This window comes from Marinobacter sp. LV10R520-4, from assembly GCF_002563815.1.
In the GTDB taxonomy this organism is placed as follows: domain Bacteria; phylum Pseudomonadota; class Gammaproteobacteria; order Pseudomonadales; family Oleiphilaceae; genus Marinobacter.
Genome location: NZ_PDJM01000001.1, coordinates 1,945,930 through 2,175,392 on the forward strand (window position 1 = coordinate 1,945,930; position 229,463 = coordinate 2,175,392).

Below are 229,463 nucleotides of genomic sequence, written 5' to 3' on the forward strand. Positions count from 1 at the left end.
CAGATAGTAAATGTTGGCTCGTTTGGAATGTAAAATGGTTTTTAGATCGCTGGGCGAGAAATCATCCATGAAGACACCTTGTAAACGGACGGCTAAATTTAGCGCTCTGTCGATAATATATTCACTGTGGCTTCAGATCGTTATCAAGTCCAGTCGTTGTGCCTTAACGCGCAAGCCACACAATAAGCCCCCAGCATTCAAATCTCTTCCGGGCGGCCAAACAAGTATCCCTGAAAATTCTTGCACCCATGATTAGCCAGCCAGTTTCTCTGCTCTTCCGTTTCTACCCCTTCGGCAATGACTTCCAGATTCAGCCCCTTGGCAAGTCCGATTATAGATTCCACAATGGTGGAGCTTGCCAGGTTGGTTGTTAACTCATTGATAAATGACTGATCTATTTTGATTTGATCCAGCGGCAACTGGTTGAGATAGCTCATCGAAGAATAACCTGTGCCGAAGTCATCCAATGAAAAACGAACGCCCATGGAACGAAGGCGCTTCATCATTCCGGTGATTCGCTCGGGGTCATCCATTAGCAGGCTTTCGGTTACTTCAAGTTTGAGCAGGTGCGGTGGTGCACCTGTTTTCTCAAGAATCCGGCCTACATGGTCTACGAAGTTATCACTCTGAAACTGAACGACGCTGACGTTAACCGCAAGACTGAGCTCAGAGCGGGCGGGCTCTGACTGCCAGGCCGCCAGCTTTTCACACGCTTGTTCGATAATCCATCGGCCGATAGGCAGAATAAGCCGGCTCTGTTCGGCGATCGGGATGAAAACGCCCGGGGATACTATGCCCCGTTTCGGGTGACGCCAGCGCAAGAGCACTTCGTAACCGACCAGCTGATCCGGGTTGCGGATCTGGGGCTGGTAATAGAGCACCAGTTGCTCCTCTGCCAGGGCGTTCCGCAATTCCTCTTCCATAAGAACGTGCTGAACAACCTTGGCCTGTATTTCAGAATCGAAGAATGAGATGCGCTTTTCACCCCGAAGCTTCGCCCGTTCTTTTGCCTGCTGGGTTGCCTGCTCGGCTTTCTGAAGTTGTTCGTCAGGAGCTGCGGTGTGCCCGTCAATCAGGATAATGCCGATACTGACACTGACCTGGATTGTCTGCTCCAGAACCTTAATCGGGAAGGTAAAGGCGCTAAGGATTTTTTCCGCAACACTCTCTGCAGAACGCGCTGCCACTTCCTGAGAGGCGTGCCGGCTGGACAACAGGATGGCAAATTCGTCCCCCCCGATGCGCGCAAGGGTATCACTTTCACGAACCACGCCAGCCAGCTGCCCGGCCAGGGCTTTCAGGACCAGGTCGCCAAACCCGTATCCCCTGGAATCATTAACCGCGCGTAGCTGTTCGACATCAACATACAAAAGGGCAGCGTGGGCATTCTGCCGGATAGGGTTTTTGCGGACCCCGGAGATCCTTTCATCGAGCAGCGCCTTATTTGCGAGCCCTGTCAGTGGGTCGTAGAAGGCCAGCTGATGCGCTTTCTGTTCGGCTTCTTTGCGCTGGGTAATGTCGTGAAACGTTCCTACGTAGTTCTGAACGATGCCTGACTGTCCGTAAACGGCGGTGATGGTCAGCCATTCCGCGAACTCCTCTCCATTTTTCCGAAGGTTCCATATTTCACCCTCCCAAGAGCCTTCTTTCCGCACCCGGCCCCAGAGATGCTGGTAAAACTCAAGGTCTTGCAACCCGGATTGAAGCATGCGCGGGTTCTGTCCCACCACGTCATGTTCGGTGTAACCGGTTATGCGTGAAAACGCTTTGTTGGTTCTTAGTATCACTCCACGTTCATCGGTTATCATAATGCCCAAATGGGTCTCGAACGCAGTAGAAGCAATACGCAGTTCAGCCTGTTGAAACTTGCTCTCAGTTACATCACGCACCACAGCCATGTAACCGCCGGACTCGCCCGTTATGTCTCGCAGCGCACTCACCCGAGCTGCGAAATCGCGCGCTCCGCCTTCAAAAAACAACTGGTATTCAAAGTCGAGGGTCTTCTCGGTTTTTCCAACGTCTACCTTTAACTGGTCAAGCTGGGCAGCAAGCTCGGGCGGTAGCACCTTGCTGTAATGCAGGCCCGGCAGTTTTTCCGCAGGCATCAGTAGCTGGCTTTTGTCCTGCGCATGCACAAAGGTGAACCTTCCCTGTTCATCGAACACGAAGATCAGATCTGGAATAGAGCTCACAAGGGCCTGCAATCGGCTTTCATTGGTTTGTGCGCTTTGCTGTAAAAGCCTTCGTTCCCGGTTTTCGTGCAATAGCGCATTCTCAACGGACAGTCTTCGGAAGAACTGCCTCAGAAAGAACAGGCCAATGATCGCAACCAGTAAAATGCCGGTGGCCCCAACCCAAAGACTCTGGTACCAATCTTGTAACGCCACTGACGCTTTCTCGCCAACGACAACAATGTAGGGCGCACCCGGCACACGCTTGAAAGCGTAAAACCTTTTCTCACCGTCAATGTATGACTCGAAAACCGCCTGATAGCTGCTGGAATCACTGTCAATAAAACGACGAATTTCCAGACGGTTGACGACCTTTCCCAGACTAGACGTATCTTTGAGAGCAGTTGGAATACGGGCGACCAGTTTCATCGATTCGTCAATAATGGCGATGCTTTGGCCATCGGACAAGGATAATCTGGCAAAAGATTCGGAGAGCATTTCAGGCGATTGACGCGCCACAATCACAGCGCTGATATTGCCGGTGTCGGAATGCAACTGGCTCAACATCCAAATCCAAATCCACAGATCACCGGTTTCTGGGTCTGTATACAGCGGTGTTACGACTTCACGGCTAGGGTTGCCAGACAGGTAGCTTGCAATAAAGGGCCAGTCAGGAGTTTTGGTGACGCTCTTGCCTATTGAAGGGTAGAAAAAATTGCTAGCCGGATCTGCGACGAACAGTTTGTCTATGAATCCCAGGCTGGAAACCTTCTGATCCAGATACGATTCTATGTTCTCAAGGCGGGTTTCGGCTGAGGTGTTTGGCTGGTGAACAAGGAGCTGAACAAATCCGGCGAGAGCCCGCAGGCCGTACCCGGTAGAAAACAGCCTGTTTGCAACCAGTTCAGCCGCCAGATCAGCGCGAGCGACAGAGCGACCTATTGCAGTCTCTTTAGCCTGCTTGTAGGTGTTTTGAGCGACGTAACCAGCGGAAACCACGAGGCCGAGCAACGCAAAAATATACAACGCAATGGGAAGACGATAAGGCGCGGCAGAGCTCGATCTCGTCCTGTTTTCTTGCTTTTTCATTCAAACTGCTCATTAGTCGTTATTTTTGGCGTTTGGCGACAAATCCAAGCACCCAGAAAAGTAAACGCTGAGCGAGTTATAGCAACTCAAAATCAAAAGATGTGAGTAAACAGTAGTAAGCAGTGGTTTTGCTTTCTGCCAACTATCCAGAGAACCCCAGCATGAAAAACCCTTTCGCATCTCTGTTCAAAAAAACTCCGTAAATGAACGTTGAACAACTGCAAAAAGCGGCGCCCGTTGCAGGCGCCGCTTTTGATTTGCTCAAACAGTGCTTGCTCTACCCCTGCTTCATTTTGTCAGAGTAAGGCGGCCATCCCATAGGTTTACCAGCCAGCAGATGCAGGTGAATGTGGAATACGGTTTGGCCGGCGCTTTCGCCACAGTTCATGACTGTGCGGTAGCCGTCTTCGGCGAAGCCCATTTCTTTGGCCAGTTTGGCGGCCACGTAATACAGATTGCCCACCAGTTCCCGATCGTCTTCGGTGATGTCGTTAATCGTCGCAATGTGCCTTTTCGGAATAATCAGCAGGTGCACGGGCGCTTGCGGGTTAATGTCGCGAAACGCTAGGGTAGTATCGTCTTCGTAAACGATGTCAGCGGGAATTTCCCGGTTGATGATTTTGGTAAAAATAGTTTCTGACATAACAGGCTCCTTGTTAAAAATGAGGTAGAAAGTGAGTTAAAAAGTAAGGTTCAGTCCAGTCCCATGGCGTAACGGGCGACGCGGTTGCGGGCGAAAGGCAGTGCCTGCGCGGCGCCCAGGCCCAGATTGCGCAGCAGGTGCAGGGGCGGAACGCGGTTGCTGAACAGGTGATAAAAGGCATCCATAGCCAGCATCATGCGGCGGTTAGCCGGTCGGCGCTGGTGTTCATATTGGCCCAGTAAGGCGGGGTCGGCCAGGTCGGTGCCGTTGTTACGGGCAACAATCAATAGTTGTTGCAGGCATTGAGCGTCTTGAAAACCCAGGTTCACGCCTTGGCCGGCCAAGGGGTTGATGGTGTGGGCCGCATCGCCGGCCAATACCACGCGGCCCTGGTAATAGTGTTTGGCGTGCTGGCGGGCAATGGGGAAACTGGCGCGGGTGTCTATATGCATCAGCTCTGGCAGCGGTTCGGGAAATTCCCGTTGAATTTCGGCCATCAGTTGCTCGGTGGACATAGCTTTGAGTTGTGCCAGCCGGGCGGGGGCGTCGTACCACACCAGCGAGCCCCAGCTTTCACCGGGAAATTCTTCGCCGGCTGTGTGCAACGGCAAAAAGGCCCGCGGGCCAGAGGGTAAAAAGCCCTGCCAGGTGATGTCTTCCACCGCGCCGCGGTAACGAACAGACATCACCATGGCTTGTTGGTCGTATTGGCTGCGGGTGACCCCAATGCCGGCCAGATCGCGCACCCGGGATTGGGCACCGTCGGCACCTACCACCAGGGTTGCGGTAATGGCGGTGTCGTTATCCAGATCCAGCTGCGCGTGATCAGGGTTCTGGGTGAGGTTTGTAACTGCAACGCCCGGCATTAACGTGATGTTTTTCTGAGTACTTGCGGCCTGCCAAAGAGCCGCCTGAGTAACGCTGTTTTCCACAATGTGGCCAAGGTGGCTGGCGCCCAGTTTATCGGCGTTGAATTCCACTCGTGCCAAGGGCTTTGGCAGCAGGCGGGTAAGCGGGTGTGAAGACTGGTCCCATACCGCCAGGCGGCGATAGGGCGTGGCGCGCATGGCCAGAATATTGTCCCATGCCTGAAGGCTCTGCAAGTAGCGTTCACTGCCGGCGCTGAGCGCTGACACGCGAATATCGGGCGTGCTGGCTGGCACAAATTCGGGGGCGTCAGCAAAGTCAATCAGCGCCACGCGAAAACCGTTGCGGCCCAGGCCTGTCGCAAGGGCTGCACCCACCATGCCGGCGCCGACAACCGCAATATCAAATGCTTGAGTCATATCGGATTCCTGTTTGTTGTTATCAGTTTACGCGATGGCAACAAACAGGCAAGCCGTGGAGTGGATGTTGTTTTTTTGTACGCAGCCTCAATCGGCTTTATACATGTGCATATCACGCTGGGGGAAGGGAATACTGATGCCTTCGGCGTCGAACGCCTTCTTGACGCGTTCCTGCATGTCCCAGTAAAACGGCCACAGGTCTGCGGATTTGGTCCAGACGCGCACGGTCAGGTCAACAGAGCTGTCGCCCAGGCCGCCTACCACAATCATCGGTTCCGGGTCTTTCAGAGAGCGTTCGTCTTCTTCAATCAGGCGCTTGATGGTGGCTTTGGCCTTATCAATGTCGTCACCGTAGCCAATGCCAAAGCTCATGTCGCAGCGGCGGGTAGGGTAGGCGCTGAGGTTGGTCAGGCTGGAGTTGGACAGGTCGCCGTTGGGAATAATAATGCGGCGGTTATCAAAGGTATTAACGATGGTGTACAGAATAGAGATTTCCACCACCGAACCCAGGTAGCCCTGGGCTTCGATGACATCGCCCACTTTGAATGGCTTGAAGATCAGAATCAGCACGCCGCCGGCGAAATTGCCCAGGCTGCCTTGCAGTGCCAGGCCAATGGCCAAGCCGGCCGCACCAATAATGGCAATAAAGGACGTGGTGGCAATGCCCACCATGGATGCCACGGAAATCAGCAGCAGAATTTTCAGAATGGCGGATAACAGGCCGCACAGAAAGGTATTCAGCGTAGGGTCTTTTTTGCCAAGTTTGCTATCCAGTAAGCGAACAAACCGGTTAATCAGCCACATACCCACAATCAGGGTGATAATGGCCAGTACCACTTTGGGTGCGTAGGCCATGACCAGTGTGATGGCCTGGTCTACCAGTTCTGTGGCGCGGCCGTTGGCGCCGAACAAATCTTCCATAGCTAACTCCTTGTGAACATTTTTGTTTTATGAAATACGCGGGTGGGCGTGCTTGGCCCACTGTGCGATGGCGTCCGGACCGCCATGCATAATCACTGTGCCGGGTTTGCGGCCTAGCTGGTAATCGTACATTGGGTCGTAGTAATGCTCTAGCAGGCTTTGTATCCAGGCGTTATGGCCGTCGCTGGCGCCGTTCTCTGCCTGTTGGGCCAGCGCGGACTCCATCATGCTGCGCAGTTGCTGATGGCGTTCGCCGCCAAGGCGCTTACGAATGCGATCGAGCGCGCTTAAAAGGTAGTCGCAGAAATTTAGCCAGCCGGCATTTTCGCCATTCAGGTTCGTGTAGTCGGCCAGCATATTTTCGACATAGTCTTGGCGAATAATATCAATGCGCTCGGCCATTGGTCGGTCCAGTACGGCCAACGGTGCCGCAGCCATGCGCTCCCGCAGGCTGACGGGCAGCGCGCAATGCCCCACAAGACGGCTTTCGTCTTCCAGATAAATGGGGCCGCCGTGATGATGCCTGGCGTGCAGCATGGCGACTGCAAGCTGGTTTTCGAAGTTGATTTGCGTGGGCTGTGGCGTTACCTGTCGGCCAAAGCTGGAGCCGCGGTGGTTGGCCAGGCCTTCGAGATCCACCGGGTTGGGCAGGGTGTGCAATACGCGGGTTTTGCCAGTGCCGGTGCGGCCGCTGAGGATGTAAAACGTCTCGCTGGCAATCTGCTGTTCCAGCTGATCGATCAGGAACCGGCGCATGGCTTTATAGCCGCCTTCCACCAGCGGATAATCAATGCCCGCTTGGGCAATCCACTGGCGTGAAAGATGTGAGCGCAGGCCGCCGCGGAAACAATACAGGTAGCCGTCTGGATGCTGGGTGCAAAAGTGTTTCCAGGCCTCAAGGCGCTGAGCCTTGATGTCGCCCTGCACCAACTGGTGGCCCAGCTCGATGGCTTTGCTTTGGCCCTGCTCTTTGTAACAAATTCCGACAAGGTGGCGCTCGTCGTCGTTCATCAGCGGTGCGTTAATAGCACCGGGAAGATGGCCTTTGTCGAATTCAACAGGCGCGCGCACGTCTAGCAGCGGTGTGTTGTTCAGAAATAGAGAAAGGTAGTCGTTGGTATCTTGTTTGCGGGTCATAAAGGAAGAACAAACTGGCCAGATTGGTCGCTGAGTATAGAGCAGTTAACGCGGTTGTGTTGGGGCGGGCACAAAAAAGAGCCGTCCTTATTAAAAAGTCGGCTCGTAAAGGTCAGTGCTTCGCGCTGAATTTTTGCAGCCAAGGCCAAATCAGCATCCCGGCAGCGATGCCGGCGGCGTCAGCGGCCACGTCAGCCATTGAAAAGTCGCGGTAGGGCAAGGTGGCTTGCACAATTTCTATCAGCATGCCGAAGCCCAGCAACAGCGGGACGAAGTAGAGCGGTTTCAGCTGCGGCCAGCCCAAACGCATCAACAACGTAAGCTCCAGAAAGGCAATCAGGTGATTGACCTTGTCGCTGGGCGCAGAGGGCACTGGTAGCGGGCCTGCGGTCGTGGCCAGAAACAGAATAGCGGCAATAGACGCCAGTAGCGCAAATCGCCACAGGGCGCGTAAACGGAGTAATTGTGCAAGCCGTTGTTTCGTGGTTGCTAAAAGCATATCGATTGTTTGTTCCGGCTGTGGCAAAGAGCGCATCATGATATGCTTTGCAGCCCGTCAATGTCACTGTAACCAAGGTTTTTGCGCCATGCTCAATGGTAACTTTTTTCGCGGATTGGGATATCTGGGCGAGGGTTTTGGCCTTATTTGGCAACCCGGTCTTCGCCTTTTTGTGATTATCCCCCTGCTGATTAACATTCTGCTGTTCAGCCTGCTGTTTTTTTATCTGGGTGAATTATTTTCCGGTCTGATTGCGACTGCTATGGGCTGGTTGCCAGACTGGGCTTGGCTGCAAGCGCTGGACTGGCTGTTCTGGTTGCTTTACGGCGCTGTTATTGTGTTGGTGCTGGCTTACGGTTTTGTGATTGTGGCCAACCTGATTGGGGCCCCGTTTTACGGTTACCTGGCGGAGCGCTGTGAGCAGCACCTGACCGGTCAGCCAATAGGCGAAGATGAAGGCTGGGCGGGTATTGTTAAAGACATTCCGCGCTCACTGTGGCGCGAGTTGCAGAAAATCGGCTATTACCTGCCCCGTGCCTTGGGCCTGCTCATTCTGGGGCTGATTCCGGTGGTGAATCTGGTGGCGGTGGTGCTCTGGTTTGTGTTCAATAGCTGGATGATGGCGCTGCAGTATGTGGACTACCCGGCAGATAATCACAAGACCAGCTTTCCGGTGCTAAAACAGATGCTGGCCGAGCGCCGATTGTCGGCCTTGGGTTTTGGACTGCCGGTCGCACTGGCAGCCATGGTGCCAGTATTGAACTTGTTTGTGGTGCCGGCAGCGGTGTGCGGTGCCACGGCGTTATGGGTGCGTGAACAAGGTTCCGCACGTCTTTGATTGAGATTTGGATTTGGAGGTTGCTTGGAAACGTCGGATTTTGTCATTGGTCAGCGCTGGGTTAGTCACAGCGATACAGCCCTGGGCTTGGGCATAGTTACAGATATTTCCGGACGCAGGGTGACCCTGGGTTTTCCGGCGGCTGACGAAGAGCGTACCTACGCCACCGACAACGCGCCCTTGTCGCGCATTATTTATCAGCTTGGTGAAACCATTGAAACCTTTGATGGCGGAAGCTACATCGTGCGCGCGGTGGAAGACATGGCCGGTTTGCTGGTTTACCACGCCGATGATGGCGAAAACATCCAGACGGTTTCTGAGGTGAAGCTCAGCGGAACGGTGAACTTCTCGGCCCCCCATCAGCGCCTGTTCGCCGGCCAGTTTGACCGTAACGGTGCCTTTCGGCTCCGTTTTTCCACGTTGAACCACCTTGACCGTCTGCGGGCCTCGCCGGCCGAGGGCCTGATTGGTGCTCGCACCCAGCATTTGCCCCATCAGCTCTATATTGCCGGCGAAGTGGCCCGGCGTTTTGCCCCGCGGGTACTGTTGGCCGACGAAGTAGGCCTGGGCAAAACCATTGAGGCTGGTTTGATTCTGCACTATCAGCTGCACACGGGCCGCGCCCGGCGGGCCTTGATCGTAGTGCCAGATTCGTTGATACACCAATGGCTGGTTGAAATGCTGCGGCGCTTCAACCTGCGCTTCTCCATTGTTGATCAAGGCCGTTATGACGCCATCAAAGAACAGCAGAGCGACGTGGATGCTCTGATGAGCCATATATTTGGCGAAGAAGGTCGGGAAAACCCATTTGAAAGTGAGCAGTTGGTGTTGTGTAGCCAGAGTTTTCTGACCGCCACTGAACAAGCCCGAAACGACGCCATAGCGGCCGGCTGGGACCTGCTGATTGTTGATGAAGCGCACCACCTGGCCTGGAGTGAAAGCCATGTTAGTGCGGAATATCAAACAATTGAAAACCTGGCGGCGGCGAGCCAGGGCCTGCTGCTGCTGACCGCAACGCCAGAACAGGTGGGGCTGGCCAGCCATTTTGCGCGTTTGCGCCTGCTGGATCCGGCGCGGTTCCACGACTTACAGGCGTTCCGCGAACAGGAAAGCCAGTATGAAGCGGTCAACGCCGTGGTTCGCCGATTGCAGTCTGAACACACCATCGCAAGCGGCGACCAGCAAATTCTAGAGCAGTGGCTGGGTTCGCAATTGCCCCAGCTGCTGACAGAGAGCGACCCCCATCAGGCGATTATTGACGCCCTGCTGGATCGCCACGGCACCGGCCGGGTGTTGTTCCGTAATACTCGCGCTGCTATCCAGGGCTTTCCCGAGCGTCTCCCACACCCGGTGCCACTGCCGTGCCCCGAACTCTACAGCGGCTTTACCCGCGGCATTGACGGCCTGACCCCCGAACGCAGCGAACCCGACGAAGAGCAGTGGCTGGCGGAAGATCCGCGGGTAGCCTGGTTGCAAAAAACACTGGCGGGTTTGCGCCCAGCCAAAGTGGTGGTGATTTGCGCCCACGCCAGCACGGCTATGGCCCTGGAGCATTTTCTTCAGCTGCGCGCCGGTATTCGCAGCGCAGCGTTCCACGAACATTTAAGCCTGATAGAGCGCGACCGCGCCGCCGCTTATTTTGCAGACTCCGAGCAGGGTGCCCAAGCGCTGATTTGCTCCGAGATTGGCAGTGAAGGCCGTAACTTCCAGTTTGCCCATCATTTGGTGCTGTTTGACCTGCCGGCCAACCCGGACCTGTTGGAACAGCGCATTGGCCGCCTTGACCGTATTGGCCAAACCAGCGCCATTGATATTCATATCCCGTATCTGGAAGGCACCAGTCAGGAAGTGCAGTACCAATGGTTCCAGCGTGGTCTGAACGCCTTTGCAGAAAGTTGCAGTGTGGGTGTGGCCGTGCAGGAGTCGGTAGCCGAGGCCTGGCAGCAGTCGCTGGCGGGCGACGAAGCCGCTCTGGAAGCCCTGGTGAGCGCTTCAGCAGCGGAAACTGCGCGCCTGAAAACCCTGCTGCAGAATGGCCGCGATGCGCTGATTGAGCTGAACTCCTGCCGCAACGAGCCGGCGCAACAATTGATTGATGCCATTGAAACCGAAGAATCAGCTGCGGCCGTGCGCGACTATATGATGGAAGCCTTCGACATTCTGGGTGTGGATGTAGAAGACCATTCCGAACATTCGGACGTGCTGCGCCCGGGCGAGCAGTACCAGGCCGGGCACGTGGCCGGCTTGCCCGAAGACGGCATAACCGTCACCTGGGAACGGGACCGCGCGCTGGAACGCGAAGACCTGGCGTTCATGAGCTGGGAGCACCCGATGGTGACCGGCATTATGGAGTCAGTGACCAGTTCCGGACTGGGTAAAGCTGCGTTGGCCACCATGTCGGTGAAGGCTTTGCCCGCCGGCACCCTGCTGATGGAAGCCCTGTTCACTGTGCATTGCCCTGCGCCAGACGCTCTTCAGTTGACCCGTTACCTGCCGGTGTCGCCGCTGCGCTTGCTGGTGGATGTGACCGGCAAAGACCTGTCGAAAGCCCTGCCCCATGACCGCCTGAACGACATGTGTTCTAATATTCGCCGGCGCACAGCACAGGCGATTGTGCCGCAAATTCGCGCCCAGGTTGAAACCATGGTGGACCATTCCCAGCGCCTGGCTGAGCCGCACCTACAACCGCTGCAACAAAAAGCACTGGCGCAGGTAGATGCAATGTTCGGCCCGGAAATACGCCGCCTGGAAGCCTTGCAGGCGGTGAATCCGGCGATTCGTAATGAGGAAATCGAGTATTTCCGCGCCCAGCTGGCAGCTGCCCGCGAAGCAATAGGGCACGCCACACTGGCGTTGGAGGGCATCCGGGTGATTGTAACCGCCTGATGCTGTAACACGACGGGCTTAGCTGGCCAGATATTAAGCAATCAGGTAACGTAAAGTGATGAAGATCAGCTGTTCAAACCAGGCACAACAGGGGAATTAATGATGACGTTCATACTGTTTATAGTGGCGATAGCGGGCTTGCTGGTCGTGATGCGCCAGGAAGCCGGAGCGAAAGCTGCGGTGGGTGTTATGGTGGGCGTAGGCCTTTTGTCGTTGCTGTTTGCATCGTTCGGGCTGGCATTGCTTCTGTTTGTTGGTGCCGGCATTACGGCCGCCGCCGGCTTACCAGGCTTTCGCCGCAGCTGGTTAACGCCCAAAGCCTTTGCCCTGTTCAAGAAAGTAGCCCCGAAAGTATCTGAAACGGAAAAGGTAGCGCTGGAAGCGGGCACAGTAGGTTGGGACGGCGAATTGTTTACCGGCAAACCTGACTGGCACAGTCTGTTGATAAACCGCAACACCGGCCTGACCGACAAAGAACAGACGTTTGTGGATAACCAGTGCAACCAGGCGCTGGCCATGTGCAATGCCTGGGATGTAGCGGTAGAGCGTGCCGACCTGCCGGAAGAGCTGTGGGACTTTCTCAAGCGCGAAAAGTTCTTCGGTATGATTATCCCTGAAAAATACGGTGGTCTGGGATTCTCCGCGAAAGCTCAGACCGCCGTGCTGCAGCGCCTGGCCGTTAACGAAATGCTGATGGTAACGGTTGGCGTGCCCAATTCCCTTGGGCCTGGCGAGCTGCTTATAAAATACGGCACCGATGAGCAAAAAGAATATTATTTGCCGCGCCTGGCTGACGGCCGCGAAATACCCTGTTTTGGCCTGACCGGCCCGCGCGCAGGTTCCGACGCCACTTCGTTACCGGATACCGGTATTGTGTGTAAGCAGGAAGTTGACGGCAAAGAAGTCATTGGTTTGCGTCTGAATTTTGAGAAACGCTGGATTACCCTTGCACCAATCGCCACGGTGGTGGGCCTGGCCTTCCGCATGTTCGACCCCGATGGCTTGCTGAGCGACGTTGAAGACCGCGGCATTACCTGCGCACTGATTCCCCGTGATACCGACGGCATGGAAATCGGCCGTCGCCACTGCCCGATAGGAAGCCCGTTTCTGAACGGCCCGATTATTGGCAAAGACATGTTCATTCCGCTGGACTACCTGATCGGTGGTGAAAAAATGGCCGGCGAGGGCTGGCGCATGCTGGTGGAATGTTTGTCGGTGGGCCGCTGCATTACGTTGCCGTCTGGCGCTGCCGGTGGGGCTGCCTTCGCGGTGGCCACGGCCGGTGGCTTTACCCGGATAAGGCGCCAGTTCAATACGCCAGTGGCGGAAATGGAAGGCGTACAGCAGCCGCTGGCGCGGATTGCTGCCAAAACGTACATTGCCCAAGCGGCGGTTAACCATACCGCCAACATGATTGACCAAGGCCAGAAACCGGCGGTGCCGTCGGCGATTCTGAAGTACCACCTGACCGAGTATCAGCGCGACATTCTCAGCGATGCGATGGACGTTCACGGCGGCAAAACGGTCACCCTTGGCCCACGCAATTACATGGGTATTTCGTTCAGTAGTTCGGCAGTGTCTATTACCGTTGAGGGCGCTAACATAATGACCCGCAGCCTGATGATCTTTGGCCAGGGCGCCATTCGCTGCCATCCGTACGTGTTAAAAGAGCTGGCGGCGAAAGACAACGACGACATCGATGCCTTTGACGAAGCATTTTTCGGTCACGCCGGGCTGGTGTTTGGTAACGCTGCCCGAGCCTTTACCCAAGCCTTGGGCATTGGTCGCGCAGACGTGCCGTTTGATCACGGTGCGCGTAAATACGCCCAGTCTGTGGCCCGCTTCAGCGCCGCTTTCGGGCTGTGTTCCGACGCGGCTATGACCACCCTGGGCAGTGAGCTAAAAATGCGCGAACTGACCTCTGCGCGTTTGGGTGACATGCTGTCGAATCTGTATTTGGCTTCTATGGTTCTCAAACAGTGGCACGAAACCCAGCCGGTGGACGGCGAGCAGGCACTCATGGCCTACAGTCTGGACATGCTGCTGGCGCGTACGGAAACGGCGCTGGTGGAATTCCTTGATAACCTGCCGAATCGGTTGGTGGCCGGCGCACTGCGGGTGATTACCTTGCCCATCGGCCGACGCTGGACTGGCCCGAATGACGCTCTGACTCACACCGTGGCGCAGGCCATTTCAACGGATTCGCCACTGAGGAAAAAACTGTTGTCCAGCCTGTGGGTGGGTGACAGTGAAAACGGCGTCGACACCGTTGCCTATAACCCCGTAGCCAGTTACAACAACCTTCTGAAAGACAACGCCAAAGCTGAAAAGCTCTATCGCAAAGCCAACAAGGCTTACAGCAAGGGCGAATTGCCGATCATCGCTTTGCACCCGGAGCAACGTTTTGAAGCCGCTTTGGACGCGGGCGTGTTCAGCGACGAAGATGCAATCTTTATGCGTGATTACGAAGCAAAAGTGCTGGAAATGCTGACGGTGGACGACTTCGCCTTTGACGAATTCGCACGCAATAAAAAGTCGGTGATTGATCACAACCCCTCAGAAGCGCAGCCTTCTTGATGGCGCATTGAGTATGTGGTTGTCGGTTCTGGCCATTAGCGGTGGTGCGGTGCTCGGCGCGAATGTGCGCTGGGCACTGGCTTTGTGGCTGAACGCCAGCCATCACCATGTGCCGCTGGGCACGTTGGTGGCAAATATGGCCGGTGGCTGGCTGGCGGGTTTGTTGCTGGCCTGGTTCAGCCACAGTTCCAGCCTGTCACCGGAGTGGCGCTTGTTTGCCATAACCGGCCTGTGTGGCGCGCTAACGACTTTCTCCACTTTCTCGTTGGAAATGCTCACGGCCTTGCAGCAGGGAAAGTGGGGCATGGCTCTGGTGGGTATTCTGGCCCACGTTTGCGGTGCGTTGCTGATGACGGCTGTTGGCTTTTATACGGTTGCATTGATCAAAACTTGATCTGCACCATTACCTATGCAAAATTGTCAAAATCCACTTGGCAAGCCCTGAGTTCCCGAGTAGAGTAATTCTTGAAGGAAATATTCAGTGAAGCATTTCATTAATAAGACGTATTCCAGCGGTTAGTATTAGACCCAGTGATGAGCAGTTACCGTCCTTTTATTGATTCCGCAGATTCTGGTTTCCCGTAAACACCGGCTCAAACCATCTTGGTTGAGCAGGGTGAATAATTGATTGATTGCAGGATATTTGAGCATGTCTACTACTACCGGTACTGTTAAGTTCTTCAACGAAGCAAAAGGATTTGGTTTCATCACTCGTGAAGGCGGCCCCGACGTATTCGTTCACTACAGCGCTATTCAGGGCGGCGGTTTCAAGACTCTGGCAGAAGGCCAGCAAGTCGAGTTCACCGTTACCCAGGGCCAGAAAGGTCCTCAAGCGGAAAACGTTGTACCTCTGTAATCCCGCTTGGATTCAGAAGTAACCCGCTATAAAAAAGGCAGCCCAGGCTGCCTTTTTTTGTGGGTGTTATCCGTACTGAATAAGATTTTAACAATGGCCGCTTAGCGGGTGATAACCGCGGGGTCACCACGGCCCTCTACCGCCGCCAGTTCCGCGCTGGATAACCACTCGCCGGGTGGCAATGCCATTACGCTGGCGCAAGCCGCCAGGGCGTGGGCCCAGGAACAGCCATTGGTAAACAGCATGCCGGCTTCGGTCAGCGTGCCGCCATGGTTGCGGTAACCCAACACCCGTGATGTTGCCGGTGCCGGAAACAGCGTGTGTAAATGGCCACGGAACACTTCCGGGCGCATGTGCGTGAGTGCGACCCGGCGGCTCAGTCGGCCCGGGAATAACTGTTCACGTTCCAGTTCATTCATACACACAGCGGCTTCCTGGGCGTCGCGGGGCTGGCGCAGGCGCCCTGGTTCCTGAACGTACACCAGGCGGAAGGCTGCACCGCTGTCGCGCAACCGTTCGCACGCACGGATGGTTTCTGACAGCTGGTAGGCGCCATTCGCAATCAGCATAACCGGCTCGCGCCCGCCAGTGTCTTCATCAATCACAATCGCTCCCTGGCGCGCCAGCAGCGCCGCTTCGGCGGTGTTGAACACACACGGCCGCTCGCGCTTTGGCACAACCATGCAGGTAATGCGACCGCGGCTGCGATAAATGCCGGGCATCAGCGCCAGGGTGCTGTTGTAGTCAGCGGGGAACACCACGCGGGACACATCACTCATTTCCCCTAATAAGCTTTCACAGAAGGTTGTGTCTTGATGGGATTGTTCGTTCTTGCCGTTTTCCCAGGTGTGGGACGTTGCTACCACGGGCAGGCCAAGCCAGCGCGCAGGGCGCCCTACTGCGGCTTGATGACGGGCGAATATCAGTTCCTGGCGGATGGCTCCGAGCATTTTTACGCAAAAGGCTTCGTAACTGGCCACCAGGTTGAGGCCGGCCTTGTTGGCCAGGCAAGCAGAAACCACGGCCTCTTCATTCAGCACGGTAATAACCCCGCCCAGAACGGATTCGCTGTCGTTTTCCGGTTCGTTCACCCGGTGTTTTAACAGGTGCAATACGCCTTCCAGGCGATTGCTGGCAAGCTCGTCCGGGTTGCCCACGCGGGGCCTTAATGTCGGGTTGGCCTCAACCAGGGCACAGAAGAAATCGTTAATAGCAGTCATCGGCGATGCCGCCTGCTGTACCGGCGCCAACGTTGGAATCACCGGCTCCGGCGGATTGCGCAGGGCCAGAGGGTGGTCCCGTTCCAGCGGCCGTTTCTGATCCTGATGGCGGTTCAGCGTGCGCAGTGCGGCGGTCAGTTCGTCTAGCTCAACGTGCAGCGGCGCGGTGTGTTGATGAAACAGCTCGCGTATGCGTGCGTCAACCCGTGGGTTGCCCGGCAGCGGCAAATTATGTGCAGCATTTTCGCCCGCGCCGTAAAAACCGAAGCCTTTGACGGTTTCGGCAATGCCGTAGGGAATCCGTGCGGGATAGTTCTGCTGACCACTCAATACGGCTTCGGCCTGTTCTTCCAGCGCCCATTCCATATCCAGCATGGCGCACACAAATGCGGCAGGGTCGCGACCGTCAAAGCGGAAGGGTGCAAAGCCGCGGGCGGACAGATGTTCTTCAAAGCGCTCCAGGCCTTCGCGGGTACCCAGTTCGGTACGCTGCTCAATGCGCCGGCCGTTGGCAATCATGATGGGCATGATCAAGCCGCAGTCTTCAGCGCGCCACCAGCGCGGAATCCAGTCGCTGCCGCGCTGCTCTTCAGCGGCACCGTCCGACAAAAACGCTACCAGAGATTCGCCAGGTAAGGGCATGTGCGCGTATTGCAGCTCGGCAAAGCCCAAATAGCCGCCTTCGATAATGCCGCCGGCGGTGTAAGGGTTAACGTGGCTGCCCAGGGGCGCCACGTTGCTGCCATCGGGGTTCTGGCGGTAACTGTAAAAGTCCCGGGCTAGCTGTGTCAGGCCATCGGCCCCGCCATAGGCCTGCTGTTGTTCCGGATGCAGGTTGCCGGTCAGAACATTCAGGGCGTCAACAGCTGCCACGCAGTGGCCCTGGCCCATCAGCCAGCTGCGGGTTTTTCCGGTTAGGCTATTAGTAGTCAGGTAGGCGGCGTAAGCGGGCACCATATTCAGCGCACCGCCGGTGTGGCCTTCCGGTTTGGGTTTGAAGTCATCCGCCGCCAGGGCCTTGCCGTTCAAGCATACCCGGTTGGTGTAGGTCATGTGCACGACTTGCCACATGCCTGCACTGACAAGTCTGTCGAGAGCGGCCAGGTGATGGAATACGGTTTCCAGATTTGGCTGTAGCTTGCGATGGACCAACTGCCGCGCTGAGTGCAGAACCCTTGAACACAGCAGGTCACCGTGGCTGATAACGCCATAGCCGGCGCGCCAGTAGTTGTATGCGTCTTGCGCGTTGCCAGTCAGAGTGGCAATCGAAGTGTCAATTAGAGTGTCAGTCAGAGAATCGTTGTTTAGGTCGGGCGCAGACATAGAAGCCTTTTTTTTATGTCAAAGTATGGCAGAAGTATATGCGCGGCGGATTCGGGGGCTATTGATGTAGGTCAGCCTGGTAGCCTGCACAGATTACACCGGAGTAAGATCTGGTGTCGGCTGCGGTGGAACCGGTGGTTTGAGAATTTCTAGGTAAAACTGGCGATTTCGGCGCTGGTTAAAAAGCGATGCTCACCAGCGGCCAGTGCCGAATCCAGCGTTACCCCGCCAATGCGGCTGCGGTGCAAAGTCGTGACGTGATTACCAACGGCGGCCATCATACGTTTGACCTGGTGGTAGCGGCCTTCAGAAATAGTCAGCTCTATGAGCTGTGACTGCAGCACCTTCACCTGAGCGGGCTTTGTCGGCTTAGTGTCGTTACGAAGCATCACGCCGGTTTCCAGTGCCGCAATGGCCGTGTGTGAAATCGGCTCGCTCAAAGCCACCTGATAAGTTTTCGTGCACTCCACTCTTGGCGAGGTGACCCGGTGCGACCACTGACCATCGGTTGTCAGCAGCAGCAAACCGGTAGTGTCTGCGTCCAGGCGGCCGGCAATATGAAGATTGCGGGTCAGCTCTGCCGGCAGAAGATCCAGCGCTGTGGGCTGGTCATTGTCGCGGGTGGCGCTGATATATCCTGCGGGCTTGTTGAGCATCAAGTAGCGCTCAGCAGGTAGGGCAACGGGTTCTCCTTGCAGCAAAACCTCAGCGTTGGCCGGAACGGCGGCGGCCGAATTCTTCCACAGGGCGCCGTTTACCTGAACGTCACCAGCGGCTATGGCATGCTTTGCTTCTTTGCGTGAAAGGTCTGAGCTAGTGGCAATAAATTGATCGAGGCGCATGGTCTTCAACACTCCTGGCCGGGCGCTGGCGTGGCAAGGCTGGCAAGACAAAGAACCGGGATAGCGCCGGTTATGCGGCCCCACAGCAAGGGCATTGCAGCGCTGTTGAAGGCGGGCCGGGGTGCCTGTTCGCCATTGCCGGGTTTGAGTATGCCACCCTGTTCATTGGCGAGAACAAACGTAAACGGATGCGCCCCGGGAATACCCAAGCGTACATCGGTAGCGGTGATTTCACCGTCGCGCGCTTGGTAGTCAAGAAACCCCCGGGTAAACCATTCCAGGCGGTGGGTTTCGGGCAATTGCGCAACAGAGTTGGCAAGCGCCGGCTGGCGCGGGAAATATTCAAGGGTTAAGGGGCTGTCGCCATCCAGAAAGCCGGTCACGATTTCAACCCGCTGCTGGTCGGTGATCGCGGTGGCGCGCCAAAGCACCGTGTTGAAGGGCATAGGTTGCACCAGAAGTTTGGCGTCGGCAAAGCCGGCTTCGGCCAGGGCCGGTTGCACGCGCTCGGTTATTGCCTGCTGAGCGACAAACGACCAGCCGAGATACCCGGTGGACAGCAGTAGGCCGCCGGCTAAGACGCGCACAGCCGGAGGCCGCAGTGAAAAAGCGGCGCAGCCGGCCAGCAGCGGTAGCGTATACAGGGGGTCAATAATGAAAATACTGCTGATGGCCAGCGGCCGGCCAAGGGGCCAGAACAGCTGTGTGCCGTAGGTGGTAAACGTGTCCAGAATAGGGTGCGTCAGCAACACCAGTGCCGTTAGTAACAACCAGCGAGGGAACCCCAGTTGTGGCTTCCAGCGCCAGAACAGAGTTGCAAGCAGCAGCGACAGGGGCGCAAGCACAAAAAGAGAGTGGCTAAAGCCCCGGTGCTGGGTAAAGTTGGCGACGGCCGAGCCATAATCAATCAGCACATCCATATCGGGAAGCGTGCCTAACAGCGCGCCGGTCAGCAGAACCGATCGCCCGAGTGTTTTACCGGCTATCAGGCCTGCGATGGAAGCGCCAAGAGCTACCTGAGTGATTGAGTCCATGGAGATCGCATCATTTTGGTTAGTGAGGTTAGCTACCGGCGCATCAAAGCGCCGGCGTCACCTGCAGAACTCGTAAAACCTGAGGCCCCGGATAGCCGTCGGCGACCAGTCCGTTGGCGATCTGGTACTGGCGAATAGCGGCGCGGGTGGCCGGGCCCATAATGCCGTCTGGCGTGCCGGCGGAATATCCACGCTGTTCCAGCTGCTGCTGTAGCTGCATGATGTTGTCGCGGGACAGCGTGGGCGCATCTACCGGTGGCGGATTCTGTAACCCGCCTGCACCGGCAATACGGTCGGCCAGGTGGCCAACAGCGATGGCGTAAAATTCCGAGCGGTTCCAGCCCATAATCACTTTGAAGTTGTGATAAGCCAGAAACGCCGGGCCCTGGTGGCCGGCGGGCACAATGATTGCGGCATCAATGGCTTCTTGGGCCAGGGGGCCGCCTGATGCGTCGGTAACGCCAAGCTGGTTCCATTGCTCCAGAGATTTGCGGCGGCCATCGGCAAGGGCAAAGTTAAAGTTATCGGGTAGCTGTACTTCACGGCCCCAGCGGTAGTCGCCATCCCATCCCATAGACTGCAAAAATTGCCCGGCTGACATTAGCGCGTCTGGTAAACTGTTCCACAGGTCACGGCGGCCATCGCCGTCTGCGTCGACGGCGTGCTGAAGGAAGACCGTAGGCATAAATTGCACGTGGCCCATAGCACCGGCCCAGGAGCCTTCCATTTGCTCGGGGCTAATGGCGCCTTCGTCAACAATCTGCAGGGCAGCAATCAGCTGGCGGGTAAAAAAGGTTTTGCGGCGTTCGTCACAGGCCAGTGTTGCCAGGGAGCTGGGCACCGACATTTTGCCAAAATAGCTGCCGTAGTTGGTTTCCAGGCCCCAGAACGACAATAAATAGGCGGCGGGCACGCCGGTTTCATTGGTCACTCGTTGCAGTAGATCGGCGTGCTCTATTAATAGCTGACGGCCCTTGTCGATGCGAGTGTCGTTTACCCGGCGGTTCAAATAGTCAGCAAAGGGCGTGGTGAATTCCGGCTGGCGCCGGTCCAGCTCAATCACCCGTTCCAGATATTCCGCGCCAGCCAACACGCTGCGCGCGGTTTCAGCGCTAACGCCAGCGGCTATGGCCTGCTGCTGCAAGTCTGCTTTACAGGTCTCAAAATTGTTGACCGTAGCAGGCTGGTCTGTCGCCTTATCGGCAATGTTGGCGCTAGCACCCAGCGGCAGGGTGGCCAGGATGCCGGCACACAGGGCCGTGGCGGCCGGGCGAAAAAAGCGTGAAATGAAGACAGACACGTAGAACCTCCGGAAAATGGGCGTGGGGCGTATTATTAGCGCCCATAGTAGCGTTTTTTACGGCCCTAAAAACACACTTGCCACTGTTGACGGGTGACAAATCAGTAACCTGCATCCACAGGAGGACGACATTTTTTACGTGAAGGGTTTTTATCAGGGGAGTTTGTTTTATAGTAACTTAAAACAGATCGACAACAGCGCAATAGAAGGTTGAATCAATGGCGATGCTGACAGCACTGGTAGTGGATGACGCCAGCTTTGTAAGGGACCTGATCAAGCGTGCTGTCAGGCAGCAGTTTCCTGTTATTGAAGCCATCGATGCAGCCGACGGTAAAAAAGCGCAGTCGCTGATGTTGCGCACCACTTTTGATTTGATTCTCTGCGACTGGGAAATGCCGGAAATGTCAGGGCTGGAACTGCTGCAATGGATGCGTCAGCAGCCCCAGTACGCCAAAGTGCCGTTTATTATGATTACCAGCCGTGGCGACAAAAGCCACGTGGTCGAAGCCATACAGCAGGGCGTATCGGAATATCTGGGCAAACCTTTCAGCCCTGACGGTCTGGGTAAAAAAATCCGTAAAGTGATGGGGCAAACGCTGGCGCAGGCCATGGCAAGCTCTGGCAAGGCGCCTGCGGTTCAGGCCGATGCCCTGGCACAGTCGGCCTCCCTGTTGACCCGTAAAACAGAGTCCCCGGCTGCTTCTACAACGCCTGCGGAGCCGGCCGCTGTTGTGGCAGCTGCGAATTCGCCCCAGCGCCAGCCAGCTGCAAAGGCAGGCGCGTTGATGAATATGGCCACCGTGCGTTTTGCTGACCACACCCTGCAGTCGGTGGTAAAAGACATCAATCTTAACGAAGTGCGGGTGATTGCCCGCCGCGACCAGCAGTTTCCAGGCATTCTGGACCAAGCGGTGGTGGATATTGAAATCTCGGAAACCGAAGTGGCGCGGCTAAACGGATACGTGCACCAACTTCACGCGGTCGACAAACGCCAGGACACCGACTTTGTCAGTGCCACTATCCGCTTTGTAGACGAAGACCCGAAAAAAATGGAAGACCTGTCGCGCTTCATTGCCCGCTTTCGAGCGGCTGCACCTCGCTAGTAACAACCCGCTCCGCGGGAAATTGGCAACGAAAGGTACTGCCTTTACCCAAGCTGCTGCTGATGAGCAGTTGCCCGTCGTGGTTCAACAGCACGTGTTTAACAATAGCCAGGCCCAGCCCCGTGCCGCCGGTGTCTTTGTGGCGACTGGGGTCAGCGCGATAGAAGCGTTCTGTCAATCGCGGGAGGTGGCTTGGGTCTATACCCATGCCGTTGTCTTCCACCGTTAGCAGCGGGCCTTGTTCGCCGGCGCTCCAGCGAACGCGAATCTGGCCTTGTGCGGGAGTGTACTTCACCGCGTTAAAAACCAGATTAGAGACTGCGCTGCGCAACTGTGACAGGTCGCCGCGTATTTGCGCCGGGCCGTCGATTGTCAGCTCAATTCGATGCTGCTTGTCGCCGCTTAGGGCGTTTGCGTCATCGCAAACCTGTTGCAGCAGAGCGCCTGCATTTACGATGCTTTCATGCAGATTGCCGTCGCCGGTTTCAATTTTCGACAGCAGAATCAAGTCGGCGACCAACGCTTCCATGCGTGCCGATTGGTCTGCCATGGTAAAAACGGCGCGCTGCCAGTGGGCCGGCATTTCATCGCTGTGGTCACCCAGGGTTTCCAGGTAACCGCTGATAACGGTCAGCGGTGTGCGCATTTCGTGGGACAAGTTGCTGACGAAATCTCGGCGCATCTGTTCTAACTGATGCAGGCGGGTAATGTCTTTGATCAGCAGCAGGCGGTCGTTGTCGCCAAACAGGCTGATCTGGATTTGCAGGCGCAGGTGGGGGCGGGCTGGTGCGTTTAGCTCCAATGGTTGCTGGTATTGCTTTTGTTCAAAATAATGAATGAATGCAGGCAGGCGAATCAGGTTCTGAGTCAGCTGGCCCTGATCGGTGCCATTACGCAGATTGAGCAGATAACCGGCGCTGACGTTCCACCACTCCAGAGTGCCGCGGGAATCGGTCATCACTACGCCATCGCGCATGGCATTGGCGGATTGTTGCACCCGCTGAAGGCGCTCTTGCAGCGCAGAGCGATGTTTGATGTGCTGTTGCTGGAGTTTGTTCAGGCCGTCAAAAATACCGCCCCACAGGCCAACGCTGTCTGGCGCTTCGCTGGCGGTGTCCGGCTGCGCCAGCCAGCGCAGCAGGCGTTTTGTTTGCGCCAGGGTCCAGCCCAGGTACAGCATCAAGCCGGCCAGCAAACCGTAAAGTGGAAAGCCCACCAGCCAACCCAGTAGCAAGCTCAGGCCCAGCAGGGCAATCAACAGGCGCAGATATTGCGACCAGTTTTGTTGCATGGCAATGGTTCCGTAACGGGTTCGGCGCTTAGCCGGAGTTTGCAGAAAATCGATAGCCGGCACCGCGAACGGTTTGTATCAGATGGTCGTGATGGGTGCCAAGCGCTTTGCGTAGCCTGCGGATGTGGACGTCTACGGTGCGTTCGTCCAGATACACGTTAGCGCCCCAAACCTGATCCAGCAGCTGGCTGCGGCTGTACACCCGGTCCTGATGGCTCATGAAAAACTGCAGCAGTCTGTATTCTGTGGGCCCCAGTTGCAGCCGTCCGGTGTGGCTACTGACCCGGTGGCTGAGCGGGTCCAGAGTCAGGCCGCCGACTTCCAGCGTACTGTCAACACCGGCGGGTGTGCTGCGTCGCAGCACGGCTTTCAGCCGTGCCAACAGCTCCCGCGGGCTGAATGGCTTGGTGATATAGTCGTCGGCGCCGGATTCAAGGCCCAGTATTTTGTTATCTTCTTCGACTTTTGCGGTCAACATTATGACGGGAATTGCCGCAGTAGTGTCGTCTTTTTTCAGCCGTCGGGCCAGTTCGATACCGCTGGTGTCCGGTAGCATCCAGTCCAACAAAATCAGATCCGGGCGCTTGTCGACAATCAGGCTGTGGGCGGCCCGTGCGTCGGCGGCTTGCAGACAGTTATAGCCGGCCATTTCCAGGGCCATAGTGACCATTTCACGAATGGCAGACTCGTCGTCCACAATCAGAATGGTTTTTTCGGACATGGCAGTAACCTGCTTTAGCGTTGCGGAGTGTTACGTTGCGTCCGCCGTATTACACCCGCTTATTGTTACAGGCATGTGACAGCGGGTCGAGGCTTTTGCCTAGGCCAGCATGCGATCAACGGCCAGCCCGGCAAACAGCGCAAAACCCGCCCAATTGTTGTGTAAAAAGGCCTTGAAGCATCCGGCCCGGTCGCGCTCGCGGGCCAGAAACTGGTGGTAAATGAACAGGCAGGCCATGGTCAGCAAACCCATATAGTAAAAAGTGCCCAGTTCGGCCTGTTGGCCGACCAGCAGCAGAATGGTGATTATGGTGGTCTGCAGAATGCCCAGGATCATTCGGTCGGCGTCACCGAACAGCACAGCGGTGGATTTTATGCCCACTTTCAGGTCGTCTTCGCGGTCTACCATGGCGTAAAAGGTGTCGTACACCACCGACCAGATAACGTTGGCAATAAACAGTAGCCAGGTGACCTGGCTGAGCTCACCGGTTTGGGCAGCCCACGCCATCGGAATACTCCAGCCAAAGGCCGCCCCCAGAAATACCTGGGGCAGGTGGGTATAGCGCTTCATAAAGGGATAAACGAACGCCAACAGAGCGCCACCAAAAGCCAAATAGAGGGTCAGCGTGTTGGTAAACAGCAGCACCATTAAAAACGATACCAGGCCCAGTCCAGCAAACAGCGCGACGGCCTCCCAGGGCTGGATGCGGCCGGTGGTTAACGGCCGGTCTTTGGTGCGCTCGACGTGCCTGTCCCATTCGCGGTCAGCAAAGTCATTAATGGCACAACCCGCTGCACGCATAAAATACACGCCGAGCGTGAACACAATCAGGTTGCTCAGGCTGGGCATGCCGTCGGCGGCGAGCCACAGCGCCCAGTAGGTGGGCCATAGCAACAATAACGTGCCCACGGGGCGGTTCAGGCGCAGCAGTAGGGCGTAATCCCGCAGGCGTAAACGAACGTGATCGGGCAAGGCGTTGGCTAGCATGACAGGGTTCGCTGGTCGGTAATAACGGTGAATGTGCAGGGGATTATAGTCAGTGCCGGGCGCGGGTCAAAAAGCCGCTGCCAACTCTGGCGGAATTAAGTTCGTTCTGCGCCGCTGTAAAGCTGCGGTAGCAGGTATTCGCACACCATCAGCGAATGCTGGCGGCCCTGCCTGCGGGTGTGAAACAGCGAGCGCCGGGCCAGTTGCGGTTGCCCGCTATGGGTGCCCTGGCATAATCCGGTTTCGAGTGGGCCCCTATGCCACTGGCGGTGGCTGAACAGGTAAGCGCCCAGGGGCCGATTGCCCAGGTTGCGAAGCTGGCGGCCGGGCCCTTGCAGACAAGCCAGGGGGATAACCGTACGTGCCAACACCCAGGGCTGGCGGTCGCCGCACAAGCGCACTTCGCGAATCCACGCCTGCTGGCGCCAGGGAATATTCAGCTTGCGGGCTTCTTCGGCGCGGGGCAGGGCAAAACCTTCGCTGGCGACTTCTACCTGAAAGCTTTGCTGACAGCGTTGCTGCAACGCCCGGGTGAATGAGCCCTGAACGTTTAACCAGTAACGCGCCGGGCCATGAACCTGAGGGTTGCGCAAGCCCGCGGCCGCTGGCTGGCGATACCAGCAGGCGGGCGGGATAGTCAGCGCGCAGGCCGCCGGTGGGCTTTTTTTACAGACCTTTGACAGCATAGATACCAGGCGCGTTGCGCCAGTAGCCTTTGTAGTCCATGCCAAAGCCGAACAGAAAGCGGTCTTCGACATCCATACCGGTGAAATCGGCTTTCAGGCCGGGTCGACATTTGCGATCGTGCTGTTTGTCGACCAGTACGGCGGTCAGCACTTCAGCGGCGCCGTGTGCGCGGCAATAATCGGCGATGGCGCACAGGGTCGTGCCTTCGTCCAGAATGTCGTCAACAATCAGAATTATACGGCCGTTCATATCGGCTTCCGGCCGCAGCTTCCACTCCAGAATGCCGCCGGTGGTTTCCTGGCGGTAACGGGTGGCATGCAGGTATTCGGCCTGAACGGGAAAGTTCAACTGGGTGAGCAGTTGACCAGTGGTGATCAGACCACCGTTCATCACGCAGAAAACCAGCGGGTTGCTGCCTTCAAGGCGTTCGGTGATAGCGCTGGCCAGAGCAGTAATAGCGGCCTGTACCTGCTGATTTGGAACCAGGCAATCGGCTTCTGCCATTACCTGCTTCATTTCGGCGACGGTATCGATCATAACGGGCGGTCCTGTCGTAAAACGGGCGATTATACCGGAGCGATTGGTGTGAAGGGAGAGTTAACCCGTTATGGAAAGGTCTGTATTTATGGCTACACGGGCAAAACAGGCATACTGACCATGCCGTAAGGCTGCGGCGGGCGTTAAGGACTGCGTATTTTCCGCGGTTCGATTGGCCCGGTCGTCAATTTGAAGCGTAGATGAACGGCAATCGCTACTAACAGTAATAGTAACAGGAGCAGGTAATGAAGAAGTGGCAGTGTGTGGTGTGTGGGCTGATTTATGACGAAGCCGAAGGCTGGCCGGAAGACGGTATTAAACCGGGAACAGCGTGGAATGACGTGCCCGAAGACTGGTTGTGCCCGGATTGCGGTGTGGGTAAGGAAGATTTTGAAATGCTTGAAATCGACTGAGGCAGGTACAGCATGACAACAGCTTCCGAACCCAATCCCAATCTTAATCCCATTGTCATTGTTGGCAGTGGCCTGGCCGGTTACTCGCTGGTGCGGGAGCTGCGCAAGCATAACGCGGACGCGGCCATATTGCTGGTAACCGCCGATGACGGTACCAGCTACTCAAAACCCATGCTGTCCACCGGCTTTGGCAAGGGCAAAGATGCCGACGGCCTGTCCCAGGCTGGTCATCGGTCGATGGCTGAGCAGTTCAATCTGCACCTGTTGCCCCACACCCGGGTGACGGCTTTGAACCCACAGGCCCATCAGATTCAGCTGGGCTCTCGTTTAAATTCTCGTTTAGAAAGCCACTGGCAAAGCTACAGCCAGCTGGTGCTGGCCTGGGGTGCAGAAGTGGTACCACTGCACCTGGCCGGCAGTGGCAGCGATGCGGTGTATTCCATTAATGACCTGGACGACTATCGCGCCTTCCGCGCGGCGCTGACGGGCGCTGAACGGGTAGCCATAATGGGCGCCGGGCTGATTGGTTGTGAATTTGCCAATGATTTGCGCCTGGGCGGGTATCAGGTGGAGGTGGTTGCACCCTCGGCAACAGTGATGCCCACGTTAATGCCTGAACCGGCCGCTCGCGCCGTGCAAAATGAACTGGAGGCGCTGGGTGTGATCTTTCACCTGGGCACCCAGGTTGACCGCATTGACCAAGTGCCGGCGGGAGGCGATGGCGGAGTAACCTTGGCGTTGGCCAACGGCCAGCAACTGCAGGCCGATGTGGTGATTTCGGCGGTGGGGCTGCGGCCGCGAACTGAGCTGGCACAACAGGCCGGGCTGGCGGTTAACCGTGGCATTGTGGTGAATCGGGCGCTGGAAACCTCGGCGCCGGATGTGTACGCCCTGGGCGACTGTGCCGAGGTGGATGGCCAGCTGCTGTTGTATGTTATGCCGTTGATGGCCAGCGCCCGGGCGCTGGCAAAAACCCTGGCCGGCGAGCGCAGCGAGGTGCTCTACCCGGCCATGCCGGTGATGATTAAAACACCTTGCTGCCCGGCTGCGGTAAACCCACCACCGTTGGGCGCAGAAGGGCAGTGGCAGGTCGAGCAGGATGGCAATCACGTGAAAGCGCTGTTCAATAATTCAGACGGAGCTTTGTTAGGCTTTGCGCTGACGGGCCGCTTTGCCATGGAAAAACAGGCGTTGTCGCGGCAGTTACCGGCGTTGCATCGCGCGGTTTCCTGACCGAGAATTGTCGGTTTTCATTGCCAAGCCGCGCGCCCTGGGTGAAAATTTAGGTCGTTTGCTTATTATCACTCAACAGGAACCCGCATGCTGGACATAACCCGAAAACTGGTGGACTTGCTGAACCTGAGCGCTACCGGCGTAGATCACTTTCAGGGCGACAGCGAAGATCTGGGGTTTCCCAACGTATTCGGTGGCCAGGTTCTGGGCCAGGCGCTGATGGCCGCCAGCCGCACCGTGGAAGACCGCCTGTGCCATTCTCTGCACGCTTATTTTTTGCGCCCGGGCAACCAGCGCATGCCTATTGATTATGAAGTAGAGCGAGTGCGCGACGGCGGCAGTTTCTCTGTACGGCGGGTAACCGCTCGCCAGGAAGGCAAGGAAATACTAACCTGTTGCGCGTCTTTTCAAACCGAGGAAGCCGGTCTTGAACACCAGCTTGACATGCCAAAGGTGCCGGAGCCGGAAACCCTGAAAACCGAGCAGGAGCTGGGCGAACTGCTGGCGCCTCATGTCTCTGAAGCCCTGCGTCATTTGCTGACGCGCGATCGCCCGGTGGAATTTCGCCCGGTCGCCCCGGGCGATCTGCTAAACCCTGAACCCCGCCCACCCCGAGCCCAGGACTGGGTGCGGGTAAGAGGTACCTTGCCGGACGACCCAGTGCTGCACCGCTGCTTATTGGCCTATGCCTCGGATTTTTCGTTCCTGGGCACGTCGCTGGTGCCCCACGGGGTCAAGTTTTGGGATGCCGGCTTGCGGGTAGCCAGTCTTGACCACGCTATGTGGTTTCACAGCGACTTTCGCATGGATGAGTGGTTGTTGTATGACAAAGACAGCCCGAGTGCAGCGGCCGGGCGGGGATTGAATCGCGGTAGTTTCTACAATTCGTCCGGTAACATAGTTGCGTCCTGTGCACAGGAAGGCCTGATTCGCCTGCGAAAAAGCCAATAGCGGCACCGAATGAAGTGAGCAGTTCTGACTGGCTTTTTGGTTCGTGTCTTAGGCAAGTGTTTCCAATTGCTTGACCCATTCCTTCGCCCACTCAGCGGCCTCGATCTCTGGCTCCATGGTTTCCATGGCGTCGATGCGCAGGGTGTCTCCCACTTTACGCGCGGCGGTTTCGTAGAGCGCTTCTTCGATCAGTTCGCCGGCGCCGCAAAAAGTATCGCCGTAAGAGCTGTCACCCAGCACAATGCTGCCAAACGGGCGGCCTGGCTGCTGTGGCAGCTGATCCCGCAAATCCACATAAAACTGCAGGATGTTAGAGGGCAGCTCACCCTGGCCGGTGGTAGAGGTGCACACCAGCAGGGCGTCATTGTTGTCGGTAATGTCAGACAGCTGTGGCTCTTCCAGAACCGTTACACGGTAACCGAGCGGCGTCAGTGTATTTTCGATGGCGCGGGCACTCATCAGAGCGCCACCGTAAACGCTACCAACAAGAATGCGGATGGCTTTCATAGAAAAATTCCGAACAATTGAGTGAGGTCTGGGTTTTGGTGGTGAGTTGCTGGTAATGAGAAGCAGCTGCAACCATTGCCAGGTTGAGATGATAGCCTCGATCGATAGTTTTTTGCAATACGGTGACTTACGCTGGATTTATTTCAATTTCATTGCAAAAATTTTATAGTGCCGCCTGCAGTTTTTCTGCAGTCAGATGACGCCATGCCACATGAGATATTCCATGATATGAGCCGTTCAAGCGGATTTCTGGACACACTTCTTACCAGCCCCTCCACGGAACGCTTTCGGGTTGGAATCAGCCTGTTGTTTTTACTGGGCGTTTGGTTGTCGGTAGGCTCGTTTGCGAGTGGCCTGCCAAACGGCATGCTGCTGATGGCCGCTGCAGTGATTGGTGGCTATATGGCCATCAACATCGGTGCCAACGATGTTGCCAACAATGTGGGCCCGGCGGTGGGCTCTGGTGCTTTGTCGCTGGGCGCCGCGGTCGCTCTGGCGGCTGTTTTTGAAGCCGCTGGCGCGTTGATTGCCGGCGGCGACGTGGTGTCTACCATCAAGGGCGGGATTATCGATCCGTCTAACCTGAGTGACGACCGCTCCTTTGTCTGGTTGATGACGGCAGCCCTGCTGGCTGGCGCGCTCTGGCTGAACCTGGCCACCTGGATGGGCGCTCCGGTGTCTACCACCCATTCTATTGTGGGCGGGGTGCTGGGGGCCGGTATTGCGGCCGGAGGCTGGGGCATTGCGGATTGGGAGGTTATGGGCAAAATCGCCGCCAGCTGGGTAATTTCACCGGTGTTGGGTGGTGTTCTGGCAGCTCTGTTTTTGTACCTGATAAACCGCACCGTGCTGTACCGGCGCAATGTTATCGCGGCAGCGCGCATTTTTGTGCCTTGGCTGGTGGCCGGTATGGCCTGGGCGTTTGGCACCTATCTAATGCTCAAAGGCCTGAAAAAACTCGTGTCGCTGGACTTTATGGGTGCCTCGCTGGTGGGTCTGGTGGCTGCCGCGGTGGCCTTCTTCGCGATACGCGCGTTGGTTAACCGTAAAGCCGCGACTATGGAAAACAACGCCGCCGGTGTAAACACGCTGTTCACCTGGCCGCTGATTTTTGCCGCGGCGCTGCTCAGTTTTGCCCACGGTGCTAACGACGTAGCCAATGCCATCGGGCCCCTGGCGGCTATAAACGATGCCATAGCCAACGGCGGCGTGATGACGTCATCCAGTATTCCTTTATGGGTGATGGCGGTAGGTGCCCTGGGTATTGCGTTGGGCCTGATGCTGTTTGGTCCGCGACTGATCAAAACCGTAGGCAGCGAAATCACCGAGCTGGATAAAACCCGCGCCTTTTGCATTGCGCTATCGGCTGCTTTAACCGTCATTCTGGCGTCGCAGCTTGGGCTACCGGTAAGCTCCACCCACATCGCCATTGGCGGCGTGTTTGGCGTGGGCTTCCTGCGTGAGTATCTGAAGTCGAATTACGCCACCCAGCTGCATAAAATCATGGAAGAGCGTGACCCCGAGGAGCGCGAACGGCTGAAGCCGTTTCTGGATGATTTCCGCAACGCGTCCGTCGAGGAAATGGAAAACTTGCTCAAGCGTGCGAAGAGAAATAAAAAACAGGTGCCACTGACAAAAACCGACCGCAAGCGACTCAAGAAAATCTATCGGGAAGAGATGGTGAAACGCTCTCACCTTACCCGTATCGCGACGGCCTGGATTGTTACAGTGCCGGCGTCGGCATTGATGGCAGCAATACTGTTTTTCACGTTGCGCGGGCTAATGATTTAGTGTCCCATGACAGTTCGATCTACAGGGGAGTGAGCTTATGAGTACGTCTGTTGAAAGCAACCAGGCCAGGATAATTAACGAGCTGAGGGTGTTTATCAAGAAAGTAATGAGCGAACCCACCATTGCGGTCAGATCGATGGACATTGCCCGCAAGCACAAAGGCGAGCCTAATTCTGACGAGGCTATCGCGCGGGAAATCAGCGCCAGCACCAGTATTCGTATTCCGGAAAAGTGGAGTGATGCGGACCGCATGTTTCTGGATATTATTCACGAAGTGCTGGACGACGAAGACGCGCTTTATTAAGCACGGGTGCAAGCTCCTACAGTTGTAACAATAACGGCGCCGAAAGGCGCCGTTATTGTTTGTTCTGTCTGTCTAGACCTGATTAGAGCAGATTAAAAGTGCTTAGGCTGGCGCCCTGGCGCCGGCAGCCAGGTTGTTCAGAATCGCCATTTCGTCGGCAATACCTTCTTCCCTGGCCAGCAGCCGTTGCTCTGCCAGAATATCCGCCAGTATGTCAGCGGTGGTCAGCGGGTTGGCCAGCACCACGCGGAACACAATGCAGGGGAAGTTGAAGTAGTTGTCTGGCTCCAAACGAGTGCGGGAGACAAACGCCTTACCCCTTTCACGCTGGGTTTTTTGGATAAACTTGGTGATGCGGTTCAGGCTGGTGTTGATCTTTTCCGCCAGTATTTCATCGGCACCTTCCAGAGCCTGCCGGACCTGTGGCGGGCAGTAGCGATAGGTCAGAATGTTCAGTTCGGGCCGGGTGATCAGTTCGAAATCTTCAGCCTCATCAATCATGGCCGCGAATGTTCGGGCCTTGCCAATGCCTGCGTCAATCAGCAGTTCATAACCTTCTCGGGCCAGAATTTTCAGGCCAGAGTGAATCAGCATCGCCATGCCCGGGCGCGATCCCTCAAGCGTGGTGCTGCCCAAATCCCGCGAGCCTTTGCGGATAATGTACTGGGCGTGGTGTTCAACCGCACTGGCCAGGCTGGGGTCGCGGAACACCACCAAACCCACGCCCATGGGTACGTAAAGCTGTTTATGAGCGTCAAAGGTGACCGAGTCGGCTTTTTCAATGCCTTTTAGCAGCGAACGATAACGTCGGGAAAACAGGGTTGGTCCACCCCAAGCGGCATCTACGTGGAAGTGTGCGCCGAATTCGCGCGCGATATCGGCCATGGCTTCCAGCGGATCTACGTTGCCGGTTTCGGTGGTGCCGGCAACGCCACAGAGGGCAATCACCTTGATTTTCTGTTTCTGCAACTGCAGGCATTTTTCCCGCAGCGCATCAATCTGGATACGGTTGTTGCTGTCGGTTGCCACAGTCACCAGAGCATCGCGGCCCAGGCCCAATACGTCGGCGGCTTTGCTCAGGGAATAATGGCCGCGGCGCGACATAACAATAGCGGCGCCCTCGTAACCGTAATATTTCAAAGCGCGGAACAGGCCTTCCTGTTGTAAGCCGCGGAAGTTACCTTCCGCCGGAAACGCGCGGTTGCGGGCTACCCAAAGCGCTGTCAGGTTGGCAACGGTGCCGCCGGAACACATGGCGCCCAGCGCGTAGCGGGGGTTGTGCATCCATTTGCGGTAGAACGAACCGTCTTCTTCGAACACCAGCCGGTGAATCATGCCCAGCACTTGGCGCTCCAGAGGTGTAAACGCCTTGGAAGTTTCGGTTTTCACCAGATTCTGGTTCAGGGCAATCATGATTTTCGACAGCGGCAGCATGAAATAGGGCAGTGCCGACGTCATGTGGCCAATAAAAGCCGGTGATGCGGTGTGTACCGAGTTCGCCACCAGTTTGTCGAGCAGAAACTGGGTTTGCTCAGACACAAATATGGGCTTTTCTGGCACGCTGTATTCGGAGAAATTCTTCTCAACGTCGGCCAGGTCGCGCTCTACCGCAACAATGTGATCCTGAAGAAAACCGGCAAGATTACGGGATATGTCCTGGTCAATCCGGCTCAGGGTAGAATCGGGTGCCTCAGGAATCGTGAAAACACGATACATTGCCTCTACAGAGGCCTGGGCGGATTTTTTAATTCCGGTCATAGGGCGCCACGCGCAGTCTCGAGGAGCCGTAGTATACGGCGTGAAAAGTGGTTACGCCACATTGGGCGGCACCTCATCAAGTGTGCTTTACAGCAGCTGCCGATCGACGTCCAAAATGGCGGCATCAATACGTTCGCTGATGGCTTTTTCGACCTGGTCCAGGCGCTGGCTGATCTGCTGTGACGACGAGCCCAGTGCCACGACAGCCCAGGTGGCGCAATCCAGGGCGTCCTGATGGTCAGTTTCGGCCACCGCCAGGTCCGGCTCTTTGCCCCAGATCGTTTTCAATGGCGCAAACACTTTGCGCTTGGCTTTCAGATCATCACAGGCATAAAGTTGAAAGTGCAGGGTGAGCACGCCGATGTGTGGGGTGATCGCCGGAGCCTGCGCCGACTCTTTGAGCAGTTTGCGTAATGCGTCAGACATTCACGATTCCTTCAGCATAGGGGACAGATTTCAAATCTGTCCCCGGCTTGCCGTCCCCGGTTAAAATGTGTCCCTAATTTGCCAAGGTTCGCCGATGACAGATTCACTTGCAAGTTTGCCGTTTGAACAGTTATTAAGTCGGGTACGGGCCTGTACCCTGTGTGCTGAAAATTTGCCCTACGGCCCTCGCCCGGTGATCCAGATGGCTGAGTCGGCACGGATTCTGGTGGTGGGCCAGGCGCCCGGGCGCCGGGTGCATGAAACCGGTCTGCCCTTTAACGACCCCAGCGGCGATCGGCTGCGCCAGTGGATGGGTATTGGTCGCGAGACCTTTTACGATGATCACCAGTTGGCCATTTTGCCTTTGGGCTTTTGCTACCCTGGGACCGGTAAAAACGGTGATTTGCCTCCACGCCCCGAATGCGCGCCGGCCTGGCGCAGCGCTCTGCTGGAACGCCTGCCCAATGTTGCCATGACTCTGGTGATTGGCCAATACGCGCACAATTGGCACTTGGCGAACCCTGCCCGAACCGTTACGGCGAATGTGCAGAACTGGCGGGCGTACTGGCCGGCGCAGCTGCCTATGCCACACCCCAGCCCGCGCAATAACCTTTGGTTGCGCCGTAATTCCTGGTTTGAAGCCGAGGTGGTGCCAGCGCTTCAGCAGCGGGTAGCGGGCTTGTTGAACGTTCGCTGAGCCAGTTCTGCCCCGGGATTTAATAGCTATCTAAATCAATGCGCTGAAATCTGTTACAAAAAATTACAAAAAAGTGTTTGCCAATAAATAGCCTTGTCATCGTTTACGGATTATAAAGACGCCAAGACAGTCCAATATGTGGAATTCTGTCGAAATGGAATGCTGCCGGCCTGAGGTCTTTAGCGTTCGTATTTTTGGTTTTCGTTGATGGAGAACAATATGAGTGAATTCGACGAAGGCAGTCTGGAGACATCCGGCGGCTCGTCTGCCGACGCTGAAAACACCCATTCCATTGCGGGTCGTGCCCGGGTTCGAGCTAAGTTGCAGGCTGATATTGAGGCCTACCTGAGCCGGGGCGGCACCATCAGTGAAGTGGCGAACGGCTTTCGTAGTGATGGCAGCAACAAAGCGGACGCAGGTTTTAATGGCCGTGCACTCTAAGCCTAAAGTAGTCAGAAAGTGATGCCAGGCCCGGGAGACATTGCCCGGGCTTTTTGTTTACACGGTTACCGCAACTGCAAGCTTGGCGGCCGAGGTGTATCATAAAAACCTGTGCCGACGTTCGCAGCCGGCTTTTATTTTTTGTACCACTCTATTTTGCCACTCTTTTTCCCAATCTGGAGGTTCCGTGTCGAATCTGACTCCCCGCATGTTTCCCGCCACCCGCTTACGCCGCAACCGCGCCAGTGATTTTTCCCGCCGGTTGGTGCGTGAAAACCAGCTGTCGCCTGACAATCTGATTTTCCCTGTGTTTGTTTTGGATGGCGAAAACCAGCGCGAAGCCGTGGCCTCTATGCCCGGCGTGGAGCGTTTGAGTATTGACCTTCTATTAGCCCAGGCTGCCGAAGTGGTGGAGTTGGGCATACCGGCTATTGCTCTGTTCCCGGTGGTGCCTGCCGAGCATAAAAATCTGCAGGGCTCTGGCGCCTGGGACCCCCAGGGTTTAGCGCAGCGGGCTGTACGTGCGTTGAAACAGGCCCATCCGGAACTGGGTGTGATTACTGACGCCGCTCTGGACCCGTTTACCACGCACGGTCAGGACGGCATTATTGATGACAACGGCTATGTGCTAAACGACATCACCGTAGATGCGTTGGTGAAACAAGCGCTGTCTCAGGCCGAAGCCGGTGCCGATGTGATTGCACCGTCCGACATGATGGACGGTCGCATTATTGCGATCCGCGAAGCCCTGGAAGAAGCGGGCTACGTGAACACCCGCATCATGGCCTATTCCGCCAAGTACGCGTCTGCCTATTACGGCCCATTCCGCGACGCAGTAGGCTCTGCCGGCAACCTTGGCAAAGGCAATAAGGCTACTTACCAAATGGACCCGGCTAACAGCGACGAAGCCCTGCACGAAGTGGCCATGGACATCGCCGAAGGCGCCGATATGGTGATGGTAAAGCCGGGCATGCCGTACCTGGACATTGTCAGACGGGTGAAAACCGAGTTGCAGGTGCCCACGTTCGCGTACCAGGTCAGTGGCGAATACGCCATGCACATGGCCGCAGCACAAAATGGCTGGCTGGACGGCGATGCGGTGATGATGGAAAGCCTTATGGCCATGCGCCGAGCCGGCGCCGACGGTATCCTGACCTACTTTGCTATTCGCGCCGCGCGGCTGATGAAACAGAAATGATCCGCAGTGCGGGGTCGCTCAGGCCCCGCACTGCGGGCGCAGTAACAAAACAAGGACGGTAAGCCAATGACCAGTAAAAAGGGCAATCTGAAGATTGCCGACAATGAGGCCACGTTGCCCGCAGCAGATACTGTGCCTTCGCCCGAGGAAAGTCTGAGCCTGGACGCCTGCGAAAATTTCTTCAACCGCGAACTGAGTCAACTGCAGTTCAACCACCGGGTATTGAAGCAGGCCCTGGACGATACCCACCCGCTGATCAACCGACTCATTTTTTGCTGCATATTCAGCAGCAACATGGATGAATTCTTCGAAATCCGCGTGGCGGGTATGCGTCAGCAGTTGAAGTACGGCCGGGAGCAAACCTACGCCGACGGACTGCAGCCGGAACAGTTACTGGCGGAAATCAGCCGTGTGGCTCACGAGTACATTGACGAACAGTACGATATCTTGAACAACGTGCTGATTCCGGAGTTGGAAAAGCAGAATATCCACTTTGTGCGCCGGCACGAATGGACCCCGGCTCAGGCCCAATGGGTGCGCACCTATTTTGACGAAGAAATACTACCAGTGGTCAGCCCGATTGGCCTGGACCCATCGCACCCGTTCCCGCGGCTAGTGAATAAAAGCCTCAACTTTATTGTGGAGCTGGACGGCAAAGACGCCTTTGGCCGCGAAACCGGCATGGCCATAGTGCCGGCGCCGAAGTCTTTGCCGCGGTTGGTGCGGCTGCCGGACGACGTGTGCGACGGCGGCGACAATCTGGTGTTTTTGTCGTCGATGATTCACGCCCATACCGACGAGCTGTTCCCCGGTATGGAAATCAAAGGCTGTTACCAGTTTCGCCTGACCCGTAATGCGGACCTGGAGCTGGAAGACGATCTGGAAGACCTGGCCTCGGCCTTGCGCGGTGAGCTGCTGAGCCGCCGCTTTGGTGACGGTGTGCGCCTGGAAGTGGCGGATAATTGCCCGCAGGAGCTGGTTCAGTTTCTGCTGGCCGAGTTTGGCCTGACCGAGCGCGACCTCTATGAGGTGCGCGGCCCGGTAAACCTGACCCGGCTGCTGGCGGTGGGGGGTCTAGTGAACCGACCGGACCTGAGCTATTCCGGTTTCTCCCCGGTGACCCCGCGCCAGATTCGCAGCCGTGACTCCATGTTTGACAGTATCCGCAAGCGTCCGATTCTGTTGCTCCATCCCTATGAAAACTTTAGCCCGGTGGTGGATTTGCTGCGCCAGGCCGCCAAAGATCCGCAGGTGCTGGCCATTCGCCAGACCTTGTACCGCTCCGGTGCCAACTCCGAAGTGGTCGAAGCCTTGGCCGATGCCGCTCGTCGCGGTAAAGAAGTCACCGTTGTTATCGAGTTGCGGGCGCGCTTCAGCGAGGAGGAAAACCTGGAGCTGGCCAGCCGCCTGCAGGAAGCCGGGGTAATTGTGGTGTACGGGGTAGTGGGCTACAAAACCCATGCCAAAATGATTCTGATTGTGCGCCGCGAAGAAGGCCGCTTGCGGCGCTATGTGCACTTGGGCACGGGTAACTATCATGCCGCCAACGCTCGCCTGTACACCGACTACAGCTTTATGACCTGCGACGAATCTATCGGCGACGATGTGAACAAACTGTTCCAGCAGCTGACCGGTATGGGTAAGGCGTTAAAAATCAAGAAACTGTTCCACTCACCATTCACTCTGCATTCGCGAATACTGCAACTGATTGAGCGGGAAACCCGCCTGGGTGAGAAGGGCCGGATTATTTTCAAGTTCAACGGCCTGACCGAGCCTCAGCTGATTAAAGCGCTGTATCGTGCCTCCCAGGCCGGTGCGAAAATCGATCTGATTATTCGCGGCATCTGCTGCCTGCGGCCCCAGGTGCCCGGGTTGTCGAGCACCATTCACGTGCGCTCTATTATCGGGCGCTTTCTAGAGCATACCCGGGTTTACTACTTTGGTAACGATGGCCAAACCGAGGTGTATTGTTCCAGCGCCGATGGTATGGAACGTAACCTGCTGAGGCGTGTTGAAGTCGCCTTTCCGGTGGAAGAGCCCGCGCTGGTGGCGCGCTTGCAAGACGATTTGAATACCTATCTTGCTGATAACTGCCAGTCTTGGGTGTTGCAGGCTGATGGCCGTTATGAGCAGAACGAACCGGCGGAGGGCGAGCCAAGGCTGGCGTCGCAGCTGGTGTTGCTGGAGCGGCTGACCGCCAAATCCTGATTTATTAATGTGGTATGACTGGAGAACGCTTTGAAACGACAATGGATAATGGCATCCGCCGGATTGTTAGTGGTGGCGGGTATTGCTTTGCCCTACGGCACAGGCTACCTGGCCGAGCAGCAGTGGCAGCTGGCGTCACAGGAAGTGAACGGCTCTCAGGGCTGGTTAGAAATGCAAGTCGGGCGCTACGACCGCGGCTTCTGGAGCTCCGAATTTGAAGGTACATTGTTGTTGCACGACCCGGTAAGTGGTGAGGAATTGAGCGTTCCCTACCTTGCCAGTGTGAGCCATGGCGTGACCGGCAGCCTAACCGACTTTAAACCGGTGAACGGCTGGACCCCGGCAGGCGAAAGCTGGTTTGGCGACGATGCCCCACGCCTGACCGCAGAAACACGGCTTTGGGGTTCGGCGGTGGCCGAGCTGACCGTGCCCAAGTTCAGCGTCACTGATGACGGCAACGGGGAAACAGTCTTTGGCGATGGTGGTGTGGTGCGCGTAAAAGGCGGCCTTGGCTCAGACGTTGTGGATATCAGCGCAGACTGGCCGTCGCTGGTGATTGCCTCGGAAGAGGTAGACCTGCGCCTCGGTGATTTGACGTTGGAGCAAGAAATGCAGCGCTTAAGCGGTGATGTCTGGGTCGGCGAGGGCACTTTGGCTCTGCAGAGTCTGGAGTTGATGCCTGCCAACGCTGACGCCGTTATGCTGCGCGGTCTGTCACTCTATTCGAACAGCGAAGCGATAAACGACAACAGCGCTCTGGATTCTTTTATAAGCATCAAGCTGGACGAGCTGCAGTTGGCTGGGGATACCCTGGGGCCACACCGCATTGAGTTTGAGCTGAAGGGCTTGAACGTAGAGGCCTGGAACGCGGTTAGCCGCAGCGTGACGGATATGCAGCTGGCGGCATTTGCTGCGGAAAATGGCGATCCAACCGCGTTTCAGCAGCAAATGCAGGCGATGTCAGACGTAGGCGAGTCGATGCAGATGTTAGCCGCAGCAGGCTTCAGCGTGGGTTTTCCGGACATTCATCTGGTCAGCCCTGAAGGGCCCTTGCAGGGCAAGGTGCTGGTAACTCATCCCGGGGCTGCTGGCGATTCTGCGTCGCAATTGATCATGCCGGCGCTTGAGGGTGAAATGGAGTTATCCATACCGCTGGCTCTGGCTGAAGACAACGAAGCTGTGCGCATGCAAACAGCGCCGTTGATTAAAGATGGGTTGTTGGTTACGGAAGGTGACCGCCTGTTATTGAAGGCAACGTTGAAAGATTTGGTGTTGAACGTTAATGGCCGAGCCATTCCTCTGCCGCCGCTTTTGTAACCGATGTGCCTGGCCAGACGCCTGATTTGGCGTGCTGGCCGGTGTTGGTTTGGCTAAGGGAATAGCCTGGTTCGGGCGTTCTGCTTTAGCTGAATTTTTTTTTCAACGCGGCTTGCACCGCCGGATCAACAAATTCGGATACATCCCCGCCCAGGGACGCAATCTCGCGGATCAGGGTAGATGATATATAAGACAGATGATTGGTTGGCGTGAGGAACACGCTTTCCAGTTCCGGCGCCAAGCGGCGGTTCATGTCTGCCAGCTGAAATTCGTATTCAAAATCTGACACCGCCCGCAGGCCGCGCAAAATCACCGTGGCGTTCTGTGAGCGTACAAATTCTGCTAATAGATTGCTGAAGCCCATGACCGTCACGTTGGGAACATGGGCTGTGGCCTGGCGTACCAGGTCGCAGCGTTCCTCCAGTTCTAGTAAGGGCTTTTTTTTAGAGTTATAGGCAACCGCTACCACCACTTCGTCGAATAACCGGCCAGCCCGTTCAATTAAATCAGTATGACCATGGGTGATGGGGTCAAACGTACCCGGGTAAATAACTTTTGGCATGTACAGCTCCGTCTCTACGTCGTTATTTTGCCCAGAATAGCAGCGCCAGCAATGTTTCGCGACGAACCGGGCGCAACTGAATCAGCGAATAAACAGTTTGTAGATCAGCTTGTGGGCAACACCGCCGTGGGGTGGGTACACCACTTTGCCGCTGTTAAGCTTCTGCTTGGTAAAAATTCCACGCTGATGGCTGAAGGTAAGAAACCCTTCTTTGCCGTGATAATGCCCCATTCCGGAATCGCCTATGCCACCGAACGGCAGGTCGTCTTGCGCTACATGTATCAACGCGTCGTTTATGCACATGCCGCCGGAGTGGGTGTTGGCCACGACTTTTTGCTGTTCTTCCTGGTTGTAACCGAAGTAATACAAGGCCAGCGGGCGCGGGCGATCGTTAATAAAGTGCAGGGCGTCGTCCAGAGTTTCGTAAACTACCACAGGCAGAATGGGGCCGAATATTTCGTCTTGCATTACCCGCATATCCGCCGTTGTGTTCAATAGTAATGTCAGCGGTAATTTGTGGCTGGCGGCGTCCAGAATTTCGTTAGCGGGGTTGATCTCGACAAGTTCCGCGCCTTTGCTGCGAGCGTCGTCCAGATAACCCTGCAGGCGCTGGTACTGACGCTGGTTGATAATCGCCGTGTAGTCGGTGTTGTCACGCAGTGACGGGTACATGGAACTGAACTGTTTGCGGTATTCCTCAACAAAAGCAGCCACCCGGTCAGCAGGGCAAAGCACGTAGTCTGGTGCTACGCAGGTTTGGCCAGCGTTAAAGGCCTTGCCAAAGGCAATCCGCTGGGCTGCATCTGCAAGCGGCACGTCGGTTGCGACAATTGCCGGTGACTTGCCGCCCAATTCCAGGGTGACCGGTGTCAGGTTTTTGGCCGCGGCCTGCATCACTAACTTGCCTACCGAGGTTGAACCGGTGAACAGCAAATGGTTGAACGGCCGCTCGGAGAAGTCCGCAGCGACCTTGGCGTCCCCCAAAATAACGGCTACCTGATCTTCATCGAAGGTGGCTTCCACCAGCTCTTTCATCAACGCCGAGGTGTGCGGGGTAAACTCCGACATTTTCACCATGGTGCGGTTGCCCGCGGCCAGCGACGCTACCAAAGGCCCGATGGCCAGGTAAAGCGGGTAGTTCCAGGGCACAATCACCCCCACCACACCTTTAGGCTGGTAATGCACCTGATTGGTGGCGGGGCGGAACAGCATGGATACGTGGCGCTTAGACGGTTTCATCCAGCCGTCGAGGTGCTTCAGAGTGTAGTTGATGCCCTGCACAGACGGCATAATTTCGGCAATCAGGGTTTCATCTTTCGAACGGCAGCCAAAGTCTTTGTCAATGGCCGCTATGAGCAGGTCTTGCCAGCTCAGCAGCGCCTGCTTCAATCGATTCAGATTGTCGCGGCGCTCGTCGGCTGTCGGCATGGGCTGGGCGCGAAACGCTTGCTGCTGTTTTTGGAAAACGGCGTGGGTATATCCAATTTGCTCGGCGCTATTCTCTGCCGGGTTTTCCGTGTCTGCTGCCATACTGTTGGTGTTCTTTGCAGCGGCGGTTGCGCCCATTAGAAAGACTCCCTGTGTGTCAGTGCAAAACGCACTTTGGTTACGTTAAAATTCATTATTAGAGTATATACTCTAGTGAGTCAAGCGGCGTAAACAGACGCGCCTGCTGCATCCGCTGACGTTTGCGTGAGCGTTGATTTTTCGATTTTTGGCGACTTTATGAAAACCCGAGACCGAATTCTGCAGACCAGTCTGCAGCTGTTTAACCAAAGTGGTGAACGCGCCATAAGCACCAACCACATTGCAGCAGAACTGGCGATTTCGCCTGGCAATCTTTACTACCACTTCCGCAACAAGGCCGATATTGTTTACGAGCTGTTTCTAGCCTATCAGCAGCAGGTTGATTATTACCTGGCCGCACCCGGCAGTCAGCCTTTGGTTCTGGCAGACCTGGCCTGGTATCTGGAGGCGGTGTTTGACGGTTTGTGGCAATACCGGTTTTTCCACCGCGATCTAGAATCGCTGCTGGACGCAGATCCGCGCCTACGGGCCGGCTACGGCGATTTTACCGGCCGCTGCCTAAAAGCGATCAACGGTATTTTTAGCCAGCTCGCCAGCGGAGGCATTATTACGCCGCGTCCCGAGCCGCTGCGGTCCGCCATGGCGCTGAATGTCTGGCTGGTGATTACCAACTGGATGGCTTATCTAAAAACCGTTCACGCCACCGAAGAGTCAGCGGTATTATCGCTGGCAGAGTTGAAGCAGGGTATTTATCAGGTGTTGACGCTGGAACTGCCCCATGTGACTCCGGAATATCGCGAACCGGTACTGGCACTGCGGGAAACTTATCGCCCGGGAACTTTTTGCCAGACGGCGCATCAAATCAACTGACATGGGGAATCCGGACGTTTCCCGTGTTTGTTTGGAAGCTCAAGGAGGGTGCTTTCAGGTTTTAGCACGTCGCAAACCCTGACGTTGGCCGGCCTGAATTATTTTAGGCCGGCTTTTTTCATGTCTGGCTTGCGTCGAAGGCGCGGGTTATTATTACGCAGCAGCTTACGGCTCTTCGGTAGTGGCTTCCGGCTCTGCTTCCAGCCACTGAGTCAGTGCCTGGCGGCATTCATCCAGGCCGGTTTTGTTGCTGGAGGAGAACATGATTAAATGCTGCACGCAGCTGAACTCGTTCAGCTTCTGGCGAATGCCCAGCATGGCCGTTTTAGCTTGGCCAGATTTCAGTTTGTCGGACTTTGTCGCCAGAATCATCAGCGGCATGTCGTTGTGCTGACACCATTGCACCATTGTTTGGTCGAATTCGGTCAAGGGGTGGCGAATATCCATGACCAGCACCAAACCGCGCAGGCAGCGACGATCGTTCAAATAATGGCCCAAGTGGGTTTGCCAGTCGTCTTTCATGTCACGAGACACTCTGGCATAACCGTAACCGGGCAAGTCTACCAGCCGGGCATTTTCCCGGTTTAGCGAAAAAAAGTTGATAAGCCGGGTGCGCCCGGGGGTTTTGCTGGTTCGCGCCAGTTTGCCATTTACGGTGATAGTGTTCAATGCGCTGGATTTGCCGGCGTTGGAGCGGCCGGCAAAAGCGACTTCTGCGCCAATATCCGCCGGGCATTCGTTCAGCTTCGACGCGCTGACCATAAATCGGGCACTATTGAAAGACAGGCTTTTTTGAGTCAGATCAGAGTCCACGGCTATTGGCTTTCCTTTGGATTTCAGTTAGCAGGAATTAATGTATAATGCTACACCAATTCCGGGCGGTGCGCTTGACGTGTCCGCAGTTTCAGCCCCGGTATTGTGCCTGAACGGTCCAGTCCTTACGGCTGCACAACCAAGAATATTTTAAGATGAGAGAAGCGGAGCGAGCATGAAGAAACTGATCGCAGGAGTTGTTCTCGGTGTCAGCCTTACAGCGATGGCGCACGGGGCAGGAGATCCTCAAGCAGGTGAACAGAACGCAGCAGCATGCCAGGCCTGTCATGGCCAGGGTGGCGCGAAGCCAATAATGGGCTTGTACCCGAAAATTGCGGGTTTGGGTGAAAAATATCTGCACAACCAATTGGTTGCCATCCAGCAAGATCAGCGTGTCATTGTTGAAATGACAGGTCAGCTAACGGGTAAGTCCGATCAGGATCTGCAGGATCTTGCGGCCTATTTCGACAGCCAGGACAGGGGCGTAAACCAGGCTAATCCGGATTTGGTTGCTCAGGGTCAGGCCTTGTATCGCGGCGGTAATATGGCATCGGGTGTTCCATCCTGTGCCGGTTGTCACAACCCGCAAGGGCATGGCAACGCGCCTGGTGGTTACCCGGCATTGGGTGGCCAGAACGCGGAATACGTGGCCAAGCAGTTGCACGCCTACCAGGACGGTACTCGTGCTAACGGCAGTAACGCAGCGATCATGATGGACGTTGCGTCCAAGTTGACCGATGCTGAAATTGAAGCTGTCGCCAGCTATGTTTCTGGGCTTAACTGAGTTAGATAGTTGTTTTAGTAAAAAACCCTGCTCAAGCAGGGTTTTTTGTTATTTACCGGACGGTAACCCGATTGGCGCCGGTGTAAATGGAACTTTCTCGCCGTCTGTGGTCATAATCTACCTTACGCAATCAACAAGTCGGAGACAGTGAATGATTAAGACAGTGATAAAGGCCGCCTTACTGGCGGGAGCTATGGCCATTGCATTACCCGCTATGGCGGCGGAGTGGCAGCAAGGCACCCACTACAAAGTGCTGGATAACCCCGTGCGAACCGATCAGGCCGATAAAATAGAGGTCGCTGAGGTGTTCTGGTACGGCTGCCCCCACTGCTATTCATTCAAGCCGTTATCCGAAGAATATGAAAGCAACGCGCCAGACTACGTGGACTATGTTCGTTTGCCGGCTGCTTTGGGTAAATCCTGGGAGCCCCACGCTTACGCGTTTTATGCGCTGCAGGCCATGGGTGAGCTGGACAAGGTTCACAACGCGCTGTTCGAGGCTTTGGTAGTAGAGCGCCGGCAGCTGAGCACGCAGGAAGCCCTGGCGGACTTTGTTGCCGAGCACGATGTGGATTCAGATGAATTTCTGAAGAACTACAAGAGTTTTGGCGTGAATGCTCGCATGCAACAGGCTCAGGCCAAAATCCGCGGTGCGCGAGTGACCGGAACACCGACTATGCTGGTAAATGGCAAGTATCTGGTTACTGCTTCTACTGCCGGTAGCCCAGAAGCGGCGATTGAAGTGGTTGAATACCTGGTTGCCCTGGAACACGGCGACGGCGAGTAAGCGCGGGAAGCGGTTTAGCAGTCGACCCGTGAATTCTTTCAGTATAGGTGGCTATGTATAAGCGTTTGCGCAATCAGTGGAATGATATGCGGCGCTCCGCAGGTGGTGCCCGTGGCAGCTCATCGGGTGTGGACCACGTTCCGGATTTTGCGGAAGATGGCCACATCCGGCTGCTGACGTTCAATATACAGGTGGGTATCAGCACGTCGTCATACCGACACTATCTGACCCGCAGCTGGCAACACGTGTTGCCCAATCGTAGCCGTTTTGAAAACCTGGACCGGATTGCCACGCTGCTCAGTAACTACGACGTTATTGCGCTACAGGAATGTGACGGTGGCAGTTTGCGCAGCGGCCATATCAATCAGGTTCAATACCTGGCCGAGGCCGCTGGTATACCCTATTGGTATCAGCAGCTGAACCGTAATCTTGGACAGTTTGCCCAACACAGTAACGGTTTGCTGAGCCGGTTTCGGCCGATCGAAGTAAAAGAGCACCGTTTGCCGGGGTTGATTCCCGGCCGTGGTGTGATAGTCGCCAAGTACGGCAATCCGGAAGACCCGCTGTTGCTGGTCATGATGCACCTGTCGTTGAGTAAATCGGCCCAGCAGCGCCAGCTGGGCTTTGTTAGTGACCTGATCAACGATTATCGTCACGTGGTATTGATGGGCGACATGAACGCTCATGCGGAGCAGCTGCTGACCAATACCCCACTGAAGCAGACCGACTTGATTCCGTTGCCGGCAAACGCTCACAGTTTTCCTAGCTGGCGCCCTGAAAAAGCGCTGGATCATATTCTGGTGAGCCCGAGCCTGCAGGTTCATAGCTCCGGCGTGGTCAGTTACCCGATGTCAGATCATCTGCCCATTGCTTTGGACATTACTCTACCGAAACCGGATGCTTCTTAGCCATAAAAAAACCCGACTCGCTGGTCGGGTTTTTTTATGGTTGCCAGATCAATTACTTGATCTTGGCTTCCTTGTAAGTCACGTGCTTACGTACAACCGGGTCGAACTTGCTCAGCTGGATTTTCTCCGGCGTGTTGCGCTTGTTCTTCATGGTGGTGTAAAAGTGACCTGTGCCTGCTGATGAAACCAGCTTGATTTTTTCGCGCATGATATGGCTCCTTAAAATTTCTCGCCACGGGCACGAAGATCGGCCAGTACGATGTCAATACCTTTTTTGTCGATGATGCGCATGCCCTTGGTGGATACGCGCAGCTTCACGAAGCGCTTCTCGGTTTCAACCCAAAAGCGGTGGCTCTGCAGATTCGGCAGAAAACGACGACGAGTGTGATTCATCGCGTGGGATACGTTGTTACCAGCAACCGGACGCTTACCGGTAACTTGACAAACTCTGGACATACTTGCCTCCGACCTTGAGCTATGGTCTTAATAATCGAATTCGTTGATTGCGTCTCTGGTTGCCTAGGGGGCAGTTAGAGCTCCCTGTTCGCGTCTAAAAACCGAACGTAGCTCGCCAGACGCCGCCAGAAAGGGACGCTTTTATACCAGAACTGGCAGCCCAACGCAAAAAATTGTTGGGAAATTGTTCAATTTCCGAGCTTGGTTAACCCAAGTCTACATCAAACCCCGTTCTGCTAGTGATACTACCTCACCGTGGCCCACAACCATATGGTCAAGAACCCTGATATCCACCAGCGCCAGAGCGTCTTTTAGGCGTTTGGTCAGTGCGATGTCGGCCTGGCTGGGTTCGGCGACACCGCTTGGGTGATTGTGGGCAAATATAACCGCTGCTGCGTTGTCTTCCAGCGCCTGGCGCACCACTTCTCGCGGATATACCGCGGCGCCGTCAATGGTGCCACGGAACAGCTCGCGATAATGGATTATCCGGTGCCGGTTATCCAGAAACAGGGCGGCGAAGACTTCGTGGGGGTAAGTGCCCAGGCGGCTGGCCAGGAAACGCCGGGTATCTTCGGGGGATTTTAATGGATCGCCTTGGCGCAGAGGTTCGTCTGTTACCCGTCGTGCCATTTCCATGGCCGCCTGCATTTGCGCGTACTTGGCGGTACCCAGGCCTTTCACGCTGCAGAACTGACGGCTGGACACGGTCATAATGCTGCGCAATCCGCCAAAGGTTTCTAAAAGATACCTGGCCATTTCCATTACGGGCATACCGCGGGTGCCGGTACGCAGGAAGATGGCCAGCAGCTCTGCGTCTGACAAAGACCCTGCGCCGTGGGCCATCAAGCGCTCACGGGGGCGTTCATCAGTGGGCCATAATGCTACGAATGGCGCTGACCCTGTGTTGGCGAACGGTGCTGCGGTGCTGTCTGCGACGGCTGAAATTGCTTTGGTGGGTGGCACCCGAGTGGTCTCGGCAGAGGGTTTGACGGAACTGGATGTCGCCTGGGGATTTCTCATGATTGCATCCTTGCAAATGAAAGAGCGGCTGGCTCGAACCGCTGCTTATGGGAACTGGTTCCAGATTACTGGAAAAAAAGTACGCTGGTAAGCCGGGCGTGCTCAGCGGCGGGCTGTCTGTGGCGCTGTGGCGTGATATGTTACTGCTTTTGCAACGCATGAGGACATGCCCCTATGGCTGGCACACAAATTCTTGTTGGCGTTACCGGCGGCATCGCAACTTATAAAACAGCGGAGCTGGTGCGGCTGTTAAAAAAAGCGGGGCATTCGGTGCAGGTGGTGATGACCCGTGGCGCTGAGGCTTTTGTGACTCCGCTGACGTTTCAGGCGTTGAGCGGGCAGCCGGTGCGTACCTCGTTGCTAGACCCGGAAGCCGAGGCTGGCATGGGCCACATTGAGCTGGCGAAATGGGCGCAACGGATCATTGTGGCCCCGGCCTCGGCGGATTTTATGGCGCGCCTGGCGGCGGGCATGGCCGATGACCTGCTGGCCACGGTGTGCAGTGCTGCCGAAGTGCCCATTGCCCTGGTGCCGGCGATGAATCAGGCCATGTGGGCTAATCATCGCACCCAGCGGGTGGTGCAGTTGCTGCAAGCGGACCCCCAGATTCGCCTGTGGGGACCGGCGGAAGGCCAGCAGGCCTGCGGTGATAACGGCCTGGGGCGGATGCTGGAGCCAGAGCAGATCATGCAGGCGCTGGCTCACGAGCAAGCGCAAATCGATAATAGCGCCGGCGGTGCGTTTGCTGGCAAGCGCCTGGTGATTACCGCCGGACCAACCCGTGAACCTATTGACCCGGTACGCTATATCAGCAACCGAAGCTCCGGCAAAATGGGCTACGCTCTGGCCATAGCCGCGCGGGCTGCCGGTGCGGACGTTGTGCTGGTAAGCGGGCCGGTGAATCTGCCGCCGCCCGCAGGTATAGACCTGCGCTCGGTGATGACCGCAGAACAAATGCTTGAAACGACGATGGCGGCGGTTGATGAGGGCTGTGATCTGTTTATCGCCACCGCTGCGGTGGCTGATTATCGGCCGCAGGATTACGCCAGCGACAAACTCAAGAAATCCGCCGCCCAGATGACACTGGCACTGGTGCGCAACCCGGACACTCTGGCTGCCGTGGCAGCGCGGGCAGACGCGCCATTTACCGTGGGTTTTGCGGCGGAAACCAATGACGTTGCCCGTTACGCCCTCAGCAAGATGCGCCAAAAGGGCCTGGATATGATTGTGGCCAATGACGTGTCGGTGCCTGGCCTGGGCTTTAACAGCGATAACAACGCCGTCACTGTATTTACCGCTGCCGACCAGATCCACCTTGGACCCTGTGCCAAGCAGCAGATTGCGCACGAGCTGGTGGCGCTGATTGCGCCGCGCCTGAATGCACTCCAAAATAATTCTGACCGGAAACCTTCATGACCCGCAAAAAACTTCAGATCCGTGTATTGGATGAGCGTATTGGCCAAAGCATAGCGTTTCCTGCCTATGCCACCGATGGCTCTGCGGGCCTGGATTTGCGTGCCTGTCTGTCACAGCCTCTGGTGCTGGAGCCGGGTGACACCCAGCTGATTGGTACTGGCCTGGCGATTCATATTGCAGATCCGGCTCTGGCGGCGTTGATACTCCCGCGCAGCGGCCTGGGTCACAAACACGGCATTGTACTGGGCAATTTGGTAGGCCTGATTGATTCCGACTACCAGGGCGAGTTGATGGTGTCTTGCTGGAACCGCGGTCAAACCCGGTTTACCGTTGAGCCCGGAGAGCGCCTGGCGCAGCTGGTGCTGGTACCGGTCGTGCAAGCTGAATTTGAAGTGGTTGATGAGTTTGACAGCAGCCACCGGGGTACGGGTGGATTTGGTTCAACCGGCCGCAACTAGGGTTGTTGATCGGCAGCAGCGCCCCAAGTAGCTGCTTTGCAGCTATACTTTGCGAATGAGCTTAGCAAGACCCTAGCAATCACCAGGCCCGCAAGTGAGTGTGAGCCGGAACAATGAAAAACGCAGGAAAGATCCATGAAGCTGGGCAAAAAGAAGACCCCTGACAATCAGGCCCCGGACCATTCTGAGGATGCCAAGCCCTCGATGCGGGCAAAAAAAACGTCTGTCAAATCCGATAAGGACGCAGGTTCGGCGAATCGCATGCGAACACTGGGCAGTGTTGCTCTGAGCCAGGCGTTGATTGTTGTTGTTGCTACTGCTTTGGCTTTGGCTCTGGTTTTTTTCCTGATTTTGCAGCCGGCCAGCGAGCGCCAGTTCGAGGTGACGGCCCAGGCGGCGGCAGACAACGCCGCAAGCCGGGTTAACGGCTACCTGTCACTGCTACAGCAAAGCGTGCAGGGCCTGGCAACGCAGCCGGGCCTTGTCGATGCCGTCAGCGGCGGCGGTGATCTGTCGCAGGCTGCGAAGCAGTTACAGAACAGCTTGCCGGATGTAGTCGCCGTTTATTTGTTCCCACGTCGTGCCATTCCGCGCTCGGCCACCAACGACCCGATGCTGGGCTTTGCCGGTCTGGAGCTAGCGCGCAAGGCGGAAACCGGTCGCCCGCTTTTTCCGGATGCCTTTCCCCGCGATAACCGCTGGTTCATACATTTGGCCGCGCCGGTGAAAATGTCCGGCAACAATCCCGTAGCCGGCACTTTGTTGATGGTGTTTGACGCCACCAGCCTTCAGCCCCTGTTGGTTGATGGCCAGAATAATGGCGCCTTGGCGCTGCGCCAGACCGTGTCAGAAACCACCAGCACTGTCTTAAGCCAGGGCACGGGTTTAAATCAGGGTAATGGCGGCGGAGAGCCGCGCATTGCGACCCTGAAAAACCCGGATTGGAGCATTGCGTACACGCCCGCAGGGCAAGCGCAAATGCCGGTGAACATTCTGTTGGCAGCGCTGCTGCTGGCGGTTCCGCTGCTGGCTGCAGCGATTGCGGTTTGGGTATTGCTGAGCCGCGCGCAGCGCTCGTTACGCCGAGACACCACCCTGGTTATCGAATGGGCTCACAAAGCTTACTCCGGCGAGCGCAGCAAGTTACCGGCTCTGCACTGGGATGCAGTCGCGTCGCTCGCCGAGGTGCTTTATCGATTGTCTCAGGTCGTGGAAAAGCGTATCAGCAAGGCCAGTGAGGGCGGACGCCCGGCAGCTGCGGGTAAAAAATGCCCTACGGCGGATGCTGAGCCGCTGTTCCAGGATAAAGACCTGCCCGATGTGGATATGCTTGATGGCGACGAAGACGTTCTGGGTTTTGGCGGCGTGTCTGCCGAACCGCTGTTTGGCGCTGACGCACTGCCGGATGTAGAAGAGCAGGATGAGTCACCGGCGTTGTCAGCGGATATTTTCCGTGCTTACGACATACGCGGTATTGTTGACGAAACCCTGACCGAATCCGGTGTTGAACTGATCGGCCGGGCTATTGGTTCCGAAGCCCTGGCGCGGGGCGTCAGCACGCTGTGCGTGGGTTATGACGGTCGCCATTCCAGCCCCGGACTGGCAGAGGCGGTTGCACGGGGTCTTATGGCCAGCGGGTGCAACGTAATACACGTTGGCGCAGTGCCTACCCCGGTGCTGTACTTTGCCACCCACCAGCTTGAGACAGGCTCTGGTGTGATGGTTACCGGAAGCCATAATCCGGCTAACTACAACGGCCTGAAGATCATGCTTGGCGGTGAAACCCTGTCTGGTGATGCCATTAAAACACTGCACCAGCGCATTCTGAACGGCAACTTGGCCCAGGGTAATGGCAGCCAGTCGTCGCAAGACGTAAGGCGTGCCTATCTGGATACCATTGTCGGCGACATCGCCGTTGCTGCGCCGTTGAAAGTGGTGGTTGATGCGGGTAACGGTATTGCCGGCGAGCTGGGCCCTATGCTGATTGACGAGCTGGGGTGCGACGTTATTCCACTGTATTGCGATGTTGATGGCGACTTCCCCAACCACCATCCGGATCCGGGCAAACCCGAGAATCTGCGAGACTTGATCGCCAAGGTCCAAAAGGAGGGCGCTGACTTGGGCATCGCCTTTGATGGCGATGGTGACCGGATTGGTGTGGTGACCAATCGCGGCCGCATTATCTGGCCCGACCGACTGTTGATGCTGTTTGCCCGCGATGTGGTATCGCGCAATCCCGGTGCCGACGTTTTGTACGATGTGAAATGCAGCCGCCGCCTCGCAGGGGTGATATCCCAGGCTGGCGGCCGGCCGGTTATGTGGAAAACCGGACATTCGCTGATGAAAGCCAAAATGCGGGAAACCGGCGCGTTGCTGGCCGGGGAGATGAGCGGTCACATATTTTTTGCCGAGCGCTGGTACGGTTTTGATGATGGCCTTTACGCCGCTGCGCGTTTATTGGAGATTCTCGGTATTGAAGACCGTCACAGCGACGAAGTGTTTGAGGATTTCCCCGAGGACATCAGCACGCCGGAGTTGAATATCGAGGTCACCGAAGCGTCCAAGTTCGGCATCGTTGAACGTCTGAGTGCCCAGGGTGAGTTTGGTGACGGCAGTATCAGCACGATTGACGGGGTGCGAGTGGAGTATGGCGACGGCTGGGGCCTGTGCCGGGCTTCTAATACCACACCGGCGCTGGTGCTGCGTTTTGAGGCAGAATCCGAGGAGGCGCTGGCGCGCATTAAAACCGTGTTTCGTGAGCAGCTTCGGCAAGTGGCACCAGAGCTGAAAGCCACATTCTGAACCCTCGTGGCAAAATTCGAATTTCATAACAGTAAGGCAAAAGCATGTCGTTGAATCGTGAAACAGCCGTTCAGGTAGCGTCGGTACTTAGCAAGGGGCTGCCCTATATCCAGCGCTTTACCGGTAAGACCGTGGTCATCAAATACGGTGGCAACGCCATGGAAAACGAGGACCTTAAAAGCAGTTTTGCCCGTGATGTGGTGTTGATGAAGCTGGTGGGTATCAACCCCATTGTGGTGCACGGCGGCGGGCCGCAGATTGGTGAATTGCTGGCGCGATTAAATATCGAGTCACGCTTTGTGAACGGTATGCGTGTTACCGACGCCCAGACGATGGACGTCGTTGAAATGGTGCTGGGCGGCCAGGTTAATAAGGAAATTGTGTCGCTGATCAACGCCGAGGGCGGCACGGCCATCGGCTTGACCGGAAAAGACGCCAATTTGATCCGCGCCCGCAAACTGGAAGTGGTTGATCGCAGTCCGGAGCTGGAGCGTCCGGAAATTATCGATATCGGCCGCGTGGGCGAGGTGGTCAGTGTGAACGTGGGCGTTATAGACATGCTCACCCGCGGCAACGTGATACCGGTTATTGCCCCCATCGGCGTTGGCCCGGATGGCAAGTCTTACAACATCAACGCTGACTTGGTGGCCGGCAAAGTGGCTGAAGCCATGAAGGCCGAAAAGCTCATTCTTCTGACCAACGTTTCCGGTTTGAAAAGCAAAGAGGGCAAGGTGCTGACCGGTTTGACCGCCAGCCAGGTCAACGACCTGATTGAAGACGGCACTATCCACGGCGGCATGTTGCCGAAAATACGTTGCGCCCTAAGCGCGGTTGAAAACGGCGTGCGCACGTCGCACATTATTGACGGCCGTGTGGCCAATGCCTGCTTGCTGGAAATCTTCACCGACGAGGGTGTGGGTACCTTGATCTCCAGGAACTGATCTCCAGGAACTGACCTGCAAAACGGATCCGATGTGCAAGGAGTGAAGGCATGAAACGCCTGTTGTTATGGCTGCTGATTTTAACCGTTCTGGCTTGGGCCGGTTACAAGGGCGGTGTCTGGTGGCTTGCGGATCAGCGTATGAATGACGCGCGGCTGGCCTTGAACCATTATGGCGCGCTGGAGCGCGGTGCAATTCATTCAGGCGTGCGCGGTCGGTTATTGCTAAAAGACGGCCAGTGGCAGGACTTCCGCCTGACCCAGCCGCTGGCCGTGCTCATTGCAGAGTTAACCACTCGTTCGCCGCTGTCATTAATCAATCTGTTGCACACCCCGGCCGCAGAGACGCCGAGTTAATCACCGATGAGCTCGGCAGTGTTGAATTGAACTGGTCCAATGCCTGGGTAGACTGGCGCGCGCCCCAGGAAGCGCTGGCTCGTGGTTCGTTGGACATCACCCTGCGCGACGGCGGTGTTATGCGACGTGTGGCTGCCTGGTGCGCTCGCGAGGCTGGCCTTTCAACCAAGCAATGGGCTGGTCGTTCGGTGGCCCAGTTACGTCAGGGGCTTCTGGCCCGGGGTTGGCAGGCCAGTTCGCAGTTGCTGGCACTGTACCGCCAATGGTTGCTCGAGGGCGGTGAATTGCAAGCCACGCTGAGGTTAGCCGAACCGGCTCTGGGATTGCCCATTTATACGGAAGAAACCAACGCATCCAGCCGCCTTGGTGCGGTCGTATCTTATAACGATGCGAGCGTGCCGGATGTGTTTCTGTTAAGTGATAGCCGCCCTTCGGCAACGCCACAACAACCGGTTTTTAAGGCGCAACAGCCGCAAACTGAATCCGCCGAGGGCTGGTTGGTGCAGCCTGTTGCGGCAGCGGAACAATGGCTTGGGCAAAAAGTCAGGATTACGCTGCGCAATAACAATCGTGTCGCAGGTCGCCTGGTGCGAGTAACCGACGATGAAATTGAGGTGGCTCGTTTGGTGGCCGGCGGCGAAGTGGCTTACCCCATGCAGCGTGCGGCCGTAGCCGGGTTTGAGGTATGGCGGCGTAACCGCCCGCTGAATTCAAACAACAATGATTGACGGAGAACCCGCAATGGCTCAGTTAACGGCAGTCTCGGACAGTGCTGCGAGCGGTGCAGTTATGCCGCCATCTATTTTGGAGATGTTGACGGCATTGATTGCAGCGCCATCAATTTCCAGCTCCTCGGCGAAGTGGGATTCCAGCAATCGCGGTGTGATTGACTTGCTGGCGCAGTGGCTGGGGCCCATGGGTTTTGCGGTAGAAATTCTGCCGGTGCCGAATATGCCCGGCAAGTTCAATCTGATTGCCACCCTGGGCAGCGGCCCTGGGGGTCTTGTGCTGGCAGGGCACACCGACACAGTCCCGTTTGACGAAAAACGCTGGCACAGCGATCCGTTCACGCTGACAGAGCGGGATAACCGCTGGTATGGCCTTGGTACCTGCGACATGAAAGGTTTTTTTGCCCTTGCCATTGATGCCGCCAGAGAGTTTGTGGGCCAGCCACTGCAGCAACCGCTGATCATTGTTGCGACCGCCGACGAAGAAAGCTCGATGGATGGCGCCCGCGCGCTGGCAGAGGCGGGCAAGCCCAAGGCGCGCTATGCGGTGATTGGCGAGCCCACTAGCTTGCGCCCGATTCGTATGCACAAAGGCATCATGATGGAGCGCCTGGTGTTTGAGGGGCAGGCTGGGCATTCTTCCAATCCTGAGCTGGGTCGCAACGCGCTGGAAGGCATGCACCAGGCGATGGGCGAACTGCTGACCCTGCGCTCCCAGTGGCAGCAGCAGTATCGCAATCCGAGCTTTGACGTGCAGGTGCCAACTCTAAACCTTGGTTGCATACACGGTGGTGACAACCCCAACCGCATATGCGGTCGGTGTGAGCTGCACTTTGACCTACGCCCGCTACCGGGTATGGATATGGGCGCTCTGCGCCAGGCCATTTTAGAAAAGATAGCACCAGTGGCCAGTGAGCGCGGCCTGAAGCTCAAGTTTGAGCCATTATTTGACGGCGTGCCGCCGTTTGAAACAGCAGCGGATGCCGCTCTGGTTGCAGCCTGCGAAAAACTCACTGGCCACACCGCAGGGTCGGTCGCCTTCGCCACAGAGGCGCCGTGGATGCAGCGTTTGGGTCTGGAAACTCTGGTGATGGGCCCAGGCTCTATTGACCAGGCTCACCAGCCCGACGAGTTTCTGGCGCAATCACAGATTACACCGACCGTGAACATACTGCGTCAGCTTGTGAGGCAGTTTTGTTTGTAATATTCCTTTTGCCCGGAGATTTGAATTGAACGCTAACGGCTGGTTGCACGGCTTTCGCCATTCGTCGCCTTACATTAATGCACACCGCGGCCGTACCGTGGTACTGACCCTGCCGGGCGATGCCATCCGCCAGGAAAATTTCATCAATATCGTTCACGATATTGCCTTGCTGAGCAGCTTGGGCGTGCGATTAGTTGTAGCGTTCGGTGCCCGCTCCCAGATACAACAACGGCTGCAAGACGCGGGCCTTGAGTCCACCTTTGCCCGCGGCTTGCGGGTAACCACCGAACAGCACTTGCCGCTGGTGATGGAAGCCATAGGCGGATTACGGGCATACATAGAGAGCCAGTTGTCTATGGGCCTGGTCAGCTCGCCCATGCACAATGCACGCATACGGGTGTGCAGCGGCAACTATGTGACCGCTAAACCGGTTGGCGTATTAGACGGTGTCGATTTTGGTTATACCGGCAAGGTTCGGCGCGTTGATGTTTCCGGTATCGAAAAGCTGCTCGACCAGGGCCAGATCGTGTTGTTGCCGCCCATGGGTTTCTCCCCCACCGGTGACGTTTTTAATCTGTCCTACGAAGACGTTGGAAGCCAGGTAGCCGCCGCTTTGCGCGCTGAAAAGCTGATGATTTTTATCGACGACCCCGGCCTGCTGACGGAGGACGGAACGCTGGTGCGTGAATTATCTGCGGCTCAGGCAGCCGACCAGTTGAGTGCGGGCCAGGTGACAGGCCACGATGCCGAGCTATTAAAAGCGGCTTGCGATGCTTGTGTCAAGGGTGTACGCCGCGCCCACATCATCAGCTATCTGGACGACGGTGCGCTGCTCAAGGAACTGTTTACCCGTGACGGTTCCGGTACGCTGGTCAGTGGCGACACTTACGAGCAGATCCGACCTGCCAGGGTAGAAGACGTGGGGGGTATTACCAATCTGATTTATCCGCTGGAAGAGCAGGGGATTCTGGTGCGGCGCTCGCCAGAAATGCTAGAAACCGAAATTGGCCGTTTTGTGGTGGCCGAACGCGATGGCACCATTGTGGGGTGTGCCGCGCTTTACCCCTACGGCCAAGATGACGCCGGCGAGCTGTCGTGTTTTGCAGTTGACCCCAATTACCGCCGCGCCGGACGCGGCGATGAAATACTGGCGATGATTGAGCAGCAGGCTCGTGCTCAGGGTTTGCAGCGTCTGTTTGTGCTGACCACGCAAACCGAGCACTGGTTTCGCGAGCGGGATTTCAAAGCGATGCCGGTACAGTCGCTGCCGGGCCCGAGACTGGCGGTTTACAACACCCAGCGCAACTCCAAAGTTTTTTGTAAAGCTCTTTGAGTAACGAGTTCATGGAATCTACAGAACGACGCAGTAGCCCCAGAAAACCCATAAAACTTGCGGCCCAACTGGATTTGGGGCGCGGTGAAAATTGGCCGTGCCAAATCGCCGATTTTTGTGCGGAAGGCTTGTTTATCCGCTATTCCCAAGCGGTTTCCCAAAAGCTTGATGCGGCTTTGGGTGACGCGGACGGGCAAAGCCTGCTGGTGCGTTTTCGTGGCTCGGACAGTTCCTGGGTGTCGGGCCAGCGCCATCAGTTACAGGTACAGATGCGCCATCGCGTTGAACGTGCCATGGGCGTTTGTTTTGTGGAGGCCAACGCCGTGGCCGTCAGTGCCATGTTGCAGCAGTGCAGTGGCGCACGTTTGGAAGGCTATGCCCATTTGCGTGCACCCAGCGAGCGGGTGCAGTTTGTGCTGCACCAGTGCGCCAAAGCCGTGGTGCAGTTTATTGACCCTTTAATGCAGGAGTGCCTGAATCAAACCTTTGCTGCGCTTCAGGCTCACGCCCGCGAGGCGGGTAACAACCAGCTGTCTAACGAACTGATGGACGCCTCTGGTCAGTTGAATAGCCGCCAACGCTTAGTGTGGCAGAAAATGGCAAAAAGTCTGGAATCTCCGCTAAAGCCGGTATCCAAAGCGGGGCCAGCTGGCTCTCTGGCGGTGGTCGACAAGAGCGAATTTGAAGACTGGCTCAGCCTGCGGGTGATGATAACGAAGGCGGACACGCTTTACCGAGGTCCGTTGTTGCAGTTGAAGTTGCGTCTGGACAGCCTGAACGTTGCAAATGCGACTGGCCATACCAATCCGCTTGGTCCTTCACTGGTCTGCGAATCATTGCGGGATGGGCTGGCTCCCCTGCGAATGTCTCGCGAGGTCGAAAAAGTTGCCTTTGGTGTGTTCGAACACACCGTTCTGCAACAGCTGGAACCGCTTTATGCGGAGCTAAATAACATATTGATCCGCCAAGGCGTTTTGCCCGATCTGGACCTGACTAAATACCTGGCTGATGTCCAGCGTAGCGAATCAGCATTTGAAGCGAGCAAACCAGCCGAGCGATCAGCACAGCAGACTGTTGCCAGTTTGGAGTCTGGGGCACATTCGCAAACACAGCCAAAGCCGGCGGCAGAGTTTCGATCCGCGCCAGAGCCCGGTTCTGGCGAGAAATCCGTTCAATTTCAGGAGCACGCCCGGCTTGCCCGCCACGCGTTCAGCACGGTGCGCAGCCTGCTAGATACTCTGGCTAGCAGTCGCGCTGCGCAAAGCCAGGTGCGAAGCGATGAGTTCCCGGCGAACGCTCCGCCCCTAAGCAGCGTCCAGTTGCAGCAACAACTGCAGCAGCTGCAGACCGTGGCTTTGCCTGCCAACGATAGCGCCGCCAGTTTGCGGGAGCGCTTGATCAGCAAGGTGCGCGCAGACGGTCAGGGAAAGCTTGATACCGAACAGCAGGGTGCCGTGGATGTGGTTGACCGTTTTTTCGAAAGCCTGCGCGAGAGCCCGAAACTGGACGACTCCACTCATCGCCACCTGCGCCAACTGGAAGTTCCAGTGTTGAAAGTGGTGATGCGTGATCCGGACTTTTTTGAAGACCAGCAAAGCCCGGTTCGCGGTGTGCTTAACCGTTTGGCCCAGCTTGGCAGCCGCGGCAGCAAGGTCAATCCGGTTATTCAACGCCGGGTGGAAGAATTAATTCAGTCTATTGTGACCGGCTTCGAGCACGACCTGGGCGTATTTGAGCGCGTAGCGGAAGAGCTGATAGAGCGTCAGAAGCGGGTGTGTCAGCGCAATGTTGAGCGGGTCAAGGCGGCTGCTGAAGGCGCACAAAAAGTTGCCGAGTCTAAACAGGCCGTAGAAGACACTCTGCAGGCCCGGTTGGCGGGTAAAACCGTGCCGAAAGCGCTTAATAGCCTTCTGGCCGGCGGTTGGCGTGATTTGTTGTCGCTAACCTGGATCCGCCATGGGCCAGATAGCAAGCTATGGCACGATTATCTGGGTGCAGTGGATTCTCTGGTGCTGTTTACTAAAGACCCGGATAGCGAGATTAACCTGCCGGAGTTGCTGCGCACCATTCAGGATGGCTTGTCCTCTATTTCAAGCAGTCACTTGCCGTCTGCTCAGATTCGTGACGAACTGCGCCAGTTTCTGGTACGCGATCCAAAATCGGCGCCAGAGTTGGTGGCTATACCGGAAGCGCCCGCAGCGCCGTCGCGTCTGCGCACCCTGCCAGAGCAGGCGCAACGTTGGCGCAAGCGCGTCCAAGAGCTGCACACCGGTGACTGGCTGCGTGACCAACACCCGTCTAACGAGCTGTTTTATATTCGCCTGGTGTGGATTGCCCGTGATTTCCAGCGTCTGGTGTTTGTGAACCATCAGGGCATGCGGGTGGTAGAGCTGGAACTGGATACGCTGGCGGATAAAATGCGCCAGGGCCATGTTGTGCCAGACCCACACTATCAGCGGCCTTTGGTGGACGAGGGCCTGGACCGTATGGTGTGTAAAGTGTATGACCAGCTGACCAGCGCCGCCAGCCACGATGAGCTGACCGGCTTATTGGAGCAGCGCGAGTTCGAGCGCCAGTTGGATCAGCAATTGACCTGCTGGCAAACGCCGCGAACCCTGTTGCGGCTGAGTCTGCGAAACTTCAGTAAGTTCAATGACAGTGCCGGCGAGCAAGCAGGCGACGCCTTGCTGCAGCAAATTGCGGCTATTTTGTCTGCGTGCTGTGCTGAAGACACTCCGATTGCGCGCCTGTCAGGCGCACAGTTTGCGCTGTTGCTGCCGGCAGAGGATGCCATGGCCCTGACCCGCGAGCTAAGCTGGCAGGTGTCAGTACTGCGACCGATACTGCGAGAGGCACTGTTCGTTCTGGAGTTGGGCGCAGCTCTGGTGCCGCAGCTGGAAACGCTGTTGAATCCTCATTTCTGGTTGGAAGTCGCGGAGCAGACACTGCGCGAAAGTGGCAGCACGCGAGAGACCGTTGCGGAATATCGGCCTGCGCCCGCAGAGAAGGCCCAGCAACAAAAAGTCGCGGCAAAAGTGGCCAGTCTGGAAGGTCAGCAGCAGGAGCGTCTGTTGCTGCGATGCCAGAAGATTATCCCGCTGCATCCCGAAACCCGCAGGCTGACCCAATACGATGTCTTGACCGGCGTTTACGATGACGACGGCAATCTGGTTGGCGGTAAAGACTTTATTCGTTTGGCTGAGCGCCACGACCAGATTCAGGCTTTGGACCGCTGGGTGCTGGGCTCCATGCTCGACTGGCTGGAGCACAAGGCCGATGACTTACCGCAATTTGGTGGCGTTGTCATCAATCTGTCTGGACATTCACTGAATGATCCAGCGCTGCTGGAGTTTATTTACGAGAAGCTGAGCGAACGTGAAGCACCCATCGAGCGTTTGTGCTTCGAAATCACAGAAGCCTCGGCGGTTCGCGATATGGCAGCGCTGGCGGGATTCGTGCGTGAAATGAAAGAGCTTGGGTGCTGTTTTTGCTTGGGTAATATGGGCAATGGCCCGGACTCCTTTCAGACATTGCGGTCGCTGCCGGTAGACATGCTGAAAATCGACAGCGCGCTGACGGCGAATCTCGCCAACAGCCAGAGCGATCAGACCATGTTACGTTCGATGGTGGAAATGGCGCATTATCTGGAGCGCGAGGTGATTGTAACTCAAGTAGAGTCACGCGAGCTGCTGGCATTGCTAGTGCAGCTAGGTGTGGATTACGCTCAGGGTACAGCCATTGAAAGGCCCGGCATGCTCGACAGCCTGGTATAACCGCGGAAGCCAGAAGTTTATGTCGAAACGCCATCCTATTATTGCCGTTACCGGTTCATCCGGTGCCGGCACCAGCACCACCGGCCGGATTTTTCGCCGCATGTTCGACAGCGAGGGCCTGAGCGCCGCCATGGTGGGTGGCGACAGTTTCCACCGTTATACTCGTGAGCAGATGGCGCGGCTGGCGGCCAAAGGGCAGTTCGGTGCCCGCAATCACTTTGCCCTGGGTGCCAATCACATCGACCGCCTGGAGTCGCTGTTTTACGATTACAGCCTGACTGGTAACGGGCGCTACCGCCAGTACGTGCACGATGAAGACTTTGCGCTGGTGGCAGAGGGCAATAAACCCGGCAGCTTCACACCCTGGCAGGACCTGCCGCCCGAAACCAGCTTGCTGTTTTACGAAGGCTTACACGGTGGCGTGGTCAGCGATGCCTTTAACATCGCCCAATACGTTGACCTGTTGATTGGCGTGGTGCCGATTGTAAATCTGGAATGGATCCAGAAAATCCACCGCGACACCCATAAACGTGGCTACAGTCAGGAAGCGGTGGTTGAAACGATTCTTAACCGCATGAACGACTACGTTCATGACATAGTGCCGCAGTTTTCCCATACCCACATTAACTTCCAGCGGGTGCCCCTGGTGGATACATCCAACCCGTTTGTGGTGCGTGATGTACCCACTGAAGACGAAAGCATGCTGGTGATTCACTTCCGCGACGCCCGCGAGGTGGATTTCCCCTATCTGCTACAGGTGATTCCCAACAGCGTGTTGTCGCGCCACGACACCCTGGCAATTCCCGGTACCAAAATGAGCCTGGCCATGGAGCTGATTGTGCGGCCTATGGTGCAACGGCTGATGGCACAGAAAGCCTTCGCCTGACGCTGTTCAAAGTGAACACGTTAGCTGGCCTGATGCACTTCATGGCTGTGGGTAATTTCTACCCCGCCGCTGGCCAGCATGATCGACGCCGAGCAGTACTTTTCGGCAGATAGAGCCACCGCCCGTGCTACCTGGTTATCTTTAAGGTTGTTGCCGGTCACTACGAAGTGCAGGTGGATTTTTGTGAACACCGCCGGCACCGCGTCGGCTCGTTCCGCGCTTAGTTCGGTGTGGCAGGCAGTGACGTCCTGACGGCTTTTTTTTAGAATGCTCATGACATCAAACGACGAACATCCGCCCAGCCCCATCAGTACCATTTCCATTGGCCGCGGGCCGCGATTCTGGCCCCCGAGGTCTGGCGGTCCGTCTAGTTGAACGCTGTGGCCGCTGGCGCTGGTTGCTTTGAAACTGGCTTCGCCGGTCCAGTCGATGGTTGCTTTCATCACAAGCTCTCCGCAGGTTTTATTGAGTGTTAATCTAATGAAAATGAATGGGCAGGATGCTAGCACAGAGCGGGAGAAGTCACAGCACCGGCAATAATTGACTCATAGCCAGCATACGCGTGAACTTGACCGTGCCGGCGGTTGTTGCTATCACGGAGGCGCTGAAGTGAGTTAAGGATGAAAAATTTATTAAAATAGCGCTATGATCAGGCCAAGATACCTTAGTGCTAATTTTCACGGAGGTGCCGCCCACGCCATGGCCACAATTTTGAAGCCTATTGATGATCGTACCAAGCATCTGGATTATTTCCTGTCGCAATGTCATCGCCGCCGTTTCCCGGCAAAAAGCACCATCATTTACGCGGGTGACAAGAGCGACTCGCTGTTTTTCATTGTGAAGGGCTCAGTAACGGTGATTATTGAGGATGAAAACGGGCGTGAAATGATCATGGCCTACCTGAACGTCGGCGACTTCTTTGGCGAGATGGGGCTGTTTGACAACCTGGATTGCCGTAGTGCCTGGGTGAAAGCCAAAACTGAGTGCGAAGTGGCGGAAATCAGTTACACAAAATTTCGCGAGATTGCCCAGCAGGACCCAAAGATTTTGTATTTCATTGGCGAGCAGGTGGCATCGCGCCTGCGTGAGACCACTCGAAAAGTGGGCGATCTGGCGTTTCTGGATGTTACCGGCCGGGTTGCTCGCACCCTGCTGGACCTGTGCAAGCAGCCAGACGCGATGACCCATCCGGATGGCATGCAGATCAAGATTACCCGCCAGGAAATTGGCCGTATTGTAGGCTGTTCCCGTGAAATGGTTGGCCGGGTACTGAAAACCCTGGAAGAGCAGGGTTTGGTGCGGGTAAAAGGCAAAACCATGGTGGTCTACGGTACGCGCTGAGTCGTTTCACGGCTTTGGTTTTTGTTTCGGTCTTGGCTTTGACCAAACGGGCGGATCAGTCGGCCAGAGCCGCCGCTTTTATCTGCAGCCATATAGGCTTGCCCGGGGTCAGTTCCAGAGCGTGTACAGAACGGGTGGTCAAACGCGCCAGAAATGGCGTATTGCCGGCCAGCACGCGCACCAGCGACGTGCCCGGGCTTATTTCTTCTGCAATTTCATCGATCCGGCCGTAGATCAGATTCTGGATGCTCTGGTCATGATTGGCGCTGAGCGCCAGGCTGACATCCTTTGCCAGTACCTGAACCCGCACATCGCTGCCTACCGAAATGCGCGGCTCGCTGGGAAGCCACAGTTGGCCGCCGTCAAATTCCGCAAGGCTCAGATGCCACTGGGTATCTTGAGTGGTAATGCGGGCCCGCAGAATAATGGCAGCGCCTTCTTCCAAACCAAAGGGCTGATCTGTGCGCGCCAGGGTCTGTTGCAGAGACCCACTGGCCGTTACCTGCCCCTGGTTCAGCATAACAACGTGATCTGCCAGCCTGGCGACTTCAGCCACCGAGTGGGACACGTACAAAATTGGCATGGCGAGAGCGTCACGCAGGCGTTCCAGGTAGGGTAGTATTTCCCGCTTGCTGGCCTGATCCAGTGCCGACAATGGCTCGTCCATCAGCAGCAACTGGGGGCTGGTCAGCAGGGCGCGGGCGATAGCCACCCGCTGGCGCTCACCGCCCGACAGCTTTTGCGGCATACGCTCCAGCAGGTGCGCCAGCCCCAGCCATTCTACCGCTTGGTCAAACTGAATCCGGCGCTGGCTAACGGGCACCCGGCGGTAACCGTAGTTGAGGTTGCGCTCTACCGACAAATGCGGAAACAATGAGGTCTCCTGAAACACGTAAGCCAGCGGGCGCTGATGCACGGCGCGACTTTCATGGGCGTTGTGCCAGGTGTCACCGTTCACCACCAATTCACCGTTGGCAGGTTGCAGGCCGGCAATGCAACGTAACAGGGTGGTTTTGCCGCAGCCGGAGTGCCCGAACAGCGCGGTTAATCCGCTGCCCGGTAAATCCAGATTCACATTCAGGGTAAAGTCACCAATGTGGCAGTGAAAGCGCGCCAGAATAGTATTATTTGCGCTCATTTCATCATACCCGAGTGCACGCGGCCATTCAGTGAATACAGCGCCACCAACACCACAAACGAGAACACCACCATACCGCCGGCGAGCCAGTGGGCCTGGGTGTATTCAATGGCTTCAACGTGGTCGTAGATGGCCACTGACAACACTTTGGTTTCCCCCGGAATATTGCCGCCAATCATCAGTATCACGCCAAATTCGCCAATAGTATGGGCAAAGGTGAGCACGGCGGCGGTCAAAAATCCCGGGCGGGCCAGTGGCATCACCACGGTAAAGAATCGGTCCATGGGCGAAGCTCGTAACGTAGCGGCCACTTCCAGAAGCTGATTGTTGATGCCGATAAAGGCGTTTTGCAGGGGTTGCACGGTAAACGGCAGTGAGTAAATCACCGACGCCACCACCAATCCCTCAAAGGTGAATGGTAGCAGTCCAAGGCCCAGCTGTTCGGTAAGTTGCCCGACAACGCCTTTTGGCCCCATCAGCAGCAATAAATAGAATCCCAGAACGGTAGGCGGCAGTACTAGCGGTAGTGCCACCACAGCAGCAATAGGCTGGCGCAGCCAGTGTTGGCTGCGGGCCAGCCACCAGGCAATCGGCGTGCCCACCACCGCCAGTATCAAGGTGGTCATGGTCGCCAGTTTCAGGGTCAGCCACACGGGCTCCCAGTAAGTTGCCATCATCGTTGCGGGCCTGTGTTCGCGTCAGTCGGGAATGTCGTAACCGTAGTCTTTTATAATTTTTAGCGCTTGCGGGCTGCGTAAAAATTCCAGCCACTGGCGCGCAACAGGCTTGTCTTTGCCGTGATTCAGTAGCACCGCTTGCTGGTCGATGGGCGCGTACATCTGCTGTGGTACCACCCACAGTGTGCCATTGCTGTTTTGCCAGGCGTTCACCTGAGACAGCGCCACAAAGCCCGCCTGAGCATTGCTGGTGGCCACAAACTGAAAGGTCTGTGCGATTGAGTCACCGCGCACCAGGCGCGGTTGCAGGCTATCCCACAGGCTCATATGACTTAATACCTGCTGCGCGGCCAGACCATAAGGCGCGGTTTTCGGATTGGCAATGGCCAGGCGTTTGAAGTCAGCGGTTGCGAGCCAGCTTTCCGGGTCCGTAAACACATCGGGTTCCGGGCTCCATAACGCCAGTCTGCCACGGGCGTAGGTGAAACGGCTACCGGCAACGGCGCCACCGCTGTTTTCAAGCATTTGCGGGCGCTCACTGTCTGCTGCTTGAAACACATCGAAGGGCGCGCCGTTCTCGATCTGGGCATAAAGCTTACCGGTGGAGCCGTAACTGGCGGCAACTGAATGGCCGGTGGTTTGCTCAAACAACGCAATCAGGTCACGAGTGGTGTCGGTAAAGTTAGCAGCGACCGCAATGCGTAACGGCTCGGCGCCGGCAAGGTTGGCAGCAAAGAACAGTAGCGCAGCAGTAAGTGAGCGTGAAATCAGGCGGCTGAAGGTAAACATGCAATGAGTCTCTATATTCTGGTGGATAAAACAAGCTGCGCATCGAGTTTGGCTCAAGCGGGTTTCGGCGTCGCCGCTGTTTGAGTATGACAGTTAGGGTATGAAAGTTTGCCTATGACGGTTTGGCAAGAAATCAGCACAAGTGCGGTTGGCACGTTAATATGAGGCCATCAAATTCGCCTAAAGATAGGGTAATGGAATGAAATTTAAAAGACTTTTAACAGTCGCAGGGGCGGTCAGCTCTGCGCTTTTTTTAAGCGCCTGCGCCAGCATTATTTTCTAAAGTTGCTTATGAATGTAAACCAGGCGCGCTTTGGTGATCACGGCGAGCTGTTGTTGAGTGCCCCTTCGGGCGAAACTATCCGCGCTTTCCAGTCATCACCCAAGCCATAGCTCTCATAAATGCGCTTGAGGTCGCCGGTGGCACGCAGGTGGCGTACGCCATCGCTGAGTATCCGGGCTAACTCTTCGGCGTGTGGGCTGGAAGGGGGAAACGCTGCGTAAATTGGCGCGCTGTAAACTTTGCCGGCGCTTCTTAGTTCTGGTGGGTTTCGCTCACTCTGAAGTGCCCAGGCCATGACCTGGCTGTCCTCCAGCAGCAATTGCGCGCGCTGCTCATGAATCAGCGCCAGCGCTTGTGGCAGGGGTTTCGTCCCTGAGAGCTCCAGTATGCGATCCTGATTCTCCCGATGTTCGTGTATGTAGGCGTTAATGTCCGGAGCATAGAAATAATTAACGATTGTCAGCAGTGTTAAACTCTCCAGCGAAGGTAGCCCTTGATACGTCCATTCGCTGTTTTGATGGGTGAAAAACAGAGTTTCCGAGAGCCCCAGAGATTCCTTTGGATAGACGAAATCTTTGGCATCGCCCTTAAACGCCCCAATCACGCCGTCAATGTGATTGGTTTGGGCCTGTTGCAAAGCTCGGGCCCAGCTCATATTTACATAGCTGACGTCAATGCCCTGAAGCGCAAAGGCTTGGCGGGCAATATCAACCATATAGCCTTCGCGGCTCGAGCCGGCGTCGCAGTTGTGGGGGCACCATGGGTCAGCGGCTAATACAATGATCTTGGGCAGCGCGAGCTGTTCACTGGGGTGCGAATAAGCCAACGCAGCCGTTGGCAAAAAAGTGCTGCTAAACAAACTGATAAGCAAAAAGAAAACCGGATGCCGGATGCTCATAGGGTGTGACCGCTGTGACTGTTATCGCAGTTTAGCGGGTGATTGCAGTGTTGTCGTGCTGGAGAGTGCTTGACGAAACCGCGATAGCCGGCCAATCTTCCCAGGCTTTCGGTCTGATATATTCACTGGTCAGAGGTATTCACAATGATAAAAATCTTCGAAACAAAAACCGCACCCAACCCACGGCGTGTGCGTATGTTCATGGCGGAAAAGGGCCTGATGGACGTGGCTGAATTTGTAGAAATTGATCTGCAAAAAGGCGAAAATCTGACGCCCGAATTTGCCGCCCGCAATCCGTTCAAAAAAGTGCCGGTAATGGAATTGGGCGATGGCACTGCGGTGGCCGAGACCATGGCTATTTGCCGTTATTTTGAGGAAAGCTACCCTGATTCGCCCACATTATTGGGCGACACGGCGTTGGAGAAAACACTGATTGAGCAGTGGCTGCGCTGGATAGATTTTTACTTTTTTATGCCCACAGGCATGTGTTTCCAGCACACCAGCGGGTATTTCAGTGATCGCATGAATCCGATTAAAGAATGGGGCGAGGACTGTGGCAAGGCGGTGGTGTCGTTCATGGCTTTTCTGGATGAGCACTTGGCGGGCAAAGACTACATTTGCTGCGATCGTTTTACGGCTGCGGATATCAACGCGTTTGCCACCGTTGCCTTTGCGCGGGTGGTGAATATCCGTATCGCGGCAGAACACAAGAATTTGCAGGCCTGGTTTGATCGCATAAAAGCACGGCCTTCCGCTAGCGTTTAAAAAGTTTCGGGGGTGGTTGCTGCCATCGCAAGGTGAATGTCCAGCTCGACACTTTCAACGCGGTTGCGGCCGTTCTGCTTGGCAAGATACAACCCACTGTCATGGCAGGGCCACCAACCGCAACGCGCAGTTTTTCAGCGACCGCCAGTGCGTTGTCCAGTTTGGTGTCTGGCAGAAGAACCAATAATTCCTCTCCGCCCCAGCGGCAAACAATATCGCCAGCGCGCACATGATTTTTCAGTCGTTGAGCGGTTTCAATCAGCACTTCGTCGCCCACATAATGGCCATAGTTGTCGTTAACTCGCTTGAACATGTCCAGATCGCCCAGAATCAGGCTGAACGGGTGTCCGTGGCGGGCATGGCGAGCAACCATCTGTTTGAGTGATATATGAATAGCGTGGCGGTTGAGCAGTCCGGTTAGCTGATCGGTCGACGCCAGGCTTTTGAGCTGCTGCCGGATTAGAAACTCGGATCGCCGCAGTTGGCTGAGAGAACCGCTGACGACTATGCCCACAAAAATCATCACCAGCGGGTCAAACAGAAACGGTAGGAGCTGTTTGAATTCCAGGCCCATAATGGCCAGGGCCGCAAAGAACAGCGTCAAAGGGATGACAAAAAACATCCACCACTGCTCCAGACCGCGTACTGAAAGAATGGACACACCAAAAAAACCGATCATCAAGACATTGGACATCTGGTACAGAGTGTCAGGGCTGTAAAGTGCGTGCACCACAAATAGCGACAGTGACAGGCCCATCACCGACAGCGCTATTACGCGCAGCAGCAAGCCTGGGTTTACCTTGGGCTTTTTCGTGTAGTGAACAAACAACGTAAACAGAGCCACCAGCAGTACCGGTGCCCGCAGCAAGGTTTCGATGATGTGAATATTTCCGTAGATGCCGCGCTGACTGGGGTTAACCTGATAAATCACGAGAATGACTGTGATCAACCACCCGGCAATCAGTGCGAGCTGTTTCTCAACCTGGCGCAGAAAACCCTCATATGCGGATTGCCACTGCGGGGGTATGGGCGTGCGGCGAAAATCCACGACAGTTCATCCTTGTGAACAGCGTTCACGGGTAGGCGTATACTTATAATAGTTCAGCAAATACCTGCCCGTTACAACCTCAAATATCCATTTTTTGGTCGAACTGCGTCCGTTGAATACACCGCGTTAGCGAGCATTGCGAAAAGGTCTATGCAAACAGTTCCTGCAGCTTGGCTCCCGGGTCAGGTGCGCGCATGAAGGACTCGCCAATTAGAAAACCATAAATGCCGCGGCCGGTCATGGTTTCGACGTCGGCGCGGGTCATAATTCCGCTTTCGGTGATGGCGAGTCGCTCTGGGCCAATGCGCTGGTGCAGGTTGAAGGTGGTTTCCAGCGATACCTCAAAGCTGTGTAGGTCGCGGTTGTTGATGCCCACCAGTGGGGTGCTGAGGGTCAGGGCGTCGTCCATTTCTTCGCTGTTGTGAACTTCTACCAGCACGTCCAGGCCTACCTCGTGGGCGATGCCTTCGAGCTCCTGCATCTGGCCTTTGGTCAGGCAGGCGGCAATCAGCAATATGCAATCGGCGCCGATGCTGCGGGATTCGTAAACCTGGTAGGGCGATACCATGAAGTCTTTGCGGATAACGGGAAGGCTGCAGGCGTTACGAGCGGCCACCATGTAATCTTCGTGGCCCTGGAAGAAGTCGTGGTCGGTGAGCACAGACAAGCAGGTGGCGCCGCCTTTTTCGTAGCTTTCGGCAATCTGCGCCGGCTCGAATGGGTCACGCAGTATGCCCTTGCTGGGCGAGGCTTTTTTGATTTCGGCGATCACCGCAGGTTTTGAGGCTTCTATGCGCTGGCGCAGGGCGTTGGCAAAACCGCGGGTGCCGGGCTGGTCGCCGGCTCGTGCTTTGAGGTCAGCAAGACTGGCGGTGCGCTGGCGCTGTTCGATTTCCTGCCATTTTCTGTCGACGATTTTGCGCAAGATGGTGGGCGTTTTGTCGTTCTGTTCTTTCATTTTTTTGGTTCCGTATTTGCGCTGATCTGCTGTTCATTTTGCTTAAAAGCACTGGGAAAACGTTGCCAGTTCGGTCAGTTTACCGTTGGCCCTACCGGAGCCGATGGCGTCCAGGGCCAGTTGTACGCCTTCTTTGGCTGTGGGTGCCATCCCAGCAATATAAATAGCGGCGCCGGCGTTCAGGGCGATCATGTCGCGGGCTTTTTCAGCGCTTTCGGTGTGGTCCCGGCCAAAGGCGGCCTTGATCAGGGCCAGAGATTCTTCGGCGGTGTTAACGGTCAATCCAGACAGGGTTTGGCTTTTTATGCCCAGGTCTTCCGGAGTTATTTCATATTCGATAATTTCGCCGTTTTTCAGCTCGGCCACGTGTGTGGTGCTGGCCAGGCTAATTTCGTCCAGGCCGTCTTTCGAGGCCACCACCATGATGTGTTCAGAGCCAAGTTTTTGCAGTACTTCGGCCATAGGGCGGCACAGAGTTTTGCTGAAAACACCCACCAACTGGCGTTTTACTCCGGCGGGGTTGGTCATCGGGCCGAGGATGTTAAACAGGGTACGGCAGCCCAGTTCCTTGCGCGGGCCGACGGCGTGTTTCATGGCGCCATGGTGGGCCGGGGCGAACATAAAGCCAACGCCAACCTGTTCTACGCAGCGGGCGACCTGTTCTGGCGTCAGGCTCAAATTAATACCGGCCTGTTCGATCAGATCGGCGCTGCCACTTTTTGAGGACACCGCGCGGTTGCCGTGTTTGGCGACGAAGCCGCCGGCCGCAGCCACAACAAAGGCGGCCGCAGAAGAGACGTTGAACAGGTTGGCGCCGTCGCCGCCGGTGCCAACGATGTCGACCAACGGTTCGGCGCTGACGTTTACACTGGACACCAGTTCGCGCATGACTTCTACCGCGCCGGTAATTTCATCCACGGTTTCGCTCTTCATGCGCAGGCCCATCAGCAGGGCACCAATCTGGGCGTTGGTGGCTTCGCCGTTCATGACGATACGCATCACCTGTTTCATTTCGTCACGGGACATGTCGAGATTTTCAGCGACCCGGTTCAGTGCGTCTTTCATGTCCATTACATCAGCCTTTTTGTTCGGTTCGCGGGTGTTCGATTCGCAGAAAGTTACGCAGCAGTTCGTGACCCTGCTCACTCATGATGGATTCAGGGTGAAACTGGACGCCTTCCACGGCCAGGGTTTTGTGGCGCACACCCATGATTTCTTCGACGCTGCCGTCGCCGTTGCGGGTCCAAGCGGTCACTTCCAGGCAGTCGGGCAAGCTGGCCTGTTGAATCACCAGGCTGTGGTAGCGGGTGGCCTGCAGCGGGTTGTTCAGGCCGCGGAATACGCCTTTGCTGTGATGGTAAACCGGGGACACTTTGCCGTGCATGACTCGGCCGGCCCGAATCACCTGACCGCCGAACACCTGGCCGATGGCCTGGTGGCCCAGGCAGACGCCCAGTATCGGAATTTTGCCGGCGAAATGGCGGATAACGTCCATAGATATACCGGCTTCGCTGGGGGTACAGGGGCCGGGGGAAATCACCAGCCGTTCTGGGTTCAGGGCTTCAATCTGCTCCACGGTGATTTCGTCGTTGCGATGTACCTGCACGTCGGCACCCAGCTCGGCCAGGTACTGCACCACGTTGTAGGTGAAGGAGTCATAGTTATCCAGCATTAAAAGCATAATCTGTCCCTCGCCCCGGCATTTTAAATAGTTAGTGGTCAAAGTCGTTGTAGGTCATGGCGACGGCGCGGAAAATGGCGCGGCCTTTGTTCATGGTTTCTTTCCATTCCAGGCGTGGTACAGAATCTGCGACTATGCCGGCGCCGGCCTGTATGTGCAGGGTGTTGTCTTTGATCACCGCGGTGCGGATGGCGATGGCGGTGTCCATGTTGCCGTTGAACGACAAATAGCCCACGGCGCCGCCATACACGCCGCGTTTGACCGGCTCCAGCTCGTCGATAATTTCCATAGCGCGGGTTTTTGGCGCGCCGCTCAAGGTGCCGGCGGGTAGGGTCGCTTTTAATACATCCAGGCAGCTGATGCCGTCTTTTACCTGGCCGGTGACGTTCGAGACGATGTGCATCACGTGGGAGTAGCGCTCAACTGCCATTTTTTCAGTCAGCCGCACGGTGCCGGTTTCCGATACGCGGCCCGCGTCGTTGCGGCCAAGGTCAATCAGCATCAGGTGTTCGGCAATTTCTTTTGGGTCAGCCAGCAGTTCGGCTTCCAGGGCGCGGTCTTCAGCTTCGGTGGCGCCGCGTTTGCGGGTGCCGGCGATGGGCCGCACGGTCACTTCGCGGTCTTCCATGCGCGCCAGAATTTCCGGTGATGAACCCACAATGTGGAAATCGTCCAGATCCAGAAAGTACATGTATGGAGAGGGGTTCAATACCCTGAGTGAGCGATACAGGTTCAGTGGCGGTGCTTCAAATGGAATCGACATGCGCTGGGAGATGACGGTTTGCATTACGTCGCCATCCAGAACGTAGTCCTTGATTATGCCCACGGCTGCTTCGAATTTTTCCTGACTGAAGCCGGACATAAATTCGCTTTCATCCACGGTTTTGCCGCGCAGGTGATCCGGGGTTTTCGGCGCTTGCGCGGTGCTTTGGCGCAGCTGCTGTTCCAGTTGATCCAGGCGCATCTGGGCTTGTTCAAAGGCGCCGTCGTCTGCCGGGTTTACGTGCACAATCAGATGCAGTTTGCCGCGTAGGTTGTCAAATACCACCAGTTCGTTAGACACCATGAGCAGAATATCGGGGGTGCCAATGCGGTCTGGCGGGCAGCTGTTAGCCAAACGCTTTTCAATGTAGCGAACGGTGTCGTAGCCAAAATAGCCCACCAAGCCACCGTTGAAGCGCGGCAGTTCAGCCAGATCCGGGGCGTGGAAACGTTCCTGATAGCTGGCGATAAAAGCCAGTGGATCTTCTACCTGGCTGCTTTCTACCAGTTCGCCATGGCGGCGGATTTCAATACGGTGATCGAAAACTTTCAATACTTCCTGACTGGGCAAGCCGATGATGGAGTAACGGCCCCATTTTTCTCCTCCTTGAACGGATTCAAACAGGTAGGAATAGGGCCCACTAGCCAGTTTTAGGTAGGTGCTTAACGGGGTATCCATATCCGCCAGTACTTCACGGTACACGGGGATGCGGTTGTAGCCGGCTTGTGCCAGCTCGCTGAAGTGTTCGGGGGTCATGATCGGGCTTCCTATAGTCTGCGAGGTTACAAAAGCTCGCTCAGGGAATCAACCACGGCATTGGCTCCCAGTGCCTGCACGGGGTTGCCAAAATTGTAGCCGTAGGTGACGGCCACGCACGGAATTCCCGCGGCTTTGGCGGCCTGCACATCGGCGGCCGAGTCGCCGACCATTACCGTAGTGGCTGGTTGGCCGTTCAGTTTTTCCATGGCGTACAGCAGGGGTTCCGGGTCGGGCTTTTTGTTGGCCAGAGTGTCGCCCCCGACGATGAGCTTGAAATAACCGTAAAGTTTTAACTGTTTCAACAAGGGCGCCACAAACTGCTCGGGCTTGTTGGTGACGATTGCCATCGGGCAGTTCATTTTCTGCAATCGATCCAGGCATTCTATTACGCCTGGATACACCTTGGCATGCTGGCCGTTGGCTGTTTCATAGTGTTGGAAGAACAGCTCCATAGCCTCCTCGAATAGGGCTTCGTCCACAGCGTTGGGCGGTTGCCAATCGGCTTTACCCGCCAAAGCGCGGCGCATCAATATCGCGGCGCCGTGGCCCACCCACTGGTGCACCCGATCGATACCGACAGGTGGCCGGCCCAGCTTTTCCAGTGTTTGGTCGACGGCAGCGGCCAAGTCCAGCGCGCTATCAACCAGGGTGCCATCCAGATCAAACAGGGCGGCGGCTGGCCAGCGTGCGTTAAAAAGACCTTTCAGAGTCATGGCAGGTTCCGTTCAAAAGCTCAGAGTTTTACTGGCGTGTTCAAGTTCGGCGCGCATGGCGTCGATGGTGGCCTTGTAATCATCGGTACTGAAAATGGCCGAACCGGCAACAAAGGTATCGGCACCCGCTTCGGCAATTTCGCGAATATTGTCGGTTTTTACTCCACCGTCTATTTCCAGGCGGATATTGTAATTGCTGGCGTCTATACGCTTGCGCGCTTCGCGCAGTTTATCCAGAGTGCCGGTGATGAACTTCTGGCCGCCAAAGCCCGGGTTTACCGACATCAGCAGAACCATGTCGAGTTTGTCCATTACGTAGTCCATGTACTGGAGCGACGTTGCAGGGTTAAACACCAGTCCGGCCTTGCAGCCGCCATCGCGGATCAGTTGCAAAGAACGGTCCACGTGCTGGGACGCTTCCGGGTGGAAGGTGATATAGCTGGCGCCGGCATCTATGAACTTGCGAATCAGGTCGTCCACCGGAGACACCATAAGGTGGACGTCAATGGGCGCCGTAACGCCGTGTTTGCGCAACGCCTCGCAAACCATGGGGCCGATGGTCAGATTGGGCACGTAATGGTTGTCCATAACATCAAAATGCACCACATCGGCACCGGCGGCCAATACGTTGTCGACTTCCTCGCCCAGACGGGCAAAATCGGCAGAAAGGATGGAGGGTGCGATCAGGTACGGATTCATGGTTCGCCTCGGGCTGTCGGCCGGAACGATTCCGGCATTTCGGTATGGTTAGTGCTGTGGCTGTTATTGCTGCTGTGCACGGCTGCGGCTGCTAGTCTATCAGCTCACAAGGGTTTTTCGCAGCGTGAGAGCGCAATGGGTGGCAATGTAAGTGATGGATAATCGTTTGTTGTTATTTATTGGGTTATTGGTGTTGTTGGCCACGGCTTTGGTGCAAGCGCAAGACGAGCCTGCCGATGCGGTTCAGGCCAGTGGTGACGTCGCCGTTGCCGATGAGGCTGCGGAGCCAAATGCCAACCCTGACGATAAAGCAGCTGTGCCAGCTGACGCCCGGTCACAACGGGCCAGCGTGGTAACCGGTCAGGGCACCATGGCGCTGTTGCAGCAGTGGCCTCAGTCTGCTGTGTGGCTAGAGGTTGATGGCGCCGACGGCACACCGAATTCTGTGCTGTCGCTGGTTTTCACGCCATTGAAAAATGCAGCAACCACTGGCGTTGTGGTGCTGGCAGATGAAGGCCATAACGCTGGCGAAGGCTTTGTGACCGCCCTTGCCGGCGGCCTGGCTGATCGGGGGCTGACAGCTCTGACGCTGGGCCTGCGTGCGCCGACGGGTGGATTGAAACAGGTGATGGAGCGCGAACTGCCGCTGCCTGAAGCATCGCCCGCGGTACCCGCAGCAGAGGAAGGCCAGGTGCCACAGCCGGTGGGGGCCCAAGCTGCCGGGGCGTCCTCAAACGCAAATTCAAGCGCAAATCCAGACCCCTTGCTGATTGACGTAGTAGCGGGCACCGAGTTGTCTGAGGCGGAGTTGCAGTATCGGCAGGAGGTGGCTGCGCAGTTACGGGCGGCCATTGGCTATCTGAAACGCGAGGGTTACCAGCAAGTGGTGCTTGTGGGCGTTGGCCGGGGCGCCAATTTTGCCACTGCGTTGCCAGAACTGGCTGAAAGTGCGGGTCTGGTTTGGCTGTTGCCCAGGTTTTATCCCCGTGACCTTAAAGAACTGGCAGAACGTTTTACCGAAACCCCCCGCTTACGTGTGTTAGATGTGCAGGCGGTGCGCGGCAACCGGGCACAGAGCGCGATGCAGCGCACGACCGTTATGAACCAGGTTGAGGTTGCGCATTACCAGCGCCAGCGAGTAGCGGTGCAAGAGCCTGTGCAAGCGCGGCAAGGTGACGCTTTGGCCAGCCGCCTGGAGGCGTGGATAAAAGCGGATAGCAAGCCTGCTATGGATTAGCAGACGGCTTGGCGCCAGGCGCAGCGGCCGAACGAGTTACGGCATCACCATTATAATGGCTTATGGCGTTGTTTAATGAACTCCCAGGCTTGCTGATAGCGCAGCAGGCGTTCTTTTGCGGCCGCCAGTTCGGCGCGGGTCAGTTGTTGCTGGGCGAGTTTGTCCGGATGTATTGAAGAAACCTTGCGGCGCCAGATACGTTTGGCCTCTTGTAGAGAATCGTGGCGGGTAATGCCCAGAATCTCGCAGGCGTCCTGGTAGCTTTTCGGTGCCGGGGGCAGAATCGTCGCTTGCGGCCACACCTGGGCCGCGTAATGGTCAAATATGTCATCGCTTACGCCTACCGGTAAACCACTCTGCACTATGGCGTCTTCACAGCGGTAACGTCGCGCCTGTGATGGCCGGCCATGCAGCTGTGCGCTGTGGCACAGGCAAATGGCCAACATGACAGCCCGCTGTGCCAATAAGGGCGTAACCATTTTTAGCCACCAAGCCTTCAACGGCCCAAGTTGACCGGTGGTTTTGCCTTGGGTAAACCAGTGAGCGGCGCGCTTACGCTGGCGCCGATTCAAGTTCAGTGCGGCCATCAACGCTTCGGCGTAGTGAATGTCGGCCTTACCAACAATGCCCTCTGCCTTGGCAATATGGCCGAGAAAAAAGAACAGATAGCGCTTACCGAAAAGCGGCAGCCGCTGTTGCTCAAGCAGTTCTTCAGCCTGACTCTGGCAGTGTGTCAGTCGCGGAAGGAGATAGCGCAGGGCGTGATCGAGCCGCCGCGATGCCGGGCGTCTTTTTACCATTGGAAACCTCGCGAATCTCGAGAACCTCGAGAATCTGGCGCGCGCAACTGCTGGTCAAGCCAGCTGAGACGTACCGGTGTGCCTACATCCAGCCATTGACCGCCATGATGGACGCCTTTTACCCGATTCGCCGCGGCGGCCTGTTGTAATAACGGCCCGAGTTTGCCTGATTGGTCTGTTAACCCTGCAAACAGCCGGCGGTTAAGCAGGCTAACGCCGGTAAATGTCAGCCTGGGCGTGGTTTGATCACAGCCGATTCGGCCATCAGGTTCCAGCGCAAAGTCCCCTTGCGGGTTGTGTGCGGGGTTGTCGGTGAGCACCAGCAACGCGTCGGCATTGTCGGGTGGTTTTAATTCGCGCAAATCGAAATCGCACCAGATGTCGCCGTTAATCACCACAAACCAGTCATCGTCGGCGTCGGTCAGCATGGGCAGCGCGCGCACAATGCCGCCGGCGGTTTCCAGTGGTTCGCCTTCGCGGGAATAACTCAGCTTCAGGCCAAAGGCGTCACCCTTGCCCAGTACCTCTGCGATCTGCTCGCCAAGCCAGGCCAGGTTGATAATCACGTCACTGAAACCGCTGCGCGCGAGGCGCTGCAGGTGGTAGTAAATCAGCGGTTGCCCGCCGGCCTGCAGCAGCGGTTTTGGTGTGTGCAGGGTCAGCGGGCGCATGCGCTCGCCTTTGCCCGCGGCCAGAATCATAGCCTTCATGGCTGGTGCGCGCCGGGCACGGGGCCCAAGGTGGCTTCCACTGGCGGCACCACAGTGCTCAACAGCCAGTCATGGAAGGTGTGCAAGGCCGGCTGGCGGGCGCTCGCACTGCACAGGTATCCAAGTGTGCGGGGAATGTCATTGAGGTAGTCCGGCTTGCCATCGCGTAGCGCCAGGCGGGCGAAAATACCCGCGGCTTTCAGGTGGCGCTGCATACCCATCAGCTCGAACCATTGGTGAAACGTAGCCGCATCCGCGCTGTGCAGGCCGGCGTTAAGACTGCTCTGGCGATAGTTTTCTAGCCAGGTTTCCACGCGCTCGTGGGGCCACTGCACGTAGCAGTCCTTAAGCAGCGACACCAGATCATAAGTGACAGGCCCCATGACCGCATCCTGAAAATCGATGACGCCGGGGCGATCATCAATACCCGTTACCAGCAGATTGCGGGAGTGGTAGTCACGGTGCACTGGCACCCTTGGCTGTGCACTGGCGCTTTTTCGCAGCAGGGTAAATGTGGCGTTTAACATGGCAAGATCGCTGTCGTTCAGCTCGAGCCCTAGCTGGCGCTGAAGCAACCAGTCGCGGAACAGTGCCATTTCCCTATCCAGTAAATCGTTGCTATAAGCCGCCAGCGGGTAGTCAGGGTTGTCGGGCAGTTGTTGAATGCGCAGAAGTTCTGCCAGTGCGTTGCCGTAAAGTTTGTCTGTGTTAGCCGTGTTGAGCTGCCCCAGCAACAGGCGATCGCCAAAATCTTCCATCAGAAGAAGGCCCTGGGCCAGATCTTGCTGCAACATGGCGGGCACTTTCACGCCCTGGCTGCGCCAATGTTGGGCCAAAGTAACAAAGGGCTGGCAGTCTTCGTGCTCGGGCGGTGCGTCCATCACAATAAATGCCTGATCGGCTCGGGCTCCTTGTGTTTCTTGAATCCCTTGCACCTTCTGCCAGTCAGCGCTGCGCCATACCCGAAAATAACGCCGAAAGCTGGCGTCGCCGGCTACCGGCACCACGGCGGTGTCGGCAAAACCGGGGAATTGACTGACCCAGCAGGTCAGCAGTTGCAGACGGTGGTCCATGGCGCGCGGGTTTCCTTAAAGGGTGCAAGGCCGGTGCCCGCGGCTTGGATGCGGGCTTCTGGAGCACTAAACTACGAAGATCCGCGGTTGGAGTAAAGCTTGCTGCAACGGCGACTGAAAGAAAGTTAAGCACGCCCGGCGGGGGTTTCCGTTAACAAGCCGGGGGGCGCCGTGTAAACTGTCGATTCTCTCACCCACTGACCACAGGATAACGGCCACCGTGTTATTGCGTAATCACCCACGGCAGCATTCGTTTGGCCGCTTGCCGCGCTCGTTGGTCTGTCTGCTGAGCGGCGGAATCTTGGGTTGTGGCGGTTTGGCTGCGGCAGCACAACCGGCGCCATCGGCGGCTGAAATAGACTGGCGGCTGCGCGAGCAATTGCCTGCCAGCGCCCAGGCGCGCCTGCCGTCTTTTTGCGAGGGTGGTTATTTACCGGGCAGGAACACGGTTAAAGGCAGCGATGCGATGGTATCGCAGCAAAGTGGTGCCGGGCAGCCACTGCAAGCCAGCGGCCTGACGGCGCGCTACGAAATCGACAACGAATTGTACTTGCAGGGCGACGTGCGGCTGCGCCAGGGCAGCTTTCAGGTGACCGGCACCGAGGCTCGATACCGCCAGGCAGAGGGCCAGGTGGCCATTACCGGCCCTTTGACAAGCCGCGGTGACGGTTTTTTGCTGACCGGTGATTCCGCTAATTACAACGTCGAAAGCGGTCGCTTGGACATCAACACCGCAACCTTTTTGCTGCACGGGCCGGAGATGCGAGGCCAGGCACAGAGCCTGGCCCGAATCGGCGATAACGAAGTGCTCATCAGCCAGGGGCTGTTGACCACCTGTGGCCCGCAGCAGAATGACTGGGCCCTTGTGGCACAGGAGATCCGTTTGGATCAGGCAAAAGGTTTTGGCACCGCCAAACATTTGCGGCTGGAAGTATTGGATGTGCCGGTGTTTTATTGGCCCTGGGTTAGTTTTCCCATCGATGACCGTCGCAAGAGCGGGTTTCTGTATCCGGGATTTGGTACTTCCAACGCCGGCAGCGGTGGTTTTGTGGCGCTGCCTTATTACCTGAACCTGGCGCCCAACTACGACGCTACCATTACCCCCCAGTTCATTGGTGGCCGCGGTCTGTTTACCGAAGTGGAAGGCCGCTATCTGAGTAACTATGGCGAAACCTCGTTGCAGCTGGGTTATATCGATAACGATAATTTTTTCCGCGATGAAAACCCGGGCGAAAACGGCCAGCGCTGGGCGCTGGATGCCACCACCGAAGCAGCCTTGGGCCGAGGCTGGACGGGATACGGTGATTTTTCAGTGGTCAGCGATGACGACTACCTGAGTGACCTGAATCGCAGTCTGGATATCAACCAGGCGACTCATCTTCAGCGCCGCGGAGGTGTGCGTTATCAGGATGCCAGTCAGTACTTTGACGCGTATCTGAACGATTATCAGACGGTTGCGGAGCGTATCGCCGATGTGAACCTACCTTACGCCCAGTTACCGGAGGTTTTGTATTCGGGCTTGACAGATGCCGGCGCTCTGGAGCTGGGTGTTGAAAGTCAGTACACCTATTTCCAGCGCGACAATGATAACCTGAGCGGCCTTGATCGAGCCAATGGCCAGCGCTTTCGCCTGATACCGGAGCTGGCTCTGCCGATGCGCGCGCTTTGGGGCTATAGCAGACCCTCCGTTAGCGTAGACTATACTCGCTATCAGCTAGAAGATTACACCCTGGGCAGCGGCAACCTTGACCGCACGATTCCCGTGGCTGAGTGGGATAACGGCTTGTATTTTGATCGTCAAAGCAGCCTGTTCAACGTACCGTTTAACCAGACTCTGGAGCCGCGGTTGTATTACGCTTGGGCCGGCGCCGACGCTGACCAGAACCGCATTCCTGATTTTGACACGGATTTGAAGTCGTTCCGCTTTGACCAACTGTTTCAGCGTAATCGCTTTACCGGGGGCGATAGGGTAGGCGATACCAATCAGTTAACGGTGGCACTGACCAGCCGTTTTAATGACCTGCTGTCCGGTGCAGAACGCGCTCGTTTCAGCTTAGGCCAGATCCAGTATTTTGAGGATCGCGACGTCAGTCTGTTTGGGCTTGGCGCAGAAGACCGCAGTCGTTCGCCGATGGCGGCTGAAGTGGTGCTGAGCCCGCTGGACACCCTGGAAATTCGCAGTTCCTTACTGTGGGATCCGGATGCCAACCAAACCGAGGAAGGCCGTAGTCAGTTAACTTTCCATTCTCGCGATTACCGCTATCTGGCCAGCGTTGGTCACACCTACAGCAAGGGCAGTACCGCGGTGGCCCAGTTGGAACAGGCCGATGTGGGCGTGGTGTTCCCGGTCAGCAACAGCCTGAGCCTGATTGGGCGCTGGGTGCACGACACCGATCTGGACCGTACCGTGGGTTCGCTGGCGGGAGTGGAATACAATAATTGCTGCTGGAGCCTGCAGGTGGTACACCAGAATTACTTCACCGATGACCAGGAACTGGACAGCCGTATATTGTTCCAGATTCAGCTTAAAGGCCTGGGGGGCACCGGCGGCGCCTCTACCAGCATTGCCGACGCTATTTATGGTTTTGATGAGCGCGAACGCCGCCGCTTCAACATGCCGTAACACGATTTTGGAGCCCCTAAACGCTATGCCACTGTTTAACAACGAGGTGACTATGAAGGCGACCCTTCGCCACTGTGTAACAACCCTGATGCTGCTGTTGGCATTACTGCCGCTGGCGACCCAGGCCGATCGCCAACTGCTGGACCAAGTGGTTGCGATTGTCGATGACGACGTGATTCTGGCCACCGAGCTGGACGCCCGCATCAACACCATCGTTACCCGGCTGCAAGCCCAGGAAACCACCTTGCCTCCGCGCAGCTTGCTTCAGGAGCGGGTGCTGGAACAGCTGATTACCGAATCGGTGCAGCTGCAGATGGCGGGCAAAATGGGCATGCGCATCAGCGATAACGAACTGAACGAAACCATGGTCAGTATTGCCGGTCGCAATGGTATGAGCCTGGAACAGTTCGAGCAGCAGTTGGCCAGCGAAGGCGTCAGCTACCGTGATGCCCGCGAGCAGATCCGCAATGAACTGCTCACCAGCCGGGTTCAGCAGCGCCAGGTAGGCAGCCGTATTCGGGTAACAGACCGCGAAGTAGCAAACTACCAGCAGGCGCAGGAAGCCGGTGGTGGCAATACCGCCGAGTATCGCCTGGCTTACATTTTTATCGAAACCGAGGACCCCGGCAGCGATGCGTCGGTTCAAGCCGCTCGCAGCAAGGCCGAGACACTGCGCCAGCAGATTGTGGAAGGCCGGGACTTTCGTGCGGTTGCGGTAGCAGAATCGGATGCCAGCAACGCCCTTGAGGGCGGCGACATGGGCTGGCGCGTTGAAAGCCAGTTGCCGTCGCTGGTAGCTCCAGTGGTGCCAGACCTGGTGGTGGGTCAGCCGTCTGAAGTACTACAGAATAGCAGCGGTTTTCACTTGGTGATGGTGATGGAACAGCGCGGTGGCGAACAGCAGAAACTGGTTCAGCAAAACCGGGTAAGGCATATTCTGGTACAGCCGTCTGACGCGATTACCGAAGCCGAAGCCGAGGATAAAGTTCGCGATCTTTTTGAAAAATTGCAAAACGGGGCTGATTTTGCCGAGCTGGCCAAGGCCGAGTCTGACGATACCGTATCGGGTTCTGACGGCGGTAATCTGGGTTGGGTAAACCCCGGGCAGATGGTGCCAGAATTTGAACAAGCCATGCAAAATGCCACCGTGGGACAGATTGAAGGCCCGGTGCGTTCCCAGTTCGGTTGGCATCTGTTGCAGGTGCAAGAGCGTCGGCAGAAAGACATGAGCGACGAATTCCGCGAATCTGAAACTCGCCAGACCCTTTATCAGCGCAAGTTCGAAAATGAACTGCAGAACTGGCTGCGGGAAATTCGTGATGAGGCATTTGTCGAGTTCAAGCCGGGCTATGCCGAAAGCAGTGACACTGAGGCTGCCGCCGACCTAGATGAAAATGCATCATGAGTGAGCGGATTACCCTGGCCCTGACCGCTGGCGAACCCGCCGGCATTGGGCCTGAGTTGTGCTTGCAGCTAGCCACTCAGGAACGGCAGGTAGGCATTGTTGTGGTGGCAAGCCAGCCGTTGCTGGAAGCCCGTGCCCGTTTGCTCGGGTTAAGCGTTCAGCTGCAAGCCTGGCAGCCCGGCATGGCTGCCAGCACCGCCGCCGGCGAATTGTCGGTCATGCACGTTAACGGTTGCAGTAGCAACCAGGCGGGCCAGCTGGACACCGGCAACAGCCAATACGTGCTGGATACCCTGACTTGCGCTGCCGAAGGCTGCCTGAACGGCACTTTTGACGGCATGGTGACCGCGCCGGTGCACAAGGGAGTGATTAACGACGCAGGCATCGCTTTTAGCGGCCACACCGAGTTCCTGCAGGAATTGTGTGGTGTTGAGCGGGTGGTCATGATGTTGGCCACCGAAGAATTGCGGGTGGCGCTGGTAACCACCCACTTGCCCCTTAAAGACGTGTCGGCGGCCATAACCCCCGAACGCCTGAGCCAGGTGGTGCGGATTCTGAACGCCGACTTGAAAACCTTTTTCAATATTGCCCGGCCGCGCATTCTGGTGGCCGGACTGAACCCCCACGCCGGCGAAGGCGGGCACTTGGGGCGTGAAGAAATTGAAGTGATTGAGCCCACACTGGAACGGTTGCGCGCTGAGGGCATAACTCTGACTGGCCCGTTGCCAGCAGACACCTTGTTTACGCCGCACTGGCTTGATGACGCCGACGTCGCACTGGCAATGTTTCACGATCAAGGCTTGCCAGTGTTGAAATTTCAGGGTTTTGGTCGCGCGGTAAACATTACCCTCGGCCTGCCCATTGTGCGCACCTCGGTGGACCATGGCACCGCGCTGGATTTGGCCGGTACCGGCAAAGCCGACGGCGGCAGCCTGTTAACAGCCATTCGCGTGGGTGAACAAATGGCCCGTGGTTTGCGCGCCAATCAGATGAAGAGAGAAATACCGTGAGCAGACAACCCGGCCATCAGGCCCGCAAGCGCTTTGGCCAGAACTTCCTGCACGATCCCGGCGTTATCGAGCGCATTGTGCGCTCTATTGCCCCCAAGCCCGATCAGTCCATTGTAGAAATTGGCCCTGGCCTGGGCGCCATCACCGAAGAAATTCTGGCGGTGAATCCGCGCCTGCAGGTGGTGGAGCTGGATCGCGATTTGATACCCATATTGCGCACTAAGTTCTTTAACTATCCAGAATTTCGCATTCACCAGGCCGACGCGCTGAAGTTCGACTTTAACGAACTGGCGGGCGAGCAGCCGCTGCGGATTATTGGCAATCTGCCCTATAACATTTCAACACCGCTGATCTTTCACTTGCTGGCCCAGAGCGGCGTAGTTAAGGACATGCACTTCATGCTGCAAAAGGAAGTGGTGCAGCGCATGGCGGCGATTCCGGGCGACAACAATTATGGCCGTCTGGGCATCATGACCCAGTATTTCTGCAAAGTGCAGCCACTGTTTGAAGTTGGGCCGGATGCCTTCCGCCCTGCGCCAAAAGTGGATTCGTTCATTGTCCGGCTGGTGCCCTACACCACCTTACCGCACCCGGCTAAAGACCTGGGTACGCTGCAGGCGGTGGTGCGCAGTGCGTTCAACGCCCGCCGTAAAACCCTGCGCAAGGCCCTGGGCGGTTTTGTTACCGCCGCCGAGCTCCAGCAGTTAGGGATCAATGATGGCCTGCGCCCGGAAAATCTTGGTCTGGCAGAGTATGTCGCCATCGCTGACTATCTGGTGACACGTGTACCGGGCGCTGACCTCAAGGCGCCCGGAGCTGGCAATGAGTGACCGCTTATGAGTGAGTATGCCGTTGGCGACATTCAAGGGTGTTACGACGCTTTGCAGCAGGTTTTAGACAAGGTCGGATTCTCGCCGTCGCGGGACCGTCTGTGGGTAGCGGGAGATTTAATCAACCGCGGTCCTCAGTCCCTGAAAACACTGCGCTATATTGCCAACCTGGGCACCAGCGCCGAGGTGGTTCTGGGCAATCACGACCTGCACCTGCTAGCCGTGGCTATGGCCGACCACAAGACAAAGCGTAAAGACACTCTCGACAGCATTCTTACGGCGCCTGATCGCGATCAGCTACTGGATTGGCTGCGCCAGCAAAAACTGTGCGTTTATGATCCCAAGCGCGACCTGTTGATGGCCCACGCCGGGCTTCCTCATATCTGGACGGTGGAGCAGGCCTGCACCCACGCTCGCGAAGTAGAACAGGTGATCCGTGGCCCGCAAGCCGCCGAATACTTTGCCGGCATGTACGGCAATCAGCCCGCAGGCTGGCAGCCTGGCCTGAGCGGTATGGACCGCTGGCGGGTGATCACCAATTACTTTACCCGTATGCGCTTTATCTCCGCCGGGGGTGCTTTGGAGTTAACAGCCAAAGAATCTGTGGACACCGCACCTGAAGGCTTTGCGCCCTGGTTTGACTATGCCCGCGACGACAGTACTCGCGTGGTGTTTGGCCATTGGGCCGCACTGGAGGGCCATACCGGACAAAAACGCTTTATCGGCCTGGATACCGGCTGCGTCTGGGGCGGAGCACTGACCATGATGAACCTGGATAGCGAGGAGATCACCTCTTGTGACTGCTAAGCGTTCTAAATCCGGACTCGCTGGCGAGGCTGGCGGGCAGGCCGTTGCTCGTCCGGCGCTGATGATCTGGGCTTTGGTAACGGGTGCTGTACTGGCATTGTTTGCGGTAATGGCGGGTGCTTTTGGCGCCCACGGCCTGCGCGATGTGGTGGATGCTCGTGGCCTGGAAGTGTTTGAAATGGCTGCGACTTACCAGATGTACCACGCCCTGGGGCTGGTTCTGGTGGCCGTACTGGCCGGCTTTGGCTTGTCGCGCAAGCTGCTGACGGTGGCGGCGGCTTTTATGCTGGCCGGTGTCGTTTTGTTCAGCGGCAGTCTGTATGCGCTGGTGTTGGTTCAAACCAAGGGCCTTGGCCTGATTACGCCCATCGGTGGGCTGTGTTTTATGATCGGCTGGCTGCTGCTTGTGGTAGCAGCACTCACATTTAACGCGGATTCAAAACGGATTGAATAAGGTAATGGCTATGAAATTGACAGTGAACGGCGAGCCAATGGCGTTGTCCGCCGGCGCTACCGTGGGTGCCTTAATAGAGCATCTGGGTTTGGCGGGCAAACGCTTGGCCATTGAACTGAACGAAGACATAGTGCCCCGCAGCCAGCACGCAGACACGGCGCTGACTGAGGGCGATCAGATAGAAGTGGTGCGCGCCATTGGTGGCGGTTGATTGTTAATAACCAGACGCTTCGCGCAAAACATCTCGCACAGGCTGCCACAGCTTGGGCGCGCTGATCAGTATGTCTTTGCCCCATAGGTCCGCGGGTCGATTTTCGGGTACCTCGCCGAAGTGTCCAGCGTGGGCGCCGGCTTCGATGGCAATCAGCCTTGCGGCGGCAAAATCCCAGGGGCTGACATTTTCGTAGTATACGTCCAACCGGCCGCAGGCCACCCAACATATATCCAGAGCCGCAGAGCCAATCCGGCGCAAATCACGGCATTGGTGAATCATTGCATCCAACCGCTTTAACAGCGGTTCCAGCGCGTCTTTTGTATAAGGGAACCCGGTGGCAAACAGTGCTTGGCGCAGTTCGCTGGCGTTGCTGTGGCGGATCGCCTGGCCGTTTAGGGTTGCCCCATCACCGCGGGTAGCGCGGAAGGTTTCACCTTTGCCGTTCTGGCCGGCGAAGGGTGCGTGCACAACGCCTGCCTGTACCTGGCCGCGCTCGGCGTAGGCGATGGAAACGGCTACTTGTGGGTGGCCGTAGGCGTAGTTCACGGTGCCGTCGATCGGGTCAATCACCCACAGCGGCGTATCGATGTGCTCGGCCTGAGTCAGGTCGGGCATGGTTTCTTCCGACAGAATGCGATGTTCCGGAAAGCGTTTGCGGATGGCACCGGTAATGAACTCGTCCGCCATTATATCGGCGTGAGTCACAAGCTCAGTTTGCTGTTTGTAATCGGTACGCAGGGTGTTGTGATCGCGCTCGTGGCGAATCAGCTCTCCGGCTTCAAGAGCCAGGGCTTGGGCGAAATCGGTGATCTCGTATAGGGAAATAGAGTCAGACATGGTGCCTCCTGGCCGTAAAGCGGTTTTCAAAGCCGGTGGGTATCAAGTTCGGTGTGCACAATGTTCCGGCCTAACATAATAATGCGGCCGCTATAACGTTCTTCGCCTGTGGTGGTGAAGTCAAACATAAAGCGCCGCCATACTCGCAGCTGTCCGCCGCTGTCGCGTTTTACCCACACACCGCGCAGGTACACAACGTCATCCAGCAGCATCACATCCATGGTTTTGCAGTAGCGCTTGGCCGCAACCAGCACGCCATCTTTGATGGCCTTGGCCCGCCACCAGTACCAGGTAGCGAAGCCAAGAACAAACAGCCAAAACAGATTGAGCAGCGTCAATGCGAATTAGCTGGCTGGGGCGTGGTTGGGGTGATCGCGATTTTCTCCATTGTCATCCTCATGCTTGTCTTTGCTGGCGGCGTTGTGGTCCCGCGCCAGCAGCACGTAAAACGCTGGCAGTACAAACACAGTGAGCAAAGTACCAATGCCCAGCCCGGCAGTAATCGTGAGTCCGATCGCGAAGCGGCTTTGAGCGCCCGGTCCGGAGGCCAGCAGCAGCGGTACCATCGCGAAGATCAGCGCCAGTGACGTCATAATAATAGGCCGTAAACGAATAGATGCGGCTTGCACCACGGCATCCAGTCTATTCAGGCCTTTATCTTTTTGCAGCTGGTTGGCGAATTCCACAATCAATATGCCGTTCTTCGACACCACGCCTATCAGGGTAATCAGACCTACCTGGGTGTAGATGTTCATGGTAGCAAAGCCCAGCACAATAAACGCCATGGCTCCGGCTACCGACATGGGCACTGAGATCAAAATGATCAATGGGTCGCGCCAGCTTTCAAACTGCGCCGCCAGCACCAGATAAATCACCAAGAGCGACAGTAAGAAGGTCACCATCAAAGCGTTGCCCTGTTTTGCTTGCTGACGGGTTTCGCCCTTGTAGTCAAAACCAAAGCCTTGGGGGAATATGTCCGCCGACGTCTGCTCCATGAAGTCCATGGCGGTGCCAGAGGCCACACCAGGTGAAACCACGCCCTCAAGGGTCAGCGAATTTTGTTGGTTGAACTGGGTACGGTTCGATGGTTCTACATCGCTGCTGAAAGACACCACGCTGGACAAAGGCACCAGAGCGCCGTTGTCGGCACGAATGTAGTAATCCTTCAGAGCCTGTTCGTCTGTGCGGAAGTTTCGATCCACTTGGGGAATAACCTGATAGGAGCGGCCTTCCATATTGAACCGGTTAACGTAACCGCCGCCGAGCATACTGCTCAGCTGCTGGCCAACGTCTCTCATCGACAGGCCCAGGTCTGCTACCCGATCACGATCCACATCGATGCGGGTAACCGGCTTGTCAAAGCTGATGGACGTGCGCAGGAACAGGAAGTTGCCACTTTGCATGGCCGCGCCTACCAGTTCGTCGGCAACGCTGCTCAATTGCTCGTAACTGCCACCGGTGGTCACTACAAACTGGAACGGCAGACCGCCGCCAGAACCGGGTAGGGCGGGTGGCGCGAACACCGCCGTTTGCAGACCGGTCACTTTGCTCAGTTCGGCGGTCATTTTAGGCTGCACTTCAAACTGGGTTATGTCGCGCTCTGCCGAGGGCTTCATTTTTAGTCCGCCAAACACCGCGTTTGGCGCAGTGAAACCCAGAACCATAAAGTCTTCGTAGTAGCCGTCGACGGTCGATAACCGATCTTGAACTTCTTTCCCGTTTTCGAGCAAATAGTCGAGGGTGGAGGTTTGGGGGCCCAGACCCTGGTAGAACAAAATGCCCTGATCTTCGGTCGGCGCCAGTTCATTCTGGCTCATGGTGACCATGAAGTAGATTGAGCACAATATCGCCAAGGCAAAAAACACCACCACCGACTTGGTTTTCATCAGCGACACAAGGGCCGTGGAATAACCATTGGCAATGCCCTGGAAGGTGCGCTCTACCAAGTGTTCGAATTTGCCGGGATCGCCGTGGGGTTTAAGAACTTTTCCTGACAGCATGGGCGACAGGGTCAAGGCTACAATCCCGGAAATCACCACGGTGCCAGCCAGAGTAAAGGCGAACTCGGTGAACAGTGAGCCTACAAGGCCCCCCATAAAGCCGATGGGCGCATACACTGCTACCAGGGTTGTTGTCATCGCGATAATGGGAACGGCCATTTCCCGGGCGCCATGGATCGCCGCATCGTATCGTGATTCGCCGTTTTCAATGTGCCGGTGAATGTTTTCCACCATGATGATGGCGTCATCCACCACCAGGCCGATTGCGAGCACCATTGAAAGAAGGGTCAGCAGGTTCAGCGAGAAGCCAAACAGCAGCATTATAAACACACCGCCTACCAACGATAGTGGAACCGCAATAGCGGGAACTATAGAGGCGCGCACAGAACCCAGGCATAAAAACACGACGATCAAGACAATCACCATCGCTTCGGCCAGGGTTTTGATCACTTCGCTGATGGAGTCCTCTATAAACTGTGAGCCGTCGTAAGCCAGCTGAACCTCAAGGCCTGCGGGCACCTGACTGCGAATACCCGGCAGTTCATCTTTCACCAGTTTGGCCACGGTTAGCGGGTTAGCGCCGGGGGCTAGCTCAATAGCGGTGAAGGTGGCCGGGATGCCTTTGTACATGGCGAGCTGGTCGTAAGATTGTGCGCCCAGTTCAACTCGCGCAATGTCCTGCAAGCGGATCTGGGTGCCGTCTTTCTGTTTTACCACGAGTTGTTTGAAGTCTTCAGGGTCGGCAATGTCGGTGTTGCTGGTCAGCGCTACCTCGGTAAACTCACCTCTGGTGGTGCCAACTGCGGCCTGATAGTTATTCGCACGCAACTGATCGACAACCTCTACCGGGGTCATGTTCACCGCAGCCAGGCGTTCCGGGTCCAGCCACACCCGCACAGCAAACGTGCGCCCGAGCAACTGAGCCTTACCGACGCCGCTAATCGCTTGCAACTGGGGCTGCACAACCCGGGTCAGGTAGTCGGTAATTTGCGGTACGCTTAATGCACCTTCACTGTAAAACGCGATGTACATCAGTGCAGTGGAGTCGCCGGTGCTGGAGCTGATGACCGGGTCTTGGGCTTCGGCCGGCAAAACGTTACGTTGGCTTGCCACTTTCGACTGAATCTCGGCAAGGGCCGCATTGGCGTCGTAGTTTAGATTCATGTGGGCTGCTATGGTTGAAGAGCCCTGGGCACTGGTCGAAATCAGATAGTCGATACCGCTTGATTCAGCGATGGCCTGTTGAAGTGGCGTAGTGATAAAGCCTTGAATCAGGTCTGAGCTGGCGCCTGGATAAGCGGTAGAGACGGTGACGGTGGTGGTTTCCAGCTGCGGGTACTGGCGTATTTCCAGGTCCATGGCCGCGCGAACACCCAGCAGCATAATTAGCAGGCTTATGACGATTGCCAGCACCGGGCGCTGGATAAATATATCAGTGAAACGCATTATTCAGACGCCTCCTGTTGACCCTGGCTTGCATTCTCTTCAGCGTTGTCACTGGCTTCCTGAATCTTCACGGGCTGGCCCGAGCGCAATCGCAGCAGGCCCTTGGAGACGACTGTTTCGCCCGCTTCCAGGCCCTCAAGAATCGCAACCCTGTTTTCACGGGCATTGCCCGAGCGAACACTGCGACGTGTGACCACTTTTTGGCCTTGATCATTGTTTTCTACTACAAAGGCGAAATCGCCGTAAGTGTTGTAGGAAATTGCGGTGCGCGGCACGGTCACTACGGTTATATCGTCAGGCTGACGAGTACTCACCGTGGCAAACATGCCCGGGCGCAGCCGCTGGTCGCGGTTGGCAAGGGTAGCGCGAATGCGCACGCCGCGGGTGTCGGCGTTCACCGACGTATTGATGGCGCTGACGGTGCCTTTGAATTCAGTATTTGGTGCCGCAGCAACGGTGGCCGCCACAGCATAGCCCACGGCTACGTCGGGTAGATTCTTTTCCGATAGGGTGTAATCAACGTAAATAGGGTCCAGCATGTTGATTTCAACAATCGGCGTGCCGGTGGCAATGTACTGCCCCTGATCCACCAGACGGATACCCAATGTGCCGTCAAAAGGTGCGCGAATTACTTTTTTACTGAGCTGGGCTTCGGCTTCGTTCACACGGGCGTTGGCGGCATCGTAGTTAGCCTTGGCTTGATCATACTGTGACTGCGATACCGCGCGTCTCGGCAACAGATCGGCAATGCGCTGGAACTCCTGGCGGGCGAGCTGGGCCTCGGCGCCGCGGGTGCGCAGGGCCGCTTCTTCAATGGCGGCGTCCAGACGAATCAGCACGTCACCCGTGCTGACAAGGTCGCCGGATTCAAAATTGATCTGCTGAATAACGCCTGGCACTTCATTGGCTACATCAATGCCATTCACCGCCACGATGCTGCCCACGGCCTTCACGGCCGGTGTCCACTGCTCGGTCTGCGATTGCACCACCGAGATTTCCGCTGGCGGCGGCGGTTGTGACATTTGCTCCTGCATCTGGCCAGTTTGCCAGAATGTGTATCCGAAAATACCGCCAAGAACGACGCCGAGAAGAACGATAACAATAACGAAGCGAAAAGCAGTACGCATGATGACAGACCTTGATAATTCAGATTACGCCCCGTATTAGCACAGGAATGGCAGGGGGAATTAGGTTAAGCCGCAAAGCATAGCATCCTATAAAAGTGGCTGAAACGTTCATCTGCTTTTATAGATAGACTCGGACACGGGTGTTGCTCGACGGCATCACTGAAACTCCGTTGAAAATGTGTCCTATCTGGCTTTGTACAGGTATTCGGTGACAGAATTACGGCCGAAGTTACTATGGGGATCAACGCATGCACTGGATTTTGGGAATTGCTCTGGCTGCCGGGCTGTTTGTAGTGTTGCGGCAATGGGGGACCTTGTCGCCGGAAAAGAAAAAAGCGGCCACCTGGAAGGCCATTCTTATCGGCGGTGGCGGGCTGTTGCTGCTGATGGTGCTGACGGGCCGCATTCACGTTTTGACGGCCGCTGTTGCCGCTTTGCTGCCGTTGCTGAGAAAGCTGCCGGCGCTGTTGAAATATCTGCCCTTTATTCAGCGCACTCTTAATGGTCAAGCTAATAATGGTCAAGCGGGCAATGGCCAGGGCAGCAGTAATAAGGGTAGCACCGACGGTGAGGAGCGCCAGCGGGCTGGCGCTGATGTGGCCGGGCAGGTCAGCGAGCGTGAAGCCTGCGAAATTCTTGGCGTTACGCCCGGGTGCAACCGCGATGACATCGTGATGGCCCATCGCCGGCTGATGCAAAAAATCCACCCCGACCGCGGCGGCAACGACTACCTGGCTGCGAAGGTTAACGAGGCAAAACGTGTGCTGCTGCGTGGGGCCAAAACATGAGCATCAGGGTAAAATATCCACCCGCACGCGAATCTCACTGCTTCGATTTTCACTGCTATTAACCTGGTACACAATGCCGGAATTTTCGCGGCTTTCGCTGCGGTCAACGCCACCCAGCGATACCCACTGCCCAGGTTGAACCTGGCGGATGGTCATGAGCGCTTCGGTGTCATAACCCGGCAGGGCCGGGGCGTCCTGCTCAAACGACATAATACTGAGTTCTATATTCTGCGGTGAAATCATCCGCGGAGTAACCACAAAACCGCTGCGGGTTTCGACCAGCTGCAACAACACGGCTGGATTTCGTCCGCCACGGGCCGCAAACGGTAAGCTGCGAATTTGGCCGGCACTGATCTGAGCCGATTGCCCATCTTGCACAACCAGTGAGCGCTCGCGATTGCCGGATGATCTGGTCGTTTTGCTTTGGGCACTGATCGTGACTGTATTGCTATTAATGATGTTGCGACTACTTGACGTGTTATTTTGAGTCAGGTTGACGCCGCCACCGCTGCGTTTGCCGCCGATATCTTCCCGAGACTGCACGCTGATCCGTAGCTGCGCCGTAGCAACGTCCAGTTGCTGAATAATTTGATCGATTTCGTCCAGCAGACGGGTTTCGCCGCGGGCTACAATTTTCTGCCCAACAACGGTGACATTCACTTCTTCGTAAAGATCGCGAATTTGCGCGGCCACATCAGCAGCCGGGCGTTGGTTCAGGTTGTAAGCCCGGCTTTGGCTTGCCGCAAAGGCATTGGTTGAAACCAAAAACAGGAGGAACGTAATAAACAGCACCATTACGTTTGACGCTGTGAGGCGGGAAATACTGGGACAATTCATCGGGTACTCCGCGATTTGGGCTGACGCCTGCCATTGACAGCGCCAGATAAAAACTTTGCATAAGTGGTTGCCAAGTTGAAAACAGGCCGGTTATAGTAAAAAGCATGAAGACTCAGCCAGCAATTTGCCAATTAAATGTTCAGCAAGCTTTCGGTAGTGAACCGTCAGCGGCGGCATTGGCTGTTTCGTTTTGGTGGCGCGACTTTGGCTTTTATTTTAGCCAGACCCCGGGCCGCCCTTAGATCTTCATCACCGTACAACGAGGAAGGCAGCCCGGCAGACCACCCAGGCTGCCACCGGAATCAAAAACCCCGACTGGTAGCCCAGCCGGGGTTTTTGATTTTGGAACAGGGAAACGGACACACCGCCATGAATATGCCATTAAGTGTTGTTGAGAATGCAGTAGAGAGCGCGATAGAGAATGCCGTAGAGAACGCGGTAGTAAGCCCCCCGGCCCGTCGCCGTGAGGTGGCTTTGCCCACGCCCGATCAATTGCGTGGGGATTTTCCGCTGGTGGCGAAGCTTGAGGCGCAGATTGAACACCAGCGCCAGGCGATTCGTAATATCCTCAACGGAGCAGATGACCGCCTGCTGGTAGTGATCGGACCATGCTCCATTCACGACGAAGTAGCCGCCCTGGAATACGCGCAAAGGCTGAAACAGCTGGCGGCGGATGTCAGTGACCGCATGCTGATTGTGATGCGCGCCTACCTGGAGAAACCCCGCACCACAGTTGGCTGGAAGGGCCTGTTATACGACCCCGAACGCAGCGGGCGGGGCGATTTGCATCAGGGCTTGGTACGCTCGCGGCAATTGTTGCTGAATCTGGCGGCCACCGGCCTGCCGCTAGCCACTGAAGCACTGAGTCCGTTTGCCATGGATTACCTGGGGGACCTGGTGAGCTGGACGGCTATTGGTGCCCGCACCACGGAATCGCAGCTGCATCGCGAAATGGCCAGCGGCCTGCCAATGCCGGTGGGTTTTAAAAATGGCACTGACGGCGGCATCGCGGTGGCCACCAATGCCATGCAGTCCGCGGCCCACGGCCACCATCATCCAGGGCTGTCTGCCAGAGGCACGCCGGTAATGATTTCTACCGAGGGCAACGCTGACACCCATCTGGTTTTGCGTGGTGGTCGCGGTATCACCAATTACGACAGCCACAGCATTGCCCGCGCAACCCATGCGCTGCAGCAGGCCGGCCTGAAGCCGGCGGTGATGGTGGACTGCAGTCATGATAACGCCTGTAAACAACACGAGCGCCAGCAAGAGATAGCGCGGGATGTTGTCGCCCAACGGCGCGCTGGTAATCGCCACATTTGTGGGCTAATGCTGGAAAGCTTTTTGCAGCCGGGCCGGCAGAACGACAGTGCAGACCTTCAATACGGCTGCTCGATTACCGATCCGTGCCTGGGATGGGAGCAGACAGAGGCTCTGCTCCGCTCACTGTAGACAGCAATAACTGGCCGGCCAAGAGCAGCAGCACACCGCCCATCAGCCGGTCCAGCCAGTGACCGAAACGGTTAAAGCCCTTGCGTACCCTGGGCTGGCTAAAGAACACAGTCACCAGGCTGAACCATAAAAAAGTGGCCAGAGCCATATACAGGCCATAGCCGGCTTGTACAAAAACCGGTGTGCCGGGGCTGATAATCACCGAAAACAGCGAGACAAAAAAGAGCGTGGCTTTGGGGTTGAGCGCGTTTGTCAGAAAGCCCAGGCGCAGCGCCGCCATTTGGCTTTGGCGCGGTGCTTTTGCAGCCTCCACGTAAACCCCTCCCGCTTTGGCACGCAGGCATTGCACCGCGATCCATGTCAGATACAGCGCGCCAATCACTTTCAAAATGCTGAACAGCAGCACCGATTGCTGAATAAGCAGCCCTATGCCCAACAGTGAATAAGCCACATGCACTAAAATTCCCGCGCCTATGCCTGCGGCCGTTAACAGAGAGTTTGCGCGGGTTTGGCACAGTGCCTGGCGCAACATAACCGCGAAGTCGGGCCCAGGGCTGGCGACCGCCAGAAAATGCACTAGAACGACGATCAGAAATTCTGGCCAGAACGTGTTCATGCCACGTGCCCCTTGTGTGGATCGGATGAGGGGCGGTATTGTGAAACACAACGCATTGATATGCCAAGTACAAACGGCTGCTATAGTAATTGTTCAAGATACGTTCACAAGGAGGCTGTTATGAAACAGCGAAAGGTTGAGGTAGCCATTATTGGCGCCGGCACCGCCGGCATGGTTGCTTACCAACGGGCGCGTAAACACACCGACAGTGTGCTACTGATCGAAGGCAAGCAGTACGGTACAACCTGCGCCCGGGTAGGATGTATGCCCAGCAAGCTGTTGATTGCCGCCGCCGATGCGGCCCACGCAGCACGCAGTACAGGCCTTTTCGGAATAACCTGCCCCACAGTTGCGGTTGATGGTGAGGCGGTGATGGCACGGGTGCGATCGGAACGGGATCGGTTTGTTGCATCTGTGGTGAAGTCGGCAGAAAGCTATCCTGAGCAAGATCGGTTGCACGGTAATGTACGTTTTGCCTCGCCGCACTGTTTAATGGTGGGCGACCATACCGAAGTGACGGCTGAGCGCATCGTCATAGCGACCGGCTCGCGCCCCAATATTCCGGGGTTTTTGAAAGAAGCCGGAGATCGCCTGGTGGTCAATGACGACCTGTTCGACTGGCATGACTTGCCGGCCTCGGTGGCGGTGTTTGGTCCCGGAGTCATTGGCCTTGAGCTGGGCCAGGCACTGGCGCGGCTGGGCGTGCGCATTCGCATGTTTGGTGTGGGTGGAAGCCTGGGTTCGCTGCAAGACCCGCAGCTGCGTGACTACGCGTTAAAAAGCTTCAACCGCGAATTCCCGCTGGACCCCGACGCCGATGTCACGGCGGTTGCGCGCAGTGCCGAGGGTGTCTCCATAAGTTTTAAAAACGCCGACGATAAGATCGTAACCGAAGAATTCGACTATCTGCTGGCAGCAACCGGTCGGCGCCCGAATATTGACGGGCTGGATATACAAAACGCCGATCTGCAGCTGGACGACCACGGCATACCGATTTTCGATAGTTATACTCTGCGCTGTGGCGACAGCCACATATTCATTGCTGGCGACGTGAACAACGAAGTGCCTTTGCTGCACGAAGTCGCTGATGAAGGGCGTATTGCTGGCGACAATGCTGGCCGCTATCCGGATGTTCGCGCAGGTTCACGCAAAGTGCCGCTGGCGGTGGTGTTTACCGACCCGCAGATTGCTACAGTGGGGCTGACTATCCAGCAGGTGGATGAGCGTTGCCGCGGCCATTACGCAGTGGGAGAAGTCAGCTTTGAAAATCAGGGCCGCAGCCGGGTAATCGGGAAAAACCGCGGACTGCTGAGAGTGTACGGTGAACACGGTAGCGGTTTGTTTATGGGCGCCGAGATGTTTGGCCCTGCCGCCGAGCACATTGCCCATTTGCTGGCCTGGTCGGCTCAGCGCCGAATGACGGTGAGTGAAATGCTCGACATGCCGTTCTATCACCCGGTGATTGAAGAAGGTCTGCGCAGTGCCTTACAAGACCTGAGTCGTAAACTCAGTATGGGCCCTGCTGCTGACAGCAACTGCATGGACTGCGGTCCGGGCGTATGACGTTTGGCCGGTCTGGATTAACGTTTGTTATGGAGCTTGGGTGCCACATGGCCTTGAAATTAACCTGAAGCGGGCCCAAGTCTAACCCTATTGCGGCGATCAACTGGTTAAACTTCCGCTTTGCCGCGCGCGGCGCCACAGTGGTGATAATGTCATCGAACGTCAAGGAGACGAATATGAGTAAGAACTTTCTTGGTTTGGATACTGCGAAAACTCAGAAGCTGGCGGATTCGCTGAATGACTTGCTGTCTAACTATCAAATATTTTACATGAACGTGCGTGGTTATCACTGGAACATCAAGGGTGATAATTTCTTTGAGTTGCACGTTAAATTTGAAGAACAGTACGACGCGTTGCTGCTGAAGATTGATGAAATTGCCGAGCGTGTTTTGACTTTGGGCCACCACCCCGCCCACGCTTACAGCACCTACATGGAGCGGTCTGACATCCCTGAGCGTAAAGACGTGTCTAACGGCAAAGACGCCGTGCAGAACATAACAGAAAGCTTTGTAAAATTGATTGGCAAACAGCGCGAACTGCTGAGTTTGGCCAACGACGCCGACGATGAAGGCACCGCGTCGCTGATGAGTGATTACATTGCCGAACAGGAAAAAACCCTGTGGATGTATCGCAGCTACCTGGGCCAGTAAGCCCCGGTTAATGCGAAAAATGGCGGCCATGTGGCCGCCATTTTTCTATCTGCCAGTAAATTTTCGCTAATACGACGAACTCATACCGAACCATTCAGGGAAAATCACAATCAGCGCCAGCACAAACACCTGCAGGAGGATGAATGGAAGCACCCCCTTGTAGATGTCGACCGTTCGCACCTCCGGCGGAGCAACCCCCTTTAGGTAAAACAAAGCGAACCCGAAGGGCGGCGTCAAAAAGCTGGTTTGCAGGTTCATAGCGATAAGAATGGCAAACCAGAGCATGTTGATGCCCAGAGCTTCGGCCACGGGCGCCAGAATGGGCACGATGATGAAGGAAATTTCCACAAAATCGATGAAGAAGCCCAGCACCATAATCACCAGCATAGCGAGGATGATAAAGCCCCATTTCTCGCCCGGCAGCTGCAACATCCATTCTTCCAGCAGGTAATCGCCACCGCTGTAGCTGAACACCATCGAGAAGGCAGTCGCACCGATCAGGATGGCGAACACCATGGCCGTTACTTTCACCGTATCCTTTGAAGCATTCCAGACCATCTGGAATGAGAACTGGCCATAGATAAGGGCCAGCAAAATGGCCCCAACGCCACCAAGGGCCGAGGATTCTGTCGGCGTCGCAATCCCGGTAAAGATTGAACCAAGCACAATTACAATCAGCGCCAGCGGCGGAATGATGGCCAGCAGTGCATTCATGACTTCCTTTTTACGGGAAATGCTCTTGTCTTCAGGCATCGCCGGAGCCGTTTCGGGTTTGAAGCGGGTCATGATCAGGATATAAACGATATAGAGCCCGATAAGAACCACGCCGGGCCCAACGGCTGCCCGAAACAGATCGCCAACGGGAAGCCCGAGCACGTCGCCCAGAATAATTAGTATAATGGACGGAGGAACAATCTGGCCCAGCGTACCTGCCGCACAGATGGTGCCTGTTGCCAGGCGCTTGTCGTACTTGTGGGCAAGCATGACCGGCAGCGAAATCAGGCCCATGGCAACCACACTTGCGCCTACCACTCCGGTGGAGGCCGCAAGCAGCGCGCCAACCAGAATGGTAGAAATAGCCAGGCCGCCGGGCAGGCCGCCAAACAGCCGACCCATGGAGGTCAGCAGCTGCTCAGCCAAACGCGTGCGCTGCAGGATAACGCCCATAAAGATAAACAGGGGAACGGCCATCAAAACCGTATTCTGCATAACGCTCATGATGCGATAAGGCATAAAAGCGAACAGATCCATACCTTCTGACAACACACCAAAAAACAAAGCCACGCCGCCAAACGTGAAGGCGACAGGGAAGCCCACCATCAACATTGCCAGGGCCACGGCGAACATAATCATGCCGATCATGCGAGTCCCTCCCCGTTGTGTTCACCTTCGTACAGTTTGTCGCCATGCATAACCCGCAGGGCGTAAGTCGCCATATTAAGGCCGGCGATGGCGATAAAGAACGCAGAAACCGGTATTGTGGATTTGATCAGCCAACGGTGAGGCAGGCCGCCAGGATCGCCGCTGCCTTCGCCCATGCTGTAGGAGCTCAGAGCGAAATCGTAGCCATAAATGCCGATCAAATAGGCGAATGGCACCACAAATAGCAGAGCGCCTGTCAGGTTTACCCATGCCTTGGTTTTGTTGCTCCATTTCGTATAAAGCACGTCTACCCGAACGTGGCCGTCTGTGCGCAACGCATAGGGAATGCCGAACAGGAAAACCACGGAGTAAAGGTGCCACTCCATTTCCTGCATACCGATGGATACTTGGTCAAATGCGTAGCGGGCAACAACGTCGTAAAAAACGTTACCAACCATCAATATCATGGCGACACAGGCGATCCAGCCGCAAAAATTAGAGAGGCGCGCAAGGCCCTCGTCCAGCTTTATAATCCACTGCATTCACAATCCTCCGCCAGGGCGCTGGCGATTCTGCTATAGCTAAAAACAACAAAACCGGGATCGCTCTCAGAACGAACCCGGCTCTATTACAAACTGTATCTTACTCTACTGTGCCCATCGTGTTCAGGTATGCCTGCTCAGAAATTTCGGTATAAGCGCGGCTTTGAGCGAGATAGTCTTCCTGGGATTTTATAATCCGGGCCGCTTGCTCGTTGCTTTCAGAAGCTTCTTTTTTCGACAGAAACGCGATACATCTAATTCACATTATCAGTTATTTTTAATCGGTGGAACGAAAAACATAGGGCATTAGGTATAGGTCGTAGGTGCTGTAACGGCCCGGGCAGTATTCGCGCGGGTGCGCCAAGCCCTAAACTGCCGTAAAGCGGGTTTTTCAACGCTGTAGTGGATCAGGCAGGCAAAAAGCAGAACGATGCCAAGAGCAAGGCAGACACCGAACCAGCCGGGCAGGCCTGCGTCGTAGCTCCAGCTAATGACCCCGTAGCCAATATTTTGATGAACTAAATAGAGGCTGTAGGAAAGCCCGCCCAGCCAGAGCAGGGGCCCATTCGCCAGCCAGTTCAGGCGCCCTGCCACGGCCAGAGAAAATATTGAGAAGCAGCCCAGCACGAACAGGCTGTACGGAAAATTGTAAGCTAAAAGGCCGTGACAAACAGCCAGTGCGAGCAGCACGGCATCTGCGGCTGGGGGGCGGCCGTAGCGATAAAGACGGTAGATCAGCATGCCGGCAATGAACAGGGGGGCGTATTTTACAAACAATAATTCTTTGACCAGAAAATCCAAACCGTCGGGAATCTGTTTCCACCAGATCACGCCCGCATAGCTCACCAGCACCCACAGCCAAAGCGCCGCGCGCAGCTTGTACCAGTCTTTCAGGGTAAAATACAGCAAAGCCATCCAGCCGTAGAAGGTGACTTCAATCACCAGGCTCCAGTAAGCGCCATCGACGTGCTCCAGCCCCAGATATTCGTGCATCAGGGTGGCGTTGGCGAGCGCCGTGCTCAGGCTAACCGCGCGATCCTGCGGCCCAAGAAAGTGCACGCTGATAACGGTGAGCAGAATGCCGGCCCACAAAGCCGGCAATAGCCTCAAAGCGCGGGCTGCACCAAACCAGCCAGCATGGGAAGTGCGCTCCAGAGTCATGAAAATCACAAATCCGCTGAGTATAAAGAACAGGTGCACACCGTAGCGGCCAAATGACAATCCGTAATCAAGCCAGGGCCAGAGTGCAAAGCCGTGGCCATACATTTCGTGGTAGTAAGGCAGGTAATGAAACAGCACCACACCAAAGGCCGCAAGTCCACGCAGCGCATCCAGGCTGCCTAATCTGGAATTGGAAGAGGAGCTTGAAGACGAACTGGAAGAAGAGCAGGACATGGGCGGTCTCGTCACGGATTCGGCTTATAGTAGCCTGCTTTGCGTGGCGGCAATACGGCCTGGCTATACGGTTACCTTGTCCGCGCTATACGATGTGTTCATCATTCAGTACAGCCATCGGGTTCAACGCAGGCATCCGCAGGGAGATTGTTCATGGCACCAGAACTGGGCATTATCGAGGGCTTTTATGGCCCATTGTGGACCTGGGCGCAGCGCCGGCAACTGGTTCACAGGCTGGCGCCCCACGGTTACGGCTTTTATCTTTATGCGCCGAAAGCCGATGCGTTTTTAAGGCGGCGCTGGCGGGAATCACATCCGCCCCAGGCGGCCGCGGAAATGGCTGCCTTCGCCAGCTTCTGCAAAGCCGCCGGCGTGCGTTTTGGTGTGGGCCTGAGCCCGTTTGAACTGTTTCACAACTTTGATGCAGGCGGCCGGCAAGCACTGGCGCGCAAGCTGGCGCTGTTTGACCAGCTGGGGCTGGATGAACTGGCGATCCTGTTTGACGACATGCACGGCAGCGGACCGCACACGGCGCAGGCACAGGCCGATATTGTGCACTGGGTTGCCGAACACTCCGCGGTTCGGCGTATCAGTGTGTGCCCGACCTACTACTCTGACGACCCGGTGCTGGATCGAGTGTTTGGCCCGCGCCCTGCGGACTATCTACAAACCCTGGGACAGGCACTGGACCCTGCCATACAGATATTCTGGACCGGCGAGGAAGTGTGTTCGCGGGAGATTTCCCCCGGTCATTTAAAGCGGGTGGGGCAGCTACTGGGGCGCAAACCTCTGCTGTGGGACAACTACCCGGTTAATGATGGCGATCGTATGTCGCGCCACTTGCACCTGCGTGGATTTACCGGCCGCCCGGTGGCTAACGCTGCGTATATCGCTGGCCACGCCATTAATCCGGCGCTGCAGTCAACGCTGACCTGCATTCCGGCCATTACCCTGGCGCAGAGTTATCAGCTGGGGCCGAATTACGAATACGGTAAGGCGCTCCATAGCGCGGCGCGAGAGGTTCTTGGGGAGGCGCTGGCAGATCGGGTGCAAGCAGATTTATTGGTGTTGCAAGACGCCGGTCTGGAACGCCTGTCTGCCGAACGCAAGCAGGCTTTGGTGCATACCTACGATAGCTTTGACCACCCGGCGGCCGACGAAATACTGCGCTGGCTGGCCGGTGATTACGCCGTTACCAACGAAGTTGTAGCCACCCAATAACCTATTCAGTTAGTTGCAGGATTGCTGTTCGGCCTGGCTGAACCGCTCGCGCATGGCGCGGTTGCGGCGGTCGTCGTTTTTGTAAGCGTCTGGCAGTGGCTGCAGAAAATACAGAAAGTCGCCTTTGCTGCGGTGTTCAGACAGCTCGGGCATGGCTTCGTTTTCGGGCCAGAAAACCGGGCTGATCACTGCAACGTTTAACTCCGGTGCACGCTTGTGCAGCAGCGCTACCGTGCCCTGATGCTGTTCGCTATGGAAATTGCCGTTTACGTGCAGTATCTGGCGGCCCGGGTAATCCCGGCGGGCCTGCAAAATGCGTTCGGCCATGGTGTTGTCGCGCAATAATTGTGCTTTGTAGCTGTTGTCCAGGCGCTGCTTCATAGCGTCGTCGTCGTTGTCGCCGTCGCCGCCATGACTTGCGCCAATGGCATCATCAAAGCGTTGGCGGTAGGCCGGGGTGTCCATAAACGGTTGTTGGGCAATGGTTTGGCGCTGCGCTTGAGATAAATCGTCAATAATATGCGGCCCTTCGCGGCCCACACAACGCACGATATCGCCTGGCGCATTGGCCGCAATCACGGGTAATTGATGGCTAAGGGCGAACTCGACCAACGGCCGGTAAGACGCGCGGTAATTGTCCCAGGCGCCGGTGTCTTCAATCATTTCGCTTTCGCCGCTGCTGCCCGCCAGATACTGGTTCAGCGCATCCTGCTGATTGGTTTCAAATTGCTCCATGCTCAGTATCTGTTGGGGTTGCTGCTGAAACAGCGCCAACTGTAGCTGGGCTTGAAGCAGATGACTGGCATGATGGCCGTGATATTCGCCAACCACCACCACATCGGCGTTGGTTAAACGCCTTGCCAGCTGCTCTACGGTTAACGTGTTCAGGGTGTCAGGCTGCGGGTCAACTATCTGCGCCTGATACTGGTTTTGAGGTGCTTTCAAGGTGTTGTGTGAGGCCGGGGAGGTCGCGCAGCCGGCTGTTATTGCCAACACTAAAGCGCCAATCAGGTAACGAATGTTGTAAAGACTTGTGGACATAAGCGCGAAGTTCCGTTGCGGTAAGCATACTACTAATAAATTTTCCGAATACGATCTGGCTGTATAGCGAGTATAATGCCCGTCGAAGCCCTTCGTACAGGCAAGTTGTTTATGTCCCGCAGCCATTTGTTTTCCCTGCGCCCAGGCCACGCGATCCGCGAAGCCTGTGTGCAGGAGCCTTACAGTTCCCGGCGTTTTGCAAAAGATGTGATGGCCGGTATTACCGTGGGAATTATTGCGATTCCGCTAGCCATGGCACTGGCTATTGCCAGCGGTGTGGCTCCCCAATACGGTTTGTACACGGCCATTATTGCCGGCGTGGTGATTGCGCTCACAGGCGGCAGCCGTTACAGCATTTCCGGCCCGACCGCCGCTTTTGTGGTGATTCTATACCCCATTGCCCAAGAATACGGGTTGGGCGGTTTGCTGCTAGCCACGGTGATGTCCGGGATGTTGCTGCTGGTTATGGCGGTCATGCGCCTTGGGCGCTTTATTGAGTACATACCGGAGCCGGTGACCCTGGGATTTACCGGAGGCATTGCGGTGGTTATCGCCACTTTGCAGGTGAAAGACCTGTTTGGTTTGCCGATTGCGGCTATGCCCGAGCATTACTGGGGAAAGCTGGCTGCGCTGGTTCAAGCTGCTCCCGCGCTGGATGCCATGAGTACTCTGGTGGCCGGGGTCACATTGGCTATCATGCTGCTGTGGCCGCGGCTGAAAACACCGGTACCGCCGCACTTACCTGCCGTAATTGTGGGTAGTTTGTTGGCGCTGTGGCTGAACAGTCAGGGTGCCTCCATTGATACCATCGGCTCGCGTTTCAGTTATTTACTCCCCGATGGCACCAGTGGCAGTGGCATTCCTCCATTTTTGCCCGAGTTTATCTTGCCCTGGCAGCAGGCCGGTGCCGATGGCAGCCCCCTGGAGGTGTCCTGGAACCTGATTCAGGCTCTGATTCCGGCAGCGTTTGCCATTGCCATGCTGGGCGCGATTGAATCCTTACTGTGTGCGGTGGTGCTGGATGGCATGACCGGTAAGCGCCACAGCGCCAACAGTGAATTGCTGGGGCAGGGTCTGGCCAACATAATCGCACCCTTCTTCGGTGGTATTACAGCCACCGCGGCGCTTGCCCGCTCGGCCGCCAACTATCGCGCTGGCGCCGAATCGCCGGTGTCTGCGATTGTGCACTCGCTGGTGGTGGTTCTGGCGCTGGTAGCGCTGGCCGGGGTGCTGTCTTACTTGCCAATGCCGGCGATGGCGGCGTTGCTACTGATAGTGGCGTGGAATATGAGCGAAGCGCCAAAAGCCGTGCACTTGCTTAAAACAGCGCCCCGCGGTGACCTTGTGGTGTTCCTGACTTGCTTCAGCCTGACGGTTGCGCTGGATATGGTGATTGCCATTACCACTGGCGTACTGCTGGCAGCGGTGCTGTTCATGCGCGAAATGGCGCAGATGACACGGGTGACCGACATATCCAGCAATCAGCGGGTGACGCAGGCTAACTTGCCCGCCGGCTGGCAAGTGTTCAAGATCAACGGGCCGCTGTTCTTCGCCGCTGCCGAGCGTATTTTTGGCGAGCTGGCGGAACTGTCCAAAAACACCCGTGGTTTTATTCTGTATATGGACGGCGTGACCTTGCTGGACGCGGGTGGGCTGTCTGCCTTGAATAAACTCCTGGCCGCGTGCGAGCGCGATGGCACCCGTATTATTATTGCCGACTTGCAGTATCAGCCGCTGCGAGCTCTGGCTCGTGCAGGGGTGGCGCCGGTAAACGGTGTTAGCCGCTTTACACCCACACTGGCTGATGCTCTGGTGCAAGCCGGCAAGCGTTGATCACTGTTAACATCACCTGCTACAAAATCGAGCTCTAATAAACAGTGTCCCAGCTAACAGCAAAAAGAGTTTTGCATGCTGCCATTTCGAATTATGGATCGCGTTAAGTTCGTTGTTGAGCGTCAGTTGGTAAAAGGCGCGGGTTTCCAGCTATTGGTGGTCGGGCAAAAATTTGCCAGTGTGGGCGCGGCCGTTTGGTGGGCGTTTATTACGCCAATGCCGACAGTCAGGGCCGCCATCTGTTGTTGAATCCGTCGCGGCGGCAGGCAGTGGAACTGGCGCCGGGAGACCGTTTAGTGGTGCTTTGTCTGAATTGAAGCATATTCATAAAAAAAATGCTGAATATAGATTATATAAATTTCAGTTATGCGCTGAGAGGCATTAAAGTAGTCGCCAATGTCCAGGGAGAATTGGATTTAAATTCGACGCCCTTGAAAAAACTGACGTACAAAGGAATGAACCATGCCCTACTCAAAAGACGTTGACGCCCTAACCACCCTGTTGAAACAGAATCCTACCTGGAACGCCATCAAGCCTGAACACGCGGCCCGCATGCGCGCCCAGAACAAATTTCAGACCGGTCTGGATATCGCCAAGTACACCGCCAAGATTATGCGCGCAGACATGGCGAACTACGATAACGACACCTCTCAGTACACCCAGTCTCTGGGTTGCTGGCACGGTTTTATCGGCCAGCAGAAGATGATTTCCATCAAGAAACACTTCGGCGACACCTCGCGCCGCTACCTGTACCTGTCCGGTTGGATGGTTGCCGCCCTGCGTTCAGAGTTCGGCCCGCTGCCAGACCAGTCCATGCACGAGAAAACCGCCGTATCCGGTCTGATTGGCGAGTTGTACACGTTTCTGCGTCAAGCCGATTCCTGGGAACTGAACCACCTGTTCCGTGATCTGGAAGAAGCTCAGAACGCCGGCGACAACGCCAAGGCCGGGCAGCTGATAAGCCAGATTGATAACCACCAGACCCACATTGTGCCGATCATTGCCGACATCGACGCCGGTTTTGGTAACGCAGAAGCCACTTACCTGCTGGCCAAGCAGATGATTGAAGCCGGTGCCTGCTGTATCCAGATCGAAAACCAGGTATCTGACGAGAAGCAGTGCGGCCACCAAGACGGCAAAGTAACCGTTCCCCACGCCGACTTCCTGGCCAAGATAAACGCTGTGCGTTTGGCCTTCCTGGAACTGGGTGTGGATGACGGCGTGATTGTTGCGCGTACTGACTCTTTGGGTGCTGGCCTGACTCAGAAAATTGCTGTAACCGAAGAGCCGGGTGATCTGGGCGACCAGTACAACAGCTTCATCGACGGTGACGTGATTGCCAAAGCCGAAGACATCAACAACGGCGACGTGGTGATCAAGCAGAACGGTCAGCTAGTCAAGCCCAAGCGTCTGGCGTCTGGTTTGTTCCAGTTCAAGGCTGGTAGCGGTGAAGACCGGGTTATTCTGGATTGCATCACCAGCCTGCAGAACGGCGCTGACATGTTGTGGATCGAAACCGAGAAGCCCCACGTTGGCCAGATCGCAGCCATGGTTAACCGCATCAAGGAAGCGGTTCCTAACGCCAAGCTGGTTTACAACAACAGCCCGTCGTTCAACTGGACCCTGAGCTTCCGCCAGCAGGTGTTCGATTCCTGGAAAGAAGAAGGCAAAGACGTATCGGCCTACGAGCGAGCTGCGCTGATGAGCGAAGAATACGACAGCACCGACCTGGGCAAGCTGGCCGATCAGTGGACGGCGGACTTCCAGCGCGATGCCGCCCGCGAAGCCGGTGTGTTCCACCACCTGATCACGCTGCCGACTTATCACACGGCGGCCTTGTCTACCGACAACCTGGCCAAAGGCTACTTCGGTGCCGAAGGCATGTTGGCCTACGTCAAAGGTGTCCAGCGCAAGGAAATTCGCCAGGGTATCGCCACTGTTAAGCACCAAGACATGGCCGGTTCCAACATTGGTGACGACCACAAGGAATTCTTCGCCGGCGACGCCGCGCTGAAAGCCGGTGGTAAAGACAACACCATGAACCAGTTTGGCTAACAGGCTAATCTGACGCGGCACGGATTCCGCAACTTCCTCTTCTGGGATTTAAAAGCCCGCACGCTGGTTCGCCATGTGCGGGTTTTTTTGTGGCGCCGGCTCAAGGTTGAGGCCTTGGTCTATGCTAATAGAAACAGCGTGTTCAGGCAGGAGCAGGGCGATTGAATCTGGATCAAGGCATTGTGTTTGCGGTATTGGGCATTACGCTGGCGCTGTTTGTCTGGAATCGACTGCGGTTTGATGTGGTGTCGATGCTGGCGTTGCTGGCGATGGCGTTCACCGGGCTGGTGCCCGCTGATGAACTGTTCAGTGGTTTCGGGCACCCGGCGGTAATTACTGTGGCGGCCGTATTGGTGATCAGCCAGGGGCTGGTAAACGGCGGTGTGGTGGATGCGATCGCCCGCCTGCTGGGGCGTATCGGCCATCGGCCCACCCTACAGGTGCTTACGCTCACCTCGGTGGTGGCGCTTTGCTCCGGTTTTATCAACAACGTTGGCGCCTTGGCGCTATTGATGCCGGTCGCTATCTGGATGTCCCGTGACGCCGGACGCTCGCCCTCCATGCTGCTGATGCCGCTGGCGTTTGGCTCCTTGTTGGGGGGTACCGTCACCCTGATTGGCACGCCGCCGAATATTATTATTTCTTCCTATCGTCCCGAAGGCGCCTTTGGCCTGTTTGATTTTGCCCCGGTGGGTCTGGCGGTCACGGTGGCCGGTATTGCGTTTATCACTCTGGTGGGCTGGCGTCTGACGCCGCGGCGCGATGACGGCGACGCCGGTAAAAAGCTGTTCAGCGTGGGCGATTACGTTACCGAACTGCGAGTGCCGGAAGGTTCTGCCAGCGCTGGCGCCACCTTGCACTCACTGTTGACCGAATCCGGTGAGAGCGATGATCTTGCGGTGTTGGCCTTGATCCGTGAAGGCGCACGCAAGATCACTCCCTCGACCTTTACCGTAATGCGCGAAGGCGATTTGTTGTTAATTGAGGCCAATACCGAAAGTTTGCAGGCTTTTCTGGACAATACCGATCTTGAGTTAGCCACCGGTGCGCTTTTGGCGCCGCAGCGCGAGCTAGACAACGAGAGAACGAACGCGGACGGGCTACCTAAAGATTCCAGCGATGAGCCCAGCGCCGACGAAGAGGATGCCAAGGCGCCGACTAGCCTGGATGAAAGCGACTTGCAGTTGATGGAAGTGGTGGTTTCGCCAGGTTCAACCTTACTGGGACTGTCTGCTAACCGTTTGGGTCTGCGCGAACGCTATTCTCTGAATGTGGTGGCGGTGGCTCGCCGTGGCCAGCGTATTCAGAGCCGGTTAGGGGATATTCGCTTCCAGGCCGGCGACATTCTGCTGGTGCAGGGTACCCAGGATGGCCTTACCGAAACTCTGATTACTCTGGGTTGCCTGCCGTTGGCAGAACGCGGACTGCGGCTTGGGTCGTCACGCAAGGTAGCGCTGGCGGCCGCCGTATTCGGTGGCAGTATTGCGGCGGTGGTCAGCGGGCTGCTGAGCGCACCGGTAGCGCTGGTGGCAGGTGCGGTGACGATGGTATTGGTGGGATTGTTGTCCGCGGAAGAGGCCTACAAGTCTATCGACTGGTCGATCATTGTTTTGCTGGCGGCGATGATTCCGGTCGGCCAGGCTCTGGAAACCAGCGGCGGTGCCCAGTTACTGGCAAACCAGATGCTGGCACTGGGCGGAGACTTTTCGCTGGCTGCGGTGCTGGCCATGTTGCTGGTAGTCACTCTGTTGCTGTCGAATGTGATCAATAATGCCGCGGCCGCTATTGTGGTGGCGCCGGTCGCATTGAGCCTGGCAACATCGCTAAATGTGCCTACCGACGCGGTGTTGATGGCGGTAGCCATGGGGGCCTCATCCGCCTTCATGACACCCATTGGCCACCAGTCTAACGCACTGGTGATGGAGCCCGGCGGCTATCAGTTTGGTGACTACTGGCGCCTGGGTTTGCCGTTATCGATCATAGTGACGGTGGTAGCGGTGCCGATGATCATGTGGGTGTGGGCGTGATTGCGTTTATCAGGCTACAGTAGAGCTTCGATGGGCAGCCAGGGTCAGCTCCGCACTCGTCGCTGGCTTATCCGCGGCCTGACGGTTTCAGAGCAACATCTGGCTCCGAGGCTTCCCGCTCCATGATGTGGCTTGCCAGGGCTACGCCGGTTTCGCTCATGGTCAGGTAAGCTTCATTGGCGCCGGCTTCACGTATTTGGTGAGCTTCGTCCTGGAACATGGTGTGGGCCACAATGTAGCCGGTGAAACCCATGCGCCGCAGCATGCGGGCGGCAATCAGTTTGCCTTCAATGTCGGCCATTGCGAGGATGACTGAATGCACCAGTGGCATATGCAGATTGGTCCAGAAGGTGGTGTCTTCGGCATCGGCAAACACCACATTGCGCCCCGCCACGCCGTGCTGGGTAATTTTGTTGGGGTCGGAATCCAGCCCGACCAGGGTCGGTTCGGTTTCGATCAGCCAGTCGTAAGCGGCGGTTCCGGTACGCCCCATACCCATGATGAGAACCCTGGCATCAGACAGCGCCAAAGGCTGTTCGTCAGGGTGGTGTTTATTGGTTTCGTAGCATTCCAGGCGACTGGCAAAACGCTCATAAAGGCTGTGCGCCATCCGGTTCAGCGGAGCTGAAATCACGAACGAAAAGGCCACCGTAATGGCCAGCGGGACCATCCACTGGGGCAGGGCAATGCTGGCCACAATCAAGCCGAATTCACTGTAGTTGGTCAGAGCCAGCGACGTCAGAAAACTACTGCGCGCGCGCAGGCGGAACAGAATCATCAGGAAGAAAAACAGAATGCCTTTCAACGGCAGAATCAGGCTGGCAGCCAGGGCAAACATCAGTGAATGGGTGTCTGGCAGCCCGCCAATGCCGATCTGCAGGAAAAACCCCACCAGGAATATTTCTTTCACACTCCACAGCGACTTGGCTAATTCCTGACTGCGTGGGTGATTGGCCAGTACCGCACCAAACAGCAAAGCACCAAGCTCGGAACTCAGCCCCACGGCTTCAAAACCCAAACCGCCCAACACTAGCGCCAAAAGCATGCCTAACAGCACCAGCAGTTCATCATGGCCGCTGGCATCCAGCAAGCGGAACAACAATGGCCGCAGCAGCGGCAGGCCGAACACAATCAAGGCCCATTCCGACGGCGTTTTACCCGCAGCCAGGCTCATCACAACCAGTGCGATCAGGTCTTGCATCACCAGAATACCGATGGCTACGCGGCCATGGAATGCGCGCAACTCGCGCTTACTTTCCAGCACTTTAGCGGCAAGAATGGTGGATGAAAACGACAGCGCCACCGCCAGCATGAAGGCAATGTACCAGGTAATATCCAGAAACAGATACAGCCCGGGGGTGAACACAAAGCAGGTTATGCCAAAGTGCAGCAGGCTACCGCCAATGACTTCACGGCTGATGATGGTCTTGAACTTCAGCTTCAAGCCTACCGTAAACAGCATAAGCAACACGCCCAGGTGGGCAATGTGGCCCAGCACTTCGGTGGGCTCGGCAGAGATGTTGGAACCCGGAAACGCCGTGAGCGCGCTGAGTATGAAACCGGCCGCCAGGTAACCCACCAGGGGTGGTAAGTGAACCACCTTGACCAGCAGGCCAAGACCAAACGCAAAGGATATCCAGATAGCTTCAGGCATGAGAGATTCTTTCAGGGAAAACGGATTATATTCGGTGCTATTTCTGGCACTGTTACCGGCACTTTTTCCATCAATACGTTGTATACAAGGCTACTCTGTTTTCCCCGGTCGTTGAAGCCGACAACAACAGAGCCTTGTGCAGGTTTTCCTTACTCGGCTTTTAAAGCATGGGATTTGGCAAACTCAAGGAACAGGCGGGCGGATTCTTCCGGCGCTTCAATCATAGGCACGTGACCCACTCCGTCGAGTATCTTTAGTTGTGCGTCGGGAATGATGCTCACAAAAACGTCGCCATTACGGTAGTTAATTACTCGGTCTTCCTTGCCCCAGACGATCAGTACCGGGTCTTCGATGCGGGCAATGATCGTGCGAAAATCTGACTCGACGTTAGCGTCCCGAATGGCGGCAAAGATCACTTTATTGATGGTCTCATTGGCAAGAGCTTTCTCTTCCAGAACCCCCGGAATGGGCCAGGGAATAAACGGCTTTTTCTCGAGAGCAAAATCCATCAGACGCTCGAAGTCGCCGGGTTTTGAGGGGATAAGCGGATTGTCATCCGCGACCACACGACCAAACAGTTCGCTCTCGTACTTAAGAATGCCAGCCGGGTCGAACAGTACGGCGGTTTTGATCTGTTCTGGATAGGTGGCGGCATACAAGGCCGTAATGGCGCCGCCCATGGAGTTGCCCATCATGTGCATTTCAGCAATGTCCAGAGCCTGAAGAATACGGGCGAGGTGGACTACTTGCTGGTCCAGCCGATAGCCGAGATCCAGCGGCTTGCTGCTTTCGCCGTGGCCCGGAAGGTCTATGGCATAAACGTTGAATTTATCCGTGAGTTCCCGGGCCATGCGGGTCCAGTTATCTTTGTTGGCACCAAAACCATGAACCATCACGATGGTGTCGCCGCTGTTCATTTCTATGTTTCGCAGGTAAGCAATGTCCAGTTCGCCCAAGGTAATGCTGGCAGTCTCAAGTCCGGCGCTGGAACGCTCAAAGCCGATAGCCTTCTGGTATATGTCCTGGCGGGAGCATGCGCTTAAAAGTAGAAAAGATAAAAGCAGCAGAACGGCGGTATAGGGTGACTTTTGCAGCATTGAGCAGTTCCTGGCTGTTTGTGTGGTCGGGCGACGGGGGGAGTGGGTTTGCTTTACTCCATAAAAAAGCCCGGTCAACGACCGGGCTTTTGCTCAGTATGCCGGATTACGCCTGCTCGCGGGCTATGGCCCGATATGCGATGTCTTTGCGGTAAAACGCACCCTTCCAGCTTATCTTTTCGGCAAGTCTGTAAGCCCGTTGCTGAGCCTCTGTGACGGTATTGCCCAGTGCCGTTGCGCAGAGCACCCGGCCACCGCTGGTGACCACCTGGTTGCCATCGAGTTTTGTGCCGGCGTGGAAAGCTTTTTCGCCCTCGGTTTCGGTTTCCGACAGGCCAGAGATGGCATCGCCTTTGCTGTAGCTGCCGGGATAACCACCGGCAGCCAGAACAATACCCACGGCGGCCCGGGGGTCCCAATCAGAGCTGCACTGGTCCAGTTTGCCGTCAATCGCGGCCTGACACAGATCCACCAGATCAGACTGCATGCGCAGCATGATGGGCTGGGTTTCCGGATCGCCGAAGCGGCAGTTGAATTCGATCACCCTGGGAGCACCCGCAGGATCGATCATCAGGCCAGCGTACAGGAAACCTTTATAGGGATGGCCCTCGGCTTTCATGCCGCGCACGGTCGGGTAGATCACCTCGTCCATAATGCGCTGATGCACCTCAGGGGTCACCACCGGGGCAGGGGAATAAGCACCCATGCCACCGGTGTTAGGGCCGGTGTCGCCATCGCCCACGCGTTTGTGGTCTTGCGAGGTCGCCATGGCCAGCACGTTATCGCCGTCAACCATGACGATGAAACTGGCTTCTTCGCCGTCCAGAAACTCTTCAACAACCACGCGGCTACCGGCGTCGCCAAAGGCGTTGCCCGCCAGCATGTCGCGGATGGCGTCTTCCGCTTCGGCCAGGGTCATGGCTACAATTACGCCTTTACCGGCGGCCAGGCCATCCGCTTTGACCACAATAGGCGCGCCTTGCGCACGCACGTAGGCCAAAGCTTCATCTACGTCGGTAAAGTTGCCGTAGGAGCCCGTGGGAATATTCTGGCGCGCCAGAAAGTCTTTGGTAAAGGCTTTGGAGCCTTCCAGCTGAGCGGCGCCGGCGCTGGGGCCAAACACCCGCAAGCCGCGTTCTTCAAACAGGTCCACAACACCGGCAACCAGCGGTGCCTCGGGCCCAACAATCGTCAGGCCAACGTTGTTGCTGGCGGCGAAATCGGCCAGGCCGTTCAAGTCCATTACATCAATGGCAACGTTTTCGACACCAGACTCGGTGGCGGTGCCGGCGTTGCCGGGCGCTACGAAAACGGTGCCAGCCAGTTCTGACTGAGCGGCTTTCCACGCCAGGGCGTGTTCACGCCCGCCATTACCAATAATCAGAATATTCATGATGCTGTTCCTATGGATTAATGGCGGAAGTGGCGCATGCCGGTGAACACCATGGCAATGCCGTGCTCGTTGGCGGCATCGATCACTTCCTGATCGCGCATGGAACCGCCAGGCTGGATGACTGCGGTAATGCCGGCGGCAGCTGCGGCGTCAATACCGTCGCGAAACGGGAAGAAGGCGTCAGACGACATCACCGAGCCTTTCACTTCCAGGCCTTCGTCGGCGGCTTTGATGCCAGCAATTTTAGCGCTGTACACGCGGCTCATCTGGCCGGCACCCACGCCGATGGTACGGCCGGCTTTGGCGTACACAATGGCGTTGGATTTAACGTACTTGGCCACTTCCCAGGCGAACAGTAAATCGTTCAGTTCTTCGTTGCTGGGCTGGCGCTGGGTGACCACTTTCACATCGGCCATAGCCACCATGCCCAGGTCACGTTCTTGCACCAGCAGGCCACCGGTCACGCGTTTGTAGTCCAGCGCGGGGGCGCGCTCACCGTCAAATTCACCGCAGGCCAGCAGACGCACGTTTTTCTTGGCGGCTACTAGCTCCACCGCCTCGGCGCTGATGCTGGGAGCGATGATCACTTCTACAAACTGACGCTCAATAATGGCTTTGGCGGTAGCGGCGTCCAGCTCGCGGTTGAAGGCAATGATGCCGCCAAACGCCGAGGTGGGGTCGGTTGCATAGGCCAAGTCGTAAGCTTGCAGAATGTCGGCACCAATGGCGACACCACAGGGATTGGCGTGCTTGACGATCACGCAAGCCGGGTCGGCGAAGGGTTTTACACACTCAAGCGCGGCGTCGGTGTCGGCCACGTTGTTGTACGACAGCGCTTTACCCTGGAGTTGGGTAGCGGTTGCCACGCAGGCTTCTTTCGGGTTGCGCTCGGCGTAGAACGCGGCGCGCTGGTGCGGGTTTTCGCCGTAGCGCATGTCCTGCACTTTCACAAACTGGGCGTTGAATGTGCGCGGGAAATCCGGGTTTTCGTTATCGGCGGTGCGTCCACCCAAGTAGTTAGCAATAGCGCCGTCATAGCCGGCGGTGTGTTCAAACGCTTTTACCGCCAGGTCAAAACGGGTAGCAAAGGTCAGTTCGCCATCGTTACTTTCCAGTTCTTTCAATACCCGGCTGTAATCGCGGGTATTCACTACTACGGCCACATCGTTGTGGTTTTTGGCTGCCGCGCGAACCATGGTAGGGCCGCCAATGTCGATGTTTTCAATGGCGGTCGCCAAGTCGCAATCCGGATTGGCGACGGTGTCTTCAAACGGATACAGATTCACTACCACCATGTCGATGGGGTCTATGCCGTGTTCGGCCATGACGGCGTCGTCGATGCCGCGGCGGCCCAAAACGCCACCGTGAATTTTCGGGTGCAGGGTTTTTACCCGGCCATCCATCATCTCCGGAAAACCGGTGTAGTCAGACACTTCGGTGACCGCGACGTTGTTTTCGTTAAGCAGACGAAAGGTGCCGCCGGTGGACAGCAACTCTATGCCGCGCTCGCTGAGCGCGCGACCAAATTCAACAATGCCGGTTTTGTCACTGACACTGATCAGCGCGCGGCGAACGGGAGTATTTGCCTGATTTGTCATGGGTCAGTTTCTTCCGGATCGGATGTCGGGTTTAAAGCAGGTCGTATTGCTTGAGCTTCTTGCGCAGGGTGCCGCGGTTCAGACCCAGCATGGTGGACGCTTTGGTCTGGTTGTTGCGGGTGTACTTCATCACCTGCTCCAGCAACGGAGCCTCTACTTCTGACAGCACCAGTTGATAAACCTCGGTTACCGGAGCGCCATCAAGCTGGGTGAAGTAGTTGGTCAGTGCAATTTCTACGCTGTCACGCAGGGTGACTGAGTTACCGCTGGTGCCAACCGTTTGCAGTTGGTGAATGTCATCATTGGCGGATGCGTTCAGGGTGTCGTTTGCCAAAGTTTCAGCTTTCATGCTGCGAATACCTCTTCATTTCGTAAGCTTGCGAAATACTGTTGAATGCTATCGTGCTGCTCCAACGCGTTGTCTATGGCGTTAAAGCTTTGCCGGAAGCGTTTGTCTTGGTCGTGGCCTTGCAAATACCAGCCCACATGTTTGCGGGCAATGCGCACACCCATGGTTTCTCCATAAAAATCGTGCAGTGCCAGCAGGTGCTCGCTCAGTATCGTTTCCACTTCATCCAGTGGCGGCGGCTTCATGTGTTCGCCTGTTTCCAGAAAGTGCAGGATTTCCCGAAAAATCCAAGGCTGGCCCTGAGCCGCACGGCCAATCAGCAGGCCATCGGCCCCAGTGTATTGAAGCACGTCGCGCGCTTTTTCCGGGCTGGTGATGTCGCCGTTGGCGAATACCGGAATGCTAACGTCGGACTTCACTCGGGCAATGGTATCGTACTCGGCATTGCCCGTGTATTTGTCGGTGCGGGTGCGGCCATGTATGGCCAGCGCCTGAATACCGGCTTCTTCTGCCATGCGCGCAATAATCGGCGCGTTGCGGTGATCCTCATCCCAACCAGTTCGCATTTTCAGGGTCACCGGTATGTCTACGGCGGCGACCACCGCCTTCAGAATCTGCAGCACCAGAGCTTCGTCTTTCATCAGTGCAGAGCCGGCCGCTTTGTTACAGACTTTCTTGGCCGGGCAACCCATATTGATGTCAATGATCTGGGCGCCAGACGCCGCGTTCATACGAGCCGCCTGCGCCAGCATCTCGGGATCGCCACCGGCAATCTGCACCGATCTAGGCTCAGGCTCACCTTGGTGGTTCAGGCGGCTGCGAGATTTTCGGGTGTGCCACATTTTGCTGTCAGCAATCACCATTTCCGAAACGGCCAGCCCTGCGCCCATGCGCCGACACAGAAGCCTAAATGGCCGGTCTGTCACACCGGCCATGGGCGCAACAATCAGCGGATTGGGCAAGGTATACGGCCCGATTTTTGCCGTTGGCAGCATGATCTGAGTCCGTGTTACGGAAGTGACAGCAAGGCCTGAATAGCGGCAGGTTGTTCAATAATTGAACGGCCGAATTCCGGAGGGCGCTAATGATACCGCTGGTGCGGCCGCGTTTGAAGAGGCAAAGCCGTGAAAAAACTGATTATTTTTCGTGCTTTCTGGTTGACTTTCGTGCTCTTGGCGAGGGCTTTTAAGCCGAGTAAGCCAGCTGGCTCGCGCTGACTTACTCGGCTTGTGAACGGAAGTCGATGTTGTAGCTGACCGCTGTTTGTCCCGGGTCCTGGATGGCAATGGCAATGCGTATGGGGGTCTGCGGCGGCATTTCCCGCAGCTGTGCGCCCTGGTCTGCCAGGTAATCTGCCGGGCTGAATACTCGCTGTGTTACCTCTTGCCCATTCAGATCGGCGAAGGTCAGAATAATGGCAGGGAACGGCTGCGCGAAGGCGGCACGATTGATAATCACTGCGTCTACCACCAATTCGCTGCGATTGGCCGGGTTGGTTTTTACCACCAGTTTGCGGCTGTCTATAGCGCTCATGTCTATCAATGGTGGCAGCGTGCAGCCGGCGAGTTCGCAGCCTTTCTCGTAAAACGGTCGCAGCTGGGGGATTTTGGAAAATTTGTCAAACTGAACCCAGGCCAGTTGCGAGACGATCACCCCCAGAATGGCCAGAACAATCAGTAACCAGGCCAGCGCGCGGATTTTTCCGCTGTGATTGCCCTGAACCGGAATGGGTTCCTGGCGAAGATTACTGTAGGGCGTGTGCTGCGATCGGGCGCCGCTCTCGGCGTAAATCTGATGCTCGGACGGTAAGGACCAGCTGTCACTGGATTGCGTCAGGCTTTGCGTCCCCGGATTTGGCGCGTCAGCGGGCGGTTCATTTTTTGAGGGTGTTGCTTTAACGGATGGCGCGGCTTTAATGGGTGGTGCTGCCTTACCGGGTGGGGCTGGGCGTCTTGGGCTTTCGTGACGGCTGGCTTCATCCAGAATGGCGTGGGCCCAGCTTTCGTCGGAATCCGGGTTTATATCGCTGCTGTTGTCGCGGTCATCGCTGTAAACACTGTGGTCCATGGAGCGAAAACTGTCGCTGAGCTCGTCTTCGGCAAACGTCATGTCGGCTTTAATGTAGGCGCCGTGGGCAGCATCTTCTTCTGGGTTGTCTGCAAACACCAAGCCGTCGTCCGGATCCGGGTTGATCACCGGCTCCGGGGGCGTTGTAACGACCGGTTTTGACTCTTTAATGCGATTTTCAAAAGCATTAAAAATCTGCCTGCAGCTGCCGCAGCGCACTCGCCCCTTGGCAACCTTCAGTTGTTCCTCGGTTACCCGGAAACGCGTCTGGCAGTGGGGGCACTGAGTTTGAAGGTTGCTGAAAGCCATTCTAAATCCCTGAATACAAAGAAACTGAATGCACGTTCGTCTGGATCTTTGGTCTTACTGCCTCATCAATCGTGGCGCCATCAATGGTGACGTCGCCCCGTGAGCCGTATCCACTCACCTTGCTGTTCTGGTTCATCCATAATAAACCAGGGCTCGTAGGCCGCCATCACATCGCGGGCCTGGTGGTTGAGGATGCCAGACAGCACAATGTCGCCGCCTGGGCGGGTTTTTGCTGCCAGGTGCGGCGCCAGTCCGATCAGTGGCTGAGCCAGAATATTGGCGAGCGTAATGTCGGCCAGGGCGTCGGGTTCGTCTTTCGGCAGGTATAAAGACAGCCTGCTTTCGTCCACTTCGTTACGGCGGGCGTTTTCACGACTGGCTTCTAGCGCCTGGGGGTCGGTGTCGACTCCCATTACATGGTCAGCGCCCAGCAGCAGTGCGGCCAGGCCCAAAATGCCGGAGCCACAGCCATAATCGATCACCTGTTTGCCCTGCACATCCGCGCCGTCCAGCCATTGCAGGCACAGGGCTGTGGTGTCGTGGGTGCCGGTACCGAACGCCAGGCCCGGGTCCAGCAGCAGGTTAGCTGCGTCTGGGTCAGGCGCGTCGTGCCAGCTGGGTACTATCCACAAACGTTCGCCAAAGCGCAGCGGGTGGAAGTCGTCCATCCAGGCCCGCGCCCAGTCTTTGTCTTCAACCAGCGTTACGTCTATGTCCGCCAGACTTTGCTGGGTTTGCTGGTGCCAGGCGTCGCGAATGTTGGAGCACAGCTCGGTAATGTCATAACTGGACTGAAACAGCCCGGTTACGGTGGTTTGGCTCCACAAAGGTGTGGTGCCATGGTCTGGCTCGTACAGAGGTTGGTCAGCGGCGTCTTCCATCGACACCGCATCGGCGCCCATTTCCATCAACACGTCTTCAAGTTGATCGGCGCTGTCCGGATCGGCCGGAATCTTCAGTTGTATCCAGGGCATGGTGATTCCCGCATTGTCGACGCAGGACTCAGTCCCGAATCAGTTTTTCAAGGTAATGAATGGTGAAGTCTACCTGTTTAAAGCCGCCATCGCGCACCAATCTGCGGTGCAGCGGCTGATTGGTTTTTATACCTTCAACCACCATTTCGTCGAGGGCGTTTTTCATGCGCCGACGCGCCATTTCGCGGTCGTCACCCCAGGTGATCAGTTTGGCGATCAGCGAATCGTAGTAGGGTGGTACGGTGTAACCATTGTAAAGGTGAGAATCTACTCGCACACCGTTGCCGCCGGGAGCGTGAAAGTGCTTCACTTTACCAGGGCTGGGCACAAAAGTTTGCGGATCTTCTGCGTTGATTCGGCACTCGATGGCGTGCCCGGTAATCTTGATGTCGTCCTGTGTGTACTGCAACGGCAGGCCGCTGGCGATACGCAGTTGTTCGCGCACGATATCTACGCCGGTCACCATTTCTGATACTGGGTGCTCAACCTGCACGCGGGTGTTCATTTCGATGAAGTAGAAACCACCGTCCTGATACAGGAATTCGAAGGTGCCAGCACCCACATAGCCAATTTCTTTACAGGCATCCACACAGGCTTTCAGGGTTTTTTCCCGGGCTTCGGGGTCAATACCCGGCGCCGGCGCTTCTTCCAGCACTTTCTGGTGACGGCGTTGGAACGAGCAGTCTCGGTCGCCCAGGTGAATGCAGTTGCCGTGCATGTCTGCAAGTATCTGAACTTCCACGTGGCGCGGGCGCTCAAGGAATTTTTCAAGATACACGGTCGGGTCGCCAAACACGCTGCGTGCTTCGGTCTGGGTAATCTGTACGGCCTTGAGCAATGCCGCTTCTGAGTGCACCACTTGCATACCGCGACCACCGCCGCCCGATGCGGCTTTAATAATCACCGGATAGCCGATTTTTTGAGCGACTTTGAGAGTCAGTTCGTCGTCTTCGGTCAGCGGGCCGTTAGAACCCGGAACGGTGGGTACACCGGCACTGATCATGGCGTTGATGGCCGACACTTTGTTGCCCATCAGCCGAATGGTCTCGGCTCTGGGGCCGATAAAGCGGAACCCGCTTTTTTCGACCTGCTCGGCAAAGTCGGCGTTTTCCGCCAAAAAGCCGTAACCAGGGTGGATGCCCACTGAGTCGGTTACTTCCGCCGCGCTGATAATGGCAGGGATATTCAGATAGCTGTCGGTCGGGCTGTTGGGGCCGATACAGACGGTTTCATCGGCTAAGCGCACGTGCATCAGGTCGCGGTCGACCTTGGAGTGCACGGCTACGGTTTTGATACCTAATTCTTTACAGGCGCGCAAAATCCGCAGGGCAATTTCACCGCGGTTTGCGATCAATACTTTTTCTAACATAGCTATGGCTCACAATCACCGGGTTCAGGAAATGACGACCAGAGGCTGGTCAAACTCCACCGGCTGGCCGTTTTCGACCAGTATTTCGGTGATGGTGCCGCTCTTGTCCGCTTCAATCTGGTTCATCATCTTCATCGCTTCCACGATACAGATAACATCACCGGCTTTGATGGATTGGCCCACGGCGATGAATTCCGGCGCGGTAGGCGATGGCGCGCTGTAGTAAGTGCCCACCATGGGTGATTTAACGGTATGGCCCTTGGGCGCTGCAGGCTTTTCTTCATGGCTAACCGGGCCTGGGGCTTCCGGTGCTGGTGCGTACATAGGAGCTGCATGCTGCGGTGCCATGTGGCTGACGTAATGCGTGCCGGCTGGCTGCTCACGGCGGCGCGAGATTCGCACGGAATCATCGCCCTCGTGAATTTCCAGTTCTTCGACGTCGGACTCGTCAAGCAGTTCGATCAATTTCTTGATTTTGCGAATATCCATGATTTCTTCAGCCTCTTTTGTAAGGTCTAGTTAATGCGTTTGTTTGAGTGCAGCCTGAAGAGCCAGATCATAGCCCTGGCTGCCGAGGCCGCAGATAACGCCTTTGGCGATATCCGAGAAATAGGAGTGGTGCCGAAATGCTTCCCGCTGGTGCACGTTGGACAGGTGCACCTCAATAAACGGTATGGCAACCGCCAACAGCGCGTCACGCAATGCAACGCTGGTGTGGGTGAAAGCCGCCGGGTTAAACAGAATATAGTCCACACCTTCCGCTTTGGCGGAGTGAATGCGTTCAATCAATTCGTATTCGGCGTTTGATTGCAGGTGGAGAAGATGATGACCCGCGTCTGCAGCGCTGTTTTGCAGGCGCTGATTAATGTCTGCGAGGGTTTCGTAGCCGTATACCTCAGGTTCGCGGGTGCCCAGCATGTTCAGATTTGGCCCGTGAAGCACGAGAATACTTGCCATAAAAACCAATACCTTTGTTTTACAGAATTACCAAAGTTAGCGACACAATGTGCCCATGGTGCGCACTTATGCGGCTCATATCAATACTTTTCGATAAATTTGGATGGTGATCAGGAGCCTTCATGTGACCTAATGCAGGCCCAGCCGTTCTGATACCGTCAATCATTGTCAGACAGCTCTGCAATAGCGTCCATAAGACGTTGGTTCCATACAGAGCAACCCATCGGTGGATATTGCCCACGGTCGCGGTGTGAAAGTGTTTGCCAGCGGCGTGGAAACCGCCGAGGAATTCAAGGTACTGTGTGATTTGGGCATTGATGGTGCAATGGGCTATCATTTAGGGCGTCCGTTTACCGCAGACAACCACCAATTGACAGGGGAATAATACGCTTATGCCAGGCAAAATCAGGCAGTATTTCAAGGACAAAAAGGGCGATGCCCGGGATTCCTCCGGCGGTGGAATGGTGGGTAAGTTGCTGCTTATCATTGTTGTGGTTTACCTGCTGATTGCCATGGTCGTGGGTATGTATTGGAGCAGCGAGCCCGACAATTTTTCGGTGCGTGAACACACCCGCGTTACCGCCAACGCCATGCAGCGTGAACCGGTGACTGGTTTTGCCACCACCGCCACCATGATCCGAATCGCGGAAACCCTGCTGGACAAGCCCGGCGGTTACATTACCAACGACATTTTCCCTCCGGGCCTTTGGCTGGACAACGTGCCCAACTGGGAATTCGGTGTGCTGGTGCAAGTGCGCGATCTGGCCCGAGCCATGCGTCAAGACATCAGTCGCGCCCAAAGCCAGTCCTCGGAAGACGCGGACCTGATCATTGCCGAACCTCAGTTGCACTTTGACAGCGATAGCTGGGCAATTCCTTCAACCGAATCTGAATATCGTCGGGGGATCACCGCTTTGAAGCGCTATCTGAACAGGCTGTCGAGCCCTGGACAGACCGATGCGCAGTTCTATGCCCGCGCCGATAGCCTGAACAGTTGGCTGGCCGATCTGGAAACCCGTTTGGGCAGTTTGTCCCGCACCCTGGGTGAGAGTGTGGGTAAAGCCTCTATCTCCGATACGGTAGCGGATTTTGAAGGCCAGGATCCGCTGGAAGAGCGAGCTGAAGGCGTTAATGTAAAAACCGATTGGACCAAGATCGACGATGTGTTTTACGAGGCCCGTGGCAGTTCTTGGGCGCTACTGCACATATTCCGTGCCATCGAAGTGGATTTCCGCAAGGTATTGCAGGACAAGAATGCTACGGCCAGCGTCAAGCAGATCATCATTGAGCTTGAGGGTGCCCAGGGCGACATGTGGAGCCCGGTGATTCTTAACGGCAGTGGCTTTGGCGTAATGGCCAACCACTCGCTGACTATGGCGGCCTATCTGTCGCGGGCCAACGCGGCGATCAGTGACATGCGGACTTTACTGTCGCGGGGCTAACAGTGCGCGTCCGCTAATGTGCAGGCAATAAAAAACCGGGCTCAATGCCCGGTTTTTTGTGAACCATAAAAAGCGATAGGCTTTTAGCCGCCGTAAGCTTTGATGGCGTCAACAATGGCTTTTTTTGCAGCCGCTGCGTTGTCCCAGCCCTGGATTTTCACCCATTTTCCGGCTTCCAGCGCTTTGTAGTTTTCAAAGAAGTGATGAATCTGGTTGCGCAGCAGTTCTGGCAAGTCAGTCACGTCTTGTACGTGGGCGTAAGCCGTGGTCAGTTTGTCGTGGGGCACGGCGACCAGCTTGGCGTCGCCGCCGTTTTCGTCTTCCATGTTCAGTACGCCTACCGGGCGACAGCGAATCACACAGCCGGCCTGAATCGGGTACGGAGTAATGACCAGTACGTCCAGGGCATCACCGTCGTCGGCCAGGGTGTGGGGAATAAAACCGTAGTTAGCCGGGTAGAACATGGGCGTAGCCATAAAACGGTCAACCAGCAAGGCGCCCATGTCTTTGTCCAGCTCGTACTTCACCGGTGAGCTGTTGGCCGGAATTTCAATGGCGACGTAGATATCGTCGGGTGTATTTTTGCCGGCAGGGATGTTGTCGAATTGCATCGGGTGGTCCTTCCTGGGTAGGGTTAAAAAGTGAGCGCCATTGTACGAAACTGCGCGGCTCTGCGAAACTAAACGTTGGTCTGGCATGGCAACCAGCCCAGGCTGCCATGCAGGTCGGGTAGGTCAGCCGCGCTTGAGAGTTTTCACGCCGGTCTTTGTGCCCAGCAGCAGAAGATCGGCGGGGCGGCGGGCAAACAGGCCGTTGGTGACCACACCTACAATCTGGTTCAGGCGTTCTTCCACCTGAATTGGGCGCGACAGGTCCATGTTATACACGTCAATAATGATGTTGCCGTTGTCGGTGGTAAAATCATCGCGGTACACCGGGTCGCCGCCAAGTTTCACGATTTCCCGGCCGACGTGGCTCCGGGCCATAGACAACACTTCTAATGGCAGTGGGAATTCACCCAGAATGTCCACTTTTTTGGACTCGTCGGCAATGCAGATAAACGTCTGCGCCACTTCAGCCACGATCTTTTCCCGCGTCAGCGCGCCGCCGCCGCCTTTGATCAGTTCCAGCTGTTCGTTGACTTCATCGGCGCCGTCTATGTAAAACTCCAGATCTGCGGTGCTATTGAGCTCATAAACGGGAATGCCGTGGCTTTTCAGGCGTTCAGCGGTGGCATCGGAGCTGGCCACGGCGCCGTCAAAATCGTTGCGAATGGCCGCCAGCAAATCAATAAAGCAGTTTGCAGTGCTGCCGGTGCCCACACCAATTATGCTGCTGCTGTTCAGGCGGGGGCTGATGTAGTCGATAGCGGCTTTGGCGACCGCTTGCTTCAGTTCGTCCTGGTTCATGGTTGAGCCCGTTGCGGAAAATGAATGGGATACTTGCAGTATACAGCGTCTGGGCTGGCTGCTTATAGACGGTTGCGGGTAAAACTTTCTACACTACGGGTTCTTTCGGTGATGCCCCACGCCAAATCTCTTTCGAATTACGGGGAATTACTTTCGAATCACGCCTAATTCATTCTCAAATTACCTTGCGGAATCGACATGCCCCAACGCTATATCAAGAAAATACTGAATGCCCGCGTTTACGATGTTGCCAATAAAACGCCGCTGACCGAAGCCGTCAGCCTGTCGCGGCGCTTCGGCAACAACATTTTTTTGAAGCGTGAAGATTTGCAGCCGGTATTCTCGTTCAAGATTCGCGGGGCCTATAACAAATTGGTGCAGTTGTCGGAGGAGCAGAAAGCCAAGGGGGTAATCTGTGCGTCCGCCGGTAATCACGCCCAGGGCGTGGCCTTGTCGGCAAAAAAACTGGGCATCAAGGCCGTCATTGTAATGCCCCAGACAACGCCGGAGATTAAAGTGAGGTCTGTGCGTGAGCACGGTGCCAAGGTGGTGCTCAGAGGCGACGCTTTCGACGAAGCCGCGGCCCACGCCCACGAGCTGATTGAAAAGCATGGTTATACCTACATTCCTCCCTACGATGACCCAGACGTGATCGCCGGCCAGGGCACGGTCGCTATGGAGTTGTTCTGGCAGTTCAGCAAGCCCATCCACGCGGTGTTTATCTGTGTCGGCGGTGGCGGGCTGATTGCCGGTATGGCCGCCTACATAAAATATCTGCGCCCGGAGATAAAAGTGATAGGTGTAGAGCCGGAAGATTCAAACTGCCTGCAGGCGGCCATGAAAGCCGGTGAGCGGGTAATACTGGATGAAGTTGGGATATTTGCCGACGGCGTGGCTGTGAAACAGATTGGTGCCTACCCTTGGGAAATCTGTAAAGACCACGTAGACGAAGTGATTACCGTATCCACTGATGAAATCTGCGCCGCGATCAAAGACATTTTTGAAGACACACGCTCCATCGCCGAACCTGCCGGGGCGCTCGGTGTGGCCGGTATCAAAAAATACATAGAACGGGAAAAAATCGAGAACGAAAATCTGATCGCGACCCTCAGCGGCGCCAATATGAACTTTGATCGCCTGCGTTATATCTCGGAACGTACCGAAATCGGCGAGAAGCGCGAAGCTATCCTGGCGGTGACCATTCCGGAGAAGCCCGGCGCGTTTAAAACCTTTATCAACGCCTTGCACAAGCGCAATATCACCGAGTTCAATTACCGTTACGCGGATAGCAAGCAAGCCACGATATTTGTCGGCATTCAGATTCAAGCCGGGGGCTTAGGGCGTGATGAGCTGGTGCGGGAACTGCGCGAGACCGGCTATTTAGTACTGGACCTGACGGACAGCGACCTGGCCAAGCAGCACATTCGCCACATGGTGGGCGGCCACGCTCCAGGTATCAGCAATGAAAAAGTGTTTCAGTTCGAGTTCCCCGAGCGTCCCGGTGCCCTGCTGAAGTTTTTGATGTCCTTGGGCACCCGTTGGAATATTTCGATGTTTCATTATCGCAACCACGGCGCGGCTTACAGCCGCGTGCTGTTAGGCGCTGAAGTGGACGATGACGAAGTGAGAGATTTTGAAAAAATGCTTGAAAAGGTCGGTTTCCGCTATGAAAACATGACCGATAACGAAGCCTACCAGCTGTTTCTAGGGGCAGGAAACGGCAACGGCCATTCCAGCTGAGTGCGGTGCGGGCGCTCAGTGCCCGCCCGGATTGTCAGGGTTACTGAAAGTTAATCTGCCAAAAATTGTAAAATGTCGGTGGAGTGATAGTCTTCCTTTCTTCTACCAACGGAGGCATCAGTCCTCCGTTTCCTGTTTGGGTTACCACAGCAGTTCCGGAGTTAAGAAATGGGCCGCAAGCCAGATATGATCCGCACCATCGCACTGATATTCGCTGTTGGCCTTATTATTACCGGATTCACCTCGCTGCAAGCGTCCGAGCAAAGCTCCCGAGCGGCAACGCCTTCGTATCAGGCCACTATGTCTCAGCCCACTGTCCGATAACAGCCACGCTCGGTGACCACCGAGTGCAAAGGCACATCCCAAGACTCAATCGGTAAGCTGTCCACCCGCTGAAAATCATGGGCCAGGCCAATCAGCTTGGGCGCGAGCCGTGGCCGAGTGCGACAGAACGCAAATGTGCGATCGTAAAACCCTCCGCCCATGCCCAGTCTTCCTCCGTGCTCGTCAAACCCTACCAGCGGAAACAAGATTGCGTCCATGGCCCAGGCTGGCCGTTTCAGGCCGGCGCTAAACGCAGGTTCCGCAATGCCAAAACGATTGGAGCGCAGGCGGGTGTGCGACGTGTAAGGACTGAATACCAGCTTTCCGGGTATTAGCGGGTGCAACACCGGCAAGTAAACGCGTATGCCGCGGCGGCGTGCAGCCTGCACATAGGGCAGCGGGCTGATTTCACCATCGTTTGGCAAGTAAATGGCAATGTGGCGGGCGCGATAAAGGTCAGGGTTGGCTAGCAGGCGCTTGGCCAGTTGCTGCGATGCGTGTCTTTGTTGCAAAGGAGACAGAGCGTTGCGTTGTTGGCGCAAGTGTCTGCGTAACTGATTGCGGGAGGTGTTCTGGTGTGCCGAAGACGGTAAAAAAAAGGGGTGGGCGATGTTGTCGCTCAAAATAAAGCTTCCCGGGCTGCCGTTATCGGATGTAGGTCCTTGAACCCAAGTTCAAGGTCGGTGACCGCTGTGACATATTAGGCTTTCCCCCGTAGGGGACATGCTCACAATGCCCTAAAGTGGCCACCTGGGTAAAGCGCATCGGCTCGAGGACGTACCCGACGAGCGTACAGCCCAGGAAGGTGATCCCATTATAGGGTCAAGATGGGGGCTTATTGCAAGTGCTCTTGGTTATTCTGTTAAAAAACGTCGCTTGTTGCTGTTTTATAAGCTGTTTCTGTTACTTTAGGGCAACGTTAAGCTTGTCGTCCATGGCCTTTAGCAGCGTGCTGCTGCCTTCTGACATGGTATCGCGCTCCAGCATTTCGTTGGTGATATTCAGCGCCGCCATCACCGCAATTCGCTCGGTTCCAAACACCTTGCCGCTGTTACGGATCTCCCGCATTTTACGGTCCAGATGCCGTGCCGATCGCAACAATGCTTCCTGTTCCTCCTCGGGGCAGGTAACCAGGTATTCCTTGTCGAGAATTCTCACCTCAACAGTCGATTTGGTGGACATTAATGCTGCTCCAGTGCCCGCAGGCGGCCTATCATGGCTTCAATTTTGGTTTTTGCCAGGTCGTTTTTATGAACCAGCTGGGCGCGCTCGCGAATCCAGTCTTCCTGGCGTTTTTTCAGCGACTGGTTTTCCATATCAAGCTTGCCGTAGCGCTCAAGAAGCTGATCTAGCTTGTCCGCCAACACCTGTACTTCGGGCTGTTCCATGGGGCGCCTGATCTCGATGGGTGATAAGAATCGACAACTATAAGTGTTGCACGGGATAACGGTCAATTTACAGCTCTGTTATCCCGTTTTGGGTAAAGATTTCAGACGTCGTCCAGTACTTGCCAGCCCGGCCGCCGGCCGCGTCGCCAGGCGCTCAGCGCCGGCACCAAACCAATCACCAGCGCTGCCACCGGCACCGTTGCCAGCAGAATCCACTCGACCTGGCTCAGTGGGCGCAGTGTGAGCAAAACGCCGTAGTTTGCCTGTAGCCAAGGGCTGACTGCGGCTATACCGGCAGCGCCCAGCGCCAAGGCTAAAGCGCAGGCCAGCAGTGCGACAGCCAATGATTCCAGCAGATACAGACTGGCAATTAAGCCCGCAGAGGCGCCGGTGGCGCGAAGTATGGCGATTTCGGCTGATCGCTGGGCCTGTAACGTCAGCAGCACCGTCGCCAGGCTAATCAGACATACCACGACCACAAAGCCGGTGATGCCCAACAGCGCTTTCTCAAATTGGCCCAGCAGTCGCCAGAGCTCGCTCAGGGCCACGCCAGGCAGTATGGCGGTTAGCGGCTCTTCGCCATAGGTGTTGATGTCGCGCTGAATGCGAAAGGTCAGTACTTTGTGCTCTACGCCGGCAAACGCGGCGGTAATGTTGGACGGGGTAAAGTTGCGCTCTTTGGCCTGTTCCAGGGTGAGGGTACGGCCGGGAATGCCAACGCCGGATTCCCAGCCCACATGCATGGCTTCCATGCTGTTCAGGCTGATATAAACCGCCTGGTCTACCGGCGTGCCTGTGGCATCAAGCACGCCGGTTACGGTAAACGGTGTGCTGTCGTGGCGGGCGAAGCTCACGCTGCCACCGCCGTGGCCCATAATGAGCTGGTCGCCAACGTTATGATTAAAGGCGCGGGCTACATCGGCGCCCAATACCACTTCAAACAGATCGTTAAACCACTGGCCGCGCTGCAGTGCGAGTGGCTGGCTACGGCCATAGCGAAAGTGCTCGAACATGGCGCCGGTGGTCGCCACCACGCGGTGGCCGTTGTAGCTGTCGCCCAGGGAAATGGGGATCAGCCAGCTTAAACGCTCGTCACCCTGTAGCGCCTGGTAGCTTTGCCAACTAAGGTTGTTGGTCGCATCGCCAATGTGAAACACGCTGTATAGCAGCAGGTTTAACTGACCGCTGCGGGCCCCGATAATCAGATCTGTATTGCTGATGGTGTTGGTGAACGACTGGCGGATTTCGCTGCGCACGTACTGAATGCCCAGTAGCAGACTCACGCTGAGCGTTAGCGTGAGGGTAACCAGCAGCAGTATTCTCCGCCGGTGCCAAAGGCTGGATTTGGTAAGGCTCAGAGCAAGGCGGGCAGTCATGAGGATAGCCATGAGGGCTGCTCCAGTTCAATCTGGTGGTGAAAATGGTGTGCCAGGGCCGGGTCGTGACTGACAAACACCACGGAAGTTCTATTTTGATGTGCCATCTCCAGCAGCAACTGCATAAAGCGGTCCCGATTGTTGCTGTCCAGCGCCGAGGTGGGCTCGTCAGCCAGAATCAGCTCTGGTGCGCCCATCAACGCGCGGGCGGCCGCAACCCGCTGCTGTTGGCCAATGCTCAGCTGCGCGGGTTTTCGGCTATGCAATTCCTGGGGAATGGATAGCTCTGTCAGTAGTGTTGTTGCTTTGGCGTAAATGGCTGCCTGGGTATCTGAATGACTGGCGTCTGAGCCAATGCGATCACGGCGAGCGCGGGATAGCTGACAGGGCAGGGTGACATTAGCCAGCGCGGTCAAATAGGGCACCAGATTGAACTGTTGAAAGATCACGCCGATATGGTCGGCGCGAAAACGGTCCCGTGCCGAGGGTGCGAGGCTTCCTATAGATTTCCCCAGCAGGCGTATTTCGCCGCTATCTGCGGTGTTTAGCCCGGCCAGAAGGCCTAGCAAGGTGCTTTTACCGCTGCCGCTGGCCCCCCGTAAAAACAGGTGGTCGCCGGCGTTCAGAGTAATATCTGGAAAAGTCAGAGCAGGCTGGCGCGACTGCCAGCGAAAGCTCAGCTCGCGGGTTTGTAGAGAGGGCAGAGAGGGTAGCGAAGGCAGGGCAAGCGGAGAGCTTGCGCTGTCAGAGTCTGGAGTGATCATGGTGGCTGTCGTTTTGGTCATGGTGATTGATTCTGGCGGGTGTATGATAACGCTTTTCACTCCACAACTTGGCGGGGTTAAACGAATACATGATTAATAAGCTGCACAGAGTGAGTTGTGTTCGGCGCTGTTTTGCTTTGCCCCTGGGGTTGCTGCTAATGGTATTTTTACCTTTGGCGCACGCGGAGCTACCGGAGATTGATTGGTTGGATTTGATGCCGGCGGAAGATCTGGCATTGCTAGAGAGCATGCCGGAAATTGTGCACGATGGCGAAGGCCCGCCCTTGCTGCCGGACGAAATCATGACAGGGCGTGTGGTAACGGCCATGGCGAATACCCGGGGTCGTATTCCAGGTTTCGTGGTGCCGCTGAAGACCACAGAGGATATGCGCATTCTGGAGTTTTTCCTGGTGCCTTATTTTGGTGCCTGTATTCATGTACCACCACCGCCGCCCAATCAACTTATCCATATGAAGTACAAAAAGGGCTTCAAGCTGACTGCGCTCTACGACCCGGTCTGGGTTGAGGGTACGATTCTGATTGACCGTACCGAGAATGTGATCGGGATTTCGTCTTATTCTATGGCGGTGGAGTCAGTTTATCCTTATGAGCCTTGATGCTTTTGGGCTTTTCAGAGCTGGAATTGGTTATCGGGTGAGCTCAGTTTTGCGCTGCCCTGGGTGCTGTTGGTTACCCACTCCACGTCCAGTTCCTGTATCTCCGGAAACTGGTCAATCAACGGAGTTGTAAGCTGGCCGCCGATATCCGCGCTTTTGCAGTTGAGCACCTGACTGACTTCTATGTTGGCGTGTTCGTTCATCGTTTCATCATGATGGTGGTCGTGATTATGATGATCTTTTTCAGCGGCTTTTGCGTTGAAGTCCATGCTGGCAGACTCCACCGTGCAGTTGCCGCTAGCAGGCGTAATGAGTGCCTGGGTCGTTAGCCACTGCCTGGCGTTTTCCAGGGTCTGTTTTTGTTGCTCGGTGCGTGGTTGGTGTTCGAACCCCAGCAGGTTGTAGGCGGGGCTGGTCAGAATCAGGTCAATGTTGTTGTTTTCCACCGCTATCTGCAGCTGGGCGTGGCCGTGTTGGTGTGGTTGCTGTTCGCTGGCGGTGCTGGCAGTGGTCAGTGCGCACAAACACAGGCCAATGGCGAAATTCAGAGAGTTTATGGATTTAAGAGAGGTTAGAGGGTTGCGGGATGTCATGACTGGCTCCTGTAAAGTTATGTTATAACATCTTTAACTGAGCGCGATGAAAAAGCAACAGAATGTGCTCTAAAGCAACAGAAAGTGCCATGGAGGCGCTGGAATGCTAGGATAATGGCAATCTTTATTATTCCTCTATCAGGGTTTTTTCATGTCTGTATCCGATGCTTCCGCTGCTCCAAATATCGAGATTTCTGCGGAATTCGAGCGCTGGGCCAATGTATTTTTGGCGCACAAAGCGTTCAGCCATCCGTCTGAGTTACACGGTGTGCTCTGTGGTCGTTTCGCCGCCGGTGGGCGTATGCAAGAAGACGAGTGTGCCTCCATGGTATGCGAACATATCGGACTGGCTTCGACAGCGCTGGAGGAATCGCCGGAGCTAAGAGTGTTCGCTGCGGGTATTTACCAGCAGGCCCTGGCGCAGCTGAGCAGTATGGATATGAGCTTTCAGCCCCTGCTGCCAGACGATGATTATGCGCTTGAGCAAAGGCTGGAGTCGCTGATTTCCTGGGTGCGTGGTTTTCTGGCGGGTATGGCACTGGCGGCGGGTGAGTCGCTGGGGGAGGCGCCGGAAGAAATCCGCGAGCTGATGGAAGACATGGTCGCCATCAGTCAGCTGTCTGACGAAGAAGACGCCAGCGAAGAAAACGATCAGCAACTGGTAGAAATTACCGAGTATGTCCGGTTGGGTGCGCTGGCGGTGTTTACCGAGTTTAACGAGCCGGAGCAACCGCCCAAGACGCCCCCTACTCTTCATTAGGACCCATTAAGATTCACTAAAGCTGGTTGGAGACTGTATGACGTCGATGATACCTGTAAAGGAATTTGCGGAACGTCGCCGCAAGCTGATGGACCACATGGCGCCGGACAGCATTGCCATTCTGCCTTCGGCGCCAGAACGCGTACGTAATCGCGACGTTTTGCACCCGTTTCGCCAAGACAGCGACTTTCATTATTTAACCGGCTTTGGTGAGCCTGAATCGGTGCTGGTGTTGATTCCCGGGCGCGCTCATGGCGAATCGGTGTTGTTCTGCAAAGAGCGCGACCCTTCGAAAGAACAGTGGGACGGCTTTTTAGTGGGCCAGGAGGGCGCCGTTGAGCGTTACGGCGTGGACGACGCTTTCCCGATTGGTGACATCGACGACATCCTGCCGGGCCTGATTGAGGGCCGCAGCCGCATTTATTACCCGCTGGGTAAAGACCGTGGTTTTGACACCCGTGTTATGGACTGGGTAAAAGTGATTCGCAGCAAGGTGCGCACCGGCGCTCGCCCCCCCGGCGAATTTGCGGCCGTAGAGCATCTTCTGCACGATTTGCGTCTTTATAAAAGCGCGAATGAAATCAAAGTGATGGCCAAGGCCGGCGAAATCTCAGCCCAGGCCCACTGTAACGCCATGAAACTCGCCCGCGAGGGCCTGAGTGAATACCACTTGGAAGCCGAACTGATTCATACGTTCCGTCAGCACGGCACCCGCGAGACGGCGTATCCATCTATTGTGGGTGGCGGCGTGAACGGCTGTATTCTGCATTACATCGAAAACAGCGAGCCCCTGAACAACGGCGATCTGGTGTTGATCGACGCCGGCTGCGAACTGGAATGCTACGCCTCGGACATTACTCGCACGTTTCCGGTGAGCGGCCATTTCAGTGAGCCTCAAAAGGCGCTTTATAACGTGGTGTTGAATGCCCAGTACGCTGCGATTGATGCCGTGCGCCCCGGCAACCACTGGAATCAGCCCCACGAAGCAGCGCTGAATGTGCTGACCCAGGGCCTGATTGATCTGGGCCTGATTGCGGGGCCTGTTGATGACGCCATTGCCAATGAGACCTTCAAGCCGTTTTTCATGCATCGCACCGGCCATTGGTTAGGGTTGGACGTGCACGATGTGGGTGATTACAAAGTGGGTGATGCCTGGCGCCAGCTGGAGCCGGGCATGGTCATGACGGTAGAGCCGGGGCTGTATGTGTCACCGGGTAACACCGATGTGGATGAGCGCTGGCGCGGAATTGGCATTCGCATTGAAGACGACGTAGTCGTCACCAGAGACGGCTGCCGCGTACTGACGGACGGCGTGCCAAAAACAATCGACGAAATTGAAGCATTAATGGCGGGCTGAGCGTGACGGCAAACGATACGGATACCGATATCCTGATTGCCGGCGGCGGGTTAGCCGGGGCGACCCTGGCTTTGGCGCTGGCGCGCATGGTGCCGCAACTGCGTGTCACCGTGGCAGAGACTTTTCCTCTTGCCAGCAACGCTGAGCCTGATAGCTACCAGCCCAGCTACGATGCGCGCTCTACTGCCTTGGCCTGGGGTTCCAGGCTGATTTATGAGCAGTTAGGCTTGTGGTCTGCATTGGCACAGCACGCCGCCCCGATACGCCACATTCACGTATCGGACCGTGGTCACTTTGGCGCTGCCCGCCTGCACGCCGCAGAATACCGCCAGGACGCGCTGGGCTACGTGGTGGATAACCGCTGGATGGGCCTGTGTCTGGTGCGTGAGCTGTTAAAAACGCAGGTGCAATGGTTGGCACCGGCAGAGGTAACTGACATGACCTGCCACGGTGATAATGTGCGGGTGACGGTAACCACCGCAGGCGAAGCCCGGGAGCTGAGCGCACGCTGCCTGGTGGTGGCCGACGGCGGCCGTTCCGACTTGCGTGAGCGCCTGGGGTTTCAGATTCGGCACCAGCCCTACGGCCAGAATGCGTTGATTGCTAACGTAACCACCGCCGACAGCCATCAGTTTGCTGCCTACGAGCGCTTCACCGACAGCGGCCCCATGGCGTTGCTACCCCACGGATCGCCAACCTGCGCTAGCCATCAGTCAGCGCTGGTGTGGACCTTATCGAACTCCGAGCTGGAACAGGTGTTGGCCATGCCCGACGCCGACAAATGCACGCGTCTACAGCAACGCTTTGGCTGGCGCCTGGGGCGCTTCACCCGCATTGGCGAATGCAATCACTACCCGCTGGCGCTAACGCTGGTAGACAACCCGGTGCGCCCGGGCGTTGCGTTGGTGGGCAACGCCGCACACAGTTTGCACCCGGTGGCGGGCCAGGGTTTCAATCTGGCCCTGCGCGGATTGATGACGCTGGTGGAGCAATTCCGCCTGGCCAGTGAGCAAGGCTGCAACCCCGGTGAACTTGCGGTATTGCAGCGTTACCAGCAATTACACCAGAGCGACCGGGTGCAAACCGCAGGTTTTTCCGACTCCCTGATTCAGATTTTTGGCTCGCCACTGCCACCGCTTGCGGCGGCCAGAGATGCCGGTTTAATGGGGTTAGACCTGGTGCCCGCGGCAAAACGTTGGTTTGCAGGCAGCGCCATGGGCCTGGGCGGTCGCAAAGCCCGCATTCAGCGTCCCGGTTCCCATAACAGCAAGGCGCTGAGCCATGACTGAAGCGCAGAGCTCACAAACGCCCACCGTGGCAGACATTATGATTGTTGGTGGCGGTATGGTGGGGTCGGCCCTGGCTTTGGGGTTGGCGCAACAGGGCTGGCACGTCGTTCTGGTTGAGGCCAGCCCCCTGGCGAAGTTGCAGACCGCCGCTCAGCCGGCGACCAGTGTTGATGATTTCGAACCCCGTGTGAGCGCCATCTCTATGGCCAGCCAGCGTTTGCTGGAAAAGCTTGGTGCCTGGGCCGAAGTGGCCGCGGGTCGTCATTGCCCGTACCAGATGATGGCCGTGTGGGACGCCGAGGGCACTGGGCGCATCGAATTCGACGCCGCAGAGATGCGCGCCGAAGCGCTGGGCACTATTATCGAAAACCGCCATATTGTGCGGGCCCTGTTTAATGCTCTGGAGGCCAGCCCGGCGACCATTATCAGTGGCGCCAAGGTTGCTGGCTGGCTGGCGAACGGGCCGAATGGAGAGGGTGGAGATGCGCCCGGTATTCGCCTGGAAGATGGCCAGCAGCTGCGGGCGCGATTGGTGGTAGCGGCAGATGGCGCGCAATCACGGTTGCGTCAGTTAGTAGGCTTACCTACCCGCGAATGGGATTATGATCAACAGGCCATTGTGGCCACGGTGCGCAGCAAGCAGCTGCACCAGTACACCGCGCGCCAGAGCTTTTCCCGCACCGGCCCGCTGGCGTTTCTGCCGTTGCAAGCTGATAACGGCGACGAGAATTTTTGTTCGATTGTGTGGTCGCAGGACACGCTTGAGGCCCGTCGCCTGATGGCGCTGGACGACGCCGCTTTCAATGCCGAACTGGAGCGTGCCATAGAACTTCCGGTGGATTCGATTGAAGCGATTTCCCGTCGCTTTGCGTTTCCTCTGCGCCAGCGCCACGCCATGGATTACACAGCGTCAGGCTTTGCGCTGGTTGGCGACGCCGCGCACAGTATTCATCCGCTGGCCGGCCAGGGTGCCAATTTGGGTTATGGCGACGTGGCGGTATTGCTGGAGGAATTGAAGCGTGCCCGCAAGCTGGGCCTGAACCCCGGGGATGCTCTGGTGCTGGGGCGCTACCAGCGCCGCCGCAAATCGGAAAATTTGACCATGATGGCAGCCATGGAAGCCTTGAAGCAGCTCTTCGGCCGTGACGAACTGCCGTTACGCTGGCTGCGCAATCAGGGTATGAACTGGCTTAACCAGCTGGCGCCCCTGAAAAACCGCTTGGCCGCAGAGGCGATGGGTTTAAAGGATTAAGGGCTTAAAGGATAAACCTTTGTAAGCAGCCATTTTAGCCGCGCTGTTCGAGCGTCAGAATGGTGTTTTTACATTTCAGGGAAGTATTGATGGCCGGAAGCAGCCTGTTCTTATTAATCGACGACATTGCCACCATACTTGACGACGTATCGTTGATGACCAAAGCTGCCGCCAAGAAAACCGTCGGCGTGCTGGGTGATGACCTGGCATTAAACGCGCAACAGGTAGCCGGCGTAAAGCCTTCGCGGGAGCTACCGGTGGTGTGGGCAGTTGCAAAGGGGTCGCTGCTGAACAAGGCTATTTTGGTGCCTGCGGCGGTGGCTATCAGCTTTTTTGCGCCTTGGCTGGTAACGCCCCTGTTAATGCTGGGTGGTGCTTTTCTGTGTTACGAAGGCGCGGAAAAGCTGGTGCACCGGTTTTTGCACAAAGCCGAACACGACCAGCATAAAAAAGATCTGAAAGAGGCCCTGAAAAATCCGCAAGTCGACTTGAAACAGGTCGAAAAAGACAAAATAAAAGGTGCGATCCGCACCGACTTTATCCTGTCGGCGGAAATCATCGCGATTACCCTCGGCACAGTAACTCAACAACCTATCGGCATGCAGTTCGCCGTGCTGTCAGTGGTGGCTTTGATGATTACGGTGGGTGTTTACGGTCTGGTGGCGGGTATTGTAAAACTGGACGATGGCGGCCTGTACCTGACAAAAAAAGACGGCGCTCTGGCGCAAAAGCTGGGCCACGGTATTCTGTGGTTTGCGCCTTATATGATGAAAACCCTGTCAGTACTGGGCACCATTGCCATGTTTTTGGTGGGTGGGGGCATTCTTACCCACGGATTCTCCGCCATCGGCCACGGTATTGAGAGTTTTGCCGCAGGCTTGGGCGAATCGGCTGGCGCGATGCTTGGCACGATAGTGCCCATACTGGCTAACGGCCTGTTCGGTTTGGTCGCAGGGTTGCTGCTAGTCGCAGTGCTGACGCCACTGTTGAAGAAATTTAAAAAGCCAGAAGCTCAGCAAGGCTGAGGGCAAGCTCACGCGCAACCGTCAAATAATCGACTGACCAGCACCGGCACCGCGGTTTCTACCCGCAGTATGCGTTGCCCCAGATGCACCGCCTGGCAGCCTGCCTGCTGCAGCTTATCCACTTCATAATCGGTAAAGCCACCTTCCGGGCCAATGCAAAGGGTCGCCGGGCCTGGCAGGTGCACAGGGCAGGGCTGCGCACTGCCGGGGTGTGCCACCAGCGCCCGTTTGCCGGCCAAAAGCGCTGGCAGCTCGTCTTCCACAAACGGCTTGAACAGTTTGCGAATGTGCACTTTGGGCATCAAGGTGTCGCGAGCTTGCTCCAACCCCAGCACCAGATTGTCACGCAGGGCCGGCTCTTGCAGCCATGGGGTCTGCCAGAAGCTCTTTTCCACTTTGTAGCTGTTGATCAGCCATAGATCTTTCACGCCCAGGGTGGCGCAGGTTTGCAGAGTGCGACGGAACATTTTTGGCCTTGGCATGGCCAGCATCAGTGTCAGTGGCAGAGGTTTTGGCGGTGCTTGGTCAAGGCTGACTTGAAGTTCGGCGTAGTGCTCGGTCAGGCTGGTAACCCGGCCCACACCGATATTGCCGTTCACCTGGCCTACCGGCACGCTGTCGCCCACGGCGATTTTACGAATGCTGCGCAAGTGCTCCAGACGTCGATCGCTCAGGCGTACGGTATCTGCAGAAATGAAATCTGCATCGAACAGCAAAGCCAGATTCATTCGCTGCCGGACTTTTTGGCCTCGTCGGCAACCGCAACTTTGCGCTTCATCAGCCGGCCGAACAATATGCCGAGCTCAAACAAGATCCACATGGGCAGCGCCAGCAATGTTTGCGAGATAATGTCCGGAGGGGTCAGCATCATGCCGATAATAAAGCAACCAACCACCACATAAGGGCGCTTGGCAGCCAGGTCATCCGGCGTGGTGATGCCGGTAATAATCAGCAGAATGGTGGCAATCGGAATCTCGAACGCCACACCAAAGGCAAAAAACATTTTCAATACGAAATTCAGATAGCTGGTGATGTCCGGCAGCTCCACAATGCCTTCAGGGCCGACGGCCGTAAAGAAGCCGAAAACTAGCGGAAACACCACGTAGTAGGCGAAGGCAGCGCCCAGATAGAACAACAGCACTGACGAAAAAAGCAGTGGGAAGGCTATTTTTTTCTCGTGGGCGTAAAGGCCCGGAGCAATAAAGCTCCAAAGCTGGTACAGAATAACCGGGATGGCGGCAAACACCGCCAGCACCAGGGCCAGCTTCAGGGGGGCAAAAAACGGCGAGGTAACATCGGTGGCAATCATGCTCTGGCCTACCGGCAGCAGACTGCGGATAGGTTCAGACAACCAAAGGTAAAGCTCGTTGGCAAACGGGTAAATAAAGGCGAAACACACCACCACCGCCAGCACCATTTTCAGCAGGCGGTTACGCAATTCCAGCAGATGTTCAATCAGCGGCATTTCAGGCTGGTCGGGCACGTGGTTACCGGCCCCGGTCTGTTCTGTCATGAACGCGTATCCGAAGCATCCCCAGAGCTGGGGGAGGGTTTGTTAAGGTCGATCGGGCTTTCTGGCGCCTTTTCCAGCGAGCTGTCGGCGGGCTTGGAGATGCTGGGTGTGTCATCTTCGTCCCACAGGTCAGACAGCGCAGACGTCACTTTGCGGTTGGCCTGATCCAGCTGATTCTGCGCCGGTTTGACCATGTTTTCGTATTTTTTTGCTTCGTCCAGGGCGTCGCGGACGGTTTTTTGAACGTCTTCCAGGCCCACATCCCCGGCTTTTTTCAGCTCTTTGCGCAGGTCGTCGGCCTTCAATTCGCGGTCAAGCTCGGAAGTAAACTGGGTCATCATACGCCGTGCAGAACCTATCCAGCGCCCAGCAGCGCGCGCAGCCGAGGGCAAGCGCTCGGGGCCCAGCACCAGCAAAGCAATAACGCCGCAGATCAATAGCTCAAGAAAGCCGATATCAAACATTCAGCAGGCTCTCAGCTTTGGGTTTTATCCCGGGTTTTGTCGTCCGTAGCGGACTGCTGAAACTGTGCGCTGTCTTTCTCCTCCAGATTATCCGGATTGGAGGTATCGGTTTTACCGTCGTCATCGGTCATGGACTTTTTAAAACCACGAATGGCGCCGCCAAGATCGGTACCGATATTGCGCAGTTTTTTCGTTCCGAACAGCAAAATAACAATGCCGAGTACAATAAGAAGTTGCCAAATACTGATGCCCATGGTGAATCCTCGTTCAAATGTTGGCAGTGGTCGCTATTGTACGCCACTGACGGCACTGTGAAAAAACCTCTTCAGAGGTAGATACCCTTATTTCTGACGCGCGGCTTTTTCTTCCAGGCCCGACAGGTCGAATCGCCGCGCCAATTCGTTAATGACATCGTCAGGCCCAGCATTCAGACGCGACAACATTACCAGAGTGTGGAACCACAAGTCTGCGGTTTCCGCAATCAGCTCATCGGTGTTGCCGCTGTGCTCGGCATCTTTGGCGGCCAGCAGGGTTTCAGTGCATTCCTCGCCAACCTTTTCCAGAATTTTATTCAGCCCTTTGGCGTGCAGGCTGGCTACATAAGAGCTATCTGGATCGGCGTTTTTGCGGGCTTCCAGCACCTGCGCCAGTTGTTGCAGTACGTCACTCACCGTTGGGGTCCTCGGCATTTTTTGCTGTGTTGTAAATAGCGCTTGGGTCTTTCAGCACCGGTTCTACGTTCTGCCATTGGCCGTGTTGCAGTGATTGGTAAAAGCAGCTACGCCTTCCAGTGTGACAGGCAATGCCACCTTTTTGTTCTACCTTCAGCAAAATCACATCGGCGTCGCAGTCCAGGCGGATGTCCTTTATCACCTGCTGATGGCCCGAACTTTCGCCTTTGCGCCAAAGCTTACCGCGGGAACGTGACCAATATACGGCCAGGCCTTCGGTAACGGTCAGCTGAAGCGATTCCGGGTTCATCCAGGCCATCATCAGTATATCGCCGTTATCGGCATCCTGAGCGATGGCAGGCACCAGGCCGTCAGCTGTCCAACGGATGGCGTCAATCCAGGTTGGCGGATGTTTGTTAGCAGAAATTTGCGACATGAGCTCAATCCTGAAAGCGGGTTAACGGCTGCCGCGCAATACCAGCGCGCCAGCGGCAATGAACAATATCCAACTCCAAACCGGCAAACCGCTGAGCCATTGTTGGCTGGGTGGATGGCTGGCGGCAACCGCCGCTGCGGTTAGTGACGCCGCTATAAAACCCCTGCGCCAACGTCGTTCGCTGCGCAACTGCTGCTCTTTCAATAACGCCAGCGTGTCCCGATTTTGCTGTTCGGTGGGGCCTGCGCCCCGCAGCTGTAACAACGCATCGTGAATCAACTGCGGCATTTCCGGAGACTGTTCCAGCCAAGCAGGAAAGTGAGTTTGCAGGGTTTTCAAAAAACCCGACGGCCCAATACGCTTGCGCATCCATTGTTCCAGGTACGGTTGCGCAGTGCTCCACAGGTCCAGGTCCGGGTAGAGCTGGCGGCCAAGACCCTCAACATTCAGCAGGGTTTTTTGCAGCAGCACCAGCTGAGGCTGCACTTCCATGTTGAAGCGGCGGGCGGTCTGAAACAGGCGCAGCAGAAAGTGGCCAAAGGAAATTTCTTTCAGCGGGCGCTCGAAAATGGGTTCGCACACGGTGCGAATCGCCGCTTCAAATTCATTAACCCGGGTGTCCGGTGGTACCCATCCGCTTTGAATGTGTAACTGCGCCACCTGGCGGTAATCGCGGCGAAAAAACGCCAACAGGTTGCGGGCCAGGTAGCTTTGATCGTCTGGGGACAGAGTGCCAACAATGCCAAAATCAATGGCGATGTACTGGGGGTCGGCCGGGTTGGTGATATCGACAAAAATGTTGCCAGGGTGCATGTCGGCGTGAAAAAAGCTGTCGCGGAACACTTGGGTGAAAAAGATCTCCACGCCTTTTTCGGCCAGCACTTTCATATTCACGCCGGCGGCGTTTAGCGTAGCAACATCGGCAATGGGTACGCCATAAATGCGCTCCATCACCAGCACCTGCTTGCGGGTGAAGTCCCAGTCAATAAAGGGAATGTAAATCAACGGCGAGTTGTCGAAATTACGCCGCAGCTGGCTGGCGTTGGCGGCTTCACGCTGCAGGTCAAGCTCGTCGTGAATGGTGGCGTCGTAGTCAGCTACGACTTCCACCGGATGCAGACGTTTGCCTTCAGCCCAGTATTTCTCCAGCAGGCCGGCCATCAGGTACATCAGGCTGAGGTCTTGGCGGATGGTTTTTTCAATGCCCGGGCGCAGCACTTTCACCACCACCTTTTGGCCGTTTTTTAGAGTGGCTGCGTGCACCTGAGCCACCGATGCTGACGCCATGGGATCTGCGCTGAATTCGGCAAACAGCTCGGTGACCGGGGCGCCCAGTGCGCGCTCTATAATTTCACGGGCGCTATCGCTTGGAAACGGTGGCACTTTGTCTTGCAAGGTTTTCAGGGAGTCGGCCATGTCGTCCGGCAGCAGGTCGCGCCGAGTAGACAGTATCTGGCCGAATTTAACGAACACCGGCCCCAGCTCTTCCAGGGCGATGCGCAAACGGTCACCGCGGTCGAGCTTGGGTTGTGAAAACAGATGCCAGGGCGCCAGTATAAAAATGACTTTCAGCACTGGCGGAAGCTCGGCCAGGGGCAGAAAAATATCCAGTCGGTAGCGGCAGAATACCCAAAATATCCGAAACAGGCGTTGCAGACGGCTCACGAATTCTCCTGTTTTTCAGACGGTTCAGGCGGGTGAGATGGGAGACGAGAAGCCGGCTTGCTCTGGGGCAGGAACTCCACGCGGGCGGCCAGGCGCTCAACCCGAAGGCTAAGGGCATCTATATCCTGAAAGCTGGCCTCCAACTCGCGGCGGCCGGGCAAGGCGCCGGTTTCTTCGTGCAGGTATTCTTCCAGATTGCTGGCCATGCTGTGTCGCGCATCACGGCTCCACTTCACGCCATTGCGCAAGCGTTTGGCCAGAAAATGCGCCGGCACATCGCCCAGATGGCGAGCCATGGCCGCTTCCCAATCCGGATTCAGCTGTTCAATAGCACGTTGAAACTGGTGTGCCAGAGCGGTGTCGCCACTGATGCTCAGACGGCCGTCTTTAATGGCGCCTGTGTCGCCGCTGGCCATGGCATAAAACGCCATAGCCGGACCGGCAATCACCAGTCCGGGCTGTGTGGCCGGCTGGCTGCCCACCAACACGCCTTTGCCGCCTTGGGTCAGAGTAAGGGTTAATGCCATGGGCGCAGTCAGGTCAAACTGTACCGGAGCCGTCAGCGCTGCCAGCAACGCTTTGCGGCCGGCCGGGTCAAACTCCAAGGCTTGGTTCAGCGCCGTTTCAACAATGGCGCTGACAGCGCTGAGCAGGGTTGGACCAGGGAACATCAGGGTTTTATTCCCACGTGCAGAGCCACAATGCCACCGGTCATATTGTGGTATTTGCAGTTGGCGAAGCCGGCGGTTTCCATCATCGCTTTGAGAGTGTCCTGGTCTGGATGCATACGGATGGACTCCGCCAGGTATTTGTAGCTCTCGCTGTCGCCGGCAATCAACTTGCCCATAAATGGTAAAGCGGTGAATGAGTAAGTGTCATAAGCCTTGCTTAGCAGCGGGTTAGTGGGCTTGGAAAACTCCAATACCATCAGTTTACCACCGGGTTTTAGTACCCGAGCCATGTCCCTCAGGGCCTGGTCTTTGTCGGTCACGTTGCGCAGGCCAAAGGCGATAGATACAGCGTTGAAGCTGTTGTCCGGGAACGGCAAGTGTTCTGCGTCAGCCTGTACGTATTCAATGTTGCCAGCGTAGCCACGGTCTGCCAGGCGGCTGCGACCGACTTTCAACATGGAGGCGTTGATGTCGGCCAGCACCACTTTGCCACTGGGCCCGACCAAATCTGAAAACTTCATGGTCAGGTCGCCGGTACCGCCTGCGATGTCCAGTACTTGGTGCCCCGGGCGCACGCCGGAGAGCTCAATCGTGAAGCGTTTCCAAAGGCGATGAACACCCATCGACATCAAATCGTTCATGAGGTCGTATTTGCTGGCCACGCTGTGAAAAACCTCGGCTACCTGGCCGGCCTTCTGGCTTTTTGGTACATCGCGAAAACCAAAATGGGTAACGTCGTCTTTCGGCTTATCCGGTTTTGCGGTGCTGGCTGGCGTTTGCTGATCGCTCATGGAACTGTCCTGTCAGAATCTGAATCCCGTATTCTAACGTCTGCGGGGTTGGCTACAAGTTTAATACCGCCTTACACTGTAAAACCTGTCATTTCGCGAGAGAAACCTGATTTATGTCCGTTATTGATATTCACCGCACTCACACCATGGACAAACAGCACGCCCGTGAAGCGGCTGAGACCCTGGCCGCCGACCTCTCCAGCCGTTTCGATATGAATTACGCGTGGGAAGGCGATGTTATGAAATTCAAGCGCAGCGGAGTGCAGGGCCAGCTCACGATTAATCACGGCGACTTGCACGTCTACTTGGAGCTGGGACTGCTGTTACGGCCCATGAAAGGCCGGATTGCACAGGAAATCGAATCCCAGTTAGACCAGATTATTCGCGTTTGAAGTCCCAAGCGGCCCGTGTCAAAGCGACGCGGGCAGTTCAAAGGGCTGCGATTGACCGGCCAGAATGTTGTCCATAATGCGCCGTTCACGCAGCACTAGCCGGTCAATCAGCTTGCCGACGTTATCCATACACCGGAACGCGCTGTAGCCACGGTGTAGAAAACTGTGCAAATCCTGCAGGTCGGCCATTTCTGCCGGTCCGCGGCCCATAGACAGCAGCCAGCCCAGTGTTCGGTTACGCACGTACCGGTCAAGGCGATGGCCCACATCGGCGATCAGTTCAATCTGACGCAGTCGCTGGGGTTGGTCATCGGCGTAACGGTAGGCCAGGCAGTAGTCCTCTACGGCCAGCGCCTCTGCATTCATTTGATGGCTATGCAGCGCGCTTGCCAGATTATGGTCCAGTTGCTGGGTCAGCAGGTTGAGCTCCACCAGTCTGGCGAGGGTTCGTAACTGGTGGTCTGGCAGCCACCTCACCATTTTTGGGAAAACCCGATCGATATTGTCGTCGCGGTGGCTCATTCCGGTGGGCGCGTACAAATCCGTCAGCAAAAATTCCAGCCCCTGGTGATAGCCCGGGTTCTGGTATAAATCCTGGTGGGTCTGTTTTAGTCGAGCGGCCTGCCAGCTGGCCACTTGAGCGCTTTGCTGTTGCAGCGGATGATGGCTGTGGCTCTGACGAAAATCGTGATACGCCAGCAGCCAATGCTGCAACTGACGGGCGTTATCGCTGTAAACGGCGGTTTCAACCAGGCGCTGGCGATACATAAATAGGCTCCGGCTGGGCGGTTGAATCGGGGGGCGGCATTGTAACCGAGTAGCCTGGCCTGTGCTGAAGTGTCATCAATAGCTGTTGGGGGGGGGCATCAGGCGTCAGCATGCGCAATCTGTGTTAACTCCGGTATCCATTTTTTGTCATCCAGAATGATAAAATGACTGGGCGCCGTGGTTTCCACAATCTTCAAGTTTTCGCCACCCTTGCGGGCACTGGCCAGCATGGCGTTGCGGTCGAGCACCCGGTCAGTAGCTGGAACCAGCACAATACCCCGTGTGATGTGCTGGTAAACGCTGGTATCGGTGCGCTCCATCCAAGCCAGCAGATTGTCGATATTGCGCACAATGGTCAGGTGATCTTTGGTGGCGTGGAACAGCTTGCTGAGCAGTTTTTTCTTGCGCCGGTTCATTTTGCCAAAAAATGTCTGGTTGTAAGCCGAATTGGAAGTGCTGTTCAGCAGGCGGACAATCCACGGCCACATGCTGGGGCTGAGTGGTTCCAGTAATGCTAGCATCAGTGGGTGAGCGCGGCCCTGGGGTAGTATCGGGGCCTCCAGTACCAGCTCTATGTCGTGGTAAAGCTCTGGCCATTGGCGGATAGCTTCCAGTGCCACCGCGGCACCGCGGGAGTGGCCGTGAATGCGCACGTTGTTGCTGCCTATAAGATTGCGCATGGCCTGGTTGAGTATGCAGGCATCGTATTCGATGGTGCCGGCCAGATGCTTGATGTCCACCGCCCAGTCGGGCGTCTGCGGCGTAACGCCACTAACAGGCACGTGGTAATTGCTGCAGGTAATCAGGATCAGTTCGGTGGTGGGAGCGTTGTAGGCCTGGGTAAAATAGCAGTGATTTTCCATAAAACCGTGTATACACACCACTGTGTGCTCTGCCGGGCCACTGTGATTGCGCACAGAAATTGCACCTTCGCCGATAGAAAATACCTGACCCGAAAACATCTCGGCGTAAGCGTTTTCGATAGGTTTGATCAGTTTGCGAATATGGCTGGCCTGCATAGTCTCTCCTGATCGTTATAGCGAGCGCCCGCATTTGCAGCAAGACAGACGGGCTCTGTGCTTATTATAAGCCTGCCGCTAAAGCCGTGCGCAATACTTTAGCCTGTGCCGGGTATACGCAGGCTCTGGAGGCGCCGGTGGATGTCTGGCACAATATCGTTCTATTCTCAATCTCAGGATTCGCCGAGATTACCGCAACTTAGCTCATCTTACACAAAAGGCAGCGGATTTTGAGCCAGCAAGCTTTGCATTTGATGTTGCCTGCCGATGCAGGCTGGCTGGCTGCCGAACGGCCGGAAAACCCGCTGGTTACCACCGTGTTGCTTCGTGTTCAGGGGCTTACAGCTGCTCGCCTGCGAGAATTCTTGCATGTTTACTGGGGTGCCTGGGAGCGTTTTCGCTTTCGCCCGGAACCTTACGCCGGCTATTGGCGCTGGCAGGAAAGTGCGGATTTTGATGTGCGCCAGCATCTGGATATTGTGCTGGACCGCTTTACGGCACCCCAACAGCAGCCCTGGATAAACACCGTTATCAGCCAACCGCTGCCCATTTATCGTCCATTATGGAAATTCTGGTTGGCGCCCAACGCCGTTGGTGGTGGGTTATTGCTTATACGGATACACCATTGTTACGCCGATAGCGCGTCGCTGGCGCAGCTGCTGGAACAACTGTTCACTGCCTCGCCGCAGCAACACCCGGTACTTTACGGCGCAGCGCACCCGGCAGACCTTGAACGCTGGCTGCAGTGTGCTAAAAATTGGCTGAGTGAGCGTGTTTTTGGTGCTGAGAGCCCTCCGCCCGAAAACGCTGAGAGCCCCCCGCCCGAAACCGACGCGGTACAGACGGCAGCCGCTGCTGGGCAGCTGCCGGGCACTTTTAGCTCAAGCGCTGCCACGGCGCTTGAGCTCGCGGGCCAATTAGGCAGTTACCTGGCCCAGCCAGACGACAGTCCCAGCAACCTGAGCAGGCCATTAACCGGCCAGCGTCAGTGCTGTTGGTCCGCAGCGATTCCCGATGCGCGTCTACAGGCGGCGGCCCAGACGCTGGGCGTTAGCAGCCGCGACGTGTTGGCGGCCTGCATCACGGCGGCTTTGCAGGCGCAGCTCGGGCTGAGCCCGCAGGCGCTGGAACAAGCCCAGATTAACCTGTTGCTGCCAGTGGATGTTCGTTCCCAACTGCCCGCCAGTTTAAGGCCAGCGCTGTCTGAGCCGGGTAATGGCAGTGGCAGTGAACGGTTGTTGCTGCCAATAGACGGCGACAGTTTTGTGGAGCGGGTGTATCGCATAAAACAGGAAGTTCGCCGCCTTCGCGACAGCCTGCAGCCGTTGTTAACCTGGGGCCTGACCGCCTGCAGCGGTTTTTTGCCTGAAATGATAAAACAGACGCCACTGTGGCCTTTTGCCGCTCGCCCCAGTGCAGCGCTGGCCAGCTTCGACGGTGCCGGGGTGGTTCGCTATCTGGCGGGTTGTCGGGTTGACGAACTGGTGGCCTGGAGCCCGCAAGTTGCCGATGCAGGAGTCAGCGTGACCGCTTGCCGCTACGCCGGCCAGCTGCGACTGACAGTGGTTGCCGACCATTCTGCCAATCTGGATGTGCAGCGCTTTCAAAGCGATTGCATGGTGGCTTTGACTCAAGCGCTTGCCAGTCAGCTGGATAATTGAGCTCCCATAACGTCGCGCATTGTCAAAAAACCTGCTGAGTGTCTACAGTATTAGGATCGGCGCCCCAGGATCTCACATCCTCACGTGTGCGGCAGAGACCATAAATGCTTCAAGGAGATGCCATGAGCAACGAACGGGTAGAAAGCGACAGCCTTGGTGAAGTCAGGGTGCCGGCAAGCGCACTTTGGGGTGCACAAACCCAACGCGCCATCGAGAACTTTCCGGTTAGCGGGCAACCCATGCCGCCGGCGTTCATTGCCGCCGTGGTGCAGATAAAAAAAGCCGCGGCGGAAGCCAATGCCAGCCTGGCCTTGCTCAACGGCCCGGTTCGCGACGCCATTGTGCTGGCCTGTGACCAGCTGCTGGCCGGTGATTACTATGATCAGTTCCCGGTAGATCGCTACCAGACCGGCTCTGGCACCAGCACCAACATGAATGTGAATGAGGTGATCGCGGCACTGGCCCAGCTCAGTGGTGTGGTGGTTCATCCCAACGACCACGTGAATATGAGCCAGAGCTCTAACGATGTCATCCCGTCGGCTATCCATATCAGCGCGGTGATAGCGATTCACCAGAACCTGGTGCCGGCGCTGACTCATTTACAAGGCGTTCTGTACGAACGCGAAGCCGTGTACGGCGAGCAGGTAAAAACCGGCAGAACCCACCTGATGGACGCGATGCCGGTAACCTTGGGCCAGGAGCTGCGTACCTGGCGCGAGCAATTGAAAGCGACACAGGCGCGCATCGAACGTGCAGCAGATGAACTCCTGGCGTTGCCCCAGGGCGGCACGGCTGTAGGCACCGGCATTAACGCCGTCAGCGAATTTGCGCCTGAGTTTACCCGCTGCCTGAAAGCCAATACCGGTTTTGGCTTTAAACCACTAACCCATAAGTTTGTGGCACAGAGCGCAGTGGATGCGCCGGTGGCGCTGTCGGCGCAGCTGCGTGGGCTTGGCATTGTGCTGACAAAAATCGCCAACGATTTGCGCTGGATGAACAGCGGCCCTATTCACGGGCTGTCAGAAATCAGCCTTCCGGTACTTCAGCCAGGCAGCAGCATTATGCCAGGCAAAGTGAACCCGGTGATCCCCGAGTCTGTGGCTATGGTAGGCGCCCAGATTATGGGACTTGATGCCTCTATCGCTTACGCCGGGCAGTCTGGTAATTTCCAGCTCAACGTGATGTTACCGTTGGTAGGTGCCAACCTGCTGGAGATGATTGGCCTGTTAAGCAATGCCAGCAGTCTGCTGGGTGACAAAGCGCTAAAAGGCTTCACTGTAAACGCAGAGCACTTAAATGCAGGTGTTGGCCGTAATCCCGTGCTGGTGACGGCGCTGAACCCGGAAATTGGTTACAGCCTGGCGTCTGAAATTGCCAAAGAGGCCTACGCCAGTGGCCGCCCGGTAATTGATGTGGCTGAAGAGCGCAGTGGTCTCAGCCGCGAGCGGCTTGAGCAGCTTATGGACCCGTTAAAACTGACCCGCGGCGGGCTGGCAGGATAGCGAGTGTCCATTATGGCTAATTGGTGAACCTACTGAGCTTCTGAGAGTCCGAAGAACCAGACGGGACACTCCAAACGGGACATTCTAGACGAGACACGAGTGGTCCGCGTGATCAGATTGAACGAACAATAGGTACACAAACAAGCGTATTTGCGGAGGTAGTAATGACAACATCCTGTAGCGTCCCCGGCATGACCGTGCCGCGCAGCCGGTTTCCGGATCCAGAGCAGGATCTTCCTGCAGACCAGGACAGCGGGCAGATAGTACTTGCGGGTGGCTGTTTCTGGTGCGTGGAGGCGGTAATTATAGCCATGAACGGCGTGCACTCGGTTGAATCCGGCTACGCTGGCGGATCTGCTGGCAGCGCTAACTATCAGGCTGTGTGCACCGGTACCACTGGCCACGCCGAAGTGATTAAGATTGAATACGACCCAACCCAGGTGTCGTTGGGCAGCTTGCTGAAAGTATTCTTTTCGGTAGCTCACGACCCCACCCAGCGTAACCGCCAGGGTAACGATATTGGCACTCAGTATCGCTCGGCGATTTTTTATCAGTCGGTGCAGCAGCGTCAGGTCGCGCAAGCTTACATTGATCAGTTGAACCAGGCAGGCGTGTTCCACTCGGCTGTGGTGACTGAACTGGAGCCGCTGGAGACCTTCTACGTAGCAGAAGCCGATCACCAGAACTTCGCTGCTCGCAACCCGGGTCAGCCCTACATCATGGCGGTTGCTGCACCTAAAGTGCAGAAACTGGTTGACCAATATAGCGAACGGTTAAAGCCGGGCGTAGCGTCATCTACCGACGATCACTCGAATAAAGCGTAAGGAGCCCTATTTTGGCCGAATCTGCAGCAGGATACGATTTGACGCCGCTAACAGCGGAACAGATTGAAGGGAAAGCCGTTGGCCTGAGCGCCGACGAGCGCCGGATATTGTTAGACCATGGTACCGAACCGCCGTTTTGCGGCACGCTGCTGGACAACAAAAAGCAGGGTGTTTACGAATGCCGGTTGTGTGACTTGCCGTTGTTTAGCTCTAATTCCAAGTTTGATTCGGGTACCGGCTGGCCCAGCTTTTTTCAGCCATTCGATCCGCAACACATTCATTATATTGAAGATGACACACTGGGTATGCGTCGTACAGAAGTGCGCTGCCCGCGCTGTGATAGCCATCTGGGTCACGTTTTTCCAGACGGCCCGGCGCCCACCGGTCAGCGCTACTGCCTGAACTCGGTGGCCCTGGTGTTCAAGGAAAACGCCAGCAATTAGCCGGTGGCGGCTATAATGGTGGTTAACAGGTAGCCTGTGTAGGTCACATAAATCAGCATTAGAATGCCACCATCTACCCGACTGATGACGCGGCTGCGGCCGGCAAAGCCAAAGCCCATCAGCAGTAAGCCAACGGTCAGCGCCAGCATAAGTGACCAGTCGCGATAGAGGACCTCTGGGTCCACCTGCAATGGGTTGATGGTCGCGGCAAGGCCAACTACTGCTAAAGTGTTGAAAATACCCGAACCCAGAATATTGCCCAAAATCAGATCGTGCTCATTTTTACGTACTGCGGCCAAGGCTGAAGCCAGCTCCGGCAAAGACGTGCCAACGGCGACAACGGTAAGGCCAATAATAAGATCACTGATACCCAAGCTTTGGGCGACGTAAACCGCGCCCCAAACCAGCATTCGGGAACTGGCGACCAACAGCACCAAGCCAACAATCAGCCAGAAAACGGCGTTTCTCAGCGGCATGGGGTGGGCCGACGCGCTTTCCTCTACGTCGGCTTCAAGGCTGTCATTTTTATTGCGTATGCCCTGAAAGATGAACCAACCCATCACTGTCGCGAAAACTGCCAGCAAAACCCAGCCGTCGGTGCGCGACAGCTCGCCGTCAATCAGCTGGTAACCGGCAATCAGGGTAAGGCCGACGAGCAGTGGCAGTTCCTTGCGGATGATTTGCGAATTTACGGCAATGGGCGCAATGATGGCTGTTAAGCCAACAATCAGCGCTATGTTGGTAATGTTGGAGCCGTAGGCGTTGCCCAGGGCCAGGCCGGAGTTGCCTTCCATTGCGGCTATAGCAGAAACAGCCAGCTCGGGAGCGGATGTGCCAAAGCCGATAATCACCATGCCGATCAGCAAAGTGGGCATGCCCCAATGCTTAGCGGCGGCTGCGGCCCCGTCGACAAACTTGTCAGCGCTCCACACCAGAAGAATCAAGCCGGCAATGATTGCGCCTATCGCCAGTAACATACGTGCTTCCTCTTTATGAAACCCAAGTGTGAGACTAAAGTCACGATGATATTGTCTGGCAAAGACGGGAAAATCAATTACAACGGAGACATACTCCCGGGGCCAGGCGAGTCATTACATGACGCCCAACCGTTGCCTATTACTATTTATTAGTGCGCCGAAAGCCGAGATAATCGTCACATCGAATTCAGGAACCAGTTGCCAGCATTATTATCTCCATCTGGCTGGTTTCCGACAGGCTCTTTTGCTGATCGTGAAAGAGCACACAAGCTCAATACTTGCTAGGGTAAAAAACCAATGGCCGTAAGACAGGCAGACGTAGTGCTGGTCGGTGGGGGCGTAATGAGCGCTACCCTCGGCATGATACTGAAGCAGCTAGACCCCACCATGGACATTGTTCTGGTGGAGCGTCTGGATCACATTGCCCACGAAAGCACCGATGGCTGGAACAACGCAGGCACCGGTCACGCCGGCTACTGCGAGCTGAACTACACCCCCGAAACCGACGAGGGCGATGTAACCATCGACCGGGCCTTGCAGATAAACGCCCAGTTCGAAGTAACGCTGCAGTTCTGGTCTTACCTGGTTGAGCAGGGCATATTGCCCGATCCGAAAAAATTCATAAACCGTACCCCGCACCAGAGCTTTGTCTGGGGCGAAAAAGACGTTGCCTTCCTTAAGCGCCGCTTCGAACGCCTGAGTGCGCACCATCTATTTCGTGAAATGGAATACAGCGAGTCGCCGGAAGACCTGGCCGAGTGGATGCCGCTGATCGTAAAGCACCGCGACCCCATGCAGCGCGTTGCTGCTACCCGGATAAAGCACGGCGCCGATGTGGATTTTGGCTCCCTGACCCGCAGCATCGTTAAGCACCTGGAGACCCAACCCGGTTTCGAGCTAATGCTGAACAGCCCGGTGCACTATATTGACCAGCGCGATAACGGGCGCTGGAAAATAAGGGTGAAAAACCAGGAAACGGGTGAACAGACCAAACTGGAAGCCGGCTTTGTGTTCCTGGGTGCGGGCGGCGGTGCTTTGCCGCTGTTGCAGAAGTCAGGGATTGATGAAGCCGAAGGTTACGGCGGTTTTCCGGTGAGCGGCCAGTGGTTGGTGTGTGACAGGCCGGAAGTGGTGCAGCAGCATCATTCCAAGGTGTATGGCAAAGCGCCGATTGGTGCGCCGCCTATGTCGGTGCCACACCTGGACACCCGCATTATCAACGGCGAGCCGGCTTTGTTGTTTGGCCCGTTTGCCGGTTTTACCACCAGGTTCCTGAAGCAGGGTTCGGTGTTTGACCTGATCAGTTCCGTGCGCTCGTCAAACTTGCGCCCCATGCTGTCGGTGAGCAAGTCCAACATGGACCTGACCCGCTACCTGATTGGCGAAGTGTTCCAGTCCCACAGCGACCGGGTAGACGCACTGCGGAATTTCTTCCCGGATGCCCGTGAGGGCGACTGGCACCTGCAGGACGCAGGCCAACGGGTCCAGATCATTAAAAAAGCCAAAGACGGCGGCGGCAAGCTGGAGTTTGGTACCGAGATTGTAGCGGCTAAAGACGGCACGCTGGCTGCGCTACTGGGAGCATCCCCCGGTGCCTCAACGGCAGCTAGCGCCATGCTCGACGTATTGCAGCACTGCTTCCCTGAGAAAATGAAAACCCCGGAGTGGCAGGCACGCATGAAAGTGTTGGTGCCATCCTACGGTCAGTCTCTGGTAGAAGACGAAGAGCTGCTGTTAAAAGTGCGTGAGCGTACGCTCACCACTCTCAAGCTCAAACCGTAACGCGTAATCCTGACGGGGCAAGCGCATAAAAAACCGGAGCCAGGCTCCGGTTTTTTGTTTTATGGTACCGGCAATAATAGCCGCGTCATCAGGCCTGCTACTGGCGCCCTTTCGCTGCGATTAACATAGCGTGCATCAGTTCCTCAGCGTCGAACTTGGTTAGCGCGGTATCAGCACCGACCTGTTCGGCATAACTCAGGCTCATTTCGCTGTTCAGTGAGGTATGCAGAATAATATATGGCTGGTGCAGTTGGCTGTTGTCGCGCACCTTGAACGTCAGTTCATAGCCATCCAGGCCCGGCATTTCGATGTCACTCACCAGAATATTCACCGGTTTGCCGCGGGCGCTGCTCTCCAACAGGTACTCGAGCGCCGCCGTGCCGTTTTCGGTTACCTGATAGCCAATATTCTTGCGGTCCAGCACATCGCACAGCTGTTTGCGCGCCACCCGTGAATCATCTACCAGCAGAATCGACATGTTGCGCAGGGTTTCTATCTCCATATCATTCAGCAGCACGTCCTGACTGTTCAAAGACTCCGGGTATACCCTAGCCAGCAGCAATTCCAGATCCAGCAGTTGCACCAGAGCGCCATCAAGGGTCAGCAAACCGGTAATAAACGCGTTTTTACCCAGGGCCTGGGGCGGCGGTAACACCTTTTTCCAGTCGGCTTCAACGATGCGTTGCACGCTGCGCACCATAAAACCGATTTCCTGACGCTGCACGTCGGTCACAATAATGGAGGCTTCGGCGCGCTCTTCCGCGCTTAGCGCCGGGTAACCAATAGCCGCGGCCATATCAATTACCGGCACCGCCGCGTTACGGAAGGTGGCTGTGCCAACAATGGCGTGGTGGCTGTGGGGCAGTCGACTAAGACGCCTGAACGGCATGATTTCGCGAATTTTCAGAGTGCCCAGGCCAAACTGCCGGTGGTCTGTCAGTTGAAACAGCAACAGTTTTTGCAACTGTTTGGGTTGGCTACTCATAAGCGTACCTGTCAAAAAACGGAATGAATATTCAGCATCACGGCCAGAACAAACAGCATAACCGATGAGGGTAAAAAAACAGCGTCACTGACACAATTTGTGCGAGTACGTACTTGGCATGTTATCTTTTTGTTCTGGCTGAAAGCCCACTCACTGTGCCGAACCGCAAACGTCAAAGGAATGAACGATGCGACCCGTCCCGATATCCATCACTGCTATAATGGTGTTAGTCAGCCTGTCTGGCGCGGCAAAAGCCGATTACTACCGCTGGACCGACGCCAACGGCGTTACCCACTTCACTGACAAACCCAAAACTCCCGGCAGCCAGGCGATCGATTTTCGCAGGCCCACTGTGATTCCTATCGCAGAAAATAACCGACGCCGTGGCGACCGTTTGCAAGGCCTTCAGCCTGACACGCAGGAAAACTCGGCCAGCGCAATGTCTGAGGGTAACGCTCAAAAGGGCGCGCAATCCAATGCGGCCCAGATTGCCCAGCAAAAAACCTGTGAGAATTATGCAGACCGCATCGGCAATATAGAAAGCCGATTGCGCGCCGGTGGCTATTCAGCGTCTAGCGGAAACAGGCTAAGGCGCGACAGGCGGGAGCTGACGAGCAAGCGTACCTGGGAGTGCCTGAGGCGCTAGGTGCAGTGCCAGATAGTCCACCAGCAGGCGTACCTTGGGCGACAGGTGCCGGTTGTGCGGGTACAGCGCCCAAATACCCTCAAGCCCAGGCTGGTGCTGTTGCAACAACGATACTAGTCGCCCGTCGGCTACGCAGGGCTCCACGTAGTAATCTGGTAACTGCACAATGCCAATGCCCTTGAGGGCAGCGTCCAGCAACGCATAGCCGCTGTTGCAGTGCAGATTGCCACGCACGCGAATAGTCTTTTCTTGCCCGGCCACCTGAAACCGCCAGGTATCCAATGTGCCTGGCAGGCAGTTGTGCTGCGCCAGATCCGCTAGCGTTGCGGGCGAGCCATGACGTTCCAAGTATTGCGGTGATGCGCACATATATTGGCGGCGTGAACCGAGCCGTTTGGCCATCATGGTGGAATTTTCCAGATTGCCCAGGCGGATCGCCAGGTCAAAACCGCCGTCCACCAAATCCACCTTTTGATTGGTGAGTATCAATTCTGCGCTCACGCCGGGGTAGAGCGCGATAAAATCGTTCAGCAACGGTGATATCCGGCTTTCACCGTAAGTGGTGGGTGCCGTGATTTTTAATCTGCCCTGGGGCACACTTTGTAAATTGGTCAGGGCCCGCTCGGCTTCATTCAGACCATCCAGCAGCGGGCGGCAGTGTTGATAGTAGATCTGTCCGGCTTCGGTCACCGACACTTTGCGCGTGGTGCGGTACAACAGTCGCGTTGTTAGCCGCTCTTCCAAGGCGCTTACTTGCCGGCTGACCTGCGCGGTTGAAATCTCCAGTTTGCGAGCTGCGACGGTAAAGCTGCCCGCTTCCGCCACCGCTACAAACTCTGCCACACCGTTCCATTTCATGATTGTTACCAGCTGGTAAAAGTAATTTTACAAATGGTGTAATTATCTCCTTTCTGGAAACAAATACAATGTCGCTATCAGTTAGTCAGCGATAGCCAGAGGCACAACCATGAGCACTAAAACGATCAAATCCAAAGCCGCCATTGCCTGGGGCCCGGGTCAGCCACTCTCGGTGGAAGAAGTAGATGTAATGCCACCGCAACGGGGCGAAGTGCGGGTGCGCATCGTCGCTAGCGGCGTTTGCCATACCGATGCTTTCACCCTGTCTGGTGACGATCCCGAAGGCATTTTTCCCGCCATTCTCGGCCACGAAGGTGGCGGTATTGTTGAGTCCATCGGCGAGGGCGTCACCAGCGTGGCGGTGGGTGATCACGTTATTCCGCTATACACCCCTGAATGCGGAGAGTGCAAATTCTGCCTGTCGGGCAAAACCAACTTGTGCCAGAAAATCCGCGAAACTCAGGGCAAAGGCTTGATGCCTGATGGCACAACGCGCTTCTCCAAAGACGGCCAGCCGATTTATCACTATATGGGCTGCTCGACATTTTCCGAGTATACCGTGTTGCCCGAAATCTCCCTGGCGAAAGTAAAAAAACCGCGCCGCTAGAGGAAATTTGCCTGTTGGGTTGCGGTGTCACCACCGGCATGGGCGCCGTCATGAACACGGCCAAAGTGGAAGAAGGCGCCACGGTAGCAATTTTTGGCATGGGCGGCATTGGTCTGTCTGCGGTGATTGGCGCCACCATGGCCAAGGCCAGCCGCATCATTGCCATTGACATCAACGAAAGCAAATTTGAGCTAGCTCGTAAGCTCGGCGCTACCGATTGCATCAATCCGAAGCACTACGACAAACCCATTCAGGATGTGATTGTTGAGCTGACCGACGGCGGCGTGGATTATTCATTCGAGTGTATCGGTAACGTCAACGTGATGCGTTCGGCACTGGAGTGCTGCCATAAAGGTTGGGGCGAATCCGTGGTGATTGGCGTTGCCGGCGCCGGCCAGGAAATCTCCACGCGCCCGTTCCAGTTGGTTACCGGCCGGGTCTGGCGCGGATCGGCCTTTGGCGGTGTTAAAGGCCGCTCGGAACTTCCGCAGTACGTCGAGCGCTACTTGAAGGGAGAGTTCAAACTGGATGACTTCATCACCCACACCATGGATCTGGAGAACATTAATACCGCGTTTGAGCTGATGCACGAAGGCAAGAGTATTCGTAGCGTGATTCATTTCGACAAATAGCAGTGAGCTCTTTTGCGCAATTGTACTAAATTCGAGCTTAATTGCGCATTAGCAGTTTTGTTTCTACAACGGTTATAAAACAGGCGGCATAGACGCCACATGCTGTTTAATTCCGCAACCGGGAATGCCGGAAGGAAACCATTATGCCCAGTGCCCACGCCCACCAGTCCGTTGCGACACAGCCCCCCATGCAAGCGGTGCACGCGCTTACAGCTGCCCATGGCGCCGCAGGCCTGCGCTGACCCGCTGCTACACCGGCCAGTTCGCCCAGCCGTTGATCAATCTGCGCAACCAACACGAATACGCCCACGCGGATAACTATCGGCCAGGGCAGGCCAGCGCTTTACCGGGTGCCCGTGTGGAGGGGGGTTCATCCGCTCCCTCCCTGACGTGCTAGGGCATAGGAAACCTAAAACGCGGTGCTTGCGCCGACTGAGAAACCATCAATTTCTGTGCCGTCTTTATCGAACCACGACATGTATTCGACGTTGAGCGTAACTTGGTCGATCAGAGTGAAATCAACCCCAACGCCGAATGATGTGTCTGTTTCAGATTTTGATTCAGAAAAGCCCTGCGCGCTGTACGTTACTTGACCGCGAGTGACGCCAAAAACGGCGTACGGGTAGATTTGCTTTGTGATCGGGAAACCGCCACGGAGGTATGCACCAAACAGCGAATCGAGTTCGATATCGACGTCAGTACCAGTGATATTGACGGTGTCATCGCTAAAACCAAGTCCGGCACGAAGCTCACCCGACAGGTACTCATTGACCTGTGCCCCTAGGCGAAATGTCCCAGCAGTCAGCGAGGCATCGTCATTGATGCCATTTTCGTTATACTCTAGAAAGTTGAGATTGGCCCCGGCATATCCATTCTGGGCTTGAGCCGTTCCTGCTCCCAAAATAGTTGCTGAACCAATAACAAATGCTGAAATTAGTGATTTTTTAGTGTGATTCATGAATGCTCCGTGCGTTTTAGGTGTGCCAAATACTGTTTTAAACATTTAAAAAACAAAAATACTTTTTGATTGCCACCCGCAAGGGTTAATGGCAACAGGGAAAGGTAGCGAACAAGAAACAAATTAACAAGCTGTAGTGCAACAACTGCGGGGGTGTACGAGCAAGATATGATGACTGGACACTCCCGATACGCCAAAAAAATGAGTATTGAATTAGTTGCTTAAAGCAATATTATAACTAGATACGCTAATATCATAGCTACCGTTTGGGCTACTCGCGACAATACCCAAGCTTTAGGTAAAGTAACTCATTGCACTGACTGCTTCCGCAGATACAATATATTTTTGTAGCTGCGCTGGCCCTTGCAATGAGTCGTAAATATCTGCTTTAGATACTCAGTTTTTTCGGAATAGTTGGGCTTCGCGATCCTTGAAAGCTTTGAATTCCAGAGCGTTGCCAGACGGATCGTAAAAGAACATGGTGGCTTGCTCTCCCGGCTCACCCTTGAAGCGTATGTAGGGCTCAATTTCGAAAGCCACTCCGTGCTCACGTAGTTTTGCAGATAGGTTGTTCCATGCAGCCATTTCCAGAACCACCCCGAAGTGTGGAACGGGCACGCCGTGGCCGTCTACAGGGTTTTTATGACTGCTTGCAGGTTGCTCTTTTAGTGCAGGGTTGAGATGACAAACAAACTGATGACCGTACAGATCGAAGTCGACCCAGCTGTCGGATGAGCGGCCTTCAGGGCAGCCTAAAAAATCGCCATAGAATCGGCGAGCTTCGTCTATATCCCGAACTTGTATGGCGAGATGAAATGGATCTTGCACGGCCATAATGTGTGTCCCCAGTATGATAAGTATGAAATGAATGACTAAATGTCGCTACGCATTATGTATGGAATTAAAACAGACAATCGTATTCGTAGCACATTATCTGCCGTTTTTGCCACAGCGGCACTGCTAGCGCTAGGGTTAGTGCGTGCTGAAAATGAAATCAGTACGACGTCCATCTCTCGAACGCCAACTAGGCTAAACAGATACGATATCGGATGACACCGACATCCTCTTCGCGAATCCACTCAATCCTGTGTCCGGTCAGCTTACACAGCGTCTGTAAGTCCCGTCGACCGCTGGGGTCATCGGTCAGAAACTCTATCTGCGTGCCGCTGGGCAAACCCTGAGTGCGTTTTTTAAAACGCAAGATGGGAAGAGGGCACACCAGACCGATGGCATCGATTTGGAGTACCTCTTGATATAGCTCTGATTGATCATTCAAGCCGTACGCTCTCACTGCTGTATTGCTCGGCAGAAGACCACCCGAACTGATCCAGAACTACAGGGGCGAGAGAGGCGATGACTAGGGCTGCAACAAATGCGAAAATCATGACTTTCACGATGATTCTCCTTTGCCTTGTTTAGCTTCGACCTCAGCGACCCACAGATCGTGGTGCTGACGCGCCCACTCCACATCAACCTGACCGTTGCCCATGGCATCGAAGGCACCTTCCATACCGACTGAACCGATATAAATATGTGCCATTATCGCGACCATCATTACGAACGCGACAACCGAATGCCAGATGTTGGCATACTGCATCTCCTCGTGCGGTGCCAACACTGTGGGGAAGTCTGTTCCCAGAATGCTGTTCACGAAGGCAAAAGTATCGGCGAACATAAAAATTTCAAACGGGAACAACAGAGACAGGCCTGACAAAGACACTGAGAAACCCAGCACCATCACAGTCCAGAAAACAATTTTCTGCCCGGCGTTGAACTTTTTTGCTGAAGGATGAGCTTTGGTAAAAATACCGCCGCCCGCCTTAAGCCAGTGCCAGTCCAGCTTGTTGGGGATGTTGTGCGCCACCCACATAACGAAGGTCATCACCAGGCCCAACATAAAAGCCCATGCAATGTTGTTGTGAATCCACTTGGAGCCGATCGCCAGAGTCGAAAAGGCTTCAGGCCCTATAACAGGGATCAGGAAACTGCGCCCCATTAGGGTCAGCAGGCCCGTAATACCCAATGCGACAAACGAGCCCGACAACAACCAATGGCCAAACCGTTCGATGGCTTTGAATCGTTCGATCTTGGTGCCCGCAGGGCCACCGTCGATCATGATTTTTCCGCGCGCAAAGTAGAACACCACAAGCAGCAGAATGGTGCCTAACAGTGCGCCACCGCCGTAGGTAATGATCGGTCCTTCACGCAGCTTATACCAGGGCATGCCTCCGTCCTGGATCAGGACGTCAACCGCAGGCCCCCGGACCTGCGTGCTGGAGTCAATCTCGTTGTAACGAATGCCGCGCCAGATGTCGGCATCAGAGCGCCCTCCCAGAGTCCCCAGACGTTCAGTGATCGCATTCGCATTGGCGGGGTCGCCCAAGTTGTCAGACCGAAAGCTGCTGTCAACCTCCAACTTATTCTGACGGGCCATAATATCTTCGAGAGTTTGAGCACCCCCGGTACTGCTTCGATCAACCCCGGGGGCCTCTTCCGCCCAGACAGTGTTGATGAAAAGGGTTGCCAGCGTAAAGATGGCGGCACCCAATGTTTTAAATTTCATGAGAGCACTCCAGCGGAACGAACAAAAAGAATTTTGTGCCTTAAACAATTCCGGGGCCCGAGGGCCCCGGAGCAGTCGGGCGGGCTTACGCGCCCTTCTTCTCGTAGGCCGTGCCCCATCCCCAGGCGCCTGAACCGAAACCACGGTTCACTACACGCTGACGATAGATGTCCGACACCTCGTTGCCATCACCGGCCAACAGGGCTTTGGTCGAGCACATTTCCGCACAGATCGGCAGTTTGCCTTCTGCAATACGGTTACGACCGTACTTGTTGAACTCGGCTGTTGAGTTGTCTTCTTCAGGACCGCCTGCACAGAACGTGCATTTGTCCATCTTGCCCCGGCTGCCAAAGTTGCCCGCTTGGGGGAACTGGGGCGCGCCGAAGGGGCAAGCATAAAAACAATACCCACAACCGATACACAGGTCTTTGGAGTGCAGCACTATTCCGTCTTCAGTCTGGTAGAAGCAGTCTGTGGGACAAACGGCCATACAAGGCGCGTCTGAACAGTGCATGCAAGCTACCGAGATTGAACGCTCGCCAGGTTTACCATCTTCGATGGTGACGACGCGGCGACGGTTGATGCCCCAGGGCACCTCGTGCTCATTTTTACAGGCCGTTACGCAAGCATTACATTCAATGCAGCGTTCGGCGTCACAGAGGAATTTTGCGCGTGCTTGTCCTTCAAGAGCCATTTTCTACACCTCTTATTATGCTGGCATAATCGAACATAGGGTGGCTTTGGTCTCTTGCATCTGCGTGACCGAGTCATACCCGTATGTTTGAATTGTGTTCGTGGATTCGCCCAAAACAATTGGATCGGCGCCTTTGGGATACTTGTCCCTCAGGTCTTTACCCTCCAAATGTCCGCCGAAATGGAATGGCATAAAGGCCACGCCTTCGCCAACACGCTCGGTGATCATTGCTTTTACCTTGATGCGTCCGCCTTCGGGGCCAGAAACCCAGACATCCTTGCCGTCGCGAACGTTCAGGTTATTCGCGTCTCGGGTGTTTATCTCGATGAACATGTCCTGCTGCAGCTCTGCCAGCCAGGGGTTTGAACGCGACTCGTCACCACCACCTTCATATTCAACCAAACGGCCTGAAGTCAGAATGATGGGGAAGTCTTTGCTGAAGTCCTTCTTCTGAATGGATTCATACAAAGTCGGAACACGCCAGAATTGCTTGTCGGCATACGTCGGATAATCCACGACCAGATCGCGACGGGTCGTGTACAGCGGTTCGCGATGGACCGGCACGGGGTCCGGGAAGTTCCAGACAATCGCGCGCGCTTTGGCGTTACCAAAGGGTGCGCACTCGTGCTTGATCGCGACACGCTGAATGCCGCCTGACAGGTCGGTTTTCCAATTGGTCTCGGGGCCTGCAAACGCGTCAATGCTGGCGCGCTCTTCGGCCGTCAGATCTCCATCCCAGCCCAGGTCCATCAACATCTGCATGGTGAACTCGGGGTACCCGTCTTTAATCTCTGAGTTTTTCGAGTAAACGCCGTCGGCAAGCAAGCTTACACCGTCGCGCTCAACACCAAATCTGGCGCGGAAGGTAAGACCGCCTTCGGACACCGGCAACGACATGTCGTACAGGTTCGGTGTGCCCGGATGGTTCATCTCGGGAGTTCCCCAGCACGGCCAGGGCATACCGTAGATGTCTCCGTCACAGGGCCCGCCAACTGCGCGCAGCGTGGTTCTGTCGAAGTGGTGCTGGTAAGCCATATGCTTTTTCATGCGCTCAGGGGACTGGCCAGTGTAGCCAATGGTCCACATACCACGGTTGAATTCGCGAGTGATGTCCTCGGTAACCGGGATGTCGCCTTCCAGAGCGATGTTGCGGAGCATGCGCTCGGTGAAACCGAACTTGTCAGATAGCAATTTGATGATTTCGTGGTCGACCTTCGAGTCAAACAATGGCTCGACGATTTTTTCACGCCACTGGAGCGAACGGTTGGAGGCGGTTACTGAACCTGAGTTCTCGAACTGGGTGGTCGAGGGCAGCAGGTAAACGCCGTCTTTGCGATCGTGCAGCACGGCTGAAACGGTAGGGAAGGGATCCACTACGACCAAAAGGTCGAGCTTTTCCATGGCTTCCTTCATTTCCAGCATACGGGTCTGGGAGTTGGGCGCGTGGCCCCACAGAACCATAGCGCGGGTGTTATCGGGCTGATCTATGTTTTCCTTGGCTTCCAGAACGCCATCGATCCAGCGAGATACGGGAATGCCCTTCTCATTCATCATGGCGAGGGTCTTGCCGTTTTTATCGAATGAGGTAAAACGACTCTTCATCCAATCCAGATCTTCGTCCCACACGCGTGCCCAGTGAGCCCAGGCGCCCGCTGTCAGGCCGTAGTAGCCGGGCAATGTGTCAGCCAGGACACCTAGGTCAGTGGCGCCCTGAACGTTACAGTGTCCGCGGAAAATATTGGTACCGCCGCCGGAGACACCCATATTGCCCAGCGCCAGCTGCAAGATGCAGTACGCACGGGTATTGTTGTTACCGTTGGTGTGCTGGGTACCACCCATACACCAGATAACGGTACCCGGACGGTTGTTAGCCAGAGTGCGCGCGACGCGTTCGAGTTGAGCACCCGGAGCACCGGTAACGCGCTCGACTTCCGCAGGATCCCAGCGCGCGACCTCTTCACGGATTTCGTCCATGCCGTAAACTCGGGTGCGAATGAATTCTTTGTCTTCCCAGCGGTTTTCAAAAATATGCCACAAGATGCCCCATACCAGAGCAACGTCTGAACCCGGGCGGAAACGCACGTACTCGTCAGCATGCGCTGCGGTGCGTGTGAAGCGCGGATCACAAACAATGACCGGCGCGTTGTTCTCTTCTTTGGCTTTCAGAATGTGCAGCAGTGACACCGGGTGTGCCTCTGCAGGGTTACCCCCAATCAGGAAGATCGCTTTCGACTTGTGGATGTCGTTGTACGAGTTGGTCATCGCACCGTAGCCCCATGTATTGGCTACGCCGGCTACCGTCGTTGAGTGACAGATACGGGCTTGGTGATCGACGTTATTGGTGCCCCAGTAGGCCGCAAACTTACGAAACAGGTAGGCCTGTTCGTTCGAGAACTTCGCACTGCCCAACCAGTAAACCGAGTCAGGGCCGCTCTCTTCGCGGATTTGCAACATCTTGTCGCCGATTTCGTTGATCGCCTGTTGCCAGGAGATCTTTTGCCACTGACCGTCTACCATTTTCGTGGGATATTTCAAACGACGGTCATTATGGGCGCTTTCACGCACCGCGGCGCCTTTAGCGCAGTGGGCGCCAAGGTTGAAAGGGCTGTCCCAGCCGGGTTCTTGGCCAGTCCATACGCCATTTTGAACTTCAGCCTCGACCGTACAACCGACCGAGCAATGCGTACACACCGATTTTTTGCGGACTACTTCGCCACCTGCCGACGACGGGGTAGCAGCCTGAACGCGCGTAGACGTTAGCGACAAAGCCGCCAGTCCACCCACTGCGACACCGGAAGCAGTCAAAAAGCCACGGCGGTCCATCGTTTTTGCAGCGAGGGATGAAAGTAAAGATCCTGTACGGGAGCCCTTCGCTACCCCGTTGGTTTTCTTTCTTAACATATCAAGATACCTCTGTTTTTCTTATTCTCGTTTTCTGGAAATGCGACTATTCAAGAGCATCACGCAATCCTGAATGAGTCACGCTCCCTTAAAAGCGAGCCGATTCGAAATATTTACGTGTGTGCTCAGTGTCACGAAGACCACTGCTTTTCGGGACGTCTTTTACAACCTTGGCTGCGGCATTCGGTGCAACGACGACTGCAACCGCCGCCGGAACTGCAATTGCCGCCATGCGCAAGAAGCTGCGACGGCTGTTTCCATGCTTTTGGTCGTCCATAGGACACCTCCACCTGAGTTAAGGGATCGGATCGATCCGCGTTACTGAATTGCAAACCCCTCAGCCTCTACTGCCATGAAAGCCCGACCAAGCGTGCCTACGGGAGTGTAGAAGATCGCAGTTTGCGCTTTCTCTAGATCGGTAAAAAATAACGCTGCCCATTTTGCAAGGTGCGCGTCAAAAAAGGTTTTTTGTGAGGGCAAATCGCTATCGCACGGGAATTCGCCGGTAATAATGCCCGCCATGATTTCACACAGCGTGCCTATATGATCTTCAGGTTCTTTGACGTCCGCATTGGCTTTGATACCCCGGGCCATCAGGTCGCTACGCAGGTCCGCAAGGGGCTTCTCGTTTAAAAATCCGGTCAGGTAATAACTGGCGTAAGGCAGAAGTTCGCCACGGCCGAGTCCAACGAAAAGGCTGTTGTATTCCCTTTCGGCGTCATTGAGCGCGGTACGCTCGGCAAGAGCAGCGAGATTCTTAGAGGCGGATCCAAGAGGGGTGGCGTCACCCTCTAAAGATGCCAGTCCACGAAGCAATTCGTCCGAAGGCGGGCCGCCTAGTAGGACGCTCAGCAACTGATATATTTGGGCGCGCGCGCGATCTTCGTCGCTGATCGAGCGAGGGCACTGAACTTCAGCTGTGTTGGTCAAATCTTTGTCCTTGGAGTTATTGTTTGACGGCTACATTAAATGTTAGTTATATAACCGATTGGCTTTTCGCGCAACTTTGTCTACAAACGCTAATGTTCAAAACGCATCCGGGGGCGATAGCGCGGCGCAGGTTCCGCGTCAGCTTCGGTCACTTTCACCTCAGCCTCAGCCTCAGTCATTTTTGCTTCAGCCTCGATAAAGTTCGCCTCAGCCTTTATAACGGGAGGTTCGAAATGGTGAATGGTGGGCAAGGAATCAGCAGCGATTTCGGGCTTTGCTGTTTCGGCACCCAGTTCTGGGGCGACCGCGGGGGCAACGGTTTCCAGCGCCTCGACCTGAGTCTCAGCTGGCACATCCGTTTTTTTGGTTTTATCGATTAGACCTTGGCCCACCTTATACAAAGTTTTTACGGCGGTGCCTGCAGTGGCGGCATCCGTAAAATCTTCGTCGTAATCATTAAGCCCGTCCAGTACCGCCAGCACCGGGTTGGACTTCCAAAGCGCGCGAAGGGCCTTGCGGCGCAGAAGTTCAGGAATCTCTTTCCGCATAAACCCTGTAATGTCTGTGCCCAGCTCGATAGCGTCGGGGTCAGGCAAATCGTACTTCTCTAACACGTCAAGCTCGGGCATGGCCTCATTAACGGCAAGCTCCTGTTCTTCGGGCGACAGTTCGGACTCAACCGTCGACGCGGGAGCGAGTTCAGCTTCTTTGCCGGCTTTGGTTTTTTTGCGTGACCAACGCTGTAAACGTGACTCAGTCATTAGTGAACTCTTGGCTTTTTAATGTGGGAGGGTGCGCGGAAAACGTCGCTCTGTTGGGGAATACGTGCATCGCCTTTGCCATCCTGGATGCCATCAACCCGGTGTTTGTCGCGACGGCGTTTCTTGAACGGCTCTTCGATGTAGTGCATCTGGATAAACTCGTCGATCCAGGCTGCAAGAGACTCGGGAATAGGCACGGCCTCGACGATGCTTTCACCACTTTCCAGGGAATCCAGAGCTTCGAAGGCACTCGCCGTGATGGTACTAACGAACCAGCCTGATGGGGACTGATTGCTTTCATCACGATCCATTATGATCCACACCGAAGGCACAGCCATATTCAGGGAAACGAGATAAGACTCCACATCGGCGCGAAATAATTCCATTGTGACCGTGCCAGCGTGGTAGTCGACCACCTCGCCGTCGCGTACCAACTCTTTCCAGAACGCCTCCGGTGCGCCCGGTATCACAGCCACTGGCTTCCAGACTTCCCGCGCCCACCGTGTCACGCCGGGCGTCCGGCGAACCAAAGCGCCGACCGTTAATTCGCGTTTCCAATTATCTGCACGATTGTTCATAGTTGCTCTCTTTTTGGTGAACGCTAGCAGAACCCAAACAAATACTCCATTAACCAACTGTGCAATGACAAGTAGCTGTGGCATGCTCGGCAATAGGCAGAGACAACGTATTCGCACAAAAACAACCAAACGGGTCACAACTCCGATGACGGCACATAAAACCCTTCTGTTATGCACCTGCGATAAAACCCAGTCTTTTAACCCCGAGCTACTGCAGAAGGCCGCGGCAGCTGAGCAGGTGATTGCAGTGGACCAACTGTGCGGCAAAAATATGAGAATTGCCGCCGAACACTTGGGTGGCAGTAACGAGTTGCTCATTGCTTGTGGCCAACAGGCTCCCCTGTTCGAGCGTTTAGGCGAGGATGTGCAAGCTGAAACTCAGCATTGCGCGCCGTTCAGCACCATCGACATTCGGGATCGCGCTGGCTGGGGTTCAGCAAACGCAAAGTCCAAGCGCTTGCACGCCAAGCAAGCGGCTTTGATCGCTGCGGCCCAGCTCCCGGCTCCCATGGTGCCCGTGAAAAGCATTCAGTCCAGCGGCGTGTGTTGCATTGTCGGCCCTACCGAGCAGGCCATCAGAATGGCCGAGCTGGTACAGGACGAGCTCGGCGTCACATGCATTGTTAATGATGCGGGCCCAATACAGCTGCCTTCTGCCGGTTACAACGTGGCTAAAGGTCAACTGACAGCTGCACAGGGCGCGCTCGGTTGCTTTAAGCTGGAGTTTGTTCAGCTGCAGACCCTGAATCTCTCGGGTCGCGGCGCCCTCGATTATGGCGAGGCTGAAGCCACCGCCCGTAGTGAGTGCGACGTGTTTATTGACCTGCGTGGTGGCGCGCCGGCGTTTCCCAGTTATCAAAAACGCAACGGCTACTTTTGGGCCGACCCGACCAAAACCGGAGAGTTAGAGCGTATCGCTTTGACGGCCAGGGATCGGGTCGGTGAGTTCGAGAAATCCGTTTATTTCAAGCTGGAAGCCTCCCTGTGCGCGCACTCCCGGGCGAATCAGCCCGGTTGCACCCGCTGTCTGGACGTTTGCTCCACCGAGGCGATTTTTTCCGCCGGGGACCACGTAGAAATCAATTCGGATATTTGCGCCGGCTGCGGCTCCTGCGCGGCGGTTTGCCCGACGTCAGCTGTAACCATGAACGAAACCCCCTTCGAAGCCCTGACCCAAGTTATAGCGGTTATGGCGAAGGTCTATCGCGAGCATACCGACGAGGCCCCGCGCCTTGTTTTTCACACGTTGAGCGCTGGTGCTGACGCCATTGCCTTTTTAGCACGATATTACGATGGGGTGGCAGACGACCTGATTCCGCTGGGCTTGGAGCATGTCGACCGTATCGGCCATGCTGAGATAATGGCGGCGCTTGGCGCGGGCTACGCCGAAGTTCTGATACTGGCGGACAACAAGACAGACCGTCTGGCACTTAGCGCTGAAGTTGAGTTGGCCCAGGCTATGCTCAGCGGTACCAAAAACTCCCCCAGCCGAGTCCGTGTGATCGCAGCCGAGGAACTTGGCGAGGCTGGAGACAACACCGGGCGAGTGAGCGAGCCGGTTTTACTGGTCGGCGGTCGCCGTGACATCACGCGGGTTACCGCCGCCGCAATGGCAGACAGGATCGAAGCGCCGATTGCCCTGCCAGTGGGTGCACCCTACGGCGCAATCGAGATCAATTCCGACAAGTGCACGCTCTGCCTGGCCTGCGTATCGCTCTGTCCCACTGGCGCCCTGGGCGACCATCCGGACCGGCCAGAGGTTCAGTTCACGGAAAACGCCTGTGTTCAATGCGGCGTCTGTGAAAGCACTTGCCCCGAAACGGCCATCATTCTGAAGCCCAGACTGGATCTGTCGAAAGATGCGCTGATCCCAAGAGCATTGCATGGCGAGGATCCTTTCGAGTGCATAGGTTGTGGTATTCCCTTTGGCGTTGCCAGCACCATCAACCGGATTGTTGAGAAGCTGGAGAGCAAACACTGGATGTATACCAACACGGATAATGTTCAACTGATCAAGATGTGTAACGACTGTCGGGTTAAAGCTCAATTCCACGGTGATAACTCGCCCATGGCGATGGGCGAACGCCCCCACATTCGCACCAGCGACGACTACCTAGACAGCTAAAAATCAATCAGGACACAACATGGTTCAATACACTGAAGTAGGCAACCCCGGCTTGATTGCATCCGATGCGCCCCGGCCAAAGGACAAAAATCCGGAGGGGATTGATCGCATCATTGCTATTTCCTCGGGCAAAGGCGGCGTAGGCAAGTCGACAGTGGCGTCTAATCTGGCCGTCGCGCTAGCTTCAAAAGGCCTTAAAGTGGGCTTGTTAGACGCCGACGTCTATGGCCCCAGCCAGCCCCGCATGCTGGGTGTTTCGGGGCGCCCTTCCAGCCCTGACGGGCATACCATACTGCCCCTGCGCAACCACGGTGTGACACTGATGTCCCTGGGCCTGATGACTCCGGATGGCGAGGCCATTATCTGGCGCGGTCCGATGCTGATGGGTGCCCTGGAGCAGATGATGAACCAGGTGGACTGGGGCAGGCTGGACGTGCTGCTGGTGGATCTTCCGCCGGGCACCGGTGACGTCCAGATGACCCTGAGCCAGAAATTCTTTGTTGCGGGTGCCATTGTGGTCTCGACACCTCAGGACATTGCTCTGATGGACGCGCGCAAAGGCATTGATATGTTCAACCGGATGGACGTGCCACTGCTTGGCGTAATTGAAAACATGGCGTCCTTTGTCTGCGACGGCTGTGGTAAAGAGCATCACCCCTTCGGATCCGGCGGCGCCCGGGCTGAGGCAAAAAAGATTGGAGCGCCCTTTTTAGGAGAAATCCCGCTCGACCTGGATATACGTATCGGTTCGGACGGCGGGGTTCCAATTGTGGTGTCAAAGCCGGAAAGCCCGCAGGCTCAAACTTTCCAGCGCATCGCGGATGAAATTATCGCCTCTGACGTTTACGTCCAGGCCACGCGATGAGCGATTCACCTCAATTCCCGCCGCTATTCTCTGGCGAAGTGGTTGCCAAACACACAGATCCGTTTGATAAGGCCGTCAGCCGAGCCATCGCGGGAGTCGATTCAGGCACGATTTTTTACTCCAATGGGGTCGAGACCTTGCGTGCGGCTCTGGTGCTGGCGCCGGAAACACCTTTGGAAGATGCTATTCAAGCGGTCTACGTTGCCCAAATAGGTTTGGCTGAAAGCCTGGGCGCACTGGCGCCGCCGGAAGTGCCTGTGCACTTTGAATGGCCTGATCGCATCAAGGTTAATGGCGCGGTTTGCGGTGGGGTCCGTTTTGCAGCGGACGTGTCAGATCCCAAGGCGTACCCTAAATGGCTAGTCATCGGCATTCATGTGGCCTTCAAGGCTTTGAACGATGAGCCCGGCAAAAATCCGAATGTAACCTGTCTGCAAGAGGAAGGTTGCGTCGAGATCACCCCCATGGCGCTGCTGGAAAGCTGGTCCAAACACACCCTGTTGTGGCTGACCCACTTTATGGATAGCGGATTCGAGCGTGTACACAAAGAGTGGCGGCCACGCTGCGACACCCTGGGCGAAACGATTAGCTACCCAAAGCCCGGTGTCTTTTTCGGACTGGATGAAAAAGGCCGGATGCTATTGCGACAGGATGTCATGACCGAGACACTGAGTTTGATTGAATTCGCGGAGCACACATGAAACTGGCCCGAACCCTGCGCCTGGATATATCTGACCAAAACGTATTTGCATTGCCGGCGCCCAGCGGCGAATGGGCAATCTCGGGCGGATTTGAATTTTCCAACTGGACCGAAGCCGATCTGAAGGGTAAGGCTCGTCAGGCCTTCAGTAACGGTTGGTACAGCATAGAATCGGGTGGGCGCGCCAGTTTTGTGGGTGTTTGCAGCATCACTGAAGCCGAGTTGGAGCAGTTGCGCACAACTCTGGCGATAACGTTTGTTGAGCTTTACGGCGCGCCGGATGTTGAGGCTGCCTACCCCTTCGCCTGCGAAGAAATCGACCAGATGCGCAGCATGTGCGAGGACTTTGAGGACAACACCCTGATGATGGTCAGCCGCACTCTGACAGAGTTGGGTGTTGAGGAGACCTATCACACCCGAGCACCGCAAGATGCTTCGCTAGAAGCCTTTGCTGTCCATGGCGGTTACGAGTAATTATGCTTGGAAGGCGTTACAGTCCGAAGCTGGCATAGGGAATAAACTTCACGGGTGTTCCCGGCTCTATCTGTTGGGCGCTGTCGTCCAAATCCACTAAACCGTCAGACCAGGCCAAGCCGGTAACCCGGCCCGAGCCTTCAGAGCCGAATGCCTCAACCTGCCCATTACGAACCCGAGCGCGCAACATCTCGTTGCGCCCTGGCTTCTTGTTCTTGTGAAAGTTGGCGGGAACCATATAGCCTTGGGGTTCGAACCATTCTCCCCCTGCCAACAGTGCCATCGCAGGTGCGCCAAAGCACAGCGCGCAAACCCAGGCTGCAACCGGATTCCCCGGTAAACCCACCACCGGCGTGCCCTGGAACATGGCCAGCGCCAGGGGGCGGCCCGGTTTAATCGCAATGCGCCAATTACTGATTTCACCATGGGCTTTCAGTGTTTTCGACACATGGTCCTCGTCCCCTGCGGAAATGCCTCCACTGGTCAGGATCAAGTCACACTGATCAGCTCCGCGCTCTAAAGCCGCTTTGACGTCTTCGGCCCGGTCCAGCACGTGGCCCAGGTCCACCAGCTGATAGCCAAGCTGCGCTACCAGAGCGCTGAGCATCGGGCGATTTGCATCGTAAATCTGCCAATCGGTGACTGCCGAGCCGACCGGTTTTACCTCATCACCCGTGGACAGGACTCCGACGCGAAGCCGCTGATAGACATCGGCCGACTCGACACCAACACTGGCAAGGACTGAAATCTGGGTAGGCGTCAGGCGGGTACCTGCCGTGAGAATCCGATCCTGTGCCTTGATGTCTTCACCGGCCTTACGCTGGTTGGCTCCCGCTTTTAACGTGCCGTTCAAATGTAGCTGATCACCGACGACTTCGCAGTCCTCTTCCAGAACCACCGTATCCGTGCCGGCCGGTATCACGGCGCCGGTTAGAATCCGAATAGCGTGCCCCTCAGGTACATGTTCCCTGTAAGGCTCCCCGGCGGCACTTCGGCCATCAATCAAAGGCAGGGCGCAAGGCACCTCGGTTAAAGGCCCTGCAAACGCATAGCCATCGACCGCAGAGTTGCTGCTGGGGGGGTGAGCGCGAGGCGCATAGACATCGCTCGCCAGTATCCGGCCGTTCACCTGCGACAGCGGGACAGCGTGATCCACGCCGACCACTGGATGTAAGCGGGACCGTAACCGCTGCAAGGCCTCGTCTACCGGTGTCCAGTTCACCCCGGGGGGCAGGGCAAAGCAGTCGTTACGAAGCGGGTTCATGGCTTTCCTGTTAATGGCTATTTCGATGGCTTTTTTAGGCTCAGAATAAAGTCGGCTATCCCGTTTACATCGTTCAAATCAAAACTGGGGCCGGCAAAATCCGAAGCATAGTCTGTCGTCACAGCAATGATCCTGGCGTCATTCGGGTGAAGGGGCGCAACGGTGCACTCCTGCCTGTGCGCTTCAATCTTTGGGTGTGAATGATTTTTAAATCCCTCGACTACAACCCAATCGCAGGGCCCCAGCCGGGCGAGCAGTTCTTCAAGTGTTGGTTCGTCTGCGCCGCGCAGCTCGTGCATGATAGCGAAGCGTTGCCCACCCGCCAGTATGACCTCCCGGGCACCGGCATCACGATGACGGTAGCTATCGGTATCGGGTTGGTCCACATCCACCGCATGATGGGCATGTTTGATCGAATTTACCGTTAACCCTCTGCTGGTCAGCTCACGAATCAATGAACTGACCAGGGTGGTTTTCCCGCAGTTTTTCCAACCTACAATACCAATAACGTTCACTTCAGGTTCCGCTCCGCCCACACCAGATCTTCCGGCGTGTTAATGTTGAAAAAGTCGTCCGGGCCAAACAAAACCAACGACTCACCCTTGGCCTGGGTCCATTGGCGGATCTTGCGGACGCCGTCATTTAAGGCGGCCCTCAGATCATGTCGCAAAGCGACCTGCCAACGGCCAAAGGTCGGCTGGGGCAGTCGGCCACGCTCCGGATCCGGCGTGGCGGCCAACACCACCGGGGTATCGCATTCGGCCAATCGTGCTGCCAGATCCAGTGGGAAGCAAGGGGTATCCGCAGCGACACTGATCAGCCATTCATGCCCCTGCTCGGCAGCCCAATCCATGCCTGCGAGCACACCGGCCAGCGGGCCCGGAAAATCGGCGACAGAATCGGCTACCACGGGCAAAAGCAGATCATCAAAACGACTCAAATCCCCATTGGCATTCAACACTAAGGCGGCGACCTGCGGTGTGATTCGATCGATGACACGATGGATCAATGACTGATTGCCCAGCATCAATCGACCTTTGTCACCACCGCCCATTCGGTTTGCCTGGCCACCCGCCAGAATAACCGCGCACTCAGTCATGTTCCGTTCCCATTAATAGTGCTCCGATCGAGTTAGTCACGCTGAGCGCCCTTGCGGCCCATTTTTTTTTCTTCATCGGGAATCTGCGATAAGTCCTGATCAAACACCAGGCGGTGCTGGCCACTGAGGCAGGTAAATTTCTTGCCTCGCATCCGTCCGATCAGCGTTAATCCGACCTGTTGGGCAATATCGACACCCCAGGCTGTAAAACCTGACCGGCTGATGAGGGTAGGGATCCCCATCAGGGCTGTTTTGATCACCATTTCGGAGGTCAGGCGCCCAGTGGTATAGAGGACTTTATCCGACGCCTGAATGCCGGTTAAGTGCATCCAGCCGGCGATCTTGTCGACCGCATTGTGACGTCCGACATCCTCCATGTAGGCTAGAATCTGACGGCCCTGACAAAGAGCTGTGCCATGAATGGCACCGGTTTCCATGTACAGGCTTGGCGTGTGGTTAATCTGGTAGGATAGATCGTAAAAGGTACTGGTGTGCACCGGCGTGTCCGGCAATGACAGCCCGTCGAGCCCTGCCATCATGTCACCGAAAACAGTGCCTACGGCGCAGCCGGAGGTGCGGGTTTTCTTTTCCAGCTTTTCCTCGACATCAGTAACACCCGCGGTGCGGACTACAACAACTTCCAGTTCTTCGTCGAAATCAATCCCCGTGACCTCGTCGGTCTCTTTCAGCATACCCTGATTTAAGAGAAAACCGAGCGCCAGGTACTCCGGGTGATCGCCGATGGTCATTGCCGTGACGATCTCCTGACTGTTCAGATAGATGGTCAGAGGGCGCTCTTCGATCACGCTGATCGACTTCGGTTGACCGTTTTCGTCAACGCCTTCAACCCTACGGGATAGCCGAGGGTCGGCAGGGTTCGGCAGAAGATAGGTCATCGTCATGTTTGTTGCTGTCCTTTCAGAAACGCCACGAGCTTGGGCCTCAGTGGCGGGTCATAAAGACTAGCCTATTTTGCATTGGGGAAAAAGAGCTGTTGTCCGTCTACCTGGAAGTCGGCAATCGCTTTTTGGCCCTGCGCGGAGATGAGCCACTTGTGCCACTTTTCAGCTAGATCGTGCTTGAGATGCGGGTGCTTTTCTTTGGAAAGCAGCAGGCTGCCGTACTGGTTGAACAACACGTCGTCGCCTTCAAAAAGTAGTGTCAGGTTCTGCCGGTTTTTAAATGCCACCCAGGTGGCACGGTCTGACATCACGTAGGCATCCATGGCTGCGGCGGTATTGAGCGTTGGGCCCATGCCGCTGCCGAGTTCGCGGTACCAGTCGCCAGCAGGCTCAACGCCGGCATTTTTCCAGCGGCGCAGCTCGGCGCGATTGGTGCCACTGTCATCGCCGCGTGAGGCAAATGGAGCCTGTGCCTTGGCGATGTTCGCGAACGCTTCGGCGGCGGTTTGAGCTTGCCCGACATTCGCCGGATCATTGTCCGGGCCGATCACTACGAAGTCGTTGTACATAACATCGACGCGCTCAGTAGCATAGCCGTTTTCTATAAAGCGCAACTCGCCGGCCGTATCATGTACCAAAAGGCTGTCTGCATCACCGCGGCGGGCGATCTCGAAGGCCTGCCCGGTGCCTACCGCAACGACACGCACATCGATATCGGTGGCCGCCTTGAACTGCGGCAGAATGGCATTGAATAGCCCCGAGTTTTCGGTCGAGGTTGTCGAGGCAAGCGTAATGTAGTCTTCGGCGTAGGCACCAGCGGCCAGGCTCAGGGTGGTCAAGCCTGCGAGGACGAGGGTTAAGGTTTTTCTCATTTTGTTATTCTCCTGTCGTGCTTTGAAAACTTGCGTTGAACAACTACTTGGCAAAGCCGCAAGAACCGGACTATTCGACCAGTTCTCCGGCAATAAACGCTCGCGCCTCTTTTGAGGCAGGTGAGCTAAAAAAGGATTCAGCGAGGGTGTGCTCTTTTATTTTTCCGCCGGCAAGAAAGAGCACATCCCCGGCAAGACGTTTGGCCTGGTGTAGGTCGTGAGTGGTCATGACGATGCGTGTTCCCCGCTGATGAAACTCGCGCACGGCGGTTTCCACGGCTTTGATCGCCGCCGGATCAAGCGCGGAAGTGGGTTCATCCAAAAACAGCACAGCGGGGGCAAGCACCCAGGCGCGAGCCAGAGCCAGACGCTGCTGTTCACCGCCCGAGAGCACGCGAGCCGGCGTAGCGGCGCGGGCAGTCAGACCAAAGCGCTCAAGAGCCTCAACGGCGAGCTTCCTGCGGGCCTTGCGCGGGATATTGTTGACCGCCAGCGCGTGGGTGAGGTTGGCAACCGCTGAGCGGCGCAACAGCACCGGGTTTTGGAACACCATTGCTTGGCGGGGCCGCCCCTCGCCGGACCAGGACACCTGTCCCTGGGTGGGGGAAAGCAGGCCGTGGGCCAGTCGCAGCAAAATGCTTTTTCCAGCGCCATTAGGCCCCATAACCAGTGTGGGGCCAGGCCCCGTCAGGGTAAATGAACAAGGCCCTAACAGTGTCTCGCCCAGGTGGCTGAAAGCAACGCCCTCAAAGCGCAACGCTGTTGGCGGGCAAAGCGTGGACGCGGCGTTGAGCAGTGCGTTAAATGAAGTCATCCCACCCGCCTTTTGGCCAATTCGCTCACCACATAAGCGCCTGCATTAATTAGCATTACCAGCGTCAGCAGTACGATCCCGAGCCCCAGCGCTAGCGGAAGGTCGCCCTTGCTGGTTTCCAGCACGATGGCAGTCGTCATTACCCGTGTGACACCATCAATGTTGCCTCCTACCATCATTACAGCGCCCACCTCGGCGCTGGCGCGGCCGAACCCGGCGAGTAATACGGTCAATAGCGTAAAGCGGGCGTCCCACAACAAGGTCGGCATCATTCGTAACCGCGACATACCCAGTGAAATGAATTGTTCCCGGTACTCACCCAGAAGCTCCTCCACCTTTTGGCGTGACAGCGCCGCCAGAATCGGCAACACAAGCACGAACTGCGCAACCACCATAGCCGTCGGCGTAAACAGAAGCCCCAATTCGCCAAGAGGCCCAGCACGCGAGAGCAGCAAGTAGACAGTCAGCCCGGCCACAACGGGGGGCAGTCCCATCAGGGCATTAAGCGCGACAATCACCCCTCCGCGCCCGGGAAAGTGCCACAGCGCGACCGCTGCACCCAGCGGAAACCCCAGCAGGGCCGCAGCCAGCACTGCCAAAAGCGAAACCTGCAGCGATAGAGCCACAATCTGAAATAATGCGGCGTCCAGGTTCATCAGTAACGACAGCGCCACATAAAACGCATTATTTTCCACAGCGGCGTCTCCTTAATATTGAGCATAATGTTGTTTTCCATTACGCTTTGCACTGCTTGTTGAAATCCATGCAGTCTAAAACAGCCTTACGTTTATCCACGCAGCAGGAGATACGATGTCCTTTCCCGCTTACCTCACTACAGCGGAAGTCGCAGATTATCTGCGCCTGAAAGAACGCAAAGTCTATGATCTGGTCAGCCAGGGCGTTATTCCCTGCGTGCGAGTGACAGGAAAGCTGCTATTTCCGCGTCAGCGTATCGATCTGTGGCTGATGAACCATCTGGAAGGGGACGACGCGGCAGGCCTGCCGACTCCACCGGTGCTGGCGGGCAGCCAGGATCCGCTGTTGGAATGGGCTATCAAAGAAAGCGGCGCCGAGCTGGCGTTGTTGTGTCAGGGAAGCGGAGATGGTGTTCAGCGACTGATCGACGGCCGCGCAATGCTTGCCGGTATGCATATCTGGCATGCGGAAAGCCAACGCTATAACGACCCCGCTACGCTAGGCCTGGGCGGCATGCGTGACCTGGTGCTGATTCGCTGGGCGAAACGCCAGCAGGGGCTACTTCTAGCTTATGATAATCCCCATCGCATTTCTCGATTTGAAGACATCGCTCGTCCCGGCGTTCGTGTCGCCTATCGTCAGCTTGATGCAGGCGCGAGCCAGTTGCTGCAGAGTTTTCTTACTCGCGAACGTATCGACCCCAAAGATCTTACCTGGGCCGCTAACCCGTCGCTCAGTGAGGACGATCTCGCTCTGGCCATTCGCCAGGGTGAGGCCGACGTGGGCCTTGCAATCGAAGCCGCTGCGCGACGGCAGAGACTGGCTTTTATTCCACTGCAGCAGGAGCATTTTGATCTGGCCATGCGCCGCCGGCACTACTTTGAACCGGCCTGTCAGCGCCTACTGGCGTTTGCACAATGCAAACGGTTCGCTCAACGCGCCGGAGAACTAGGCGGTTACGATATCAGCGAGCTTGGACAAGTGATGTACAACGCATGAGCGTCCATTGCCTCTCCGTTCGCCGTTAGCCACCAATGTGCTGTGGTCTGCTAAGGGTTCTCGGCCTCATCCGCGACGGGTGCCAGAGGCTCGCCATCTTCGCCCAGGAGCTGGTAATTGTAAGCTGCCTGAAGACCGGTTTGGTCTTCAACCTGTTCCTCCTCCTCGGGCTCATGGTCAATGTAGCGCGGGTACAGAGGCGACAACATTGCTACCAGGATGCCGATGGCGGAAAAGGTGGCAAACGCATTGGCGTAGCCGAATTCGCTCACCAGCATGCCGACAACAGGCGAACCAGTTGCCTGCCCGAGCGAGACAGCCATGAATGGCAGTACCGGCCCCATCGACAATCGGCCCGGCAACAGGCGAATACCGGTCATAAGATAGAGCCCCGTCAGGCTCATATAGGCCAGACCGAAGACCAGCGCAGAGAATGCCGCGAGCACCAGCTGATCAGGGCTGGCAGCAAGCAGTGCCAAGCTCGCGGATAACATCACCAGCATCAGTGAGTGTGTAATGGGTGGGTTGTTGCGATCGGCCAGGTCGGCCACCAATGCACCTCCGATGCCGGCGATGCCAACCGCTAGCCACAGCCACCCGGTTGCAGAGAGCGGTAGGCCGCCGAGGGTGACCAGTAAATCGGGTGCGAAGATCCAGTACGCAGAGGAAACGAAGCCCATCACGAATGCAAACAGCGAAAGCCTGAACAGACGCCACCACTGCAGGGCGCTGATTGGAGTGGTCGACGCAGCGTTCGCGGGAATGACCCGAGACACGGAAGGGATAAAGTACCACGCGGCAACGACGCCAATCCCCGCCAGGATGGCGAAGGACAGGTACGCGGACCGCCAAGCGCCAGACAGGAAAAGAACCACCGGTACGGCAACGACTACACCAATGCTGGTGCCCGCATTCATGACTGAACTGACACGGCCGTGCACCGAGCGGCTCACCATCGCCTGCATGGCGGCCGTGAGCGCCGGCATCATAAGGCCGGTGCAGATGCCGCACGCGAACACGCCCACGCCGAGCGACAGAGCATCAGACGCCTGGCTGATAAGCGCCAGACCGACGACGCCGAAACCACACGACAGAACGGCCGTATTGCGGGCACCGAGACGATCGGCGGAGAGCGGTGCCACCAACGTCGCCAGAAGGAAACTGATAAGCGGCAGTGCGCCGATGATACCGATTACTTCTGGCGTAAGACCCAGCTCGGCCCGGATAGGGGGTACAAATAGACCAAAGGCAAAGCGCGCGAGCCCGTAGCTGATCGCGATTAGCGCAGCACCAAAGAGCGCAAACCCTGTATTCGAGAGAGACTTCATGCCGCCTCCGCCAGTCAGGCATTGAGGATTCGTGGAAACAGGAGCGCGGAAACCGGGTCAGATTTATAGACGCAACTTGAGCTTTATTTAGTTGTACCAGAGATGGTGTTTAAAAATAAACCTGCACCAGTTTTTCCGACAAATAACGCCCCGACGCAGATTCGGGCATTTCGTGAATAAGGTCATGCTTTTCCGAGGACATGCAGGTAATCATCTATGATGAATATGGATGTCATTGGTTCGTTCTAAAAATTCAGACTACTCAGTCTTCGACGTTCGTCAATGACCTGCACTGCTTTGCAGCCAAATCGACGAGGAGGCTCCGATGAAAACCTGGGTGTTGCTGGTTCTGATCACCATGTCGGAGGCGACCATCGGTGTTTTCGTCAAGCTGACGGACGGACGGCCGGATACCGGTTCAGACACAGACATTTTACGCCTTTCTTTTCGCAACGGCATTGCTGATGCTGGCTATGCCATGGGCCAACAAACAGCCCCTTAAACTGCCCCCGTGGCAACTGGAAAGACACCTTTCTGATCGGAGCACTGATTGCGGGGCAGAGTGGCTTTTTCAACTACACCATGACCCTGGTACCCATTGCCAATGCGGTGATTTTCTGGAGCGTTGCGCCTTTCTTCACGTTTATTCTGTCTTGGTTTTTTCTGGGTGAGAAAGCGAAAAAAAGCTATATCCTCATTTTCGCGATCGCCCTGACTGGTATTGTGATTGCCAAACCGCTGCAGGACGGCTACATGCTCGGTAACATGGTGACGCTGGGCGTGGGAGCAATCTATGCGGCCATGATCACCTATTTGCGCCATGAGGGAAAAACCGAAACCGGCAACGATATTGCCTGGTCTCTGCTGTTTGCGGAGCTGATCATGTCACCCTCGGTGTTCGTCGTGGGCACTAGAGATATCACCGGCATGATTCGCTATGAGAGTCTCGGGATGTCCTTGCCTGTCATGCTTTGGGCAGCGGGGCTGGGCCTGATATCCATGGGCTTCGCCTATTTCGGTATCTCGATCGTGCTCAAGTCCATTAACGCCAACATTTATTCGCTGATTGATATCATCGTCTCACCCACAGTCGCTACGATGTGGGGCTTTTTGATCTTCAACGAAGTGCCGGCACTCAGCATGTTGTACGGTGGCGTCATGTTACTCGGCGCCGGTGTCTGGCTGACCCGGGACATGTCCCGGGGCGATCCGGACCGACCAGCCCATGTCTGTCACTCGCAATGTGTACATTGACGAGCGTTGGTCGCAGGCATAAGAGCACGTTTTAACTCGTTTCTTGAACACTGGCTCTTAAATCGCTCAGCGTAACCATCAGCATCATTGGATCAAGGGGCGAAGGGTTGAAGCCCAGCCGTTGATAAAAATCTTTAGCCGACTCTGACAGGGCATGAACCACCATCCCCCGGATACCAATGGCATCAGCCGCCTGGATAACTCGCAGTCCAGCGTCGCGGACGAGGGCTCTGCCCAACCCTGAGCCTTGATACGTACGATCAATAGCCAGCCGCCCAAGTACCACAACAGGAATCGGATCAGGCATGTTCCGCTTGAAGCGCCCCGAGGTATGGTTTGCAACCGCGGCACCGGACGCCAAGGCGTAATAGGCTTTCACCTGATCGCCCTCACACACCACAAAGGTTCGGGATGCGCCACTGGCCTGATTCTTCAATGCACGGCGCTTAAGCCAGTAGTCCAAACTGGACTCTGTAGAATCAAAACGCTCCGTGTCGTGCTCAGGCCCAATGGGTGTGGGCGCAGATAGCATCATTCAGTATCCCAAGGTGCAGAAGCTTGCATGGTCTTACGCAACCGCTCATTCGGTTTCGGAGGCAGGTCCAGCTGTTCAAGGAACGCCTGATACGCCTCCGGTGTCACTGACAGTATGGCCTGATCCAAAATGGCCTCCTCGGCGGCAATGCGAGCTGCTTCAAGAACGAACTCTGTACGATTCTTTCCCCGAGCCTTAGCGGCGCGATCAATTAAGCCACGCTCTTCGGGTTTTATCCGAATGTTCAGGGTTTCACGCTTGGGCTGATCAGTGTTTGCTGAAATCATAATGAGATTCCTCTATTGATAGTTCCAAGCGTAGCAGGGCGTACTGCTAATGTCATTACAGATAAAACGATGTTAATTTACACATCACCTGGATCGATCATGAACTGCATAGAACCGGAACAGATCTATTTCTCGATTGTCAGGCGAGGGCAACGACACATCGCCGGTAACGTAAAATGTGCAATTAAATAAATCTGTTCCAAGTTTTTCCATGTCGTCATTTTCGAGCTGCACCTGATCATGGATGCCAATGGATCAATATGGATGAGGCAGGCAAAAAAAAGCCCCGTTTCCGGGGCTTTAGGGCGTTTCAGTGGGTCTCGCTGGACCCCTTGAAACTCTTGGTTGGTGGAGACGGCGGGAATTGAACCCGCGTCCGCCAGCACTGTGCCTTAGGATCTACATGCTTGTGTCCTTCTACTGATTTAACCTCAGACTACCCGAAGGCCAGGGCGTAAGAGGCGAGTTCTTTAGATCTTAGTCGTTAGCCAGTGAACTCTGGATAACGAAGCATCCCGTAAGCGATGACGTCCTGAAATGTAGCTCTGAGCTACGGGCGACTCAGTCAGGACGACTAGCAGCTTACGCTGCTAGTGAGTAGTTTTCGTCGTTTGCGACTATTGCGTTGCAGCTTTGGATTAACGAGATTGGCTGCCATCTCGACATGCACCCAAGGGTTCGCCACCAGCGTCGAAGCCATGTCGTCCCCTTACCGACAGTATATGTGGGTGCTCCTGCTAACTTCAAGGGCTGTGTGCCAGAGAATTTAAGCCGGTTGCTTGCACTTGCGCCGAGGGGGCTTGGTTTTGACATTGGCAGCGCGTGGTTTTGCGGGGGTTTCAAGTTCGATACCGGCCGCTGCGGCCAGCTCGTAAAAGCTGTTGTGAAAGTAGTCCATGATGGCGTTGGGGCAGGCCTGTATGCTTTGGTCTACGGTAATGCCGAACTGCACGCTGCCGGCCAGGTAAACCGCTTCCCGCGGGCCGGGCACGTTGGTCAGTACGGCTGAGGCTTTGTTACTGAGCATTGCCAAGGCCCGGCGTTCGAGCATGTCCGGGCCGCGGCCAAAAAGATCCAGCAGGCTGTAGGTTACCTGCGCCTGGTAAGACCGTTTGAGCTCGTTCATAGTGTTTTGAATCTGCTGAAAGCGTGCCTTTGGGCCGTCAATTTCGATGGGCAGGCTAACCAGCATCAAGCCAAACTGATTGCCCAGTTCGGAAATGGGCTGGTTCAGTGGTCGCAAGTTAAACGGCACGGCTACGCGGATTCCGCAGTCGGGAATCGCCTCATTGCTTTCTAGCAGGTGGCGGCGTATGGCGCCGGTTGCAGCGCACAGCAGCGTATCGTTAATGGTGCCGCCCATGGCTTTGGCGCAGCGCTTGACGTCGTTCAGGTTAAGGGCTTCGGCCCAGGCGACCTGTTTGCGACCGCACAGGGGTTGGCGCAGGCCGGTTTTTGGATCAAAGGGCATCAAACCCAGCTTCAGCAAGTCCAGGGTGATATCGCCGGCGGTGCCAATCAGGCGCAAAGCGTAGCCTGGCTCTGATCGCAGTGACTGGAACAGAATGCCCGCTTGCTGGCCAGCTACCTGGGCGCTGCTGACAGCCTTGTGCATCCAGCGGTTGAGGGGCTTTAACACGGCTTTTTTAGGTCTGGCTGGCCGCGGTTTTGGCAGGCCAGGCTGCGGTGTTGAGTCGGTGAGCGAAAGCAGTACCCGCACCAGGGATATACCATCAGCAATGCAGTGATGAATGCGCATGATCACTGCGCAGCCGCCCTGGTAGTTGTCGACGTAATCGATTTGCCACAGCGGCCGGCGAAAATCCATGGTGCTGCTGTTCAGGTCACTCACCAGAGCCTGAAGTTCGGCTTTGTCGGCGTTGCCGGGCAGGGCGCGGCGGTGCACGTGGTTATCCAGGTTAAACAGTGCGTCGTCTTGCCAGTATACTTTGCCGCTTTTTTCCACAACACGCTGGCGAAAGCGACGAAATTTCAGAAAACGCTCGTTCAGCACCCGCTTCAGGTCGGCGATGGCAATGGGCGCGTCAAAGATCAGCACCGATGAAATCATCATCGGGTTTTCCGGCGTGTCCATGCGCAACCAGGAAAGGTCGACACCTGACATGGGGGTTTGCGTAATCTTGCTCATGAGCCTTCCTTTAGGCCAGAGGCCGGCGTTATTTAGAGCGCCATCTCAGATATTAGCCTCGCGCAGCACCCGTTGCTTCTGGCGGTTCCAATCCCGTTCTTTTTCGGTGGCGCGCTTGTCGAACAGCTTTTTGCCTTTTACCAGCGCGATCTCGCATTTCACTTTGTTCTTTTTCCAGTAAAGCGCCAGTGGTATGCAGGTATGGCCTTCTTGCCCGACCGAATCCACAATTTTAGCGATTTCCTTGGCGTGCAACAGCAGTTTTCGAGTCCGAGTAGGATCTGCAATTACGTGTGTAGACGCAGTGGTCAGCGGCGTAATATGAGCCCCCAGCAGCCAGGCTTCGCCGTCTTTCAGCAGCACGTAAGAGTCAGTTAGCTGTGTTTTGCCTGCGCGCATGGACTTCACTTCCCAGCCCAGCAGGGACATACCGGCCTCGAAGCGGTCTTCAATGTGGTATTCGTGTTTGGCTTTTTTGTTCAGCGCGATGGTACTGCTTGGAGTACCGGGTTTTTTCTTGCTCATGAATCCCTTATCCGACGTCGCACAAATGTTCCGGCCGGCGATTGCTGGTCCGGCAAAGCGTCTATTGTAGCTCAGGAGTGCCAGACCGGTCACGAATTCACCCGCCTGCTGGCAACAGGTCGTGCGCTACAACCGGTATCGGCTACAATAGGCGATCATTTTTGACCGGATTGTTCATGCCGCCGCATCTTCAGGCACAGATGGGATCATTTACCCGCAAGTCCACGTTTTTCTGGGCGGCGACGGGCGCTACTGTGGGATTGGCCAACTTTTGGCAATTTCCCTATCTGGCCAGTCGCCACGGCGGCGGGCTTTTTATTCTGCTTTATTTGGCCTGCCTGTTGTTAATCACTCTGCCACTGGCGATTACCGAAACGTCGTTTGGCCGCTATAGCCGTCATGGAATGGTGCGGGCGATGGACAACTTCGTGCTCACTGCCAAGCGCTCCCGCAATTGGGTATGGCTGGCTTACTTGAGTGTGCTAGCGGCCTTTGTGGTGTTGTCTTATACCGCTGTATTTGGCGCTATTGCGCTGGCCTGGGTGTTTTTTGGCGCCAGTGGGGACTTTACCGGTAATACGGCCGCCCATGCGGCAGGCGTGTTGTCACGCCTGGTGTCTGACCCGCAACGATACCCGGTGTTCATGGCCTGGCACGGTTTCTTTTTGTTGCTGGTGGCCGGTGTGTCTATGCGCGGCGTGGTTCGCGGCCTGGAACGTGCGTTTCGCCTGCTGGTGCCGGCCACTCTGATTTTGCTTGCGGGGTTTGTCGGGTTTGCAGTTTATTTCGGTGAACCCGGTGCTGCGATCACGCGTATGCTGGGGCTACACCCCCAGGATGTCACGATGGACAGCGTTAGAGACGCGCTGTTTCATGCCTTTTTTACCTTGGGCTTGGGCGTGGGTGTGTGGGCCATTTTTGGTGCTTATAGTTCGCCATACACCCGGTTGAAACGCTCTGTTCTGGCCGTGGTTTTGCTGGATACTCTGGTTGCCGTTCTGGCAGGGCTGGCGCTGTTTGCAGTGGTGGTAGATGTTGATGGTAGTCAGGCCAGCAGGGGTTTTGGTCTGTTGTTTGTGGCCTTGCCTGCGGCGCTGGGCCAGTTGCCTGCCAGTCAGGTGGTTATTGCCCTGCTATTTTTAATGCTGGTAATGGTGATTTGGGCCAGTGCATTGGCGCTGATGGAACCGGTGATTGGCTGGCTGCGGGAGCGCACGGATTTATCGCGGGGCAAAGCGACCTTGCTGGTTCTGGTTTCCTGTTGGCTGCTGGGCCTGCTGTCGCTGTATTCGCTGAATATATGGAGCAGTTATCGGCCCGCGGGCGCAACACTGTTTCGCTGGTTGGAATTGATCTCCGGTGGCGTGTTTATACCGGTTGTTGGGGTGATGTTGTCGCTGTTTGCTGGCTGGTGCCTTACCCGACGTTTATTGCAAAGAATTCTGGGCAATACGCCCGGTTGGTTGTTTGATGGCTGGTATAAGGTAATGCGTTGGGTGTTGCCGCTGGTTGTTGTGTACATCGGCCTGCACTACACATTTATTCTTTTATAAGACAGGACCGTTTTGCCCAATGGCTCATCAGATTGATAAAACCGCGTTGGTGTGGCATTCCGCCGAGCGCATGTTTCACCTGGTTAACGACGTTGCCCGTTATCCGGAATTTCTGCCATGGTGCCGTAGCGCCAGTGTGCAGCGGCAAGATGAGCAGCATGTCACCGCTTCGATGGAAATCGCCAAAGGCGGTTTGAGCCATATTCTGACCACGCGCAACCAGCTCTTGATGCCCGAAGCCATCGAGATGCAGTTGGTGGACGGGCCTTTTAGCAATCTTAGCGGGCGCTGGCATTTCAGGCCGCTACAAGACAACGCCTGCAAGGTGATTCTAACCCTGGATTTCGAGTTTTCCGGATCTTTGGCACGGATGACCTTCGGGCCTATTTTCAATCAGGCGGCAAATACAATGGTAGATGCGTTTTGCCGGCGGGCGGATGCCGTTTATGGAAAAGGCTCATGAGTATTCGGGTAGAAGTGGCTTACGCGTTGCCTGAACGGCAGGAAATTGTAACGGTGGATGTGTCTGAGGGCACCAGTATGTTGGACGCAGTCAAGGCGTCGTCCATCTGTGAGCGGTTCCCGGAGCTGGATCCTGAAAATACTGACATGGGCATTTTTGGTAAGGCAATAAAACAGCCGGGCCAGCATCAAGTGCAGGTGGGTGACCGTATAGAGTTGTACCGCCCGCTCGTGATTGACCCCAAGCAGGCGCGATTGAACAGAGCTAAAAAGCAGTAGGCACTTATAGCTTCAGTCTAGCTTTAGTAGGCGGGCGTCTCTTCCAGCAATTGTGCTTCGTAGTGGGAGAAGCGGTCGTCATCGTAATACACGATAATGCGCTGTTCTTCGATGTCTCCGCCTGCACGTTGGAACGTATAAACGTAATATTCCCGTGATGTGTCTACAGGATTGAGCATCAGCGGTGTGCCCATTACCGCGTGAACCTGGCTGCGGGGCATGCCTTCCGTCAGTGCGGTCAACTCTTTGTTGGTGACAATATTACCTTGTTGGACGTTGATTTTGTAAACGCCGGGAAAGGCACAGCCAGTCAGAAAAAGAGTGAGAATAAGAGCTATGAGCTTTTGCATCGCCGGGGGAAATCCTCTATCTTGAAAATGCCTGCCAATGGCAGATGTCGCACGGGTTGATCCTAAAATGGCGGCCCTATCATACCGGAAGCCGCAAGGCACACCAACGAGTGAATAGTAATATGCCATCTGAAAACGCCGAATTACGAAAAGTCGGTCTGAAGGTTACTCTTCCGCGGGTAAAAATCTTCGGTATTCTTGAAAGCGCTACGCAGCATCACATGAGTGCAGAAGATGTTTACAAAAAGCTTCTGGAGCAGGGTGACGACGTAGGGCTGGCGACCGTTTACCGGGTGTTAACCCAGTTTGAATCAGCGGGCCTGGTGCTGCGGCACAATTTTGAAGGCGGCCATGCAGTATTCGAAATGGCCAGCGAAGACCATCACGACCACATCGTATGTACTGAAACCGGAAAGGTCATCGAGTTTTTTGATCAGGTGATTGAAGATCGGCAGCAAATAATTGCGGCCGAGCACGGTTATGAGATTGTTGATCACAGCTTGACGCTGTATGTGAAACCCATCAAGTCATAAGCCAACTCACGATCAAGCATTTCCCCAAGCGAAAAAAAGGGGCGAGCCTCTGGCCCGCCCCGAAAACTCTCAGTAGAGAGGGGGATACTTTTAGTGGTGGGTTGCTTGCCCCTTGCTGTACATTTCTTTGGCGTGGGCAATGGTTTGTTCCGTCATATCCACACCGCCCAGCATGCGGGCAACTTCGCTGATTCGGCCCTGATCGTCCAGGGTTTCGATTTTCGAGAAGGTCGCTTCCTGTTCTGTGAACTTGCTAACGAACAGGTGTTGATGGCACTGGGCTGCCACCTGCGGCAAGTGAGTAACACACAACACCTGACCGTTTTCGCCGAGTGCCCTTAGCAGCTTGCCCACGACTTCCGCTGTGCCACCGCCAATGCCTACGTCTACTTCGTCGAACACCAATGTTGGTGTGGTAGAGGTTTGCGCCACCACCACCTGGATGGCCAAGCTGATTCGCGATAGTTCACCGCCCGAGGCGACTTTTGCCAGTGGTCGCGCCGGCTGCCCCGGATTGGCGCTAACCAGAAATTCGGTGTCTTCGTGGCCATGAGCCGCCGGCTCGTTACGGTTGTCTGCTAGCTGTGTAACAAACTGCATATTGGGCATGCTCAGCTGAGCCAGTTCTGCCGCCACGCGAATGTCCAGATTCACCGAAGCGTGCTGGCGTAACTGCGTCAGTTGGTCGGCCAGCGCGTTGTATTCCAGTAATTGTTCGTCCAGTTCGGTCTGAAGTTGCTCCAGGCTGCCGGCGCCGCCGTCCAGATCGGCCAGCTCACCGTTCAGCCGCTGGTGCAGGTCGAACAGTTGTTCAGGCATGATGCGATGCTTGCGCGCCATCTGGTAAATCGCACTCAAGCGATCTTCTATTTCTGCCAGGCGTTGCGGGTCCGCTTCGTAATCATCAACAAAGCGACGCAAATTGTCGCCGGCTTCGCTGATTTGTATCTGAGCTTCGCTCAGCATTTGCAGGGTATCGGCCAGCGCTGGAATTTCCGTTGGCAGCTGCTCAAGTTGCTGCAACGCCTGGCGCACCAGTGCAGCAGCGCTGGTGTCGTCTTCAGAGCACAGTAAAGCCGCCTGGTTGCTGTGGTGCAAAATAGTGTCAGCCTGGCTCAACTCTTGCTGTTGCTGTTCCAGGTGCTGCTGTTCGCCTTCTTGCAGGCCCAGTCGATCCAGCTCTTCTACCTGATAGCGCAACAGTTGCAGTCGGGCCTCGGTTTCGTCGGCGTTGTTCTGGCGCTCGACCATTTGCTGGCGGGTTTTATTCCACCCACTCCAGGCCTGACGGGTTTGCCCGGCCAGCTCCTCGGCCCCGGCGTATTCATCCAGTAAGGTGCGGTGGGTATCTTTGCGCAATAACGATTGATGTTGGTGCTGGCTGTGAATATCCATCAGCAAGCCGCCCATTTCTTTCAGGTGGCTTAGCGGGCAAGGTTGGCCGTTGATGTAGGCGCGGGAGCGGCCGTCGCGGCTGATGGCACGGCGCAAAATGCAGTCGTTATGATCGTCTAGCTCGTGCTGCTCCAGCCAGCTGCGTGCAGCGGCAATGGCCGAAATATCGAAGGTAGCGGTAATGTCAGCCCGCTTCGCGCCGTAACGCACGGCGCCGGCGTCTGCCCGCCCGCCCATGGCAAGGCCGAGCGCATCCAGCACAATCGATTTGCCGGCACCGGTTTCCCCGGTAAGGGCGGTCATTCCTTTATGGAAGTGTAATTCCACCCGTTCCGCGATGGCGTAATTGGAAACCGTTAGCTGTGTGAGCATGCCGAAACCTCCGCTCTATCTATATGCTATGTGTCTGAATACTGTTTTTTCATACAGTGACTGTGAATATATACAGGCTTTTTGATTGTTGCAAACTCTATAGCGTCAACTTTGTTGCAAAATGCGGCGCGCATCGGTTGAAACTGCGTCACGGGGCCCCATATCGATTTGCAAACACTTAGTTCCGGCCGTTACGGCCGGTATCCGATTTTGGCAGACCGTGGTCACACCGGTCGCGTTTCACTCATCAGGAGTAGTCATGAGCACTGACGAAAAACGTAACGAGCAGTTTACAGACGAGCTACAACAGGCTGTAGACAATGCCGCAGAAGGCAACGCAGAAACAGCCGAGGCAGCACCAGAAAGCTCACCATCTGCCGACCTTGAAGCACTGCAGGCGAAGGTCCAGGAGTTTCAGGAGCAGGTGCTGCGTTCCCAGGCAGAAATGCAGAACGTGCGCCGCCGCGCCGAAAACGACGTCGAAAAAGCCCACAAGTTTGCGGTAGAAAAGTTCGTTAGAGAACTGTTGCCGGTGGTAGACAGTCTGGAAAAAGCGGTTGAAAGCACCGAAGGCCACGAATCTTCTGGTGACTTGGTGGCGTCCATTCGCCAAGGCGTAGAGCTTACTCTTGGAATGTTCCTGTCTGGCCTCAAGAAGTTTAACGTTGAGCGCCTTGATCCTGTAGGCGAACCGTTTGATCCGCAATACCACGAGGCGATGTCTATGGTGCCGGCGCCTAACACCGAGCCCAACAGCGTGGTTGCGGTTATGCAGAAAGGTTATGTGTTGAACGGCCGTGTTGTACGCCCGGCGATGGTGATGGTGGCCAAGCCCCAAGATGCACCAAAAATTGATGAGCAGGCTTGAAAAATAGCTTAAAGCGCCAATATAGTTTTTAACCAGAACAGTCCGGAGCGATCCTCCGGCCCCAGCTTTCAGAAAGATTTGGAGTGACTCAATGAGCAAGATTATCGGTATTGACTTAGGCACAACCAATTCCTGCGTATCCGTTATGGACGGTGGCAAGGTTAAGGTTATTGAAAACTCTGAGGGCGACCGCACTACGCCGTCAATCGTTGCCTACACCGAAGACGGCGAAATTCTGGTGGGTCAGTCTGCCAAGCGCCAGGCTGTTACCAACCCGTACAACACCCTTTACGCCATCAAGCGTTTGATCGGCCGTCGGTTCGAAGACGATGTTGTGCAAAAAGACATCAAAATGGTGCCTTATAAAATTGCCAAAGCAGACAACGGCGATGCCTGGGTAGATGTAAAAGGCCAGAAAATGGCGCCGCCGCAGATTTCCGCGGAAATTTTGAAAAAGATGAAGAAAACCGCCGAAGATTATTTGGGCGAGAAAGTGACTGAAGCTGTTATCACCGTTCCAGCCTATTTTAATGACAGTCAGCGCCAGGCGACCAAAGATGCAGGTAAAATTGCCGGTCTGGAAGTTAAGCGTATTATCAACGAGCCGACTGCTGCTGCGCTGGCTTATGGTATGGACAAGAAAGGCGGCGACCGCACCATCGCAGTTTACGACCTGGGCGGCGGTACCTTTGACTTGTCGATCATCGAAATTGCCGATGTAGACGGCGAGCACCAGTTTGAAGTGTTGGCCACCAACGGCGACACATTCCTGGGTGGCGAAGACTTCGATATGAAAATCATCGAATTCCTGGCTGACCAGTTTAAGAAAGACAGCGGTATTGATCTGCGCGGCGATTCATTGGCCATGCAACGCCTGAAAGAAGCCGGCGAGAAAGCTAAAATCGAGCTTTCCAGTAGCCAGCAGACCGACGTGAACCTGCCGTACATTACTGCTGATGCCAGCGGCCCCAAGCACATGAACGTCAAGCTGACCCGTGCCAAGCTGGAATCCTTGGTGGAAGATCTGGTACAGCGTACTCTTGAGCCGTGTAAAGTGGCTCTGAAAGACTCGGGTTTGAGCATCGATCAGATTGATGAAGTAATTCTGGTAGGCGGCCAAACCCGTATGCCGCTGGTGCAGGAAAAAGTAAAAGAATTTTTCGGCAAAGAAGCCCGTAAAGACGTTAACCCGGACGAAGCTGTTGCCATGGGTGCCGCCATTCAGGCCGCCGTATTATCTGGCGATGTGAAAGACGTACTGTTGCTGGACGTTACCCCGCTGAGCCTGGGTATCGAAACCATGGGCGGTGTTGCTACATCGCTGATCGACAAGAACACCACGATTCCGACCAAGAAGTCGCAGACTTTCTCGACAGCGGACGACAGTCAAACAGCAGTAACCATTCACGTGGTTCAAGGCGAGCGCAAGCAAGCTTCGCAGAACAAGTCGCTGGGTCGTTTCGATTTGGCTGATATTCCGCCAGCACCGCGCGGCGTGCCGCAGATCGAAGTGACTTTCGACATCGATGCCAACGGCATTCTGAACGTGTCTGCCAAAGACAAGGCGACCGGTAAAGAGCAGTCTATCGTGATCAAGGCCTCTTCCGGCCTGAACGAGGAAGAAATCGAGAAAATGGTGCGCGACGCTGAAGCTAACGCTGATGAAGACCGCAAGTTCGAAGAGCTGGTTCAGGCTCGCAACCAGGGCGACGCCATGGTTCACGCGGTGCGCAAAACCTTGAAGGACGCCGGCGATAAAGTCAGTGACAGCGAGAAAGAGTCGATTGAAGCGTCTGTAACGGAGCTGGAAGAAGCTCTGAAAGGGTCTGATAAAGACGACATCCAGGCCAAGACCGAGAAACTGACGGAAGTTTCCGGCGAGCTGGCCAAGAAGATGTACGCCGATCAGGCGGAGCAGGGCCAGCCGGCGGAAGGGCAGGAAAAAGCCCAGTCGAACACCGCTGATGACGCTGTTGACGCTGAGTTTGAAGAAGTGAAGGACGACGAGAAGCGTTAATCGATTGACCTAGATTTTTGCCAGTAGTTGGAAAACGCGGGTCGCTCCCGCGTTTTCCTCGTTATAACCACGGGATTTGAAGCATGGCCAAGCGCGACTATTACGAGACTCTCGGCGTAAGCCGGGACGCGGACGACAAAGAAGTAAAGCGGGCGTATCGCAAGCTTGCAATGAAGTACCACCCGGACCGCAACCCGGACGATAAAGACGCCGACAACAAATTCAAAGAAGCCAGCGAGGCCTACGAAATACTCGCAGACGCCAACAAACGAGCGGCCTACGACCAGTTTGGTCATGCCGGCGTTGACGGCCAGGGCGGCGGTGGCTTTGGTGGCGGTAATGGGAATTTCTCGGATATTTTTGGCGACGTATTTGGCGATATTTTTGGGGGCGGTGGTGGCCGTGGCCGCAATACCCGCGGCTCTGATTTGCGCTACACCCTGGAACTGGACCTGGAAGAGGCCGTAAAAGGCAGAACCGTTAAAATTACCATACCCGGCCATCGCGAATGCGAAACCTGTGATGGTAGTGGCGCCGAAAAGGGCTCGCGTCCCGAAGCCTGTGGTACCTGTAAAGGTATGGGTCAGGTGCGTATGCAGCAGGGCTTTTTCACCGTGCAGCAAGCGTGTCCTACCTGCCGCGGCGCGGGTAAGGTTATCAAGAATCCGTGCAGCAAGTGCCACGGCCAGGGCCGGGTAAAAGAAGAGAAAAACCTATCGGTTAAAGTGCCCCCCGGCGTGGATACCGGGGACCGCATCCGCTTGTCCGGTGAAGGCGAGATGGGCATAGAGGGCGGCCCTCCGGGCGACCTGTATGTGCAAATGGCCGTGCGCGAGCACTCCATCTTCACCCGCGATGGTCGAAACCTGTATTGCGAAGTGCCCATCAGCATTGTTGATGCCGCTTTGGGTGGCGAGCTGGAAGTGCCAACGCTGGATGGCCGCGTGAAGCTGAAAATACCGGCCGAGACCCAAACCGGAAAATTGTTCCGCCTGCGCAACAAAGGTGTGGCACCGGTGCGTGGTGGCGGTGCCGGCGATTTGCTGTGTCGGGTGACCATCGAAACCCCGGTACGCCTGACCAAACGCCAGAAAGAACTGTTGAATGAGTTTCAGGATACCCTCGACAGCGGTGACGGCGACCAGCACGGCCCGAAGAAAACATCGTGGTTTAGAGGTGTGAAGAGCTTCTTCGACGAAACAAAATTCTGAGGGCAGTCGGATTGCAGTACTGAGGCCTTATAATAGATGCGAGCTTTGAGGGTTTATAAATGAGAGTAGCCATCATCGGCGCCGCGGGGCGCATGGGAAAAGTACTGATCGAGGCCGTTGACGGCACCGAAGGCCTGCAACTGGGCGCGGCTATTGTTGAACCCGGCAACAGCCTGATCGGCGCCGACGCTGGCGACATGACCGGCATTGGAAAAACTGGCGTCGCCATGGCCGGCAGCCTGGCGGACGTGAAAGATGATTTCGACGTGCTGATCGACTTTACCTTTCCGGATCTTACTCTGGAAAATGCCCGTTTCTGCCAGGCTCACGGTAAATCCCACGTTATTGGTACCACCGGATTGTCTGACGCCGAAAAGCAACAATTGGCACAAGTCGCCGAAAATGTACCGGTGGTGTTTGCCCCCAACATGAGTGTGGGCGTAAATGTGGTGCTGAACTTACTGCGTACTGCGGCGGCCGCGCTGGGTGACGACTACGATGTTGAAATCATTGAAGCCCACCACCGCCACAAAAAAGACGCTCCATCAGGCACCGCGCTGCGCATGGGCGAAGTGGTTGCCGATGCGCTGGGTCGCGACTTGAAAGAATGCGCTGTTTACGGCCGCGAAGGCTTCACCGGTGAACGTACCCGCAAAGAAATCGGCTTTGAAACCATTCGCGCGGGCGACGTTGTGGGCGATCACACCGTGCTGTTCGCCACCGAAGGCGAGCGCATCGAAATCACCCACAAAGCCAGTAGCCGCATGACGTTTGCAAAAGGCGCCATGCGTGCCGCATTGTGGCTGAAAGACAAGCCTGCCGGCTTGTACGACATGCAGGATGTGCTGGAATTGAAGCAATAACGCCATCGGGCGGATTCTTCGTGGACAAAAAGCGCCCCATTTTCTACAATAGGGCGCTTTAACTGCATCAAGCGTAGCTTTTACAGCGCCACGGGAAACCTCTTTTGTTCCCGTAGGACAAAACAGCGGGACGGAGCCATAACTCCCTCTCGCTTTTTTGCGACCTGAATTTGCGCCTACGCTCCCGTTCATGACGAACATGACGCCACTCGATGAGGATAGAAGCCTTGAGCACACCCGCAATCCTTGCACTCGCAGACGGCAGCCTGTTTTACGGCACCGCTATTGGCGCTGCCGGCGAAACCAGCGGCGAAGTGGTGTTTAACACCGCCATGACCGGCTATCAGGAAATACTGACTGATCCTTCCTACGCTCGCCAGCTGGTTACACTGACGTACCCGCACATTGGTAACACCGGCGTAAACCCGGAAGACGTGGAATCAGACCACGTACACGCCGCCGCTCTGATCATCCGCGACCTGCCGCTGGCAGCCAGCAATTGGCGCAGCACTCAGAGTCTTGATGGCTATTTACGCGATAACAATATTGTGGGTATTGCCGATATTGACACCCGTCGCCTCACCCGCATCCTGCGCGACAAAGGCTCCCAAAGCGGTGCCGTTGTCGCCGGCGAAAGCGCTACTGCCGAACGCGCTCTGGAATTGGCACAAGCCTTCCCGGGTTTGAAAGGAATGGACCTGGCGAAAGAAGTCAGCTCGAAAGACGTTAGCCACTGGACAGAAACTGAGTGGGACCTGGTCAGCGGTTACGGCCAGCAGGAAAGCCCGTGCTTTAAAATCGTGGCTTACGATTACGGTATTAAACTGAATATCCTGCGCATGCTGGCATCGCGCGGTTGCGACATCACCGTTGTGCCGGCACAAACGCCTGCAGCCGAGGTGTTGGCGATGAATCCGGACGGCGTGTTCCTGTCTAACGGCCCCGGTGATCCTGAGCCCTGCGATTACGCCATAAAAGCGATACAGGACATTCTTGAAACCGACGTGCCGGTGTTTGGCATCTGCCTGGGGCATCAGCTTTTGGCCTTGGCCAGCGGTGCCAAAACTATGAAGATGAACCACGGCCACCACGGTGCCAACCATCCGGTGCAGTGCCTGGCTGACGGCACCGTCATGATCACCAGCCAGAATCACGGTTTTGCTGTAGACGAGGCCAGCCTGCCGGTGAATCTGGAGGCTACTCACAAGTCACTTTTTGATGGCACCCTGCAAGGTTTTCGCCGCACAGACAAAGCGGCGTTTAGCTTTCAGGGCCACCCGGAAGCCAGCCCTGGCCCCCACGATGTGGCGCCATTGTTTGACGAGTTTATCCGCTCAATGGAAGCCCGGCGCACTTAAAGTGTAGGCAAGCGAGGTCGGCCAATGGCCTCGCGTAAAACAGGCGCTGCGCACCGCGCTGCAAGAAATTAAAGTTGCTGACAGGTTGACCAAGACATGCCAAAACGTACCGACATTAAAAGCATCCTGATCCTGGGCGCAGGCCCTATCGTGATCGGGCAGGCGTGTGAATTCGACTATTCCGGCGCTCAGGCCTGTAAGGCTCTGCGCGAGGAGGGCTACCGGGTGATACTGGTTAACTCCAACCCGGCTACCATTATGACCGACCCGGCCATGGCCGATGCCACCTACATCGAGCCTATTATCTGGTCAACGGTTGCCAAGATTATTGAAAAAGAAAGGCCCGATGCTCTGCTGCCGACCATGGGCGGGCAAACCGCGTTGAACTGTGCGCTGGATCTGGAAAAGCACGGCGTACTGGCTAAATACGGCGTTGAAATGATCGGTGCCAACGCCGATACCATCGACAAAGCTGAAGACCGCAGTCGTTTTGACAAGGCTATGAAATCCATTGGCCTTGAATGTCCCCGTGCCGACATTGCTCACAATCTGGAAGAAGCCCACCGCATTGCCGACAACGTTGGCTTTCCGTGCATCATCCGTCCCTCTTTCACCATGGGCGGCTCCGGCGGCGGTATTGCGTACAATCGTGGAGAGTTCGAAGAAATCTGCATTCGTGGGCTGGATTTGTCGCCCACCAGCGAACTGCTGATTGACGAATCCTTGATCGGTTGGAAAGAATACGAAATGGAAGTGGTGCGCGACAAAAACGATAACTGCATTATTGTTTGTGCCATTGAAAACTTTGACGCGATGGGCGTGCACACCGGTGACTCCATTACCGTGGCACCGGCGCAAACCCTCACTGACAAAGAATACCAAATCATGCGTAACGCCTCGTTGGCGGTTCTGCGTGAAATTGGTGTGGAAACCGGCGGCTCCAATGTGCAGTTTGGCATTCATCCGGACACCGGCCGCATGGTGGTGATCGAGATGAATCCACGGGTGTCACGCTCCTCGGCGCTGGCGTCTAAGGCCACCGGCTTTCCCATTGCCAAAGTGGCGGCCAAGCTGGCGATCGGTTACACCTTGGACGAGTTGAAGAACGACATTACCGGCGGTATTACTCCCGCTTCGTTCGAGCCCAGCATTGATTACGTGGTGACCAAGATTCCACGGTTCACCTTTGAAAAATTCCCCCAAGCCGACGCCCGCCTGACCACCCAGATGAAATCGGTGGGTGAGGTGATGGCCATTGGCCGCACATTCCAGGAATCGCTGCAGAAAGCTCTGCGCGGTCTTGAAGTAGGCTCTGACGGCTTTGACGAAATGCTGCCGGAATTTGACAGCGAAGAAAGCCGGCAAACTTTGACCCGCGAGCTGAATGTGCCCGGTGCCGAGCGCATCTGGTACATCGGTGATGCCTTTCGCGCGGGCCAAAGCGTTGCGGATATATTTCGCCAGACCCACGTAGACCCCTGGTACCTGGTACAGATTGAAGACCTGATTAAAGAAGAGCAGGCACTGCAGGCGTCTGGCAAGACCGAGCTGGACCACGCTACCCTGTTTCGCCTGAAGCGTAAGGGCTTCTCCGACGCGCGCTTGGCGAAGCTGATAGGCGTGAAAGAAGACGCCTTCCGCGCTATGCGCCACGGCTTGGGTATTCGCCCGGTGTATAAACGTGTAGACACCTGTGCTGCGGAATTTGCCTCAGACACGGCCTACATGTATTCCAGCTATGAAGAAGAATGCGAGTCGAAACCGACTGACCGCGAAAAGATCGTGGTGATTGGCGGCGGCCCCAACCGTATTGGTCAGGGCATTGAGTTTGACTACTGCTGCGTACATGCGGCTCTGGCGATGCGTGAAGATGGTTATGAAACCATCATGATCAACTGCAACCCGGAAACCGTGTCGACCGATTACGATACTTCTGACCGCCTGTATTTTGAGCCGATCACCCTGGAAGACGTGCTGGAAATTATCCACGTTGAAAAACCCAAAGGTGTGATTGTGCAGTACGGTGGCCAAACCCCGTTGAAGCTGGCCCGCGGCCTGGAAGCCGCTGGCGTGCCTATCATCGGCACCAGTCCGGACGCCATTGACTGCGCCGAAGACCGCGAGCGGTTCCAGAAGCTGATCACCGGCCTGGGCCTGAAGCAGCCCGAGAACGCCACCGTGCGCAGTCACGAAGAAGGCATTATTGCCGCCCGCAAGATTGGCTACCCGCTGGTGGTCCGCCCGTCTTACGTGCTGGGCGGCCGCGCCATGGAAATTGTCTATGGCGAAGCCGAGCTTGAGCGTTACATGCGCAGTGCTGTGCTGGTGTCCAACGACAGCCCGGTATTGTTGGACCACTTCCTGAACGCCGCCATTGAGGTGGATATAGACGCCATCTGCGACGGCAAAGACGTGGTCATTGGCGGTATCATGCAGCACATAGAGCAGGCCGGCATTCACTCCGGTGACTCGGCGTGTTCACTGCCGCCCTACAGCTTGCCCGCAGATGTTCAGAACGCTATGCGTGACGCTGTCAAACAGATGGCGCTGGCGTTGAACGTGGTCGGCCTGATGAACGTGCAGCTGGCATGGCAAGACGGCGACATTTACGTCATTGAAGTGAACCCCCGTGCCTCGCGTACTGTGCCGTTCGTGTCCAAGGCCATCGGCGTGTCTTTGGCCAAAGTGGCCGCGCGCGTTATGGCGGGCACATCGTTGGCGGATCAGGGCTTTACTCAGGAAATTATACCGGCGCATTACTCGGTGAAAGAGTCGGTGTTCCCGTTTAACAAGTTCCCAGCGGTTGACCCAATCCTGGGGCCGGAAATGAAGTCCACCGGCGAGGTGATGGGAATTGGCGACAGCTTTGACGAAGCCTTCGGCAAAGCCGTGCTGGCCGCTGGCGAGCGCCTGCCATCCACGGGCGTTGCCTTCATGTCACTGCGCGATGTCGACAAGCATGGTGCCGAGCACGTAGCGCGTTCGCTGGTTGAATGCGGTTTCAAGATAATTGCAACCACCGGCACCGCCGCAGCCCTGCGTAAAGCGGGCGTGGAGGTAGCGTTGGTGAACAAGGTTCACGAAGGTCGCCCGCACATTGTGGATGCTATCAAAAATGGCAAGGTCCAGCTGGTGATCAATACCACCGACGGCCGTAAAGCGGTGTCGGATTCGTCCCAGATCCGCCAGTCCGCGTTGCAGGCTAAAATCAGTTACACCACCACCCTGGCAGGTGGCGAAGCCTTCTGTCGGGCCATCAAGTTTGGTCCGGAGCGTACGGTTCGCCGCCTTCAGGATTTGCACTCAGGAAAATAAAATTATGTCGGCAAGAGTACCAATGACCACGTTGGGCGAAGCACGCCTGCGTGCCGAGCTGCAGAAGCTGAAATCGGAAGATCGTCCGCGCGTCATCGCGTCCATCGCTACCGCACGTGAGCACGGCGATCTGAAGGAAAACGCGGAATACCACGCCGCCCGTGATCAGCAAAGTTTTATTGAAGGCCGGATTCAGGAAATTGAAGGTAAGCTCGGTGGCGCTCAGGTGATTGATGTCACCACCATCGAAAACACCGGTAAAGTGATTTTCGGTACCACCGTTCATCTGTTGAATACGGATACCGATAAACAGGTTAAATACCAGATTGTGGGTGAAGACGAAGCGGATATTAAAGACGGAAAAATTTCGGTGTCGTCACCGATTGCTCGCGCCTTGGTTGGTCGTAGAGCGGGTGACGTAGTGGCTATTCGCGTGCCGTCTGGCACCGTGGAATATGAAATTGAAAAGGTTGAGTACATCTGATCAGCGATGTGGCTCACACAAAAAAGCCGGTCTGGAATCCCTGACCGGCTTTTTTGTGTCTGCTGTATGCGCAACCTGCAACTTGGTCAGTGCTTAAGGCGTATCAAGTTAGACAGTTTCGGATTGGGTTTCTCGGCGCGGCGCAAAATCACTGCAATTTTACCAATGGTCTGAACAACTTCAGCCTTGGCACCGGCGCACAGTTCGGTCACTGCCTGTTGGCGTGCTTCGCGATCCTGGCTAGCGATTTTTATTTTGATCAGCTCGTGGTCGTTCAATGCCCGCTCCAGTTCTTCCTGAAGGTTTTCGGTCAGGCCCTTGTCACCTACAATAATGACCGGTTTCAGATTGTGGGCGATCGCCCGGTATTCCCGGCGCTGTTCTGGTGAAAGGCTCATGATGCAATCTCTTTATAGCGGCAATTAACAAAAGGTCAGCACTCGTTGTGCTGCCGTCAACGTATAATGTCGGGATTGTAGCAGAAAGTGCGGCGGGAAAAATCGCCGTTAACACTTATCGCCCGGGCCTTTTGCCCATCAGTGGAACGATACCTGCTTCAATCAGTCAATTCCTTTGGTGGTGGTATTGCAATTCGTTATCAAGTCCCCCACTTAAAGAATTCAGGTGTTTCGGTTGCTGGCACTCGCAGCCAGAAATGACCGGCAAGTTTGGTGGCAGCAAGGCCATTTCTGGTGAACGGCCGTAGAAATGGTGTAAGGTGTCGAAAAAGGGCGTGCCATGGCGCAGCCCGGCAATTCACAGGTGGTGATCCTTGAACAATATGGCAAAAAATCTGGTTTTATGGCTGGTAATAGCCGCAGTGCTACTGATGGTGTTTCAAAATTTCACTCCTACCACCAGTGGCCAACAAGTCAACTACTCCCAGTTTGTGGAGATGGTTCAACAGGGCCGGGTAAACCAGGTCACTATTGACGGTCTGCAGATTGAGGGTACACGCCCCGACGGTTCACAGTTCCAGACGGTCCGCCCGCAAGTGGCTGACAACAAGCTGATGGACGACCTGCTGGCCAACAGCGTTGAGGTGATCGGTAAAGAACCCGAGCGCCAGAGCCTGTGGACCCAATTGCTGGTCGCCGCATTCCCGATTCTGATTATTATTGCGCTTTTTGTATTCTTTATGCGGCAGATGCAAGGTGGTGCCGGCGGCAAGGGCGGCCCGATGTCGTTCGGTAAGAGCAAAGCCCGACTGATGAGCGAAGACCAGATTAAAAACACCTTCGCAGATGTGGCAGGTGTAGACGAAGCCAAAGAAGACGTAAAAGAACTGGTGGATTTCCTGAGTGATCCTAGTCGATACCAACGCTTGGGCGGCCGTATTCCCCGCGGCGTTCTGATGATCGGTCCTCCGGGCACGGGTAAAACCTTGCTGGCAAAAGCCATCGCCGGTGAGGCCAAGGTGCCATTCTTCTCGATCTCCGGCTCAGATTTTGTCGAAATGTTTGTCGGCGTGGGTGCGTCCCGTGTACGCGACATGTTCGAACAGGCCAAGAAGCAAAGCCCGTGCATCATTTTCATTGACGAAATTGATGCGGTCGGTCGTCACCGTGGCGCTGGCATGGGCGGCGGAAACGACGAGCGCGAGCAAACCTTGAACCAGTTACTGGTGGAAATGGACGGGTTTGAGGGTAACGAAGGCGTTATCGTGATTGCCGCTACCAACCGCCCGGACGTGCTAGACCCTGCGTTGCTGCGCCCCGGCCGTTTTGACCGTCAGGTGATGGTGAGCTTGCCAGACATTCTGGGTCGCGAGCAGATCCTGAAAGTGCACATGAAGAAAGTGCCTCTGGATGATGACATCAATCCTGCCGTTATCGCCCGTGGAACGCCTGGCTTCTCCGGTGCCGACCTGGCTAACCTGGTGAACGAGGCAGCGCTCTTCGCAGCCCGTCGCAACCAGCGATTGGTGACTATGCGGGAGCTGGAACTGGCAAAAGACAAGCTTATGATGGGCGCGGAACGCAAGTCCATGGTGATGAACGAAAAAGAGAAACTGAATACCGCGTATCATGAATCTGGTCATGCCATTGTCGGGCGCTTGATGCCAGAGCACGATCCCGTGTACAAAGTGAGTATCATTCCTCGCGGTCGCGCTTTGGGTGTGACTATGTTCTTGCCGGAAGAGGATAGGTACAGCCATTCCAAACGCTTCCTTCATGGCCAGATCAGCAGCCTGTTTGGTGGCCGTATCGCCGAAGAGCTGACCTTGGGTGCAGACGGTGTCACCACCGGTGCTTCCAATGACATAGAGCGGGCGACCAGTCTGGCTCGCAACATGGTGACCCGTTGGGGTCTGTCGGAAAAACTGGGTCCGCTGCAGTACGGTAGTGAAAATGGCGAACCGTTCCTGGGCCGTACCGCTGGGCAACAACAAACCGTGTACTCGCCGGAAACCGCGCAGCGTATTGATGAAGAAGTGCGTAACATCATTGATACCTGTTACGAGACCGCCCGCAACGTATTGGTCGAGCATCGCGATAAGCTGGATTTGATGGCCGAAGCTCTGATGAAGTACGAGACTATCGATCGACTCCAGATCGACGATATTATGGAAGGCCGTGATGCCCGTGCGCCAAAAGGCTGGGACGATCGGGGTGGTTCTTCGGGCGGCGAGGCTACTTCAATAGATAAGGAAGATACTTCGACTGGAAGCAAAGTGAATGGCAAAGCCGGTGACGATTCTCAGGGTGGCGTTGGCCGCCCGGCTGGAGAGCACTGAGCGATTTGTAACGCGCTAGTTAGGAAGAAGTAAAAAACGCCGCCCGCTTTAGGGCGGCGTTTTTCATTGTAAGACCCCAAAATTATTTGCCGAGGTTGGAATGATGATGAATTTTGCCGGGCGCACGCTGGACATGACTCAGTGCCACGTAATGGGCGTGCTGAATGTAACGCCTGATTCGTTTTCCGACGGTGGTCGGTTTGATCGCCCACAGCAGGCTCTGGCCCATGCCCGCCAAATGGTGGAAGACGGCGCCAGTTTTATTGATGTGGGCGGCGAATCGACCCGCCCTGGTGCCAAGCCTGTCAGCCTGCAACAAGAGCTGGACCGGGTATGCCCGGTGGTAGAGGCCATCGCCGGCGAGCTGGATGTGGTGATTTCGGTAGATACCAGCGCGCCGCAGGTGATGACGCAAGCTGCGGCCCTGGGTGCCGGGCTGATTAATGATGTGCGTGCGTTGACCCGTGAGGGCGCCTTGCAGGCTGCCGCAAACACTGGTTTGCCGGTGAGCCTGATGCACAGTCAGGGCGAGCCGGATACAATGCAGAACAATCCGCAGTATCAGGATGTGTGCGCACAGGTCAGTTTGTTTCTGGCACAGCGAATACTCGCGGCACAGGGTGTCGGCATTGATTCTTCAAGAATTATGCTGGATCTGGGCTTCGGTTTTGGCAAAAGCCTGGAGCACAATTTGCAGCTGCTGGCGCGGGCAGAGCAATTTACTGTATTGGGGTACCCTCTGTTGCTGGGGCTATCGCGCAAATCTATGTTGGGTGCTATTACCGGTCGCAATGTGGAAGAAAGGTTGCCGGCAAGCCTTGCTACCGCGACAATATGTGCCATGAAAGGCGCGAGTGTTGTGCGTGTGCATGATGTTCGGGAAACAGTAGATGTCGTTAAAATAGCGGCGGCGATCAAAGGAGCGATGTGATGTCAGGCAGGCAGTATTTTGGTACCGATGGAATTCGCGGCCACGTCGGTGAGGGCCCTATTACTCCTGAGTTCATGCTGCGCTTGGGATGGGCTGCCGGCCAGGCGTTTAAACGCGAAGGCCAGCGTAACAGCGTAATGATCGGCAAAGACACCCGGCTGTCAGGCTACATGTTTGAATCTGCGCTGGAGTCCGGCCTGGCCGCTGCCGGGGTAGACGTTAAGCTGCTGGGCCCCATGCCAACACCGGCTATCGCTTACCTTACGCGCACATTCCGCGCGTCGGCCGGTATTGTGATCAGCGCGTCTCACAATCCCCATCACGACAACGGCATCAAGTTCTTTTCGGCCGACGGCACCAAGCTGGATGACGCTCTGGAAGCCGAAATAGAGTACTGGCTGGAACAACCGCTGACCGTGTGTGATTCGGCAGAGTTGGGCAAGGCGTCACGCATTGATGATGCCCCCGGCCGCTACATAGAGTTTTGCAAAAGCACGGTGCCCAACGAATTCACCCTGGAAGGCATAAACATTGTTTTGGATTGCGCTCACGGAGCCACCTACCACGTTGCGCCAAAGGTGTTTCGCGAGTTGGGTGCCAACGTATCGGTGATTGGTGCAGCACCCGATGGTCTAAACATTAACCTCAATGTAGGTTCCACCCACCTTGCAGGCTTGAGCCAAGCGGTTCTGGACAGAAAAGCCGATCTGGGCATTGCCTTTGATGGCGACGGTGACCGCGTTCTGATGGTAGACCGTGACGGTTCCGAAGTGGACGGCGATGAACTGCTGTATGTGATTGCCTCACAGCGCCATGCCGAAGGCCGCCTGAAAGGCGGTGTGGTGGGCACCCTGATGACCAATCTTGGCGTTGAGCTGGCCCTGAAAGAGCTGGGCATTGAGTTTGAGCGTGCCAAGGTGGGTGACCGCTACGTAATGGAGCGCCTGTTGGCGAGAGGCTGGGTGCTGGGTGGCGAAGGTTCCGGCCACATGGTGATTCGTGACTGTACCAGCACCGGCGACGGCATTGTGTCGGCGCTTCAGGTGATGCTGGCTATCTGGAAATCAGGTAAAACCCTTGCTGAAATTCGCCGGGGTATGAGCAAACTGCCGCAGACCATGATCAATGTGCGAGTGACCAAGCGCTTCAACCCGCTTGAGCGCGAAGATATTATGGCCGCCGTAAGCCGGGCCGAGGTCGAGCTTGGCAGCGATGGCCGGGTGTTGTTGCGGGCATCTGGCACAGAGCCGCTGATTCGAGTGATGACAGAAGGCCAGGACGCCGAGGTGATTGAGCGCATTGCCCGGCAGCTAGCGAAAGTGGTTGAAGGCTCGGTTGCCTGATGAGAGATGCCGGCAGACAGTTGTCTGGGTTTGGGGTGTGGAGTATAGTTCGCACCTCTTTCTGGCGAGTTCAAACCGCCGCCTGCTAATGAACAAAGGTATGTTATGCGTCGTCGCATTGTAGCCGGAAACTGGAAGATGAACGGGTCTCACAACCTAGTTGCCGAGTTGGTGGGCCCGGTCGCACATCAGGTGCGTGAACTGGGTATTGAGGCGGTTGTCTTCCCGCCTGCGCTCTATGTTTCCGCGGTGATCAAGGCTGCTGATAACGCAATGGCAGTGGGCGTGCAAAATGTCAGCGAAAAGGCGCAGGGCGCCTATACCGGCGAGATTTCCGCGCCTATGGCCGCCGATATCGGTTGCCGTTACGGTCTGGTGGGTCACTCCGAGCGACGTCAGCTGTTTGGCGAAACCGATGCCCAGGTAGCGGTGAAAACCGAGCAGCTGCTTGGTGCAGGCTTGAGCGCCATCGTGTGCGTAGGCGAAACCCTGGAGCAGCGCGAAGCCGGTCGGGCCGAGGCCATCGTTGCTACCCAGGTGCGCGAGGGTTTGGGCAAGGTGACGCCAGAACAATGGGGACAGGTTGTGGTTGCTTATGAGCCGGTTTGGGCCATAGGCACAGGTAAGACTGCCACCAGCGAAGACGCCCAGGCCATGCATAAGGCCATTCGTGGTGTACTGGAAAATATGGGTGCTCCGGCCGAATCCATTTCTTTGCTTTACGGCGGCAGCGTAAAAGCGGATAATGCAGCCGCACTTTTCGCTGAGCCGGATATAGACGGCGGATTGATCGGCGGTGCATCTTTGAGTGCAATAGATTTTGTCAGTATCTGCCAGGCACTGCCGGCAGATACCCATCGTTAAAGGTTTGCGAGCGTCTTTATGGATTTAATGGAAACTTTGGTCGTTGTCCTGCACGTGGTTATTGCCGTGGCCCTGGTGGGCCTGGTTCTGATCCAGCAAGGCAAGGGCGCTGACGCCGGTGCAGCCTTTGGTGGCGGAGCATCGCAGACCGTATTTGGTAGCCAGGGTAGCGGTAGCTTTTTAACCCGCTTTACGACCTTTTTGGCCATTGCGTTCTTTGTAACAAGTTTCTCGTTGGCGATTTTTGCCAAGCAGCGCGCGGAAGTAGCGGGTGAAGCCGGTATTCCGACGGTTCAGGAATCCCAGCCTTCCGCTGTAGATCCTGCCAGCGAAACCGACGGCGGGCAGAGCGATCTGCCTGGCCTGGAGTAACCGAATTGCCCAAGTGGTGGAACTGGTAGACACGCCATCTTGAGGGGGTGGTAGCGAAAGCTGTGCCGGTTCGAGTCCGGCCTTGGGCACCATATGCAGTGAAAAAATGGCCTGGCTTTCCAGGCCATTTTTTTGGTCAGTCCTTGACCAGTGATGTCTGCGGCTCTATACTCCGTCGCAGATTGGGTGCAGTCGAAGTTCGGCTGGCGTCCGGCAGGCACGGTGCCTGCTAGCATCAAGCGCTGTTTAATCGTGCTTTTTGCGAGTTCTTGCAACAAGCAGCCGCCGTATTATGGGCTGTTTGACTAAGGGGCCTGGCGCATCAGGTCCTGGTGCATGAAAAGGGCTGATACACAGCCCTTTTTTTGTTTTTGTGGTCAGCAAATTCTGAATACGGAGATGGCGTAACTTGTCAGCCAAGATCAAACAGTTGGAAGACATTCTGCGGCCGGTGGTTGAAGGCCTCGGCTATGAATACTGGGGCATTGAATTCCGCGCTCGCGGCCACGAATCACTGTTGCGGCTTTTTATTGACGACGTCGAAAAAGGCATCGGCATTGAAGACTGCGAAAAAGTCAGTCGCCAGGTCAGCAGTGTTATGGATGTGGAAGACCCTATACAAAGCGAATACACGCTGGAAGTGTCATCGCCTGGAATGGATCGTCCGCTGTTCGAATTGGCTCAGTATCAGGCGTTCGTCGGGCACAAAGTGCAAATTCGTTTGCGTATGGCCTTTGAAGGCCGGCGCAAGTTCCAGGGTTTGCTGAACGGTATTGAAGGCGAAGATGTAATTGTGGTGGTAGATGACCACGAGTATCTGTTGCCATTCGACAGTATCGACAAGGCGAACATCGTTCCGGTATTCGAGTGACGCCCTCTTTAAGTTGCACTCTATTTGAGTGACATTTCATTTGAGCGATGCATACGAATACATTAAATGGACGCACAGAATATTTTGAAGGCAGGGTAATTCAATGAGTAAAGAAATCTTGCTGGTGGTTGAATCCGTCTCGAACGAAAAAGGTGTCGAGAAAGACGTGATTTTTGAAGCCATCGAATTGGCGCTGGCCACCGCCGCCAAAAAACGCTTCGAAGACGAAGACGCTGATATCCGGGTTTCGATTGACCGCCGTACCGGTGAATACGATACCTTTCGCCGCTGGCTGGTGGTCGATAACGACGCCGTTCCAGCGCTGGGTACCGAGCTGACCTTTCAGGAAGCTGAAGATATCAGCCCTGACTTGCAGCCTGGCGACATGCACGAAGAACAGATCGATTCGGTCGCTTTTGGCCGCATTGGCGCCCAGGCGGCCAAGCAGATCATCTTTCAGAAAGTGCGTGAAGCCGAGCGCACCAAGATTGTAGACAGCTATCGCAGTCGCGTTGGTGAGCTGGTTTCCGGCACCGTGAAGAAAGTGACCCGCGACAACGTGATTGTTGACCTGGGTAATAACGCGGAAGCGCTGTTGCCCCGTGAACACCTGATTGCGCGGGAAACTTTCCGCATGGGCGACCGGGTTCGTTCCTTGCTGCTGGAAATTCGCACAGATCACCGCGGCCCGCAGCTGATTTTGAGCCGCTCTGACTCGCAGATGCTGATCGAGCTGTTCCGTATTGAAGTACCCGAAATCGCTGAAGAGCTGATTGAGATCCGTGGCGCTGCCCGTGATCCCGGCTCGCGCGCAAAAATTGCGGTAAAAACCAACGATCGCCGTATTGATCCGGTAGGCGCGTGCGTAGGTATGCGCGGTTCCAGGGTTCAGGCCGTATCTAACGAGTTGAATGGCGAGCGTGTTGACATAGTGCTGTGGGACGACAATCCCGCGCAACTGGTCATCAACGCTATGGCGCCGGCCGAAGTGGCCTCTATTGTGATGGACGAAGACCGCCATACGATGGACGTAGCGGTTGCAGCAGACAATCTGGCTCAGGCCATTGGCCGTAATGGTCAGAACGTGCGTTTGGCCACCGAGCTGACCGGCTGGACTCTGAACGTAATGACCGAAGAGGAAGCCGGCGAGCGCCAGGAACAAGAACAGGGTCGCCTGCTGGAGCACTTCACAAAGCACTTGGATATCGACGAAGAATTCGCCGGCGTGCTGATTGAAGAAGGTTTTAGCTCGATCGAAGAAGTGGCTTATATTCCGATGGAGGAAATGCTGGCGATTGAGGGTTTCGATGAGGAAATGGTCACCGAGCTGCGTAAGCGAGCTAAAGACGCATTGTTGAATCAGGCTCTGGCCAGCGAAGAAGCGTTGGACGGTGCCGAGCCTGCTGAAGACTTGTTGGCAATGGAAGGCGTAGACCGCGGCTTGGCGTTCAAGCTCGCAGGCATGGGTATACGCACCATGGAAGATCTGGCGGAGCAGTCAGTTGATGACTTGCTTGAAATTGAAGGTATGAATGAAGAGCGTGCAGGTCAGTTAATCATGACAGCACGTGCCCCCTGGTTTGAAGACCAGGCCTAATTCGGGAGGAGGACCAGTATGGCGGAAGTAACGGTAAGACAACTGGCCGAAGATGTAGGCGCTCCCGTGGATCGTTTACTGAAGCAGATTGTGGAAGCAGGCCTGAAAGCGCGTTCTGAGAACGACGCAGTTTCCAGCGACGAGAAACAGCAGCTGCTGACGTATCTGCGCAAGAACCACGGTGACAGTGAGGCCGAGCCTCAGAAAATCACCTTGAAGCGCAAAACAACCACCACGTTGAAAGCCGGCAAGGCCAAATCCGTGAATGTTGAGGTTCGCAAGCGCCGCACGTATATCAAGCGCGCCGAAACGCAGCCAGACGCAGCGGAAGAAGCAGTGGTGGAAGCTCCGGTTACTTCAGTTGAAGCAACCGCAGCGGTTGAAGCAATCACAACGGCTGAAACACCGGTTACAGCGCCGGAAACTGTGGTCGAAAGCAAAGTTGAAGAAACCAGAGCTGAAGAAACCAAGGCAGAGCCGGTTGCGGCTGAACCAGTAGCAGCGAAGGCAGAAAAACCGGCCGCAATAGCGCCTCAAGATATGCCGATACCGCCGCCTGAAGGCGATGGTAAAGACCGCAAGCCGAAGAAAAAGAAAGAAAACGTTCGCGAACGTAGCGATGATAACGACGACGGCAAGCCGAAGAAGAAATCGGCCGGCCACCGTGGCCCTCGCAGCCGCGCCCAGGATTCGCCACGGGCTACGTCTGACGATGACGACACCAAGTTGCGTAAGCCGCTGCGTTCGAAAAAGAAACCTAAAGAGAAGCAACACGCCTTCGAGAGGCCGACCAAACCTATGGTCAGAGAAGTGGAAGTTCCCGAGATTATCACCGTGGGTGACCTGGCACAGCGTATGGCTGTGAAAGCGACCGACGTGATCAAAACGCTGATGGGTATGGGTGTCATGGCCACCATCAACCAGCCTCTGGAGCAGGAAACAGCGATTCTGGTGGTTAACGAACTGGGCCATACTGCCCGAGCCATCAGTGATGACGCCTTCGAAGAGGCCGTACTGAGCGAGTTCAGCAGCCAGGAAGGCCAGGAACAAGTTAAACGCGCGCCAGTTGTGAGCGTAATGGGTCACGTTGACCATGGTAAAACCTCGCTGCTGGATTACATTCGCCGCACCAAGGTTGCGTCTGGCGAAACAGGTGGTATTACCCAGCACATTGGTGCGTACCACGTAAAAACCGACCACGGCATGGTTTCTTTCCTGGATACCCCGGGCCACGCGGCGTTTACCGCCATGCGTGCTCGCGGCGCCCAGTGTACCGACATCGTGATTTTGGTGGTGGCGTCTGACGACGGCGTTATGCCGCAGACCAAAGAGGCGGTTGAACACGCTCGTGCTGCCGGTGTGCCCATCGTGGTAGCTATTACCAAGATGGACAAAGAAAATGCCGATCTGGATCGCGTCAAAAACGAGTTGTCTGCCATTAACGTGATTCCGGAAGAGTGGGGCGGCGATGTGCAATTCGTGCCGATTTCTTCTAAGTCCGGTGACGGCGTAGACAATCTGCTGGAAGCGGTATTGCTGCAAGCTGAAATTCTTGAGCTGCAGGCGTCTCCGTCTGCACCTGCCCAAGGCGTTGTGGTTGAATCCAGCCTTGAGCGTGGCCGCGGTTCAGTGGCTACCGTACTGGTTCAGAACGGTACTCTGCGCCAGGGCGATATGGTTGTTGCAGGTTCTTTCTTCGGGAAAGTGCGCGCAATGACCGACGAAGCGGGCAAGCAGGTTAAAGATGCAGGCCCTTCTATTCCGGTAGAGGTTCTGGGCTTGAATGGCACGCCCAACGCTGGCGACGAATTCTTCGTTGTAGCCGACGAGCGCAAGGCCAAAGAGCTGGCTGAGTTCCGCCACGTTCGTGAGCGCGAGCAGCGTTTACAGCGTCAGCAGGCAGCCAAACTGGAAAACCTGTTCGAGAATATGGGCAAAGACCAGGTGAAAACCCTGAACGTGGTATTGAAAACCGACGTTCGTGGTTCGCTGGAAGCCATTACCCGTTCGCTGCAGGATCTGGGCAACGAAGAAGTACAGGTGAAGATTGTATCTTCCGGTGTGGGCGGCATAGCCGAAACCGACATCAGCCTGGCCGTGGCTACCAGTGCCGTGATCTTTGGCTTTAACGTTCGCGCCGACAACGCCGCCAAGCGCCTGGTAGAACAGGAAGGCCTGGATCTGCGTTACTACAGCATTATCTACAACCTGTTGGATGACGTGAAAGCGGCTCTGACTGGCATGCTGGCGCCGGAATTCCGCGAAGACATCATCGGCATTGCCGACGTACGCGACGTGTTCCGTTCGCCGAAGTTTGGCCAGGTGGCCGGTTGCATGGTGACTGAAGGCAACGTGTACCGTAACAAACCGATTCGCGTACTGCGTGACAACGTAGTGATCTTTGAAGGCGAGCTGGAATCCCTGCGCCGCTTCAAAGACGACGTGCCAGAAGTACGTAACGGCATGGAATGCGGTATTGGTGTGAAAGGCTATGACGTGAAAGTGGGCGATCAGATCGAAGTATTCGATCGGATTCGGGTCGAGCGCAAGCTTGAATCCACGGGGGCGTAATGGCTAGAGAATTCAGTCGTATTGATCGCATAGGCGATCAGATGCAACGCGAATTGGCTCAGCTCATCCAGCGGGAGATTAAAGACCCGCGGGTGGGCATGATTACGGTCAATGCCGTTAAGGTAAGCCGCGATCTGGGTTACGCCGACATTTACGTGTCCTTGCTGACCACTGAAGAGTTGGGCGCAGAGTCGCCAGAGGTGAAAGAATCTCTGGCGGTACTGAACAAGGCATCCGGGTTTCTGCGTGGCCAGGTTGGCCGTGCGATGAAGCTTCGCGTGGTGCCTCTTCTGCGCTTTCACTTTGATGAACTGCAGGGTTACAGCCGCCGCCTGGATGGCCTGATTCGCAAAGCCGTGGGTGACCAGCCCGCGGTAAGTGATGATGACAACAACCCGGAGCCTAACGCGTGAGCCGCAGACACAAAGGCCGCGACGTTAGTGGCATTTTGGTGATCGACAAGCCCCAGGGTTTAACCTCTAATGGCATTTTGCAGCAGGTTAAGCGTTTGTATGGGGCTGCCAAAGCCGGCCATACCGGAGCCTTAGATCCGCTGGCCACCGGCGTATTGCCACTGTGCTTTGGCGAGGCCACCAAGTTCTCGCAGACCATGCTCGACAGCGACAAAGCCTATATCGCTACCGCCCGCTTGGGTGAACGCACCGAAACCGGTGATAGCGAAGGCTCTGTGGTAGAAACCCGACCCGTGCCGGAAGGCCTGAACGCTGACATTTTAGAGCCCTTGCTGGACCGCTTTCGTGGCGATATCCAGCAGGTGCCTTCTATGTATTCGGCGCTCAAGCACAAGGGCCGCCCGCTGTATGAATACGCCCGTGAGGGCATTGAAATTGAGCGCCCCGCCCGCCCGGTCACCATTTACGAGTTGCAGTTACTGGCTATTCGCGACAACGAAATGGACATTGCGGTTAAGTGCACAAAGGGCACCTACATCCGCTCACTGGTGGAAGACATCGGCGAAGTGATTGGCTGTGGTGCCCATGTGATTGCACTGCGCCGTACCCTGGCTGCAGGCTTCACATTAGCCGACGCCCACGACGTACCGGGTATGGAAGCCATGCGCGAGCGTGATGAAAGCCTGGACGGCTTGCTGGTAGCGCCAGATGCGGCACTCAGCATGTTTCCCGAGTATCGTCTGAGCGGGCCGGTGCTGGTGTCGATATTGAATGGCCAAGCAGTTAGAATAGAAGAGCAGCTTGAACAGGGTTACGTGCGCGTTTATGGCAATCAAGACTTTGTTGGGCTGGCAGAAGCATTCCCGGACAGCGAGGGCACCCAGTTGGTACCCAAGCGTTTGGTAAAAACCGACGACCGCCGTTAGGCGAGTCGTTTAGCCGAGCTGTAGAGATGCGCGGTTCGGCTGTACTCTTAAGCATCGCAATATATTGAGGTGGTTTATGGCACTTTCTGCCAACGAGAAAGCTCAGATTGTTAAAGATTACCAGCAGGCTGAAAGCGATACCGGTTCCCCTGAAGTTCAGGTGGCACTGCTTAGCGCTAACATCGACAAGCTGCAGGGTCACTTCAAGATCAACAAGCAAGACCACCATTCACGCCGCGGTCTGATCCGTATGGTAAACCAGCGTCGTAAGCTGCTGGACTATCTGAAAGGCAAGAATGCTGATCGTTACCTTGAGCTGATCAAGCGTTTGGGTCTGCGTCGCTAATTTGTTTCGACGGCCTGAGAGCCGGGGCATGGTTATTTGCTCTGGCTAACCAACCGGCGGCGGCGCTTGCAAGAGCGCTTTCGCCGGTTGTGTTTTTTTATCTGGCGCAGAACAGCAGTTACCCACATGGGTGAGTAACTGAATCAATCGGAAAGATATTCAGGAGTTTTTTGTGGAACTTAATCCCGTAACTAAAACGTTCGAACTTGGTGGCAAAACCGTTACTTTGGAAACTGGCCGTATCGCTCGCCAGGCCACCGGTGCCGTACTCGTAACCATCGACGATATTTCTGTGCTGGGCACCGTTGTCGGTGCCAAAGAAGCCAAGCCTGGTCAGGGCTTTTTCCCGCTGACCGTCAACTACACCGAAAAAACCTACTCTGTGGGCAAGATTCCCGGTGGTTTCTTCAAGCGTGAAGCGCGTCCTACTGAAAAAGAGACCCTGACGTCACGCCTGATCGACCGTCCTATTCGTCCGCTGTTTCCTAATGGTTTCATGAACGAAGTCCAAGTTGTGCTGACCGTTATGTCAGCCAACAAGACTCAGGATCCTGACATTGCTGCCATGCTGGCGGCTTCTGCAGCCCTGGCTATTTCTGGCATTCCGTTTGAAGGCCCCATCGGTGCGTCCCGCGTTGGCTTTACCAACGAGCGTGGCTACTTCCTGAACCCGACTCATGAAGAGCGTTCAACCTCGCTGCTGGACATGATTGTTGCCGGTACCGAAGACGCCGTGCTGATGGTTGAATCCCAGGCCAAAAGCCTGAACGAAGACCAGATGCTGGGCGCCGTGCTGTTCGCCCACCAGGAAATGCAGACTGCCGTTAGCGCCATTAAGGAATTTGCCGCTGAAATTGGCAAGCCCCGCTGGGCATGGCAGGCTGAAGCTGTAAACGCCGAACTGATGGGCGCCATCAAGGCTGACTTTGCTGACGCTATCGCAGAGGCTTACAGCATCCGCGATAAGATGGACCGTTACGCACGGCTGGGCGAGATCAAAGCCGCGGCCGTTGCAAAATTGGCCGGTGACGAAGAAGGCAAGCACTCTGCTGAAGACGTCAAAAAGTGCTTCGGTAAAACCGAAAAGCACGTTGTTCGCCAGCAGGTTATTGATGGCAAGCCGCGTATTGACGGCCGCGACACCAAAACCGTGCGCCCGATCAAAATTGAACTGGGCATTCTGCCGGGTGCTCACGGCTCTGCACTGTTCACCCGTGGCGAAACCCAGGCCATCGTGACTACTACGCTGGGCACGTCGCGCGACATGCAGATCATCGATGCCTTGGAAGGGGAAAGCAAAGACCCGTTCCTGTTCCACTATAACTTCCCTCCGTACTCTGTTGGTGAAGCGGGCCGTATGATGGGCCCCGGCCGTCGTGAAATTGGTCACGGACGCCTGGCCAAGCGTGGCCTTCTGGCGGTAATGCCAACGGTTGAAGAGTTCCCGTACACCATTCGTGCGGTGTCTGAAATCACCGAATCCAACGGTTCCAGCTCTATGGCATCGGTGTGTGGTTCCAGTCTGGCACTGATGGACGCAGGCGTGCCTATCAAGTCTGCCGTGGCCGGTATTGCCATGGGTCTGGTTAAAGAGGGCGATAAGTTCGCCATCCTGACCGACATCCTGGGCGATGAAGATCACCTTGGCGACATGGACTTCAAAGTAGCCGGTACCAAAGAAGGTATCACCGCGCTGCAGATGGACATCAAGATCAACGGCATCACCGACGAGATTATGGAACTGGCCCTGGAGCAAGCCTACGGCGCTCGCCAGCATATCCTTGGCGAGATGAACAAGGTGATTGCGGCTTCGCGTACCGAGCTGTCATCACGTGCGCCTAGCATCACCACCATCAAGATCAATCCGGAGAAAATTCGTGACGTGATCGGCAAGGGCGGTTCTACCATCCGTTCTATCTGCGATGAAACCGGTGCGTCTATTGATCTGGACGACGACGGCAACGTGAAAATCTACGCCGACAACATGGAAGCGGCACAGGCTGCGGTTAAGCGGGTAATGGAAATTACCGCTGAAATCGAAGTGGGTGCTATCTACCAGGGTCGCGTTGAGCGCATCGTCGACTTCGGCGCGTTTGTAAACATTCTGCCGGGCAAAGATGGCCTGGTGCACATCTCTCAGATTTCTGACCGTCGCATTGAAAACGTGACTGATGAGCTGAAAGAAGGCCAGGAAGTTCTGGTCAAAGTGCTGGATGTAGACAACCGTGGCCGCGTTAAGCTGTCTATGAAGGAAGTAAAAGAAGGCGAGAAGCCGACTGACCTTTCTGCCTGATAGTTCGATGGTGTGGGGACAGACTTCAAGTCTGTCCTCCGTCTTACTCTTTGCTCAACTTGGGGACAGACTTCAAGTCTGTCCCCGGCTCTGCTCAGTCCGTCCCCGACTTTGCTTGGTCTGTCCCCGGTTCTACTCAGTCCGTCGCTGATCCCTTCGTCTTCAGAAAATCAATCAGGCTCTTTTGGTATTCCGGCAGCGCGAAAGTCGCCGTGTGGGGCGTGTCGGTTTGCAGAAACTTCTTTGGCTCTCTCGCCGCCTGGTACAGGGTTTCGCCGTTGGCAAAAGGGATAATGCCATCGCGCACGCTGTGAATCATCAGTAGCGGTGTAGGGCTTATACGGCCGATGTAGTCTGCGCCTTCGTAGTCGTCAGGAATGGTCCAGCTTAGAGGGGCCTGAAGCGGCCAGGTGAGCCAGAAGCTGGCGAGTTTGTCGCGGGCAATGGCACGAAAGCCAGCGAAGGCGCCGTCGAGGATCACGCCATTCAGGGGCGGTTGTTCGTTACGCTGCTGCCACTCGGCGGCCAAGGGGATGGCCAGGGCGCCGCCCAGGCTTTGACCCAGTAAGAAGATGGGTTTGCCTTGAGTGTGTGGCTGCTGGATTAGCCAGCGCATTCCGCTTTCTACGTCGTGCAGGGCGCCTTCAATATCCGGTGCACCGGTTGAGCGGCCATAGCCGCGGTAATCCAGCGCGAAGACGTTGTAACCTTCGGCCGGCAGCCAGGCCACGTTCATAATGTGGCTGCTGATGTTCTGAGCGTTCCCGTGTAAGTAGTAAACCGTGCCTTTGGCGTTATTCGCCTCTGCGTCGCTGCCAGCACTTTGTAGAGTCACCGCTGGTAACCACCAGCCGTGTAACACTTCGCCGTCTGGGGTATTGATGAAGGCGTTACTGTATTCCAGATTTAGCCGGTCTGGGGTAATGTAAGTGGTCTGGTCCGGGAAAAAGAACAGGCCACTGCAACCGCTTAACGCGAAAGTAGCAATCAGCAGGCCACACAGAGCTCGCATGTTATTTCCCATATCGACCAATTTGATTGATTCCATTCTCATCAAAAGCTTTGTATATTTTTTGCATTATCTGGTCGGACTGAAGATGGCCATCAAACCATCGCAACTGCTGCTCAATATTTAACCGATACGGAATGTAACCTAAGCTGATTCCCTCTTTTACCAGCTCGTCTAAACACGAGTGCGCATTACTGACCGACAGCTCAGAAGACTGGCTGAATAAAATTGGAACGGTGCTATCTATCAAGTCATGGCGTAAATTTGTGAAGGTGATCAAAGGGTCGATGTTGTGTTTCCTGCAGACTGTACGCACATGTTGTGTGTACCTGATAACACTATCCGGAGACATGGGGATAAGGGGTGCATACCATAACAGCCCGCATTTGTCCTTTGCAGGATCCTTAATAGCCGACTGTTGTTCAGGAACAGTGGTTCGCCAATAGCATAGAGGTTTGGCGATCTCATTGGGCCTTCCGCGCATAATCTCAATGCTGGCAGCGAGCGACTTTAACTTGTCCTGAATCGCTGGTAGAAACCACGCGGGCATTTTCCCAAACACTGATTTTGCGATCTTAATTTTTACATCACCCGAAAATATTATGTGATGGGCATGGGGTTTGGCGGCTTTTTTTATGAGCTTTTTGACTTGTTTAACAACACTGGGCTCACCGTATATTGAACCCACAATGGTCCAGGCAGCCACCATTTCCTTTTTTGTGATCGTTTCTATCTGTTCGCTGCTTAATAGATTACCTGTGTCTTTATTTGGATTTGGTTTCAGCATTGAAATAATGCGAAGTCGATCCATCAGATTTATCGAGCCAACAATGCCCTCAAACTTTTCCAGCGTACTTTTAATAAATTCTATTGCAACTCTAACGTCGTCGTCATTTTTGTAATCAATATAAAATGAATCAAATCCGGCGGGAATTCGTTTTAAGCGAATGGTGGCTTGATAGACAACGCCAAGTCCTGATTGTGTAAAAAGGCCATCGAGGTAGGGGCCAACATTCCATTTATAAGTCTGATTCACCAGATCGGCCTGGCCCGCTTCAGACGATAACTGACTCAGTGGTGATTGATAATGCTGCCCGTTCGGCAATATAGCTTTGAGATCGGTAAGTGCTGCAAAATGGTCCTGATGGGGTGTTATTCCATAACCCCTCTCCAGAGCGTTTGCCAGAATCGAGCAGGACGCGCCTGCTCCAGTAACCGGTACCATGAACGGAAGATTATTTTTCTCGAAATAGCCACTAAGCTGGCCTTGAGTGACGCCGGGTTCAATCCTGACCAAGCCCAAGTACTCGTTGACCATATCAATGTTATTCAGTAGCGACAAATCGAGGATGACCGAATTGCCGCTGGATAAATTGGGCAGGGACGTGCCATATCCCCAATTATTTCCAGTCGATATGGGGTAAAAAACGATCTTAGTTTGCCCGTTTGTCGCGAGCTTATTCGCTAACTGAAATAACTCACTGATTACCTCAATTTTTTTAACCTTTATCGCACCGTAGAGATTTCGCGATATAGATTCAGTACCCTTGTTGTAAAGCGTGTTTGCCTGATTTTGGTTGAATACTTCACAGTTTTGAAAATTATCAAATCCATTTGAAGTTAATAGTAAGTGCAAGTCTTGTGTCAAAAGAATTCCTCCACTTGGAAATAATGCGTCTACTATTGATCAGTAGAGTGTTTGATGTTTTTTAACATCATCCTGAAACCCCTAGCCAGGTGCGCGTGCAAAAGTTCGGCATTGATATAATAGGGCGCTCGCCGGCCATGATAGTCAACGACAGGTCCTATTTGTCTGAACCTGATACCCACAAAGACCATATTTCTGGCCAGCCGCGGCTCCATCATTACGTAGGCGTGTTTTTTACCCAGCTTCATGGCCAGTGAAGCGGCAGAAAAATACAAGCCAATGGCAATAAATGAGAAGCAGCGTAATTCATTTTTAGAATATTGCACTACATTGATGCTGCCCGTGGCGGCGCCTGGAAATTTGTCCGTTTGACGCCGGCGGAATGAAGACGGCACGGCCAGTCTTGAAAACTCACAGACGTCCTCTCTGGGGAAGTTGGTCGGCGAATAGGCAAGATCCGTAATTGTGTCCAGGCAGTACTTCTCAATGGGTAATGCTTCTCTGTTCTCTTCTTTACTATTAACAATACGTACTGTGTCCGCAAACACATTGCTCGACCTGTGTCTGACAAGGCAGTAGGCAGCGTGAGAGTCAAATTCGTCTGTCTCTTCGCCGGATTCGCGCAGAGCCTCCCATCCCAGTTCCTCGCAGTAAACCTGATGGCGTATTTTGTAGGCTTCACGCTCCAGTTCAGCTGTTGTGGCGATGTAAAATGAGAAAAACTGCATAAAACGACCACACGTAGCATTGGCTTCCCTTAATTTTAATAAGGAACTCCAGGCTTTTCTAATATTCAATTTCTGCTTTATAGTTGTCCAGGACCCGCCTTCTTTTTTGAAGCCAGCTCTTTTTTTAACGATTTTTTTACTGCGTTCTACGTAGCCCTCATATTCCTTTTTACTTAAAAGTAAGCGTGCAAACCGGCTTGCCATGTGTTTTGCATCCTGTTGAAGTGGTCTTCACGATTGAACTCGGCGAACACGCTGAATTCGCGGCCAAGGTGCCAGCTGGCTTTGCTGTAGAGCTGGTCTTGACGGTGTTGGCTGCTGATAATCCAGGCTTTGGTTTTCACCCCGGCCAACAGGCTAAAGCGGGGTGTCTGGTGCAGAAGTCCCAGATCAGCGCCGGGTGCTGCATCGTAGCCGCGCCCTAAGTCGTCATCAATTTCCAGATCCGCCGTTGCCAGCGCAAACGCCTGCGTATTGCTAGCAATACGCCAGCTGCCGCCGGCACCGCCGTCCAGATAGGGCGCCAGAACTCTTTCACGACCCGTATCCGTGCGTCGGCCACCAAAGCTGACTTGCCACGACAGCGGTGAGAAAAAGCGATTACGGGGGCTCAGCGAGCGCACATCAATGGCGGTAAACTGCTCGAGCTGCAACTCGTTGTTATCGGTGTAATAGCGAGCGTCAAATCGCAGAAACTGCAGTTGAGCCCCGCTCCGGTAGCCTTCGGGAGGATCCAAGAAATCATGGTATGCAGGGCGAAAGCTCAATAGGGAGAAGTTGCGGCCGCTTGACGCGTACTCTGCGCGACCGGCGCCTAGGCTCAAACGGAAAGTGTCATGGCCTTGATCGTCTCGCACCAACGGCCTCGGCGGCTGCCCGGGCTGGTCTGCAATCAGTTTACTGCGTTCTCGCAAAAGAGCATGTGATAGCGGGGCAGCGAAGTCACGGGGCCAGCCATCGGCTTCGCTCTGGTAGCGTACGTAATCGTAACTTGCATCCAGCACGGCGGCCCGGTCGACCTCGTTGAGTGCCATCAGCTCCGCACTGTCCGGTTGCAGGTAACCGTTGGCCAGGGCAGAGGCAATGAGCTGCTGTTGGGAGCCAAGAGATTCCAGCGAATAGCTGACCGCGGTTGCGGCCGAGGGCCGGTATTCCACATTGGTTACCAGGTTCTTTTCGATTACCCAGCGCACGGTATCTGTTGGAATGGCGTGGGTATTTACCTCATCCAGCAGGTCAGTGCCCGGCCGCGCCACATCGATCAGTGCCAGCAGGCGGTAAGCGCAGTTCTCGTCAAAAAAGTAATAATCAAAGTTCTTGTCCTGAATCTCCCAGGCGTGGGCGGTCATTCTGTCGACCTCACTTTGCGTCAGGTTTAGCTGATACTCCCATAAATCCCGATGTTCAATGTCCGAGTATAGACGGATTTTTTGGTAGTAGGGCTGAACCGTGGTAATGCCCGGGTAGCCACCAAAAATACCGCGATAGGCAAACATCAGCTCACCGTCGTGGGCGGCGGCATCGGCGGCGTAGGAAATGGTGTTGGCCAGTAGCAGGTTAGTGTTGTTGTCATCTTGAGGTGGGTTCAGGCGCAGAAACGTATGGCCGAACATAGACGACGGGCTGTTCAGATAGGACGCCGCAAACACCAGGGTAACGGTTTCCGTGTTTAGCTCATCCTGCCATTGCTGATACGCGGGGCAGTCAACCGCAGGCAAATTCAGATTCAGCTCTTGTTGCAGCCAGGTTGATCGGGCTGGAAATCGGCAGCGCGCGTGCAGGTCTCCGCCGCCCGGCTGTTGAATGGCCGCAAGTGTGGCCACTAATTCAGCCTTTGGGGAGAGCTTGCCGTCGGCACTGAGGAAAAATGCATCGTCGTCGGCCTGGCTTTTGAAACCGCTGCTCAGATTGGGCTGATGGTAATGGCCCAGTGTTAGCCAGCCTGGCGATAGGTGTAGGCTGGCAGGTACGCTGGTTGTTACAGCCAGGGCCGGCATTGGCAGCAGCGCCAATACGGCTGCGGCTATTCCAGAAAGAAGTGTTTGGCCCATGGCAGGTCACAGAGTCCGTAGTGTTTAGAAAAAAAAGTGCGCCATCACTGGCGCACTGGTATCGCGGTATTTCTCATGAACCTGGAAATATCAGGCAGCGACGTACTTGCTCAGGCCGGCATCTTGTTGCAGCAGAGCAACAATGGCGCTAACAGCCTGGTCAGAGGTGGTGTCTGCGTTGGGGAAAATAGTCGCGAAGTTATTCTGCAGAACGCTGCGGAAACTGTCACGGTCAGCCTGTTCTACGCCCAGTAGAACAGCCAGGGTGTCCAGGTTTTCGCCGTTGCCACGTGACATGTCACGAGCTACTTTATCGATGTTGCTGTCCATGTACATGGCCATGGATTGAACGGAAGCATTGGTTGAGCAGCCCAGAGTACCGGTAGTCATACCGAAAGTTTGGTTAAAGAATGTGCCGTTGGTGGTTGCCGCCAGTACGTGCGGGGCAATACCGGACTGTCCTTTCCAGATCATGGCGCCAACGCCACAGCCCGGCTGTGCGAAGGCCATAGAGGAAGCACCCAGAAGAATTGCACCTGCGATCAGTTTTTTCATTATTCACTCCTTGGTTTTTGGTATAGCTGTTGTCGCAGCGATAGTGCCGAATGATGCTGAAAGTACCGAACGTAGCACGCAACCGCTTGTCGGAGTATAGCCAATTTTTCCGACGCACTAACTGTGATAACGGAAAAAGTCTGGTTTTATGGTTATTTACCGCACAGTTCCAATACTTACCCGCCCAGATACGCTTCCCGCACTTGCGGATTCACCAGCAGGTTTGCACCTGTGTCATGCAGGCGAATGCGCCCGGTTTCCAGCACGTAACCCCTGTCGGCTAAATTCAGCGCCTGGTGGGCGTTCTGTTCTACCAGAAATACCGTCATGCCGTCATCGCGCAGTTTGCCGATAATCTCAAAAATCTGTTTGATAATCAGCGGTGCGAGGCCCAGGGACGGCTCGTCCAGAATGATCAAACGCGGTTTGCTCATGAGCGCGCGGCCAATGGCCAGCATTTGCTGCTCGCCGCCAGACATGGTGCCGGCGCGCTGGCTTTCCCGCTCTTTCAGGCGCGGGAAAAGTTCGTAAACGTGCTCCTGGCTTTTGCGAATTTCTGATTTGGTGTTGAAAAAACCACCCATGTGCAGATTTTCTTTCACCGTTAGTCCGGAAAAAATACGCCGGCCTTCGGGCACTATCGCAATGCCGGAGCGCATGATTTGCGAGGTCGGTTCTTTGGTGATGTCGCGGCCTTCCAGCACCACCCGGCCAGCACTGGCCTGGGGGCTGCCGCAAACGGTCATCAGCAGTGTGGTTTTGCCGGCGCCGTTGGCGCCGATCAGCGACACAATTTCGCCCTCATTTATTTCAACCGATACGCCGTGCAGGGCTTCGATTTTGCCATAGTGGGTGTGTACATCTTCCAGTATCAACATGGCTGGTCCTCAGGCCTCGCCCAGGTAGGCTTTGATAACGTCTTCGTTTGCACGCACTTCCTGCGGTGTTCCGCTGGCCAGTGGGCGGCCCTGGTTAATCACCGTAATTCGGTCGGAAATATCCATTACCAGGTTCATATCGTGCTCAATCAGCACCACCGACACGTTGTAGTCTTCTTTCAAGCTGACAATCAGCTGGTTCAGCTCCAAAGTTTCCGCCGGGTTCAAGCCGGCTGCGGGCTCGTCCAGCATCAACAGCTGCGGTTTGGTGACCATGCAGCGCGCTATTTCCAGGCGCCGCTGCTGGCCGTAAGACAGGTTCCCGGCATCAACGTTGGCCTGTTCCAGCATGCCTATCCGCTCTAGCCAGTAGGCGGCGCGGTCCAGAGATTTGCGCTCGCGCTCACGGTAGTTCGGCGTTTTTATCAGACCGGCCAGCAGGTTGGTGTTCAAGTGCCGATGCTGTGCCACCAACAGGTTTTCCACCACCGACATTTGAGTAAACAGCCGCACGTGCTGAAACGTGCGCACCATGCCCATGCGCGATATTTTGTAGTCCGGTTTGCCCTGAATCTCCTTGTCCTGAAAGATGATCTTGCCACCGCTGGGCTTGTAAAACCCGCTCATACAGTTAAATACGGTGGTTTTACCGGCGCCGTTGGGGCCAATAATAGAGTGAATTTCCCGTTCCTGAACATCCAGACTTACGCCGTCTACCGCCAGCAGTCCGCCAAAACGCATAGCCAGGTTTTGTATTTTAACGAAATGAGCGGAATTCCAATTCAAAATCTCTGATTTAGTGTTGGATGGATAGCGACTATTTTGGTCGGTCCTGGTTCTCAATGTAGGCACGGAGAACGTCGATCGGCGCCCCACCCACTGACAATAAGCAGTACGATCGGCTCCACAGTGCGTTTGTGCCCCCGTAAAACTCTTCCTGATTACGCATAAGAGTCAGCCATCTTTAGCAGCCTATAGGGCATAGGCGGTGTCCGGGCTGCTAATGTCAGGAACCGCGGAAGCATGGCTTTGAGATCGTAGCGCCGATTGAAGCGGTATTCGAACTCAGCGAGGTAGCGAGGGGCATGCTGCTCCCGGATAGCGTGGTAAGTGCCAGTGATCGCGTTCTTAACGTTGCCGAGCAGGGTGTTGACCCAGTTGAACTCAGGATTTGCCACGCTGGCACGACCGCCTCCGGTGATGTGGCGCTCGTGGACGCAGGTGGCCGTGTCAAAGGCCCGGAAACAGTTGAGACCATCGCTGACAACGTGGCTTCCGGGCGCAATGGCCTGTTGGCCATAGCGACGCACCTCGGCCAAGGTAAAGCCACTCACACGGCGAAGCTGAACCCGCATCGGGTGGCCCTCGCCATTGGTTTGCACCGCAGCGACAAAGGGGAATTTATGCTCGGCACCACGACCTGGTTTTCCCGACCGTTCGCCGCCCAGATAGGCGTCATCAATCTCGATGCGGCCGCTGAGCCTCTCTCCCTGTGCGATCGTGCATGACCTGCAGCACCTTGTGTTTGAGCTTCCAGGCCGTGTTATAAGTGACACCGAGATCCCGAGACAGCTGCAATGCCGAGAGACCGCTCTTACGCTGGGTCAACAGATAAATGGCCAGGAACCAGGTGGTCAACGGCAGGTGAGTCGCATGAAAGATCGTGCCGGCGGTCAGTGACGTCTGATGATGACAGCGATGGCACTGGTAATGCCCCTCGATAGCCGGCAGCCGGTAGCATTGCCGCAGTCAGGGCACACAAATCCCTTGGGCCAGCGGTGCTGGAAAAGGGCTTCCTGGCACTGTGCTTCTGTGCCGTATTGCTTGAGAAAAGCCGGCAACGACAGGCCGGGCTGGAACTGGATTGGGTTACGTGCCATGAGATTGCCTCCTGTACTGTATATAACATCAGCATATACCAGAATGGCGGCAGCGTGGCTGATTAACGTGAGTAATCAGGAAACTCTTTGAGCTGAGCGCCATACTCCTTTTTGATCATTCGGCTGCTGACGGTTTTCAGCGTGTTGATCAGTTTTGCCGGTGTAACCATCGGGTGAAGCGTGATCAGTGCGTGGATGTGATCGGCTTCGCCGTTAAATTCGTCCAGACCGCAATCATCGGCGCTTAACAGTCGGATGAACTCATCTTCAAGCCAGAGCAGCATCTCGTCATTCAGGCACTTGTTCCGATATTTGGTCACCAACACCAAATGATATTGGAGTTTGTAAATGCACGAGTTGTGACTTCTTTTCATCGAAAATTTACACTGTATAAACGATTGACACCAATTTGGTCAAGCCGTAATATTATCAACATGAACAACGAGAAATCAACCCACATTCGCACCCAGCAAATCCTCATTCGAAAGAATCATGAGGCGTTTCGCGGGGCCAGCGTTTGCACTCAGATTGTTCGCAGGATTAAAAACGCCACGTCCTATGTAATGCAGCACCATCCTGACGGCAAAGACCAGAGGCTGTCGCATCGCGACGCTGATAAATGGCTGAAGAGAAACAACTCGGAACTGTACGCCAAGCTCCCATCGGCCATTGCCCAGCGGAGCACGCAGATTGTCGGCCAGGAATGGAAGGCGTTTTTTGCCGCCTTATCGGCTTTCAAGAAAACACCTTCAGCCTTCAAAGCCCAACCGAAGAAGCCTGGTTACGCCCACAAAGCGGCCACCGTCCACATTGGACGAAACGGCTTCAAGTTCGTTGACGGGACTCTGCACTTTGCCAGCGACGTGTTGCCACCGATCAAAACGCAGTTTCGGTTTTCGCAAAAATGGAACGCGTCTGTCGGCGACACCGTTGCGCTTGAGGTGCGGATCGTACCCAAGGGCAACTGCTTCATTATCGAAATCGTTTACAACGAATCAAAGATTGTGGAGGCGGGCCACTTTTGCCGTCTTCTCGACACATCCCGCAAGGCCGGGATCGATTTAGGCATCAACAATCTTATCGCTCTCGCAACCGATCAGCCGGGCGTTCGCCCTGTTCTGATCAACGGTAAAGCGCTGAAATCGATCAATGCCTGGTACAACAAACGTGTGGCCAAACTTCGCTCTCAAGGCAAATACGCCCACATCCGCGCCGTGACGAATAAACGCAATCGCCGGATAAAAGACCTGTTGCACAGGGCGTCCAGCAAGGTGATCGCTTATTGCCTGGAGAACAACATCGGGACGTTGGTCATCGGTTATAACAAACACTGGAAGCAAGAGGTCAACATTGGCCGCGTGAATAACCAGAAATTTGTCGGTATTCCGCATTCGATTTTGATCTCTCAAATCCAATACAAGTGCCAATCCCTCGGCATCACCACCGTTATTCAGGAAGAGTCGTACACGTCCAAAGCCTCTGCTTTGGATAATGACTTCCTGCCGGTTTACGGTGAAAAGCCCAAAAACGTCTTACCACTGTTCAGCGGAAAGCGAATCCGCCGAGGGTTGTATCAAAGCAAACACGGGATCATAAACGCCGACATTAACGGTGCTCTTAATATCCTCAGAAAAGCAACGGGTGAGGCCTTAGGGCTAGCCTGTAAGGGGTGCGTGTCCAACCCCATAACGATGGATCTTTTGCCCAGAAAATCCGTTGTTATTAGAAGGGAAAATACTGCGCAGCCGATGGCCGCGTAGTAGGTTTACCCAGATACCAACTCAAAATCTTCGATTTAGTGTTGGTAATTCACGCATTGCCTGTTACTCCTGCGTTGCCTCAGCACCGGAAAACCCAAAAGCAGGCCGAATAGCCCTGCCAGCAAAGCCCCCAGGGGCAGCGCCATCCAGAACGAGATGCCGTAATACTGCGATAACAAGGCAAAGGTATAGGCGCCTACAGCGTAAAAAGCCACGTAGCCCAGGTCCAACAGGCCAGCCAGACCAACCACCACGTTCAGGCCCAGCGCCAGTATCACGTAAATGAGCACCAGGGTGGCCAGATCAACCGCGCCGCGGGACGAGAAAAATGGCCAGAACAAAGCCACAACCACTAGCCCGGTCAGTACCCAGCTTTCCAGTTTTGCCCGTTTTTTTTGCTCCATGGGCTTACGGCCGGTCAGTGGGTTCAGGTCGTTCACAACGCCCAGTTTGGCCATCACGCTGTCACGGAAAAGTTGGAACAACAGCACCACTAAGGCCGCGCATGCAATGGCGATGATGGTGGTGGCGTCGGTACCGGTGAGGACAATATTGATCCCTTCGGCTTCCAGATTTAGCCCTAGAATGGGGTAGGAGATAACAATGGTTACGATGGCACAAAAGAGTGCGTGCCGAACATTGGAAGCAGCCATCAGATTTTTTCAACCTCCGGTTTGCCCAGCAGGCCGGTCGGTTTGAACAGCAAAATCAGGATCAGCAAGCTGAACGAGATAACGTCTTTGTATTCACCGCTCAGGTAGCCTGAAGTCATGCTTTCAGCGATGCCCAGAATGAGCCCGCCCAGCATCGCACCCGGAATGCTGCCGATACCGCCCAATACCGCTGCGGTAAACGCTTTCAAACCCGCGATAAACCCAAACAGCGGGTCAACCGAACCGTAGTACATGCCCAGCAACAGGCCAGCAACCGCCGCCAGTGCGGCGCCAATAATAAAGGTGGCGGAGATGATGCGGTTGGTGTCTATGCCCAGCAGGTTGGCCATGCCCAGATCCTGAGATACGGCGCGACAAGCGCGACCGGTGCGTGAGCGCGATATAAACGTCGACAGCACGGTCATACAGATCAGGGTGGTTACAAGATGGTGATTTGCATGTACGACAGCGACATCTGGAAGGCGCCTTCCGAACCAAAATTGAAACCGCCTTCGATCAGTAGGGGGAAGCCAACGTTGCGGGATCCCTGAGCCAGATGCATGTAATTTTGCAAAAAAATGGACATACCAATGGCGGAAATCAGCGGGATCAGGCGGTGCCGACCGCGCACAGGCCGGTAAGCCACTCGTTCTACTGCCCAGCCCATCGAACTGGATACAAGGATGGCGCAAACCAGAGCCACAACCAACCTGCGCCCAGCAGGGCAGCGGATGCGGCGATGGCTGCTACGAGCTTTTTAACGTTACTTTTCATTATTAGTTTCCTGTAATCAGGGTTTTATTGTAATGCTCAGGCATTAACAAAACACCACCGCTTGGTTGTTGTCAAGCGGAGGCTATGCAAGGGCGTTATCTTGTCGTGAAACTCGCCGTTTGTCTTCTATTTGATGGCTGTCAGGCTATATAAAAGTTGGTGTTGATTGATGGTTTTTGCCGCGGATCGTGATATAAACAACTCTAAATTTTAGTGGTATAAGCATGGCAGGGGCGGCGCGTTGACCAATTATGACGAAGTATTAGTAGCATTACGCCGGGTAATCCGCGCAACAGACCTGCACTCAAAACGATTGAGCAAGAGCGCCGGTCTGACCGCGCCGCAGCTGTTGATTATGCGGACCATACGGGATTTGGGCCAGGTCACTATTGGCACCATCGCTGATAAAATCAGCCTTAGCCAGGCCACAGTAACCACTATTTTAGACCGGCTGGAATTGCGCAAATTGGTGTACCGGGTGCGCAGTACTCAGGATAAACGCAAAGTACACGCCCATCTGACGGAAGCCGGCGGCGAAATTTTGGCCCGCGCGCCCAACCCGCTGCAAGAAGACTTCATCAAAAAATATCAGGCCTTGGCGGAGTGGGAACAAACCATGATTCTGGCCTCGTTGCAGCGAGTGGCTAATATGATGGACGCAGACCACATAGACGCATCACCGGTTCTGGATGTAGGCCCGGTACTGCGTGAAGATGGCTGGAAGGAAACCTCTAAGTAAGTCTGCCTGGTGGTGTGGCAAGTCGAGGCCGCAGGTCAGGATGAAAACCAGCGGCCGGTGCGTTAGTGCATAACCGCGCCTTTCTTTGGCTGTTGGCCAAAGCAGACCTGAAACACATCGCTGTAGTGTTTCGCAAAACTGACCGCAATGCCTTCTTTCAAGTACCCCGGTAGCTCGTCATAATCGCCCCGATTAGCCTCCGGCAGTATCAGCTGGTTGATCTTCTGCCGCCGCGCGGCAATCACTTTCTCCCGTATTCCCCCGACTGGCAGTACCTGCCCGGTTAGCGTCAGTTCGCCGGTCATGGCGATGTTCTGCTGCGGCGCTTCACGGCGGGCAATTGACAGCAGCGCCGTGGCCATAGTAACGCCTGCGCTTGGGCCGTCTTTCGGCGTCGCGCCTTCCGGCACGTGCAGGTGGACCAGAGATTTGTCGAAGAACACCGGGTCGCCTTTGTAGCGTTTCAAGTTAGACGCCACAAAGCTGTAAGCAATCTCGGCGGATTCGCGCATTACATCCCCCAGTTGCCCGGTCAGTTTGAAACCGCGCTGGCTGTTGTGAATGCGCGAGGCCTCAATGCTGAGCGTAGCGCCGCCCATGGCGGTCCAGGCTAAACCGGTCACCACACCAATGCCTTTCATGGATTTTTCTTTGCGGAATATAGGCTGCCCCAGGTATTCCTGTACGTCGGCAATGCCAACGCGAATGGGTAAACCGGGATTTTCCAGCAGTTTTACGATGCCCTTGCGGATAATTTTGTGCAGCATCTTTTCCAGACCACGCACCCCGGCTTCGCGGGCATAACCCTCAATCACCTGTTTTATGGCGGCGTCAGAAATGTTCATCTGCTTTTTCAGCAGCCCGGCGCGTTTCAGCAGTTTCGGTAACAGGTGGTGCTTGGCGATCGCCAGCTTTTCTTCCGCTATGTAGCCAGACAGGCGAATCACGTCCATGCGGTCAAGCAGCGGCCGCGGAATGGTATCCAGCTGGTTGGCGGTGCAGATGAACAGTACTTTTGACAAGTCCATGCGCACATCCAGATAGTGGTCCAGAAACTCGCGGTTCTGCTCCGGGTCTAGAGTTTCCAGCAGGGCAGAGGCCGGGTCGCCCTGATAAGACGCGCCAATCTTGTCGATTTCATCCAGCATAATGACCGGGTTGGCCACTTTTGTGTCTTTCAGTGCCTGCACGAATTTTCCGGGCATGGCGCCAATATAGGTGCGGCGATGGCCTTTAATTTCGGCTTCGTCACGCATGCCGCCAACGCTAAAGCGATAGAACTTGCGCCCCAGTGCTTCCGCCACCGAGTGGCCAATAGAGGTTTTGCCCACGCCTGGCGGGCCGACCAACAGCAGGATGGTGCCGCTGACTTCTTTTTTGAAACTGCCCTCGGCCAGAAACTCGATAATGCGGTTTTTCACATCGCCCAGGCCGTCGTGGTCTTTGTCCAGAATCTGCCGCGCCTCGGCCAGGTCGAAATGATCCTGTGAGTGCTGGCCCCAGGGTACCTGGGTTATCCAATCCAGATAATTGCGGGTAACGCCGTATTCCGGCGAGCCCTGTTCCAGAATTCGCAGTTTTTGCAGTTCTTCATCAAAACGTTCGCGCACCGCTTCGGGCGGGTCCAGTTCCGCCATGCGCGCTTCAAAACGTTCGGCGTCGGCGGTTTTGTCGTCTTTCGACATGCCCAGTTCGCGCTGAATCACTTTCAGCTGTTCTTTCAAAAAGAACTCACGTTGGTGCTTTTGTACTTTCTGATTCACTTCCGCACTGATTTCCGATTGCAGCTTGGCCACTTCCAGCTCTTTACGCATCAGCAGCAGCACTTTATCCATGCGTTGCAACAGCGGCACGGTATCCAGTACTTCCTGCAATTTCGCGCCAGGTTCGCTGGTCATCGAGGCGCCGAAGTCGGTCAGCGGGGAACTGTCTTCCGGGCCGAAGCGCGTCAGGTACTGCTTCACTTCTTCGCCGTACAGCGGGTTGGTGCGCAGCAGCTCCTTTATGGCGCTGATAACGGCCATGGTATAAGCCTTGGTTTCGTCCAGATCTTCAGCAGGTTCTTGCGGGTATTCCACTTCAACCAAGTAGGGTGGGCGGCGGCGCAGCCATCGCACAATGCGAAAGCGCTGTAAGCCCTGGGCAATAAACTGAACCTTGCCGTCTTTTTGCTGGGCGTGGTGCACGCGCACGGCGCAGCCCATGGTGGCCAGCTCTTTGCTATCAGGCACGCCCTTTTCGCTGGCCTCGTTGTCAACGTAGCAAATGCCCAGCATGCCGTGATCGGTTTCCCTCACCTTTTTCAAGGTTTCGTGCCAGGGGTTTTGATTGACCATGACGGGCTGTACCTGGGCGGGGAAAAACGGCCGATTAGACACCGGCAGCAAATACAGGCGCTTGGGCAGCGTCTGTTCAGACAGTGCCAGGCCTTTGCTGTCTTCGTCTTTGCCTATGTACTCGGTTATATCGTCTTCGAGCTGTTCCAGAGATTCATTGCTGTTGTCGTCTGTCATCATTTTGCGCGGGATACCCCGTCCTTCAGGTCGGGGAGGGATAGCGCGTCGTGCGTTAGCGCGACTCGTTTTTCCTGCCTCCCTCCTCCTTTGGTTGGTTGGGTTGGATGTGATAGCCGTAGCCATCCGCTCGCTGGGTTAAAGCACAGTGGCGATGAGATATTCCTTGAATAGCACCACTACTTGTCTGGATATTGAAGCTGCCGGTTTTACGAACCGCCACACGACCCAACCAGGTGCCGGCTTTCGTGCCTGTTGGCACAACGGCTCGCACCATGTCGCCGGTCTGAAACCCTTGGACTTTCTTCTGGCGCATCAGATAGCCACGAGGGAAACCGTATCTTGTGAGTCTGGTACGCTGATAGCTGCCACGCCCGGTGGCCTTGATCGCCAAGATTGGAACGTCCCAGCCCTCTACGATCTCGACTTCTCCGACGCAAGCCGCATCCAGCGCGTGTGTCTTTGGAATTTCCAGTCTCTGCCGATTGAATTTCGTGCGACCGCCGGTACCCACTTCAACAGACAGACCCATTTGCTTCAGTGTCTGATGCAATGCCCACCGGGTGGAGTTGACCGCTGAAGCGTCTCTTAGGGGCTTTTTGCACTGTTTAAGGATGCGATCCGGCCTGGCCTGGTGGTTTTTCAGCCGCTTGGACGATGCAAAGAAATCAGCAAGTGGCTGCCTGCCTTTCTCCCGATTGCATGGCCCGCACGCCAATGTCAGGTTGCTGATCCGGTTCGAGCCACCGTTGGCTTTTGGGTCGATATGCTCAATTTGCAGCGGCGTGTCTTTGTCGGCGCAATAGGCGCACTCGCGCCCCCACTTCTCCAGCAGGTATTCACGGATCTCGTAGCCGAGCAAGGTGCCTTGCTGGTACTCGACACCGCTGACTTCCGGGTTTTCCATCTTTTGCGTATCAAACCGAACCAGTTCCTGGCTGATAGACACAACCGGCACCAGAGATCGAAGCCGATTCAAGAATCTGGGTGCCCGGTAACGCAGCTGGTTGCGACGCCGGCGGCGAAACGCCCGACGTTGCTCCAGTGACTTGCTGATCTGACGACCGCGATGGGCCAACTCCATTAACGCCAGAACGTGTTGCTTCTGGCCGCTTTCTCGAACCACTGCAATCCCGCTGGTTTTGCTGCCGGGATCGATCTTGATACGGACCGGCTGTGTGATGCCACCGGCACGGTCTTTCAGCCGGATCGTAAACGGATACGCACGCACCACCAAGGCTCGACCACGGCCGAGCAAAAGCCGTGAGCGCTTTTCCGAGCACGGCATTAGTGGTTGCTTGCGTCTATCCAGTACGAAGACCGACATCGTTTTCCTTTCAATGAATGCCCTTACGGGCCTTGTGACGCAAATCTTGCGATTCGTCTCCCCTCGGGAATGTCCGTGACCGGCTCCTGCGATGTCGCAGCGACTCACACCTTCGGCGTTTTACCTTTCGCCAGCATGATCTGAGTCTTCCAGAGCGCCGAACTGAGGAAGCATTCGGCGGTGAGTCTTAACGACCTGTCACGAACGTAGCGGGTTGGTGTCCGCTTTCCCTGGTCAACCTGGCTTGCAGCGTGTTCTCTACAAGCCCCGTCCTTCAGGGCGGGGTAGTTGACGCTACTTGGCTTCCCGGTACTGGGTGTGTTCGGTGTTTAGCGTTTGATGTTTACTTGCTGCCATAACTCTGATTTTCAAGGCCGCTCACTTACCTGTTGACCTGCTCCTCTTGAATTTTGGCGCCGGGCTCCCCATCTTAGCTGTATCTATACACAGCGACAGATTCAGGTGTCCCGATGAGCAGCTCCCCTTATAGTTTCGAAGCCACAATGGAAAACTTCCAGCAGCAGGTGATGGAAGCCTCTTCCACAACACCCGTTCTGGTAGACGTATGGGCGGAATGGTGCGCGCCTTGTAAACAGCTGATGCCACTGCTGGAGAAGTTGGCCGATGAGTATAAGGGCGCCTTTTTACTGGCCAAAGTGAATGCTGACCAGCAAGAACAACTTACGGCTAGCTTGGGTGTGAAAAGTTTGCCGACCGTTATTTTGGTGAAAGATGGCCAGGCGGTAGACGGTTTTAACGGCGCGTTAGCGGAAAGCGAGATCCGCAAAGTGCTGGACAAGTACGTGGAGGCGCCCGCCGAGGACCCTTACGAAAAAGCTCACGGGCTATGGGAAGAGGGCAATCTGGATGGCGCCCTGGCCATTTTGGGCGACATGAACCAGAAAGATCCGGAAAACCTGAAAGTGCTGATTGATCTGGCTCAGATCAAAGCCGAGATGGGTGAACTGGACACCGCCGAGCAAATTTACAACAGCCTGCCCCCGGAAGAAAAACTGCAGCACCAGGCCAAACAGCTGGCGGCCCGCATCAAGTTTTTAAAACAGTCCGCGGAACTGCCTCCCCAGACCGACCTGGAAATGGCTCTGGAGCAAGACCCGAAAGACCCCAACGCGCTGCACATGCTGGCGCTGCATAACGTGTTAAAAGAAAACAACGCCGAGGCCATGGAATTGCTGATTCGTCTGATGCAGGTAGACAGCAAGTATAAAAATGAAGTGGCCAAGACAACGCTGGTGGAGCTGTTTGAGAAGCTGGGTAATAATAATGCGGACGTGCGCACCTACCGGCGCAAGCTGTATACCTTGATGCACTAGTTGTATATCTCAGAGTGCTTTAAAGAGTGCTCTAAAGATTGCCCTAGCCAGCGATTTAGTCTTGAAACAAAAAACGGGTTTACCTCACGGTAAGCCCGTTTTTTGCCTATTATTCAAAATGAAACCTGGAAGGTTTAAGTTCACACACGAAATCACGTAAAGTTAGCGGTGTTCGACCTTGGTCGGGTGTGACTTGTCTGGAGGGTGTAAAAACGTCATTATTCCGTAAGGAATCGAAATTAACCCCCGTTTTTCCAGATTTTTTGAGGGTTAACCAAAAAATTCCGATAAATTGTAGTAAAAAAACTACAATACCAATTAATTCCAGAATCAGGTTGCGATCTTAAACGCAAAATGTGAAACCTGTTCTATGCTTGTTTATGAATAATTAATCGGCGCTACGGCCCCAACGCCGCAAGCCCAATGACTGACTCAGCAGCGCAGCCCGTGATAAACGGCGACTGGGCCGCATTTATATAGATGCCTACGGGAGGATTTGATGTACCAGGACGACGATCCGATTGAAACCACGGAGTGGATTGACGCGCTCGAATCACTGATCGAGCAGGAGGGTGTAGACCGAGCCAAGTACATTCTGGAACGCCTTTCCGAGCGCGCCAGTCGCGACGGCACACAGTTGCCGTATGCCATCACCACGCCATTCCGTAATACTATTCCGCTTGCACAAGAAGCACGCATGCCGGGTGACCTGTTCATGGAGCGCCGTATTCGTTCCCTGATCCGTTGGAACGCCATGGCGATGGTGGTGCGTGCCGGCAAACGCCCGGGTGATCTGGGTGGTCATATTTCCACCTTCTCGTCTGCGGCCACGCTCTATGATGTAGGCTTTAACTATTTCTTCCACGGTGGCGACGAAAAGCGCGAGTCAGACCTCGTGTATTTCCAGGGCCACGCCTCGCCGGGCATTTACGCCCGTTCCTTTTTGGAAGGCCGGTTTGAAGAAGCGCAGCTAGACAAGTATCGCGAAGAAGTCGACGGCGGCGGTTTGTCATCCTATCCGCACCCGTGGCTGATGCCTGATTACTGGCAGTTCCCCACGGTGTCTATGGGCCTGGGCCCGATTCAGGCCATTTACCAGGCCCACATCATGAAGTACCTCGACAGCCGCGAGCTGGTCGAAATGGAAAACCGCAAAGTGTGGTGTTTCGTTGGTGATGGTGAATGTGACGAGCCGGAAACTCTGGGCTGTATTTCCAAGGCTAGCCGTGAAAACCTGGACAACCTGGTGTTTGTGGTGAACTGCAACCTGCAGCGCCTGGACGGCCCGGTGCGCGGCAACGGTAAGATCATCCAGGAACTGGAA

The 229,463-nt window shown here is 55.8% G+C and carries 218 protein-coding genes, 1 tRNA gene, 2 other RNA genes and 5 pseudogenes (2 of these 226 only partly in view); 102 read left to right on the plus strand and 124 right to left on the minus strand.

What is annotated here, in order from left to right:
- The 7 genes from cas1f to ATG98_RS09420 all read right to left on the minus strand — a co-directional run.
- On the minus strand, positions 1–69 hold the 5' end (the start) of the coding sequence (gene cas1f / locus ATG98_RS09390) for a type I-F CRISPR-associated endonuclease Cas1f (protein ID WP_098422740.1). 909 nt of this gene lie to the left of the window's left edge; only the first 69 of its 978 coding nucleotides appear in the window; its start codon is at positions 67–69; its stop codon lies off the left edge, out of view.
- A gap of 128 nt (positions 70–197) precedes the next feature.
- Positions 198–3,260 (minus strand): EAL domain-containing protein, encoded by a 3,063-nt coding sequence (locus ATG98_RS09395; RefSeq protein WP_098422742.1) that lies wholly within the window; start codon positions 3,258–3,260, stop codon positions 198–200.
- A 277-nt stretch (positions 3,261–3,537) separates the two neighbouring features.
- Positions 3,538–3,903, minus strand: a complete 366-nt coding sequence (locus ATG98_RS09400; protein ID WP_098420808.1) for a histidine triad nucleotide-binding protein — start codon at positions 3,901–3,903, stop codon at positions 3,538–3,540.
- 50 nt (positions 3,904–3,953) lie between these two features.
- Entirely contained in the window at positions 3,954–5,189 is a 1,236-nt protein-coding gene (locus ATG98_RS09405; protein WP_098420809.1) for an FAD-dependent monooxygenase, read from the minus strand.
- 87 nt (positions 5,190–5,276) lie between these two features.
- A complete protein-coding gene (locus ATG98_RS09410; RefSeq protein WP_098420810.1) occupies positions 5,277–6,110 on the minus strand; it encodes a mechanosensitive ion channel family protein in 834 nt (277 codons plus the stop codon).
- 27 nt (positions 6,111–6,137) lie between these two features.
- The gene (gene mnmH, locus ATG98_RS09415; protein ID WP_098420811.1) at positions 6,138–7,247 is read right to left on the minus strand and encodes a tRNA 2-selenouridine(34) synthase MnmH; all 1,110 of its coding nucleotides are present in this window, start codon (positions 7,245–7,247) and stop codon (positions 6,138–6,140) included.
- A gap of 112 nt (positions 7,248–7,359) precedes the next feature.
- On the minus strand, positions 7,360–7,746 hold the full coding sequence (locus ATG98_RS09420; RefSeq protein WP_228706072.1) for a VanZ family protein: 387 nt from the start codon (positions 7,744–7,746) through the stop codon (positions 7,360–7,362).
- An 88-nt stretch (positions 7,747–7,834) separates the two neighbouring features.
- On the opposite strand from ATG98_RS09420, the gene cysZ reads away from it, so the two are divergent.
- From cysZ to ATG98_RS09445, 5 genes are all read left to right on the plus strand, one after another.
- Positions 7,835–8,584, plus strand: a complete 750-nt coding sequence (cysZ, locus tag ATG98_RS09425) for a sulfate transporter CysZ (RefSeq protein WP_098420813.1) — start codon at positions 7,835–7,837, stop codon at positions 8,582–8,584.
- 24 nt (positions 8,585–8,608) lie between these two features.
- Positions 8,609–11,470: an RNA polymerase-associated protein RapA gene (gene rapA / locus ATG98_RS09430; protein WP_098420814.1), complete on the plus strand. Its 2,862-nt coding sequence runs from the start codon at positions 8,609–8,611 to the stop codon at positions 11,468–11,470.
- A 102-nt stretch (positions 11,471–11,572) separates the two neighbouring features.
- Positions 11,573–14,047 (plus strand): acyl-CoA dehydrogenase, encoded by a 2,475-nt coding sequence (locus ATG98_RS09435; protein WP_218925925.1) that lies wholly within the window; start codon positions 11,573–11,575, stop codon positions 14,045–14,047.
- Between the two features lie 13 nt (positions 14,048–14,060).
- Complete coding sequence (gene crcB, locus ATG98_RS09440) at positions 14,061–14,441, plus strand: fluoride efflux transporter CrcB (protein WP_098420816.1); 381 nt, start codon at positions 14,061–14,063, stop codon at positions 14,439–14,441.
- 255 nt (positions 14,442–14,696) lie between these two features.
- Entirely contained in the window at positions 14,697–14,903 is a 207-nt protein-coding gene (locus ATG98_RS09445) for a cold-shock protein (RefSeq protein WP_007348333.1), read from the plus strand.
- A 101-nt stretch (positions 14,904–15,004) separates the two neighbouring features.
- Here the strand turns inward: ATG98_RS09445 and ATG98_RS09450 are convergent, their stop codons facing one another.
- The 4 genes from ATG98_RS09450 to ATG98_RS09465 form a co-directional block, all read right to left on the minus strand.
- Positions 15,005–17,446, minus strand: a complete 2,442-nt coding sequence (locus tag ATG98_RS09450) for a xylulose 5-phosphate 3-epimerase (protein WP_098420817.1) — start codon at positions 17,444–17,446, stop codon at positions 15,005–15,007.
- Positions 17,447–17,595: 149 nt separating this feature from the next.
- The gene (locus tag ATG98_RS09455) at positions 17,596–18,288 is read right to left on the minus strand and encodes a pseudouridine synthase (protein ID WP_098420818.1); all 693 of its coding nucleotides are present in this window, start codon (positions 18,286–18,288) and stop codon (positions 17,596–17,598) included.
- 5 nt (positions 18,289–18,293) lie between these two features.
- Positions 18,294–19,322 (minus strand): metal-dependent hydrolase, encoded by a 1,029-nt coding sequence (locus ATG98_RS09460; RefSeq protein WP_098422744.1) that lies wholly within the window; start codon positions 19,320–19,322, stop codon positions 18,294–18,296.
- 43 nt (positions 19,323–19,365) lie between these two features.
- On the minus strand, positions 19,366–20,622 hold the full coding sequence (locus tag ATG98_RS09465) for a lytic murein transglycosylase (RefSeq protein WP_098422746.1): 1,257 nt from the start codon (positions 20,620–20,622) through the stop codon (positions 19,366–19,368).
- A gap of 218 nt (positions 20,623–20,840) precedes the next feature.
- Here ATG98_RS09465 and ATG98_RS09470 point away from each other — a divergent pair, with 218 nt between their 5' ends.
- Positions 20,841–21,725 carry a response regulator gene (locus ATG98_RS09470; protein WP_098422748.1) on the plus strand — a complete coding sequence of 295 codons (885 nt, stop codon included), beginning with the start codon at positions 20,841–20,843 and terminating at the stop codon, positions 21,723–21,725.
- Here ATG98_RS09470 and phoR read toward each other — a convergent pair.
- The 5 genes from phoR to ATG98_RS09495 all read right to left on the minus strand — a co-directional run bounded on the left by phoR (position 21,691) and on the right by ATG98_RS09495 (position 25,948).
- Positions 21,691–23,016: a phosphate regulon sensor histidine kinase PhoR gene (phoR, locus tag ATG98_RS09475; RefSeq protein ID WP_098422750.1), complete on the minus strand. Its 1,326-nt coding sequence runs from the start codon at positions 23,014–23,016 to the stop codon at positions 21,691–21,693. The genes ATG98_RS09470 and phoR overlap by 35 nt on opposite strands.
- Positions 23,017–23,044: 28 nt before the next feature.
- Complete coding sequence (gene phoB, locus ATG98_RS09480) at positions 23,045–23,737, minus strand: phosphate regulon transcriptional regulator PhoB (RefSeq protein ID WP_098420823.1); 693 nt, start codon at positions 23,735–23,737, stop codon at positions 23,045–23,047.
- 99 nt (positions 23,738–23,836) lie between these two features.
- Positions 23,837–24,724, minus strand: coding sequence for a 4-hydroxybenzoate octaprenyltransferase (gene ubiA, locus ATG98_RS09485; RefSeq protein ID WP_098422752.1), 888 nt, complete (start codon positions 24,722–24,724; stop codon positions 23,837–23,839).
- 95 nt (positions 24,725–24,819) lie between these two features.
- Positions 24,820–25,410, minus strand: a complete 591-nt coding sequence (locus tag ATG98_RS09490; RefSeq protein ID WP_098422754.1) for a chorismate--pyruvate lyase family protein — start codon at positions 25,408–25,410, stop codon at positions 24,820–24,822.
- Positions 25,391–25,948 carry a hypoxanthine-guanine phosphoribosyltransferase gene (locus ATG98_RS09495; protein ID WP_098420826.1) on the minus strand — a complete coding sequence of 186 codons (558 nt, stop codon included), beginning with the start codon at positions 25,946–25,948 and terminating at the stop codon, positions 25,391–25,393. Before ATG98_RS09495 ends, ATG98_RS09490 begins: the two co-directional genes overlap by 20 nt.
- 245 nt (positions 25,949–26,193) lie before the next feature.
- On the opposite strand from ATG98_RS09495, the gene ATG98_RS09500 reads away from it, so the two are divergent.
- From ATG98_RS09500 to ATG98_RS09510, 3 genes are all read left to right on the plus strand, one after another.
- Complete coding sequence (locus ATG98_RS09500; RefSeq protein ID WP_098420827.1) at positions 26,194–26,361, plus strand: rubredoxin; 168 nt, start codon at positions 26,194–26,196, stop codon at positions 26,359–26,361.
- A gap of 12 nt (positions 26,362–26,373) precedes the next feature.
- Positions 26,374–27,594 (plus strand): NAD(P)/FAD-dependent oxidoreductase, encoded by a 1,221-nt coding sequence (locus ATG98_RS09505; RefSeq protein ID WP_098422756.1) that lies wholly within the window; start codon positions 26,374–26,376, stop codon positions 27,592–27,594.
- A gap of 87 nt (positions 27,595–27,681) precedes the next feature.
- Positions 27,682–28,545 (plus strand): acyl-CoA thioesterase, encoded by an 864-nt coding sequence (locus tag ATG98_RS09510; protein WP_098422758.1) that lies wholly within the window; start codon positions 27,682–27,684, stop codon positions 28,543–28,545.
- Between the two features lie 48 nt (positions 28,546–28,593).
- Here the strand turns inward: ATG98_RS09510 and ATG98_RS09515 are convergent, their stop codons facing one another.
- Positions 28,594–29,052, minus strand: a complete 459-nt coding sequence (locus ATG98_RS09515) for a flavodoxin (RefSeq protein ID WP_098420830.1) — start codon at positions 29,050–29,052, stop codon at positions 28,594–28,596.
- A 228-nt stretch (positions 29,053–29,280) separates the two neighbouring features.
- Between ATG98_RS09515 and ATG98_RS09520 the strand changes: the two genes are divergently transcribed.
- Positions 29,281–30,843 carry an inorganic phosphate transporter gene (locus ATG98_RS09520; protein ID WP_098424417.1) on the plus strand — a complete coding sequence of 521 codons (1,563 nt, stop codon included), beginning with the start codon at positions 29,281–29,283 and terminating at the stop codon, positions 30,841–30,843.
- A gap of 37 nt (positions 30,844–30,880) precedes the next feature.
- Positions 30,881–31,147: a hypothetical protein gene (locus ATG98_RS09525; protein WP_098420832.1), complete on the plus strand. Its 267-nt coding sequence runs from the start codon at positions 30,881–30,883 to the stop codon at positions 31,145–31,147.
- A 102-nt stretch (positions 31,148–31,249) separates the two neighbouring features.
- On the opposite strand, the gene panP is transcribed toward ATG98_RS09525, so the two are convergent.
- Entirely contained in the window at positions 31,250–32,905 is a 1,656-nt protein-coding gene (panP, locus tag ATG98_RS09530) for a pyridoxal-dependent aspartate 1-decarboxylase PanP (RefSeq protein ID WP_098422760.1), read from the minus strand.
- An 87-nt stretch (positions 32,906–32,992) separates the two neighbouring features.
- Positions 32,993–33,331 (minus strand): DUF503 domain-containing protein, encoded by a 339-nt coding sequence (locus tag ATG98_RS09535; protein ID WP_098420834.1) that lies wholly within the window; start codon positions 33,329–33,331, stop codon positions 32,993–32,995.
- Positions 33,332–33,425: 94 nt separating this feature from the next.
- Between ATG98_RS09535 and ATG98_RS09540 the strand changes: the two genes are divergently transcribed.
- From ATG98_RS09540 to ATG98_RS09560, 5 genes are all read left to right on the plus strand, one after another.
- Complete coding sequence (locus ATG98_RS09540; protein WP_098420835.1) at positions 33,426–34,028, plus strand: uracil-DNA glycosylase family protein; 603 nt, start codon at positions 33,426–33,428, stop codon at positions 34,026–34,028.
- A gap of 219 nt (positions 34,029–34,247) precedes the next feature.
- Complete coding sequence (locus tag ATG98_RS09545; protein ID WP_098420836.1) at positions 34,248–34,469, plus strand: hypothetical protein; 222 nt, start codon at positions 34,248–34,250, stop codon at positions 34,467–34,469.
- A gap of 208 nt (positions 34,470–34,677) precedes the next feature.
- Complete coding sequence (hemB, locus tag ATG98_RS09550) at positions 34,678–35,667, plus strand: porphobilinogen synthase (RefSeq protein WP_098422761.1); 990 nt, start codon at positions 34,678–34,680, stop codon at positions 35,665–35,667.
- A gap of 66 nt (positions 35,668–35,733) precedes the next feature.
- On the plus strand, positions 35,734–37,875 hold the full coding sequence (ppk1, locus tag ATG98_RS09555; RefSeq protein WP_098420838.1) for a polyphosphate kinase 1: 2,142 nt from the start codon (positions 35,734–35,736) through the stop codon (positions 37,873–37,875).
- Positions 37,876–37,905: 30 nt separating this feature from the next.
- Positions 37,906–39,192 (plus strand): DUF945 family protein, encoded by a 1,287-nt coding sequence (locus ATG98_RS09560; RefSeq protein ID WP_228706073.1) that lies wholly within the window; start codon positions 37,906–37,908, stop codon positions 39,190–39,192.
- Between the two features lie 85 nt (positions 39,193–39,277).
- Here the strand turns inward: ATG98_RS09560 and coaD are convergent, their stop codons facing one another.
- The gene (gene coaD, locus ATG98_RS09565) at positions 39,278–39,754 is read right to left on the minus strand and encodes a pantetheine-phosphate adenylyltransferase (protein WP_098422765.1); all 477 of its coding nucleotides are present in this window, start codon (positions 39,752–39,754) and stop codon (positions 39,278–39,280) included.
- Positions 39,755–39,835: 81 nt separating this feature from the next.
- Positions 39,836–41,284, minus strand: a complete 1,449-nt coding sequence (locus ATG98_RS09570; RefSeq protein WP_218925926.1) for a coniferyl aldehyde dehydrogenase — start codon at positions 41,282–41,284, stop codon at positions 39,836–39,838.
- Between the two features lie 195 nt (positions 41,285–41,479).
- Between ATG98_RS09570 and ATG98_RS09575 the strand changes: the two genes are divergently transcribed.
- Complete coding sequence (locus tag ATG98_RS09575; protein WP_228706074.1) at positions 41,480–42,151, plus strand: TetR/AcrR family transcriptional regulator; 672 nt, start codon at positions 41,480–41,482, stop codon at positions 42,149–42,151.
- A gap of 165 nt (positions 42,152–42,316) precedes the next feature.
- Here the strand turns inward: ATG98_RS09575 and yihA are convergent, their stop codons facing one another.
- Complete coding sequence (yihA, locus tag ATG98_RS09580) at positions 42,317–42,964, minus strand: ribosome biogenesis GTP-binding protein YihA/YsxC (protein ID WP_098422771.1); 648 nt, start codon at positions 42,962–42,964, stop codon at positions 42,317–42,319.
- 175 nt (positions 42,965–43,139) lie between these two features.
- Between yihA and ATG98_RS09585 the strand changes: the two genes are divergently transcribed.
- The 3 genes from ATG98_RS09585 (at position 43,140) to ATG98_RS09595 (ending at position 45,443) form a co-directional block, all read left to right on the plus strand.
- Positions 43,140–43,748: a c-type cytochrome gene (locus ATG98_RS09585; RefSeq protein WP_098422773.1), complete on the plus strand. Its 609-nt coding sequence runs from the start codon at positions 43,140–43,142 to the stop codon at positions 43,746–43,748.
- A 151-nt stretch (positions 43,749–43,899) separates the two neighbouring features.
- Positions 43,900–44,535: a thiol:disulfide interchange protein DsbA/DsbL gene (locus ATG98_RS09590; RefSeq protein WP_098422775.1), complete on the plus strand. Its 636-nt coding sequence runs from the start codon at positions 43,900–43,902 to the stop codon at positions 44,533–44,535.
- Positions 44,536–44,588: 53 nt separating this feature from the next.
- Positions 44,589–45,443, plus strand: a complete 855-nt coding sequence (locus ATG98_RS09595) for an endonuclease/exonuclease/phosphatase family protein (RefSeq protein ID WP_098422777.1) — start codon at positions 44,589–44,591, stop codon at positions 45,441–45,443.
- A 52-nt stretch (positions 45,444–45,495) separates the two neighbouring features.
- Here the strand turns inward: ATG98_RS09595 and rpmG are convergent, their stop codons facing one another.
- From rpmG to radC, 3 genes are all read right to left on the minus strand, one after another.
- The gene (gene rpmG, locus ATG98_RS09600; protein WP_007348364.1) at positions 45,496–45,651 is read right to left on the minus strand and encodes a 50S ribosomal protein L33; all 156 of its coding nucleotides are present in this window, start codon (positions 45,649–45,651) and stop codon (positions 45,496–45,498) included.
- A gap of 11 nt (positions 45,652–45,662) precedes the next feature.
- The gene (rpmB, locus tag ATG98_RS09605) at positions 45,663–45,899 is read right to left on the minus strand and encodes a 50S ribosomal protein L28 (protein ID WP_007348365.1); all 237 of its coding nucleotides are present in this window, start codon (positions 45,897–45,899) and stop codon (positions 45,663–45,665) included.
- Between the two features lie 216 nt (positions 45,900–46,115).
- Positions 46,116–46,919, minus strand: coding sequence for a RadC family protein (gene radC, locus ATG98_RS09610; protein ID WP_218925854.1), 804 nt, complete (start codon positions 46,917–46,919; stop codon positions 46,116–46,118).
- A gap of 174 nt (positions 46,920–47,093) precedes the next feature.
- Here radC and coaBC point away from each other — a divergent pair, with 174 nt between their 5' ends.
- The 10 genes from coaBC to ATG98_RS09660 all read left to right on the plus strand — a co-directional run bounded on the left by coaBC (position 47,094) and on the right by ATG98_RS09660 (position 60,816).
- Positions 47,094–48,335: a bifunctional phosphopantothenoylcysteine decarboxylase/phosphopantothenate--cysteine ligase CoaBC gene (gene coaBC / locus ATG98_RS09620; protein WP_098422780.1), complete on the plus strand. Its 1,242-nt coding sequence runs from the start codon at positions 47,094–47,096 to the stop codon at positions 48,333–48,335.
- Positions 48,332–48,793, plus strand: coding sequence for a dUTP diphosphatase (gene dut / locus ATG98_RS09625; RefSeq protein WP_098420850.1), 462 nt, complete (start codon positions 48,332–48,334; stop codon positions 48,791–48,793). The genes coaBC and dut overlap by 4 nt, the downstream gene beginning before the upstream one ends.
- 135 nt (positions 48,794–48,928) lie before the next feature.
- Positions 48,929–51,595 (plus strand): phosphomannomutase/phosphoglucomutase, encoded by a 2,667-nt coding sequence (locus ATG98_RS22845; RefSeq protein WP_098422781.1) that lies wholly within the window; start codon positions 48,929–48,931, stop codon positions 51,593–51,595.
- A gap of 44 nt (positions 51,596–51,639) precedes the next feature.
- Positions 51,640–52,536 (plus strand): acetylglutamate kinase, encoded by an 897-nt coding sequence (argB, locus tag ATG98_RS09635; RefSeq protein ID WP_098420852.1) that lies wholly within the window; start codon positions 51,640–51,642, stop codon positions 52,534–52,536.
- Positions 52,537–52,586: 50 nt separating this feature from the next.
- A complete protein-coding gene (locus ATG98_RS22355) occupies positions 52,587–52,892 on the plus strand; it encodes a hypothetical protein (RefSeq protein WP_228706075.1) in 306 nt (101 codons plus the stop codon).
- A 26-nt stretch (positions 52,893–52,918) separates the two neighbouring features.
- The gene (locus ATG98_RS09640; protein ID WP_228706076.1) at positions 52,919–53,620 is read left to right on the plus strand and encodes a hypothetical protein; all 702 of its coding nucleotides are present in this window, start codon (positions 52,919–52,921) and stop codon (positions 53,618–53,620) included.
- Positions 53,621–53,633: 13 nt separating this feature from the next.
- The gene (argE, locus tag ATG98_RS09645) at positions 53,634–54,824 is read left to right on the plus strand and encodes an acetylornithine deacetylase (protein WP_098422783.1); all 1,191 of its coding nucleotides are present in this window, start codon (positions 53,634–53,636) and stop codon (positions 54,822–54,824) included.
- A gap of 25 nt (positions 54,825–54,849) precedes the next feature.
- Positions 54,850–56,157 (plus strand): amino-acid N-acetyltransferase, encoded by a 1,308-nt coding sequence (gene argA / locus ATG98_RS09650; protein WP_098422784.1) that lies wholly within the window; start codon positions 54,850–54,852, stop codon positions 56,155–56,157.
- Positions 56,158–56,168: 11 nt separating this feature from the next.
- Entirely contained in the window at positions 56,169–59,930 is a 3,762-nt protein-coding gene (locus ATG98_RS09655) for a DUF1631 family protein (protein ID WP_098422786.1), read from the plus strand.
- 19 nt (positions 59,931–59,949) lie between these two features.
- Positions 59,950–60,816: a phosphoribulokinase gene (locus ATG98_RS09660; protein WP_098420855.1), complete on the plus strand. Its 867-nt coding sequence runs from the start codon at positions 59,950–59,952 to the stop codon at positions 60,814–60,816.
- 20 nt (positions 60,817–60,836) lie between these two features.
- On the opposite strand, the gene ATG98_RS09665 is transcribed toward ATG98_RS09660, so the two are convergent.
- Positions 60,837–61,259: an OsmC family protein gene (locus ATG98_RS09665; RefSeq protein WP_098420856.1), complete on the minus strand. Its 423-nt coding sequence runs from the start codon at positions 61,257–61,259 to the stop codon at positions 60,837–60,839.
- A 256-nt stretch (positions 61,260–61,515) separates the two neighbouring features.
- Between ATG98_RS09665 and crp the strand changes: the two genes are divergently transcribed.
- Positions 61,516–62,157: a cAMP-activated global transcriptional regulator CRP gene (gene crp / locus ATG98_RS09670; protein WP_098422788.1), complete on the plus strand. Its 642-nt coding sequence runs from the start codon at positions 61,516–61,518 to the stop codon at positions 62,155–62,157.
- 55 nt (positions 62,158–62,212) lie between these two features.
- Here the strand turns inward: crp and modC are convergent, their stop codons facing one another.
- The 4 genes from modC to ATG98_RS09690 form a co-directional block, all read right to left on the minus strand.
- Positions 62,213–63,295, minus strand: coding sequence for a molybdenum ABC transporter ATP-binding protein (gene modC / locus ATG98_RS09675; RefSeq protein ID WP_098420858.1), 1,083 nt, complete (start codon positions 63,293–63,295; stop codon positions 62,213–62,215).
- Positions 63,292–63,972 (minus strand): molybdate ABC transporter permease subunit, encoded by a 681-nt coding sequence (gene modB / locus ATG98_RS09680; RefSeq protein ID WP_007348387.1) that lies wholly within the window; start codon positions 63,970–63,972, stop codon positions 63,292–63,294. The genes modC and modB overlap by 4 nt, the downstream gene beginning before the upstream one ends.
- Positions 63,973–63,993: 21 nt before the next feature.
- Positions 63,994–64,761, minus strand: coding sequence for a molybdate ABC transporter substrate-binding protein (gene modA, locus ATG98_RS09685; RefSeq protein ID WP_098420859.1), 768 nt, complete (start codon positions 64,759–64,761; stop codon positions 63,994–63,996).
- 320 nt (positions 64,762–65,081) lie between these two features.
- The gene (locus ATG98_RS09690; RefSeq protein ID WP_098422790.1) at positions 65,082–65,942 is read right to left on the minus strand and encodes a substrate-binding periplasmic protein; all 861 of its coding nucleotides are present in this window, start codon (positions 65,940–65,942) and stop codon (positions 65,082–65,084) included.
- A 144-nt stretch (positions 65,943–66,086) separates the two neighbouring features.
- Here ATG98_RS09690 and ATG98_RS09695 point away from each other — a divergent pair, with 144 nt between their 5' ends.
- Positions 66,087–66,707, plus strand: a complete 621-nt coding sequence (locus ATG98_RS09695) for a glutathione S-transferase family protein (protein ID WP_098420861.1) — start codon at positions 66,087–66,089, stop codon at positions 66,705–66,707.
- Here ATG98_RS09695 and ATG98_RS09700 read toward each other — a convergent pair.
- The 7 genes from ATG98_RS09700 to rpe all read right to left on the minus strand — a co-directional run bounded on the left by ATG98_RS09700 (position 66,697) and on the right by rpe (position 73,328).
- On the minus strand, positions 66,697–67,755 hold the full coding sequence (locus ATG98_RS09700; RefSeq protein ID WP_228706077.1) for a GGDEF domain-containing protein: 1,059 nt from the start codon (positions 67,753–67,755) through the stop codon (positions 66,697–66,699). The two genes, ATG98_RS09695 and ATG98_RS09700, sit on opposite strands and share 11 nt — an antisense overlap.
- A gap of 148 nt (positions 67,756–67,903) precedes the next feature.
- The gene (trpC, locus tag ATG98_RS09705; protein WP_098420862.1) at positions 67,904–68,713 is read right to left on the minus strand and encodes an indole-3-glycerol phosphate synthase TrpC; all 810 of its coding nucleotides are present in this window, start codon (positions 68,711–68,713) and stop codon (positions 67,904–67,906) included.
- A 42-nt stretch (positions 68,714–68,755) separates the two neighbouring features.
- Positions 68,756–69,784 (minus strand): anthranilate phosphoribosyltransferase, encoded by a 1,029-nt coding sequence (gene trpD, locus ATG98_RS09710; RefSeq protein WP_098422792.1) that lies wholly within the window; start codon positions 69,782–69,784, stop codon positions 68,756–68,758.
- Positions 69,785–69,788: 4 nt separating this feature from the next.
- Positions 69,789–70,394 carry an anthranilate synthase component II gene (locus ATG98_RS09715; protein ID WP_098422794.1) on the minus strand — a complete coding sequence of 202 codons (606 nt, stop codon included), beginning with the start codon at positions 70,392–70,394 and terminating at the stop codon, positions 69,789–69,791.
- A gap of 31 nt (positions 70,395–70,425) precedes the next feature.
- Entirely contained in the window at positions 70,426–71,913 is a 1,488-nt protein-coding gene (gene trpE, locus ATG98_RS09720) for an anthranilate synthase component I (protein WP_098422796.1), read from the minus strand.
- Between the two features lie 26 nt (positions 71,914–71,939).
- Positions 71,940–72,629 (minus strand): phosphoglycolate phosphatase, encoded by a 690-nt coding sequence (locus ATG98_RS09725; protein ID WP_098422798.1) that lies wholly within the window; start codon positions 72,627–72,629, stop codon positions 71,940–71,942.
- A 12-nt stretch (positions 72,630–72,641) separates the two neighbouring features.
- Positions 72,642–73,328 (minus strand): ribulose-phosphate 3-epimerase, encoded by a 687-nt coding sequence (gene rpe, locus ATG98_RS09730; protein ID WP_098422800.1) that lies wholly within the window; start codon positions 73,326–73,328, stop codon positions 72,642–72,644.
- Between the two features lie 166 nt (positions 73,329–73,494).
- Between rpe and ATG98_RS09735 the strand changes: the two genes are divergently transcribed.
- On the plus strand, positions 73,495–74,565 hold the full coding sequence (locus ATG98_RS09735) for a DUF3530 family protein (RefSeq protein ID WP_228706078.1): 1,071 nt from the start codon (positions 73,495–73,497) through the stop codon (positions 74,563–74,565).
- A 50-nt stretch (positions 74,566–74,615) separates the two neighbouring features.
- Here the strand turns inward: ATG98_RS09735 and ATG98_RS09740 are convergent, their stop codons facing one another.
- Genes ATG98_RS09740 through ATG98_RS09750 form a run of 3 tightly spaced genes read right to left on the minus strand, consistent with a single transcriptional unit; the run spans position 74,616 to position 77,148 of the window.
- Positions 74,616–75,365: a molecular chaperone DjlA gene (locus ATG98_RS09740; RefSeq protein ID WP_098420869.1), complete on the minus strand. Its 750-nt coding sequence runs from the start codon at positions 75,363–75,365 to the stop codon at positions 74,616–74,618.
- Entirely contained in the window at positions 75,359–76,075 is a 717-nt protein-coding gene (gene murU / locus ATG98_RS09745) for an N-acetylmuramate alpha-1-phosphate uridylyltransferase MurU (protein ID WP_098420870.1), read from the minus strand. The genes ATG98_RS09740 and murU overlap by 7 nt, the downstream gene beginning before the upstream one ends.
- Positions 76,072–77,148 carry an aminoglycoside phosphotransferase family protein gene (locus ATG98_RS09750; RefSeq protein WP_098420871.1) on the minus strand — a complete coding sequence of 359 codons (1,077 nt, stop codon included), beginning with the start codon at positions 77,146–77,148 and terminating at the stop codon, positions 76,072–76,074. The genes murU and ATG98_RS09750 overlap by 4 nt, the downstream gene beginning before the upstream one ends.
- A gap of 220 nt (positions 77,149–77,368) precedes the next feature.
- On the opposite strand from ATG98_RS09750, the gene ATG98_RS09755 reads away from it, so the two are divergent.
- From ATG98_RS09755 to thiS, 7 genes are read left to right on the plus strand one after another with little or no spacing between them, the layout of a single operon-like run.
- Entirely contained in the window at positions 77,369–79,771 is a 2,403-nt protein-coding gene (locus ATG98_RS09755; RefSeq protein ID WP_098422804.1) for an LPS-assembly protein LptD, read from the plus strand.
- Positions 79,772–79,823: 52 nt separating this feature from the next.
- Entirely contained in the window at positions 79,824–81,176 is a 1,353-nt protein-coding gene (locus tag ATG98_RS09760; RefSeq protein ID WP_098421801.1) for a peptidylprolyl isomerase, read from the plus strand.
- The gene (gene pdxA / locus ATG98_RS09765) at positions 81,173–82,186 is read left to right on the plus strand and encodes a 4-hydroxythreonine-4-phosphate dehydrogenase PdxA (protein WP_098422806.1); all 1,014 of its coding nucleotides are present in this window, start codon (positions 81,173–81,175) and stop codon (positions 82,184–82,186) included. The genes ATG98_RS09760 and pdxA overlap by 4 nt, the downstream gene beginning before the upstream one ends.
- On the plus strand, positions 82,183–83,016 hold the full coding sequence (rsmA, locus tag ATG98_RS09770; protein ID WP_098420874.1) for a 16S rRNA (adenine(1518)-N(6)/adenine(1519)-N(6))-dimethyltransferase RsmA: 834 nt from the start codon (positions 82,183–82,185) through the stop codon (positions 83,014–83,016). The genes pdxA and rsmA overlap by 4 nt, the downstream gene beginning before the upstream one ends.
- Positions 83,017–83,022: 6 nt before the next feature.
- Positions 83,023–83,823: a symmetrical bis(5'-nucleosyl)-tetraphosphatase gene (locus tag ATG98_RS09775; protein ID WP_098420875.1), complete on the plus strand. Its 801-nt coding sequence runs from the start codon at positions 83,023–83,025 to the stop codon at positions 83,821–83,823.
- On the plus strand, positions 83,813–84,277 hold the full coding sequence (locus ATG98_RS09780; RefSeq protein WP_098420876.1) for a DUF423 domain-containing protein: 465 nt from the start codon (positions 83,813–83,815) through the stop codon (positions 84,275–84,277). Before ATG98_RS09775 ends, ATG98_RS09780 begins: the two co-directional genes overlap by 11 nt.
- A gap of 10 nt (positions 84,278–84,287) precedes the next feature.
- Entirely contained in the window at positions 84,288–84,488 is a 201-nt protein-coding gene (thiS, locus tag ATG98_RS09785; RefSeq protein ID WP_098422807.1) for a sulfur carrier protein ThiS, read from the plus strand.
- A 3-nt stretch (positions 84,489–84,491) separates the two neighbouring features.
- On the opposite strand, the gene ATG98_RS09790 is transcribed toward thiS, so the two are convergent.
- From ATG98_RS09790 to ATG98_RS09805, 4 genes are read right to left on the minus strand one after another with little or no spacing between them, the layout of a single operon-like run.
- On the minus strand, positions 84,492–85,328 hold the full coding sequence (locus tag ATG98_RS09790) for an inositol monophosphatase family protein (RefSeq protein ID WP_098422809.1): 837 nt from the start codon (positions 85,326–85,328) through the stop codon (positions 84,492–84,494).
- Between the two features lie 26 nt (positions 85,329–85,354).
- On the minus strand, positions 85,355–85,666 hold the full coding sequence (locus ATG98_RS09795) for a DUF3301 domain-containing protein (protein WP_098420879.1): 312 nt from the start codon (positions 85,664–85,666) through the stop codon (positions 85,355–85,357).
- Positions 85,667–85,672: 6 nt separating this feature from the next.
- Positions 85,673–88,774: an efflux RND transporter permease subunit gene (locus tag ATG98_RS09800; protein ID WP_098422810.1), complete on the minus strand. Its 3,102-nt coding sequence runs from the start codon at positions 88,772–88,774 to the stop codon at positions 85,673–85,675.
- A complete protein-coding gene (locus ATG98_RS09805) occupies positions 88,774–89,901 on the minus strand; it encodes an efflux RND transporter periplasmic adaptor subunit (protein ID WP_098422811.1) in 1,128 nt (375 codons plus the stop codon). The genes ATG98_RS09800 and ATG98_RS09805 overlap by 1 nt, the downstream gene beginning before the upstream one ends.
- 248 nt (positions 89,902–90,149) lie before the next feature.
- Between ATG98_RS09805 and ATG98_RS09810 the strand changes: the two genes are divergently transcribed.
- A complete protein-coding gene (locus ATG98_RS09810; RefSeq protein ID WP_098420882.1) occupies positions 90,150–90,689 on the plus strand; it encodes a molecular chaperone DnaJ in 540 nt (179 codons plus the stop codon).
- A gap of 3 nt (positions 90,690–90,692) precedes the next feature.
- Here the strand turns inward: ATG98_RS09810 and ATG98_RS09815 are convergent, their stop codons facing one another.
- Entirely contained in the window at positions 90,693–91,526 is an 834-nt protein-coding gene (locus tag ATG98_RS09815) for a secretin (RefSeq protein WP_179888099.1), read from the minus strand.
- Between the two features lie 369 nt (positions 91,527–91,895).
- On the opposite strand from ATG98_RS09815, the gene ATG98_RS09820 reads away from it, so the two are divergent.
- A complete protein-coding gene (locus ATG98_RS09820) occupies positions 91,896–92,978 on the plus strand; it encodes a 3-deoxy-7-phosphoheptulonate synthase (protein ID WP_098424419.1) in 1,083 nt (360 codons plus the stop codon).
- Here ATG98_RS09820 and ATG98_RS09825 read toward each other — a convergent pair.
- The gene (locus tag ATG98_RS09825; RefSeq protein WP_098420883.1) at positions 92,923–93,594 is read right to left on the minus strand and encodes a LysE family translocator; all 672 of its coding nucleotides are present in this window, start codon (positions 93,592–93,594) and stop codon (positions 92,923–92,925) included. The two genes, ATG98_RS09820 and ATG98_RS09825, sit on opposite strands and share 56 nt — an antisense overlap.
- Positions 93,595–93,714: 120 nt before the next feature.
- On the opposite strand from ATG98_RS09825, the gene ATG98_RS09830 reads away from it, so the two are divergent.
- Positions 93,715–95,157, plus strand: coding sequence for a dihydrolipoyl dehydrogenase (locus ATG98_RS09830; protein ID WP_098420884.1), 1,443 nt, complete (start codon positions 93,715–93,717; stop codon positions 95,155–95,157).
- A 176-nt stretch (positions 95,158–95,333) separates the two neighbouring features.
- The gene (locus ATG98_RS09835; protein ID WP_007348420.1) at positions 95,334–95,807 is read left to right on the plus strand and encodes a Dps family protein; all 474 of its coding nucleotides are present in this window, start codon (positions 95,334–95,336) and stop codon (positions 95,805–95,807) included.
- Positions 95,808–95,873: 66 nt separating this feature from the next.
- Here the strand turns inward: ATG98_RS09835 and ATG98_RS09840 are convergent, their stop codons facing one another.
- From ATG98_RS09840 to ATG98_RS09855, 3 genes are all read right to left on the minus strand, one after another.
- Positions 95,874–97,169 carry a TRAP transporter large permease gene (locus ATG98_RS09840; protein WP_098422812.1) on the minus strand — a complete coding sequence of 432 codons (1,296 nt, stop codon included), beginning with the start codon at positions 97,167–97,169 and terminating at the stop codon, positions 95,874–95,876.
- Positions 97,166–97,711 (minus strand): TRAP transporter small permease subunit, encoded by a 546-nt coding sequence (locus ATG98_RS09845; protein ID WP_098422814.1) that lies wholly within the window; start codon positions 97,709–97,711, stop codon positions 97,166–97,168. Before ATG98_RS09845 ends, ATG98_RS09840 begins: the two co-directional genes overlap by 4 nt.
- Before the next feature lie 306 nt (positions 97,712–98,017).
- Positions 98,018–99,106, minus strand: a complete 1,089-nt coding sequence (locus ATG98_RS09855; protein ID WP_098422815.1) for an acyltransferase family protein — start codon at positions 99,104–99,106, stop codon at positions 98,018–98,020.
- A gap of 153 nt (positions 99,107–99,259) precedes the next feature.
- On the opposite strand from ATG98_RS09855, the gene ATG98_RS09860 reads away from it, so the two are divergent.
- Complete coding sequence (locus ATG98_RS09860) at positions 99,260–100,327, plus strand: beta-N-acetylglucosaminidase domain-containing protein (RefSeq protein ID WP_098422817.1); 1,068 nt, start codon at positions 99,260–99,262, stop codon at positions 100,325–100,327.
- A 9-nt stretch (positions 100,328–100,336) separates the two neighbouring features.
- Here the strand turns inward: ATG98_RS09860 and ATG98_RS09865 are convergent, their stop codons facing one another.
- Positions 100,337–101,368 (minus strand): ChaN family lipoprotein, encoded by a 1,032-nt coding sequence (locus ATG98_RS09865; RefSeq protein ID WP_098422818.1) that lies wholly within the window; start codon positions 101,366–101,368, stop codon positions 100,337–100,339.
- 111 nt (positions 101,369–101,479) lie between these two features.
- On the opposite strand from ATG98_RS09865, the gene dauA reads away from it, so the two are divergent.
- From dauA to ATG98_RS09880, 4 genes are all read left to right on the plus strand, one after another.
- The gene (gene dauA, locus ATG98_RS09870) at positions 101,480–103,201 is read left to right on the plus strand and encodes a C4-dicarboxylic acid transporter DauA (RefSeq protein ID WP_098422820.1); all 1,722 of its coding nucleotides are present in this window, start codon (positions 101,480–101,482) and stop codon (positions 103,199–103,201) included.
- Positions 103,202–103,276: 75 nt separating this feature from the next.
- The gene (locus tag ATG98_RS21840; protein WP_179887986.1) at positions 103,277–103,450 is read left to right on the plus strand and encodes a hypothetical protein; all 174 of its coding nucleotides are present in this window, start codon (positions 103,277–103,279) and stop codon (positions 103,448–103,450) included.
- A 213-nt stretch (positions 103,451–103,663) separates the two neighbouring features.
- Positions 103,664–105,256, plus strand: a complete 1,593-nt coding sequence (locus ATG98_RS09875) for an isocitrate lyase (RefSeq protein WP_098422822.1) — start codon at positions 103,664–103,666, stop codon at positions 105,254–105,256.
- A 161-nt stretch (positions 105,257–105,417) separates the two neighbouring features.
- Complete coding sequence (locus tag ATG98_RS09880) at positions 105,418–107,283, plus strand: SLC13 family permease (RefSeq protein WP_098422823.1); 1,866 nt, start codon at positions 105,418–105,420, stop codon at positions 107,281–107,283.
- Between the two features lie 67 nt (positions 107,284–107,350).
- Here ATG98_RS09880 and ATG98_RS09885 read toward each other — a convergent pair whose 3' ends face one another.
- The 11 genes from ATG98_RS09885 to aroQ all read right to left on the minus strand — a co-directional run bounded on the left by ATG98_RS09885 (position 107,351) and on the right by aroQ (position 119,050).
- Positions 107,351–108,937 (minus strand): cation:proton antiporter, encoded by a 1,587-nt coding sequence (locus ATG98_RS09885; protein ID WP_098422825.1) that lies wholly within the window; start codon positions 108,935–108,937, stop codon positions 107,351–107,353.
- Between the two features lie 149 nt (positions 108,938–109,086).
- Positions 109,087–110,034: an alpha/beta fold hydrolase gene (locus ATG98_RS09890; RefSeq protein WP_098422826.1), complete on the minus strand. Its 948-nt coding sequence runs from the start codon at positions 110,032–110,034 to the stop codon at positions 109,087–109,089.
- A 106-nt stretch (positions 110,035–110,140) separates the two neighbouring features.
- Positions 110,141–111,427 (minus strand): phosphoribosylamine--glycine ligase, encoded by a 1,287-nt coding sequence (gene purD, locus ATG98_RS09895; protein ID WP_098422827.1) that lies wholly within the window; start codon positions 111,425–111,427, stop codon positions 110,141–110,143.
- Between the two features lie 17 nt (positions 111,428–111,444).
- Positions 111,445–113,025 (minus strand): bifunctional phosphoribosylaminoimidazolecarboxamide formyltransferase/IMP cyclohydrolase, encoded by a 1,581-nt coding sequence (gene purH / locus ATG98_RS09900; protein ID WP_098420896.1) that lies wholly within the window; start codon positions 113,023–113,025, stop codon positions 111,445–111,447.
- 31 nt (positions 113,026–113,056) lie between these two features.
- Complete coding sequence (gene fis / locus ATG98_RS09905; RefSeq protein WP_098420897.1) at positions 113,057–113,374, minus strand: DNA-binding transcriptional regulator Fis; 318 nt, start codon at positions 113,372–113,374, stop codon at positions 113,057–113,059.
- A complete protein-coding gene (gene dusB / locus ATG98_RS09910; protein WP_098420898.1) occupies positions 113,371–114,369 on the minus strand; it encodes a tRNA dihydrouridine synthase DusB in 999 nt (332 codons plus the stop codon). Before dusB ends, fis begins: the two co-directional genes overlap by 4 nt.
- Positions 114,370–114,592: 223 nt before the next feature.
- Positions 114,593–115,750: a DUF3426 domain-containing protein gene (locus tag ATG98_RS09915; RefSeq protein ID WP_098422828.1), complete on the minus strand. Its 1,158-nt coding sequence runs from the start codon at positions 115,748–115,750 to the stop codon at positions 114,593–114,595.
- Positions 115,751–115,830: 80 nt separating this feature from the next.
- Positions 115,831–116,724 carry a 50S ribosomal protein L11 methyltransferase gene (prmA, locus tag ATG98_RS09920; RefSeq protein WP_098422829.1) on the minus strand — a complete coding sequence of 298 codons (894 nt, stop codon included), beginning with the start codon at positions 116,722–116,724 and terminating at the stop codon, positions 115,831–115,833.
- A 28-nt stretch (positions 116,725–116,752) separates the two neighbouring features.
- Complete coding sequence (gene accC / locus ATG98_RS09925) at positions 116,753–118,093, minus strand: acetyl-CoA carboxylase biotin carboxylase subunit (RefSeq protein ID WP_179888101.1); 1,341 nt, start codon at positions 118,091–118,093, stop codon at positions 116,753–116,755.
- Positions 118,094–118,117: 24 nt separating this feature from the next.
- On the minus strand, positions 118,118–118,582 hold the full coding sequence (accB, locus tag ATG98_RS09930) for an acetyl-CoA carboxylase biotin carboxyl carrier protein (protein WP_098420902.1): 465 nt from the start codon (positions 118,580–118,582) through the stop codon (positions 118,118–118,120).
- A gap of 30 nt (positions 118,583–118,612) precedes the next feature.
- Entirely contained in the window at positions 118,613–119,050 is a 438-nt protein-coding gene (aroQ, locus tag ATG98_RS09935; protein ID WP_098420903.1) for a type II 3-dehydroquinate dehydratase, read from the minus strand.
- 226 nt (positions 119,051–119,276) lie between these two features.
- Between aroQ and ATG98_RS09940 the strand changes: the two are divergent.
- Positions 119,277–119,435 (plus strand): annotated as a pseudogene (locus tag ATG98_RS09940) (EAL domain-containing protein); the annotation flags it as partial.
- 7 nt (positions 119,436–119,442) lie between these two features.
- Positions 119,443–120,492 (plus strand): DUF2333 family protein, encoded by a 1,050-nt coding sequence (locus ATG98_RS09945; RefSeq protein ID WP_098422833.1) that lies wholly within the window; start codon positions 119,443–119,445, stop codon positions 120,490–120,492.
- A gap of 83 nt (positions 120,493–120,575) precedes the next feature.
- On the opposite strand, the gene ppa is transcribed toward ATG98_RS09945, so the two are convergent.
- Together ppa and rpiA are read right to left on the minus strand one after the other, a co-directional pair.
- Positions 120,576–121,103, minus strand: a complete 528-nt coding sequence (gene ppa / locus ATG98_RS09950) for an inorganic diphosphatase (protein ID WP_098422834.1) — start codon at positions 121,101–121,103, stop codon at positions 120,576–120,578.
- A 123-nt stretch (positions 121,104–121,226) separates the two neighbouring features.
- The gene (gene rpiA, locus ATG98_RS09955) at positions 121,227–121,901 is read right to left on the minus strand and encodes a ribose-5-phosphate isomerase RpiA (protein ID WP_098422836.1); all 675 of its coding nucleotides are present in this window, start codon (positions 121,899–121,901) and stop codon (positions 121,227–121,229) included.
- 198 nt (positions 121,902–122,099) lie between these two features.
- Here rpiA and ilvA point away from each other — a divergent pair, with 198 nt between their 5' ends.
- Both ilvA and ATG98_RS21845 read left to right on the plus strand, forming a co-directional pair.
- On the plus strand, positions 122,100–123,641 hold the full coding sequence (ilvA, locus tag ATG98_RS09960; RefSeq protein WP_098420907.1) for a threonine ammonia-lyase, biosynthetic: 1,542 nt from the start codon (positions 122,100–122,102) through the stop codon (positions 123,639–123,641).
- Between the two features lie 168 nt (positions 123,642–123,809).
- Complete coding sequence (locus ATG98_RS21845; RefSeq protein WP_179888102.1) at positions 123,810–123,965, plus strand: hypothetical protein; 156 nt, start codon at positions 123,810–123,812, stop codon at positions 123,963–123,965.
- Here ATG98_RS21845 and ATG98_RS09965 read toward each other — a convergent pair.
- The 6 genes from ATG98_RS09965 to ATG98_RS09990 all read right to left on the minus strand — a co-directional run bounded on the left by ATG98_RS09965 (position 123,947) and on the right by ATG98_RS09990 (position 127,514).
- Positions 123,947–124,588 carry a 5-formyltetrahydrofolate cyclo-ligase gene (locus ATG98_RS09965; RefSeq protein ID WP_098422838.1) on the minus strand — a complete coding sequence of 214 codons (642 nt, stop codon included), beginning with the start codon at positions 124,586–124,588 and terminating at the stop codon, positions 123,947–123,949. The genes ATG98_RS21845 and ATG98_RS09965 overlap by 19 nt on opposite strands.
- A gap of 4 nt (positions 124,589–124,592) precedes the next feature.
- A non-coding RNA gene (ssrS, locus tag ATG98_RS09970) (6S RNA) lies at positions 124,593–124,772 on the minus strand.
- Between the two features lie 96 nt (positions 124,773–124,868).
- Positions 124,869–125,147 carry a cell division protein ZapA gene (locus tag ATG98_RS09975; RefSeq protein WP_098420909.1) on the minus strand — a complete coding sequence of 93 codons (279 nt, stop codon included), beginning with the start codon at positions 125,145–125,147 and terminating at the stop codon, positions 124,869–124,871.
- Positions 125,147–125,353 (minus strand): TIGR02449 family protein, encoded by a 207-nt coding sequence (locus ATG98_RS09980; RefSeq protein ID WP_098420910.1) that lies wholly within the window; start codon positions 125,351–125,353, stop codon positions 125,147–125,149. The genes ATG98_RS09975 and ATG98_RS09980 overlap by 1 nt, the downstream gene beginning before the upstream one ends.
- 101 nt (positions 125,354–125,454) lie before the next feature.
- Positions 125,455–126,741, minus strand: a complete 1,287-nt coding sequence (locus ATG98_RS09985) for an ABC transporter permease (RefSeq protein WP_228706079.1) — start codon at positions 126,739–126,741, stop codon at positions 125,455–125,457.
- Positions 126,726–127,514, minus strand: coding sequence for an ABC transporter ATP-binding protein (locus ATG98_RS09990; protein ID WP_098422840.1), 789 nt, complete (start codon positions 127,512–127,514; stop codon positions 126,726–126,728). Before ATG98_RS09990 ends, ATG98_RS09985 begins: the two co-directional genes overlap by 16 nt.
- A 137-nt stretch (positions 127,515–127,651) precedes the next feature.
- Here ATG98_RS09990 and ATG98_RS09995 point away from each other — a divergent pair, with 137 nt between their 5' ends.
- Positions 127,652–128,110 (plus strand): DUF3299 domain-containing protein, encoded by a 459-nt coding sequence (locus ATG98_RS09995; protein ID WP_228706080.1) that lies wholly within the window; start codon positions 127,652–127,654, stop codon positions 128,108–128,110.
- 14 nt (positions 128,111–128,124) lie between these two features.
- On the opposite strand, the gene ATG98_RS10000 is transcribed toward ATG98_RS09995, so the two are convergent.
- Positions 128,125–128,703, minus strand: a complete 579-nt coding sequence (locus tag ATG98_RS10000) for a DUF2796 domain-containing protein (protein ID WP_098422842.1) — start codon at positions 128,701–128,703, stop codon at positions 128,125–128,127.
- A 151-nt stretch (positions 128,704–128,854) separates the two neighbouring features.
- Between ATG98_RS10000 and ATG98_RS10005 the strand changes: the two genes are divergently transcribed.
- The 5 genes from ATG98_RS10005 to ATG98_RS10025 all read left to right on the plus strand — a co-directional run bounded on the left by ATG98_RS10005 (position 128,855) and on the right by ATG98_RS10025 (position 134,386).
- Positions 128,855–129,463, plus strand: a complete 609-nt coding sequence (locus ATG98_RS10005; protein ID WP_098420914.1) for a UPF0149 family protein — start codon at positions 128,855–128,857, stop codon at positions 129,461–129,463.
- Between the two features lie 37 nt (positions 129,464–129,500).
- Positions 129,501–130,820, plus strand: a complete 1,320-nt coding sequence (gene pepP, locus ATG98_RS10010; protein WP_098422844.1) for a Xaa-Pro aminopeptidase — start codon at positions 129,501–129,503, stop codon at positions 130,818–130,820.
- A 2-nt stretch (positions 130,821–130,822) separates the two neighbouring features.
- On the plus strand, positions 130,823–132,109 hold the full coding sequence (gene ubiH / locus ATG98_RS10015) for a 2-octaprenyl-6-methoxyphenyl hydroxylase (RefSeq protein WP_098422846.1): 1,287 nt from the start codon (positions 130,823–130,825) through the stop codon (positions 132,107–132,109).
- On the plus strand, positions 132,102–133,361 hold the full coding sequence (locus tag ATG98_RS10020; protein ID WP_098420917.1) for a UbiH/UbiF/VisC/COQ6 family ubiquinone biosynthesis hydroxylase: 1,260 nt from the start codon (positions 132,102–132,104) through the stop codon (positions 133,359–133,361). Before ubiH ends, ATG98_RS10020 begins: the two co-directional genes overlap by 8 nt.
- 89 nt (positions 133,362–133,450) lie before the next feature.
- Positions 133,451–134,386, plus strand: a complete 936-nt coding sequence (locus tag ATG98_RS10025; protein WP_098422848.1) for a DUF808 domain-containing protein — start codon at positions 133,451–133,453, stop codon at positions 134,384–134,386.
- Between the two features lie 8 nt (positions 134,387–134,394).
- Here ATG98_RS10025 and ATG98_RS10030 read toward each other — a convergent pair whose 3' ends face one another.
- From ATG98_RS10030 to ubiE, 9 genes are all read right to left on the minus strand, one after another.
- A complete protein-coding gene (locus tag ATG98_RS10030; protein ID WP_098422850.1) occupies positions 134,395–135,114 on the minus strand; it encodes a 16S rRNA (uracil(1498)-N(3))-methyltransferase in 720 nt (239 codons plus the stop codon).
- A complete protein-coding gene (gene tatC, locus ATG98_RS10035; RefSeq protein WP_098422852.1) occupies positions 135,111–135,899 on the minus strand; it encodes a twin-arginine translocase subunit TatC in 789 nt (262 codons plus the stop codon). The genes ATG98_RS10030 and tatC overlap by 4 nt, the downstream gene beginning before the upstream one ends.
- Positions 135,896–136,363 carry a Sec-independent protein translocase protein TatB gene (gene tatB, locus ATG98_RS10040; protein WP_098422854.1) on the minus strand — a complete coding sequence of 156 codons (468 nt, stop codon included), beginning with the start codon at positions 136,361–136,363 and terminating at the stop codon, positions 135,896–135,898. Before tatB ends, tatC begins: the two co-directional genes overlap by 4 nt.
- Before the next feature lie 11 nt (positions 136,364–136,374).
- A complete protein-coding gene (gene tatA / locus ATG98_RS10045; protein ID WP_098420922.1) occupies positions 136,375–136,617 on the minus strand; it encodes a twin-arginine translocase TatA/TatE family subunit in 243 nt (80 codons plus the stop codon).
- An 87-nt stretch (positions 136,618–136,704) separates the two neighbouring features.
- The gene (locus ATG98_RS10050) at positions 136,705–137,034 is read right to left on the minus strand and encodes a phosphoribosyl-ATP diphosphatase (RefSeq protein WP_098420923.1); all 330 of its coding nucleotides are present in this window, start codon (positions 137,032–137,034) and stop codon (positions 136,705–136,707) included.
- Positions 137,027–137,470 carry a phosphoribosyl-AMP cyclohydrolase gene (hisI, locus tag ATG98_RS10055; RefSeq protein ID WP_098422856.1) on the minus strand — a complete coding sequence of 148 codons (444 nt, stop codon included), beginning with the start codon at positions 137,468–137,470 and terminating at the stop codon, positions 137,027–137,029. Before hisI ends, ATG98_RS10050 begins: the two co-directional genes overlap by 8 nt.
- Positions 137,471–137,491: 21 nt before the next feature.
- The gene (gene ubiB, locus ATG98_RS10060) at positions 137,492–139,135 is read right to left on the minus strand and encodes a ubiquinone biosynthesis regulatory protein kinase UbiB (protein WP_098420925.1); all 1,644 of its coding nucleotides are present in this window, start codon (positions 139,133–139,135) and stop codon (positions 137,492–137,494) included.
- Complete coding sequence (locus ATG98_RS10065) at positions 139,132–139,806, minus strand: ubiquinone biosynthesis accessory factor UbiJ (protein ID WP_098422858.1); 675 nt, start codon at positions 139,804–139,806, stop codon at positions 139,132–139,134. The genes ubiB and ATG98_RS10065 overlap by 4 nt, the downstream gene beginning before the upstream one ends.
- Positions 139,806–140,597 (minus strand): bifunctional demethylmenaquinone methyltransferase/2-methoxy-6-polyprenyl-1,4-benzoquinol methylase UbiE, encoded by a 792-nt coding sequence (gene ubiE / locus ATG98_RS10070; protein ID WP_098420927.1) that lies wholly within the window; start codon positions 140,595–140,597, stop codon positions 139,806–139,808. The genes ATG98_RS10065 and ubiE overlap by 1 nt, the downstream gene beginning before the upstream one ends.
- 113 nt (positions 140,598–140,710) lie before the next feature.
- Between ubiE and ATG98_RS10075 the strand changes: the two genes are divergently transcribed.
- Positions 140,711–140,989, plus strand: a complete 279-nt coding sequence (locus ATG98_RS10075; protein WP_098420928.1) for a polyhydroxyalkanoic acid system family protein — start codon at positions 140,711–140,713, stop codon at positions 140,987–140,989.
- An 18-nt stretch (positions 140,990–141,007) separates the two neighbouring features.
- Here ATG98_RS10075 and ATG98_RS10080 read toward each other — a convergent pair whose 3' ends face one another.
- Together ATG98_RS10080 and ATG98_RS10085 are read right to left on the minus strand one after the other, a co-directional pair.
- Positions 141,008–141,757: an FFLEELY motif protein gene (locus tag ATG98_RS10080; RefSeq protein ID WP_098420929.1), complete on the minus strand. Its 750-nt coding sequence runs from the start codon at positions 141,755–141,757 to the stop codon at positions 141,008–141,010.
- 98 nt (positions 141,758–141,855) lie between these two features.
- Positions 141,856–142,776 carry an alpha/beta fold hydrolase gene (locus ATG98_RS10085; RefSeq protein WP_098420930.1) on the minus strand — a complete coding sequence of 307 codons (921 nt, stop codon included), beginning with the start codon at positions 142,774–142,776 and terminating at the stop codon, positions 141,856–141,858.
- A 230-nt stretch (positions 142,777–143,006) separates the two neighbouring features.
- Between ATG98_RS10085 and ATG98_RS10090 the strand changes: the two genes are divergently transcribed.
- From ATG98_RS10090 to msrB, 4 genes are all read left to right on the plus strand, one after another.
- Positions 143,007–144,437: a WS/DGAT domain-containing protein gene (locus ATG98_RS10090; protein WP_098420931.1), complete on the plus strand. Its 1,431-nt coding sequence runs from the start codon at positions 143,007–143,009 to the stop codon at positions 144,435–144,437.
- A 122-nt stretch (positions 144,438–144,559) separates the two neighbouring features.
- A complete protein-coding gene (locus ATG98_RS10095; RefSeq protein WP_098420932.1) occupies positions 144,560–145,939 on the plus strand; it encodes a class II fumarate hydratase in 1,380 nt (459 codons plus the stop codon).
- Positions 145,940–146,103: 164 nt separating this feature from the next.
- A complete protein-coding gene (msrA, locus tag ATG98_RS10100) occupies positions 146,104–146,763 on the plus strand; it encodes a peptide-methionine (S)-S-oxide reductase MsrA (protein WP_179888104.1) in 660 nt (219 codons plus the stop codon).
- A gap of 11 nt (positions 146,764–146,774) precedes the next feature.
- Positions 146,775–147,206 carry a peptide-methionine (R)-S-oxide reductase MsrB gene (gene msrB, locus ATG98_RS10105; protein WP_098420934.1) on the plus strand — a complete coding sequence of 144 codons (432 nt, stop codon included), beginning with the start codon at positions 146,775–146,777 and terminating at the stop codon, positions 147,204–147,206.
- Here msrB and ATG98_RS10110 read toward each other — a convergent pair.
- On the minus strand, positions 147,203–148,183 hold the full coding sequence (locus tag ATG98_RS10110; protein ID WP_179888106.1) for a calcium/sodium antiporter: 981 nt from the start codon (positions 148,181–148,183) through the stop codon (positions 147,203–147,205). The two genes, msrB and ATG98_RS10110, sit on opposite strands and share 4 nt — an antisense overlap.
- Positions 148,184–148,480: 297 nt before the next feature.
- On the opposite strand from ATG98_RS10110, the gene mqo reads away from it, so the two are divergent.
- Positions 148,481–149,965 carry a malate dehydrogenase (quinone) gene (gene mqo / locus ATG98_RS10115; protein WP_098422860.1) on the plus strand — a complete coding sequence of 495 codons (1,485 nt, stop codon included), beginning with the start codon at positions 148,481–148,483 and terminating at the stop codon, positions 149,963–149,965.
- A 97-nt stretch (positions 149,966–150,062) separates the two neighbouring features.
- Here mqo and ATG98_RS10120 read toward each other — a convergent pair whose 3' ends face one another.
- Positions 150,063–150,950, minus strand: coding sequence for a chemotaxis protein (locus tag ATG98_RS10120; RefSeq protein WP_098422862.1), 888 nt, complete (start codon positions 150,948–150,950; stop codon positions 150,063–150,065).
- Positions 150,951–151,137: 187 nt separating this feature from the next.
- Here ATG98_RS10120 and ATG98_RS10125 point away from each other — a divergent pair, with 187 nt between their 5' ends.
- The gene (locus tag ATG98_RS10125; protein ID WP_098422864.1) at positions 151,138–151,596 is read left to right on the plus strand and encodes a DUF4124 domain-containing protein; all 459 of its coding nucleotides are present in this window, start codon (positions 151,138–151,140) and stop codon (positions 151,594–151,596) included.
- Here ATG98_RS10125 and ATG98_RS10130 read toward each other — a convergent pair.
- Positions 151,537–152,457 (minus strand): LysR family transcriptional regulator, encoded by a 921-nt coding sequence (locus ATG98_RS10130; protein ID WP_098420937.1) that lies wholly within the window; start codon positions 152,455–152,457, stop codon positions 151,537–151,539. The two genes, ATG98_RS10125 and ATG98_RS10130, sit on opposite strands and share 60 nt — an antisense overlap.
- Positions 152,458–152,563: 106 nt before the next feature.
- Between ATG98_RS10130 and ATG98_RS10135 the strand changes: the two are divergent.
- Positions 152,564–153,693, plus strand: a pseudogene (locus tag ATG98_RS10135) (S-(hydroxymethyl)glutathione dehydrogenase/class III alcohol dehydrogenase).
- Between the two features lie 409 nt (positions 153,694–154,102).
- Here ATG98_RS10135 and ATG98_RS10140 read toward each other — a convergent pair.
- From ATG98_RS10140 to ATG98_RS10185, 10 genes are all read right to left on the minus strand, one after another.
- Positions 154,103–154,651: a porin family protein gene (locus tag ATG98_RS10140; RefSeq protein ID WP_179888108.1), complete on the minus strand. Its 549-nt coding sequence runs from the start codon at positions 154,649–154,651 to the stop codon at positions 154,103–154,105.
- A 396-nt stretch (positions 154,652–155,047) separates the two neighbouring features.
- Complete coding sequence (locus ATG98_RS10145) at positions 155,048–155,485, minus strand: VOC family protein (RefSeq protein WP_098420939.1); 438 nt, start codon at positions 155,483–155,485, stop codon at positions 155,048–155,050.
- A 190-nt stretch (positions 155,486–155,675) separates the two neighbouring features.
- A complete protein-coding gene (locus ATG98_RS10150; protein ID WP_228706081.1) occupies positions 155,676–155,942 on the minus strand; it encodes a sulfurtransferase TusA family protein in 267 nt (88 codons plus the stop codon).
- A gap of 99 nt (positions 155,943–156,041) precedes the next feature.
- Positions 156,042–157,214, minus strand: a complete 1,173-nt coding sequence (locus ATG98_RS10155; RefSeq protein ID WP_098420941.1) for a formate dehydrogenase subunit gamma — start codon at positions 157,212–157,214, stop codon at positions 156,042–156,044.
- Between the two features lie 85 nt (positions 157,215–157,299).
- The gene (gene fdh3B, locus ATG98_RS10160; protein WP_044388059.1) at positions 157,300–157,908 is read right to left on the minus strand and encodes a formate dehydrogenase FDH3 subunit beta; all 609 of its coding nucleotides are present in this window, start codon (positions 157,906–157,908) and stop codon (positions 157,300–157,302) included.
- A gap of 15 nt (positions 157,909–157,923) precedes the next feature.
- Positions 157,924–160,809 (minus strand): formate dehydrogenase subunit alpha, encoded by a 2,886-nt coding sequence (locus ATG98_RS10165; RefSeq protein WP_098420942.1) that lies wholly within the window; start codon positions 160,807–160,809, stop codon positions 157,924–157,926.
- A gap of 88 nt (positions 160,810–160,897) precedes the next feature.
- Positions 160,898–161,086, minus strand: coding sequence for a twin-arginine translocation signal domain-containing protein (locus tag ATG98_RS10170; protein WP_098420943.1), 189 nt, complete (start codon positions 161,084–161,086; stop codon positions 160,898–160,900).
- Positions 161,087–161,127: 41 nt separating this feature from the next.
- A complete protein-coding gene (locus ATG98_RS10175; RefSeq protein WP_098420944.1) occupies positions 161,128–161,739 on the minus strand; it encodes a TorD/DmsD family molecular chaperone in 612 nt (203 codons plus the stop codon).
- An 89-nt stretch (positions 161,740–161,828) separates the two neighbouring features.
- The gene (locus tag ATG98_RS10180) at positions 161,829–162,500 is read right to left on the minus strand and encodes a DUF3306 domain-containing protein (RefSeq protein ID WP_098420945.1); all 672 of its coding nucleotides are present in this window, start codon (positions 162,498–162,500) and stop codon (positions 161,829–161,831) included.
- Positions 162,500–163,078: a DUF3305 domain-containing protein gene (locus ATG98_RS10185; RefSeq protein ID WP_098420946.1), complete on the minus strand. Its 579-nt coding sequence runs from the start codon at positions 163,076–163,078 to the stop codon at positions 162,500–162,502. Before ATG98_RS10185 ends, ATG98_RS10180 begins: the two co-directional genes overlap by 1 nt.
- Positions 163,079–163,223: 145 nt before the next feature.
- On the opposite strand from ATG98_RS10185, the gene ATG98_RS10190 reads away from it, so the two are divergent.
- The 4 genes from ATG98_RS10190 to ATG98_RS10205 are packed head-to-tail and all read left to right on the plus strand — an operon-like array spanning position 163,224 to position 167,242.
- The gene (locus tag ATG98_RS10190) at positions 163,224–165,203 is read left to right on the plus strand and encodes a 4Fe-4S binding protein (RefSeq protein WP_098420947.1); all 1,980 of its coding nucleotides are present in this window, start codon (positions 163,224–163,226) and stop codon (positions 165,201–165,203) included.
- Between the two features lie 19 nt (positions 165,204–165,222).
- The gene (locus ATG98_RS10195; protein WP_098420948.1) at positions 165,223–166,068 is read left to right on the plus strand and encodes an Mrp/NBP35 family ATP-binding protein; all 846 of its coding nucleotides are present in this window, start codon (positions 165,223–165,225) and stop codon (positions 166,066–166,068) included.
- Positions 166,065–166,769: a biotin/lipoate--protein ligase family protein gene (locus ATG98_RS10200; protein ID WP_098420949.1), complete on the plus strand. Its 705-nt coding sequence runs from the start codon at positions 166,065–166,067 to the stop codon at positions 166,767–166,769. Before ATG98_RS10195 ends, ATG98_RS10200 begins: the two co-directional genes overlap by 4 nt.
- Positions 166,766–167,242: a DUF6505 family protein gene (locus ATG98_RS10205; protein ID WP_098420950.1), complete on the plus strand. Its 477-nt coding sequence runs from the start codon at positions 166,766–166,768 to the stop codon at positions 167,240–167,242. The genes ATG98_RS10200 and ATG98_RS10205 overlap by 4 nt, the downstream gene beginning before the upstream one ends.
- A 16-nt stretch (positions 167,243–167,258) precedes the next feature.
- Here the strand turns inward: ATG98_RS10205 and ATG98_RS10210 are convergent, their stop codons facing one another.
- The 7 genes from ATG98_RS10210 to ATG98_RS10240 all read right to left on the minus strand — a co-directional run bounded on the left by ATG98_RS10210 (position 167,259) and on the right by ATG98_RS10240 (position 172,888).
- Positions 167,259–168,506 (minus strand): molybdopterin-binding protein, encoded by a 1,248-nt coding sequence (locus ATG98_RS10210; RefSeq protein ID WP_098420951.1) that lies wholly within the window; start codon positions 168,504–168,506, stop codon positions 167,259–167,261.
- 17 nt (positions 168,507–168,523) lie between these two features.
- The gene (gene mobB, locus ATG98_RS10215) at positions 168,524–169,042 is read right to left on the minus strand and encodes a molybdopterin-guanine dinucleotide biosynthesis protein B (RefSeq protein WP_228706082.1); all 519 of its coding nucleotides are present in this window, start codon (positions 169,040–169,042) and stop codon (positions 168,524–168,526) included.
- Positions 169,018–169,605: a molybdenum cofactor guanylyltransferase MobA gene (gene mobA / locus ATG98_RS10220; RefSeq protein WP_098420952.1), complete on the minus strand. Its 588-nt coding sequence runs from the start codon at positions 169,603–169,605 to the stop codon at positions 169,018–169,020. The genes mobB and mobA overlap by 25 nt, the downstream gene beginning before the upstream one ends.
- A 32-nt stretch (positions 169,606–169,637) precedes the next feature.
- Positions 169,638–170,507 (minus strand): formate dehydrogenase accessory sulfurtransferase FdhD, encoded by an 870-nt coding sequence (gene fdhD / locus ATG98_RS10225; protein WP_098420953.1) that lies wholly within the window; start codon positions 170,505–170,507, stop codon positions 169,638–169,640.
- 65 nt (positions 170,508–170,572) lie between these two features.
- Positions 170,573–171,379 (minus strand): substrate-binding domain-containing protein, encoded by an 807-nt coding sequence (locus ATG98_RS10230; RefSeq protein ID WP_098420954.1) that lies wholly within the window; start codon positions 171,377–171,379, stop codon positions 170,573–170,575.
- A 70-nt stretch (positions 171,380–171,449) separates the two neighbouring features.
- Positions 171,450–172,193 carry an ATP-binding cassette domain-containing protein gene (locus tag ATG98_RS10235; RefSeq protein WP_098420955.1) on the minus strand — a complete coding sequence of 248 codons (744 nt, stop codon included), beginning with the start codon at positions 172,191–172,193 and terminating at the stop codon, positions 171,450–171,452.
- Positions 172,190–172,888 (minus strand): ABC transporter permease, encoded by a 699-nt coding sequence (locus ATG98_RS10240; RefSeq protein ID WP_098420956.1) that lies wholly within the window; start codon positions 172,886–172,888, stop codon positions 172,190–172,192. Before ATG98_RS10240 ends, ATG98_RS10235 begins: the two co-directional genes overlap by 4 nt.
- A gap of 115 nt (positions 172,889–173,003) precedes the next feature.
- Here ATG98_RS10240 and ATG98_RS10245 point away from each other — a divergent pair, with 115 nt between their 5' ends.
- Entirely contained in the window at positions 173,004–173,888 is an 885-nt protein-coding gene (locus ATG98_RS10245) for a helix-turn-helix transcriptional regulator (RefSeq protein ID WP_098420957.1), read from the plus strand.
- A gap of 50 nt (positions 173,889–173,938) precedes the next feature.
- Here ATG98_RS10245 and ATG98_RS10250 read toward each other — a convergent pair whose 3' ends face one another.
- Positions 173,939–175,216 (minus strand): MFS transporter, encoded by a 1,278-nt coding sequence (locus tag ATG98_RS10250; protein WP_098420958.1) that lies wholly within the window; start codon positions 175,214–175,216, stop codon positions 173,939–173,941.
- A gap of 325 nt (positions 175,217–175,541) precedes the next feature.
- On the opposite strand from ATG98_RS10250, the gene ATG98_RS21985 reads away from it, so the two are divergent.
- Together ATG98_RS21985 and ATG98_RS10255 are read left to right on the plus strand one after the other, a co-directional pair.
- Positions 175,542–175,718, plus strand: a complete 177-nt coding sequence (locus tag ATG98_RS21985; protein WP_218925855.1) for a hypothetical protein — start codon at positions 175,542–175,544, stop codon at positions 175,716–175,718.
- 47 nt (positions 175,719–175,765) lie between these two features.
- Entirely contained in the window at positions 175,766–176,470 is a 705-nt protein-coding gene (locus ATG98_RS10255; RefSeq protein WP_323807759.1) for a DMT family transporter, read from the plus strand.
- Positions 176,471–176,501: 31 nt separating this feature from the next.
- Here ATG98_RS10255 and ATG98_RS10260 read toward each other — a convergent pair whose 3' ends face one another.
- The 5 genes from ATG98_RS10260 to smpB form a co-directional block, all read right to left on the minus strand.
- Positions 176,502–177,005 carry a GNAT family N-acetyltransferase gene (locus ATG98_RS10260; protein ID WP_098422866.1) on the minus strand — a complete coding sequence of 168 codons (504 nt, stop codon included), beginning with the start codon at positions 177,003–177,005 and terminating at the stop codon, positions 176,502–176,504.
- Positions 177,002–177,292 (minus strand): DUF1778 domain-containing protein, encoded by a 291-nt coding sequence (locus ATG98_RS10265; RefSeq protein WP_098420962.1) that lies wholly within the window; start codon positions 177,290–177,292, stop codon positions 177,002–177,004. Before ATG98_RS10265 ends, ATG98_RS10260 begins: the two co-directional genes overlap by 4 nt.
- Positions 177,293–177,638: 346 nt before the next feature.
- Positions 177,639–178,001: a transfer-messenger RNA gene (gene ssrA, locus ATG98_RS10270) on the minus strand.
- A 57-nt stretch (positions 178,002–178,058) separates the two neighbouring features.
- Positions 178,059–179,441 (minus strand): wax ester/triacylglycerol synthase family O-acyltransferase, encoded by a 1,383-nt coding sequence (locus ATG98_RS10275; RefSeq protein ID WP_098422868.1) that lies wholly within the window; start codon positions 179,439–179,441, stop codon positions 178,059–178,061.
- 45 nt (positions 179,442–179,486) lie between these two features.
- A complete protein-coding gene (gene smpB, locus ATG98_RS10280; RefSeq protein ID WP_098422869.1) occupies positions 179,487–179,966 on the minus strand; it encodes an SsrA-binding protein SmpB in 480 nt (159 codons plus the stop codon).
- Positions 179,967–180,142: 176 nt separating this feature from the next.
- Between smpB and ATG98_RS10285 the strand changes: the two genes are divergently transcribed.
- From ATG98_RS10285 to ATG98_RS10295, 3 genes are read left to right on the plus strand one after another with little or no spacing between them, the layout of a single operon-like run.
- Positions 180,143–181,519 carry a sodium-dependent transporter gene (locus tag ATG98_RS10285; RefSeq protein WP_098422871.1) on the plus strand — a complete coding sequence of 459 codons (1,377 nt, stop codon included), beginning with the start codon at positions 180,143–180,145 and terminating at the stop codon, positions 181,517–181,519.
- 19 nt (positions 181,520–181,538) lie between these two features.
- On the plus strand, positions 181,539–181,982 hold the full coding sequence (locus tag ATG98_RS10290) for a type II toxin-antitoxin system RatA family toxin (RefSeq protein WP_098420984.1): 444 nt from the start codon (positions 181,539–181,541) through the stop codon (positions 181,980–181,982).
- Positions 181,979–182,260, plus strand: a complete 282-nt coding sequence (locus ATG98_RS10295; RefSeq protein WP_098420985.1) for an RnfH family protein — start codon at positions 181,979–181,981, stop codon at positions 182,258–182,260. Before ATG98_RS10290 ends, ATG98_RS10295 begins: the two co-directional genes overlap by 4 nt.
- A 23-nt stretch (positions 182,261–182,283) precedes the next feature.
- Here ATG98_RS10295 and ATG98_RS10300 read toward each other — a convergent pair whose 3' ends face one another.
- Complete coding sequence (locus ATG98_RS10300) at positions 182,284–182,610, minus strand: outer membrane protein assembly factor BamE (protein ID WP_098420986.1); 327 nt, start codon at positions 182,608–182,610, stop codon at positions 182,284–182,286.
- Positions 182,611–182,732: 122 nt separating this feature from the next.
- Between ATG98_RS10300 and fur the strand changes: the two genes are divergently transcribed.
- The gene (gene fur / locus ATG98_RS10305; protein WP_041635339.1) at positions 182,733–183,143 is read left to right on the plus strand and encodes a ferric iron uptake transcriptional regulator; all 411 of its coding nucleotides are present in this window, start codon (positions 182,733–182,735) and stop codon (positions 183,141–183,143) included.
- A 90-nt stretch (positions 183,144–183,233) separates the two neighbouring features.
- On the opposite strand, the gene recN is transcribed toward fur, so the two are convergent.
- Positions 183,234–184,910 carry a DNA repair protein RecN gene (recN, locus tag ATG98_RS10310; protein ID WP_098422873.1) on the minus strand — a complete coding sequence of 559 codons (1,677 nt, stop codon included), beginning with the start codon at positions 184,908–184,910 and terminating at the stop codon, positions 183,234–183,236.
- Between the two features lie 259 nt (positions 184,911–185,169).
- On the opposite strand from recN, the gene grpE reads away from it, so the two are divergent.
- The 7 genes from grpE (at position 185,170) to greA (ending at position 195,026) form a co-directional block, all read left to right on the plus strand.
- Complete coding sequence (gene grpE, locus ATG98_RS10315) at positions 185,170–185,778, plus strand: nucleotide exchange factor GrpE (RefSeq protein ID WP_098422875.1); 609 nt, start codon at positions 185,170–185,172, stop codon at positions 185,776–185,778.
- A 91-nt stretch (positions 185,779–185,869) separates the two neighbouring features.
- Complete coding sequence (dnaK, locus tag ATG98_RS10320) at positions 185,870–187,795, plus strand: molecular chaperone DnaK (protein ID WP_098420989.1); 1,926 nt, start codon at positions 185,870–185,872, stop codon at positions 187,793–187,795.
- A gap of 83 nt (positions 187,796–187,878) precedes the next feature.
- Complete coding sequence (dnaJ, locus tag ATG98_RS10325; RefSeq protein WP_098420990.1) at positions 187,879–189,006, plus strand: molecular chaperone DnaJ; 1,128 nt, start codon at positions 187,879–187,881, stop codon at positions 189,004–189,006.
- A gap of 59 nt (positions 189,007–189,065) precedes the next feature.
- Positions 189,066–189,869: a 4-hydroxy-tetrahydrodipicolinate reductase gene (dapB, locus tag ATG98_RS10330; protein ID WP_098422877.1), complete on the plus strand. Its 804-nt coding sequence runs from the start codon at positions 189,066–189,068 to the stop codon at positions 189,867–189,869.
- Between the two features lie 227 nt (positions 189,870–190,096).
- Positions 190,097–191,227: a glutamine-hydrolyzing carbamoyl-phosphate synthase small subunit gene (carA, locus tag ATG98_RS10335; RefSeq protein WP_179888110.1), complete on the plus strand. Its 1,131-nt coding sequence runs from the start codon at positions 190,097–190,099 to the stop codon at positions 191,225–191,227.
- A gap of 96 nt (positions 191,228–191,323) precedes the next feature.
- A complete protein-coding gene (gene carB / locus ATG98_RS10340) occupies positions 191,324–194,542 on the plus strand; it encodes a carbamoyl-phosphate synthase large subunit (RefSeq protein WP_098422880.1) in 3,219 nt (1,072 codons plus the stop codon).
- A 4-nt stretch (positions 194,543–194,546) separates the two neighbouring features.
- On the plus strand, positions 194,547–195,026 hold the full coding sequence (gene greA, locus ATG98_RS10345; RefSeq protein WP_098420994.1) for a transcription elongation factor GreA: 480 nt from the start codon (positions 194,547–194,549) through the stop codon (positions 195,024–195,026).
- 86 nt (positions 195,027–195,112) lie between these two features.
- On the opposite strand, the gene yhbY is transcribed toward greA, so the two are convergent.
- The gene (gene yhbY / locus ATG98_RS10350) at positions 195,113–195,424 is read right to left on the minus strand and encodes a ribosome assembly RNA-binding protein YhbY (RefSeq protein ID WP_098420995.1); all 312 of its coding nucleotides are present in this window, start codon (positions 195,422–195,424) and stop codon (positions 195,113–195,115) included.
- Between the two features lie 374 nt (positions 195,425–195,798).
- Here yhbY and ftsH point away from each other — a divergent pair, with 374 nt between their 5' ends.
- From ftsH to pnp, 13 genes are all read left to right on the plus strand, one after another.
- Positions 195,799–197,763: an ATP-dependent zinc metalloprotease FtsH gene (gene ftsH / locus ATG98_RS10355; protein WP_098420996.1), complete on the plus strand. Its 1,965-nt coding sequence runs from the start codon at positions 195,799–195,801 to the stop codon at positions 197,761–197,763.
- Positions 197,764–197,863: 100 nt separating this feature from the next.
- Positions 197,864–198,694, plus strand: coding sequence for a dihydropteroate synthase (folP, locus tag ATG98_RS10360; RefSeq protein WP_179888112.1), 831 nt, complete (start codon positions 197,864–197,866; stop codon positions 198,692–198,694).
- On the plus strand, positions 198,694–200,037 hold the full coding sequence (glmM, locus tag ATG98_RS10365; RefSeq protein WP_098422882.1) for a phosphoglucosamine mutase: 1,344 nt from the start codon (positions 198,694–198,696) through the stop codon (positions 200,035–200,037). The genes folP and glmM overlap by 1 nt, the downstream gene beginning before the upstream one ends.
- A 105-nt stretch (positions 200,038–200,142) precedes the next feature.
- A complete protein-coding gene (gene tpiA, locus ATG98_RS10370; protein WP_098422884.1) occupies positions 200,143–200,901 on the plus strand; it encodes a triose-phosphate isomerase in 759 nt (252 codons plus the stop codon).
- An 18-nt stretch (positions 200,902–200,919) separates the two neighbouring features.
- Positions 200,920–201,273, plus strand: coding sequence for a preprotein translocase subunit SecG (gene secG, locus ATG98_RS10375; RefSeq protein WP_098421000.1), 354 nt, complete (start codon positions 200,920–200,922; stop codon positions 201,271–201,273).
- Positions 201,274–201,280: 7 nt separating this feature from the next.
- Positions 201,281–201,365, plus strand: a tRNA-Leu gene (locus tag ATG98_RS10380).
- A 317-nt stretch (positions 201,366–201,682) separates the two neighbouring features.
- Positions 201,683–202,144: a ribosome maturation factor RimP gene (gene rimP / locus ATG98_RS10385; protein WP_098421001.1), complete on the plus strand. Its 462-nt coding sequence runs from the start codon at positions 201,683–201,685 to the stop codon at positions 202,142–202,144.
- A 103-nt stretch (positions 202,145–202,247) separates the two neighbouring features.
- Entirely contained in the window at positions 202,248–203,741 is a 1,494-nt protein-coding gene (gene nusA / locus ATG98_RS10390) for a transcription termination factor NusA (RefSeq protein WP_098421002.1), read from the plus strand.
- Positions 203,742–203,759: 18 nt separating this feature from the next.
- Positions 203,760–206,312 carry a translation initiation factor IF-2 gene (gene infB, locus ATG98_RS10395; RefSeq protein WP_098421003.1) on the plus strand — a complete coding sequence of 851 codons (2,553 nt, stop codon included), beginning with the start codon at positions 203,760–203,762 and terminating at the stop codon, positions 206,310–206,312.
- Positions 206,312–206,725, plus strand: a complete 414-nt coding sequence (gene rbfA, locus ATG98_RS10400) for a 30S ribosome-binding factor RbfA (protein ID WP_098421004.1) — start codon at positions 206,312–206,314, stop codon at positions 206,723–206,725. Before infB ends, rbfA begins: the two co-directional genes overlap by 1 nt.
- The gene (gene truB, locus ATG98_RS10405) at positions 206,722–207,651 is read left to right on the plus strand and encodes a tRNA pseudouridine(55) synthase TruB (protein ID WP_098421005.1); all 930 of its coding nucleotides are present in this window, start codon (positions 206,722–206,724) and stop codon (positions 207,649–207,651) included. Before rbfA ends, truB begins: the two co-directional genes overlap by 4 nt.
- Positions 207,652–207,727: 76 nt before the next feature.
- The gene (rpsO, locus tag ATG98_RS10410; protein WP_098421006.1) at positions 207,728–207,997 is read left to right on the plus strand and encodes a 30S ribosomal protein S15; all 270 of its coding nucleotides are present in this window, start codon (positions 207,728–207,730) and stop codon (positions 207,995–207,997) included.
- A 172-nt stretch (positions 207,998–208,169) separates the two neighbouring features.
- Positions 208,170–210,290 carry a polyribonucleotide nucleotidyltransferase gene (gene pnp / locus ATG98_RS10415; protein ID WP_098422886.1) on the plus strand — a complete coding sequence of 707 codons (2,121 nt, stop codon included), beginning with the start codon at positions 208,170–208,172 and terminating at the stop codon, positions 210,288–210,290.
- 136 nt (positions 210,291–210,426) lie between these two features.
- Here the strand turns inward: pnp and ATG98_RS10420 are convergent, their stop codons facing one another.
- From ATG98_RS10420 to tnpA, 10 genes and pseudogenes are all read right to left on the minus strand, one after another.
- On the minus strand, positions 210,427–211,302 hold the full coding sequence (locus ATG98_RS10420) for an alpha/beta hydrolase (RefSeq protein WP_228706083.1): 876 nt from the start codon (positions 211,300–211,302) through the stop codon (positions 210,427–210,429).
- Between the two features lies 1 nt (position 211,303).
- Positions 211,304–212,947, minus strand: a complete 1,644-nt coding sequence (locus ATG98_RS10425; protein ID WP_179888114.1) for an FAD-binding protein — start codon at positions 212,945–212,947, stop codon at positions 211,304–211,306.
- Positions 212,948–212,979: 32 nt separating this feature from the next.
- Complete coding sequence (locus tag ATG98_RS10430) at positions 212,980–213,879, minus strand: PEP-CTERM/exosortase system-associated acyltransferase (RefSeq protein ID WP_228706084.1); 900 nt, start codon at positions 213,877–213,879, stop codon at positions 212,980–212,982.
- Entirely contained in the window at positions 213,849–215,726 is a 1,878-nt protein-coding gene (locus ATG98_RS10435) for a DUF4105 domain-containing protein (protein ID WP_098422890.1), read from the minus strand. Before ATG98_RS10435 ends, ATG98_RS10430 begins: the two co-directional genes overlap by 31 nt.
- Before the next feature lie 90 nt (positions 215,727–215,816).
- Positions 215,817–216,281 carry a DUF3015 domain-containing protein gene (locus ATG98_RS10440; RefSeq protein WP_098422892.1) on the minus strand — a complete coding sequence of 155 codons (465 nt, stop codon included), beginning with the start codon at positions 216,279–216,281 and terminating at the stop codon, positions 215,817–215,819.
- 176 nt (positions 216,282–216,457) lie between these two features.
- Positions 216,458–217,159: an ABC transporter ATP-binding protein gene (locus tag ATG98_RS10445; RefSeq protein ID WP_098421013.1), complete on the minus strand. Its 702-nt coding sequence runs from the start codon at positions 217,157–217,159 to the stop codon at positions 216,458–216,460.
- 9 nt (positions 217,160–217,168) lie between these two features.
- On the minus strand, positions 217,169–217,945 hold the full coding sequence (livG, locus tag ATG98_RS10450) for a high-affinity branched-chain amino acid ABC transporter ATP-binding protein LivG (protein ID WP_228706085.1): 777 nt from the start codon (positions 217,943–217,945) through the stop codon (positions 217,169–217,171).
- A 31-nt stretch (positions 217,946–217,976) separates the two neighbouring features.
- Positions 217,977–218,108 (minus strand): transposase, encoded by a 132-nt coding sequence (locus ATG98_RS10455; protein WP_228706086.1) that lies wholly within the window; start codon positions 218,106–218,108, stop codon positions 217,977–217,979.
- Positions 218,101–219,039, minus strand: a pseudogene (locus ATG98_RS10460) (IS1595-like element ISMrsp2 family transposase). The gene ATG98_RS10455 and the pseudogene ATG98_RS10460 overlap by 8 nt, the downstream one beginning before the upstream one ends.
- A gap of 62 nt (positions 219,040–219,101) precedes the next feature.
- Positions 219,102–219,413: an IS200/IS605 family transposase gene (gene tnpA, locus ATG98_RS10465; protein WP_228706087.1), complete on the minus strand. Its 312-nt coding sequence runs from the start codon at positions 219,411–219,413 to the stop codon at positions 219,102–219,104.
- Positions 219,414–219,473: 60 nt separating this feature from the next.
- On the opposite strand from tnpA, the gene ATG98_RS10470 reads away from it, so the two are divergent.
- On the plus strand, positions 219,474–220,799 hold the full coding sequence (locus ATG98_RS10470; RefSeq protein ID WP_228706088.1) for an RNA-guided endonuclease InsQ/TnpB family protein: 1,326 nt from the start codon (positions 219,474–219,476) through the stop codon (positions 220,797–220,799).
- A gap of 71 nt (positions 220,800–220,870) precedes the next feature.
- Here the strand turns inward: ATG98_RS10470 and ATG98_RS10475 are convergent.
- Positions 220,871–221,452: pseudogene (locus ATG98_RS10475) on the minus strand (DUF3382 domain-containing protein); the annotation flags it as partial.
- A pseudogene (locus ATG98_RS10480) lies at positions 221,452–222,161 on the minus strand (ABC transporter permease subunit); the annotation flags it as partial. The pseudogenes ATG98_RS10475 and ATG98_RS10480, both read right to left, overlap by 1 nt.
- A gap of 306 nt (positions 222,162–222,467) precedes the next feature.
- Here ATG98_RS10480 and ATG98_RS10485 point away from each other — a divergent pair.
- Positions 222,468–222,965 carry a MarR family winged helix-turn-helix transcriptional regulator gene (locus tag ATG98_RS10485; protein WP_007352601.1) on the plus strand — a complete coding sequence of 166 codons (498 nt, stop codon included), beginning with the start codon at positions 222,468–222,470 and terminating at the stop codon, positions 222,963–222,965.
- A 62-nt stretch (positions 222,966–223,027) separates the two neighbouring features.
- On the opposite strand, the gene lon is transcribed toward ATG98_RS10485, so the two are convergent.
- Together lon and iscB are read right to left on the minus strand one after the other, a co-directional pair.
- Positions 223,028–225,481 (minus strand): endopeptidase La, encoded by a 2,454-nt coding sequence (gene lon / locus ATG98_RS10490; RefSeq protein ID WP_416376572.1) that lies wholly within the window; start codon positions 225,479–225,481, stop codon positions 223,028–223,030.
- Positions 225,482–225,533: 52 nt separating this feature from the next.
- Entirely contained in the window at positions 225,534–226,805 is a 1,272-nt protein-coding gene (gene iscB / locus ATG98_RS10495; protein ID WP_098422896.1) for an RNA-guided endonuclease IscB, read from the minus strand.
- A 470-nt stretch (positions 226,806–227,275) separates the two neighbouring features.
- Between iscB and ATG98_RS10500 the strand changes: the two genes are divergently transcribed.
- Positions 227,276–228,139 (plus strand): thioredoxin family protein, encoded by an 864-nt coding sequence (locus ATG98_RS10500; protein WP_098421017.1) that lies wholly within the window; start codon positions 227,276–227,278, stop codon positions 228,137–228,139.
- Positions 228,140–228,638: 499 nt separating this feature from the next.
- Positions 228,639–229,463, plus strand: partial view of a pyruvate dehydrogenase (acetyl-transferring), homodimeric type gene (gene aceE, locus ATG98_RS10505; RefSeq protein ID WP_098422898.1) — the 5' end (the start) only. Its footprint extends 1,842 nt past the window's final position; the window shows 825 of its 2,667 coding nt (coding positions 1–825); its start codon is at positions 228,639–228,641; its stop codon lies beyond the right edge, outside the window.

Coding starts and splice junctions, on each gene's coding strand:
- folP (WP_179888112.1), top strand. CDS start 197,864: ATGATGATGAATTTTGCCGGGCGCACGCTGGACATGACTCAGTGCCAC.
- ATG98_RS09500 (WP_098420827.1), top strand. CDS start 26,194: ATGAAGAAGTGGCAGTGTGTGGTGTGTGGGCTGATTTATGACGAAGCC.
- ATG98_RS22355 (WP_228706075.1), top strand. CDS start 52,587: ATGAAACGCCTGTTGTTATGGCTGCTGATTTTAACCGTTCTGGCTTGG.
- ATG98_RS09975 (WP_098420909.1), bottom strand. CDS start 125,147: ATGTCCACCAAATCGACTGTTGAGGTGAGAATTCTCGACAAGGAATAC.
- fdhD (WP_098420953.1), bottom strand. CDS start 170,507: ATGACGATGACCTATCTTCTGCCGAACCCTGCCGACCCTCGGCTATCC.
- ATG98_RS10275 (WP_098422868.1), bottom strand. CDS start 179,441: ATGAGCAAGATTACGCAAACCCCCATGTCAGGTGTCGACCTTTCCTGG.
- ppk1 (WP_098420838.1), top strand. CDS start 35,734: ATGACCAGTAAAAAGGGCAATCTGAAGATTGCCGACAATGAGGCCACG.
- ATG98_RS10445 (WP_098421013.1), bottom strand. CDS start 217,159: ATGTTGATACTGGAAGATGTACACACCCACTATGGCAAAATCGAAGCC.
- purH (WP_098420896.1), bottom strand. CDS start 113,025: ATGACAAATCAGGCAAATACTCCCGTTCGCCGCGCGCTGATCAGTGTC.
- ATG98_RS10195 (WP_098420948.1), top strand. CDS start 165,223: ATGGTTCAATACACTGAAGTAGGCAACCCCGGCTTGATTGCATCCGAT.
- rpmG (WP_007348364.1), bottom strand. CDS start 45,651: ATGCGCGAAAAAATCAAGCTGGTTTCATCAGCAGGCACAGGTCACTTT.
- ATG98_RS09990 (WP_098422840.1), bottom strand. CDS start 127,514: ATGACCAAAACGACAGCCACCATGATCACTCCAGACTCTGACAGCGCA.
- rpe (WP_098422800.1), bottom strand. CDS start 73,328: ATGAATCCGTACCTGATCGCACCCTCCATCCTTTCTGCCGATTTTGCC.
- ATG98_RS09490 (WP_098422754.1), bottom strand. CDS start 25,410: ATGCTGTCAAAGGTCTGTAAAAAAAGCCCACCGGCGGCCTGCGCGCTG.
- ATG98_RS09760 (WP_098421801.1), top strand. CDS start 79,824: ATGAAGGCGACCCTTCGCCACTGTGTAACAACCCTGATGCTGCTGTTG.
- ATG98_RS09805 (WP_098422811.1), bottom strand. CDS start 89,901: ATGCGTACTGCTTTTCGCTTCGTTATTGTTATCGTTCTTCTCGGCGTC.
- ATG98_RS10470 (WP_228706088.1), top strand. CDS start 219,474: ATGAACAACGAGAAATCAACCCACATTCGCACCCAGCAAATCCTCATT.
- ATG98_RS10435 (WP_098422890.1), bottom strand. CDS start 215,726: ATGGGCCAAACACTTCTTTCTGGAATAGCCGCAGCCGTATTGGCGCTG.
- ubiA (WP_098422752.1), bottom strand. CDS start 24,724: ATGCTAGCCAACGCCTTGCCCGATCACGTTCGTTTACGCCTGCGGGAT.
- pdxA (WP_098422806.1), top strand. CDS start 81,173: ATGAGTGAGCGGATTACCCTGGCCCTGACCGCTGGCGAACCCGCCGGC.
- mqo (WP_098422860.1), top strand. CDS start 148,481: ATGGCCGTAAGACAGGCAGACGTAGTGCTGGTCGGTGGGGGCGTAATG.
- ATG98_RS10250 (WP_098420958.1), bottom strand. CDS start 175,216: ATGAAGTCTCTCTCGAATACAGGGTTTGCGCTCTTTGGTGCTGCGCTA.
- ATG98_RS10285 (WP_098422871.1), top strand. CDS start 180,143: ATGCCGCCGCATCTTCAGGCACAGATGGGATCATTTACCCGCAAGTCC.
- ATG98_RS10290 (WP_098420984.1), top strand. CDS start 181,539: ATGGCTCATCAGATTGATAAAACCGCGTTGGTGTGGCATTCCGCCGAG.
- ATG98_RS09750 (WP_098420871.1), bottom strand. CDS start 77,148: ATGGACCACCGTCTGCAACTGCTGACCTGCTGGGTCAGTCAATTCCCC.
- purD (WP_098422827.1), bottom strand. CDS start 111,427: ATGAATATTCTGATTATTGGTAATGGCGGGCGTGAACACGCCCTGGCG.
- ATG98_RS09450 (WP_098420817.1), bottom strand. CDS start 17,446: ATGTCTGCGCCCGACCTAAACAACGATTCTCTGACTGACACTCTAATT.
- ATG98_RS10190 (WP_098420947.1), top strand. CDS start 163,224: ATGACGGCACATAAAACCCTTCTGTTATGCACCTGCGATAAAACCCAG.
- mnmH (WP_098420811.1), bottom strand. CDS start 7,247: ATGACCCGCAAACAAGATACCAACGACTACCTTTCTCTATTTCTGAAC.
- ATG98_RS10140 (WP_179888108.1), bottom strand. CDS start 154,651: ATGAATCACACTAAAAAATCACTAATTTCAGCATTTGTTATTGGTTCA.
- ATG98_RS09595 (WP_098422777.1), top strand. CDS start 44,589: ATGTATAAGCGTTTGCGCAATCAGTGGAATGATATGCGGCGCTCCGCA.
- modB (WP_007348387.1), bottom strand. CDS start 63,972: ATGATGGCAACTTACTGGGAGCCCGTGTGGCTGACCCTGAAACTGGCG.
- phoR (WP_098422750.1), bottom strand. CDS start 23,016: ATGCAACAAAACTGGTCGCAATATCTGCGCCTGTTGATTGCCCTGCTG.
- ATG98_RS09470 (WP_098422748.1), top strand. CDS start 20,841: ATGGCGATGCTGACAGCACTGGTAGTGGATGACGCCAGCTTTGTAAGG.
- ATG98_RS10165 (WP_098420942.1), bottom strand. CDS start 160,809: ATGTTAAGAAAGAAAACCAACGGGGTAGCGAAGGGCTCCCGTACAGGA.
- trpC (WP_098420862.1), bottom strand. CDS start 68,713: ATGAAAGAACAGAACGACAAAACGCCCACCATCTTGCGCAAAATCGTC.
- ATG98_RS09715 (WP_098422794.1), bottom strand. CDS start 70,394: ATGCTTTTAATGCTGGATAACTATGACTCCTTCACCTACAACGTGGTG.
- secG (WP_098421000.1), top strand. CDS start 200,920: ATGGATTTAATGGAAACTTTGGTCGTTGTCCTGCACGTGGTTATTGCC.
- ATG98_RS09400 (WP_098420808.1), bottom strand. CDS start 3,903: ATGTCAGAAACTATTTTTACCAAAATCATCAACCGGGAAATTCCCGCT.
- radC (WP_218925854.1), bottom strand. CDS start 46,919: ATGAGAAATCCCCAGGCGACATCCAGTTCCGTCAAACCCTCTGCCGAG.
- coaD (WP_098422765.1), bottom strand. CDS start 39,754: ATGCCAAAAGTTATTTACCCGGGTACGTTTGACCCCATCACCCATGGT.
- greA (WP_098420994.1), top strand. CDS start 194,547: ATGTCGGCAAGAGTACCAATGACCACGTTGGGCGAAGCACGCCTGCGT.
- ATG98_RS09445 (WP_007348333.1), top strand. CDS start 14,697: ATGTCTACTACTACCGGTACTGTTAAGTTCTTCAACGAAGCAAAAGGA.
- iscB (WP_098422896.1), bottom strand. CDS start 226,805: ATGTCGGTCTTCGTACTGGATAGACGCAAGCAACCACTAATGCCGTGC.
- thiS (WP_098422807.1), top strand. CDS start 84,288: ATGAAATTGACAGTGAACGGCGAGCCAATGGCGTTGTCCGCCGGCGCT.
- ATG98_RS09820 (WP_098424419.1), top strand. CDS start 91,896: ATGAATATGCCATTAAGTGTTGTTGAGAATGCAGTAGAGAGCGCGATA.
- ATG98_RS09395 (WP_098422742.1), bottom strand. CDS start 3,260: ATGAAAAAGCAAGAAAACAGGACGAGATCGAGCTCTGCCGCGCCTTAT.
- ATG98_RS21985 (WP_218925855.1), top strand. CDS start 175,542: ATGAAAACCTGGGTGTTGCTGGTTCTGATCACCATGTCGGAGGCGACC.
- ATG98_RS09915 (WP_098422828.1), bottom strand. CDS start 115,750: ATGGCTTTCAGCAACCTTCAAACTCAGTGCCCCCACTGCCAGACGCGT.
- rpiA (WP_098422836.1), bottom strand. CDS start 121,901: ATGAACCAGGACGAACTGAAGCAAGCGGTCGCCAAAGCCGCTATCGAC.
- ATG98_RS10120 (WP_098422862.1), bottom strand. CDS start 150,950: ATGAGTAGCCAACCCAAACAGTTGCAAAAACTGTTGCTGTTTCAACTG.
- ATG98_RS09695 (WP_098420861.1), top strand. CDS start 66,087: ATGATAAAAATCTTCGAAACAAAAACCGCACCCAACCCACGGCGTGTG.
- tatA (WP_098420922.1), bottom strand. CDS start 136,617: ATGGGCATCAGTATTTGGCAACTTCTTATTGTACTCGGCATTGTTATT.
- ATG98_RS09515 (WP_098420830.1), bottom strand. CDS start 29,052: ATGAAAGCCATCCGCATTCTTGTTGGTAGCGTTTACGGTGGCGCTCTG.
- mobA (WP_098420952.1), bottom strand. CDS start 169,605: ATGACTGAGTGCGCGGTTATTCTGGCGGGTGGCCAGGCAAACCGAATG.
- accB (WP_098420902.1), bottom strand. CDS start 118,582: ATGGATATTCGCAAAATCAAGAAATTGATCGAACTGCTTGACGAGTCC.
- ATG98_RS09660 (WP_098420855.1), top strand. CDS start 59,950: ATGTCGAAACGCCATCCTATTATTGCCGTTACCGGTTCATCCGGTGCC.
- ATG98_RS10210 (WP_098420951.1), bottom strand. CDS start 168,506: ATGAACCCGCTTCGTAACGACTGCTTTGCCCTGCCCCCCGGGGTGAAC.
- ATG98_RS10235 (WP_098420955.1), bottom strand. CDS start 172,193: ATGACTTCATTTAACGCACTGCTCAACGCCGCGTCCACGCTTTGCCCG.
- ATG98_RS09840 (WP_098422812.1), bottom strand. CDS start 97,169: ATGATCGGCATGATTATGTTCGCCGTGGCCCTGGCAATGTTGATGGTG.
- ATG98_RS09815 (WP_179888099.1), bottom strand. CDS start 91,526: ATGAATTGTCCCAGTATTTCCCGCCTCACAGCGTCAAACGTAATGGTG.
- ATG98_RS09545 (WP_098420836.1), top strand. CDS start 34,248: ATGAGTGAATTCGACGAAGGCAGTCTGGAGACATCCGGCGGCTCGTCT.
- crp (WP_098422788.1), top strand. CDS start 61,516: ATGGCCACAATTTTGAAGCCTATTGATGATCGTACCAAGCATCTGGAT.
- ATG98_RS10080 (WP_098420929.1), bottom strand. CDS start 141,757: ATGTATCGCCAGCGCCTGGTTGAAACCGCCGTTTACAGCGATAACGCC.
- ATG98_RS09885 (WP_098422825.1), bottom strand. CDS start 108,937: ATGCCTGAAGCTATCTGGATATCCTTTGCGTTTGGTCTTGGCCTGCTG.
- murU (WP_098420870.1), bottom strand. CDS start 76,075: ATGAAGGCTATGATTCTGGCCGCGGGCAAAGGCGAGCGCATGCGCCCG.
- ATG98_RS10145 (WP_098420939.1), bottom strand. CDS start 155,485: ATGGCCGTGCAAGATCCATTTCATCTCGCCATACAAGTTCGGGATATA.
- ATG98_RS10430 (WP_228706084.1), bottom strand. CDS start 213,879: ATGGCAAGCCGGTTTGCACGCTTACTTTTAAGTAAAAAGGAATATGAG.
- ATG98_RS09790 (WP_098422809.1), bottom strand. CDS start 85,328: ATGTCTGACTCTATTTCCCTATACGAGATCACCGATTTCGCCCAAGCC.
- ATG98_RS09775 (WP_098420875.1), top strand. CDS start 83,023: ATGAGTGAGTATGCCGTTGGCGACATTCAAGGGTGTTACGACGCTTTG.
- ATG98_RS10025 (WP_098422848.1), top strand. CDS start 133,451: ATGGCCGGAAGCAGCCTGTTCTTATTAATCGACGACATTGCCACCATA.
- ATG98_RS21840 (WP_179887986.1), top strand. CDS start 103,277: ATGCTGCCATTTCGAATTATGGATCGCGTTAAGTTCGTTGTTGAGCGT.
- crcB (WP_098420816.1), top strand. CDS start 14,061: ATGTGGTTGTCGGTTCTGGCCATTAGCGGTGGTGCGGTGCTCGGCGCG.
- ATG98_RS09860 (WP_098422817.1), top strand. CDS start 99,260: ATGGCACCAGAACTGGGCATTATCGAGGGCTTTTATGGCCCATTGTGG.
- nusA (WP_098421002.1), top strand. CDS start 202,248: ATGAGTAAAGAAATCTTGCTGGTGGTTGAATCCGTCTCGAACGAAAAA.
- ATG98_RS09510 (WP_098422758.1), top strand. CDS start 27,682: ATGCTGGACATAACCCGAAAACTGGTGGACTTGCTGAACCTGAGCGCT.
- ppa (WP_098422834.1), bottom strand. CDS start 121,103: ATGCAATTCGACAACATCCCTGCCGGCAAAAATACACCCGACGATATC.
- ATG98_RS10085 (WP_098420930.1), bottom strand. CDS start 142,776: ATGCAGGCCAGCCATATTCGCAAACTGATCAAACCTATCGAAAACGCT.
- dut (WP_098420850.1), top strand. CDS start 48,332: ATGACCCGCAAAAAACTTCAGATCCGTGTATTGGATGAGCGTATTGGC.
- ATG98_RS10065 (WP_098422858.1), bottom strand. CDS start 139,806: ATGTTCCCTGGTCCAACCCTGCTCAGCGCTGTCAGCGCCATTGTTGAA.
- ATG98_RS09665 (WP_098420856.1), bottom strand. CDS start 61,259: ATGAAAGCAACCATCGACTGGACCGGCGAAGCCAGTTTCAAAGCAACC.
- ATG98_RS10500 (WP_098421017.1), top strand. CDS start 227,276: ATGAGCAGCTCCCCTTATAGTTTCGAAGCCACAATGGAAAACTTCCAG.
- ATG98_RS09410 (WP_098420810.1), bottom strand. CDS start 6,110: ATGGAAGATTTGTTCGGCGCCAACGGCCGCGCCACAGAACTGGTAGAC.
- dnaJ (WP_098420990.1), top strand. CDS start 187,879: ATGGCCAAGCGCGACTATTACGAGACTCTCGGCGTAAGCCGGGACGCG.
- ATG98_RS10200 (WP_098420949.1), top strand. CDS start 166,065: ATGAGCGATTCACCTCAATTCCCGCCGCTATTCTCTGGCGAAGTGGTT.
- ATG98_RS09995 (WP_228706080.1), top strand. CDS start 127,652: ATGGTATTTTTACCTTTGGCGCACGCGGAGCTACCGGAGATTGATTGG.
- ATG98_RS09980 (WP_098420910.1), bottom strand. CDS start 125,353: ATGGAACAGCCCGAAGTACAGGTGTTGGCGGACAAGCTAGATCAGCTT.
- ATG98_RS09435 (WP_218925925.1), top strand. CDS start 11,573: ATGACGTTCATACTGTTTATAGTGGCGATAGCGGGCTTGCTGGTCGTG.
- ATG98_RS09740 (WP_098420869.1), bottom strand. CDS start 75,365: ATGGTAAAAAGACGCCCGGCATCGCGGCGGCTCGATCACGCCCTGCGC.
- ATG98_RS10125 (WP_098422864.1), top strand. CDS start 151,138: ATGCGACCCGTCCCGATATCCATCACTGCTATAATGGTGTTAGTCAGC.
- ATG98_RS09655 (WP_098422786.1), top strand. CDS start 56,169: ATGGAATCTACAGAACGACGCAGTAGCCCCAGAAAACCCATAAAACTT.
- ATG98_RS10245 (WP_098420957.1), top strand. CDS start 173,004: ATGTCCTTTCCCGCTTACCTCACTACAGCGGAAGTCGCAGATTATCTG.
- panP (WP_098422760.1), bottom strand. CDS start 32,905: ATGACCGGAATTAAAAAATCCGCCCAGGCCTCTGTAGAGGCAATGTAT.
- ATG98_RS10265 (WP_098420962.1), bottom strand. CDS start 177,292: ATGATTTCAGCAAACACTGATCAGCCCAAGCGTGAAACCCTGAACATT.
- ATG98_RS21845 (WP_179888102.1), top strand. CDS start 123,810: ATGGGCCGCAAGCCAGATATGATCCGCACCATCGCACTGATATTCGCT.
- ATG98_RS09875 (WP_098422822.1), top strand. CDS start 103,664: ATGCCCTACTCAAAAGACGTTGACGCCCTAACCACCCTGTTGAAACAG.
- rpmB (WP_007348365.1), bottom strand. CDS start 45,899: ATGTCCAGAGTTTGTCAAGTTACCGGTAAGCGTCCGGTTGCTGGTAAC.
- ATG98_RS09495 (WP_098420826.1), bottom strand. CDS start 25,948: ATGATCGATACCGTCGCCGAAATGAAGCAGGTAATGGCAGAAGCCGAT.
- ATG98_RS09590 (WP_098422775.1), top strand. CDS start 43,900: ATGATTAAGACAGTGATAAAGGCCGCCTTACTGGCGGGAGCTATGGCC.
- ATG98_RS10300 (WP_098420986.1), bottom strand. CDS start 182,610: ATGCAAAAGCTCATAGCTCTTATTCTCACTCTTTTTCTGACTGGCTGT.
- argB (WP_098420852.1), top strand. CDS start 51,640: ATGTCGTTGAATCGTGAAACAGCCGTTCAGGTAGCGTCGGTACTTAGC.
- ATG98_RS09800 (WP_098422810.1), bottom strand. CDS start 88,774: ATGCGTTTCACTGATATATTTATCCAGCGCCCGGTGCTGGCAATCGTC.
- grpE (WP_098422875.1), top strand. CDS start 185,170: ATGAGCACTGACGAAAAACGTAACGAGCAGTTTACAGACGAGCTACAA.
- tatC (WP_098422852.1), bottom strand. CDS start 135,899: ATGACAGAACAGACCGGGGCCGGTAACCACGTGCCCGACCAGCCTGAA.
- ATG98_RS22845 (WP_098422781.1), top strand. CDS start 48,929: ATGAAGCTGGGCAAAAAGAAGACCCCTGACAATCAGGCCCCGGACCAT.
- trpD (WP_098422792.1), bottom strand. CDS start 69,784: ATGGACATGAAAGACGCACTGAACCGGGTCGCTGAAAATCTCGACATG.
- fis (WP_098420897.1), bottom strand. CDS start 113,374: ATGAAAGCTGAAACTTTGGCAAACGACACCCTGAACGCATCCGCCAAT.
- ATG98_RS10260 (WP_098422866.1), bottom strand. CDS start 177,005: ATGATGCTATCTGCGCCCACACCCATTGGGCCTGAGCACGACACGGAG.
- ATG98_RS10440 (WP_098422892.1), bottom strand. CDS start 216,281: ATGAAAAAACTGATCGCAGGTGCAATTCTTCTGGGTGCTTCCTCTATG.
- ATG98_RS09855 (WP_098422815.1), bottom strand. CDS start 99,106: ATGTCCTGCTCTTCTTCCAGTTCGTCTTCAAGCTCCTCTTCCAATTCC.
- ATG98_RS09585 (WP_098422773.1), top strand. CDS start 43,140: ATGAAGAAACTGATCGCAGGAGTTGTTCTCGGTGTCAGCCTTACAGCG.
- ubiE (WP_098420927.1), bottom strand. CDS start 140,597: ATGAGCGATCAGCAAACGCCAGCCAGCACCGCAAAACCGGATAAGCCG.
- prmA (WP_098422829.1), bottom strand. CDS start 116,724: ATGCCCTGGATACAACTGAAGATTCCGGCCGATCCGGACAGCGCCGAT.
- ATG98_RS10030 (WP_098422850.1), bottom strand. CDS start 135,114: ATGAATCTGGCTTTGCTGTTCGATGCAGATTTCATTTCTGCAGATACC.
- ATG98_RS10295 (WP_098420985.1), top strand. CDS start 181,979: ATGAGTATTCGGGTAGAAGTGGCTTACGCGTTGCCTGAACGGCAGGAA.
- ATG98_RS10000 (WP_098422842.1), bottom strand. CDS start 128,703: ATGACATCCCGCAACCCTCTAACCTCTCTTAAATCCATAAACTCTCTG.
- ATG98_RS09810 (WP_098420882.1), top strand. CDS start 90,150: ATGCACTGGATTTTGGGAATTGCTCTGGCTGCCGGGCTGTTTGTAGTG.
- ATG98_RS10005 (WP_098420914.1), top strand. CDS start 128,855: ATGTCTGTATCCGATGCTTCCGCTGCTCCAAATATCGAGATTTCTGCG.
- carB (WP_098422880.1), top strand. CDS start 191,324: ATGCCAAAACGTACCGACATTAAAAGCATCCTGATCCTGGGCGCAGGC.
- ATG98_RS10185 (WP_098420946.1), bottom strand. CDS start 163,078: ATGAACAATCGTGCAGATAATTGGAAACGCGAATTAACGGTCGGCGCT.
- rbfA (WP_098421004.1), top strand. CDS start 206,312: ATGGCTAGAGAATTCAGTCGTATTGATCGCATAGGCGATCAGATGCAA.
- ATG98_RS09845 (WP_098422814.1), bottom strand. CDS start 97,711: ATGCAGTGGATTATAAAGCTGGACGAGGGCCTTGCGCGCCTCTCTAAT.
- phoB (WP_098420823.1), bottom strand. CDS start 23,737: ATGTCCGAAAAAACCATTCTGATTGTGGACGACGAGTCTGCCATTCGT.
- coaBC (WP_098422780.1), top strand. CDS start 47,094: ATGGCTGGCACACAAATTCTTGTTGGCGTTACCGGCGGCATCGCAACT.
- dnaK (WP_098420989.1), top strand. CDS start 185,870: ATGAGCAAGATTATCGGTATTGACTTAGGCACAACCAATTCCTGCGTA.
- ATG98_RS09420 (WP_228706072.1), bottom strand. CDS start 7,746: ATGCTTTTAGCAACCACGAAACAACGGCTTGCACAATTACTCCGTTTA.
- argE (WP_098422783.1), top strand. CDS start 53,634: ATGGCTCAGTTAACGGCAGTCTCGGACAGTGCTGCGAGCGGTGCAGTT.
- ATG98_RS09455 (WP_098420818.1), bottom strand. CDS start 18,288: ATGCGCCTCGATCAATTTATTGCCACTAGCTCAGACCTTTCACGCAAA.
- ilvA (WP_098420907.1), top strand. CDS start 122,100: ATGCCCCAACGCTATATCAAGAAAATACTGAATGCCCGCGTTTACGAT.
- ATG98_RS10075 (WP_098420928.1), top strand. CDS start 140,711: ATGTCCGTTATTGATATTCACCGCACTCACACCATGGACAAACAGCAC.
- fur (WP_041635339.1), top strand. CDS start 182,733: ATGCCATCTGAAAACGCCGAATTACGAAAAGTCGGTCTGAAGGTTACT.
- ATG98_RS09525 (WP_098420832.1), top strand. CDS start 30,881: ATGAGTACGTCTGTTGAAAGCAACCAGGCCAGGATAATTAACGAGCTG.
- ATG98_RS10155 (WP_098420941.1), bottom strand. CDS start 157,214: ATGAAATTTAAAACATTGGGTGCCGCCATCTTTACGCTGGCAACCCTT.
- cysZ (WP_098420813.1), top strand. CDS start 7,835: ATGCTCAATGGTAACTTTTTTCGCGGATTGGGATATCTGGGCGAGGGT.
- ATG98_RS09405 (WP_098420809.1), bottom strand. CDS start 5,189: ATGACTCAAGCATTTGATATTGCGGTTGTCGGCGCCGGCATGGTGGGT.
- ATG98_RS09865 (WP_098422818.1), bottom strand. CDS start 101,368: ATGTCCACAAGTCTTTACAACATTCGTTACCTGATTGGCGCTTTAGTG.
- ATG98_RS10455 (WP_228706086.1), bottom strand. CDS start 218,108: ATGCGTAATCAGGAAGAGTTTTACGGGGGCACAAACGCACTGTGGAGC.
- ATG98_RS09460 (WP_098422744.1), bottom strand. CDS start 19,322: ATGGACTCAATCACTCAGGTAGCTCTTGGCGCTTCCATCGCAGGCCTG.
- aroQ (WP_098420903.1), bottom strand. CDS start 119,050: ATGGCAAGTATTCTCGTGCTTCACGGGCCAAATCTGAACATGCTGGGC.
- ATG98_RS10110 (WP_179888106.1), bottom strand. CDS start 148,183: ATGTTACTGGCGATAGGCGCAATCATTGCCGGCTTGATTCTTCTGGTG.
- recN (WP_098422873.1), bottom strand. CDS start 184,910: ATGCTCACACAGCTAACGGTTTCCAATTACGCCATCGCGGAACGGGTG.
- msrA (WP_179888104.1), top strand. CDS start 146,104: ATGACAACATCCTGTAGCGTCCCCGGCATGACCGTGCCGCGCAGCCGG.
- infB (WP_098421003.1), top strand. CDS start 203,760: ATGGCGGAAGTAACGGTAAGACAACTGGCCGAAGATGTAGGCGCTCCC.
- ATG98_RS09570 (WP_218925926.1), bottom strand. CDS start 41,284: ATGGCAGCAGACACGGAAAACCCGGCAGAGAATAGCGCCGAGCAAATT.
- ATG98_RS09520 (WP_098424417.1), top strand. CDS start 29,281: ATGAGCCGTTCAAGCGGATTTCTGGACACACTTCTTACCAGCCCCTCC.
- ATG98_RS09985 (WP_228706079.1), bottom strand. CDS start 126,741: ATGGCTATCCTCATGACTGCCCGCCTTGCTCTGAGCCTTACCAAATCC.
- dusB (WP_098420898.1), bottom strand. CDS start 114,369: ATGCTGCCAACGGCAAAAATCGGGCCGTATACCTTGCCCAATCCGCTG.
- ATG98_RS09825 (WP_098420883.1), bottom strand. CDS start 93,594: ATGAACACGTTCTGGCCAGAATTTCTGATCGTCGTTCTAGTGCATTTT.
- ATG98_RS10020 (WP_098420917.1), top strand. CDS start 132,102: ATGACTGAAGCGCAGAGCTCACAAACGCCCACCGTGGCAGACATTATG.
- ATG98_RS09835 (WP_007348420.1), top strand. CDS start 95,334: ATGAGTAAGAACTTTCTTGGTTTGGATACTGCGAAAACTCAGAAGCTG.
- hisI (WP_098422856.1), bottom strand. CDS start 137,470: ATGTCGCAAATTTCTGCTAACAAACATCCGCCAACCTGGATTGACGCC.
- hemB (WP_098422761.1), top strand. CDS start 34,678: ATGTTTCCCGCCACCCGCTTACGCCGCAACCGCGCCAGTGATTTTTCC.
- ATG98_RS10095 (WP_098420932.1), top strand. CDS start 144,560: ATGAGCAACGAACGGGTAGAAAGCGACAGCCTTGGTGAAGTCAGGGTG.
- modA (WP_098420859.1), bottom strand. CDS start 64,761: ATGTTTACCTTCAGCCGCCTGATTTCACGCTCACTTACTGCTGCGCTA.
- ATG98_RS09540 (WP_098420835.1), top strand. CDS start 33,426: ATGACAGATTCACTTGCAAGTTTGCCGTTTGAACAGTTATTAAGTCGG.
- trpE (WP_098422796.1), bottom strand. CDS start 71,913: ATGACCCCCGAACACTTCAGCGAGCTGGCACAAGCCGGCTACAACCGC.
- dauA (WP_098422820.1), top strand. CDS start 101,480: ATGTCCCGCAGCCATTTGTTTTCCCTGCGCCCAGGCCACGCGATCCGC.
- ATG98_RS10205 (WP_098420950.1), top strand. CDS start 166,766: ATGAAACTGGCCCGAACCCTGCGCCTGGATATATCTGACCAAAACGTA.
- pepP (WP_098422844.1), top strand. CDS start 129,501: ATGACGTCGATGATACCTGTAAAGGAATTTGCGGAACGTCGCCGCAAG.
- ATG98_RS09890 (WP_098422826.1), bottom strand. CDS start 110,034: ATGCTGCAAAAGTCACCCTATACCGCCGTTCTGCTGCTTTTATCTTTT.
- ATG98_RS09690 (WP_098422790.1), bottom strand. CDS start 65,942: ATGAGCATCCGGCATCCGGTTTTCTTTTTGCTTATCAGTTTGTTTAGC.
- modC (WP_098420858.1), bottom strand. CDS start 63,295: ATGAGCGCAAATAATACTATTCTGGCGCGCTTTCACTGCCACATTGGT.
- ATG98_RS09945 (WP_098422833.1), top strand. CDS start 119,443: ATGCCAGGCAAAATCAGGCAGTATTTCAAGGACAAAAAGGGCGATGCC.
- ATG98_RS10230 (WP_098420954.1), bottom strand. CDS start 171,379: ATGAGAAAAACCTTAACCCTCGTCCTCGCAGGCTTGACCACCCTGAGC.
- fdh3B (WP_044388059.1), bottom strand. CDS start 157,908: ATGGCTCTTGAAGGACAAGCACGCGCAAAATTCCTCTGTGACGCCGAA.
- rpsO (WP_098421006.1), top strand. CDS start 207,728: ATGGCACTTTCTGCCAACGAGAAAGCTCAGATTGTTAAAGATTACCAG.
- glmM (WP_098422882.1), top strand. CDS start 198,694: ATGTCAGGCAGGCAGTATTTTGGTACCGATGGAATTCGCGGCCACGTC.
- accC (WP_179888101.1), bottom strand. CDS start 118,093: ATGTTAGAAAAAGTATTGATCGCAAACCGCGGTGAAATTGCCCTGCGG.
- lon (WP_416376572.1), bottom strand. CDS start 225,481: ATGATGACAGACGACAACAGCAATGAATCTCTGGAACAGCTCGAAGAC.
- ATG98_RS09505 (WP_098422756.1), top strand. CDS start 26,374: ATGACAACAGCTTCCGAACCCAATCCCAATCTTAATCCCATTGTCATT.
- ATG98_RS10180 (WP_098420945.1), bottom strand. CDS start 162,500: ATGACTGAGTCACGTTTACAGCGTTGGTCACGCAAAAAAACCAAAGCC.
- ATG98_RS09575 (WP_228706074.1), top strand. CDS start 41,480: ATGAAAACCCGAGACCGAATTCTGCAGACCAGTCTGCAGCTGTTTAAC.
- tpiA (WP_098422884.1), top strand. CDS start 200,143: ATGCGTCGTCGCATTGTAGCCGGAAACTGGAAGATGAACGGGTCTCAC.
- tnpA (WP_228706087.1), bottom strand. CDS start 219,413: ATGAAAAGAAGTCACAACTCGTGCATTTACAAACTCCAATATCATTTG.
- yhbY (WP_098420995.1), bottom strand. CDS start 195,424: ATGAGCCTTTCACCAGAACAGCGCCGGGAATACCGGGCGATCGCCCAC.
- ATG98_RS10420 (WP_228706083.1), bottom strand. CDS start 211,302: ATGCGAGCTCTGTGTGGCCTGCTGATTGCTACTTTCGCGTTAAGCGGT.
- tatB (WP_098422854.1), bottom strand. CDS start 136,363: ATGTTTGATATCGGCTTTCTTGAGCTATTGATCTGCGGCGTTATTGCT.
- ATG98_RS09725 (WP_098422798.1), bottom strand. CDS start 72,629: ATGACTCTGAAAGGTCTTTTTAACGCACGCTGGCCAGCCGCCGCCCTG.
- ATG98_RS09830 (WP_098420884.1), top strand. CDS start 93,715: ATGAAACAGCGAAAGGTTGAGGTAGCCATTATTGGCGCCGGCACCGCC.
- ATG98_RS09535 (WP_098420834.1), bottom strand. CDS start 33,331: ATGTCTGACGCATTACGCAAACTGCTCAAAGAGTCGGCGCAGGCTCCG.
- dapB (WP_098422877.1), top strand. CDS start 189,066: ATGAGAGTAGCCATCATCGGCGCCGCGGGGCGCATGGGAAAAGTACTG.
- ATG98_RS10170 (WP_098420943.1), bottom strand. CDS start 161,086: ATGGACGACCAAAAGCATGGAAACAGCCGTCGCAGCTTCTTGCGCATG.
- smpB (WP_098422869.1), bottom strand. CDS start 179,966: ATGAGCAAGAAAAAACCCGGTACTCCAAGCAGTACCATCGCGCTGAAC.